Origin of the sequence: Parabacteroides sp. AT13 (assembly GCF_002272965.1) — a bacterium.
Classification (GTDB): domain Bacteria; phylum Bacteroidota; class Bacteroidia; order Bacteroidales; family Tannerellaceae; genus Parabacteroides; species Parabacteroides distasonis.
Genome location: NZ_NQMH01000002.1, coordinates 1,326,445 through 1,557,130, shown reverse-complemented (window position 1 = coordinate 1,557,130; position 230,686 = coordinate 1,326,445). Strand labels below are relative to the sequence as shown.

Genomic DNA, 230,686 nt, shown 5'->3' with positions numbered 1-230,686 from the left:
ACAACCACAAATGATCCTTGTGCGGGCTATTTTTTCGATGGTATCCCACAATATATCGATCCTCGTGCGCCTCAGTTGTATAGCATTCCGGGGTATGATGACGGAGTGGTTTATCCTTCTTATATAGGTGCCGCTTCCGAGGTAAAGGATGAGATAACATTGATTGCGGGAGATTATACGGATGTGCTGACCGGACAAAAAGTTTCCGCGCCGGAAGTAAAACTTCCCATGAAATATTCTTGGACGACCGTTGTTGCCGGAAACTGGAACGATAAGGCCGGTTTAGTTGGTGACTATACAAGTTATAACTACAACTTCCCTTCTTTGGCTGATAAGTTCCGTCATAGCACGAACAAACGTGTATGGTTTGGCCCGTGGGAAAGTTATTTCTTGTTAGCGGAAGCTGCGGTTTATGGTTGGAATGTTCCGGGTAGCGCAAAGGATAATTATGAGAAAGGTATCGCCGCTAGTTTTGAATATAACGGTGTTTCCGATAAACTCTTAGAATATTTGCAATCTAAGGCTTATAACCGTGTAGGAACATCTGTAGCTTTCGATCATACGGTAGAGGCTAAGGCTTATACGATCAACTATTACGATGCATATACGAAACAGAATAAGACAACGACTTATGAGTATCCTAAAAATACGATCTATAAGAATGGTCAGTATAATAATGATGCATTGACTAAGATCATTACGCAGAAGTTCATCGCTCAGAATCCTTGGTTGCCTTTGGAAGTGTGGTCTGATCACCGTCGTTTAGGTTTGCCGTTCTTCGAGAATCAAGCTGTAGAGGCTGCTTACAATCCAACTAACCAAGTGTTGTTAACTCCTGCTACTTGCAAGGAATGTAAAGTAGAGTTCTACCCGAAGCGTCTTCGTTACCCGGCAGTTCTTCAAACCAATAACTTGGAAGGGTATAACCAAGCTTTAGAAAGACTTGGTGGTCCGAACATGACGACAACTTCTTTGTGGTGGAATATGAAATAATATGAATAGTATTTTTACTGCAAAATAATAGGAATCCTCACGTTGGGATGTATCATCATTCAACGTGAGGATTTATGTTTTTAATGTTAAACTTTTAAATTTTACAGTTATGAGAAAGTTATTAATGGTATTGTTTTTATTTGGAACAATTAGTGTTTTTTGCAATGCCCAAATAGATGGTTATTATGTAAAAGACAGTGGTAATCTAGCGCTTTTTGCGGATGGAGAACCTAGGACTAGTAATTCAATTGGTATTGAAGCTGGGAAATCAGTGGAAATTCGTTTTACTCAACCTTCTACTGGAGATTTCTTGTGGCAAAAAATGAGTGGTAGTGACTATATTCAATTTAATCCCGGTGGGTCTGGACGTTTTGCGTTAATTTGGACACAGAGTGCAAGTAAAGGGGACTCGGCTGTTTTTTGTGTCACAGACAAGAATGGTGATGTGCTGACGATTACTATTCATGCTTATTAGACTTTATAGGAAATAAAGATATCTACTTCTTGTCTTTTCTTGTCTTTTGACAACTTTGTATTGTAACTGATTCGGAAATTATAGAGAATAATATTCTTACGAGAAAAGGGCGTATCGATGTAAATGTCGGTACGCCTTCTTTTTTTTGTGGTGATGATTTGTATGGGTAAACTGGAACTTTTATTGGCTTCTGAAGTGAATAACTAACGGCTTCCTGCCTCTTTTACGGTTTGGTTATCCTTTGGTTAAAATTTCTGTAAATCAATTTTTTATGGATGTTAGTAAGGATAACTCTTATTCGTTTTGTCTGTAAGGAGAGAGTAGTTGCGGTATCCTCACCAGTTACCTCTTGTATATGTTAAACTCAAAACATATCTGCCCTTTTTATGTTTATACAGGATAAATGACATTTGTTGACGCAAAAACTAAAACATTGTCTAGAAAAATAAACAAAAAACAGTAGTTATGTTGAAAAGATTCAGACCAGTCAGCTTAATCCTGTTGGTAGGGGCGCTTGGGTTCTCGGGAAACTTATACGCCACGCCTATGTCCGGGATTCCGAGGGTTGACATTTCACAGCAAAACGCAAAGGTGTCGGGAATAGTTGAGGATGCCTTAGGACCCGTTACCGGGGCGTCCGTAATCGTGAAAGGAACTACCAATGGTACTATGACCGACTTGGACGGACATTTTACCTTGGATAACGTGAAGAAAGGGGATATCATACAGATATCGTTTATCGGTTATACCTCGCAAGACATCCCGTATACTGGCCAGTCCGAGATTACGGTTAAACTCGTGGAAGATACCCAGAAACTCGATGAGGTGGTGGTGACCGCCTTGGGTATGAAACGGGATAAGAAAGCCTTGGGTTATGCCATGCAGGAGTTGAAAGGGGATGACCTCTTGGCCTCCCGTGAGCCGAACTTGGCGAACTCCCTTTCCGGTAAGGTTTCCGGTTTGCAGATCGTCCGTTCAAGCAATGGCGTAGGAGGGTCTTCTAAGATCGTACTTCGTGGTAACAACTCCTTGACGGGTAGCAACCAGCCCTTGATCGTCGTAGACGGTACCCCGATGGATAACTTCACCGGTGGCGTGGATGATGTATGGGGTAACTCCGGAGCGGACATGGGTAACGGCCTTTCGGATATCAACCCGGAAGATATCGAGTCCATGACGGTATTGAAGGGTGCTTCCGCCGCCGCCCTTTATGGCTCACGTGCCGGTAACGGCGTGATCTTGATCACTACCAAGTCCGGACGTAAGAACGAGGGACTCGGTATTACGATCAACGCCGGTATCACCGCCGAGACGATTTTCCTGAAACCTGATTTACAGAACGACTTCGGACAAGGCTCCGTGGGCGTTTACGATAACCAATCCCGCCTTAGCTGGGGACCGAAAGCCATGGGACAAATGGTAACCGATTGGAGAGGCAACCAAATCCCTCTGCATACTTATGATAATATCGACGCTTTTTTCCGCACCGGAACCTCCTTTAACGAGGGTGTCAGCTTCCAGCAGAACATAAAGGGTACGGCGGTATTCGCCTCCGTAAACCGTTCCGACGATGCTAGTATCACCCCACGCTCAAAACTAAACAAGACGAATATTACCTTGCGTGCCACCACTTTCTTGGATGAGGCGGAAAAGTGGAAAGTAGATGCCAAGGTGAATTATATCAATCAAAACGCGCATAACCGCCCGATTCAGGGCGTGAATCCCTCGAACGCTTTCAATACGATCTATAACCTGCCTCGTTCCTTGAATATCCGTGAGTTTGAGGATGACGTGGATGAGCAAGGCAATATGATTTGGTATGATGCCTCCAAGAATCCGCAGGAGAACCCTTATTGGGTGACCCGTTATCGCCAGAACGAGGATACCCGTAACCGTTTGTTAGGAAATATCTCCTTGAAATATGCCCCGACCGATTGGTTCGATATTGAGTTGAGAGGTGGTACGGATTATTATACCACGACGAAGAGCGAGAAAGTATATGCCGGTGGTAATACCAGTCCGAGAGGTCTGTATACCGAGGGATCGGAGACCTTCTATGAGAATAACTTCAGTTTCTTGGCTACGGCCCGGAAGGATAACTTGATCGATCGGCTGGGAGGCTTCGTTACTTTCGGTGGTAACTTGATGCTCCAGCAACGTAATAAGATGAACGCTTCTGCCGGAGAGTTGTTGGTGCCGAACTTGTTCTCGCTGAATAATGGCGTGAATAAGCCGACGGTCACTTCCGAGTTGATCCGCCGTCGTATGAATTCCTTGTACGGGTCGTTGCAGTTGAACTGGGATGGTTATCTGTTCTTGGATGTTACGGCACGTAACGATTGGTCGTCTACGATGTCGAAAGCCAACCGCTCTTATTTCTATCCGTCTGTCAGCTTGTCTGCGGTGATCTCCGATATGTTGCCGAAGATTGGCGGAAGCATGCCGGATTGGTTCTCTTTCGCTAAGGTACGTGCCTCCTTCGCTGAGGTAGGTAACGACTTGGACCCGTATCAATTATATAACTTCTACTCTGTAGGCAAGGACCCCAACGGGAATACGACGGCGAAACCGGGTAAGGTACTTTACGACTCGGATGTACGTAGTGAGTTGATTAAATCATGGGAGGCCGGTTTCGATATCCGTTTCTTCAATAACCGGTTAGGCTTGGATGCCGCTTGGTATAAGTCCAACGCTACCCGCCAGTTACTGGATTTACCGATGGACCCGTTCTCCGGCTATGCTTCCCGTAAGATTAACGCGGGTAACATTCAGAACGAGGGTTTGGAGATCTCCTTGAACGGTACGATTCTAGACAATCCCGCCGGATTGAGCTGGAGCTCTACGGCGCAGTTCTCCTTGAACCGGAATAAGATCAAGGAATTATACGAGGGCGTGAATCTATATGATATAAAGACGTTCGACGCTATCCAGATCGTAGCTCCGGTAGGTGGTTATTATGGTGAGATCTACGGGCAGACCTTTATGCGTGTGACCGATGAGAATAGTCCTCACTATGGAAAGATCGTCGTAGGTGATGATGGTTTGCCTTTGATCTCTACCGAGAAGTCGAAAGTAGGAAACCAGAGTCCGGATTGGATGATGGGTTGGACCAATAATTTCTCTTATAAAGGTTTTAACCTGAGCTTCTTGATAGACTTCCGTATCGGTGGTAGCATCTATTCGGCGACAGCCTCCAACCTGTATACCCGGGGTAACGCCGCCGGAACAGTGGTGAATGGTGATCGTGCCGAATTCGTGGTACCGAATACCGTGGTTCAACAGGGTAGTGGTTATGCGGAGAATACGGTCGCCGTCACTCCCCAGAACTATTGGGAGCGTATTGGGTCTACCGGAAATTATGGTTTACCAGAGGTTTATACCTATAGCGCCACCAATGTCCGTTTGCGTAATATCACCTTTGGCTACGAGTTCAATCGACAGATGTTGAAGAAAACGCCTTTCCAGCGTGTACGTCTATCCGCTACTTGTAACAATGTTTGGATGATCCATTATAACTTGCCGGGTATCGACCCCGAGTCCGTTGCCGCCACGAATACCAACGCTACCGGATTCGAGAATGGAGCCGCGCCGACCAGCCGTTCCTATACGTTTAACGTAACCGTGGGATTCTAATGGAATACATGATAATTTGAATTACGATAAAAATGATGAAGATGAAAACAAGAAATATACTTTTTACCGGATTGGTATCGGTGGCTGCTCTTCTTTCTTCCTGTAATGACTTTCAGGAGATCAATGAGGACCCGAATCTTGTGGGAGAGGATAAGGTGAAGCCCCAATGGTTCCTGAATGCCTCTATCATGGGAGACCAGATGAACCCAGAGATAGCCGAGCGTATCTTTATCTTGTACTGGGACCGTGCTTCCCGTTTCAATAGGGGAAGTGGTTTTACGATCGGTACGGATAACAATGATTATAGTACGATCTACTTGAGTAATGATTACGCCGTAGGTTGGCTGAATCAAGTGACCAAAGCGATCCAGTTAGGAGAGCAGATGGTTGCCAATGGCGAGGCGGATACCTATCCTTATTATAAGAACGTGATCCAGATGTCCCGTATCTGGCGTGCTTACTTGAACTCGGAAGTAGCTGACGGTTTCGGGCCGATCCCTGCGTTGGCCGCTTTCTCCGGTGTACCGGCTGAGTACGATAGTGTAGAAGCTATCTATCAATTTATATTGAAAGAGTTACGGGAAGCTGAGTCTGCGTTAGACCCCTCCTTGGATATGTCCGCTATGGCTAACGAGGATGCTTTCTATGCGGGAAATGTTACGAAATGGAAAAAGTACGCCAACTCTTTGCGTATGCGTTTGGCGATGCGTATCTCGGCTGTCGATCCTGCCTTGGCGAGAGCGGAATTTGAGGATGCCGCCTCTAAGACATTTATTTCCGAGCCAACCGATATCGCTTCCGTGCAGGAGAAAGAGGGTTGGGATGAGCTGACGAGCGTGATGTCTCGTCCTTGGAATGGGCAGGCGATGTCCGTGACGTTTAAGAACTTGGTAGTTGGTTTGGGTGGACAGGAATTTCCGTTGCCGGACTCCTTAAAAAGCCATTTGAAGAATCCATACGATTATCAAGGTTTATATTTGAACCAGCACTTCCCGCTGACGACGAATGATCCGTGCGCCGGTTTCTATTTCGACGGTATACCTCAATATGTAGATCCCCGTGCCCCGAAGTTGTTTAGTGTAGTGGGCTGGGATGATGGTGTGGTTTATTCCGATTATATCGGTGCGGCCAGCGAGGTGAAGCCGGTTCACTTGAAGAATCCGGCGGATAATACCCAGAATATGTTGATGATCGATCCGAAATATACGTGGGGCACTTGGGTCGCCGGAGAATGGGACGTGAAAGCCGGTCTGGTAAGTGAGCTGACAGGTAAGAATTATAATTATCCCTCTATATCGAAACAATATCGAATGAGCACCAATAAGCGTGTCTTCTTCGGCCCGTGGGAAAGTTACTTCTTATTGGCGGAGGCTGCGGTGAAAGGCTGGAAAGTTCCGGGAACGGCTAAATCCAATTATGAGTCTGGTGTTACGGCTAGTTTTGAGTATCATGGCTTATTGAGCCAAGTCGGTGATTACCTATCGTCTCAGAAATACAACCGTGTAGGTACTTCCGTCGCTTTCGACCATACGACAGAGGCGAAATCATATACGATCCGTTATACGGACCCCTATACGAAGGAGGTAAAAAGCCGTACGTATGAATATCCCCATAACTCGATCTATCGGAATGGCGCTTATAATAATGACGCCCTTACGAAGATTATCACCCAGAAATATATAGCGCAAGTTCCTTGGTTGCCGGAAGAGGCTTGGAGCGATCATCGTCGTTTAGGTCTTCCTTTCTTCGAGAACCAAGCGGTAGAGAAGGATTACAACCCATTGAATCAAGTTCCTTTGACGGTCGCTACCTCTAAGGAATGCCGTTGGGATTTCTACCCGAAACGTTATCGTTATCCGGCGAATATCCAAACGAATAATCAAGCGGGTTATGCGCAAGCTCTCCAGCTTTTGGGCGGCCCGGACTTGACGACTACTCCACTTTGGTGGAACGCTAAATAGCGAACCTGCTTGGTCTGTTTTATATATACTTTTTCGGTGTCACGCATTTATTTGTGTGGCACCGTTTTTTTGAGATTTACTCAATCGTGCTTAGCCATTTCTCCAGTTCGTCAGTCCATTGACGTTTGTATACGAAGTTGTCCCGGAACCCAAAACTATGGCCGCCCTTTGGATAAATATGCAAGGAGGCGGACACCTTGTTTTTTAGCAAAGCGAGATAATAAAGCACGCTATTCTCCGGGCTAACCGCCTCGTCATCCGAAGCCAACGCTATAAAGGCGGGAGGTGTCAGTGAGTTTACGTGCAATTCCAAAGAGAAAGCTTCCTCTTCCTCATGCGTGGGATTCGCTCCTAATAGCCGTTCCCTCGATTTAAGGTGCGTTAAATGAGGTAGCATACTGATAACCGGATAAAGGAGTATTTGGAAATCCGGACGTGAGTCGTCTACCCCGAATATTGCGGCATGCCCGGCGATATAACCGCCAATGGAGGCACCCATGACACCGACCTTCGTAATCTTCCACTCTTCCGAGTAATTATGGAGGATGCGGAGACCTTGGCGAACATCGTCCAGAGGAACTTCCCTATGTCCGTTCGGCATCCGGTATTTCAATACGGCATAAGTAATACCTTGTGCGTTAAACCATGCGGCCATATCACGCCCCTCATGTCCGATCGAAATCTTGGAAAGTCCGCCACCCGGACACATCAAGATCGCCTTGCCATTCGGCTTCGTCGCCGGATAAACCAATAGGGAAGGGTTCGATATATTGGATATGGCATTCGGGGCATCTTCCAATTCTACGCCGGCCAATCCATTACTAGTGGGCGCTCCATCCGGCCAAAGTAGGATAATCCTATTTTTCTGTTGTATTGTTTCCATTTTCTATATTCTGAATTGTGTTTATAGTATAAAACAACGTTGGCCTTTGATTAGTTTAGCATTCAAGATCTTTTCGAATCATCATCGTATATAAAAAAGTCCGGAAAAGACGAGGAAAATCACCCTCCATCCTTTTCGGACTTTTATCCTATTACATTGAAAGGTAAATTATTGCATACCTTCCGTAGTCATTTCCTTATTGATCTTTTTAACCAATCCCTGAAGAACGGCACCCGGGCCTAACTCGATGAAATGAGTGGCACCGTCGGCGATCATGTTCTGTACGCTTTGGGTCCAACGTACCGGGGCGGTTAACTGTGCGATCAAGTTAGTCTTAATTGTTTCCGGGCAAGTCTCGGCTTTCGTGCTTACGTTCTGGTAAACCGGGCAAGAAGGTTTATTGATCGTCGTAGCCTCGATAACGGCAGCCAACTCAGTACGAGCTGGTTCCATCAATGGAGAATGGAACGCTCCACCTACTTTCAATTTCAAGGCACGCTTAGCGCCTGCGGCCAATAACTTCTCGCAAGCCTGATCGATACCGGGGATAGAGCCGGAGATTACCAATTGGCCCGGGCAATTATAGTTAGCGCAAACCACTACCTCGTCCTTGATGCTCGCGCAAATTTCCTCAACCGTTGCGTCCGGCAAGGCTAATACGGCGGCCATTGTAGAGGGAGTTGCCTCGCAAGCCTTTTGCATAGCCATGGCACGTTTGGAAACTAATACCAAGCCGTCCTCGAAAGACAATGCTCCGGCAGCTACCAAGGCAGAGAATTCTCCTAATGAGTGACCTGCGGTCATATCCGGTTGGAATTGATCACCTAATGTTTTCGCGAGAATGACAGAGTGTAAGAAGATCGCTGGTTGAGTAACTTTGGTTTGTCTCAGATCCTCGTCTGTTCCGGCAAACATTAAATCCGTGATACGGAAACCAAGGATCTCGTTAGCCTTCTCAAACATCTCTTTAGCAAGAGTATTATTATCGTAGAGGTCTTTGCCCATACCTACGAACTGTGCCCCCTGACCGGGAAATACGTACGCTTTCATCTTTCTAATTTTTTTCTAATTTCAGTTTTTTAAGACGGTGCAAAGGTAATAAATTTGGAATAATGAGGCTACTATTCATTACAAATTGTATCTTTGCCCCCATAGAAACGAGAATATTAATGACTAATATTATAATATCATGAATGAATTACTATTTTTAGGAAACTTAGGTACAGGCGAGATCGTGATCATCGCCATTGTTGTGTTATTGCTTTTCGGTGGTAAGAAAATTCCTGAGCTGATGAAAGGTATCGGTAAGGGCGTGAAGAATTTCAAGGACGGTGTAAAAGGATTGGAAGACGATATCAAATTAGACGATACGGAAAAGAAGTAAAGGAAGATGCAACAAGAAGAAATGTCATTCTGGGATCACCTAGAAGAACTTCGTTGGACTTTATTTCGTTCTATTTTAGCGCTCTTTGTTTTTGCTATAGCCGGGTTCTCGGTAATGCCGTGGCTGTTTGATAATGTCGTGATGGCCCCGTGTAGCTCCGATTTCATCGTCTATCGGGAAATGTGTAAGATTAGTTCTCATTTTTCTTTTCTCCCGGACTTTTGTAATGATACTTTCCATGTGAACATTGTCAATATCAAGCTGGCTTCCCAGTTCTTCACGCATATGACAAGTTCTTTCTGGTTGGCGTTATTATTGACTTTCCCCTATTTGATGTGGGAGATCTGGAAGTTCGTAAGTCCGGCTCTTTACGAGAATGAGAAGAAAAATGTACGTTGGGTATTCTTGTTCGGAACGATAATGTTCTTTATCGGATGCTCAGTGGGTTATTTCTTGGTGTTCCCGATGACACTACGTTTCTTGGCGACTTACGAGTTGAGTGCCGCCATTACGGAACAGGTATCCCTTGATTCTTACATGGATAACTTCTTGATGTTGATATTCGTGATGGGAATCGTATTTGAGATGCCATTGGTATCTTGGCTATTATCTCAGATAGGGCTGCTAAACCGCTCGTTCTTTCATAAATACAGACGGCATGCTGTTGTCGGCTTGTTAGTTGGTGCGGCGTTCATCACTCCAAGTAGTGATCCGTTTACGTTAAGTATCGTATTCTTACCGCTCTACGGTTTGTATGAGTTGAGTGCGTTCTTCGTGAAAAAAGCCCCAAAGGAAGAAGACGAGGAGAATGAGGAAGATAATAATGAGGAATAAATCCCGAAAGTTATAATAATGTAATATAAAAAAGACGTAACTCTGTTTAAGGGCTACGTCTTTTTTTATTATTTCAATAAAGGTAACCGGTCCAGCATATTCCTTAGCTTGATGGCTATACGAGGCATCGGCTCGGCTACCGTAAGACCTACCAGATCATACTTGGATGCTATATTGTTGATAACACGTACGACCTCGTCTATTTTCATCCCGTTAGGCTCTACGCCGACTCCCGCTATCATATCCGCCGGATCGATTACGTCCATATCGAAGTGAACGACAACTTTGGATGCGCCCGTCCCTTTTAACCACTTGAGGATGGAGGAACTATCCTTCGCCACCTCCTCTGGTGATAAACCTTTTATACCTAAGTTCTTCTGCCGTTCTTTTATGCCCTCATCCCACGAGCGTAAACCTACGATTAAGGTATTCGAGACCTTGAACTTTCCCGGTAATAATTGAAGAATCTCTTCATCACCCATCCCTAGACAGGCTGTAAGGGCCATCGCATGATATCCTTTATACTCGTCATACGGCAAGTTTATATCCGGATGTGCGTCTATCCAGACAATGGCTATATTATCCGGATATTTAGCAGCCAGATAGGTGAAGGGTACGACACTTACCGAACATTCGCCCCCTAAGGTGACAATCTTTTCTGGAGCGTTTTCGTGCAGTAATTCGAGGGCTGCTTTTGTTTGTTTCAGAATAACCTTGCGGGCGCTGACCCCTAGATCCGTTTCTCTATCGTTTATATCTAGTGAGATGGGTACTTCCACGGTTTTCTGGGGACTTGGGGGAGCGAGGATATTGAGTAATTGAGCTCCTAGGTAATACCCTCTGGAAGCGTCGTCCGCAGGAAGGTCGGGCATCCAATGATTCACGATCCCACCTTGCCATTGGGGATAGATCAAACGAAGTGTCGATGTTTTATCTTCCATGTTATCGTAGTTTTTGTACAAAGTTAAAGGATTCCACCGAATTCTCGTCTTGATGAAAAAAGATTTTCTCCTTGATGAAAAAAGATTCTCATCATAATGAAAAAAGATTTTCACCCCGATGAAAATAGAAAGTTTTCCCCGTAAACTGTTTCTCTTTCGAAATAATTTATGTATGTTTGCTCAAACTCAAAACGAATTGCATAACATGAAGCACATGTCTATATTGGCGGTCTCTTTGCTGGCACTCGTGGCCTGCACGCCTGAAAAGAAACAGGAGGCGGATTACTCGCAGTATGTGAACCCCATGATCGGTACGGATTTTACCGGCAATACCTACCCGGGAGCCCAAGTTCCTTTTGGTATGGTACAATTGAGCCCGGATAACGGTTTGCCGGGTTGGGATCGCATCTCGGGGTATTTCTATCCGGATACGACGATCGCCGGCTTTAGCCATACGCACCTTTCCGGTACGGGGGCAGGCGATTTATACGATATCTCTTTTATGCCCGTGACCCGTCCTTATAAAGAGGCCCCGGCGCCGTTAGGAATCTATTCCACGTTCTCGCATAATGACGAGGCGGCTTCCGCAGGATATTACCGGGTATTGCTGAAGGATTATAACATTAACGTGGAGCTTACGGCTACTGAGCGTTGCGGTATCCAGCGGTATACCTTCCCGGAGGCCGAGGCTTCGGTATTCTTGAACTTGAAGAAGGCGATGAATTGGGACTTTACCTTGGATTCCAAGATCGAGGTGGTAGACTCTACGACGATCCGTGGATACCGCCTATCCCAAGGCTGGTCTCCCTTGCAGCATGTTTATTTCGAGACCCGTTTCTCTAAGCCTTTCGTGGCTTGTCATATGGATACGACTTCTATCGTGACCAAGGAAAAAGGTTGGATCGGTACGGCCTATGTGGCCCGTTTCGATTTCAATACGAAGAAGGATGAGGAAATCCTTGTCACGACCGGAATCTCTGGCGTCAGCATGGAGGGAGCGGGAAAGAATTTGCGTGCGGAAGCCCCGAAGGATGATTTCGATTACTATCAAGCGCAGGCTAGCGCGAATTGGAACCGACAGCTTTCCAAGATTGAGGTGAAGAGCCGGAATACGGACGATATGGTGAAATTCTATACGGCCTTGTATCATTCCATGATCGCCCCGACGATCTATAGCGACGTGGATGGTTCTTATTACGGCCCGGATCAGCAAATCCATAAAGCGGACGGATGGACGAATTACTCTACTTTCTCTTTATGGGATACCTACCGTGCCTCCCATCCGTTGTTTACGTATACGGAGCCGGAACGGGCGAATGATATGATCAAGGGTTTCTTGAAGTTCTATGAGCAGAACGGGGCTTTGCCTTTATGGAACCTTTATGGCTGGGAAACGAATATGATGATCGGTTATCATGCGGTGCCCGTTATCGTAGACGCTTATCTGAAAGGTATCGGTGATTTCAATGCCGAGAAAGCGCTGGAGGCTTGTATAGCGACAGCCAACCGGGATGACTATCGGGGTATCGGCGATTATAAGAAGTTGGGCTACGTACCGGCTTATAGCGATCCGAAAAAATGGGAGAACTGGTCTTTATCGAAGACCTTGGAGTATGCCTACGATGATTATTGCATCGCTAAGATGGCTGAGAAGATGGGTAAGAAAGAGATCGCCGACGAATTCTTTAAACGTTCACAGAATTATCATAATGTGTACAATCCGGCAACTTCCTTTATGCAGCCTCGTGATGAGAAAGGAAACTTTGCCGCTAATTTCAGCCCCGATGATTATACGGAAGATATTTGCGAGAGCAATGGTTGGCAATATTTCTGGTCCGTGCCGCAAGATCTGGACGGTTTGATCGGATTGGTAGGAAGTAAGGAACGTTTCGCCGAGAAATTGGATAGTATGTTTACCTATGTCCCCAAATCGGATGAGGAATTGCCTATCTTTAGTACAGGCATGATTGGTCAATATGCGCATGGAAATGAGCCGAGCCATCATGTGATCTACTTATATAATAAGGTCGGCCAGCCTTGGAAGACCCAGAAATACGTGGCTCAGGTATTACATGATTTGTATCTGAATGCCCCGGACGGTATTTGCGGTAATGAGGACTGTGGGCAGATGTCCGCTTGGTTTGTGTTTAGCGCCATGGGATTCTACCCGGTTGATCCGATCAGTGGCCAATATGAGATCGGCTCCCCGTTGTTCCCGGAAGTGAAGATGCATGTAGGTAATGGCAAGACCTTTACGGTTTTGGCTCCCGAGGTCTCTGCGGAGAATATTTATATCCAATCCGTGAAGCTGAACGGACAACCTTATGATAAGAGTTATATCACCCACGAGCAAATCATGAGCGGGGCGACATTGGAGTTCGTCATGGACAGCCAGCCGGGACCGGTATGGTATACGAACGAATGAAATAGCTCTCTATGATATAATGAAGAGAAGTGCCGTGGTCATATCGCCACGGCACTTTTTTTAATCCGGCTCATGCGAATCTTTCCCATAAGCCTTGACAATATCCTTTACGATGTACCAGAGTACGAACACGACCATTATGCTTCCGATCAATATCTTTCCCACTCTTATGATAGAATCGATGTATTCTTCCATAATGTTATTATTTAAGAGATTACCGTTCGAGGTAAATGTACGGATAAAAATCGGGAAATAAGTCTATGTCTCTAAGATAATTCAGATATTTGTTCTATTTTTGAGCATTGTATAAATGATTAAATATAATAGCATGTTAAAACAAATGATAGCCTTGACGGCTTTGATGGTGTCATCCATTGCTTTTGCGCAAGACCGGGAGTATGTAATCGTGGTACATGGTGGTGCGGGGGCGATGGCCGGATTGGAGGAAGATCCGGTTAAGTCGGCTCAATATTACGCCGCATTGGACTCCGCTTTAATGATTGGAGATAAGGTCCTTTCTGCGGGAGGCGAGGGGCCGGAAGCGGTGATGGCCGTAATCAATTACTTCGAGGGAAATCCGTTGTTTAACGCCGGAATTGGTGCTACCTGTACGGTGGAGGGAACTTTTGAGTTGGACGCTTCCATCATGGAAGGCAAGGATTTAAGCGCAGGCGCTGTAGCTGGCTTAAAACACGTGAAGCATCCGATCAATGCCGCCTATGCCGTAAAGACAAAATCTCCGCATGTCATGCTGAGCGGAGCCGGTGCTGAGGAGTTCGCCAAGGAACAAGGCTTGGAAATGGTAGAAGACAATATGTATTTCGCTACGCCCAAGACGATGGAGTGGATCGAGAAGTTAAAGCAAGAAAGTAAGAAGAACGGTACGGTAGGCTGTGTCGTTCTGGATAAGCAAGGAAACTTAACGGCCGGGACCAGTACCGGCGGTATGTTCAAGAAACGTTGGGGGCGTATCGGTGATTCGCCCGTGATCGGGGCGGGAACGTATGCGGATAATAACAGTTGCGCCGTCTCCTGTACGGGGCATGGCGAGTATTTTATCCGTCATGCGGTAGCGTTCGATGTGTGTGCCCGCTATAAATACCTTAAGGAAAGCGTAGAGAAAGCGGCAGATTATATCATCCATACGGAATTGAATACGAACGCCGGCAACGGCGGCTTGATCGCCGTGGATAAACTAGGAAATATCGCCATGCCTTATAACAGTGGCGGTATGTTCCGCGGATTCTTGTATAAGGAGAAAGGTAGCCCGGAAATTAAGAAGGGCTGCGGTATCGGAAAGAAGATCGTTGTAGTAGGGGAAAAGTAGTTTTTTGTATCTTTACGCCAAATTCAAGATAGAATGGCGAAAACAAAAACCGTATATGTCTGCTCTAACTGTGGCGCTGATTCCCCGAAATGGCTGGGTAAATGCCCGAATTGTGGGGAGTGGAACACCTATGTAGAGGAGATCGTAACAAAGGAGCCTGCCGTGAAGCGGCCGGTTCCCGGTATTATGGAGGGCAATAAGATCCGTCCGGTGTTATTGCGTGATATAACGACGGAAGAGGAGGCCCGTATCGATTTAAAAGATGATGAATTAAATAGGGTCCTCGGCGGAGGCTTGGTGAAGGGCTCTTTGGTCTTGATCGGTGGAGAGCCGGGAATCGGAAAATCTACCTTGGTCTTGCAAACCGTGTTGGGCTTGACAGGCTTGAAAACCCTATATGTCTCGGGCGAGGAGAGCAGTCGCCAGTTGAAACTCCGGGCGGACCGATTATCGCATGATAATCCGAACTGTTTCATCCTATGCGAGACGCATCTGGAACAGATTTTTACGCAAGCGGCCAATATCCAGCCGGACTTGATGATCATAGATTCCATACAAACCATCTTTACGGAAGTCGTGGAATCTTCCCCCGGCAGTGTTTCCCAAGTACGTGAGTGTAGTGCCGCTATCTTGAAATACGCCAAGGAAAGCGGTGTCCCGGTCTTATTGATCGGCCATATCAATAAGGAAGGCAGTATCGCCGGTCCGAAGGTATTGGAGCATATCGTGGATACGGTGTTGCAGTTTGAGGGCGATCAGCATTATATGTATCGTATCCTGCGGAGCATCAAGAACCGTTTTGGCAGTACGGCGGAACTAGGGATTTACGAGATGCGCCAGAACGGGCTTCGTGAGGTCAGCAATCCATCCGAGTTATTATTAACCCAGAATCATGAGGGACTGAGCGGTGTCGCCATCGCCGCCGCTATCGAGGGGGTACGTCCTTTCTTGATCGAGACGCAAGCCTTGGTCAGCTCGGCGGTTTACGGTACGCCGCAACGTAGCGCCACCGGATTCGATTTACGCCGAATGAATATGTTATTGGCAGTATTGGAGAAAAGGGCGGGTTTTAAGTTGATCCAGAAAGATGTTTTCCTGAATATCGCCGGAGGTTTGAAAGTGAATGATCCGGCTATCGATTTGGCGGTAATCAGTTCCATCCTTTCTTCTAGCTTGGATATCAGCATCGAGCCGGGTGTTTGTATGGCTGGCGAGGTGGGCTTGTCCGGAGAGATCCGTCCGGTCAACCGTATTGAGCAACGTATCTTGGAGGCGGAGAAGCTGGGTTTCTCCCGGATTATCATTCCGCATAATAATCTAAAAGGTTTCGATACGGCGAAGAGCAAGATTCAAATCGTACAGGTAAAGAAAGTGGAGGAAGCCTTTCGGCAACTATTCGGTTAATATATAATAAACAATGATAAAAGAATTACAACTCAGGATATTGCCGGAAGAGGCTGTTAATGAGCAATCGCTAAGGCAAGTAGTAGCCCGTGAGACGGGTGAGGCTCCGAAAAATATCCGGGCCGTACGTGTATTGAAACGTTCGATAGACGCACGCCAGCGAACGATATTTGTCAACGTGAAACTGCGTGTTTTCATGAACGAGATGCCTAGCGAGCCGGAATATCAATTGATAGAGTATAAAGATGTCTCGGCAGGGAAACCTGTGATCGTCGTAGGAGCCGGTCCGGGAGGTCTGTTCGCCGCCTTGCGCTTGATAGAGTTAGGTTTGCGCCCCATCATCGTCGAGCGAGGTAAGGACGTGCGGGAACGCAAGAAAGATATCGCCTTGATCAGTCGTGAGCATAAGGTGAACGGAGAATCAAATTATAGTTTTGGTGAGGGCGGTGCCGGCGCTTATTCTGATGGAAAGCTGTATACCCGTAGCAAGAAAAGAGGCTCGGTAGATAAGATACTGAATATCTTTTGCCAGTTTGGGGCAAGTCCCTCTATCTTGGCGGATGCCCATCCGCATATCGGAACCGATAAGCTCCCCCGTGTGATCGAGAATATCCGGGAGCAAATCAAGCGATGCGGAGGTGAGGTACATTTCGAGACCCGTATGGATGCTTTTATCATGAAAGAGAACGAGGTGATCGGCATCGAGACGAATACGGGAAAGAGCTTTTACGGGCCTGTTATCTTAGCTACCGGCCATTCCGCCCGTGATGTCTATAACTATTTATACGAACGCCAGATCCAGATCGAGGCGAAAGGGATCGCAGTCGGTGTTCGTCTGGAACATCCTCAGGAATTGATCGACCAAATCCAGTATCATCGGAAAGAAGGTCGTGGGAAATATCTTCCTGCGGCAGAGTATAGTTTTGTGACGCAAGCGAATAACCGGGGCGTCTATTCCTTCTGTATGTGTCCGGGAGGTTTCGTAGTTCCTGCGGCGAGCGGACCTAAGCAGGTCGTGGTAAATGGAATGTCGCCTTCTAACCGGGGTTCCCGCTGGTCTAACTCAGGGATGGTGGTAGAGATCCGTCCGGAAGATTATTCCGAACTGGTAGGGCAGGAGGAGCTTTATCTTCGGAATGGCGAGAAGGTGGATGCGGACTCCCCATTAGCGTTGATGGCCTTTCAGGAACGTCTGGAAGAGGTCTGTTGGTTGAATGGAGGCATGAAGCAAACGGCTCCCGCCCAGCGCATGAATGATTTCATGCGGAAGAAGAACTCTTTCGATTTACCGGTTTCCTCGTATACGCCGGGTCTGCTGGCCTCTCCGTTGCATTTTTGGATGCCGGAATTCGTGACCAGTCGCCTGCGGGAAGGTTTCCGTTATTTCGGTAAGGTCTCTAGAGGCTTCTTGACCAACGAGGCAACCATGATCGGCGTAGAGACCCGTACATCCGCTCCGGTTCGTATCGTCCGTGATCGGGATACCTATCAACACGTCACGGTAAAAGGTCTTTTCCCTTGCGGTGAGGGAGCGGGGTATGCGGGAGGAATCGTATCCGCTGCCATCGACGGGGAACGTTGTGCGGAAGGAGTGTATAATTTAGAATCCAATAAATAAGAAAAATGAAAAGTGGTATGAAAATAGGAATATCCCTTTGTCTGGGAGTTCTTATGTGTTTGAATGCGGGTTGTACGGGAAAGAAGTCTGCTGCGGAAGAGCCGGAATTAACGTACAGTAATCCTTTGTCGGTCCAGTTTGGCGATCCATACGTATTGTTGGCCTCGGACGGACGTTATTATATGTATGGTACCGGTGCCGGGGCTGTAGACGGTTTTTGCGCCTATTCTTCCGATGATTTGATCCATTGGAAGTCGGAAGGGCAGGTTTATCGGGGCAATACGCCCGATTCTTGGGCAATCGCTAATTTCTGGGCGCCGGAAGTGTACGAGCGTGACGGGAAGTTCTATATGTTCTTCAGTGCGGATTGGCGGAAGAATCCGACCAACGAGGAGGAAAATTTCCGTATCGGCGTAGCTGTGTCGGATAAGCCGACCGGACCATTTAAGGAATTGGCCGATGCTCCTTTGTTTGATCCGGGATATCCTGTAATCGACGGAAACTTGATCGAGGATGAGGATGGCCGTACCTATCTCTATTATTCCCGTTGTTGCTATAAGCATCCGGTAGAAAGCGAGATCGCCGATGAGGCAAAGAAGAAAGGCATGTTCGACTCCGTTGAGGAAAGCTGGATTTACGGGGTGGAGGTCGCTCCGGATCTTACGCACGTAATTGGGGAACCCGTACTTCTGCTGCGTCCACCCGTAAAATTGGATGATGCGCAAAGTGAGTGGGAAAGTCGCTCGGTTACCAAAGGGGAGGTCGGACGTCGTTGGACGGAAGGCTCTTTCATGCTACGTCACAACGGCTTGTATTATATGATGTATTCCGCTAATTATTTTGGCGGGGCAAATTATGCGGTGGGATATGCCGTGTCCGAACATCCGTTAGGACCGTTTGAGAAGGCATCTAATAATCCGGTGCTGGAGAAGAACGTGGAAAAAGGCGGTATCGTCACGGGTACCGGACATAATAGCGTTACTTGGTCGAAGGACGGAAAACAAATGTATTGCGTTTACCACGGGCGTACCCAGAAGACAGGGGATGAGCGGGTCGTATTCATCGATAAAATGCGAATCAATGAGAATGGCCTTCTAGTCGTGGAAGGCCCTACCACCGATCCGCAATCTATTCAATAGTTATTTATCTCTTCCAGCAACGCCACTCGTTCCAACGAGAACGTAGTGTCGTTGCGTTGGATATATTCCAATAGCTCTTTCGCTCTTGCCCGGAGTTTTTTACCTTGCGCCTCCGGCAAAAGGAAACTTTCTTCCAGCAAGGTCTTGCTCGCCAGCTCCATGCGTTGGAGGCCGCACGAATCATCACCGTCCAGATAAGTGCGGATACCGTCGATAGGCGTGTTCAGCAAGAAATCGTTATCCAGTTTTAAGAATGTGTAGACGGATTGGATTAACTCGGGGTTCTTGCGTGCCCCATCGTTGGAATTACGATTGAAGATGATCTGGGCGATCACTTTGCCCAGTTCCTCGATCTGTACCATGATGAAATCTCTCTTTAACATAGGAGTGGTGAATTATTCGATCGTTATACTTTGGATGCGGATGTCTTTCTTCGGACGGTCATTCTGGTCTTTCGGCTGGGTGGCGATCTGATCCAAAACGTCGAATCCCTCCGTCAGCTCCCCGAAGATCGTATAGGTGCCGTCCAGATGATGGCAACCGCCTACGGTGGTATAAGCCTTCCGTTGCTCGTCCGTAAATAGCAAATGCCCGGGAGTTGCTTGAATAACGGAGTCTATCTGGGCGTTGATCGCTCTCAATCGCTTCTGGTACTCCCGTTTGTTACTCATCTTTATCATATTCAGCTCCGCACGTACCGGCGCATAAAACTCCTTCAGGGCCTTTTGCCGGGCCGGATAGTTGGCGGTACGCTCTAACGTATCCAGTTCGGTTTCCCTATAGACCTTCCCCTGCACGATAAAGAATTGCGACATATCCGATTTCTTTTGCGGGTTGATATCGTCCGGTTGGCGGGGAGCGGCCAAGGCTCCTTTCTTATGGAAATATTTCTCGTTGATCTCGGGCGGTATCTCGGCGGAAGGATCGCCAAAGCCGCATTTAGCACCGGCGGGAGCGTTCTTGGAATCCGGGGCTCCTCCTTGGATCATAAACTCCGGCAGGACACGGGTGAATAAGGTCCCGTTGAAATCCCCCCGTTTTGCCCGTTCGATGAAAGTACGGGTGTGATTAGGCACATCATCGTACAGGATGGCCTTCATAGTACCTACATTGGTTTTAATAACTACCGTTTTTCCAGCTTCTTGCGCCGAGGTGGCTACCACGCAAAGGAACAATGCTGATAAAATGTAATATATCTTTTTCATGAGATTTTAATTTAAAAGGTAAATATAGGTGTTATGTTGTAAAACACAAAGTAAATGCCTAACTTCGCGTCTTTATTAATAGGTAATAAGATTTTTAAAGATTTTAGCATGGATTGGATAAACGACTTATTATGGGGAGAAGGTATCGGGCATTCTATCCTTTTACTATCTTTCGTGATTGCCGCCGGCATTCAGTTGGGAAAGATAAAGGTGTTTGGGATTTCGCTTGGGATTACCTTGGTGTTGTTTGTAGGTATTATTTTAGGGCATTTTGGGTTTACGGTTAACCACAATGTGATTCATTTCTTTAAGGAATTTGGATTGATCTTATTTGTTTATTCGGTAGGTATGCAAGTCGGGCCGGGTTTCTTCTCGTCTTTTAGGCAGGGGGGAATCACGTTGAATATGCTAGCCTGTGGAATTGTCTTCCTTGGCGTGGCTACGGCTTTGGTATTGCATTTCGTGACAGGTATTCCGATGCCTACGATGGTGGGTATTTTATCGGGGGCGGTGACGAATACCCCCGGATTAGGTGCGGCTCAGCAGGCTTATTCCGATATGTACGGGGTTTCAGATAATACGATCGCCTTGGGTTACGCCGTGGCTTATCCGCTGGGCGTGATCGGTATTATTCTTTCGATCATTTTCGTACGTTACGTATTCCGTGTGAATTTCGATAAGGAGAATGACGATTTGAATAAGGAGGATGCCTCGCATACGAATGAGGCGAAACCGATCTCGCTGGTCGTAAAGAACCCGGCGGTTTTCGGTAAGACGGTAGGGGAGTTATCCGGTTTGATGGATCATCTGGATTTCGTGATTTCCCGTGTATGGCGTAATGATAACAAGCAGATCGAGATCGCTTCCGCCGGTACGATCTTGAATGAGGATGATAAGATTTTCGTGATCACGACCGATCAAGATGCCGAGTCCGTAAAGACATTCATTGGCGAGGAGATCGATATGGAGCGCAAGCAATGGATTCGTATGGAGAGCCAGTTTATCAACCGCCGTATCTTGATCACGAAACCGGAGTTGAACGGCAAGAAGCTGGGACAGTTGAAACTGCGTAAATTATATGGTATCAATATCACCCGTATCAACCGTGCGGGCGTGGACTTGGTAGCTACGCCGGGTCTGACGTTGCAGGTGGGCGACCGTGTGAATGTGGTGGGTACCGAGACGGCTGTCTCGAATGTAGAAAAGGTATTGGGTAACTCCTTGAAACGCTTGAACGAGCCGAACTTGATCACGATCTTTATCGGCATTGCCCTCGGTATTGTCTTGGGGAGTATTCCTATCACGTTCCCGGGCATTCCGCAACCGGTTAAGTTAGGTTTGGCGGGAGGTCCGTTGATCGTGGCGATCTTGATTAGCCGTTTTGGTTACCGTTATAAGCTGGTTACCTATACGACCCAGAGCGCTAACTTGATGTTGCGTGAGATCGGTATCACCCTCTTCCTCGCTTGTGTGGGTATCAGTGCCGGCGATGGTTTTGTGGATACGATCGTGAACAATGGTGGATTCGCTTGGATCGGTTACGGTTTCATTATCACAACGATTCCTTTGCTGATCATCGGTTGTGTAGGCCGTTATTTCTATAAGATCAATTATTTCACCTTAATGGGCTTGATCGCCGGTAGTACGACGGATCCGCCCGCTTTGGCTTACTCGAACGCTACGGCTGGAAACGACGCTCCTTCCGTAGGTTACGCTACGGTATACCCCTTGACCATGTTCTTGAGGGTACTTACGGCGCAATTATTGATCTTGTTCTTCGCTTGATGCGGTAGTTATAATGGTGCCGTCTTACACGTATATCGGCATTGCCTCACACGTATATCGACGTTGGCCTATGCGAGCGTAGGCGTGAGGCGATGTCGGTATACGTGCTGGATGGAGTTGACGCCGGGGAAAATAAAAAGCATAGATGTATTAAATTTATCAGTTTAAAAGGTGATGTTATTCGTAACATTGCCTTTTTTGTTAGCTTTGTGGGAGTATAATCTAATTAATATCGTGGAAAGAATGAGTGTAGAGAAGAAAAACGCTTATATCGGAGTGGATTTAGGGGGGACGAATATGCGTGCCGGCCGTATCGTAGGGGATCGATTAGTGGCTCAGGGGAGCGCCCCGACTCCCAAGGACGCCGCGGATTGCGAGGAGACATTGGAGGCTTTGATAGAGGTGATCCGTTCCGTGTGGGACGAGAGTGTGGTAGCTATCGGTATCGGTGTGCCGAGCGTGGTGGATCGTGAGAAGGGGATCGTATATAACGTGGTGAATATCCCGCATTGGGAGGAGGTACATTTGAAGGAGATCTTGGAGGCTTGCTTCTCCGTGCCGGTTTATGTGGATAACGACGCGAATTGCTTCGCTCTGGGTGAGCGTATCTTTGGCGAAGGAAAGACGGTTGATAACTTCGTGGGCCTCACCTTGGGTACGGGCTTGGGGGGTGGAATTATCCAGAATGGCAAGCTGTTGGCCGACGCTAATTGTGGCTCGGGAGAATTTGGCATGATTCCCTACCAAGGACAGATCTTGGAATATTTCTGTAGCGGTTCCTATTTCATGAACGTATGGGGCGTGGATGGGAAGGAGATGTACACCCGTGCGATGCGGAAGGACGAGCAGGCGCTGGAGGCTTACCGGCAGTTGGGCGTACATGTGGCCGCCGCTATCAAGATCGTGGTATTGACGGTAGATCCGGAGATGATCGTCTTCGGAGGCTCGGTGACCGCCGCCCATGAGTTGTTTGAGGAGAGCATGTATGAGGACTTGAAGGATTTCGCTTATCCGAACTCTATCAAGAACTTGAAGATACGTTTCTCTAAGCTGGAGAATCCGGGGCTATTCGGTGCCGCTTCCCTTTGTTATGATAAATAAAGACGGATAATTTATAGTTTACTTAAATCTTATTCATATCATGAGACATGTATTTTGTAGGAAGATCGTTTTCCTTTTGGCCGCTTTATTGGTTGTATGTGGCATGTCGGCCCGTAAGCCGATCAAGACGTTATTAATAACAGGGCAGAATAACCATAATTGGCAGGTGAGCCATGTGGTGCTTAAACAGATATTGGAGAACTCGGGACGCTTCTCCGTGGATTTTGCGGTCTCTCCGGAGGCGGGGAAGGATATGTCCGGCTTTGTCTTGGATTTCAGTCCTTACGAGCTGGTGGTGCTGGATTATAATGGGGATGCTTGGCCGGAGGAGACGAACCGTCGTTTCTTGGAGTATGTGCAAGGGGGTGGAGGTGTCGTGATCTATCATGCCGCTGATAACGCCTTCGTGAACTGGCCGGAATACAATAAGATTTGTGCCTTGGGCGGTTGGGAGAACCGGGATGAGAAAGCGGGACCCTATGTATATTGGAGCGATGGTAAGTTGATAAAGGATAGCTCGGCGGGCGTGGGTGGCTCTCATGGCAAGCAGCATGAGTATGTGCTGAATGCCCGGAACCATGAGCATCCGATCATGAAGGGGCTGCCGAATAAATGGAAACATGCGCAGGATGAGTTATATGATCGTATGCGTGGCCCGGGAAATATAAAGGATTGCTTGTATACGGCTTATTCGGATAAGGAGACCGGAGGTTCCGGCCGTGAGGAGCCGTTGATCTTTACGGTTGATTATGGGAATGCCCGTATATTTCATACGATGTTAGGGCACGCGGGGGAAACGGTAGAGAATTGTCCGGCTATGCAATGCGCCGGCTTCCAGATTACCTTGTTAAGAGGTGCGGAATGGGCCGCTACCGGCAAGGTAACCCAAAAGGTTCCCGCTGATTTCCCGACGGAAAAACAAGTATCTAATCGGAGTAATTATAAGCGGTGATACATGGTTTATTAGAATGCCCATTGTAAGCTCCTTATGATGGGCATTCTAGCAAGCTAACAATGGGCATTCTAAGGAGCTTACGATGGGCATCGTGCTATTTTGCTGAATCCTCGTGCGATAGACAGCCGTCGCTTAATGTGAATTGGGGATCTTGATCCGCCAGAAAGCGGATGGCCGTGAGGATTTTCTCTTGAGGGAAAGGTAATTTCTCAATAAGTTCTTTCACGGGGATAGGGGATTCCCCGGCCAATATCTTTATGAGACTTTCCCGGATAGCGTTGAATTCCCAATTCATAAGCTGTGATTCATGCTTCGATAGGCATACGTCGCAACAGCCACAAGGGGCGGAATCTTCCTCGCCGAAATAGGATAGGAGCATGCGGCTACGGCATACCCGCTCCTCGTTGATATATTCCAGCACCTTCTCGATCCGTTTCCCGAAACGCTCCTTGCGTTCCTCATACGCCGAGCGGGGTATGGAAAGGTACCGCTGTTCCTCCCGGGTCTGGGTATAGATAATCAACGGGGTTTTCTTATGCGGGATGTAGTTTACGATCCGGTATCTGGATAAACCTACCAAGCTCTCATACACCTCGTGAGGTGTCACTCTCGCACGGGTGGCGATTACGCTCTCATCTATATAAACATAATCTGCGAATAACCCGGTGTAAGAACGCAAGATTGTCTGAATCACCTCATCCGTTCGCTTGTTCTCACTTAAATACCTGTAAAGCTCGTCACGGGTAGCTGTGAACATCAGGCGGGAAGCGTTGTCTACCTCCTCCGTATATTCGATATAGCCCGATAGCCCAAGGATCTTCAAGGCATGATGCGCTTGCAATAAAGAGAACTTATAAGCGGAACAGAAATCCGTCAATGAGAAATCGTGTACCGTATCTAGCCCGTACCCTACGGCGATCTGGTAATAATTACCCAACGCCTCATAGACCCGATAGATAAACTCCTTGTCCGGAAACTCATCCGCCAGCCGTTTCTTTAGCTTGGCGCTATCCGTGGAGGAACAAAGAGCCACGGCGAAGGCTTTCTTCTCATCACGCCCCCCGCGTCCGGCCTCTTGATAATATTCCTCCAACGATCCCGGCATATCCATATGCACGACCAATCGCACGTCCGGCTTATCGATACCCATACCAAAAGCGTTGGTCGATACGATTACCCGGCACTCGTTGTTTTTCCAACGGGCCTGACGCAGTTCTTTCTCGTCACGGTTTAACCCGGCATGGAAGAAATCGGCGGAGATACCCGCCTGTTGCAGCATGAGGGCGATCTCCTTGGTGCGTTTCCGGTTGCGGACATATACGATGGCCGTACCCGGAACTTTTCCCAATATATAAACGAGTGTATTTAACTTATCCTCCGTCTTCCGGACAATATAAGCCAGATTTTTGCGGGCGAAGCTCTTTTGAAATACGTTCTTCTCCTTGAACCGCAGACGCTCTTGTATGTCATTCACCACTTCCGGGGTAGCCGTGGCGGTCAAGGCTAATACCGGAACACCCGGCAATAAGTCCCGGATCTCAGCGATATTGAGGTAAGAAGGACGGAAATCATATCCCCATTGCGAGATACAGTGACTCTCGTCGATTACCAGCAGACAAACCTGCATGGCCTCCATCTTGACCCGGAAAATATCCGTACTAAGCCGCTCCGGGGAGACATATAAGAACTTATACCCCCCGAAGATGCAATTCTCCAGTTGCGTGATGATCTCTTGCCGGCTCATGCCCGAATAAACGGCCGTAGCCTTGATGCCGACCCGGCGTAAGTTCTCCACTTGGTCTTTCATCAAGGCGATCAAGGGAGTGACGACGATGCAAATCCCCTCCATCGCCAATGCCGGCACCTGAAAGGTGATGGATTTACCACCACCCGTAGGCATCAGCCCAAGCGTATCTTTTCCGGCACAGACGGAATGGATAATATCCTCCTGCAAGGGGCGAAAAGCAGGGTATCCCCAATACTTCTCTAATATCTTATGGTAGACGTCCACCTGTCCTCCTCATATATCGTCGGGTTTGATGTCTTTGATCATCAGCTGGATAGAGGTGTTGCCGTTGTAGGTGTTCTCCTCCACCGTGTAACAGATGTTGAAAGGCTTCATACCCTTGATATGGTCGTTGTACCTGTGCATGCCGAAAGCGATGGCGTGCATGGGGGTGCTTGAGTTTCCGTCGATCAATTCCAGCTTGAGATGCTCCAGTTCCTTACCCACGAGCTTACTGGTGCCGTAGTCCTTTACGCCAAGCGAACAGAATACGGGCTTTTGGTTGTCCGGCCCGAACGGACTCATCTTCTTTAGGTCGTTCACGAACTTCTGGTTGATCTCTTTCAAATCCAAGATAGCGTCGATATCGATCTGCGGGATCATCTGCTCCGGTATGATCTCCTCGGATGCGATCTTCAAGAAACGCTCGGTGAATGCCTCTAGGTTCTCCTCCCGAAGGGAAAGCCCGGCGGCGTAGGTATGTCCCCCGAAATTCTCCAATAAATCCCGGCAACTCTCTATCGCCTTGTAAATATCGAAGCCTGTTACGGAACGTGCCGATCCGGTGATCAACTCGGACGATTTGGTAAGAACGACCGCCGGACGGTAATACTTCTCGGTCAAACGGGACGCTACGATACCGATCACGCCTTTGTGCCATCCCGGGTTATACACCACGATCGCCTTCCGGTCATCCATGTTCTCTACTTCGTCGATGACAGCGTTAGCCTCGTCGGTGATCTTCTTGTCCAATTCTCGGCGTTCCTCATTATATTGGTTGATGCTCTCGCTCTTCTCCCGGGCACTGGCGCTATCCTTGGACAGTAGCAGTTCCACCGCCTCCTTCCCGTTCATCATACGGCCGGAAGCGTTGATACGGGGACCGATCTTGAAGACGATATCACTGATCGTGATCTCCTTTCCGGTCAATCCGCAGATATCGATAATCCCTTTCAGCCCGAGGCTGGGGTTGCTGTTCAATTGCTTCAGCCCGTAATAGGCGAGGATGCGGTTCTCTCCCGTAATCGGGACGATATCCGAGGCGATACTGACCGCTGTCAGCTCCAACAACTTCTCCAGATCCGAGAACGGGAAATTATTGCTCTTGGCGAACGCCTGCATGAACTTGAATCCCACTCCGCAACCCGATAAATGCTCATACGGATAGATAGAATCCGAGCGCTTGGCATCCAATACGGCGACAGCGTCCGGCAAAGTGGCGTCCGGCATATGGTGGTCGCAAATAATAAAGTCGATGCCTTTCTCCTTGGCGTACTCGATCTTCTCGATCGCTTTGATACCGCAATCCAGCGAGATAACCAGCGACACGCCGTTCTCGGCGGCATAATCGATACCCTTGTAAGAGATACCGTACCCCTCGTCGTACCGGTCCGGGATATAGAAATCCAAGGTAGACGAGTAAGGTCTTAAATACTTGAAGACGAGCGATACCGCTGTCGTTCCATCCACGTCGTAATCGCCGTAGATCAAAATCTTTTCTTTATTCCCCAAGGCTTTGTTCAAGCGCCTCACCGCCTTATCCATATCCGGCATAAGGAACGGGTCGTGCAAATCGTTCAAGCTGGGTTTAAAGAATTTCTTCGCCTCTTCGATCGAAGTGATACCTCGTTGAACGAGCAAGAGACAGATCACCGGGCTGAATCCTAATTCAGCCACCAATTGGTCTCTCTTATGTAACTCTTCTTCTGATGGGGTTTGAAAGTTCCATTTGTTAATCATTATATATTGTTTTTTTCTTTTTTGCTTGCCTGATACTACGGATACCTTGTCATCCTTAATCTACCGTATGACAAAGGCGAGATTTCCGCAATATATTTCAACCCGTAAAGTTAGAAATTAAATATGGTATATCCGGTATGGCTTAAAGAAAATAGTTTTTTTGTTATTATTTTTTTGAAGTAGGAGAATGATTCGTACATTTGCCTAAATATTATAAAATACAATGACGGAAGATATTAAAAAAGCTTGCGAAGTAATGGCCGCAGGCGGCATAATACTTTATCCTACAGACACTATCTGGGGAATTGGTTGCGACGCTACCAATGAAAAAGCCGTACAAAGAGTGTACGAGCTAAAGCGAAGGACAGACAATAAGGCTATGTTGGTCTTGATGGACAGCGAGGCTAAATTGGATAGGTACGTGTCGGATGTTCCCGATATCGCTTGGGATTTGATTAGCGTGTCTGATAAGCCGTTGACCATCATTTACTCAAGTGCCAAGAACTTGGCGACAAATCTATTGGGAGCCGATGGTAGCGTGGGTATCCGTATCACGAACGAGGAGTTCTCCAAGAAATTGTGCGAGCGCTTCCGTAAACCTTTGGTCTCTACTTCCGCCAACGTAAGCGGCGAGCCTTCTCCCGCTAATTTCAGCGAGGTATCGGAGGTGATCAAGGAGGGTGTGGATTATATCGTGAGTTATCGTCAGGACGATATGAGCAAGGCCGCTCCGTCCGGCATTATCAAGTTAGGAGCCGGTGGGCTTGTGCAGGTAATTAGATAAGGATGAAGAAAAGCGTACAAGCCGGAAAATATATTGTCTCGGATTTTATAGCGTCGTCGGTAGTCTGGTTATTATTTAACCTGATACGCTATGAGGAGGTGGCGGTGTATGAAGGGTTTGATACCGTCGGGGCCTTTTTGCTGCATATCCCCTCATTGAAGGGGCAGCTATTGATCCCGTTTTTCTGGTTCGTATTATATTGGTTTTCCGGTTATTATAATAAACCGTTCGGTAAGTCGAGGCTTACTGAGTTGTTCTCTACCCTTGGGAGCGTGTCGATCGGTGTCGTGATCTTGTTTTTTGCCTTAGTGCTGAATGACTTGCCCCGTTCTTATCACGTGTATTATGATATGTTTTTCTCTTTATGGGGATTGCAGTTTGTCTTGACGTATATTCCCCGGTTATTGATTACGCAGGCCGGGTTACGGAAGATAAAGTGCAGGGAATGGGCGTTGAATGTATTGATGATTGGGGCGGGGAAGAAGGCGGCGTGTATTGCCGACGACCTGTATGGTTTGGGTTATAATATCGTCGGTTTTGTCTCCGATGGTACGGAGAAAAAGGGCGGGGTCGCCGGAGATCGTGTGATCGGTAGGCTAGAATCTTTGCCGGTGATCGTAGAGGAGAAAAAGGTGGATGAGCTGGTTGTCGCCTTGGAGACGGTGGATAATAACCGTTTGATGGATATCCTGTATTCGTTATATTGCTATAAACGGCCGATCAAGATATTGGCGGATAAATCCAGTTCATTATCGCAAGTAAAGATCAAAGCGATAAAGGGCGTTCCGCTGGTGGACGTGACGGATAACAACTTCTTGCCCATCGAGCAGAATGTAAAGCTCTTTATGGATAAGACGTTATCTCTGATTTTCTTGGTGCTCTTATCTCCCTTGTTCCTGTATATCGCTTGGCGGGTGAAGCGGGATTCCCCCGGCCCGGTGTTTTTCAGTCAGGAACGGATCGGATACATGGGCGAGCCTTTCATGATCTATAAGTTCCGTACGATGTACACGAACGCCGAGGAGGAAGGCCCGTTGCTCTCTTCCGAGGACGATTCCCGTATCACTCCCTTCGGACGGGTGATGCGGAAATACCGCTTGGACGAGTTACCGCAGTTCTGGAACGTGCTGAAAGGGGATATGTCGCTAGTTGGCCCCCGTCCGGAACGTAAATATTTCATCGAGCGGATCGTGAGGAAAGCCCCCTTCTACTATCTGCTGCATAACGTACGTCCGGGAATCACCTCGTTGGGTATGGTGAAATATGGATATGCCGGCAGCGTGGATGAGATGATCGAGCGCTTGGAATATGATATATTATACTATGAGAATATGTCCTTGATTCTGGACATAACGATTCTCATTTATACAGTTAAAACAGTGTTTACAGGTAAAGGTATTTAAAATGGCAAACGAAGGTTTATTCTATAAATTCTTGTTGTGGAGGGAAAAGCGCATCAAGGAGAAGCATTTCATCCTTATTATCAGTTTTATCGTGGGACTTTGTACGGCAGCCGCCGCCATAATACTGAAACAGCTGATCCATTTCATACAGCATTTATTGACGGGCAATTTCAATGCTGATGGCGTAAATTACCTCTATTTGCTTTATCCGGTGATCGGTATCTTGTTGGCCGGATTATTCGTGAAATACATCGTGCGGGATGATATCAGCCACGGTGTGACGAAGATCTTGTATGCCATCTCGCAACGAAAGAGCCGTATCAAGCCGCATAATACATGGACCTCTATCGTAGCCAGTTCCGTGACGATCGGCTTTGGTGGATCGGTCGGGGCGGAGGCTCCTATCGTATTGACGGGGGCGGCTATCGGTTCTAATCTGGGGCGGGTGTTCAAGATGGAGCAAAAGACGTTGATGTTGCTCGTGGGATGTGGTGCCGCCGGAGCGATCGCCGGTATCTTCAAGGCGCCTATCGCCGGGTTGGTGTTCGTTATCGAGGTATTGATGCTGGACCTTACGATGACTTCCGTGCTTCCTTTGCTGATCTCGTCGGTGACGGCGGCTACGATGTCTTATATCTTTACCGGCACCGAGGCCATGTTTAAGTTCTCTCAGACCGAGGCATTCGAGATCGAGCGTATTCCTTACGTGCTCTTGCTGGGTGTTTTTTGCGGATTGGTATCCCTTTATTTTACCCGTGTGATGAACAAGGTGGAAGGGATGTACCGGAAGTTGGGTACGTATTGGAAGAAGTTCATGTTGGGGGGGGTGATGCTGAGTATTTTGATATTCCTGTTCCCGCCGCTATATGGTGAGGGCTATGATACGATCGGCTCGTTGCTGAACGGGCAGTTCTCGCATATCATGGACAAGAGTTTGTTTTACGATCTGAACGATACCTATTTCGGGGTCTTGATCTTCTTGACCTTGATCTTGCTTACGAAGGTATTCGCTTCCAGCGCCACGAATGCCGGAGGGGGGTGCGGTGGTATTTTCGCTCCTAGTTTGTATCTGGGCTGTATCGCCGGTTTTATCTTTGCGCATACGTCTAATTATTTCCCGTTCACGATGTATATCTCGGAGAAGAATTTCGCTTTGCTGGGTATGGCGGGTATCATGTCTGGGGTGATGCACGCTCCTTTGACCGGGGTTTTCTTGATCGCCGAGCTGACGGGTGGGTATGATTTGTTCCTCCCCTTGATGATCGTCTCGATCAGTTCCTATATCACGATCCTTATGTTTGAGCCTCATAGTATCTACTCCATGCGTTTGGCGCAGAAAGGCGAGTTGCTGACGCACCATAAGGATCGGGCGGTGCTTACCTTGCTACGGGCGGATAGCGTGATCGAGAAAGATTTCCAGATGGTGTCTCCGGAGATGACGTTGGGCGATATGGTAAAGGTTATTTCCCGAAGCGGGCGTAACACCTTCCCTGTTGTGGACGAGCGGGGCGTGTTGCTGGGTATCGTCTTGCTGGATAATATCCGGAATATCATGTTCCGTCCGGAGTTGTATAATCGTTTCCATGTATCGAAGTTCATGGTTTCCGCCCCGGCCAAGATCGTAATCAACACGCCGATGGATCAGATCATGCAGACGTTTGACGATACGAAAGCGTGGAATCTTCCGGTGGTCGATGAGAATGGCCATTATATCGGCTTTATGTCGAAATCGAAGATATTTAATTCCTATCGGGAGGTATTGGTCGATAACTTTTCCGGGGACTAACTTGTTAAAAACAGATCCAATTTATTGTACATGAAGAAAGAGGATTTACGAATCGTATATATGGGCACTCCCGATTTCGCCGTGGAGAGCCTGCGTGCCTTGGTAGAAGGTGGATATAATGTGGTAGGTGTCATTACGATGCCGGATAAGCCGATGGGCCGTCATGGTAGCGTGCTTCAGCCGAGTGCCGTGAAGCAATATGCCGTATCGGTGGGTCTTCCGGTCTTACAGCCAGAGAAGTTGAAGGATGAGGCGTTTTTGGAGGAACTGCGTGCCTTGCGGGCGGATTTGCAGATCGTGGTGGCGTTTCGTATGCTGCCGGAGGTGGTCTGGAATATGCCCCGTCTGGGAACTTTTAATCTGCATGCCTCCTTGCTTCCGCAATACCGGGGTGCCGCTCCGATCAACTGGGCGGTTATCAATGGTGATACGGAGACCGGCGTGACTACTTTCTTTCTTACGCATGAGATCGATACGGGTAAGATCATCCGTCAGAGACATCTGCCGATCGCTGATACCGACGATGTAGAAACCGTTCACGATGCCTTGATGGCGATGGGGGCGAGGTTGGTTACCGAGACCGTGGACTTACTGTTGGATGGAAAAACAGACGCTATCCCCCAAGAGGAATTCTATAAGGATGCCGCCGAGTTGCGTCCGGCCCCGAAGATATTCAAGGATACCTGTCATATCGACTGGAACCAGCCGGTGAAGAAGATCTATGATTTCGTCCGTGGGCTTTCTCCTTATCCTGCCGCTTGGACGGAATTGATCTCTGAGGATGGCAAACGTCTGGCTTTAAAGATTTACCAGGCAGAGAAACGTCCGGCGGAGCATAACTTCCCGGTCGGCTCTATCCATACGGATCATAAATCGTATATCGACGTGGCCGTGAAGGACGGTTTTCTTCGCTTGCGTTCCTTGCAACTTGCCGGAAAGAAACGGATGAATATAACGGACTTCCTGAATGGTTTCAAGCAAATCGCGGAATATACGGTTGGCTGATGAACGGGACGAGACGTATCATATACATTACGTTAGGAACGTTTTTTCTCATATTGGGAGCGATCGGTATCTTTGTCCCTTTGCTCCCGACCACTCCTTTTTGGTTACTGACTTGTTGGTTTTATGTCCGTAGCTCGGAGAGGCTTTATAACCGGGTGATGAGCAACCGTTATTTCGGGCCGCATATCAAGGGTTTCGTGGAAGATAAGGCTATTTCTTTGCGCTCCAAGATTATCACGATCGCCATCATGTGGTCATCTATGATCATCACTTCTCTTTTGCTAGTCGGCTATTGGTGGGTGAAAGCTTTGTTAGGGCTTATCAGTATCGGGGTCTCATGGCATATCCTCTCTTATCCTACGAAAAAAGAATGAGATAACCTGTTCATCCATAGGATTACTGGGGTTATCCCTCTTTTATCGCTTTCTATCGTAGCCTTACTACTTTATCGGTCTTCTTTCAAGGCCTCTTCCAAGCTGATTCCTAGAGCTTCAGCTACTCCCTTACCGTAAGCAGGGTCTGCCTTGTAGCAATTGCGTACGTGGCGTTGCTTGATGAACAGTTGGGCGTTACCCATCGCACGGGCGGTATTTCCGAATAACAACTGTTGCTCTTCCGGCGGCATCAAACGGAATAAGGCACCCGGTTGGCTGTAGTAATCATCATCGTACTCACGCTCGTTGTAATTATAAACATCCCCGTGTACTTTCAAAGGCGGTTCCTTCTTCTCGGGAGAGTCTTTCCATTCGCCGAAGCTGTTAGGTTCGTAACCCTTTGCGGCTCCATAGTTTCCGTCTACACGCATCGCTCCGTCACGGTGATAGGCATGGAACGGACAACGGGGCTTGTTCACCGGGATCTGCTCTAGGTTCACGCCAAGGCGGTAACGCTGGGCGTCGCCATAAGAGAATAGACGACCTTGTAACATCTTGTCTGGGGAGAAGCCGATGCCTTCGACAGTATTCATCGGGTTGAATGCGGCTTGCTCCACGTCTTGGAAATAATTCTCCGGATTACGGTTCAACTCGAGGATACCGACATCCATTAACGGGAAGTCCTTATGCGGCCATACTTTCGTGAGGTCGAACGGGTTGATCGGATAGGTCTCGGCCTGCTCCTCAGTCATCAATTGGATCTGGAATTTCCATTTCGGGAAGTCCCCACGCTCGATACTCTCGAACAAATCACGCTGATGGGATTCACGATCCTTGGCGATGATCGCAGCCGCTTCCTCGTCACTCAAGTTCTTGATACCTTGCAGGGTTCTGAGATGGAACTTCACCCAGATACGTTCGTTCTTATTGTTGATAAAACTGTACGTATGGCTACCGAAACCATGCATATGTCGATAAGAGTAAGGAATGCCGCGAGAACTCATCGTAATCGTTACTTGATGCAGGGCCTCGGGAAGCAAAGTCCAGAAATCCCAGTTGTTATCCTCGCTTCGTAGATTCGTTTTCGGGTCACGTTTGACCGCATGATTCAAGTCCGGGAACTTTAGGGGATCACGCAAGAAGAATACGGGGGTGTTGTTACCTACCAAGTCCCAGTTACCCTCCTCTGTGTAGAATTTCATGGCGAATCCACGGATATCACGCTCTGCGTCGGCTGCTCCACGCTCTCCGGCTACGGTGGAGAAACGGACAAAGCAGTCAGTTTTCTTGCCTACCTCGCTGAAAATAGCCGCTTTCGTATACTTTGTGATATCATGTGTAACGGTAAAGGTACCGAATGCGCCGGAACCTTTGGCGTGCATGCGTCTTTCTGGGATCACTTCACGGTCGAAGTGCGCTAGCTTCTCAATGAACCAAGGGTCTTGTAATACCATCGGGCCACGTGGCCCCACTGTTTGTACGTTCTGATTGTCCGCAACAGGGCGCCCGTTGGCGGCAGTTAGTTTTTTGTCTTCCATAACTTTAGTTTTTATGTCGCAATAAAGAATTTTAGATAAAGTAATCTTTAAATAAAACTGTTTAGAAACAACAATTGTTTTTAACTTCTTGACAAAAATAAGATGTTGTTAGACAGTTGTCAAATAGTTAATATCTATAAATATATAGACGGGTAGTAGAAACTCAGTGGGGATAGGCGCATGAGTTATAAAAGTATCTTAGTTTCATCGCCCCATACACCTAAGATACTTCGCCAATGAACTTAGGATACTTTCTCGATGAAACTAAGATACCTTGTTTAAAAGGTATGGATACAAAAAAGCGATTGTCTGGCAAGATGCCAAGCAACCGCGGTATGGTTTGAAAAAATCAAATGTTCACCTTCCCGGTAAAATGGGGTGTTACTTATTTATTGTAACCCCATTTTGTTAACTCCGACTGACCGATAGCAGCGAGTGATCTCAAGCAACTATCCAAAAAATGTCTAATAAAACTTTTCATAGCTCATTTTCTTTTTAATTAATAAATCTATGCCTTTCGACACGTTCTAAATCTCACATAACTTTTGAAGTCCGAGTAACGAATGAATTGAAAACCTAAACCTTTAACCTTTTAACCTATTACTAACCTAATCCCGGACTTCTGATAACCTTAACCTAAACCATCCTCTTTTTCATCGTGAGGTTTACCACACGCGGTAAACCCAAATTGTCCAAGGTTGAAACCCTAGCAAATCGATGTAACGTTTAAACAATCTTTTTACCATATTTGCTTTACAATTATGTTTTACGACACAAATATACGGCGTTATTCCATACGTGGTATGTTTTATAGCATGTTTTTTGCGGATTCCTATGTTTTCTTGATCTATGATAAAAAAAGCGGGAATCAGATTCATATAATGATAGTATTTGAACGTTTGGCATGTCTATTGTGTTACTATGCCATTGCATTTCTATTTCTATTTGCTACATTTGCGGAGCTAAATGTAAGATAATGTAATATATATGAGTAGAAAAGAGGAGTACAAAGAGAAGAATCTATTGTATTTGGACGAGATCGCTTCGGAAGAGGGAACCCAGACATTACCGTGCGGTATATTATATAAGGTAATACAAGCGGGTACAGGCCAGGTATCGCCTAATAGGGAAAACGTCGTTTCCGTACATTATAAGGGAACGTTGATTAACGGAAGGGAATTTGATAACTCATGGAAACGGGGTTGCCCGGAAGCCTTTCGCTTGAATCAAGTGATTGAAGGCTGGCAATTGGCTCTTCAAGAAATGCGGGTAGGGGATAGATGGATAATCTATATCCCTTACAGTTTGGGTTATGGTAATCGTGCCTCGGGTCCAATCCCTGCTTTCTCCACATTAATATTTGAGGTAGAGTTGTTGGGAATCGCTTAATTCCAATCATAGAATATATAATAATGTATCCGAAGGGAGTAAAAAAGAATAGCCATGGCTAAACCCATGGCTATTCTCTTTTTGCCTCATTAGAGGATTGGAAACTTTCTATTGTTTAGGCGTATCATCCGTCTTCTTTCCTTTATCCAGCCATTTCTCTTGGATGGTCTGCATCAGTTCATAGAAGTTAGGGATGAACATCGTGGCGAATATTGTATTGATAGCCATACCGAATACTACCGCCGCACCTAAGGATATACGGCTGGCCGCTCCCGCTCCGGTAGCGAAAAGCAAAGGCATGACACCCAATACAAAGGCGAACGAGGTCATCAGGATCGGACGTAAACGAACGTGTCCGGCTTCCAAGGCGGAATCCCGTATCGGATTGCCTTCCTTCCGGAAATCCCGGGCGAACTCTACGATCAAGATACCATTCTTGGCGGACAAGGCGATCAATAAGATAATACCGATCTGGGTATATACGCTTACCGGAACCCCCATCACCCAGCAGCCGATAATAGCTCCCAACAAGGCGATCGGCAAACCCATGATAGCCGCCAACGGACTTGTCCAGCTCTCATATTGAGCCGAGAGAACCAAGAAAGCGACTAGCAACGCCATGGCGAAAATAATCACCGTCGTAGATTCCGCTTTCGTCTCTTGATAAGCGACCGAGGTCCATTCATATCCAAAATTATCACCTAATTGCTCCTGTATCAGCTCCTCCATCGCTAAGATCGCTTCTCCGGAGCTATATTCCGGATTGGCGATACAAGTAATAGCCGCCGATGAATACATATTATATAGGTTGATCTGGTCTAATCCCAATTGCTCGTCTAATTCGATAAAAGAGGAGAAGGGTACCATCTCTCCTTTACTATTCGCCAGACTCAAACGGAGTACATCATCGATCACTTTCTGCGCCTCTCCGTTCGCCTCGATCTTAACTTGGTAAATACGTCCGAACTCCACGAAATCGTTCACGTACGCCGCTCCCATATAATAGCTGAGCGTGGAGAATACTTGATTCAACTGAAGACCGAGCATCTGCACCTTATCCCGGTCTATCTTCAGTAGATACTGCGGGGTATTGGCCTGATACATACAAGAAAGGTTCAGCAATTGCGGTTTCGAGCGGTAGCTGGCCAGCAATGTCTCCACGGCATGCTGCATCTCCGTCGGACCTAGGTTCTTACGATCCTCCAATTGCAGTTGCAAGCCGCCCGAAGCGCCCAACCCCGGGATAGCGGGCGGTACCATACCGAATACCTGCGCTTCTTGGATAGCCGATGCCTTCCGGTTGAAACGGTTGGTCACGGCCTCTGCCGTATGCTCCTTACCTTTACGTTCGTTCCAGTTCTTTAGGATCACGAAGAAGGTGGCCGTATTGGATTGCTCCCCTCCACCCATTACGGAGAATCCGCTAACGCTGATGAATGATTTCACCTCGGGGTACGTCTTTAGGATCTCGTCGATCTGCTTGGTGACCGCCTCCGTCCGGTTCAAGCTCGCCGCCGGGGGTAATTGGGATACGACTAGGAAATAGCCGTCATCCTCTTCGGGTATAAAGGTTGTCGGCCAACGCATAAACAAGATAACCGCTACCGCCGTGATGATACCGTAAACGATCATCGCCGCTCCCGGTCGTTTCAGCATCCGCTCCACGATCGAGTCGTACATCTCCTGAGTCTTTCCGTATACCTTATTGAATCCTTTGAAGAGGAAGAATTTCGGTTCTTCCGTATTCTTCTCCAAGAAAAGGGCGCAAAGCGAGGGCGTAAGCGTAAGCGAGTTAAATCCGCTTAATACGGTAGCGGCGGCGATTGTCAAGGCGAATTGCTTATAGAGCTGCCCGGAGATACCGCTGATAAACGTTGTCGGGATAAATACCGCCAATAATACCAATACCACGCCCACGATAGGCCCTACGATCTCATCCATGGCCTTCGATACCGCCTCATGGGCCGTATATTTCCCAGTATCAAGGAGCCGGGTGGAGTTCTCTACCACCACGATGGCGTCGTCTACCACCACCGCTATCGCCAGAATCAAGCCGAATAAGGTCAACGTATTAATGGAGAAGCCTAAAGCCGCCATGACCGCCAGCGTACCGATCAATGAGACCGGAATCGTAATGAACGGGATGACTACCGCCCGGAAATTCTGTAAGAATAAGAAGATGACCAAGACCACCAGCAAGGTTGTCTCCAAGAACGTGATAAGCACCTCATGGATGGAGGCGTCGATCACCTCGGTCGTATCCAAGGTCACTTTGTATTCCACGCCTTCGGGTAAGGAACTGCCTAATTCTTTCATCTTGGCCTTTACCACCTTCGATACATCCAAGGAGTTGGAGCCCGGCAACTGGTAGATCGCTATCGCAGCAGTCGGCTGTCCGCTTAATTTAGAGACCACGTTGTAAGAGGAGCTACCCAACTCTATGCGGGCGATATCCTTCAATCGCAGGATCTTGCCACCTTGCCCGGTCTTAAGGACAATATTGCCGAACTCATCCGGTGTCGTCAACCGTCCTTTCACGGTCAAGGTATATTGATAGGGGTTATCCGCCCGTAGAATCGGTTGGCCTACGTAACCGGCGGATACTTGGGCGTTTTGCGTGGATATGGCTTGATAGACCATGTCCGGCGTCAAGTTACGGATACGCATCGCCTCCGGGTCTAGCCAGATACGCATGCTATAGTTTCCGGCTCCCATCACCTGTACCGAGCCTACACCCGGCAGGCGGGTTAGCTGGTCTATCATATTTAAGGTGGCGTAATTACTTAAATACAACCCGTCGTAAATGGAATCCTTGGAACTTAGGGTAAGCATCATCACGATATTGGAGGATTGCTTGCGGGTGGTGATACCTTGTACGATCACGGGTTCCGGCAAGCTACTTTGGGCGATACTCACCCGGTTTTGCACCATGACGGTCGCCATGTCGATATCCGTTCCCACGGCGAAGGTGATCGTCAGGGAGTAAGCCCCCGAACTGGAGGAGTTTGAACTCATGTAAAGCATACCGTCCACGCCGTTTACCTGTTGCTCGATCGGTAAACCTACGGTCTGCGCTACGGTCTGTGCGTCCGCCCCGGGATAAACGGCGGATACCTGTACGGTAGGCGGCGTGATCTCCGGATACTGGGCGATCGGTAATATATTGAGGGTGACCAAACCCGCTACGACGATGATCAGAGCAAGTACCGTGGCGAATATCGGTCTGTTAATAAAGAACTTTACCATAGCTTGCTTATTTTATAGGTTTGATAGTCATGCCATCCCGTACCTTAAGCAGGGCAGAAGTGACATAGGGATCTTTGGGGCCGATACCGGCGGTCACTTGGCGAAGCGTATCGTCTACCAATTGGCCCACCTCGATAGGACGGTATCGTACGACATTGGAGTCGTTCACGATATAAAGGTACTTCCCTAATTGGTCGGTACCGATCGAGGCGTCGCGAACCAAGACCGCATTCGGCTGCTCGGCATACGGCAGGGTGATGGTGACATATAAGCCACTCTTCAATACATGCTTCGGGTTATCCAGATTGGCACGTACGTTCAGGGTACCGGTCGATAGGTCGATATTGGGGGATAGATAATCCAGCCGGCCCGTATACGCATTGCCGCCATCCTTGCCTATGCTGACGAGGATCTCGGTCGGAAGCTTCACGGTGCTATCGTTGCGGGCGGCTTCCAGCATCATCTTCATGAACTGGTTATCCTCGATATTGAAATTGGCGAACATCAAGTCGTCCTTGTATAAGGTGGCCAAGGTAACCGGCTGGACGGCTCCGTTGATGTAATTACCTATATCGTAGCTGGCCCGGGTAACCGCACCGTCGAAAGGCGCACGGATATAGCAATAGCTCAAGTTGGTCCGTGCGGTATTCAACTCCGCCTCGGCATTCTTCACGGCAGCCTCAGACTCCGATACGGTAGCCTCCGCTTGGATCACTTGTATCTGGCTTACGGCGCCGCTCTTAGCCGCCTCCTTCATACGCTCGTAGTTACTGCGTGCATATTCCAGCTGGGCTTTGGAGGTCTTTACGGAAGCCTCGGCTTGGGTGACGTTATCTTGATAGGTGTCCGGTTCGATCACGAAGATAAGATCGCCCTTCTTCACCCGGCTTCCGGCCTTGAGGTAAGAGGTACGCAAGTATCCGTTGACACGTGCGACCAAGTCTACTTTCAGTTGTGAACTAAGGTATCCGGGGTATTCTTTAGTCAAGGTAATGTCCCTCACGATCGGCGTGGATACGCTTATGGAGGGCACGGGCGTTTCCATCGGCTTGCTTTTCCCCTTGCAAGACGCCAGTAATAAGGCGGAGGCTCCGATAATCCCTATGTAAACAAATGTCTTCATATCTTTTGTCTTTAATGATTATTTATATTAATTGTTTGAGTGGGCTTTTGTTCGATCGGATCGAACGGCCTACATAGGATTCCATCCTCCGCCCAATGACTGATAAAGCTGTATCAAGTTCAGTAGTGAGCTACCTTGAGCCTGTGTCAATTGGTTCTGGTAGGTGAGGAGGGAGCGTTGCGCGTCCAGTACGTTTTGGAAAGGCGTAAGGCCCTGCTTATAGAGGTCAAGGGAAAGATCCAAGGTCTGTTTTCCTTGGTTTACCACTTCCCGGAGGGCTACGATCTGCTTGATCGAGTTCTTGTACGAGCTCATGGCGTTATCCACTTCCTGTACGGAGGTAAGCACGGTCTGGTTGAATTGCCGGATCGACTCGTCCAACTGGGCTTTCGCCAACCGGGTAGCCTGTATCTTCTGGGTGCCTTGGAAGAAGTTCCACGTAAGGGTAGGGGCGATCTCATAGGTCAAGCTATTATGATTCGCCAGCTTGTCGAAGTCGTGGGAGGCGAAACCGACCGAGCCTTTCACGAATACTTTCGGCCACCAATCGGACTTAGAGGCCCCGAGCGAGGCGGCAAGCGCATTGACCTGCCGTTCTGCCGCACGTACATCCGGACGGCGTAGCAACAGGTTGGCCGGTAGCCCTACACCGACCGGCTCGATATATTCCGGCAAGGAGGCCTCTGTCTCCATGATCTTTTGCAGATCGGAAGGGTACAGGCCTAGCAAGATCGCCAAGGAGTTTGTGTATTGGATGATACCGGCCTCCAGCATCGGTAGGGAGGCTTTCGTGCTGTAGTATACGGATTGCGCCTGCGCTACATCCAGTTTGGAGACTAGCCCGGTCTCATACCGTTTCTGGGTGATCTGTACGACGGTCTGTTGGGAGCGGCAGTTCTGTTGCGCTACCTTTACCTCTTGTTGCAGTTCCCTCATATTGATATAGGAGGAGGCTACTTGAGCGCAAAGGGAGACCATGGCGGCGTTGTATTCCTCTTTCGAGGCGGCGAAATTCTCTTTCTCCGCTTTCACCCGGTTCCGGATACTCCCGAATACGTCCACCTCCCAGTTCATATCTACGGTAGCGCTGGAATATTGGGTGATCGCCTTGGGTACCTGGTTGATATTGCCGCTACTTTGTTGCCGTGTCCATCCGGCGGAAAGCCCTAGGGTGGGCGAGTAGCTTCCTTGTGCCGACCGCAGGTTGGCTTTCGCCATGGCGATCCTGTCCATCGCCATTCGCACGGAATAGTTTTGTTTCACGGCTACTTCTATCAGCGAGTCCAGCAACGGGTCCTTAAAATTTCTCCACCAATTATCTTCTACGGGAAGTGTCTGCTGGAAATCACTTCCTTCCTCAGACCATGATCCGGGTAGGGCACGGTCTAAATACGTATGCTCTGTCTGCGCCATTATCCCGATCGGTACCAGCAAGCACAACAAAGCATAACATGTCAGGCGTAAATGTTTGTGCATAAATATATATGTTTAGATTTAGCTTTTAGCAAAACAGTTAAGGGTGGGAAATGTTTGTATCTTTGTCTATTTATATATCCCAAAAACTGAAATATATGGATATCTTATTGGTTATACTAGGCGTTATCTGTTTGTTGGTGGGATTGGCGGGGTGTTTTTTGCCGATCTTGCCGGGGCCGCCGGTGGCGTATTTGGCTTTGTGGCTGTTGCATTTTACGGGCTATGCGGAATTTACGGTTACGGAGTTGGTCGTGTGGGGATTGCTGGTCGTGTTGGCACAGGCGATGGACTATGTTACGCCCATGCTGGGGACTAAGTATAGCGGAGGGTCCAAGTGGGGAAATTGGGGATGTGCCGTGGGAACCGTGGCCGGCATATTCGTGTTTCCGCCTTGGGGAATCTTGCTGGGTCCTTTCGTGGGGGCTTTCGTTGGGGAACTTTTGGGAGGCAAGGCGTCCGGAGATGCGTTGAAGGCTAGTTTCGGGGCGTTCGCGGGTTTTTTATTGAGTGTCGTGCTGAAGGTTACCCTTTGCGGCTATTTTATTTATAGCTTTGTGAGAGGGATAATTAATTGAAGATGGTAATTAATAATGTGAGATATGTTTGAGAAAATAGTAGTGGTAGATTCTACCGGGTTGAATACATGGGGAGTGGAGCGTTTGAAGGAGCTTGGAAAAGAGGTTGTTTTTTATACCGGCATTCCGGAAACGGATGAGGAGATTGTGAACCGGATCGGGGACGCAGATTGCGTACTCGTCTCTTATAATACACAGATCCGGAGGAACGTGATCGAGGCTTGCCCGAATATCAAATACATCGGGATGTGCTGTACCCTCTATAGCGAGTCTAGCGCGAATGTGGATATAGCCGCCGCACGTGAGCGGGGGATAACGGTCTTGGGCATCCGCGACTATGGCGATGAGGGAGTCGTGGAGTATGTCATTAGCGAGCTGGTCCGTTTGTTGCATGGTTTCGGCGGGAAACAGTGGAGACATAAGGCGTATGAGCTGGGCGGGCAAAAAGTAGGCATCGTGGGATTGGGCCGCACCGGGAGAATGATCGCTGACGCTCTTCGTTTCTTGGGGGCTGAGGTCTATTATTTCAGCCGTACCCGTAAGCCGGATGCCGAGGCCGCCGGTATCGCTTACCTGCCTTTGCGGGAGTTGCTGCCGGAGGTGGATATTTTATGTACTTGCTTGCCTCGTAATACGATTCTTCTGGGGGCGGATGAGTTTCGTTTGTTCGGTAATCTGAAGATATTGATCAATACGTCGGTAGGGCCTACTTTCCGTGTCCCGGATTTACAACGTTGGCTTAGCGCACATAAGCGGAATTTCTTCTTATGCGATGAGGTCGGTATTGGGAATTATGCGGATACCTTGACGCAATTCGATAATGTCATATATACCCCGAAAGTCTCCGGCCACTCGGAGCAATGTATGGAGCGATTGTCGCAAAAGGTAATAGCGAATATCGAAAGCTATCTAAATTGACATGACCCTGTGTCAAAACTCTTGGTGGTCTATCTTTTAGACGCAGATGACGCGGATGACACGGATTTATTTTATTCTTATCCGTGTTATCCGCGTCATCCGCATCAAAACTTATCTGTTCTCTTTCTCGATCTGCTCTTGAACGATAGCGTCTACGACAGCTACGGTCGTCAGGTTCACGATATCACGGGTAGAGCTTTCTACGTCGGTGAAGTGGATCGGTTTGTTCAATCCCATCTGGATTGGGCCGATCGTCTCGGTGATACCCAGCGTATCCAATAGCTTGTATGCGCTGTTGGCGGAGCTTAGGTTCGGGAAGATCAAGGTATTCACGTCTTGCCCTTTCAACTTGTTGAACGGATACATATCGTCGCGCAACTTCTTGTCGAGGGCGAAGTTTACTTGCATCTCTCCGTCTACTACCATGTCCGGGTATGTCTTATGCAAGAAATCGATCGCTTCGTGTACTTTCAGCGGACTGCCCTGCTTGTCGGCCCCGAAATTGGAGTAAGACAACATCGCCATCACCGGCTCGTGAGCGAAGAACTTCACGGCGTCGTGCGTCAGGCGGGCGATATCGATCAATACCTCGGCCGACGGGTGACGGTTGATCAGCGTATCGGCCATAAAGAACGTACCCTTCTTACAAGTCAAGATGTTCAAGGCGCCGAAATGCTTGTAGCTCGGGCGGATGCCGATGATCTGTTCCGCCATCTTGGTAACCTCCGAGTAGCGGCTGTATACGCCCGTCACGAAAGCGTCAGCGTCGCCGGTAGCCACCATCATCATACCGAACGCATTGCGGTCTACCATCTTCTCGCAAGCCTCCGAGTAAGTCACGCCCTCACGTGCCTTCTTATCAGAAAGAATACGGGCGTAGCGGTGGCGGCGTTCCGTCTCGCGGTCGTGGCGGAGGTTGACGATCTCGATACCTTCCAGACTGATATTCTCCTCGGCGGCGATCTTGGCCAGACGCTCCTCGTTACCCAGCAAGATCGGGAAACAGATACCTTCCGCTTTCGCCTCGGCGGCGGCTTTCAGCATATTCACGTGGTTCGCCTCGGCGAATACCACCCGTTTTGGGTTCGCTTTCGCCATATCGGTGAACGAGCGCAATAGTTTGTTGTCGTATCCCATCATCTCACGTAAGTGGTTGGCGTAGCCCTCCCAGTCGGTGATCGTCTTGCGAGACACGCCCGAGTCGATAGCGGCTTTCGCCACGGCGCAAGATACACGGGTCAGCAAGCGGGGATCGAGCGCTTTCGGAAGGATATAGTCGCGTCCGAAAGTGGTTCGTTTCAGCTTATAGGCGGCGTTCACCACGTCGGGGACAGGCTCCTTGGCAAGGTCGGCGATGGCGTAGACGGCGGCCCGCTTCATCTCCTCGTTGATCGCCTTGGCGTGCGTATCCAAGGCGCCGCGGAAGATATAAGGGAATCCCAGCACGTTGTTGATCTGGTTCGGATAGTCGGAACGTCCGGTAGCGAAGATGATATCGTCCCGCGAGGCCATAGCGTCGGCGTAGGAGATCTCCGGGTTCGGGTTCGCCAAGGCGAATACGATCGGGTCGGCATTCATGCTACGTACCATCTCCTTGGTCAATACGTTCGCCACGGAGAGGCCCAAGAATACGTCGGCTCCCACCACGGCCTCCTGCAAGGTCTTGATCGGACGGTCGGTAGCGAACTCCCGCTTGGCGGCGTTCAAGTCCGGGCGACTGGTAGAGATGACGCCCTTGCTGTCGCACATGACGATATTCTCCTTGCGCGCTCCCAGCATCACGTACAGTTTCGTACATGAGATGGAGGCGGCTCCGGCGCCGTTCACCACGATCTTCACGTCCTCGATCTTCTTGCCGGCGATCTCCAAGGCGTTGATCAGCCCGGCGCCGGAGATGATTGCCGTACCATGCTGGTCGTCGTGCATGACGGGGATATCCAGCTCGTTCTTCAGGCGAGTCTCGATCTCGAAACACTCCGGTGCCTTGATATCCTCCAAGTTGATTCCTCCGAACGTGGGCGAGATCGCCTTCACGGTCTGGATAAACTTCTCCGGATCTTTCTCGTTCACCTCGATATCGAATACGTCGATGCCTGCGAATATCTTGAATAGCAATCCCTTGCCTTCCATCACCGGCTTACCGGCCAAGGGACCGATATCGCCCAGCCCGAGTACGGCGGTACCGTTGGAGATTACGGCTACCAAATTACCTTTCGCCGTATATTCGTACGCGTCCAGCGGATTCTTCTCGATCTCCAGACACGGCTCGGCTACGCCCGGCGAATAAGCCAGGGATAAATCCGTTTGCGTGCTATGAGGCTTTGTCGGGATAACCTCGATCTTACCCGGTTTGCCCTCGGCATGGTACCGAAGGGCCTCCTCTTTTGTAATCTTTGCCATAGATGTTTTTATTAGTTGTTTTTTGACTGTCCTATTTGAAACCACCGCGAAAGTAACAAATTATTATGAGTTCGCTTGGTTTTGCTTACAAATAGTTGCTTATGTTTTCCTTAATAAGTGAAAAAGAATAAGCAAAAAAAGGCTTGGGTGCATACCGGAGGTTTGCGTACAACTTAGTTCCACCATATTCAAATAGTATACTCGAAACTTATAGGGTGAAGGTATCAGGTATTTTCAATTTAGAACAGAGTAGTCATGGTACTTAAGTGAAAAATCAATAAAACACGAAATACACCAACCACAGAACTTTAGATTTCAACGCCAAACAATAGACGCTGTTTCGCCAAGAGATAGTTAATTTTATTACCATAAAAAATCATTAGTTATGTTGAAAAACTTTAAGCCGGTCAATCTAATCCTCGTAGTGGGAGCTATGGCGTTGCCTGTAAGCGCATATGCCGACTTGGTACCGGAGAAACTAGACGTAAGTATTTCCTTGCAGAGCGGAAAAGTAACGGGAGTTGTAGAGGATAATTTCGGGCCTGTAGCCGGAGCGTCTGTAGTAGTAAAAGGCACAACCAATGGAACGATTACCGACATGAACGGTAACTTCTCGTTGGAAGGAGTAAATAACGGAGACTTGATCCAGATCTCCTTTATCGGATACATGACCCAAGAGCTTATCTACAAGGGGCAGGCCATCAGCGTAAAGCTTGCCGAGGATACGCAAAAACTGGACGAGGTAGTTGTTACCGCCTTGGGTATGAAACGCTCGGAAAAATCCCTAGGCTACGCCATGAAAGAGATAAAAGGCGACGAATTGAACGCTAACTTGATTAACCCGGTAGCCGCCTTGCAAGGTAAAGTGGCCGGTTTGGAAATCTCAGGTTCGGATGGTGGTATGTTCGGTTCCTCTAAAGTTCAGATCCGCAGTGCTTCCACATTAGGAAAGAACAACCAGCCGATCTATGTGATCGATGGCGTGATCTTGGACAACTCCATCAAGGAAGGTAATCCGGACTGGGACTCCAACCCCAATGACTACGGTAACGAGTTGAAAAACTTGAACCCGGATGACTTCGAGTCTGTATCCGTATTGAAGGGAGCGGCGGCCACAGCCCTCTATGGTTCCCGCGGTTTGAACGGCGCGATCGTGATCACGACCAAAAGCGGCAAGAGCGGACAAGGACTGGGTATCAATATCTCACAATCATTCGGTATGGATGTGATAACCCAAACACCTAGTTTCCAAAACGAATTCGGTAACGGTATCATTGCAGGTAACGTAGATTACGGCGATAAAAACGCTAATGGAGACTATTACATCTATGACAACTTCGGACAATATCCTACCAACGCAAATGGTCAATTCTCATTGATGAACGATCAAGGTATGTCGTGGGGACCCGCATTCGATGGACGTGAGATACAATACTATGACGGTTCCACAAGAGCCTACTCTCCCGTAAAGAATAACTTCCACAAGGCATATCAAAAAGGATTCAGTTCGAATACAAACGTGGCGATCAGCGGAGGCAATGAGAAAACGACATTTTATACCTCATTGTCTTACAGGCATGTAGATGGTACGACTCCGAATAATAGCTTCGACCGTATCTCCTTCCTAGGCAAGGCCTCGCACATGTTCCACCCCAAAATCAAACTGGAAGCCAGTATGTCGTTCGCCAACTCTATGCCAAAGAACTCTCCGATCAACATTGGAGAGAACTTCGCAAGCGGCGTGTGGGGACGTTCATATGATCCATCAACTGCAAAGGACAAATATAAAGGCGTACACGGAGGTTTGGCCAGCTCAAGCTATGGCGATGAGTATGGTAATATGCCGGGAATCGGTACTTGGTGGAGCGTCTATGAGAACGATTACCGACAAAAAGAGATCTCAGTCCGTCCTGTCGTGAAATTAAATATCGACCTATTGGATTGGTTGAAGTTTAACGTGAAAGGTAGCTACAACTACTACTATACCCGCTTTGAGAACAAGCAACCCGGCTCCGGTTACGCCAATGAAGGAGGTTACTATGGTATCGGACAGACCACTAAGGAACAAACTAACTTGAATGCCAACTTTATGTTTAACAAGACTTTTGGCGACTTTACGGTGAATGGTTTCTTACATGGTGAATTCTACGAGAACTTCCAGCAGGCACAGTCGATGAACACGAATGGTGGCCTGATCGCTCCCAACCAATATTTTATCGAAAACTCAAAGCAAACACCCACTTATGGCGCAAAGGTAGAAGACCGCAAGAAGATGTTGTCCGTAGCTTTCCAAGTCGGCGTTAACTGGAAAGACCAAATCTTCTTGGACGTAACCGGACGTAACGACTGGTCTTCTACCTTGGTTTACGCCGATGGACACGGATCATATTCCTATTTCTACCCATCCGTAAACGGATCGTGGTTGATCTCAAGCACGTATCGCGATCAGTTACCGGAATGGATTTCTTTCGCTAAGATTCGCGGTTCATGGGCGCAAGTTGGTAACGATACAAGTCCTTACATCATCAACACGGCATACCAAATCAACACATCCACGTTAAACGGGACAAACTATTATGGCATGTCATTGCCGGGAACCATGTACGACCAAGATTTGAAGCCAGAGCGTAAGAACGCTTGGGAAATTGGCTTGGATTGGCGCTTCCTAAACAACCGGATCGGTTTGGACGCTACCTATTATAAAGAGAACACGAAAGACCAGATCATGGAAATCTCGGTTCCGGCCGTATCTGGTATCACCAAGCAATTGATCAACGCCGGTAACATCCAAAATAAAGGCGTGGAGTTGGCCTTGAACACGATCCCGTTCCAGAATCAAGACTGGGAGTGGACATTGGACTTTACTTGGACAAAGAACATGAACAAAATCGTGGAATTGCACGAGAATGTGGCGGATTATATTACACTGGCCGGTGATGTCGCCTATGGGAACTACCGTATCGGTTCCGTGGCTAAGGTAGGGGCCTCATATGGAACCCTGATGACAGATAGCTATTATAAATTCGATAAGTCATCCGGTTTGCCCATGTTGGTTTGGACAGACGGGACACGCCGTTCTCATTACCTGCGAAACGAAGCGAAGATCGTTGAGATCGGTTCCATGATTCCTGATTTCCTTGGATCAATATCTACCGGATTGAAATATAAGAACTGGAGTTTGAATATCTCATTGGATATGCGTTTTGGAGGAAAAGTAGCTTCCTATAACTCCCGCTACGGTACGGCCTATGGCTTCATGGAAGAATCCTTGAAAGGGACACCGGGACATGGCGGTGTCACTTGGACATCCAAATTCGATGGAAAGACTTATAACGACGGTATCATCCCACAAGGTATCATCCCGCAAGGCACGCAAATCACGCAACCCGATGGTTCGATCTATACTGTTGGAGCGGGTGGAGTGTCTTCTGCCGGACAGTCTTATCAAGAATTGTTCGATAAGGGCGTGATCGAACCGACACACGCTTCGGCATGGACATATCGCAACAACGCTTGGACTATGGCCGGTCGCGATTATGGTGTGGTAAATAACTCATGGGTGGAAGACTTGAACTATATCGCATTGTGCGACATTTCTTTAAGTTACCGCCTGCCTAGTACCGCTTGCGAGAAAATCAAGGCTAAACATTGCGTATTGACGTTGAATGGGCACAACTTGGGTTACTTATTGAACTCATTGCCAAACAACATCAATCCGGAGTCCGTTTCCGGTACAGCTGCCGCCGAGTTCCGTATCCGTTCTCTGACGGGTGTTACCTCCAGTTTCACGTTCACGGTAAATGTAGGTTTCTAAATTCATTGATTAACGCATAAAATTAAAGAATAAGAATATGAAAAAATATCACTATATAACATCTTTGTTATTAGCTGGATCATCTTTGTTGATGAGTGGTTGTCAAGATGATTTCTCCGAATTGAAACAAGATCCCTCGACGGTGACAAAAGGCGATATCGGCTATTTGTTTGCCCAAGGGGTTTTGGATTTTGAACCATCCGATTATACCTATTGGTTTTATAATGCAGACCAGATGTATCAATGGACACAGTTGTTGGTCAGCACAGGGGGCGTGACCTCTACCGTATTTGACGGTGGTATGAATCCCGGATTCAAATCAATCGATGTATTGAAATATGCCAATGAGATCAAGTACGTTCGCTCTCAAATGTCGGAAGAGGAAAGCGCCCAATATGAAGCCTACGAAGCTGCCATTAATGTCTTGTGCGCTTATATGGGAATCTTCGACTCCGATTTCATCGGAAATATTTCTCACACGGAGGCTGCACAAGCGTTGCATGGTGGAACTTTGACACCGAAATATGACAGCGTGGAACGCTTGTATGAGCTGTGGCTGAACAATATGGACGAAGCGATCACGACTTTCACGACAGCCCAAAATCAAGTGTTCGAGGGAGCGCAAGACGCTATTTACAACGGTCAGAAAGAGAAATGGGCGAAACTGGCGAATTCCTTGAAATTGAAGATTGCGGCTCGTTTGATCTCTCAAAACCGTCAGAAAGCGATCCAAATCGCCGAACAAGTAGCTAATGCCTCCTGTGGCGTGTTGAATGGCACGGATGATGATTTCTTGTTCAACAAGGCTACTTACAATTCATCCAACCAAGATAAGACCTACCACTGGAACAATGGCATTTTGCAAAGTGTGGGAGGCTCGAAGACGCTGATCGACTTCATGGTTAACAACCGTGACCTGCGTGTCCGTTTCGTTTTTCAAAAAAATGAATGGAATTCCAATGTCGTACAGTTATTCTTCGATGCTGGCAAGCAGGCACAAATTCCTCACTATATCATGGAGAGCATCGATTATTCAGTAAGAGCTGACGGTAAATATAAATTCAACGCTTGGAAAGGAGCCGGAGAACCATGGGTACGTTACCAAGGATTCCCATTGGATTACAATGCCGGACAACAAGCTGGTAAATTTGGGGATTGGTTCAATTATAATATTAATTGTAAATACAATGATGATTATATCTATGAACCATTCTCTCGCTTCCAACAAGAGCAAGTTTACGGTCGAATAGACTTTACTTATCCGGTTGCGGCAGGAGATCCTGTGATCCAAGACATCGAAGACAATCCTTGGTATGGTATGTATATGACAACAGCCGAGGTGAACCTGTATCTGGCTGAGTTCAAGTTATTGGGAGCGAACCTGCCCGGATCGGCCCAAGATTATTTCAATAAAGCGCTTCGCGCTTCTGTTGAGGAATACGACCGTTTGGCTCGCTCGAATAAGATCCCGTATTACGGTACGACTTACAACTATGATCCAAACGAGAAACCTATTGATTTGGTAGCAGGCGAGATCGATGAGATGATGTCTTATAAAGACTATCAGTTGACAGGAAACAAGGCTTCTGATTTGGAAAAGGTATATATCCAACAAATCTTACATTTCTTGATGTCTCCGATAGACGCTTACTCGACCGCCCGTCGTTCCGGCGTGCCTAAGATAGGATCTTCAATTTTCCCACGTATGGATTATAGCGCTAATGGTTATCCCGTGACCAATATCCCGCGTCGTGTAGCATTGAACGCACCGAATCCAACAGACTTGATGTATGATAACTTGATCGAGGCTTATAAAGAACAGGGCTTAAGCGTTGGCTCCGGCGACATATTGAATAGCGAGCGTATTTGGCAGGACACCAATGCGCCGCAATGGGGAGCTGGTCCGATCCTTTAATGCACTCAAGACAATGTTAAATATAAAGAGAGGATAGCGGCATCCTCTCTTTATATTTAACTGTCTAAAACTCCTTATCGTTAGTCACAGGCCCACATACTCGAGAAAGAAGCTTTCGTGATAATATCGACTCCCTTATCCCAATTGATCCGATCCGCATGATCGTCCGGTAAGTTGTAGTAGGGACGAGGATCGGTATGATGCCAGGTGATAGGAATACCCACCTTGGCGAACGATTCGCTATCGTCTCACGCTGAATTATCCCATGGACGATAATCCATTGTCAGATTCAAGTCGTATCTCTTGATATCGTTCTTCTGCCAACCACCGAAAGCAGGGTACACTTTCATGAAGAGATAAACCATATGGGTAGGCTTCCTCATTATTGTTACAACCGATCATATCGAAATTCAAATATCCTTTCATATTCCTTATCTCCGGTAACACGACTTTATTTAAACTTTGATTAATGTGTACAATACTTTGGTAATTTTTCACCGAAATATTAATTAAGTCATTCGCTTACTTTTGCGTTTTATGCGTTAACAATCGGTGTAGCCTGTATACGGCGACACTTCTTCATCGTTATTTTTCATACAGTAAAGACACTTGGCTGTAACTTGCCATTTGCGGAATACTGGAACCTTTGCCGGGCAAAAAGCCGGACCTGGATCGGAGGAAAAGAATAGGGGGGAGGCAACCCACAGAAAGGGCGATCCGATACAATCAATAAATTAACCAGCTACACCCTTGCTCGAGCGAAATAATCCATCATAGCCACTACAAATCTAAGTAACGGTACCAGTACACCTATTACATATATTATAGCGTATCCCCCAAGGACAAAAGGTAATATTTTACGATAAAGACATGCTATAGCAAGTAATATAAACGAGAAGGAAAAGCCATAAACCCCTATTTGAAAACCGGGCATCAATTCATAAACAGGTACGGGTTCCGGATGAAGCATGGCACCGACCACGATAGAATAAAGGCTTGTCAATAATATAAGCAGCGTATATAAGCAACTCTTAAGAATCCTGGGATCATTCCTTTTACAATAGAGAATCGTTCGGATATCACTCCTAAGAAACTCAATACCCAGTAAGAGAGCCACCATAACGCTTGTATCAAAAGCAGAAAATATATTCATTCCGATTACCTTTAACGTGAAGATATGTATTTATTCTGAAAAGCTACGTCTTTGCGTATTTTACGATATCGTATCCGATAGTCAGAAAAGCATTTTTGGGGCTCTTTTTTGGGGATGACTGCCAAAAAAGAACCCCGAAGCTGAAATTCAGGCAGACGGGATTCCTCCCGTCCATCTTTACCTTTTTTGCAATCTTCCCTCGTCCGCATAGCTATAATATATATTACCGGCAACAATCACATGATCTAACAGACGGATGTCTAATGTTTCAGCGGCTTTTTTAACCGCTTCCGTCAAGCGGTCATCCGCACTGCTAGGCTTGCGTGCTCCTGACGGGTGGTTATGCACCATGATAAAAGATACGGCGTTATAATACAATGCCTGCTTCATGATAACCCGTATATCCACAGGGGCGGTATTTATCCCACCGCATGAGATACGGACTTTACGGATGAGTTTGGACGAGCTGTTCAACAACAGCACCCACATCTCTTCAGTAGTGATATCGCACAAAACGGGATGCATCATTTTACAAACATTACCGCTGGACAAAACCGCGGGATTTTCGACTTGTCCTTCTTTCAGCCGTTTATACAGCTCAATCGCCGCATAAGCGACTTTTTTACGGCTGGGTGTCAATGTTTCCAGTACATCAGACAAAAACAACCCGTCCATTTCCATCTGTTCATACTTATATTCCTCATGTTTCAGTTTCTCACTGTTCGTCAAGACATAGATCAACTCGCTGTTTTCCATCACCCGATAAACGTCATTCACCTCAAATACGGTTCTCTTCGTTTTCATACTGCCAAAAATTAAAAGATTAATACTCGCAAACATCGCTTGTCGCCCCAACCATAAATTTTTCCTCAACTGATTGGGAACAGTGCTTTGAAGAGAAAGCGGAAAGACGGATATTAGGACGGGATTGAACTGGTAAATACTACCTTCCCAAAGGGAAGGCTGGAGATTTGGCTTTTCAATATCGGACGTTCCGCCCCCGCCTACCTTCGCAATGTTCCTATCAGTTCAGGAAAAAATCATCATACCTCTCTTCCGGCATAGCCGGAGCATAAAGCGTTAGGGATAGCAGGGAAAAGCCCGGAGGGTAACGAGGACTTGCAACGGATAGCCCGCCCGAAAGGGAACGCCCTAGAAATAAGTTTAGCGTAAAAGAGCAAGACACCCTTTCAGGCATATTAAAAACCGTAAAATTCAACATCTACTTCCGGAAAATATTTTTCCGAAAGTAAGTATGGAGCGTGTGAAGGGAAAATTCATTTTCCCGGTCATTTCTTTGTATGTAGTTTTTCGGGGAATATAAAGGGTTAGGGTTTTAGGTATACTTATGTAATATGGTGGATCATTTTACACAGCTATCAGGCTTTTTTAGAAGATTCCGTTTCTTTATTCGACTATATAACAATCATGTACTGACTTACCCCCCTATCACTCCTTTCTTGAAAAGAGTGGATACTTTCACACAGCTATCACTATATTACGGACGGTTGTACACAATTGGAGCAGGAAAGAGGGACGGTCGCATACAGCTGGAAGTAAAGAACGGGACATCTGTACACAACTAAAACAGCAAAAAAAACGTGAAAAGTGAACGATTTTACACAGTTGGGGACTTTCTATCAGCACCACTCTTTGAAGAAATGAATTTTTCCGGATCAGGAACTTCCTGCTGCCTCTCTGGTGTCCACCCTTCGGGAAACCTGCCGAAAACAGCCACAAAATCATTTATATATAATTGCTTTTTCTTCTCGATATTTTCAGAGAAATTGGCCCACTGAAGGAACTCGCCATACAGTTCCTTATCATTCTCCTGTTCTTTCACTTCCTTTCCTCTGGATTCCAACTCTATCTCAGGATAAACCAGCTCCACATATAACTTAAGCAGGCTCTTATAAAATCGCTTCGTCACGACCGCATACTGTCCTTCATCGAAATAACGCAACGTATCTTGGGGAAACGAGAACAAAACGGTATAAGCCCATCTATCATGCTCACCTTTGATGAAGGAAAAGTTGAAATTGGTATATTTCAGGTAGCCGTTCATCTTCGTAAGTATCGAGGCGATTTTCTTTTTCCGATATTTGGGTTCAGCTATTTCTATCCCCAACCTCTTAGCCAGCTGATCGACTGTCAGCACATAGAAAGGAGTTTCGTTATTCTTGACTTTATACTTGATCAGGTAAATCATCTTGGATAGCTCCAAGTAAAAATAACGATAACGGCTGGGTAAGTTTCGATAATCCTGAAGTTCCAAGAGGTTATAGAGCGAAAACATGAAGTCTTTAATCTCCGGGCTTATCACCGCCGAATACAGCCTTTTCGTCGATTTCTTTGTCTCGAAGTCGGAAACAATATCAAATCGTTTCAAGATCTGCACGAAGTTATAAGATGTACGGCCATCTTCACCGGCTACCGGATAATACAAGTTCTCCAATCCCAATTTATAGATCGCCGCCTCAAATACCGTCTCTATCGGGTGAGTGACCGATTTCCCTGCCGTACCGGCAACTACATATTTCGGGGGTGTCCTGCTTCCGAACATAGCTGTCAACTGCTCTTCGGTCAGTTTCCGCTGTAAGTTGGTACGGTTATAACCCATCTTGTGGCAAAAATCCTCCACAGAGAACCAAGAGGTACCGAACAGGTCTTTCAGGTGATGGCTGCTCAGGTATATGATAAGATCCAGCATGACATTGCCACCTGCCTCATACAACCGTTCTATCAGGTCGGAATTATAATTTTCCCCAAGAATCCTGGGAACACGATCAGTTCTTTTGCCATGACAATACTTAAAAATCAATCCTCTCTCTGCTTTCATTGCCACAATGATAGACATACCGGGGCACATACACATCATCATTATCACTTTACTTTAAAGATACGAACAATATGAAAAACAAAGATATAATTTACCGATAAGCCTTACCACTTTTTATTGCAAAGAAAGCATCTTACACCTGTAGCTCATAGACAACCTGTATTGCTTTTTCAGTTCTTCTGATAGGAAAGACCGATCTATCAATGCCTGCACCAACGGTTTCTCATGAATAAACCCATCAATTTCACGCTTTATCAATTTATCGCCCAACCCTATGCGCCGCCCAAATTCCTCGAAATCCTTCCGACCTACCCGATGGGTATCCCCCAAATTCATCCCCTCTTTGAACAATCCTTTATCAAGAGCGAATCTCCTGGGTTCAGTCAAATGCAATGAGGTGTTTATCAGGTTATATGCGGGAGAAAGCCGATATTCATCTCCACTATTAATCAGCGAGAAATTTTTCAGATGCGCATCGTCATTCAAAGAGATGAAATTAAATACAATCAACCTGAAGAAACGAAGTATATCAATCCGGGCAGCTTTTACATATTTCTGTATTATCTCCGCACACTCTTCATAACTGCCATTGCAATATTTATAATCACTTCCGCCATTCGCTTTCGTATATCCCATCAGTGCCGCAAAATCCTCTTGCTGAGATTTTTTCCCGTCATGAACATCAAACCGCCGTGTCAAATAAGCGGCTTCATCATTATTGAAAAAGCAAAGCCCGTTGGCCGCCGTTTCTATTCCATATACCTGTGCCGCTATTTGCATGGTCAAATGCTCATTGGCAGCGCAATAATCCCGGTTCAGTATATGGTAACTGCTGGGACACGGCTTCAATATATATGTTCCCTGCTCGCCTTCCTGTGTATAACGAAGATACGATTCCTGTTCATCAACAATTACCGAATACTTGGGCTGTACGCCCGACAGTGAGATTCGCTTCGCGTTTCGTATAGCTTCATTGGCTTCTTTACTGTTGGTCGAAGGGCTTGGCACTCTCAAATAATGAGATACCATTTTATCGTCAAACATTTTTTTACGTGCGGCAGGAGAATGAGTATCGAACCCTTCCGCCAGTGTTGAAGGACAAACCGTCAAGGTGATCATGGCAATACAGGTTTAATGGTTACGGCACCTATGGTATCATAGTGGGCGGTGGCCAGCAGTATACCAAAGTCATCTTCGGCATCGACGTGCAATAACTGAGATTGCAATTTCCGGTTTTCACCTTCCGACAACATATTAAAGAAGAACGGGAACAAGACCGTTGACCGATACGGTTCTTCACGCAATGGAAGAGTCAAGCTGACCGATGGACAATCCCCTTTCTCCAAATAAGAAGAATCATAGATAAATGTATATTCTCCATTATCCTCTTCTGTCAACATTCCGGCTTTAATGCCGTGCAAATAAACCTCACATTGTCTCATTTCAATTAACCGTTAAATTCAACTTTTCAATTCGATAGTCATTTGAAGCCCAAGCGTGTCAAGTATGGAAAGCAATGTTTTCAATTTAGGGTTACCTTCTCCACGCTCGATGGCCACCAGCGTATTGATACCCACGCCTGCCAGTTCGGATAACTCCAGCTGATTAACCCTCAAACTCTTCCTGCGTTCCCTGATAATCTTTCCTATCTCTTTCATATTCACAGTATATTGTGATTTTTCGACAAAAATACCAATTTAAAACATGAAAAACAAATAAAATCACAATGTGTTGTGATTTTATTAAATCCATCTATGTTCAAAAAAGAATAACAGATAAATCTAGACAACCATAATCATTTTATTTATATAGATTAACTCTAATATTCAAGATTAATCCATCTATTTATATAGATTATTTGTATATTTACAAAAAAGGAACAACCATGTGGAATGAAATGAGCAACCCGGCTGTATTGGTGAAAATCGGCCAACGCATCAAAGAGACACGTATCAGGCAGCACATCACGCAGGAAGAACTGGCAACGGCTTCCGGTGTAAGCCCCTTGACCGTTGCGAACATCGAGAAAGGCAAATCGGTATCGCTGCTGTTGTTCATCAGTGTACTTCGTTCACTCGGCCTTTTGGAGAACCTGGAACAACTGGTACCGGAAATCCGGATCAGCCCGATAGAACTCAAAAAACTGCAAGGGAAAAAACGTTACCGTGTACGCCATTTAAAACAAGATAGCCATGAATGATTTAATAGTAGACGTGAAGCTGTGGGGAGAAAGCGTAGGTTCTCTCTATTGGGAAAAGGAAAGCAATTCTGCCTTGTTCGACTATGAACGGAAGTTCATCCGCTCTGGTCTTGACATTTCTCCTATCATTATGCCCATTGCCCAGTACAGAAACACGCCCTACCAGTTCCTTGAAAACCGTACGGACTGTTTCAAAGGGTTGCCCGGATTGTTCGCCGATTCACTGCCGGATACTTTCGGAAACCAGATCATCAACGAGTGGTTCGCCAGCCGGGGATTGTCCGGAGAAGAGATCACCCCTTTAGACAGGCTTTGCTATGTAGGTAAACGTGGTATGGGCGCACTGGAGTTTGAGCCGTACTCACCGATCAACGGCATGAACGAGTCATCGGTCCTCCATATCGAGGAACTGACGGAGCTTGCCAAATCCATATTCACGGACAGGAAAGCATTTCAGGCCCAACTGCGTCAGGAAGGAAGAAACATACTGGACATACTGAAAGTGGGGACATCCGCCGGAGGTGCCAAGCCCAAAGCAATCATCGCCTATAACGATATCACCGGAGAAGTACGCTCCGGACAGGTAAAAGCCCCCGAAGGCTTCGGGTACTGGCTATTGAAATTTGATGGTGGCAAATACAGCGAACACACGCAGATAACGGACAATCCACGAGGAATAGGTAACATCGAATATGCCTATCACCGGATGGCAAAAGCCTGCGGTATCGATATGATGGAATGCCGGTTACTTCAGGAAAAAGAGTCATGCCACTTCATGACACGTCGTTTCGACCGTGTGGAAAACGGAGAGAAGATCCATGTACAAACATTAGCCGGGATTGCCCACTATGACCGTGACTAACGCCGTTCATACGAAGAGATCTTCCGTTTCATGCGGCAGATGAACCTGCCCTATCCGCAACAAGAAGAACTATACCGGCGTATGGTGTTCAACGTCATGAGCCGGAACCATGACGACCATAGCAAGAACTTCTCTTTCCTGATGGATAAACAAGGGAAGTGGAAACTGTCTCCTGCATACGACCTCTGCTACTCATACACACCGGGCGGCAAATGGACGAACCGTCACCAACTGTCACTCAATGGCAAACAAGACAATTTCACGATGGAAGATCTGCAAAAAGTGGGAGAGAACATGGGTATCCGGGAACACAAACAGATTATCGAAAAGGTACAGGAAACCGTATCGCACTAGCTTGAAACAGCCAAGGATTGCGGGGTCAAACCGGAACACGCTGATTTTATCGGAAAAAATCTGCTCTTGTTCGGTAAGCAACCGCATACGATCCAAATGCCGAATATTGTCAACGAACAAGAACAGACCTTCATAAAGGCTATGCGAGATGATGACTTCAACACCATCCTGGAGTTGAAGATGAAAGGATATCAGCCATCGGATAACGTACTGAAAAGCCTCCAGCCGGATATATCATCCACCACCTTTATCGCTGCCGCCAAAATATTCCAAATGGAAAGAATGCTAAAAAGTATTCAGGACATAAAGCCTGCTCAAAGCCCAATTATAGACGGGAATAAGCGAAGCATGGAATTGGGAGGTTAGTACACAAAGACATCTCGCACAATTCAATATAATAGTAAATATATTAGTTGTAACCTATCATATTTTGATTTAGCAGTTAATATATTTACCCTTGCAGCGAGACAACGAATCACGTCACCCAAGCCATGGCTAACCCAGAAGTCATAGCGGATTTAGTCAAACGATTTAAGGAATATAGACTAGCCTATGGGCCCACCCGGCAAGAGGCTGCCGAGAAAGCCGGTGTCAGCCTTATCACCTTGCGCCTGTTTGAGAATGGAAAGGTCTACAATATCGATATGGGGAACTTTCTTTTCCTATTACGGGTAGTGAACTGCTTGGAACAGATGGACGGCCTACTGCCGGTACCTGTTTCAGCATATACAATGGAATAAATGATGAATAAAAAAACCGAAAAGGATAAGACATGGGAAATAATGTTGTGAGTGTTAGAGGGGGGATTGACATCTTTTCACCTTAGTATCTCCGACCATAGGAGAAGCCATGAAACACTGCTTGCCCACCGTCATCGAGCCATACGAAACAAAGACAGTTTTCAGGTATCAGAAATCAACGTTATCGAGGACACCCGGCATGACTTTCGTATCGAGGCCATCATCAACGGAAAGCCACAAAAACACGTTGTCGGGCGTAAAAGCGATTTAGCCGCTGAAATCATAGCCAAAGGCAGAAACAAAGTACCCGTTGAAAACAAGAAAGGCTTATGGAACGGTTGTTTCTGCCTTTGGTTAGAAGAAAACAGCTAGCATTTGGCTTGACGGGAAAATTAAGCCCGTAAACTGCCTTCTCGTGAATAACCGGCCTCGTACCCTAAAAAACAATGGCAGGAAGAAGCTAGATAAGAGAGAATATACAGGTGTTCAGGAACAGATAAGTGTTTATTCTATAGAGGTTTGATTTTTGTTACGAAAATTTAGGGGTGACATTCCGGTTCCTTTCTTAAAAAACTTTCCGAAAGACGATTGATCCGCAAACCCCAAACTTTCCGCAATACCTTTTATTGCCAAATCTGTAAACGTCAACAAACGTTTAGCTTCAGAGAGAAGGGCCTCCATTATATAGATATTTACTGTCTTTCCAGAAACCTGACGTATAATCCTTGAAAGATAAGGACGGGACACATGAAGCCTGTCCGCATAAAAAGCAATGGTATGTTCATGTCGGTAATGTTCGGCCAATAATTTTCTGAACAAGCGGAACAGTTCGTCAGGACGGCTGATCTTTCCAGAGGAACGCGCACTTTGATTGTCAACAATTTTTGTTATTTGTAATAATAGGAAATTGACCAAATGACTCATCATTTCAACAGGATAATTAAAAGTGAGGCTATGAACCAGTAGCTCTAATGTTTTATGCACATATGCAAAATCATCATTATCCAACTGTAAAGCCAACGTCATAGAACCAGCGTTATAGAGGCTTTTATACGCATAACTTCCTACTGCTAATGAGTCAAAAAAGGAAGGTTCTATACATATACCATAGGAGTTAAATTCCATGCTCTTGGATTTCAATGAAACAGACATCCTGGGAGTAACGAGAAGCATATCACCTTTTTTTAAGGTAAGGGAATGGCAATTTATCATGAATTTGGCCGTTCCACTCTCTACCAGCATATAATAGAAAAAACCGGCATGGAACATCCTACGTTTATAGTTATCAAGAATTTCTTCTATATTAAGGATATAGACTCCTTGATTATATATGGTTGTCGATAACGTTCCCCGTATCAACTCCAATAGTGTATCTTTGGTATGATCCATGTTGTCAAAAAATCACATAATTAAATGATAAAATTTCTTAGAATGGTCAGTCTCTCAAATTAGAATGTCCGATAAACAAAATCAGCGTCCATCTAAAAATGCGAACGCAAAATACAAAAAAAAATCAAATATGCAAATGGGATAATCATCTTCACATCTCCGGCAAGGTGTATCGTGATGGACTAAATACCGCTCTATTAGGAACACATCGTAACGGAGAAAATTCACGAACTTTGTCGTAGTAAATAGATTCTGAAAAACAGAGGATATCATCATGTCAATAATTATTTAACGACTATAAAACATTATACAATGAGCAGTATTAAGCCTATTAGAGATCCTAAGACGGATCATTTGTTGACACCTGAAAATTCAGCGTTGTTAGTAATTGATTATCAACCAATACAGGTTCATTCCATTACTTCTATGGACAGACAGAAATTGGTGGAAAATATATCTAATGTATGCCGGATTGCTAAAGGTTTCAACGTCCCGATTGTCTTAACTACGGTAAATGTCGCCACTGGTCTTAATACGCCTACCATTCCCCAGATCAAAAAGGTCCTTCCGGACCAGCCTGAGATCGATAGGACCTCAATCAATTCATGGGAGGACAAAGATTTTCAAGAAGCGGTCAAGGCACTAGGGAGAAAAAAATTAGTGATTTGTGCGCTATGGACAGAGGCGTGTCTTTCTTTTCCCGCTTTGGACTTGTTGAAAGAGGGATATGAGGTATATACCATTGTTGATGCTGTTGGTGGCACATCCGAAGTAGCCCATGAGATTGCCCTTAGGCGGATGGAGCAGGCCGGAGTCCGTCTGACCTCCGTTACGCAATATATTTGTGAACTGCAAAGGGACTGGGAGCGTAAGGAGACTGTTCCTGTGTTTGTCCAGGGATTGTTGGATAATGGTTCTTTCTTCGTTGAGACCCTTAAGGAATGATATGGTCGGAAGGACTATAAAAACGAAGGCGGGTTTATTCTCCTGAAACCAGATGGAATAATATACGCCTTTCAAAAATGTTATTTGATTTATGATAGCACTAATTTTCATCTTGTTATTATTTATTTATGATAACTACCAACCTCAGTGCACTGGCTGCCATATGGAAGGATGATCCCGATCATACTCGTATCGGTTTTGAGGTGAAACATGCGGGGCTCTCCTTTGTCAGCGGATATTTCTCGGATTTTGACATCTCTGTAAGGCAGGCAAATGACGATTATAAGAATACGCATATCCTGGCGGAAGTGCAGACCACGAGTATAAGTACGGGCGTGGTGGCACGGGACAACCATCTGCGTTCTCCAGATTTTTTTAATGTGGAGGTCTTTCCCCTAATGACATTTAAAAGTACAAAGATAAAGATGGAGAAGACCAGGAAAGGAAAAATATATGGAGACCTTACACTTCACGGGGTTACCCAAAGGATAGAGCTGGAAGTACTACTGATAGGGAAGAGGAAGAGTCCCGTATCTAAAAAGACACAGTAGGCGTTCGTCTTAGCGGCAAAATCAAACGCTCAGAGTTTGATCTCGGTCTTAAGTTTGTTCCGGCCATGATTGCAGACGATATACGGATTATTGTGGACTGTGAATTCACACATGAATAGAGAAAGGATAATTAATATTGAAATGACAGCAATATGAGACAAAGAAAAGTGACCCGAATTGTAAGGGGACGGAACGCAGTTGACGGGGCGGGTGTGCGTCTGCGCCGTATATTGGGGGATCGGACGATACAGGATTTCGATCCGTTCTTGATGCTTGACGGTTTTGACTCCACCAATCCTCAGGATTATATAAAGGGATTTCCCTGGCATCCTCATCGTGGAATAGAGACCGTAACCTATTTAGTCAGCGGAACAATGGCGCATGAGGACAGCCTGGGAAACAAGGGGGTGATCCGCTCTATGGGCTGTCAGTGGATGACCGCCGGATCCGGGATACTCCACAAGGAGATGCCGCAGCCTTCGGAAAGGCTGCTCGGGTGCCAGTTGTGGGTAAACCTGCCCGCTACGAAAAAGATGGTGCCACCTACATATAGAGATATCTCGTTAACCGATATCCCGGTGGTGGCCGATAAAGCGACCGTCCGTATCCTATCCGGTTGCTATCAGGGGATACGGGGGGCTCTGAACGGTTCGCACGCCCGGGTTACATATCTGGACATAACCTTGCCTGCCGGCATTTTATGGAGCTACGAGGAGGCCCACAATAATGAGACACTATTTATCTATTTACTGGAAGGCTCGCTTATCCCCGATCCGGAACAACGGTCGATCGAGGATAAGGGGTGCGCCATATTATATTCCGTTTCCGCTCCTGGAGAAAGGACACATGAGCCCGTGGTTGTGAAGGCCGGAGCGGAAGGCGCACGTTTTCTCCTGCTCGCCGCCAGTCCTTTGAGGGAACCGGTCGCCTGGGGAGGTCCCATCGTCATGAATACCCACGAGGAGCTGCGAGAATCTTTCGAAGAATTGAGGAACGGAACGTTTATCAAATGAATCTGAGAAGAGTCAGATACTTTCCGCCATGTTTAGTATGAATCAAGAGATTTGGTTTATAGACTATGTCTTACGTGTCAATATTAAAATATATGTTTTCTGTAGCGAGATAATGTCGAAAACATTACAGGGTTAGTGGAAAGAACGGGGGCTGCCGGTTTTCTTGCATTTTTAAAAGCTCGGTCCCACATTTTCAAGGGTTCTCTTGGGTTAAATTTGGTATATTCATTTGCTTTTCTTAACTTTGCAAAAGTTCGCAGGCGAAAACCAACTACTTTTTAAGTACATTTAGTTCTATTTTACGCATTGGATAACTTTTCATCCTCTCTTAGAAATTACGCAGGGCCTGCTTTAAGAAAATCATTTTATAAACCATTGCAAGGTATTGGATAAATGCCTTGCCAAAACGTGACTTTATGCGATATAAAGAAAGTTTGCTATTGCCATTCCTTTTGGCGATAAATATCATTTTGCCTGTGACAGCGCAGGAAAAACCGAGGTTAAAAATAGGAGGCGCACTCCGGTTCAACTACAATTACTCAGACTGGAAACCGGAAAGCCGGAATCGTGGCGGAGAATTCGACTTCGACGTGCTCCGTCTGAACGTGAACGCTTCCTATAAAAAAATCGATTTAGCGGTGGATTACCGCTTCTATCCCTCTTCCTCGGGAGGCGGCATGCTCAGGGAAGGTTGGATAGGCTATCGTTTCAATGATTCACACCGGTTACAGATAGGCCTGACAACGGTCCCTTTCGGTGTCCTGCCTTATACGGGTAACAATTATTTCTTCAACCTGAACTATTATGCCGGTCTTGAGGACGATGCGGACATGGGGATAAAATACCTCTTCCATAAGGACCGCTGGGAGTTGTCGCTCGCCTATTTCCAGAACGCCGACCTTTCCGGGACCGGAGGAGACTCGGAACTGTCCGCCAGCCGCTATGCCTATGACATCGCCGGATGCGATAAGGAGGCGCATCAGGGCAATATCCGGGTGGTATATCATTTCGGAAACTTGTGGAGACATCAACTCGGAGGTTCGGTTCTTATGGGAGGTTTGTATAATATGGACACACGAAAGACAGGACTCCGTACCGCTTTTGCCCTGCACTACGTAGCCGACTATCGGCGGTGGAACCTTGAAATGCAGTATACCAACTATAATCTCAGACCCGTGCGGGCTCCAGGGGAAGACAGAAGTGTGGTGACGATGGCGGCTTACGGGTCGTCTTACCGGATCGCCTCCAGGGCGGATATATATACGGTGTCATTGTCCTACCGGATCCCCGTGAACAAGTGGTTTCTGGACGATATCTGCCTGTACAATGATTTCAGCCTACTCAACAAACGCGTCGCCGGGTTTAATGACAGCCTGGAGAACGTGACGGGGTGTTCTTTGGCGATAGGAAAGGTCTTCACCTACATCGACTATGCCGTGGGGAGGAATCACGCATGGCTTGGCGACGTATGGGACGAAGCCTTTGCCGGTGGAACGGAAGACAACTGGAATGTCAGGTTTAATATAAACATAGGATATTATTTTTAAAGGATTATGGATAAAAATAAAATTGAGATCAAGGATTTGTATTTGATTTTCGGCTCTGAAAGGAACAAGGCTTTCAAGATGCTGAAAAAAGGGAAAAGTAAAAGTGAGCTCCTGAAGGAGACCGGATGTACGGTTGCCGTGAACAACGCGAGCCTCTCTGTCCGGGAAGGTGAGATATTCGTGATCATGGGACTTTCGGGAAGCGGCAAGTCAAGCCTGCTCAGGTGTATCAACCGCTTGAACAGGCCCACTTCCGGTGAGATACTGATTAACGGGGAGGATATCGCCGGAGTTCCGGATGAACGGTTGCGTTCCCTGCGCCGGAAGGAGCTGGCGATGGTTTTCCAGCATTTCGGGCTGATGCCCCACTATACCGTATTGCAGAACATCGCTTTCGGACTCGAGCTTCAAGGCCAGGAAAAGAGGGAACGCGAGCAAAAGGCGGCGGAAAGCATGCGTCTGGTCGGGCTGGACGGATACGCCGACCTGATGGTCAACGAGCTGTCCGGAGGCATGCAGCAACGGGTGGGACTGGCACGTGCCTTAGCGAATGATCCGGAAGTCCTGCTGATGGACGAGGCCTTCTCCGCCTTGGACCCGCTGATACGGGTACAGATGCAGGACGAGCTGCTGGCCTTGCAAGTCGAAGGTGAAAAAGACCATCGTATTTATCACGCATGACCTGGAGGAGGCTGTCAAGCTCGGTGACCGTATCGCCATCATGCGTGACGGGGAGATACAGCAAATCGGTACCTCCGAGGAGATCCTGACCGATCCCGCCAATAAGTACGTGAGGTGTTTCGTGGAGAACGTGGACCGCAGCAGGATTATCACCGCCGCATCCATCATGGTGGACAAGCCTATGGTGGCAAGGCAGGGAAAAGAGGGACCGGAGGTCCTGATCCGGAAGATGAGAGAACGTAAAATAACCGTGTTGCCCGTAGTGGATCCGGATGGCATACTGGTAGGCGAGGTCCATCTGAAGGAACTTCTCCAATTAAGGAAGGAGCGTATCCTGAACATCGACTCTATCGTAAGGAAAGAGGTACACTCCATATTGGGCGATACCGTGGTGGAGGACATACTCCCCCTGATGACGAAGACCAACTCGCCCATCTGGGTGGTCAACGAGAAACGGGAGTTCGAGGGAATGGTACCGCTCTCGTCGCTCATTATCGAGGTGACGGGAAAAGACAAGGAAGAAATCAATGAAATCATTCAAAACGCAATAGAATTATGATAAATATAGGAGAATATATAGAAATGGCCGTGGAATGGCTGACTGAGCACGGCGCATCGTTTTTTGACCTGCTGAGTCTGGGAGTGGAAGGTGTTATCGACGGGATACTGTGCGTCCTGCTCGGGATACCTTTTTACATAACCATCGCGATACTCACTTTCCTGGCGTTATACAAGAGTGGCAGGGGGACAGGGATCTTCACCCTCCTGGGGCTGTCGCTCATTTACGGGATGGGATTCTGGGAGGAGACCATGCAGACCCTGGCCCTGGTACTCTCCTCCACCGGCATGGCGCTGCTGCTGGGAATCCCCTTGGGGATCTGGATGGCAGGCAGCGGACGCTGCAACAAGATCTTGCAGCCGGTGCTTGACTGCATGCAGACCATGCCGGCCTTTGTCTATCTGATACCAGCGGTGCTATTTTTCGGACTGGGAACGGTACCGGGAGCCTTCGCCACGATCATTTTCGCCCTGCCTCCGGTAGCGAGGCTCACCGCATTGGGCCTCCGGCAGGTGCCGAAGAACGTGGTGGAAGCCGCCCGCTCTTTCGGGGCCACTCCCAGCCAGCTCCTGTTCAAGGTGGAGCTGCCATTGGCATTACCCACCATTCTCGCCGGTATCAACCAGACCATCATGATGTCGCTCTCCATGGTGGTGGTAGCCGCCATGATCTCAGCCGGAGGCCTGGGGGAAGTGGTCTTGATAGGTATCACCCAGATGAAGATAGGCATGGGATTTGAGGGGGGTATTGCCGTCGTGATACTGGCGATCGTACTTGACCGGATCACGCAGGGAATGGCTCGAAAAAAACAAAAGGAATGACACATATAATAAAAGACAGAATGATTATGAGAAACAGAACGATACTTTTCACGACCCTGCTGGCCGTCACGATATTCTTCTCGTGCGGTAACATATCCGACAAGAAAATCCGCATCGCCTATGCGAATTGGGCGGAAGGGATAGCGGTCACCTATCTGGCCAAGGAGATCCTCTCGGAACAGGGATACAGGACCGAACTTTTGAATGCGGACATCGCCCCCATATTCACCTCTCTGGCAAGAGGCAAGACTGACGTGTTCATGGACAGTTGGATGCCGGTGACCCATGCCGATTATTTTCAGAAATACGATGGTAAGCTGGAAATCCTCGGGCAGATATACGACAGCGCCCGTATCGGGCTTGTGGTACCTGAATATGTCCCAATCCACACGATTGAGGAACTGGGTGCCCATACCCAGCGGTTTTCCGGGGAGATCGTGGGGATTGACGCCGGTACCGGCATCATGAAATGCACGGAGAAAGCCATCCCTGAATACGGCCTGGATTACAGGCTCATGATCTCCAGCGGTCCCGCCATGACGGCATTGCTGAAGAAGGCCATCGACAAGAAGGAATGGATCGTCGTGACCGGCTGGACCCCGCACTGGATGTTTGACCGCTTTCGCCTGAGGGTGCTGGAAGACTCGAGAAACGTTTATGGGGAGGCCGAGCAAATCCATTCCATCGCTAGGAAAGGATTCAGTAAGGAGCATCCGTTCGCTGCCGCCCTTTTGGGAAATATCCACCTGTCCGATACCGAGATCAGCTCCCTGATGCGGGCCATAGAGGAAACCAGCGGGACCGAGACTAGAGCCGTACGCCAGTGGATGGACGGGCACAGGGATTTGATAGACAGTTGGATTCCGGAAAAGGACGAATACAGCCGATGAACATCACGATGGAATGGATGGCCAGGCTGTCCACGGCCCCTCTTTTAGGTAGATCTCCGGCCCCGAAAGGGGAGATCGTTCTAAAGATACCGGTTTCCGCACTCGTTCTCTCGTTGCATCGGGAAGTGCCTCGCTCTCTTGATGTCGGTACTATCATATTTCAGAAGGACCTTGTTCGTTCTAATGCTGTCACCATTGCGTGCATGGAATAAAAAAATACGACACGGCTACAGATACGATGAGAGGATTTGTGGTATGATGAAACTTGTACTATTACTGCGAACGGAATGGCAGAAACCATCAAGAATTATGTCTTATTGTTGATATTACGGACATAACTCGTTCAAAATGACTTTTATCGATAACTAATTGTCTGTTTTATGTAACAAGTGTAGCATTATGCTTTTATAACTTTGCATCATCAAGAATTAACGTTATGAACCAAACGGTTCGGTCGCTAAAAATAATATCAGTGTCAAAATGAAAAAAAGTATTTTTTTCTTCTTCCTGTTATTCAGTTTGCCAGTTTTTTCACAAAGGGTTGCGATAAAGAACAATCTCGTATACGATGCGCTGTTGACTCCCAACCTCTCGCTGGAGTTCTCTCTGGGGGAAAAATGGACCCTGGATACCCAGGTGGGCATGAATTTTTTCTTCTATGAGAACGATCCCACCGCAGATGGATACAAGACAAGGAAATGGAGCCATTGGCTTGTGCAACCCGAGATACGATATTGGGCTTGCGAGAGATTCAACGGTTGGTTTCTCGGGCTGCACGCGCATGGAGGCCAGATGAATGTCGGTGGGATAAACATCCCTTTTATTCTTCAGAACAAGCATAAAGAGATGAAGGCGCACCGTTATGAAGGCTATTTCTACGGTGGCGGCATCAGTGCCGGTTATCATTGGATTTTATCCGACAGACTCAATTTTGAAGCCGCTTTGGGGATAGGATACGCGCACGTGAGATATGACAAGTTCAAATGTACGGCTTGCGGACAAAGGACGGGGAAGGGAGGCGCCGATTACCTCGGCCCGACAAGAGTCTCTCTCTCAATTATTTATATACTTAAATAAAACAGGCCTTGGGCAAAATTAGTATAAGATATAAAAATATGAAGTGAATGAGATCGATGCATTATTACATAAAGCTGTCAGCAGTCTGTGCCTGCCTTGGTTTGACGGCTATATTCGGGCAGGCCCAGGAGGTCGTTGAGCGGAACCTATCACCATTACATTGGAGATATGACGTGAGGGTCAAGCGGAGCGCAAACGGAAAAAGCCTGCGTTTTTCCCTGCATGTGGACGCCATGACCCGGTTGGAGTCACAGGACGTTCTTGTCATCTATCCATCACTGGTTTCCGCCAGTGGGGATGACAGGATCGATTTCGCGCCTGTCGGTATTGCGGGCAGGATACGATATAAGGCCATTACGCGGTCGAAGGCTCTCGGTGAGAATTCCAGGACATCTCGGTTCGACAATGAGCTCCATCCTTTTTCGGACATAGAGGAGCAGGGGGGTTCCTTTCAGGAATCCGTCCCGTTCGAACGCTGGATGGCGGATGGCCATGTTACGGTGAGAGAGGAACTGCTCGGTTGCGTGGGTTGTGGCATACGTGAGAATCAAGGTACCGTGGCTGTCATTGACCTGCCTGTTTTCAAGGAGGAGGATTATGCGTATGATTTCCTCGAGCCGGAAAAGGTGGCGGTCAAGTATTATAAAGACTCCTTTGACAGCAAGGTCACTTTTCCCGTAGCGAGCTACGAACTGAGAAAGGCCTTCGCGAATAACGGGCAGGAGCTCGCCCGGCTGGAAGGATTCATATCAAGAAGTCTGGAAATAAAAGGGGCCGAGTTAAAAGAGGTCCTCATAGAGGGCTTCGCCTCTCCCGAGGGTAAAGCGGAATATAACCAGTCACTGGCGGAAGGGCGTACCCTAGCGCTCTCGAATTATATCTCCGGAAAATACCCCGGGCTTAAAAAGGCCGCGACTTACCGGACGGTCGGTGCCGGAGAGGATTGGGAGGGCCTTAAAAAGCTCGTAGGTATTTCTCCCCTGTCCAATAAAGAGGAATTGCTGTCTATCATAGACCGATATCCAACGGATACGGAGCGAGAGTCCGCCATACGTAACTTGGACAACGGCAGGACCTACGGCATCCTCCTAAAAGAGTTTTATCCGCAACTCCGCCGTACGACCTTTCGTTTCAGTTTCGACGTAAGGGCTTATACCCAGGAGGAGTTACCTGAAATATTTGCCACGAGGCCGGAATGTCTGAGCTCACACGAGATGTACCAACTCTCGGAAATATATCTCATGCGGGGGGAGAATCCTCTCCCTGTCTTCCAAAAGGCGTACGAACAGTTTCCTGAGGATGTGGTAGTGACACTAAACTATGCCAACGCCTTGCTAAAATACGGGAAAAAGGCGGACGGTGCCTTACGGGTGTTGAGCGACGTGAGGAACGACAGCCGGGCCCTTTTCCCGATGGCGGTCGCCTATCATATCAAAGGGGACTGGAGAAAGGCGGAAGAATTGCTGAAGGAGGCTTATAAGCAGGGGGATGACCGTGCCAGGGCTTTCTATGGCGAAGACGCTTATGAATAAAGTTAAGACTTTATATAACAACAGTTAATTTATTTATTCACTAATTTTTAAGTTATGAAAGGAAAAAAATTTCTTTTAGCAGGCGTTGCTATCCTAGGTTTAGGCATGACGTCCTGTAATAATGACGATGTTCCTTCGGTAGGGAATCCTACCGAAGGAAGTACATTCGTAGGAATGTACATCTCTACCATGAAAGATGTCATGACCAGGGCGGTAAATGACAGCCAGGGAGATTACGCGGGTAGAGCAGATGAGAGCACGCTTGAGTCTTTACGGCTTATCTCTCTTGGTACGCCTCGGGACTGGACGCTAGGAAGCGCTGACGAGGAGAATAAATTCTGGGAAACGACACCGGCCGGAACTTACACGGTCGCCCCATGGAAAGCCACCTCGGGCTCCCAAGCAATGGCGTTGTTGTTTAACAGGGGCTCTCTTAATCCCGGTATCGCAACGGCCACGAACGAGGAGTATGGAAGTGCGGCTACCGCGGTGGCCGACATCGCGGCTCTCGCCACGGATAAAAAGTTCGTGATGACCTCGAAGGCCGAGCAGAAAACCATCAAGGACAATATCTCCGAGGAAACAGTCAAGACAGGCACGGGAGAGGCTCAGAATGTATTCTCCTTTGACATGGAACGTGTCGTGTCGCAAGGCATGGTCACAAAAGGGGGAGACCTAAATGCGGAAACAGCTGACGGAAAAGGAAGTGTTGATCTTGATAACCTCACGTATGCGGCTATCAACGGCGCCGCAAAGACATATCTTTTCCGCAACCATGCAGGAGATCGTACAATCACAGCGGGAGACGGGCTTTACAAAGATTTCACATCCGCTATTGATGACTATGCTGATTTTCAAAATGCCCAAGATCCGAACGGTACAGCCAAGGATTATTTGATCCGCTTGGGAAACCTCTTGCCGGAAGAGACTTCAACAGCGGATGATCTTGGCATGTACGCGGCCAAGGCGGTTGCGGCAGATGCTACCGAGGCTAAAAAGGTGGCAGGTATTTATTTCTTGGAGAATTCCGTAAAAAAGGAGGCACTCACACCTGACAATAAGAATTTCGGTTACTATCGCCTACCGTATGCCAAGGTCTATACGACTTATACTCCAAAAGAGGTATTGCATTGGGATCAAGATCAAAAGAAGTTAATCAGTAAACCCGGGGTAAAGGGCGAGACGTTCTATCGAGGAGAAGGCGATGGGCTGATCTATGCCAGCAAGGAAGCCGCAAAGAAAAGCCAGTTGAGCCCGGATCAAGGAGCCTATACCTATACGAACGGAAGATGCGCGTACCGTGCGTTGTGGAACCGTCAAACAAACGCTGATGGAAAAACGATTGTGAACGCTAATACTCGTCGTAACAACACCTATCTGTTGACAATTACGGCTTTCCAGGGCCTAGGTATGCCGTGGGATCCTTCCGATCCTAAAGATCCGTATCTGCCGAAGCCTGATCCAGACCCTACAGAACCAACTAATCCTGAAAATCCGGATATCGAGAAAGAAGAGACCTACATGCGTGTCGAGGCCAAGGTACTCCAGTGGAACCTCGTCTCACGTGATATCGTTCTTGAATGATATTTAGATAAGAGGTAAACTCAGCCAACAATTTCTTACATAACCTTCTGAGAGGGAAGGGGGAGTCTTTCCCCCTTCTTTCTCCAACAGACAAATAAATTAACCTCAAACGGTTAATAATCCAAATATAAGCTATATCAAATGAGAATCAGAAGCGTACATCCTGTCACATTTATCATGTTGCTGGCCTGTTATCTTATTGGTTGCGATTCAGCCGTATTCGACAATTTGAGTGATTGTCCGCAAGGGGTCAATTTCCATTTTTACAGCCAGACCCCTTGCGAACAATTTCCTAATTATCCGTCAGATATCAGGCAGGTCCGGGTATTTGCCTTTGACGAGAAAGATGTGCTGGTGAGCGAATTCTCCGATAAGAAGGCGGTTCTTTCGGCGGATTATTCCTTGCCCGTCACTTTGCGGCATACGGGGAAACTTACGTTTGTCGCATGGGGGGGCCGTGACCTGGAGGCTTATGATTTTTCGGGTTTCAAGGAAGGCGTCACGACCAGGCAGGAAATGTGGGTCGCGCTACGGTTGAAAGACAGAAGGGTCTCTTCAGCCCCAGGGCCTCTGTACGTCGGGCTAGCTTCCATATCGCTGGAGAATCGGGAGGATATGGGAAGCGTATATGAACGGGTGGCCTTCAATATGCGGGAACTGACATACCGGGTACATTTTACCATCCGGCCCATCCCCGATCCATTCCCTATGGACGAGGAATTCGTCATAAGGGTAGAAGATGATAACGGTGTTTATGACTTTAACGGGCAGATCGCCCTTTGCGAACGTTTTGAGTACGTGGCCGAAGCCACACGTGATACGGACGGGGTGTTAAAAGCTGACTTTACGCTGATGAAGCTGGAGGAAGGCAGGAACACGCTCGTATCCCTAGTCAACAAGACAACCGGGGAGATCCTTTATACCGCCAATCTGGTGGATGACATCATCATGTTCCGGGGTGATTCGGGAGAACCACCGTATAGCCTGGAGTGTGACCATGATTTTCCCATAACTCTGAAACTCAAGTACGAGAAGGAAACATGGACACTGGTACAGGCGACCGTCTTGGATTGGAATGTCGTCTCCCGTCCCGTAGAGCTAGGTGCTGATATCATCTCAGGACAGATTTAAGATCCGTGTGGTATCAGAAAGGAGTTGAGATTATTATAAAAAACGATATATAATGAAATACGGAACTGTGATAAGGTTGTTGACAGCGGCCTGCGTGGTAATTGTACAATTGACTGGATGCTCGCCAGATACGGAAGATATGAAAAGATCTGTTACGGGTATTCCTATCCGGATCGTGGCGGAAATGAACAAGGGCACCGGTGCTTCCCGGATGACGAAAACCCCTGTGCGTTCAGGGGGGGAATGGAAGGAGAACTATATCGGTGCGGAGGAATACGAGAAAACCGTCAAGCATGTCCTACTCTTCGCTTATAAGAACATCGGGACATCGCCGGAGAAAGTCATTTTCTATTATCCCCAAGGCACTGCCAATCCACTGGTAGGTATAACCGGCATTGACCATTTCGAGATGAGAGAGATGGGAGGAATAAACGTAGGGGACTCCGATATAGCCCTGGACCTGGAGCTGATGGGTGGTAATTATAATTTTGTCTTATTGGTCAATTGCGAATCCGGATTGAAAAAGATCCGGGAAGAGCATATGATTCCGGATCCGAGACTGCTGACGGAGAAAACCGAGATTTTCACGTCCGACGATCTGCAAGGAGAAAACCGGAAGTATCTTCCCATGGTGGGCCAATGTAATTTTCACGTTCCGGACAATATGGGCGGCAATGACAGGGTAACCCTTTCACCTAGCATACTCTTGGAACGCACGCATGCCCGTATCGAGTTTATCCTTACGACGGTTGATGACGCGGGAAACTACCTGTCTCCCTTGTTACCGCTTTCCAGAGTGACGAAACTCTCCTTGAATAATGAGACCAGCGGTTATTCCGTCCTGCCTTCCGCCGGGGAATATACCGCCACCGGTGGCGGTAACCCGGATATCAGGGGGGTGGACTACACGGGAGATCCCCTGTTGTTACCGGAAAGGCCCAGTTTTCACGAAGGTGCCAACGAGGGCTCCGGAGAATCCGCCTTTGTGGCCAAATGTAAAGGAAGGCTGCTCCCATATACGGGAAAGACACCTCGCTATATCTACGTGGCCCCGGGAGTCTACGGGAAAGAGGAAGCGCTGGCCTTGGTACTATCCATCGATTACCGGACGGGAGACCCCGATGAGACGTACAAGATCGAGCTCCATAACCCGGATCTTGGGCAAGATGACAAGGCATATTACAATATCCGTCGTAATACCATCTACCGTGTCTTCTCCACGCTGAAAGGGACCAAGAACATGGAGTACGACGTTGTCGTGGATGAATGGGAGGATACGGAGGTGGCCATCCCCTGGTAACAAAGACGCCACTCATGTCATCAAAAAGAGAAACAGTTTAAAGAACAGATACATATGAGAATCAAACATTACACTTTGCTATTCGCTTTCTTGGCGATATTTATGGGAATACCTCTCATACAAGGGTGCAGCGACCCCTTGGATGAGCATGGAGACAGAAGAACGGAAATAGCAACCAAGGATGGCTGGAGATCTGTCACCATGTCCGTCGAAGGGCTTGGGCTTCGGAATCCCTTGACCCGCTCCCTTACGCCGGAGGGAGAGAACGAGACGGCGGCGGAGAGGATCAGGGTACTTGTGTTTGACAAAGACAATAAGTTCTCATACGAGGCCAAAGTGACATCTTTCATTCCTTCCGGCGATCCGGATGATAAGAAAAGCAAGGGTACCATGACCCTGCTGGCGAAAAATACCTCTTCGGGCAATACCAGTACTTTCGTGGTGCTGGCCAACATTGCCGCGTCAGACGAGACTGGGGCGGAAGAGTTGACCGGAAAAACACGGGAAGAGGTCATGGAACTTTTCACATTCTCCATGCCCGACAAAGGGGAATGGAAGGACGGGGAGCTCCCGATGTGGGGAATCTCGGATCCGGTCAAGGTGGATCACAGTTCCGGCGCCGTTCCAAAACTCGGGACCATCTACCTGATCCGTGCCGTGGCACGTGTGGATGTAGGGCTTAAACTGAGTGACACGTCGGAAGGGGCTTCCACGTTTGACGAGAAAGCCGAGGGCATTGAGGGGATAACACTGACTAAGGTATTTTTTTATAATACCAATACAAAAGGACGGATCTCTCCGTTCGAGAGCGAGACTTATTGGGATCAGGCCAATAGAAAGGCGAAACAGCCTTCCATTCCTGATCCCGCTCCGGCCGTAACAGGAAAGACCGACAGGACATCCGCCATAGCGGATGAGAAAATATTATTACGTGAAGTCTATGTTCCGGAGGCGGCCAATACCCCGACGGGTGCCACGCAAGGAGCCAATGGAGAGACACTTCCGGAAGAGGATACGGAAAATTACTTGAGACGCCCCTATATCGTTGTCGGACTGACCGGCGCGGACAAGAGTCGTCCCGACAAGGAGACATTCTTCCGGATAGACTATTTGAAACGTACGGGAACCGAGGCCGACGCTACATACGAGTACCTGCCCTTACTGCGAAACCACCGTTACTTGGTGAACATCACGGCGGTGGGTGGCCCGGGATTCGACACGGAAGAGGACGCAAAGAAAGGGCCGGCCGCCAATATCATGTACAATGTCGTGGTATGGAACGAGTCCACAATGTCCAATGTACAGTATGACGGGCAATATATGCTGGGGGTCAGCGATGATCATTTCACTTTTTATAGGGAGGGAGGTAGCCTGACGGCGAAAGTGCAGACTTCCTGGCCCGAGGGGTTCACGGTAGAGGGGCTGCCCGCATGGATCAGCTATTCCATAAAACCCTCGGAACCAGGAAAGTCAGCACCGACCGACGAGAAAATCGTGACCTTTACGGTCACGGAGCAAGTGGACACGGACCGCACGTGGCCGGAAAAAACAGAAGATGCCCAGAACGCGCTGAAAGCCGCTTATGTGAAAGCGGGCCGTATGAAATGGTTCCTTGGCTTTGAGCAGTCCAAGGATATCAATGTCACCCTACGGATCTTCGCGGACGAGGCGTGCAGCCAGCCGCTGGAGTTTATCGAGGTCAACCAGTACGGCGAGAGCTATGGGCAGCCTGGTAAGGTGATAATGAAAGACGGACGAACGCTTACGGCGGAAGAGGCCGGTGCCAAGGTCACTTTCTATGTGAAGACAGAGCCCCATGACCTGGAACCCGTTTTCCATGCCGAAGCCGCCAACCCGTTCAAAATAGAAAAAGCGGATCAACTTGCGGGAGGGATATGGAGATACACGGTGACAGCTCCCGATATCACGGAGAATCTGGAGTATTTCGATAATTTCAATACTACTTATGTCTTCACCATAACACATGCGGGAACCGATAGAAGCGCATCGGGAAAACTCAGCCTCTTGCAGAAAGAATATAATGCCATCCCCTTCTTCGACAAATGGCTGCATCAGTCATTGCTGGTGTCCAGCAACAGTATCTACCTGATGGACGGCAAACAGAAGCAATATTATGTCAAGGCCAACAGCGAATACAAGATCGAACTGGTTTCCGCTTTGTCCGATAACGGAGCGGGTGATGTGATAGAGACGTTCACTCCTTTCTATGAGAAGGATCCTTCTCTTTCCGGAAAACCAGTTTCTTTCACGGCTGTTGACGATATCACAACCTCACGTCTTTACTCCGGAAAGGCGAGATTCAAAATTTATTCCCCTGACGGTCTTTTCCCTGAGAGAGAGTTCGAGGTGGAACTGGTTTCCGGAATAGTGCAGCCTGAAGCGAATACTTATATGCTCAAAGCAGGTGCAAAGCAAGGGATATTTATCCCCGTTTCCCGCGTGAATACCGCCTATAGGTATTATAACAAGCTTTTGGAACATGACGCTGTTTTGAGTGGTAAGCAAGGGCTTCCCGGAAGCAGATCAGACTTCATGCTGAATAAACTGGATGAAGATGATGACTGGAAAGTCAATATCGTGTGGACGGACATTCAAAAGCCCGACGGGCAGAATGACATAGAGCGAGCAGGACTCAGTGAATTATCCGAGCAGGGAGGTTCCGGACCGGGTTCATATATCTATGTCAAGCCCGGACAGAAACCGGGGAATGTGCTGATAGAGATTAAGTCAGGAAAGATCAAGGGGAATCCGACACTTTGGTCCTGGCACATCTGGATAGTGGACAAGTATCCGACGGTATTGGAGGTCGGTAAATATGGAGGAGACGGACCGGAGACGGTTCAATTGATGTCGCATCTGTTGGGGGCTTACGAGAAGGTTCATTCACAGTATAGCGCTGACGAGTTTAAGGAATTTGGTATGCAATACCAATGGGGCAGGAAAGACCCGTTCCCAGCACATGATGTTCGTGTCAATACGAACTTCTATGACGGCAACGGCAAGTCTTTTGATTTCCTTTGGGAACAAAGGGGAAATGATGTGGATTATGGAAAAACAGATGCTCAGCAAGCGAGAGGGGCCGCTCTTACGATGAAGCAGAGCATTGAACATCCAAGCGCCATCGTCTCTCATCAAAGTTTCTGGCTGTATGAATGTTTCCCGCATGGGATGGTTAATAATTTCAAAGATCGCTGGGTGTTCCTGTATCCATGGAACCAGCCTTCCCTGACAGGGAATCCGGAGGATGTAGGCGGAAAAACCGTATTTGACCCTTCTCCTTACGGATTCCGGATCATGTCACAAAAAGAGGCCGTGACTTTGAGATACGCATATTATTACGAGAGCAAATCCGGAATACAGACACCTCTGCCCGGAAGTATTTATGACGGCTCCTTCTTAAGCGGCTATACAGGGGGTAACGAAGTCATTTTCGCCGTGGCACAGGCCAGGAGCGAAACTCATGCGGGCCGTTATCTGCTCAATTCCACTGGAGGTCCTGCCGGCTGGGCGGCCGCCTCCAATACAAGCACTGTTTACAGGCGTTGTATGACCTTCTCCGTACGTCCGGTCATTGACCCGGATATAACAGATGATTATAAAAAATATTTACCTGAATAGAAAATACCCGTGCAGGTAGCGCCTGTACGGGTATATAAACAGTTTGAAAGAAGAAAGTGAAACTATTATATTTGAGAGAACATTTATGTTGTTCGAATTATCAGATGAATTCAGATACCGGATTCTCCTGCCACCAACTGGACAAGGATGATGTATACCAGATTGACAACAGCAAGTCGTCCTGTGCGCTCTTTATGATTCAAGGTCAGGTAAATCTCGATTTAGGGGAATTTTATGAGGGGGAGATGGAACAGGGACAGATGTTGTACATACCACAGAGTATAAAAGCCCAGATAGAATCCATAACAGGTTCGAGATGTATTCTCTTGTTTTGGGATAAACACATAAGCACATGTGATAAACTCTTCTTAAGCTCGTTATCAATTAAAGAAAATGATACTGATACGAATGATGTTATACTTCCGATCAAAAAGCCCTTGATGAATGTATTGGAGTCCGTCAATCTATATCTGAACGCAAGGCTGCTTTGTAGGCATATGCATTTACTAAAGCAGCAGGAACTGCTCCTGGTCTTGAGAGGTTTTTATACAAAGAAAGAACTGGCGGCTTTTTTTTCCGCATCAACCAATATCAGGGAATCATTTGAAAGATTTGTCTTGGATAACTATAGAAAAGCAGATTCGGTCAAGGAACTTGCCGACTTGTACCATATATCAGAGCGATCTTTTAACCGAAAGTTTCATTCTTGTTTTGGGGAAAGCCCCTATCAATGGATACAGAAGAAAAAAGCGAGACATATACAGGAAATGATTAATAACCCAGAGCTCTCTTTTAAAGAGATAGCCGGATATTTTGATTTCAGTACGTCTTCACATTTCACGGCATACTGTCAAAGGATGTTCGGAATGTCCCCCAGCGAGTTGAGAAAGAAAAATAGAGATAAATGGATTAAGAAATGAAGAAATCGGAAAACATTCAAATAACAGAATTTGATAAGAAGGCAAATGTACATAATATGGAGTTATTGCCAGTGGTATGCTTACCGGTTTACAAGGAGATTGTAAAGGAGATGGCAGAATTGATTGAGGACAAACAAGCACGGGAAGTCTTTTGTTCCTTATCTTCAGGTAGGGATCTCCAAAGTGTTTCACAGATAACAGGCATTTCGTCCAAGAACCTGGTATCCATGTATAAAAGGGGGCTTCGACAGATCCATTTGAAGTGGAGACCTTATTCAGAATTAAAACGAGAGTTAGACCATATGTATATCAAATACCGGAATAATGAATTTCTTTTGACACATTCTGAGGAGGTTCCAAAAAAGAATTTCAGATATGTAAAGATTGTTTGGAAAGAGCAGGATATTCCAGCGGAATATGTGGATATATTAATTACCCCTTTAAGTAAACTGGATATAAACTTCAGGGTTTTACGTGCACTCAGGAAATATAATATCTACCAATTAGAAGATCTTTTAAGGTTCATTAAATATAACGGATTTGATGCTTTATACCAAATGCCTAGCGTAGGCACTAAATCTATTGAACAATTATATGAAAAGCTAAAGGATAAGAAAATTTTAGAGGATCAAGACACTTGTTTTTTATTTCCTTATCTTTTTGTATAAATATGTCACACGGATATACAATACATACAAGTTTGTCTGGATTTTATAGGTAGACAATGCGCTGTCTTTCGTAGTATCGGGTAAGCCGGCGTCAGAAACAAAAAACTTGTGAAGCGGTTGCTGTTATCTCTAACGAGAAGAAAAATATAATATTTTTTTAACACTATATTCAGAAAGCCCGGTAACAGCTATTTGTCGAAACGCTCTCCTACGGATCTCATGCAAAATATCTTTCACCGACAAGTCCAAATTATCCTAAATAAACACAATGTATAATCTTTAAACAGTAAAGACAATAAGAAGTATTACGACATTCGAATTGCAATATGCACATCGGTTCTATGGCTTCCAGGGTGAAGCGCAGTATCTCCATGGGCACACAGGCGTGTTGACCATTGAAGTGGAGGACACAATCAACGAGGGCGTGAACATGGTTTACCCTTGCAACGAGATCCAAAAAGTGGCATGGGAAGTATTATAAAAAGAACATGTTTGGTTGTTTCTATGTCTATAATGATGGGATTACTCGTATAAGTGATGATAAACTTTATTTTAACAGTTCCCAACTCCGTACTCCACAACCAACTGCACAAAGCGACTTACGCAGTTTTTCCTCTACTTATGATCCTTGCTACGTCTCTGAAAGCACCGACTGTCAAACCACCTTCCGTAGTATGAAAACATTCAGCAATGTCAAGTTCAAGGTTCTCTTTCCGCCGGAAGAGGCAACCAAGATGGAAACCAGCAGCATGACTGTGTAGTTCACTCCACTTTCGGCTGATTTCATTTCAAATCATCCTGTTACCGGTAATCAACATGGGTGTTTTTACCCAGAAATCAGTATTTAAGGGACATATCACAGTGGTGCGGAAAAATAGGACGGTTGTTTTTCTCTGCTTAGTTGAAAGTAAAAGACGGGGAGGTGAAACGTGGGACAGTTGCCACTATTTCCAAGAAAGACAACCGTGTGAGATATAAACAGGAGTCGGCAGAGTTGTGTGACGATACAGCGATCATTTTGTCCTCCCATAAGAAGTCGGTCAATTATAAAGGACGTATGATTTATTATGCCGATGAAAAAGCGATGTATTGGATTCTGGATGAGTTCGATAAAGAGCAGGATATCATTCCCTCGGAAATGGAGATGAAAGGAAAGTGTTATTGGTCAATAATTATGGCAACAATATAAAAAAATATCGGTAATGACAGCAGCTGTTGTTTCTAATGGTTGCAGTTGTTGTTTTCTGTCGCTCGTTTCCCTATAAAGTATAGAGTTGTATATAGGGTATGCCTATAAGTATTCAATTTATTTGAATCCTTGTAATGGACGTGGTTGTGAAATTCTCAGGCAACTGACTATTGCGGCAACAACAGCAAAACCAGTTGCTGAATACAGACATGTTTGCGAACTGTTGGTTGGAACTAAATAGAATATCATGGCAACTTGTGTCGCTCCCAGTGTTTGCCCCAGTAGACGGGCTGTGCCCAACATACCGCTCGCTCCTCCACTACGGTTGGATGGAGCGGAGGAGATGATAGTACTGTTGTTGGGTGTCTGGAATAATCCGAAACCGGATCCACAAATGAACAGCCGCCATATAATATCCACATTAGTAGGGTTGGAAGGGAGTACTGCGAGCAGGAAAAGTCCTGTAGCAAATATTACCATGCCGATACCTCCCAGTATTCCGGCGTGGATACGTTCTACCAATCGTCCGGCAAGCGGAGCCATAATCATTGTCGCTATCGGCCAGGGAGTAAGGAGTAATCCGGTTGTCACATCGCTATGTCCCAGAGTTCCTTGGAGGAAAAAGGGGAGGGAGATCATGGCTAGCATTTGTCCGGTGAAGGAACAGATGGATGTGCCGATAGACATGGAGAAAATGGGGATACGCATCAGGTCAACTGGTAATAAAGGAAATTGTTGGCGTAACTGGCGGCGTACAAAGAAATAACCGATTGTCAACAACGCAAATACCCCGACTATGATCAACGTGGTGTTTTCTTTATGGGTAATACCCTCTAATGAGAATATAAGTAAACCAAAGGTGACTGCATTCATCAGACAACTGAACTTGTCGAAACGGCGTCCGGTTAATTTTACCGGATTGTCAGGCAGGTATATCAGTCCGATTACGAGTGCGGCAATTCCTATTGGGATGTTGATGGCAAAAAAACAATGCCATGAACCCAAAGAGAGAATAATCGAAGCGATTGTCGGTCCGGCAGCAGTCGATATGGCAATGACAAGGGCATTGATGCCCATTCCGCGACCAAGAAAACGTTTGGGATAGATGATCTGGAGTAGCGCCGTATTCACGCTAGTGATTGCGGCCGCTCCGAATCCTTGTAAAATACGGGCGGCTGTCAGCATCCAAAACGAGTCGGCACAAGTACAGATCCCTGAGGTGATGCTGAATAGCAAAACGCCTGATAAGTAAATCCTCCGGTAACCGTAAATGTCTCCCAATGAAGAGAAAGAGAGGAGAGAAATGGTAATCGCTATTTGATAAGCATTTACTATCCAGATCGTTGCGGACGGCGAAGTTCCCAGGTCGCAGGCGATGGTCGGTAAAGCCACATTGGCGATTGTAACGTCTATCACAGATATTCCAACTCCTAGGGCAGTGGCTAAGATAGCCCAATAACACTTGGATAACGGTAAACCGTCGTTCTCATTTACAGGTATGGTGTGATTTTGCAGTATCATATAGTCATAATTCATTACTATCAACTAAAAATGGATAGAGTTAAAACTTAAATAAGTTCGGCCCACTCGAATCATTTAGCTCTTTGACATTTTAAAAAAAAGGATATCATTATAAGCGGCTGATTCCAAAAGGTATAACTTTCAATATACCTGTAGCCGTCATACTTATCTACAATGTGTCTGTACTTGTGCGCTGCCAAGAAACTTGACTGATCAGGTAAAAACATATTTGTCTTTATACATAACTGCCTGAGTATGATCACAAAGATAATTTCAAATCAGCGTGCCATCAAAACGTTTGCGACAAATTGAAATTCAATAAATTCAGAGAACTACTATGTTTTTCGAAAAGACGCTTATAATTAAATTGTTATTTTAGATTTTCAATAGTCTAATACAAGCCTCTGAGAAATAAATATTTTGGGGAATATTTGCGTAACAGCGATAGCGAATTAGCAACCGTGCAACTTTCGGCAGTCTGCAATGCTGTGCCGTCAAATAACTCTTTTGGCCACAACTATAAGTTTTCTACTAAAATATTAACGTCCGATCAAAATATCACCGAATCTTATCGCAAATGCACCGGGCCAGACCATAAATATATCGGCGGAATCCGGGACGATAGTAGAGTAATCGACTGAACCATTCAAGATGCTTGTCGAATAATTTCACCATAATTCCTACAATAATCATGGATATAAGAGTACCTGCACCAACTACCTGCCATTGCCATGTACCAAAGTAGAAATACCCCCAAGCTACTGCTATAACAACCAGAGAGATATCAACCATGATTTTAGCTTTGGCAAATGGAATATCGGTAGCTTTGCCAACTGCTACTACAATACCCTCACCTGGCATAGTGACTGAGCCGCATCGTATCTCTAAAGAGATGCCTACGGCAAGCAGCACGCACCCCATTAATTGTACCGCCACTTTCCATAATATGGTATTACATACTATGATTGATGTAAGCCACATATTAACATCTAATAGGAAACCGAATACAAAGCCAATAATGAATTGAAAAAATTGCATCCGTGGGAAACCTCGGCGGAGGATGAGAACCTGAAGCCCGATGAAAAGAATGTTCATTATGTATGTATATTCTCCAATCGTAAATTGAGGAGCCATGCCAGCTTCTCCCGCGAGTGTCATAACAAACGGGATGGTAGCAATCACACTACTGCCAAAGTTTGACCGTACACAGAGTGCTACTCCACATGCCATTATGAACAAAGACACGATGAGCAATAAATGTTGCCATGAAAACGAGATGATTCTTTCTTTCATGAAAAAAATAAAATTTGACTGCATAATGTCGTTGATTATAAGGAATTTATAAAATTCCTCGATTTAGATATAACAAAATATTGACAACTATAAAACCTTCTGACATCCATTATCTATTACTATATGACATCCTGCTCTATTTTATAATCTCACCATGTCTTTATTTTATATTCATGAATATAGCAAGAAAAACAAGCAACACAGTCCAACATCATTGGACTGTGTTACCGGATATGATTTATTTCCTGTATCCGCATTTAGGACATACACCTTCCTCATTATTCAGCGCCACACCACATAACGGACAACACTCTATGTTATGCTTGGTCGAAAATTCGGCAGATCCAGCATTCACACCACTGGTGAACGTGATTTTCGCAATGTTCAACTTGTCTTTTAACAAGTCATACACGATTTTAATCATGCCCTCCACGGTCATGGTCTCTTTGGTTACCACCAAGCGGGCTTCGGGATAAGCCGTAGCCAGTTCTGTCTTGAAGGCTTCGCCTTTCATCTTGTTTTGCGGATGACCGTTTTTAATACCTTGTTTCTCATATACGTCAAGTATGACAGGTAATAACGGGTCATCCTTGCGGAGTACCAAGGCATGGTCGAAATTTTTTAATACTTCCCATGCCACTTTTTGGATCTCGTTGCAGGGGTAAACCATGTTCACGCCCTCGTTGATTGTGTCCTCCACTTCAATGGTCAACACGCCTGTGTGCCCATGGAGATACTGCGCTTCACCCTGGAAGCCATAGAACCGATGTGCATATTGCAATTCGAATGTCGTAATACTTCTCATATTAATATTGGTTATTATTTTCACTGCGACAAAAGCAATGAATATTGTTATAATAAACTTCTATGTCAGACTATTCCAAACCAAAAGAACCAGGTCCTATCTGCATTTGATCTATCAGCTTTTAGAAACCAAGAATCTTAATATCTCCATGGAATAATCTTTGTTATCTATTTAATAGTTATATGCAAAGTTCGGAAATCGTGACTATTACTCCATATTCCAAATGGGACTATATTTGGTTTATTACGACATAAATTATACATTTTAGTTTCTTATTTAAAATTTAACAGATTATAGCCAATCTATTCAAATCTATGATTATCTATTGTTTCATTCAGGAATAAGTAAAAAGGAGTGTTTTCTTGATGGGAAGAAAACGAAAAACATTGTTTGAATCTCAAATTTATCACCAAGTGTGGTCTGCATATGATTATAGTAATAATAAAATAAACAGAACTCAATCCGCTTGCTTTTTTATAGCAGTACTGTTTTGAGGACGGGAGTTTCTGGTAGCCAGATATACACCCGAGAGAACCAAGACGATTCCGCCTATCGCGACTGGGGTCACCTCCTCATGTAGGAATATAGTCGCCCCAACCGTTGTGGCAAGAGGATTCAGATAAAGATAGTTGGATGCCTGTATCGTCCCCAGTTGTTTTACGACAATATTCCACAACAGATAACAGGCAGACGAAGCTATGACACCTAAAAAAAGGAGATTGCTCCACACTTCACTGTCCAGCAATACAGCAGGCTTTGTCAATGAAGGCAGAAAAAGGAAAGTGGGCAGAATTGTTATTATGCCATAGAAAAATATTTTTCTGGTGATGAAAGCCGGAGAATATTTCCGGGTGAGACTCCGAATGACAAGGCTGTAAAACGCCCATGACAGGGAAGCCAGAAGAGTCAGTAAATCACCCAAAGGTGATATCCGGAGAATGAAACTTCCGTTGAATATCAGCAAGCCCACACCCAACAGAGCGACAATAGATCCGTATATGAAACCTCTTGAGACCTTTTCCGTCCGAACGGACAATACGGTCAGAACAGCTGTCAATAGCGGGGCCGTACATATGATGAAAGAAACATTTGACGCCTGTGTCAGCCCCAGTGCCATGTTCTGTAAAAAGAAGAACAGGGAACCACCCAATACTCCGCCACCCGCCAGGCATAGCTCATCTTTCAGATTACGGGCAAAAAAACTATGGGAGGAGATAGGACACACAGCAACATAAGCCAGCAAAAAACGGAAGAGGAAAATCTCCTGGGGAGACAGACCATGAACTATTAGAACCTTGGTGGAAATAAAAGTCATTCCCCATACCACGACGACCATAACAGCGGTCAGATGATAAAATATATGTTTCATTGCAATTAAAATATCATTAGGGTCCACTAAAAAAACGCAATAGTTATTTGAAATACTTGAAATATAATTTGTTATAGAGGTCTTCCGAGAGAACGGATTTGAAACTGTAGATTTGCATCATACTAAATATGATAGCAGATGCATCAAGATCAATACGTTTTCTCACAGTTGGTATCATTCCTTGACCGAAGTAAATTTAATCGCATCGTTGCTAAGTATGGTGGAGACAAATACGTGAAGCACTTCACATGCTGAAATCAACTACTAGCTTTGATGTTCGGGCAACTCTCAAACAGAGGAAGTCTACGCAACCTTATTATTGCATTGGAAGCCCATCAAGGGAAAACATACCATTTAGATCTTGGGAAAAATGTAACCAGGAGCAATTTATCCAAAGCGAATCAAAATAGAGACTACCGTATTTTTGAATCTCTTGCTTATTACATGGTTGTAACAGGCACAAAAAAAACTCTAAACTAGTATCTTTAATCTCAGTGGTAATGTTTATGCTTTCGATTCTACAATCATTGACTTGTGTTTGGTTGTATTTTGGTGGGCAAAATTCCGTAAGAAAAAAGGAGGTATTAAAATACATACACTATATGATATAGAAACTCAAATACCTGCATTTTTCCATATAACTACAGTTTCGGTTCATGATAGCAAAGCTATAAATTGGAAACGCCGTTTACCCAGAAATATACTCTCTGATGCAATTGGCGAACTCAGTATTTATAAAAGTACCAAGGACTATCCTACTCACAGACGAAAGGTTTGTTTTTGGGATGAAGAACAAAAACATAAGTTTACATTCCTTACCAATGCTATAGATTTATCTCCGCTACAAATTGCAGAACATTATAAAAAACAAGTGGCGGATTGAACTTTTCTTTAAATGGCTTAAGTAACATATGAAAATAAAGAGATTCTGGGGTAACACAGAGAATACCGTAAGAACACAAATATACTATGCAGTCATTGCCTATTGCCTTGTAGCAATTATTCAGCATGATATGGAAATTGTAAACCACTTATGAGATTCTTCAGACCCTGAGCATATCACTAACAGATAAAACCAAACTTAGAGACCTCTTTGACAAAACTCATTTCAATAATGACAAAGAACGATGCGGTTTTAGTAAACCAAGTTTATTTAATTTTTAACTGTCCGCTTTTTAGTGGACAATAATGTTCAAGCATATTTAATTCTGATGTACATACTTTTTTGCTTACAGACAAATTGATACATTCCGGACGAATATCCCGGCTCCTTGGAACAGACTTCCATCCATACCAGTCTGTATGACAACAGGCTTTTTCAATCCACACCAGTTCAAGGCATAAGGCCCAAAAGTATATAATATATACTGCCATATAGTTTGCCGAATGTAAAGAAAAGCAATCCGACTTTAACATATTCACGTTAAAGCGGTGCAAAAATAAGAAAATAATGAAAGGTAAACACAGATGGGGTCAGGTATTTTCATACATTGTCTCAACTATAGTAGATATTGTCTGTTTTAATAGACTTGAGATATACATAACCTATTCCGGAGTGTTGAGAAGCTCGAACTACCCTGTCACAGGATTGTAGAAGAGGGCAAGCTGGTACAGCTTTCCATAGGCTCCACTGTTGCTGGCCCTGTATATGGATGCAAAATTCAGCCATCCTTTTACCTAAAGTTTCTAATAGATGCCCATCTGGTCCTAGGAGTCCATGATGTTGAAAGTCTGGTAATTGGGTTTCAACCGGGTTGTGAATTCACCGGTGTAGGAAAAACTGCTGTTTCCCTGCTTGCCTTTCTTGGTCGTGATCACAAATACTCTGACCATGGCTTTAGCTCTATAAATGGATGTGGCGGATCCGTCTTTCAGAATCTGGAAGCTTTCTATGTCGTCGGGATTCAGTCCTGCTATGCACACGTTTTTTGGGTGCTGCACCAAAGGCGCCCGAAATATTCTGGATGGACACACCAGCGGAACGTCCCTCCAGCCCCCTGCTTATGTCGGCCATACCATCGATTTTGACATCCGAAGCGGAGAGTTTATCTGCCGCACCAGTAAATAACCGTTTGTTTGTAGCAACCATACCGGTAACCACCACTTCCTCTAGCATCCCAGAACTGGCTTCTTTTTCAGGAGAAGACAATAGATCCTTTTACAGACTGTAACTTATCATCTTTCCAATGATCCCGACAGGATGAATAAACTTTCCTAGTTTAATTCCATTGATGTATATAAGTTTGTAGCCTTCTTGCTGAAAGCAGGTAAGGTTAGGAGATAACATTTAATATTTTAAGACTTATGGCAACAGTTAAAACAGTATTAGTAAAAGGAAGAAGTACTCGAAACGGCAGATTCCCCTTGGTCGTACAGGTGCTTCACAAAAGAAAGAAAAAAGTTGTTTATACAGGGCTTCAGCGTTGCGGAAAGCCTGTTCGACCCGACCATCGGGCGCATCATTAACGATGGGAAAAGCGACCCGGAACTCATCAGAAGAATTAATAGTAAATGTGAGGGGATCTCAAGAACATTGTTAAAGTCTGTTTCTATGACAGAAAAGAAATTATGTGTTTACGAGATAGAGGATGTATTCAAGACTTATGACTTACTGACACATGGCACAGGCTTTTATTCCTATATTTCCGATAAAATAAGGGAGCTTCGCCAAAGTGGGCATGAGGGAACGGCACGCGCATACAATTCCAGCCTAAGTTCGATGAAAAAATTTTTAGGCAGCAGGGATTTTCCATTCAACAAACTCTCACCCCAGGTGATAACCATGTATCACAAACAACTGCTCGCTTCGGGAGTATGTGAGAATACTATCTGTTTTTATCTGCATAACATCAAAGCTCTCTATCGGAAAGGTTGTCAGGAGATGGGGTTGGAACAGCCTTCCCCGTTTCGTGAGGTACACTTTAAAACAGAGAAAACCGTCAAACGGTGTCTGGAAACGGATGTAATCAAAAAAGTATCCAGACTGGAACTGGAGGAGGGAAGTACGGTATCTCTTGCACGGGATATCTTCATGTTCAGTTTTTATACTCGTGGAATGTCATTCGTTGATATTGCACTGCTGAAGAAAGCAGATCTTTTCCCGGATGAAATTTGTTACCGACGCCATAAGACCGGGCAGTTGATGCGAGTTGGGATGAACCGGCAAATCATTCGGATTCTGACCAAATACGAGAATACCGTGGGAGAATATGTCTTTCCTTTATTTACAGAAGAGCAAGAACCGTATGCAGGATATAAAAATGCCTATCACAAGATTCGTTATGCCTTAAAGAAAATCTCCTGCTCTCTTGGATTGTCAACTCCATTACGACTTCATGCTGCACGGCACTCATGGGCCACTATAGCCAAAGAGCACGGTATTCCGGTCCATATTATAGGAGAATGCCTAGGGCATATGTCGGAGGAGACGACCCGTATCTATCTGAAGGATCTGGATCGTTCCGTACTCGATGACGTCAATAATCAAATAGCCGAGATTGTTGGATGACAAGTTTATATTTTTTATTTATGACACATTATTTATGAAAAATTTCTATATTTGCCTTCATATTTTCCACTTTCTATGTGAGAGAGTGGAAACGGTGAGAATGTATGATTAAAGTGACGAAGTTATGGGTCATGAAAAAAAACAATTGCGGATAGGAGGATTTTCGCATTCATTTTTATGTCGGGTAATGTTGACTAATACTAATAAAAAAATGGTATTATGAGGTATTTATCCCATTTTAATATATTCCGTTGATTTCATACTGTCATTATTATAAATAACATTATATAACTCTGATTATCAAACTAAAATTCCACCTGTTACTAACAGAGGGTAACAAAATAGTAACAAAAAACGAAGAAATCGCTTTGTGGTGGGCTTTATGTGTAAAGGTAACAAAAGCCCTCTAACCATAAAAGCAAAACTGGCGAAAAGAAGAATACTGTCTTTTTTCTCTTTTCGCCAGCATATTTATCATGCAGTCAATGCAAACAGATTTAGTTTGTTTTGGATATATAGATAAAAGTATAAACCAAACTCTATTTGGCAAAGACTAGTAAGATATCAATTTTCTTTTTCTTTTTGATTAAAGATAAAAGAAGAAAAAACATCCCCCGCAGTAGGAGTAACAGACAGACACCTACTTAGATTGCCGTCATTGGGAGAAATAACAACTATCATTGCATTTTTGCGTATTTCAATAGAACTCCACATGCCTTTTGCAGCACTTCCAACAGTACTGTCCGTTTCAATTTGCACACCGTCCTCAAACACAGATGATAACCAAAAAGTAGCATAATTATTACAGAACAACGTATAAGTTCCTCCACTTTCCGGAACTGCTATGTGATCCTTTTTAAGATATGCTGAAGTATCTACCTCCCATTCCATTGGCTCCCAATCCCCGTCTTTACTTGTACAGGACAAAAAGGCAATAGTATATATAATCAAACATAAACATTTTTTCATCATGATATTACAGAGTATTCAAGATTATATTTATAATTGTTAGAATTCTCACTACAAGTAATTTCCGGGTCTTTTATTTCAGCTCCACTATTGGTATCAAGGATTTTGCTTAAATAATAACCATTGTAGCTGATCAATAACTGATTTTAGCCCCTACGAAATAACTTCTCGGAAGCGACGGTCCGTAGATGTACCCTGAATCGCGGTTCCAGCCTTTGTCGAAGTCATCTTGATAAGCGTTCGTGAGGTTTTGCACCCCAGCATTCACCTGCAGGGTGATGGACTTATAGACAGGAATATCATACGCTACTTTCAAGTTTAACGTGAAGAATTCGGGAGTATTGAGAGCCACCGGTTCACGTATACCCAGACCATTTTCTATACCGGCACGCCCCACAAGCATACTGCCTGTATAAGTTCCGGAAAAAGAAGCAGACAAACGTTTCAGCGGATGGATGGTTGCCGTGAAAAGCCATACAAATCGGGCGTACGCAACATCTTTTTCTCTTTCGGAGCGTCCTCATCCCATTCCACCGATTGGTCGTAGCGACTTTTCTGTAAAGTCACTCCGGCTTGCAGCTCCAACCAGGAGGCATAGGCCGCCTTGCCTTCGATGTTTAGCCCGTATACTTTGGCACCGTATGCGTTGTAACGTTCCTGCACCTCATTTCCTTGAGCATCCGGCTGCGCTAGTTTGCGGGTAGAGAAGACATCGTTTAAATCCGTATAGAAGCCTTCTATCAAAAGATTTGTCTGCACATTCCCGAAGGTATGATACAGGTCAGCGGAAACGCTGAAACTGTTCGAACGCTCTTCCTTCAGATTGTCTGCCAGGCGTGTCACTAACCGTTCGCCGCCCACCAGGCTGACGTGTAAGTCTTCGTCGAAAGCTTGCGGGGCACGGAAGCCTCCGGCATAGCTGGCACGCAGGTTGATGCTACGGTTAGGATTGAAACGCAAGTTGGCTCGGGGCGAAAAGATGACATGGTCTACCAAGTTATGCTTGTCCAGGCGCCCTCCAACGAGGAGGCTCCACCGTTCGTTCTTCCATTCGTTTTGCAGATAGGTGCCAGCTATGCGCACTTTCTGTTTCATATATCTTTCGTAACCTATCACTTCATCTTCCAGGCCATCGTAGTTGTATTCGGCACCGAGGGTGAGGTCAGACGGCATGAAGAGTAGCTTGCCGAAAGAGTGCGCCACCTACCAGAGTAAGGTCACTGGTGGTGCCGTAGGCTTTTTCCGCATTCTCCTTATCCTCCTCGGTAATGCCTTCTCCGGTGCCGCCATAGTAACTTTTCCTTGCCGTGTTTTGAAAGGAGAAGTAGACATTGAGGTGGTTTTTCTCGTCGGGAGAGAAATAATCGTAGCTCAGGCCACCGCCGTTGATGTTATGTTCGATTTGTTCGGCGATATTAGCCTCGTGAGCGGGAAGTTTTAGGAGATTTCCTCCACGTCGGAACTCATTGATACCATGATACTGCAAGGTCAGCTTGGAATAAGGATTAAGGCGGAGAAAGGAGCGAACGCCGATGGTCTGATTGCGCAGGTTGGGGAGTTCGGTATATCCGTCGCCATCGTTATCGTAGCCCGAGCGATAGCGGTTCTGTCCGTAGACGTAGAATCCCGCTTTGTTGTCTTCCGTTACCAAGGAGGCATTCAACGTCGTGTTGTTCTCGAAAGAACAGCTTCCACCAATAGACATCAGCGAATGGGCAAGCTCGGCGGAGTTACGGGTGGGCTCCTTGGTAATGATATTGATGGTTCCCCCGATGGCGGATGCGCCGAACAGGGCCGATCCACCTCTGCGTACCACCTCTACACGTTCTATCATGTTAGCCGGGATTTGTTCCAAGCCGTACATACCTGTCAGTGCTGAGAAGATGGGACGCGAGTCCATCAATATCTGCGAATAATGCCCATCCAATCCATTGATACGCACCTGGGTGAAGCCACAGTTCTGGCAGTTGTCCTCCACGCGGACACCCGGCTGGAAGCTCAGCCCTTGTGCTAGGCAGGTGGCGTGGGTGGATTCGAACAGTTTCGTATCCATCACGTTAACAAGACTGGGGGCTACCCACCGCATGGTCGCAGTGCGGTTGGCAGAGACTACCACTTCGTCGAGGGCGATGTTGTCCGCCTCCAGCTCGAAGTTCACTTCCTGCGTGGAGTTCTTCTGCACGGTTATTTCTTTGTGCAGCGTGAGATAGCCGATGTATTTCACTTCGATGGTAAGTGTACCCACGGGGAGGTTCTTCAGGAAATAATGCCCAGTTGCGTCGGTGGTGGTGCCAATGGTGGTGCCTTTCACCCAAAGGTTGATGTAAGGGAGATGTTCACCCAGTAGCTTTGTCTTTTACGTGTCCATAGACGTTGGCATCCGTGTCTCTCGGAGACTGGTTATCAGCTGACGCAAGGCTGGCAAAGGCCAGTTGCAGTGTAAGGACCCTCATGAGGGTCCATACTTTATAAAGCGATAAATGTTTCATCATTCTTCATTATTTAATTAATTGTTATCTGAAATCTTTATGTTGACAGCTTTCAATTGCTGCCAGCCCGAGCGGTCAGTCACTCTTATCATGAAGTGGTAGTCACCCGGGTCGATGTCCGCAGGAATGGGGATATTCACATGGGCATCGTATAGCGGGGAATTTCCGGGTATGGGAAAATCCTGATTGTACACCCAGGGATGCACGGGGAGTTTCTTTTCGTCCAACGGACAGTCTCCTGCTTCGGTGCTGTGGCTGTGGTGGTCGAAATTATTGTGTATCTCGATGTTGTAGCTACCCAATGCATCGTTATCCGTAAAAGTATACCGGAAAGGAATTTCTTCTCCTGTCCGATATACCTGGCAGTTGAGCGGCGATGCGCTGTCGCCGGATTCGATGAGCGGCTTGTCCAGGTCTTTCCCGTCCCCGTCCTCCTCGCTGCAAGCGGCAAGGAGGAGGCAGAACAGGCCGCACGCCAACCAATAGTTGTTTCTTGACATGATACTTATGTATTTTCGGATTCTACTTTTCTGCAAGGGTGAATTCTTCCTTGAAAATCTTGTTCGCCCCTTGGGCATATTCCACACGGAGTTCAAGAATATATTCGCCTGCCGTTGCATACCGGCCTTTATCGTCTTTGGTTTCCAGTTTCTTGTTGAATGTATATTCTTTCAATCCTCCTTTGGAGAATTCATCGGCGAGCGTACTGTTAAAGAAATATTCACTCGGAGCAGATTCCTTATAAATACGCAGGCGGATAGAATACAAATCATCCTGCGCCTTGACAGTGAATTTAGTCAGGATGTCAGAAGCGGTAGCCGAGCGGCCGGTTCCTATTTCAACCCCCTGCAATTCCACATTGCTTTTCTTGAATTGGACACCCTCCAGTGGGTTTTCCGATACTTCTCCATTCTTGTCGTATACATTGAAGTGCATGTGGTAATCTCCTGCAGGGGCATCATCCGGAATTACAATGTGTTTATGCTGGCCTTCCGTACCCCATTCCTTTTCACCGTTGAAGGTGTAGGTGGTATCCAGTTCAAAGGCCCGAGTGCCTTCTTCATTGTGGATAAAGACAGCGATTTTTTCAATTCCGTTTTCTGCTTTGATATGGGCGGATACCATCGGCTTGGTGCCTACATAACTAATCTTGTTCTCCGAGAAATCATGCGACGCTCCGAACTTTAAGTCTTCTACCGTGATATGTGCAGCGGCAGCTTTCACAGCCAGTTCCGATTGCGCCATCTCCGTTTGCCCCAGCTGGTCGGTTACGGTGAAATGCAGATGATAGGCTCCGGCAGGCGCTTCGGCAGGGATGTCGATGTGCTCGTGGAAAGTGGTGTTCTTCACTCCGATGTACTTTCCTTCGGTAAACGACTTTTCGATGCGGAACTCGCCGCCCTCTTCCTGATGGATTTCGATGTCGATACGCTTTATCCTGTTCTCGGCTGTAATCTCGCCCTCCAGGTGAAGGTCGCTTCCGGCAATGGCGGTCTTACTGTTCTCTTCGCCCACTTCGTTCAAGGCGACAACCGGTTTTCCTACGTTTTTATCTTCTTCATTGTCATCGCAGGCGGAGAAGGTAAACATGCACAAACTCAGCAGCAACACAGCTGCCATGAATAAACTCTTTTTCATAATCTTCTTTGTTTTTAGAGGGAAGGCACTTGGATGTACTCGCATGCCTTTCCATTATTTGTTAATGAATTATTATTTAAAAATCAAATCCTATCAGCAGAGAGAAATTACGTCCCGGCTCCGGCACGTCTATCAGCCGGTAATAACTGGTATGGTCGTAATATTTCTTGCCCAGCAGGTTCAGTGCCTGCAAGTTCAGCCGCAGGCGGCACTCTTTCCATGCAAAGACTTTTCCTGCCGACAGGTTCAGTATGCTATATCCGGCAGTAGACTTTTCGGGTGGGACAATCTCATGCTGGTTGCCCACTGTGCGGTAGGCGGCGGAGATAAACCCCGTCTCACCGTCCTCCCCGGAGCCGAAGGTGTACTTCAACTCCACATCCGCACTCCAGGGTGGCGAGAAGGGCAGGGTGTATCCTTTCTTGTTGCCGGAGAGTTGCTCCGCATAGAGGTATTCCCCTTTCACCACGGCTTCCAGACGGCGAAGGAAGCGGTAACGGATGTCCGCCTCGACCCCGTAGCGGATCACCCGGCTTTGCGTGTAATAATACGTCTGCAAGCCCTCGGTGTAGGCCGAAGTGGGGTTCAGGTAGATGTAGTTGGGGAAATAGTTCACGTAGGAGTCCAGCCGGATATCGAGCGCTTCGTTGTGCCAGTAGATTCCTGCATCGAACTGGTAGGATTCTTCGGGCGACAAACCGGCTTCTCCCTTTTCATAACGGAAGATGTGGTAATTTACCCCGTCGGCGCCCAGCTCTTTCGGGATGGGCACGCGGAAGCTTTTCCCGATGTTCGCTTTCCATATCCATGCTCCAGCGGAGTAGTTGACGCCCAGAGACCAGGTGAAGCTGTTGAAAGACCTCCGAAGCCGTGCCGACCGCTCCCGATAGCCGGAATCGCTTCCGGCAACCGGCGTCTTGTACCAGTCGTGATAACTGTGGATGCGAGTTACGACCCTGTTGATACGGATGCCAGCGTTCAGAATTAGGTCGTCGGACAGAAAGTAACGGTCGAAGGCATATCCTCCCCACGAGGTGGTTTCAAAGTCCGGAATAATGAATCCCCATCCGCTACGCCGGTTATGCTGATGCTCTACATTCAGCCCTGCGTTCAAACTGTGCCGTTCAGCTATCAGCGCCTTCATGCCCAGGCTTGCCGTATAGGTGTTCTTGGCGAACATGAGCCATGAGATACGTACGCCGCTGAACTCTATCGTAGGCTTCTCGAACCTGCTGGCCTCGGAGAAGGACTTAGACGAGGCCGACAAGCAGCTGTTTGCCAAGACGATCAATCAGAGCTGCGATCTGTTGTTGGTGCTCATCAATGATATTCTGGAGGTTTCGAGACTTCAATCGGGACAAATGAAATTCGAGAAAGAGAGCTGCTCCGTCAAGGAGTTGGTCGACGATCTTTACCTCGCCCATCAGTTATTGGTCCCCACCCACCTACGATTCTCGAAAGAGGCGGAGGGGGATTTGTTTATCTATACGGATAAAAAGAGACTTTCGCAAGTTATAACCAATTTCTTGACAAACGCTTGTAAATTCACGAATAGCGGATATATAAAGTTGGGATTTAAGCATCTGAGGGGGACGGATGAGGCGGCGATTTTTGTCGAGGATTCCGGGATCGGTCTATCGGAGGAGGAACAAGAGAAGGTATTCAGCCGTTTTTTCAAGCAAGATGAATTCAGCCAAGGGGCCGGTCTAGGGTTGTCTATCTGCCAAGGAATCGTACAAAACTTGGGGGGACGGATAGCGCTGAGTTCTAAGCAGGGAGAAGGAAGCCGCTTCTCGGTCGTGCTGCCGGTATACAAGGGGGGGTAGTGGAGCGGGAAGCGGATGTCTTGCCGACCCTAGACGGGATTCTCATTTTATTCCTCTTTTTGCTCGATTTTTGTGGATTTACCTCTTTGGGTTATAATGACGATAATTCCATTGCTAGCTTTAGGCCCCCATATGGCTGCGTCTGATCCTTTTAGTAAAAATATTTCTTCTATGTCGTTAACAGGGTAATCTAGGATGTCGAAATCGATAAAAGGCGTGTCATCAATCACGACTAGGGGTTTCCCTTCATTTTTTGATCTAAAGGAAGTTATCGCGTCACGGAGTACCGGATAATATTTTTGCTTAACGTTATCGAAGATAAATTTAACCCCGCTAAAGCGAGATAATAACGATTTCATCTCATTTATATGCCACCGTTCTATATCTTGGGAGCTATAAATACGGCTGGAAGCTTGGACGGGCGAATAGAGTCCTTGATTCTGTTTGTCTTTCTTGAATGCCTTGATTTCTACATTCTCCAACTCGATGGTCTTCCATATATCATCCTTTGGCCTTTTATCAGGTTCCGATTGTTCCTGGTCGATTGTTAAAGTCTTGGCCAAAGTATCCAATACGAGATTCTTCCGTATGGAGTCGGTTCCCGGATCGTTCATGATAGGAAGTAGCCTTATCTTGAAGTCCGGAGGCAAAGATTGGAGTGATGAGATATTTTCTAGCTTGAAAAACGGTCGCCCGGAAAGTAGATCGCCATTACTATCGACTAAAAGAAAACTAGACAGGCCGGTCTTGATGTTTTTTTTCTCGAATACGATCCATCTCCTTGAGAAATCCCAAATGTCTTTATAAACGATGGAGTCTTCGGATTGTAACAGTATATATAAAGTGTCTTTAAATTGCAAATGCTCTGGTTTTAAGGCGGAGACTAATATTTGGTCTTCCTTGAAATGTACTTTTATCCCTATTGACAGGGTTGCGGCAGGTAATATAAAGCTTTTTTCTATACCTTCTGTGCTTTTACAGTTCAGATAATAGGTCCTTCCTTCATCTGGGTAAATATTGAAATATCCTAATCCGTTATATAAGGATTTTACGTTTTGTACAATATTACCTCTGTCATCCACGATCTCTCCTGAGATATCTAATGTTCTACCATCTCTGCTTTCTGCCTTGAATGCGACTACGCAGGCGGTATTTAATATCAATCGGCCCCCTTCCGGATAGAATGAGACTGTGTAAGCCTCATTTCCCTCCTTGATATCCGGATTTGATGCGGTCGATTTATCCCCGTGAAGCAATGGGAGAAAGAAAACTAGAACGTTTAGTATCAGATGGTACATGATTTTTATTTAGTTTTTTTATTGATAAACTATGTCATTGCCTTTAGGAAATCTATGATATTCCGTTGCTATGGGAAAAACGGTTGATGATCATTCTTCGCTCTAAATGTAACAAAAGAATTTATAAACTTAGGACTAAAATACATATATTATGATGTATATTGCTGAAATAGACCTGAAAAAGAAGAAACGACAACTTATTCCCTTGACGCGGATATGTCTCTTTGGCTATGTTGACGGCAAAAGAAAGAACCTAGAAAAAAATTGTACCTTTGCTTTTATAAATATGACAATATATGGCATTGAAACTTATCCATACCGCCGACTGGCATCTGGGCCAGACCTTTTTCGGCTACGACCGGGAGGCGGAGCACGAGGCTTTCCTCGGTTTTCTGACAAATCTATTGGTGGAGCGGCAGACGGATGTCCTGTTGATCGCTGGCGATGTGTTCGACGTGACGAACCCTTCCGCGGGGGCGCAACGCCGTTTCTATCGTTTCCTGCGGGAGGCGAACCGCCTGAACCCGGGCTTGCAGATCGTGATCATCGCCGGCAACCACGACTCCGCGATCCGTCTGGAAGCCCCGAATCCCTTGCTGGAGGAATTGAATACCTCGATCGTAGGTATCGTGGGGAGGACGGATTCCGGGGAGATCGACCTCGCCTCGCTCGTCATCCCTTTGAGGAACCGGGCGGGAGAACGGGAGGCGCTTTGCCTGGCGGTGCCTTTCCTCCGCCAAGGAGATTACCCGGCGGCGCCCGAGGGAGAGCTTGATTCGTATGTGGCGGGCATCGGCCGGATGTACCGGCGGCTCTATGCCTATGCGGATGCCCGGAGGAACCCCGGCGAGGCGATCGTAGCCTTGGGACACCTCCACGCTACCGGAGCCGAGTTGTCGGACGACGACCGGAGCGAGCGCGCCATCATGGGAGGTCTGGAGTCCGTATCCGCAGATACCTTCGACGCCGGGATCGCTTATACGGCGCTGGGGCATATCCATAAGGCGCAACGGATCGGCGGGCGCGAGGCGGTACGTTACGCCGGAAGCCCGCTTCCCATGTCGTTCTCGGAGAAGAACTACCGGCATCAAGTGATAGCTGTAGAGATCGAGGAGGGGAAGGTCATGGAGATCGAGGCGATCGGGATCCCTAGAGTCGTGGACTTGATGCGTATACCGGACAGCCCGTTACCACCGGAGGAGGTCTTGCGATGCCTCGCCGGGCTTCCGGAGCCGGAGGAGGGCAGGGAGGACGAGAGCCGCTGGCCTTATTTGGAGATACGGGTCCTGCTGACGGAGCCGGACCCTACGTTCCGCCATCGGGTAGAGGAGGCGTTGGTCGGGAAGGCGGTCCGCCTCACCTCCATCGTTCCTTCGTATCCCCGACGGGAAGGGGAGGCGGAGGAGAGGGCCTTATCGTATAATGATTTGCAAAAGATAGCCCCGCTGGATATGCTGAGGCATACGTTTGCCGCGAGATACGGAGGCGAGTTGCCCGAGGAGATAGAGACATTGTTTAATGAGGTGATGAGGGAGGTTTCTTTATGAGAGTGCTGGCGATCAGAGGACGCAATCTGGCGTCGCTGGAAGGAGAGTTTTCCATTGATTTTACGGAAGAGCCTTTGGCTTCGGCGGGTATCTTCGCTATATCCGGGCCTACGGGGGCGGGAAAATCCACGTTGCTGGATGCCATGTGCCTCGCCCTTTTCTCCCGTACGCCGCGAACGGAGCTGGCGAAGGAGAATAACGTGCGGCTGAGGGACGTGCAAGAGGAGGTGTTGCCGCAAAGCGACCCCCGCTTCCTCTTGCGCCGCGGGACGGCCTCGGGCTATGCCGAGGTGGATTTCGTGGCGCTGAACGGGTGTCGGTATCGCAGCCGTTGGTCGGTATCCCGGGCCCGGGAGAAGGAAAGCGGGCGTTTGCAGTCCGCTCGCCTTACATTATATAATATAGATGCCGGGAAAGAGGAGCCGGGAACCAACAAGGACCTGCAAGCCCGTATCATCGAGCTGATCGGCCTGACTTTCGATCAGTTCACCCGCTCGGTACTCTTGGCCCAGAACGATTTCTCTACCTTCCTGAAAGCGGAGCAGGGCGAGAAGGCCTCCTTGCTGGAAAAACTGACCGGTACGGAGCAATACTCGGAGATCTCCCGCCGGATCTTCGCCAAGAACACCGAGGCGAAGGAGGCCTACGAGCGGCTATACGCCCGCGTACAAGGCATAGAGCTTCTATCGGAGGAGGAGATGGAAGCCTCCCAAACCCGCCTTTCGGTCTTGGAGGGGGAGCTGGCCCGCCTGGAGAAGGCGAGGGTCGAGCGGCAAAGCTTGCGGGAGGCCGTGAAAGCGGCCGAGGTCCAGATCGCCTCGAAGGAAAAACAGCGGGAGGAGAACGCCCGTTTCTTGGAACGGGCGTTGGCATCGCTGGAAACCTCAAGGAAGGAGTATGAGCAAGGAGAGGTGCGATTGGCGAGGACGGATGAGGAATCTAAGGGCTTGCGACTGGAATTGCAACAGGCCCGGAAACTGGACGTGCAACTGGAATCGGCCTTGAAAGCCCGCTCCGAGGCTGATGAACGGATGAAAGACTTCTCCCGGCGGAAGCAGGAGGCGGAAGAGAAACTCCGGAAGGTGGAGGAGCGGCAGAAGAAAGCCTCGGAGGAATGGGACAAGCTGACGGCGTGGCGTGAACGCTACCGGAGCAAGGAGGGGATCGCCGAGCAACTGTCGGCCTTATTGATCCATCTGGATACCTGCCTCACGGCTCGCCGGGCGGTCGAGCGGTCGGACAAGGCCTTGCTAGCCATTCGGCAGAAAATCCAGCGGTTGGAGGTTCGGAGGCAATCCTTGCGGCGGGAAGCGGAGACGCACGCCAAGGAACAGGTAAAGATCGAGGAAGAGCGGAAGTCCGTAGCGCTTGCCCTCAAGGAATTGGAACCGGAGGCTTTGGATCGATCGATCGAGACCTGCCGTACGGAACGGGAGCGTTTATTGTTGGAGCAAGCCCAGTTCGTGACGACTGGCGATATCAAAAGCCTGCGGGACAAGCTGACCGCCGGAACGCCTTGCCCGGTCTGCGGAAGCCTTGAGCATCCTTTCGCCTCTCACGAGGCGCATGAGCGTCTGTTGGCCTTGGCGGATCGCATCTCGGAAGCTACCCTGCGCCTCAAGCGGCTTCTCGACCGGAAAGAACGGCAGGAGGCCTGCGGGAAACAACTCGCCGCCCTGCAACAGAAAGAACTGGAGCTGCATAAACAACTCGCCGCGGACGAGAACGCACGGACGGAATTAAGGAACCAGCTACAATCCCTGTCCGAGCAAATCGACCGGGAAGAACTGGATAAGCGGGAGCAGCAGGAGAAGCTGTCCCAATCCCTATCCGCCGCCAACGCCCTGTTCGGGAACGACGCATGGCAGACGGGCTGGAACAAGGACCCGGAAAGCTTCCGGGAGACCTTGACGGATTTCGCCCGCCAGTGGCAAGCCAACGGGGAACGCTTGCGGGAATTGGAACGGGAGCGGAGCGCCTATAAAGCGGAACGGGAGTCGTACGAGGCTTTCCTCCCTCCCTTGCGTAAGCAGTACGAGGACGCCGCGAAAGCCTACGACGAGAAGAATCAATCCTATACCCGCTTGCGTTCGGAGCGGAGTCTCCTGCTGGGAGGCCAGCCCGCCGACCAGGTGGAACGTACCTTCCACGAACGGGTGGAAGCCTTGAAGAGCCATTTGAAGCAGTTGCAAGAGAGTACGACGAGGCACGCCGGCGAGGTGGAGCAATACCGGGGGGTTACGGAACAGATCAAGAAGGATCTGGCGGAGACTTCCGGTCTCCTTTCCGCACGCCGGCAGGAGCTGGATAACTGGATGGTCGCCTATCAAGAGAACTCCGAGGGGAAGACGCTGGAGGAATCTCTGTCGGAAATGACGGCCCAAAAGTCTGAATGTAGTTTCCGTCTGCGTACGCACGAGGAGAATAAGCGGAAGATAGCCGGCTTCCAGCAAGAGCTCTCGGAGCGGAGGGCGATGAGCGAGCGTTGGGCGAAGCTGAATGAGTTGGCAGGCTCGGCGGATGGCGCCAAGTTCCGTAGGATCGCCCAAGGCTACACCTTGGATGTCTTGTTGAGTTACGCGAATGTGCAATTGCGGCAACTATCCCGGCGTTACCGGTTGGAGCGTGTGCCGGATACCTTGGCTTTGCAGGTGATCGACCAAGATATGTGCGACGAGATCCGTACCGTGCATAGCCTTTCCGGAGGGGAATCTTTCTTGGTCTCGCTGGCCTTGGCGTTAGGCTTGTCCTCGCTCTCCTCGAACCGGATGAAGGTTGAGAGCTTGTTTATCGATGAGGGCTTCGGCTCTTTGGACGCGGAGACGTTGCGGGTCGCTATGGATGCCTTGGAGAGTCTGCGTACGCAAGGGCGCAAGATCGGTGTTATCTCGCACGTACAGGAAATGACGGAACGTATTCCCGTGCAGATTCGGGTGAACCGGGCGGGAAACGGACGGAGTTATCTGGAAGTCATATAGCTTTACCAGCCATTGTGATGGATCTGTTGGACGTTGTATTTGTTTTTGGGAGTCTCTTTCTGCATGGGGTATCCCACAGGTATGACGTTCAACGGCATGATATGATCCGGTAGCAGAAGCTCTTTCCGGACGATCTCGATCCGGTCCGGATAGGGGTAAACAGCCGTCCATACGGCTCCCAATCCCATGGATTCGGCGGCAAGTAACAGGTTTTGCGAGGCGGCGGAACAATCCAGAAACCAAGCGTTGGAGGATTTGATCGTATCGCCGCAAACGACGATCACTTGCCTTGTCTCTTTCAGCATCCGGGCGAAGGGGAGGCCTTCGGCCATCGTATTCAAGGCTTTCCGGTCGGTTACGATAATGAATTCCCAAGGTCGCCTGTCACGGGAGGAGGGGGCGGCCATTCCGGCTCGTATCAGTTTGTCTATCTTTTCCTTTTCTACCGGGCGATCTTTGTACTTACGTACGCTTTTGCGATTGAGTATCGTTTCCAAGGTCTGGTTTTCCGGTTCCTGCCGCTGGTTCCCCGTAGAGGAGCAGGCCATGAGGAAAACGGTGATCAAGAAGAAAAGACAGATTCTCATAAAGACGGGTTTATATGGTTTATAACGGATTATTTACTTAATATCAACGTAGAAGGCATCTTCTGCAAGGCTTCTTTCCGGTGCTCGGAGACATCGTTCCATGTCTTATAACTGATCAGCATGAAGTTGAAGCCGTTGAAAGACTGGGGCGTAAGGTCTTTCTCTCGTAGAAGCGTGGTCTGCTTCACGTCTTCCGTGAATCGCAGGATTCCTTCCTTGATCACCTCGTTCCCCGGGGTCGTACTGCTGGATTTATCAAGTACGCTGGCCGAGCCGTGTGTAGACTTCAATAAGGTCTGGGCGTATCCCAACAGGAATAAATCCTCCTCGGAGTCGATGACCACGATCACGTTCGATGCCTTGACGAAATTCCGGTTCACGAATACACCTACCGGGCAATTGCTTTGCTCGATAAACATCTTCGTCTTGTCTTTCAATAAGGCACCCGGATAAAACCAGGATTCCGGAGCCTTGAAGCGTTTGAAATAACGGTTGTAGAAAGAGGCCCGGTAATGGCTTGCCGCTATATCATCCGGTGTGTTGCTCATCGATATCCCGGAACCGACCAGAAGGAAATCATACCCCTCATTGTTTACGATGCTACAAATATCCACTCCGGCGTTGTTCGATACCTCGTAGCGAGTCTGTATCTGAATGCCCAGCTTCTTGGCCCCGTAAAGGATCGGGCCGAAGCTGACTTCCTCGAAATTATCCGTGTGTAGCGGGTTTACATCCGAGCCAACCGTCAAATGCAGTGCCGTCAGCTCCAGTTTGTTTTTGCCTTGGGCGAACATCTGGTAGGCCACGTCCAGCATGATCTGTCCGTTTCCGGCTCGTCCGAAGGATAGCAGTACCTTGAATATTCCCTCCAATGGCATTCTTTCTTTTTGCTCCATCAGCTTATCATGCGCCCGGTAACAGAATTTGATGAATGAGACCAATGGGGTTGTCATAAAGGTGGTGACCAGTGTCATTAGCACTAAGATCACGAATACGGAAGGCGTCAATATCCCCATCTCGTACCCGATCGTCAATACGACCAGCTCCATCAACCCACGGGTGTTCATGAGAGCCCCTATATAGAGACTATCCTTCCAGCTCTCACCCACGAATCGGGCGGAGAACATCGCTCCCCCAAACTTTCCTGCGATGGCCACGACTATGAAGATAAGGCATAGCCACCATAATTCAGGCTTGTTTAGAAGACCTATTTCCGTACGTAATCCGGTGGATACGAAGAATAAGGGAAGAAATAGCGCAAGGGATACATCCTCTACTTTCTCGGTCATGATCTTGCGGAATTTGACATTTCCCGGCATCACCACTCCTGCGATAAAAGCGCCGAATAAGGCATGCAATCCCAATATCTCTGTCAGATAAGCCGAGGTGATCAATAGCAAGAAGATGAAAGCGACCAGCCCCTTGTCGATTACCTCCTTGTTGTGGTAGATATGTCCGATCATCCGCAGGAATGGCCGCACCGCCAAAAACATAAACACTATGTAAAGAACTGAGAATAAGATGTTGTAAACGGCACTTAGCATCGAACCCGCTTGTGCGATCGCTATGACAACCGCTAGCAAGCACCATGCGGTGATATCCCCATTCGCCGCGCTTGCCAACGAGATGGTACCCAAATGTGTCTTGGTAAGTCCTTTCTCTTGGATAATACGTGCCAATACGGGAAAGGCGGTAATACTCATGGCGATACCTATAAACAAGGCGAAAGAGAGGAAAGGCGTACTCTTATCCGCATATTTGTCGTACACGAAATAGGCGGTCAGCATACCGAAAAAGAAGGGGACGATCGTACTGGTATGACTGATTAAGATCGTCTCTTTCAGCTTTTTCCTTACCTCGGAGATATTAAGTTCCATCCCGATAGCGAACATAAAGAGTATAAGTCCGAATTGACTCAGCATATTTATATTCACCAACGATTCCACAGGAAAAAGGAAGGCGGAAGCCTCCGGGAATAAATTGCCTAATACGGACGGCCCTAGCACGATTCCGGCAACGATCTCGCCGATGACGGTGGGTTGCCCGATCTTCTGGAATAACCAACCGAACAAACGGCACGTAAGCAATATCGTGATGATTTGTAAAAGCAGAATTCCTATGGAAGACTCGATATTATGTACTAATAATTGAGTAAATATGGTAAATCCCTCTTCTAAATTACTAGGTGCGTTTTGAATGGACGCAATCGAATTTTCCAGTTGCTGACTTTCCCCTTCTTTGGCGATAAAGTACATCAGCGAACCGAAAATGAGGATCATCATTAGGTAAAAGGCTATACTTTTTGTTCCTTTGCTCATCTTTGTACGGTTTACCGCGAATATAAGAAATATCCTAATATTATCAATGGGTATGTTTTTTTCTTTTATCTTTGCCGAGAACCAAATTATAATAAATCATGGAGTCTCTAAATCTGATAAAAAATGACCCGTGGCTGGCCCCTTATGAGGCGGCTATAGAAGGCCGGTATCAATACGTGATTGATAAAGAAAAGAGCCTGACGAATAATGGTAAACTAACCTTATCCGAGATGGCTTCCGGATATCTTTATTTTGGGTTACACAAAACCACGAAAGGCTGGGTGTTCCGTGAATGGGCGCCGAATGCTACCGCTATTTATTTGATTGGAACATTCAACGGATGGCAGAAAGATAATAAATACAAGCTTAAACGTAAGGCGAATGGCATATGGGAGATCGCTTTGACCGATGCGCAGATGTGTCATGAGGACTTGTTTAAGTTGCTGGTCGAGTGGGACGGCGGTAGCGGAGAACGTATTCCCGCATGGACTCGCCGGGTGGTGCAAGATGAGCAATCTAAGATATTTAGCGCTCAAGTATGGAACCCGGAGAAACCTTATAAATTCAAGAATAAACGATTCAAACCTAAGAAGTCTCCCCTTTTGATCTACGAGTGCCATATCGGTATGAGCACTAACGAGGAGAAGGTGGGGACGTATAATGAATTCCGTCAAAATATATTGCCTCGTGTAGCGAAGGATGGTTATAACGCCATTCAGATCATGGCTATACAAGAACATCCTTATTATGGATCGTTCGGCTATCACGTAAGTAGCTTCTTCGCCGCCTCTTCCCGTTTCGGTACGCCGGACGAGTTGAAACAACTGATCGACGAGGCGCACGGGATGGGTATCGCCGTGATCATGGACATCGTACATAGCCACGCCGTAAAGAACGAGGTGGAGGGATTAGGCCGCTTTGACGGTTCGTATGACCAATATTTCCTGAGTGGCGAACGCCGTGAGCATCCGGCATGGGATTCCCTGTGCTTCAATTATGGAAAGAACGAGGTGCTTCATTTCTTATTGTCGAATTGTAAGTTCTGGCTGGAGGAGTATAAGTTCGATGGTTTCCGTTTCGACGGCGTGACCTCCATGCTTTACTACAGCCATGGCTTGGGCGAGGCTTTCTGTAATTACGGCGATTATTTTAATGGCCACCAAGATGGCGACGCTATCGCTTATCTAACCTTGGCCAATAAATTGATCCATGAGGTGAATCCGGGCGCTATAACGATCGCCGAGGAGGTGAGTGGCATGCCGGGTTTGGCAGCCAAGGTCGAAGATGGTGGTTATGGCTTTGATTATCGCATGGCCATGAACATCCCGGATTATTGGATCAAGACGATCAAGGAAAAGAAGGATGAGGATTGGCATCCGTCTTCGATCTGGTGGGAGACGACGAACCGTCGTGCCGATGAGAAGACGATCAGTTATGCCGAGAGCCACGATCAAGCCTTGGTGGGTGATAAGACGATCATCTTCCGCTTGATCGACGCCGATATGTATTGGCATATGCAAAAAGATGACCATAATTTCATGGTAGATAGAGGTATCGCCTTGCATAAGATGATCCGTTTGGTTACGGCTTCTACCATTAATGGCGGTTATCTGAACTTCATGGGAAATGAGTTTGGGCATCCGGAGTGGATCGACTTCCCAAGGGAGGGCAATGGATGGTCTTATAAATACGCTCGCCGCCAATGGAATTTGGTGGACAACTTGGATTTGAAGTACCATTTCTTGGGCGATTTCGACCGTGAGATGTTGGAATTGATCGGGGATGTGAAGAATTTCCAAGATACCCCTATCCAGAAGGTTTGGGATAATGATGGCGATCAGATATTGGCTTATATGCGTAAAGACTTGGTTTTTGTGTTCAACTTTAGCCCGACGAAATCGTTCACGGATTACGGTTTCTTGGTTCCGAAGGGAGAATATGAGGTCGTATTGAACACTGACGCTACCCGTTTCGGGGGGTTTGGCTTGGCTGATGATACCATAAGGCATTTCACGCAATTTGATCCGTTATATAAGAAAGAAAAGAAAGAATGGCTGAAACTTTATATCCCGGCACGTAGCGCCGTCGTATTAAGGAAAGTGAAGGTCAAAAAGTAAAACTCTATACACAAAACACGTTATGTTATATCCATTTACATTTAAGCCGATCCTCAAGAAGGTGATTTGGGGCGGTTCAGATATCTGCCCGTTTAAGGGTATTACTCCGGTTGAGAATGGTGTAGGCGAGAGCTGGGAGCTTTCTCATGTTGAGGGAAATTATTCTATTGTCGATAATGGCGAGTTGGAAGGCAAGTCTTTGGATGAGTTGATCCGCTCTTATGGCAAGGAGTTGCTGGGAGAGAAGGTGATGGAGAGATTCGGGACGACTTTCCCGTTGCTAATCAAGTTTATCGATGCCCGTGATAATTTATCTATTCAAGTTCACCCGGACGATGAGCTGGCGAAAAAGCGCCACAACTCTTTCGGTAAGACGGAGATGTGGTATGTGATCAAGGCGGAGAAAGGCGCTGGCCTATATTCCGGTTTCTCTGAGCAAATCGACGCAGAGGAATACGTGAAACGGGTGGAGAACAATACGATCATGGATGTGCTTCAACGTTACGACGTAAATGAAGGTGATGTATTTTTCTTGCCGGCGGGACGTGTGCATGCGATCGGAGCGGGTTGTTTTATCGCAGAGATCCAGCAGACTAGTAATATCACGTATCGTATTTACGATTACAACCGTAAAGACGCGAACGGTAATGGCCGTGAGCTGCATACGGAATTGGCGAAAGACGCGATCGATTATACGTTGTATCCGGATTACCGTACTCACTACAAAGGTCATACGAATGCCACGGTAGAGTTGGCGGACTGTAAGTATTTCACGACAAACCTTTTGGATCTGGATACGATTATGGTTCGTAATTTCTCGGAACTGGATTCTTTTGTCGTTTATATCTGTATGGCAGGCAAGGCTTCCATCCGTGATAATAAAGGAAACGAGATCTTTGTACACCAAGGTCAAACTGTCTTGATCCCTGCGGACACGGAGGTAATAACCATCTCTCCGGCTCCGGGCGCTAAGTTCATGGAGACTTATATCGGTCAATAAGATCGATGCGCTAAATAATAATGAGGGGGTGTGTCAAATCTAATAAACCGGACTTTTGACACATCCCCTTTTTATTATCCTTTCCTGCAAACGCAGTCTATCAGATGATCATTGATAAATCCCGAAGCCTGTAGGTGGGCGTAACAAATTGTAGGTCCGAAGAATTTGAAGCCCCTCTTCTTCATGTCCTTGCTCATGGCTTCGGATTCAGGCGACGTGACAGGGATCTCGCTCAATGACCGGAATGTGTTGATAATCGGTTTTCTGTCGGGAAAGAATGACAGGGTGTAATTGTAAAAGCTGCCGAACTCCTTTTGTATGGCGAGGAACAGCCTTGCGTTTGTGATTGTGGATTTGATTTTCTGGCGGTTTTTCACGATACCCTCAAACCGCATCAACCGTTCAACATCCTCATCGGTCATTTGCGCTACCCGTTCGGTGTCGAAGTCACAAAAAGCCTTACGATATCCCTCACGCTTCCGAAGGATTGTTATCCAACTCAATCCGGCTTGAGAGCTTTCCAATACAAGAAACTCGAACAGTGTTTTATCGTCAGTCACCAACTTTCCCCACTCTTGATCGTGGTACGCCATATACAACTCGTCAGTTCCGCACCAACCGCAACGCCCGTTTATTAGATCTTCCATAATGTATGATATTACTGATTTTTCGGATAGGGATAAAAAGACAATCCGTTATACATAAATCGATAAGTAGGGACATCAACGCCGAGCTTCTCCGCTTGACGAATAACATATCCGGTCAATGTTTCCAACTCTGTTTTTTTCCCGGCGAGAAAATCACTATGCATGGAAGTCGTGGAGCCGGCCGGCATCATCTTTTGCGTCTCGATGGAAGTATAGACGATGTCATCGGGTAAACTGACTCCCATAGCCTCCGCTACGCTTTTTAATTCCGTACCCAAAGCGATGAATAGATCAATATGTTGGGCTAGTACTTCATCAATGGGCTGGTTGAAGAAACTCGTAGCCGTAGCCGCCGTAGAGATCATGAAGAATTTCTTCCAGATGTGTAGGTCTATATCCGCTGGATTAAAAGCGTTTAACCGGGCATACATAAGTAATTTAAGCAACTCGGTTTGCTTATCTTTGTTTGCATCTTTGTTGCCGAAGAAAATACGTTCCTTCAAGGAGAATTTCTCGACAACACCCGGCTCTGTCAAGCGGGAACCGATATAAACACATCCTTTCCAGACCTCTTGTCCGGGTAGTATATTATGGATTCGTTCTTCGATATCCAATCCGTTTAGCAAGGGGATGATAACGGTCTTAGGTCCGATAACAGGCTTTAGCTGCTGGATGTTTTCTTCTAGATCGTAACTTTTTGTACAACAGAAAAGGTAGTCTACCGGCCCTATCTCGGCGGGATTATCGGTGGCTAGTGCCGGAGCCGTATGGATTGTCCGGATGCCTAGTTGCATTTGTAAACCTTTTTCACGGATAGCCTTTAGATTTTCTCCACGGGCGATAAAAAAGATATCTGCTTTTATTGTTCCTTGATAGCGGGCGGCGACCATACCTCCGTAATAACCACCCACCGCACCGATACCAGAAAACGCTATTCTTAATTTAGCCATACTATTATATTCCTTTTATTTGCAAATATGAGAAAAAAAAGGCTCTCATTTATATCAGTTTCAGTTCTTTTAGTAAATCCGGAATGGATTGTTCGAAGTTCACGCCAAAGCGATAATCCGTTTGCGCCTTGAATGTTCGAAGAATACTTTCTGCCGTGAAGCGAACGGCTATTTCCGCAGATCTCTCCAAGTTGAAATTATTTAACAAACCGGACAGTAAAGCACTTGCGAAAACATCTCCCGTACCATGATAATAACCGGGTATTTTCTCTGTTAAAACATACTCTGTCGCATTTCGTTCCATATCGAAAGTGGCGGCTCCCAGTTCTTTCTCGTCGAAATAGACACCGGTCAAGACAACTTGCTTAGGGCCTAGCTGACTTAGCTTATGTAAAATACCATCGATATAAGCTTTGGTATAGGGACCTGCTTGGTAGGGTTCGCCCAACAATAATGCGGCCTCCGTCAGGTTCGGCACGATAATATCCGCTCTTTCACAAAGGGATCTCATTCCTTTCGCAAATTTAGGGGTGAAGATCTTGTACAGTTCTCCGTTATCGCCCATGACAGGATCGACTAGAATCAGGTTATCTTCCCGCTTGAAAAGGGAGAAGAACTCTTTTACGATATCTAATTGCTCGAAAGATCCAAGAAAGCCGCTGTAGACGGCGTCGAAACGGATATCTAATTCTTTCCAATGCTTCATGAACGGACGCATATCTTCCGTCAAGTCTCTATATGTATAGCCGAGAATACCTCCTGTGTGTGTAGAAAGTATGGCCGTAGGTAAGGCGCTTGTCTCTATTCCTGCCGCCGAGAGGATCGGGAGGGCAACTGTCAATGAACATTTGCCGAATCCCGATAGGTCATGAATGGCGGCTACTCTTTTTTGTTGTTCCTTATTCATCTTGAATCGATTAAAATGTGATAGGAAAACAAGAGCGGATCGGTAAAGGTTTATTTTACTTTCCTAGAAATAGTTCCATGTCTTCGTCTACACTACCTATTCCGGCGATCCCGAAATTATCGACCAATACTTTGGCTACATTCGGCGACAAGAACGCTGGCAATGTCGGTCCTAAGTGAATGTTTTTTACGCCTAGGTAGAGTAGGGCGAGTAATACGATTACCGCTTTTTGCTCGTACCATGCGATATTGTATGCGATAGGTAATTCATTGACATCATCCAGCCCGAAGATCTCTTTTAACTTGAGGGCGATCATCACCAATGAGTAACTGTCATTACATTGTCCGGCATCTAATACCCGTGGAATACCTCTGATCTCCCCCAAAGGCAGTTTGTTGTAACGATATTTGGCACAACCGGCGGTTAATATGACGGTATCTTTCGGTAATTTCTCGGCGAATTCGGTATAGTAGCTACGGCTCTTCATTCTTCCGTCGCAACCTGCCATGACAAAGAATTTACGTATCGCTCCTGATTTTACGGCATCGATAACCTTGTCGGCTAATTGGAATACCTGCTCATGAGCGAATCCACCGATGATTTCCCCATGTTCGATTTCCGTTGGAGGGGCGCATTTCTTTGCGTGTTCGATTAACGCAGAGAAATCCTTAGAGCCTCCGGGCTTACGATCGGCGATATGTGGGAATCCTTCGAACCCGGTAGAGCCGGTCGTATAGACCCGATCGGCATAAGTGGCGGAAGAACGGGGAGGGACAAGGCAGTTGGTCGTAAACAGGATAACTCCATTGAATGTCTCGAAATCGGATGTTTGTTTCCACCAGGCGCTACCGTAGTTTCCTACAAAATGCTTATACTTCTTGAAAGCCGGGTAATAATGTGCGGGAAGCATCTCGCTATGTGTATAGACATCTATGCCTGTACCTTCGGTTTGTTCCAGCAAGTCTTGAATGTCTCTCAAGTCGTGCCCACTGATAAGTATACCCGGGTTCTTTCCTACGCCGATATTCACTTTCGTAATTTCCGGGTTGCCATAGGTGGAAGTATTCGCTTTATCTAATAAGGCCATGGCTTTTACTCCGTATTCGCCGCAGGTAAGTACCCATTGGGTTAAATCGGCGACAGTCAGGTCTGATCGAGTCGTCGCTACCAAGGCATCTTGCATAAAGGCATAGAGGCTGGTATCCTCGAAACCTAGGTTGTAAGCGTGCTCCACGTAGGCGGCCATACCTTTAACCCCATAAGTGAGTAATTCGCATAGAGAACGGATATCCTCGTTTTCTGTGGCAAGAATACCTACTTCTTTCGCTTTGACCTCCATTTCCTCTACTTTATCCGATTTCCAAGTCAGACAGTCGCAGGTTAAGGAAAGATGGATTCCCAGTCGATGCAATTCGTTGAGAAGGTTCTCCCGTAGCTGATAGGCTTCCTTGATCTTTGAGACGAACCTGGATGAATCGAAATTGGCGTTTGTGATGGTCATGAAAAGTCCGTCTACGATAAACTTATTGGCCGTGGATGATTCCACGCCTTGTTTGCGTAAAGTCGTTGTTAATTTGGAGATTCCCTTCATTAAGTACATCAGTAAATCTTGTAATCCGGCCACTTCGGCGGTCTTACCACATACACCTTTTAATGTGCAGCCCTTTCCTTGGGCGGTTTCTTGACATTGATAACAGAACATAGCTTTTATTTTTAAAGTTTATCGCGAATGTAGGGGGGAGAAGGTCGTTTAATCTGTAACAGTTGTTACACTCTTTGATTATTTTCTTTATCTTTATCCGCAAAAGGAAGTTTTATGAATCTGAGTTTGTGTCCTATTTGCGGAAAATTGTCTGAGGAAGAGCAAACCGCTCTTTTCAGTTCGTTGGATTATTCGACAAGGTCGTTTAAGAAAGGTGACTGGGTGGCTCGTCAGGGAGATGCCTTATCTTCGCTTTATCTATTGAGTAAAGGACGGGTAAAGACTGAGATGATCACCGAAAGCGGGACAATTCTGGAAGTGGAGACTTTATCGGCGCCTACTCCTTTGGCCTCCGCATTTTTGTTTGCGGAAAATAATCGCTTCCCGGTAGATGTTATCGCCTTGGAGGAATGCGAGATTATTTTAATACCTAAGAGTGCGGTGATGCGTTTGCTGGCGACAAACGAGCATTTTCTTCAAAGCTATATGGCTTTTAACGCCAACCGAACACAATTTCTTTCTGAACGTCTTCAATTATTATCGATTAAGACCATTAAAGGTAAACTGGCTTACTATATACTTAAACGTATTCAAGGGGATCATTATAAGCAGGATCGTAATCAAACAGAGCTTTCGGAATATTTTGGAGTGGCTCGTCCTTCATTGGCCCGTAGTTTCTCGGAAATGATAGAGGAAGGGGCTATTTCCCGGGAAGGGAAAATAGTTGATATGAATAAGCTGAAAAGCTACGTGCTTTGAAAATCCATCTACGAATGTACTTGTTCTCGAAACAACTCCCTCTCTATATATGTTACTAGAGTAGATGATTTTTCATTCGACATGGTTATGATGATAAATGAATTAAATACAGGCTTGATTGAAGCTTTAAAAGAAAAACTTCCCCCTAAGACAAATTTGGCGAATCTGTTGATGGATACCCTTTATATTGGCAGAGAAGCCATTTATAGGCGCTTACGTGGCGAGGTTCCTTTCACCTTGGAAGAGGCTGCTCTTATCTCAAGGAAATTGGGTGTGTCATTGGATAAAATAGTAGGGGTTAGTTTTGGTGCCAATGCCGTGTTCGACTTGAATGTGGTAGATCACGATGATCCTTTTAATGCTTATTTTACGATCTTGTCTAGATATGTGAAGATCTTTAGGGCCTTTCAGGATGATCCTACTACGGCTTTGGGTACCTCTTCCAATACTATTCCTCAGACCCTTTATTTGAAGCATGACCTTTTGTCAAAGTTTCGTTTATTTAAGTGGATGTATCAGAATAAGCATATCCAATGCAATCATTTTGAGAATCTGAAGATACCGGAAAAACTGGTTGATACCCAAAGAGAATTTGTATCGTTGACACAGTATATCCATTCTACGGATTATATTTGGGATAATATGATCTTCCATCATTTGGTCAATGACATTAAATATTTCTCCGATATCCATCTTATTTCCTGTGAGGATATACAACGTATCAAAGAGGAGTTATTAGTGTTGGTGGATGAATTGGAAGAACTTGCCATGAGAGGAAAGACCGAGGCTGGCAATAGTGTACGAATTTATGTATCGCATATTAACTTTGAGGCTACGTATAGTTATCTGGAAACAAGTTCTTTGCAGTTAAGTATGATACGGGTTTACTCGATAAATTCTATTACGACACAGGATACTGAGATGTTTAATAGCTTGAAAGACTGGATTCAATCTTTAAAAAAGTTCTCTACCATGATCTCCGAGAGTGGAGAGATGCAACGTATCCAGTTTTTCAATAGACAAAGGGAGATTATAAATACGCTTTAGGGTTTGAACCTGTTTCGATAAATGAAACAACCTAGATATTCCGATTGCGCGATTCGAAATTTATAGGTGCTTTTTTAGTTTAATTTCGTTTTCTATCTTTTTCTGTCTGTGTTTGCTTTAATTAGAAAAGGAACAATTCTCATAGGCTTGCTTTATCGTACAAAACTATCGTTTACATGTTTTACATTTGCCAAATGTATCAAGGAATATTAATAGTTGGAAATAAGGTATAAGGCAATGAAAGATAGTATTGTAAATGAATTGATAACCGCAATGAAAGATAGGCTTCCTCCCGGACAAAATCTTGCTAATTTCTTGACGGATACTTTATGTATCGGGAGAGAGGCGGTGTACCGCAGGCTTCGTGGGGAGGTCGCTTTTACGATTGATGAGGTTGCGCAAATTTCCTGTAAGTTGGGATCAGATCATAGGAAATCACTTGTATAATAGAGTGACTTTCGATATGAACTTGCTCCGATCCGCTAATGCGATAGAAAGTTATTATGAGATTATTGATCGTTATTTACGGATTTAACGTATTGACTTTATGAAAAGTCAGAGGTTGGTTATCGATGCGTTATAAAAATGAAGAGGCTTTACACGATAAAGGTTAAAGAACTAGTTAATTTCGCCCGGATTCTACTTAAGGATTGAGCCGTGACACCTAGATAAGAAGCTATATATTTTAGGGGGACGGATTGGATGATTTCGGGCTGCTTGTCCAATAGAATGGCGTAACGTTCAATGGCGGTTCGTTTGTAAGAACTTAACCATGAAGTCTCGATCTCAAGCATAAAATTCTCTAGAATCCTTCTTCCGATATTTGCTAATTGCACGGAGGATTGAAATAGGATTTCTAGTTTCTGTTTGGATAGGCAATACGCCTCGCTTTCCGTAACGGCTTCTATGGTATAAAGAGAAGGAGAGCCGGAAGTATATCCCCATACCGGGAGTGCGATCTCGCTCTCCACGGCGAACCAAAAGGTATCTTCCGTCCCATCTTTAAATGTATAAGCCCGCCAGATTCCCTTGGATAAGATATACATATTCGTGTTTATCTCACCTTCATGTACGATTATATCTTTGGGGACAAACGACATCATCTCTGCGCTTTCCAGCAATAACTGCATGGCCTGCTCAGAGATTGAAAACCGTTCCATCACTTTCTGGCGAACTTCCTCTTTCATGCTCTTCTACGTTTCAATAGATAGTATACCACTATGATTACAAAAGTAATTAATTCCGACAAAGGTACGGCCAGCCAAATACCTTTAATTCCGCAGACAACAGGTAGGTACATGAAACTTAGGGTGATAATCACGATTCCTCGTAGAATAGTGAATAGCGTAGCGGGTTTGAAACGTTCTATGCTCTGGTAGTACCCGATACAAACGATATTGAGAGCGAAAAAGACATATCCCAAAGAAAAATAGGGAATGCCGGAGACCGCTATCTCGTAAGCGTTGCCATGATTACCGAGAAATAAGGAGGAGACTTCCGGGCAGAATAAAATAGTACCCACGCAGGCGAGTCCTCCGCACACGACAGCGCATAGCAGGGCTAACTTAAACGCCTGCCGTACTCTTTTCCACTGCTGTATGCCATAGTTGTAGCTTATGATCGGCTGGGTAGACTGGGCGATCGCATTGTTCACCATGAATACGATAGGAAAGCAATAACAGGCTACACTATAGGCGGCAACCCCGTCTTCCCCAAGGTATCTCATGAATATATAATTACCCACCAGCATCATACAAGCGATAGCTGCCTCAGTTAAGAACGCGGAAGAACCAAGCTTTACCATGTATCCGATATTGCGGATTGTCAATAAGATACTTTTAAGCGAGAATTTAGGGCGGTAAAGATGTAATACTTTAGAAAAACCTACGATATAAACCACGATCATAATACTTCCTACGATTACGGAAATAGCGGAAGCTAAAGCGGCTCCCATTAATCCCCAATGCAATGGGAAAACGAAAATATAGTCTAATGTTAGGTTTATCAGGGCCGGGATAGCGCTGCATAACATGGCGTATGTAGGTGATCCGTCTAACCGGATAATGAATAACCCGATATTCAATAACATGTAAAAGGCAAGGAACGGGACGATCCAGTTCATATATTCCAATACGGAGGGCAATAATTGTTCGGAACTACCCAATAAAAGAGCGACCTCAGTACGGAATGTCATCACTAACAAGGAAAGCGATAACATAATACATAATGAGACCGAAAGCGCTTGCGTGATATTAATATTCGCTACCTTGACTTTCTGGTGTGAAAGGTGGATCGAGGCGACGATAGATGCGCCTACTCCGAACATAAGCCCGATTCCGGTTGCTAACATGAAAAAAGGAGCCACGATATTTACCGCAGCCAAGGCGTCATTTCCTACGCCTCTTCCTACGAATATTCCATCGGCGATATTAATAGTGGCGGAAAGGATCATACCTAATAAGGTAGGGATAAACATCATACGGAACAACTTCGGAATGTTCATTGTTCCAAAATCAATACTGTCTTGCATCATCAGTTTCTTTTCTTTTTATTTTTGCGGCACAAAAGTAGGCTTCTCTATTTAGAAAAAAGTTACCATTAGGGTAAAAAACGGAGTATTTATCAAGTTTGAATTCGATAGCTTATATTTCCTTTGTACATTTGTCCATAATTAAATAGAATAGTGACATAGTGAAAGACGCATTTATAAAACTGCATATATCTATTATTTTGGCAGGTGCGACGGGCATATTTGGAAAATTGATTAGCTTGAATGAAGCCCTATTGGTCTGGTATCGTATGATGCTTGCGTCTTTGTTGTTTTTACTCGTTTTATCCGTCAGCAAAAGATTGAATCGAATTTCTTTCGGGGATGCCTTGAGAATAGGGGGAGTAGGGTTATTGCTGGGATTGCATTGGGTTTTCTTTTATGGAAGTATAAAGGCTTCGAATGTGTCTATTGGAGTGGTTTGTTTTTCTCTGGTAGGTTTCTTTACGGCTTTTCTAGAGCCATTGATTAATTGTCATAGAGTGTCTTTCAAGGAGGTTGTTTTTAGTTTGTTGACTTTATTCGGGGTGGTACTGATTTTCCATTTCGATACTCGCTATCGTTTAGGAATAGGTTTGGGTATTATATCATCCGCTTTAGCGGCTTTGTTCACGATCACGAATAAGAAGATCGGAAATAATTATTCAACAAGTACCATGCTCTTGTATGAAATGGTAGGTGGCTTTATCGGGCTTTCCTGTATTTTACCGTTCTATTTGCGATATTTTCCTGTATCGACGATTGTTCCCGGGCTATTAGATTTTACTTATTTATTGCTTTTAGCTTCTGTTTGTACGATTGGTTTGTATTTACTTCAGATACAAGTCCTGAAAAAGATCTCTGCGTTCACGATAAACTTGAGTTATAATCTGGAACCTATTTATAGCATTATCTTGGCTATGCTTCTTTTTAGTGAGGCTAAAGAGTTGAACGCCGCTTTTTATATAGGGCTAGGGGTAATAATATTGTCTGTCATCTTACAAACACTAAGTGTTATTCGATCAAACAAGAAGATTTAGTGTAGGTAACAAAAAATCTAAAAAGTCCCACAAATCGTTGGATTTGTGGGACTTGACTGTTCATTATCTGGTTAGTTCTGCGGAGAGAGCGGGATTCGAACCCGCGAAACCCTTTAGGGGTTTACACGCTTTCCAGGCGTGCCTCTTCAACCACTCGAGCATCTCTCCAAGGTCTTGTTGAAACCGGGTGCAAAGGTATTGATTTTTTTTGATTATGCAAGAGTTTCGCTTGCGAATTTACATAGAGATGCAATGTCTGGATGCGATTACTTGGCTCACCCGATATTTATTGGGAACAGAGTTAATTCAAAGGGATAAAACAAGAATCGCGGATGTCAGCTTAACGCGATGAATGGTATCTTTTTGATTGAAATGCCTTCTTTTTCACGACACGGCTCTCTGGCTATAAAAGCCAACGAGCGTAAACGGGGAGCGCGAACAAGCTGCCACAACCGCTTTTTAACACGATAAACGTCGCTTTTTAACGAATATATACGTATCAACCTACACATATAGCTGTATCAACTCACACATATAGCAGTGTCAACCCACACATATAGTCGCGTCAAGCTACACATATAGTGGCGTAAGCCTACACATATATAGGCATCGGCCCTCAGATGCGGTAGCGTTGGGCATTATTACCGCCTAACGACCGTAAAACATGAACTAGGGTGAATTATTTCGACTGGAACGAAAGGCCGTTTTTCAGCAAACAGCTATCAAATAGAGAATTGCTGTTTTTTTCTCTCGAATTGGGAAGCGAGACTCACTTAGGTACGGAATAATCGATTCTCCGGGACTTCAGATTACAAGTTGTCAAAAAGACAAATGGGCCACTTGTATCTATAGTTCCTCTGCCATTTCCCGATAACCATCGGGGAAGAGACGGTTAATGTATAATTTATGCCTTGTCAGGTGAATAACTTACGGCTGGGGGTAGCCGTAAGCTTACGAGTCTGGAAGTGGTTAGTTATTCACTTGGGAAGCCTTTCTCAAGTGAGTTGGCCTGTTGATTAACAGGATATAAGACAGCGATTTATATGGTAATGGTTATCCCATGATCTCATCTGTTGGCCGACTTCTATATTTCTGTAGGTCGACTTGTCTTAGGTTGCCGGCTGAAATATAGATGAGCCTGAAGATACCCCCACTGATTATCAGGTGAGCCGAATTTTCTTCTGATAAGGCATTGGACACAAGACTTATAGGCAATAAAAAACCTACAAATCAGCGATTTGTAGGTTTTTGTCCACTTACTCTCTTGTTTTGTTCAGTAGGTTCTGCGGAAAGACAGGGATTCGAACCCCGGGAACCTCTCGGTTCAACGGTTTTCAAGACCGCCGCAATCGACCACTCTGCCATCTTTCCAATATGTTTTGCGATCAAACGTTTCGTTTAATTGCTTTGCAAAGGTAGTCATTCTTTTGGAATATACAAGAGTCTTATGCGCTTTTTTTCTTTTTGTTTATTCTTTTCTTTTAAGAATAGAATGTGTGGGAATCCCCTTTTTATTGCTATTTTTGTAGCAAATAATTTATCAATCAAGTAAAAGGTTTCTATATGAGAAAGTTGAAAAGTTTATGGCTGGTTTCGGTTGTGCTGCTATTAGTAAGCTGCTCGATGTCCGCTAAATCAGATAAATCAAGTGAGGCTGGTACCGCCTCCAAGGGAGAGGTCGTTACTTTGAACAAGGCAGAGTTCTTGCAAAAGGTATTCAATTACGAGAAGAACGCAACGAAATGGGTATATGAAGGTGATAAGCCTTGTATCATCGATTTTTATGCGGACTGGTGTGGTCCCTGCAAGCAAGTGGCTCCTATTTTAAGGGATTTGGCTATCCTGTATAAGAATGATATCGTAGTTTATAAGGTAAATGTGGATAAGGAAAAGGAGTTGGCTGCCGCTTTCGGTATACAAAGTATTCCTACGTTCTTGTTTATCCCTAAGGAAGGACAGCCTCAGATATCGATGGGAGCTCTTCCCCGTGAGGAGTTTGTGAAACAGATCGATACTTTCTTGTTGAAGAAGAAGTAACACGACTTAGTTAATCATCATTTATAGATCGGAAAGCCGTAGAATTTTAGATTTTACGGCTTTTTTAATTGGGAGGGATACTTTATGAAAGTAGGAATTATCAGATGTATGCAAACAGAGGATTTTTGCCCCGGTACTACTGATTTTAGGATGATCCGTGAGAAAAAGGGAGCCTTTGAGGGTGTAGAGGAAGATATTGAGATCATCGGGTTTATCAATTGCGGAGGTTGTCCCGGAAAAAAGGCCGTATTAAGGGCGAGGGAGTTGGTGAATAGAGGGGCGGATAGTATCGCTTTTGCTTCCTGTATCCAAAAAGGGACGCCGATAGGTTATGCCTGTCCTTTCGCCAAAAGGATGAAGGATGTTATCCAGAACGATTTAGGCAATGGCATCCGGCTGATCGATTATACGCATTAGGAAGATCCGGTAGCTGGTGGAAAAGGCATAAAAAAAGAGGGCATTGAAAAATGTCCTCTTTTTTATTTTGGCATCGCACGAATTATTCAGCGCTTTCAGTTGCCGGAGCTTCTTCAGCGGGAGCCGCTGCGGCTGCTTCCTCAGCTTGCTTAGCAGCTTCAGCTGCTGCCAATTCTGCTTTCTTTTTAGCTACGATTTCTGCTTTTGCCTTATTCGCTTCCTTCTCAGCCTCAAGACGTGCTTTAGCTTCTGCTCTAGCTGCTTCGCTGTCTTTTTCTTTGATAGCTTGTACGGAAGCTTGTTTGTTCTTCAACCAAGCTTGGAATTTCTCCTCAGCTGCGGCTTCGTCGAACGCACCCTTCTTAACACCTTCCAATAAATGCTTTTTCAAGCAAACGCCTTCGCGAGAAAGAATGTTACGAGTTGTGTCTGTAGGTTGAGCACCTACTTGTAACCAATACAAAGCTCTTTCGAAGTTCAAATCTACTGTAGCAGGATTAGTGTTCGGATTATAAGAACCTATCCTTTCAATAAATCTTCCATCACGTGGAGCCCTGCTGTCTGCGATCACGATTTGGTAGAAGGCGTAACCTTTACGACCGTGTCTTTGCAATCTAATTTTTGTTGCCATGTTTGAATAATTAATTTAAGCTGTTTGTATTAGCGGGTGCAAAGATAGGAGTTTCTGTTTATAAAACAAGCGTTTTGTTGGAAAATATGTGGATGTTTCTGCTTTTTTTAAAGGTAGTTTAAGGGATTAGTCCCTTATGCAATTGGTTGCCGACGGCGTCGGCAATAATGCTGACGCTGTCGGAAAGATTGCTGACGGTGTCGGAAATACTGCCGACACCGTCGGCAACCAATTTCTTCCTAGTCTTGTCCCGGAAAGATCGTATGAAATCTCTTGTACATCCCTAATGAAAGGGATTTTTCTTATCTTCGCGGCTTCATTTATATTAATGTATTAAAATAAACATATGATTTCAGTTGACGGACTAACAGTAGAGTTTGGTGGAAGCGCCCTTTTCTCGGATGTTTCTTTCGTGATTAACGAGAAAGATCGTATCGCCTTGATGGGTAAGAATGGTGCCGGTAAATCTACCTTGTTGAAGATATTGGCCGGCGTGCGGGAGCCAAGCCGTGGAAAAGTGTCCGCCCCTAAAGATACCGTGATCGCTTATTTGCCGCAGCATTTGATGACGGAGGATGGCCGTACCGTTTTCGAGGAGACGGCGCAGGCTTTCGCCCATCTGCACGAGATGGAGGCGGAGATCGCCGAATTGAATAAGCAACTGGAGACTCGTACGGACTATGAGTCGGATAGTTATATGGAGCTGATCGAGCGGGTCTCTACCTTGAGCGAGAAATTCTATTCCATAGAGGAGATCAATTACGACGCCGATATAGAGAAAACCTTGTTGGGGCTTGGTTTCAAACGGGAGGATTTCGACCGGCAAACCAGTGAATTCAGCGGTGGCTGGCGTATGCGTATCGAGCTGGCGAAACTACTGTTGAAGAAACCGGATGTCCTTTTGCTGGACGAGCCGACGAATCACTTGGATATCGAGTCTATCCAGTGGTTGGAGGATTTCTTGATCGATAACGGTCAGGCCGTGGTGGTAATCAGTCACGACCGTGCGTTCGTGGATCATATCACGACTCGTACGATCGAGGTGACGATGGGCCGGATTTACGATTATAAGGTAAATTATAGCCAATACTTGCAACTGCGGAAGGAACGTCGTGAGCAACAACAGAAGGCTTATGACGAGCAACAGAAGATGATCGCCGAGACGAGAGAGTTCATCGAGCGTTTCAAGGGCACGTACTCCAAGACCTTGCAGGTGCAGAGCCGTGTGAAGATGCTGGAGAAACTGGAGATCTTGGAGGTGGATGAGGAAGATACCTCGGCTTTGCGCTTGAAGTTCCCGCCTTCGCCCCGTTCGGGCTCTTATCCGGTGACGATCGAGAATGTCTCGAAAGCGTATGGCGATCATACGGTTTTCCGAAACGCTAATCTGATGATCGAGCGAGGGGATAAGATCGCTTTCGTCGGGAAGAATGGCGAGGGTAAGTCTACCTTGGTGAAGTGTATCATGAAAGAGATCGAGCATGAGGGGACGTTGACGCTGGGGCATAACGTGATGATCGGTTATTTCGCCCAGAACCAAGCCTCCCTGCTGGATGAGAACCTTACGGTTTTCCAGACGATAGACGATGTGGCGCAAGGCGATATCCGTAATAAGATCAAGGATCTGCTGGGTGCGTTCATGTTTGGCGGCGAGAACTCGGCGAAGAAGGTGAAGGTGCTTTCCGGTGGCGAGCGCACACGTCTGGCTATGATTAAGCTATTGTTGGAGCCTGTGAACTTGCTGATTCTGGATGAGCCGACAAACCATCTGGATATGAAGACGAAGGATATCTTGAAGCAGGCGTTGCTTGACTTTGACGGGACGTTGATCGTCGTATCCCACGACCGTGATTTCTTGGATGGGCTGGTCTCTAAGGTCTATGAGTTCGGAAACCAAAAAGTGACGGAGCATTTGGAAGGCATCTATGAGTTTATGCAGCGCAAGAAGATGGAGAATCTGCGTGAGCTTGAGCGGAAGAATTAAATCCTCCACCCAAGCGTCAGCATAATATCATACGTGGAGCTATCTATATCTTTATGATACTTATAATGGGTACGGCGGGAGAAATAACGATTTCGCAACGCAATATTCCATTTATGCTTGGACATATAGGCTAAGGTGGTGGAAAATACCGTTAAACGTGCGTTGCCGGCATCGCCTTGTACGTTTAACTTTGTAGGGTCCACCGCATTCCAGTCTATATCCGGCTCGTATCCTTTCCATGTGAAGATATGGTAGTTCTCCAAATCGATCAAGAACGCCCAGCGTTTATCGTAGGCCAATCCGGTAAACGCTTTCACGCTATAACCGCTTCCCAGATTATAATCTCTCTCTTCCAGCCGGAGGTAATCGGAGATGCTTGCGCCCAAGGCGACTCCTGTTCCGTATAATTCGGCGTAAACATCTACCTTATTGTCCGGCGTGCCTCTTTTGTAATAGATCAATCCACCACCGACCGCCGCCGCTTCCGATATGCGGTAGGGAGCTACCGTTTGGGAACTATTGGATTTTAACTCGGAATCATAGTAGTCGAAATGCTGAAAGATTCCAGCGGCCAGACTACGAGGGCCTTTACTCCAGACCTGTTTCCCCCAGATAGCCCCAACGGCATTGACTTGGCTGATGAGCGGCTGGCTCGAAAAGAAATCGAACCCGGCCTTCAACTGAAACCATTCATAGGGCGAATAGAAGTCATCATTGAAAGGATCTCCATAATCCAACCTGAAGGATACGTGCATGCTCGTAGTGCCATGCTTGGAGCCTTCCTGCTCGGCAAGGAAGCGAGGACCAACACCCACGATGAAGTTTACGGGAACCGAGGTGTAGACACGCCCCTTGGAGCTGCTGTGTCTCCAAGCTTCTCCCGTGATGATACGATTGATCGCCCGCATCGGAGATATCAAACCGGATAAGATCTCCCGTCCCACACGTTCCGCCCCGTGGGAGCGGTTGTCGATGAATAAGTCGGAGAGCCGGTAGGTAATCTCACCTAATTCTATACCGCCGAAAGAGGTGGCAAGCATGTCATTGATGGAGGGCGGTTCCGTTTCCATAAAGAATTCCCACATTAGGCTGCCTCCCGCCGCGAATGGAATGGATTGCCAGAAATTCAGTCCATTGCTACGGGCCGCGTTGAAATATAACGATCCGTGATAGGGATGGGCCACCAGATTGGTAGAGAACTTATCCGTGTCCCAAACAGGCCCCGTCTTGAAGTTTTGCTTAATCGTATGTCCGTTTATCTTCGCGAAATCCTCGTTCATTAAGAAACGGTCGAAAGTCCAGACGGCCATGTTCATTCCGAATACCTCGCTTGCTGCCAACCAAGGGCGGCGTGGAATGAAAAGGGCCGTGTCGCTCACGTAATTGCGGGCATCCATCTGAGGGAAGTGTTGCCCCCACATCCATTGGCTGGATAGCAGACAGATCAACCCTATCAACATGCATTTTTTCATCCTCATCTAACTCAATTCTCTTTTGTGAATAAAAATCAATAGGTTACGGTTATAACCACTCCGCAAACTTATATATAATAAACATTAAGGGATTCGTTTGGTTTAAATTATTGTTAGGTATTCTTTCTATAAATGCTGTTATTTGCGAACTATTCCGTATTTTTGCGAAAAAAACAAAATGATAGATTTTATCACCTTTTGTGACTATACAGGGACCTTTGCGTTTGCCATAAGTGGCATAAGATTGGCTTCTGCGAAACAATTTGATTGGTTTGGCGCCTATGTGGTGGGTGTCGTGACCGCTGTAGGAGGAGGTACGATTCGTGATATTTTATTGAATGCGGTGCCTTTTTGGATGGAACAAGCCTCTTATTTGATTGTCTCGGCCTTGGCTTTGTTGTTCGTTATCGCTTTCCGAAAATACGTGATCCGTTTGAACAATACATTTTTTATATTCGATGCTATCGGATTGGGGTTGTTTGTGGTGGTAGGTATCGCCAAGACCTTGGATTTCGGGTTTCCCATGTGGGTGGCGATCGTGATGGGAACTATAACCGGCTCGTTTGGCGGTATGATGAGGGATATATTGATTAATGAGGAGCCTTTGATATTCCGGAAAGATATTTATGCGTTGGCTTGTGTCTTTGGCGGTTTGATATATTATATATGTATGCAAACTTCTATGTCGGCGGCGATGATACAGTTCGTATCGGCGTTGAGCGTGTTCCTCGCACGTATAATCGCCGTAAAATATCATATAAGTGTTCCGGTGTTGAAAGGAGAAGAATAATTTATTAACTTTGCATAATTATATGGACATGCATACTCAACAAGAAAAGGCTTCCATCCTGTTGATATATACGGGTGGGACGATAGGTATGATCGAGAATCCGGAGACTGGAGTGTTAGAGTCGTTTAATTTCCAGCATTTGAAGGACAATATGCCGGAGTTGAAGAAACTGGGGTATTCGGTGGCCACGATACAGTTCGATCCTCCGATGGACTCCTCGGAGATGGGGCCGGACTCGTGGATGAAGATCGTGAAAATCATCGCCGATAATTATCAGAAATACGACGGCTTTGTGGTACTGCATGGCACGGATACAATGTCGTATACGGCATCGGCATTGAGTTTTATGCTCGAGAACCTGAGTAAGCCGGTGATCCTTACGGGATCGCAATTACCGATCGGGATGTTGCGTACCGATGGGAAGGAGAACTTGATTACGGCGATCGAGATAGCGGCCGCCAAGGAGAACGGCTTACCGTTGGTCCCGGAGGTCTGTATCTTTTTTGAGAATGATTTATTGAGGGGGAATCGTACGAGTAAGATAAACGCAGATAATTTTAACGCGTTCCGTTCGTACAATTACCCGGCTTTGGCTCATGCGGGTATCTATATTAAGTATGATCTGCCGCAGGTATATCATCCGGTATCGCGTAAGCCGCTGAAGCCGCATTATTTGTTGGACCGAAATATCGCTATACTAAAACTATTCCCCGGAATTTCTCCGCAAGTAGTGGAAAGTATCCTGAATATCCCGGGTCTGAAAGGCGTGGTGATGGAAACATTCGGAAGCGGAAACGCTCCGTGCGAGGAATGGTTCTTGAATATGTTGAAGGAGGCTGTAGACCGTGGTATCGTCATCGTGAATGTTACTCAGTGTAGGGCCGGAAGTGTGGAGATGCACCGTTATGAGACGGGGCACAAATTGTTGGAGGCAGGCGTGACGAGCGGCTTCGATAGTACGACGGAGAGCGCCGTGACGAAGCTAATGTTCCTCTTCGGCCATGGGCTGACACCCGACGAGGTGAAGGAGCATATGAACTGCTCGTTGATCGGGGAGGTATCGATCCCTGAGACGTTCCGCCCCTAGTGTATACTATGTAAAACAGAAAAAAAGCAGTGTTGCGGAATAGGAGAGTATGAAACTATCATTTCTGAGTTTAGCGAGTGGGAGCAGTGGGAACTGCTATTATTTGGGGACTTCGGAATTCGGTATGCTGATTGACGCAGGTATCGGAATCCGGACCATAAAGAAAGTATTGAAGGACCGGTCGATCGATTTTACCAAGATCGTGGCCGTGTTGATTACCCACGATCATGCGGATCATATCAAGACGGTCGGGTATTTGGGCGAGAAGCTTTGCATTCCTGTCTATGCGACAGCCGACGTGCACCGGGGGATTGATAAGAGCCGGTATGTGGAGGAGACCTTATGTGTCTCCCGCAAGGTTATAGAAAAAGAAGTTCCATTCCTTATCCGTGATTTCCGTATCACGGCTTTCGAGGTGCCTCACGATAGTACTGATAATGTGGGGTACCATATCGAGTATGGTAATCATAAATTCACTTTCGCTACCGACGTAGGCCATATCACGGACACGGTGGGGAAATATATCTGCATGGCGAACCATTTAATATTGGAAGCGAACTATGACGAGGAGATGCTTCGTTTCGGTACATATCCCGCTTTCTTGAAAGAGCGGGTGGCGAGCCCCACCGGGCATTTGAGTAACAGGGAGGCCGCAGAGTTCTTGGCGACCCATTATAATACCGGTTTGAAGAATATCTGGCTTTGCCATCTCAGCCGGGACAATAACCATCCCGAACTGGCCTATAAGACAGTGGATATACGTCTTTTCCAAGAGGGCATAAGGGTAGGGAAAGATGTCTCATTGGTTGCGTTGAAGCGGACTACACCCTCGGATATTTACGAGTTTGATTAAAATTTTATGAAAAAAAGTAGTCGAAAAGTTTGCGGGGAAAAATAAAACCTCTATCTTTGCACCCGCAATCGAGAAACAAACGGTGGTTTGAAAAAGTAACGATAGCAAAATGGAATGACTTGGTAGCTCAGTTGGTAGAGCAAATGACTCTTAATCATTGGGTCGAGGGTTCGAGCCCCTCCCAGGTCACTCAAACAAATAACATGTTGACTTGGTAGCTCAGCTGGTAGAGCAAATGACTCTTAATCATTGGGTCGAGGGTTCGAGCCCCTCCCAGGTCACACGATTTACTTATTGGAAAGATGGCAGAGTGGTCGATTGCGGCGGTCTTGAAAACCGTTGAACTGAGAGGTTCCCGGGGTTCGAATCCCTGTCTTTCCGCAGAGAGTCCTGTAAGGCGAAAGCTTTACGGGATTTTTTGTTTTTGAGGCGTTTGTCCGGGCACGAACGGAAAGAGGTAGTGGGCATCGCTAGAATGAGAAAGTGTATAATAATATGGAAACAGGATCATTGCGGATAAGTGATATACGGCCGGATTTTATCTATATGATGGAACAAGCCGTGAAAGCCCCATCGGGGCATAATACCCAACCTTGGTTGTTTCGTGTGCAAAAGGATAGGATACAGATTCTTCCGGATATGAGTAAGTCCCTTCCGTCCGTAGATCCGGATAACCGTGAGTTATTTATTAGCTTAGGATGTGCCACCGAGAATCTTTGCATTGCGGCTGAGGCAAAAGGATATGCTCCGCTACCGGTTTTTTCAGGATCGGGGGAGATCACCGTACTCTTGTCGGAGGCATCGATGATTAAGGAGACGAGTGGGCTTATCGAGGAAATTTCGGTCAGACAGACGAATCGAGGCATATATTCCGGGGAAATGATTCCATCGGATCAATTGAGCTATTTGAGGAATACGCCTTTGGAGGAAAATATCAGTCTGCATTTGTGGTCGAAAGGAGAGTGGGAGTTCGATACGCTTTCTTCTTATATATTTGCGGGGAATAACCGGCAAATGAACGATCATCTGTTTAAACGAGAGCTGAAATCATGGATGCGTTTTAATAAGAATCATGTACGAGCTACATCGGACGGCCTGAGTTATGCGGTGTTCGGGGCGCCGAATCTTCCCCGTCTTATCTCAGAGACAATCATGGGAAGTGTCTTGAAAGCCGGCATACAAAATAGGGGAGACAAGAAGAAGCTGGACTCTTCTTCTCATTTAGCCTTGTTTGCCTTACGGACAAATACGCTACCGGAATGGTTTGCGCTAGGCCGGAGTTTGCAACGTTTTCTTTTGAGAGCTACGGAAAAGAATATCGCTTTCGCCTTTTTGAACCAGCCTTGTGAGGTGCGTGATCTTTCCGGTTTGCTGGCGAAAGACTTGTCTTTCACCAACGAGATTCCTGCCTTGATCCTCCGTCTGGGATACGCTAAGCGGAAAATGCCGTACTCACCTCGAAAGTCTTGGCGTGAGAGGCTGGTTCCGTAATGGTTAAGTCAGATAGCGAGTGCCCTCGTTCATGCCAGCTTGCACGGGATATGCCAAGACGAAACTGTTTGCCTGAAAGTATTTGTTGAGGTACTTGGGGATACGGGCCATGGCGGGAGCGTAGGAAAGTCCTTCCTTGCGGCTAAGGATAATCCACATCGTGTCGTCCGGTTTTATATCCCGGAAAACGATCAGGAAGTCATCCCAGTCGTTGAATTCGATATAACTGGCTTCTCCGCTTTTCTTGGCTAATAATTTCTTTAAGGCATTCAAGGTCGCTTCCGAACCGTAAAAGACTGTCGCTGCACCTGTGTTCTGGGTCACGTTTCGTAGCCGGAAGATGATTTGGTTGAAACCGATTTCTTTTTCGGCCAATTCCGGGATGATGATCAGATGCCGTCTAACAGTAGAGATGGGTTGTGCGGGCTTGTATATGAATGTACTTACACTACTTTCCGCCAATACGCTTTCCACGATATGGCCAAGGAAGGCCGCCGGTATATCTTTTTCCTTGTGCAATCCCACTACCAGATCTGTGATCTCCCGCTCTTTTACCACGCTGGCGATAGCATTCGATACGCTTAAGTCATATCTTAATAAATCCTTCATCCGGGTATCCGTGGCGGCAGCCGTATTGACTGCGGTCTGTAGAACCCTGCGGGATTGTTTTAACGCTTTCTCGTCTGAATGATGGTTATCTATCACTTTTAGGGCAAACAAGCCGTTCTTGTTTTGGGGAGATTTGATTGCCAAGCTGAGGTTGACCAGCTCTTCCACGGTCTCTTCATTGCTGACTGGTATCAAGATATGCTCTGACTCTTTTTTGTTTTCCTCCTTATCGGATATATCTTGGGCCGCTATGTTATGAGCGCCTTTTTGGGCGGCGAAAGAGGCGATGGTGCAAGTGACAAGTATCATCAGGATCGTACCGTTCAACACGCTCTCATTTAATAACCGGATTGGTTCCCCATTAGCGTCTGTTCCGGTGATTACGTTATATCCGACCATCACGGCGGCCAATGTAGCGGCGGCTTGCGCGTTACTTAGGCCGAAAATAACGCTTCGCTGATCCGTGGACAGATGGAAAGTCTTTTGGGTCATCCAAGCGGCTATGTATTTGGCGGCCGTAGCTACGATAATCATGATAAGCCCTACTTTAATGGTCTCGAAACTGGTAAAGAACGTACGATAATCTATTAACATACCTACGCCCAACAAGAAGAATGGGATGAATATGGCATTTCCTACGAACTCGACACGATTCATCAAGGGTGAGCTTTGCGGGATAAGGCGATTTAAGGCTAGTCCGGATAAGAACGCCCCGATGATCGCCTCCATACCCGCTACCTGAGCTAGGAAAGATCCCAGAAATACCATCACCAGCACGAATATATACTGTGATATATTATCGTGTACATGCTTAAAGAACCAACGCCCAATGAAAGGGAAACCGAATAATACGATTAATGCGAATATCAAGATGGAAACCCCCAGACGAATCCAAAACATATCGTTGACCTGTCCGGTGGCCATGCCGACAATGATCGTTAGGACGAGCAATGCCAAGGTATCAGTGATCATCGTTCCTCCTACGGTGATACTGACAGCTTTGTTTTTGCTGATACCCAGTTTACTGATAATCGGATAGGCGATCAATGTATGGGAGGCGAACATACTGGCGAGTAAAACGGAGGTCAATACGTTGAATCGCAGGACCCATATCCCGACAACCGTTCCTAGGATCATCGGAATGAGGAATGTGTACATGCCGAAAGCTAGGCTTTTCGTACTATTTCTCTTAAAATCCGCCATATCGATTTCCAATCCGGCGAGAAACATGATATAAAGCAATCCCGCCGTCCCGGACAAGATAATGCTGCTATCCCGTAATACGAGATTAAAGCCATGCGGTCCGATAATTGCGCCGGCAATGATCAGTCCAAGCAGGTGAGGGATTCTCAGCTTGTTTAATAAAAGGGGAGCGGCTAGGATAATTAAAAGAATCAAGAGAAATTTTAATACCGGGTCCGCTAAGGGCAATGTGAAATCTATTGTCGAGGCTAATACCATATGCGTAATTTTTTCGTTATAATTTGAAACAAAAATAATAAGAATTTGCGGAGATTGCAGCGTTTACGCCAACTTTGCATCTTCTTTTATAGATAACAATAAATGTGTGAGTTTTATAAGTTAAAGTATATGTAAATCTTGGGACATTAGCGTGAACCGATTATATTTGTACATACATTGCATTGAGTTTATTGTTATAAAACTAAAAAGCGTTTAAACCCTTTGCATAAAAGGGTGTCAAACATGAAAAGAGAAAAATATTTATTTAATGTAGAGGAGAAACAAATATGAAACCCATGAAATTAACATCTTTAGTGATGATGCTTCTGATCGCGTTTAGTGCCGCGGCTCAGGAGGAGTTCTTTGATGATGTGTATTTCTCTTCCAAAAACAAGAAAAAGAAAGAACAGGTTGAAGAGAAAAAGGTTGTTCAGCCGAAACAGGAGTCTAGGACCCTGGTCGCTACAGCCAAGAGCCAAGCTTCTTCAGACAGCCGGGATGTAGATGAATATAACCGTCGTTATACATCAGTCGAGGTGGAGGAGCCTTATCGTGAGGATGATTCCGTTATCTATGAGGATAGCGATGAGAATGAGTCTTCTTCCGAGCGTCGTTCGGATACTGAATATACGGAACGTATCATTCGTTATCATTCGCCGAGTAAGATTACGATCGCCGGAGCGGATCAAGTCGATTTGTATCTGAGTGACGGATATTATGGTTACGGCTATGATACGGATTATTCGAACGGTAGCGCGAACGTGAATTTTAATATCAATGTCGGCAACGGTTGGGGTTCGCCTTGGTATACCGGTTGGTACGATCCTTGGTTCTATAGTTATAGCCCTTGGTGGACTTATTCATCTCGCTTCTACGGCCCGTCTTGGGGATTCGGTTGGGGCTGGGGAGGCTTTTATGCCGGCTATTATAGTCCGTGGTACGATCCATGGTATGGCCCGTCTTGGGGCTGGGGTGGAGGCTATTGGGGTGGCCATTGGGGGCATCACCATCATTACTATCCCGGTTACTACTCGACTCCAAGTAGACATTATTCAAACGGACGTTCCTCTTATCGAGATAATCGCTCTTATGCGAGTGGCAGAGGTTCCGGTTATACAGGTGGGCGGAGCAGTGGCTCTTCTTCCTTGAGAAATTCCGGATCGACTACAAGACCTTCGTCTTCAAGTTCCTTGAGCAATGGACGTGCGGGATCTACCCGTAGGGAATCTGCTATTTCCTCTGGTGCGGGACGTCGTTCCTCTTCTTCTGTTAGAAATTCGGCAACGACAAGAAGTAGCTCGGGCATAAGTAATAGCTCGGCGAGAACAAGGATTTCCAGAAGTAGTTCTGGAGCCGCATCTTCTTCCGGACGTCAATATTCAGCTCCGGTAACACGTTCTTCTTCCAGAAGCAGTAGCGATTTCTCAAATAGTCGCTCTTCTTCCAGTCAATTTAGAAGTTCCTCTCCTTCTCGTAGTAGTTCGGTAGGTTCTTCTTCCGGTAGCTTCGGTGGAGGTCGTTCTAGTGGAGGCTCTGTTGGTGGCGGAGGTGGCCGTGCCGGTGGTGGTCGCAGGTAAAAGTGTTAGGTTGATAAAATTAGAGATACGATGAAAAGGATAGGAATTATAATGTCGGTGCTTGGCCTGTGTGGCGGCACCGCTTTTTCGCAGTCACAGTTGGATGCCTTTAAGTATTCCCAGACGGAGTTGAATGGTACGGCTCGTTATTTAGGAATGGGTGGTGCTTTTGGTGCGTTAGGTGGTGATATTTCCGCTATGAATACGAACCCGGCAGGCTTGGCGATTTATAAAAGCTCGGAGGTGGTTACGACATTGAGTTTGTCTTCGGCCTCCGCGAAGACCGATTGGCTTGGTTCGAAGGTGGACAACAGCCGTACGAAGGTGAGTTTCGATAATATCGCTTACGTAGGATATTTCCCGACAGCGAATGATGAGGGTATCGTGAGCTGGAACGTTGGTTTCTCTTATAATCGCTTGAAGAATTATAACCGGAACTATACGATGGCTACAGGAGGTGATTTGAATACTTCTCTTTCTGATTATGTGGCCATGCGTGCGGCAGGAATGCCTAGCGGACTGTTGGGGGAGGGTAAAGACTATAACCCTTATAATAACCAAGACTTAGGTGATTGGCTATCTATTCTAGGATACAATGCCGGTTATATGGATTCATATAACGATAATGATAAAGAGTATTATAGTGCGTTCGGGGATAAAGATGCGGATGGGCAATGGAGTCCGTATTTATTGCAAGGAGGTCAATTAAAAGTTTCAGAGCGAGGTTCCGTGGATCAATATGACTTGGCTTTCGGTATAAATATATCGGAACTTGTGATGCTTGGCGCTACGGTTGCGATTACGGATCTGAACTATAGATATCAGTCATCGTATGATGAGGAATTTACGAACGGCAATAATTTATACTTAGATAATTACTTGGATACGGATGGTACCGGGTATTCATTTAATGTGGGTGCCATTGTTCGTCCCGCCGATTTTCTTCGCTTGGGTGTGGCTTATAATTCTCCTACATGGTATAAGATGACAGATCGCTATTATGGTGAGGCCGGTTCTTATCTGACCTTTATGGATAAAGGGGAGATGAAGGAGCGTAAACTGGATGCGACTACTCCTAATAATGCTTATTATGACTATGAATTCCGTTCTCCGGATAAATGGATCTTTAGTGCCGCCGCAATCTTGGGTACGACCGCTTTGATAAGCATTGATTACGAGTTGATGAATTATAAGAATATGCGTATGTATCAAACGGATGGTAGCAGTAACGTGTATACTAACCAAGATATAACGGATAATTTCAAATCAATGAATACGATCCGTGTAGGTGCGGAGGTAAAGGTTACTCCTCAATTTGCCGTAAGAGCAGGTGTCGCCTACAGCGATAGTCCGATCAAGGATAAACTGAAGAATGGAGAGAAAGAGGTCTTTACGGTTGATACGATTCCTAATTATACGATCGATAAAGGGGTCATGAATTATACGGTAGGTATCGGTTATCGCTTCACCCCGAACTTCTATACGGACTTGGCTTGTGTATTCCGTACGCATAAGGAAGATGTTTATACGTTCTCTAATATGTTTGCGGGAGATGATCCGAAGCCATTCCTCGAAGCCCAACCCGCCACGATGAAAACAAACACGACTCGTGTAGCTTTGACATTGGGATACAAGTTCTAATATACATATATTTTAGATCAGTAAAGTCCCCTGTTCGTACGTTAAAGGTGCGGGCAGGGGACATTCTTTTTATAATTTGAAATAAAATGTTTGTTGGTTTAAAATATTTTTCGTTCTTTTGCTTCCATAAATAACATTGTATAACAGTTAAACCCCATCGCCTATAGCATAAACATTACTCGAATAAACTAAAAATGTGAAAGTAATGAAGACTTTAAAAATGATGACCGACGAGGAATTGGTTGTCCTTTATGCAGAAGGTAATAATGCCGCTTTCGATATTTTATTAAATCGATACAAAAGTAGCATTCATTCTTACATTTATTTCATAGTACGTAACAAAGAGCTTACGGAGGATATCTTTCAAGAGACCTTCGTGAAGGTTATCATGACTATAAAACAAGGTCGCTATACCGAGAACGGCAAGTTTAAGGCATGGATTACTCGTATTGCCCATAACTTGATTATCGATAATTTCCGTCAAGAACGTTGCGAAAACACGATCTCGAATGATGAGGTAGAAATCGACTTATTTAATAATATCAAGCTTTGCGATGGTACGATAGAGGATAATATCGTGCGCCATCAAGTATTGTCTGACGTGAAGAAATTGGTAAAGCATTTGCCGGATAACCAGCGTGAAGTGTTGGAGATGCGTTACTATCAAGACCTTAGTTTTAAGGAAATCGCCGATATCACGGGGGTTAGCATCAATACGGCCTTAGGGCGTATGCGTTACGCTATCTTGAATATGCGCCGTATGGCCGATGAGAACCGTATCGAGCTATCTATGGTGTAAAATAATTTTCTTTCCATGCAATAAGTCTTAGGTCCCTACGTTTTATTAGCAAACAAGATAAAAATAGAGGTGCCTATGAGGAAGCTTTCTACGCAATGCATGGATGATTTGGAGAAAAAAGTGAAAAGTGCCCCGGAGGCGAAAAGTTCGCCTCGGAAGCAAACGATGGATTTCTTGAAACAGTTTGCGAGGGCTTATCAAGCGGAACCGGCTGTACGTCCGGAGCTCTGCGGGTATGTGTTGAACTAAGAATTACGGAAAGAGAATCTATATTATTAGGTTCTCTTTCTTTTTTTGTGTACTTTTGTAAAAACAAAAGACAAGATTATGAAGCATTTGATAGCACCTTCCCTGCTTTCCGCTAATTTTCTGGATTTGCGGAAGGAGATGGAGATGATAAATAAAAGTGACGCCGATTGGTTGCATCTGGATATTATGGATGGGGTATTCGTGCCGAATATCTCGTTTGGTTTCCCGGTACTTAACGCATTAAAGCCTATATGCCAGAAGCCGATGGATGTGCACTTGATGATCGTGGAGCCCCAGAAGTTTATCCCCGAAGTGGCGGCTACGGGAGCCTATATGATGAACGTGCATTATGAGGCATGTTCCCATTTGCATCGGACGGTAGCGGCTATTAAGGAAACGGGCATGAAAGCGGGTGTCACCTTGAATCCGCATACGCCCATATGCTTATTGGAAGATATTATCCAAGATGTGGACATGGTTTTATTGATGTCCGTGAATCCGGGATTTGGTGGTCAACGTTTCATTGAGCATTCCGTAGATAAGGTGGCTCGTTTACGAGAAATGATAGACCGGAAGGGATTGAGTACTATGATCGAGGTAGATGGCGGGGTGAATTTAGAGACGGGGAAGCGCTTGGTTGACGCCGGTGCCAATGTGTTAGTCGCCGGTAACTTCGTATTCAAATCTCCAGATCCGATACAAACAATTAAAGACTTGAAAGCTTTGTAGAACACATTAATATATCACAAAACCTAACTATCATGATTGAGGAAATACAAAAGCGGCCTTTTGTACGGCCGCTTTTTTTATGGATAACCGGAATTTTATGCTATGCGTTTTTACCTGCCTCTTCGCTCCTATATGTTTTAGGGGTTTTATCTGCTTTGGTTTTTCTTTTTTTGGGGTTCTCGTGGGGGCAAGGGCATGCTGAGTTGCAATACGATTCCCGTTGGATATGGGGAGCTATAGTCTCCGTTTTGATTGTATGTTTGGCGGTTGAGGTCTGTTGGTATAGTGACCGGCGTATAGCGCTTGTAAATGAGCCTGCTTCTTCTTTAGATTTATTGGCTACCAAGGCTCAATATTCTTTGGTAAATACATTTGATCGTTTGCGTTTATCTGATGAGGAGAAATCTATTTTGGCTACATTGACATTGGGATATAAGAAAGCGATGAGTCGGGAAACGAAAAGGCGCTTCTCTTTGGCGGGCGTGTCTCATATATTAGCGGTGAGCGGTTTTCATGTTGCCGTGATTTGTGGATTCTTATCTTTCTTTTGCTCGTTTATGCCAAGATGGGGGATAGGACGTTGGGTTCGTTATATCATTCTGGTGGGAAGTCTTTGGGGGTTTGTCTTTATCACAGGATTAGCGCCCTCGGCGGTACGGGCAGCCTTGATGCTATCTTTATATTTAACAGGAAGGGCGCTTAGGCGTGTTACGGATGGATATAATACATTGGCCGCCGCCGCTTTCTGTATGCTGGCCTATAATCCGTATTATCTGTTTGATGTCGGTTTTCAGTTAAGCTATTTGGCTGTGTTTTTTATTTTATTCCTAGTGCCTCGTTTCAAGGAATGGATAGTGGTGAGAAATCCTTTGTTGGCCATGCCTTGGGAATGGATTACGGTGTCTATTGCTGCACAGATAGGTACTGCTTTGCTCTGTTTTTATTATTTTGGACAATTTTCGACAGTTTTCTTGTTTACGAATCTACCGGTCACTCTCTTGGCTATGTTTTTGATTCCTTTTGCCTTTTTGTGGTTAGGCTATCCGGTGGATTTCTATGGATATGACTGGATACAGAAGATCGTAGAAGGGCTGGTTCATGGCATGGTAAGGGTAGTGGACGTGTTTAGCGTTATGCCTTATGCGACGATTACGGGTCGTTTTAGCTTCTTTGAGATGCTAGGAGGTTATGGGTTTCTTGTTTTATGCTTGATATATATGAAGATACGGGAACCAAAAGTTTTGTTAGCCGCCTTAACCCTTTTGTTAATAATATCAGTAAAGATCCTTATTGAACTTTTTTTGATAGCCGGAAACTAAAAAAGTCGTACCTTTGGGGGTGAAAACAAAAAGATTATATGATCACTAAAATCATTCAAGAAGAGAAGATTCAGAAAGCCAAAAAATACGTAGAGAAAGGCGAGAGTTTTGTTATCGTGACGCATGTCTCACCAGACGGCGACGCATTAGGTTCATCCCTTGGTTTATATCATTTCCTATCCGCTTACGGTAAGGATAATGTAGCGGTAGTGGTACCGAATGCATTTCCCTCTTTTTATAGATGGATGCCGGGCGCTAAGGATGTCGTGATACATGAGAAATATCCGGATTTCGCCGAGAAATTGATCAAGGAAGCGGATGTTATTTTCTGCCTCGATTTCAATGAACCCAAACGTATCGAGAAACTGGCTCCGGCGGTGATCGCCTCAGAAGGCCGCAAGGTGATGATCGATCATCATCTGAACCCCGCAGATTTTTGTCGTGTGACGATGTCGTATCCGGAGATGTCTTCTACCAGTGAGATGATCTTCCGTTTTATTTGTCGTATGGGGATGTTCGATTTATTGAATCGGGATGCCGCCGCTTGTATCTATACGGGTATGATGACGGATACGGGATCGTTCACCTATAATTCGAATAAACCGGAGATTTATACGATCGTCAGCGAATTGATCAAGAAGGGGATTGATAAGGATTTGATCTATCGTAAGGTGAATCAGGTCTATTCCGAGTGCCGTTTACGTATGATGGGATATGTGTTGTATGAGAAGATGAGGGTTTATCCGGAACAACAGGCGGCTCTTATCACGTTATCGAAAGAGGAACTGGATCGTTTTCAGTACCAGGCAGGAGATACGGAAGGCTTCGTGAACTTGCCGCTAAGCATAGAGAACGTAAGCTTTAGTGTCTTTATTCGTGAGGACAGCGATTATATAAAGGTATCGCTTCGCTCTGTGGGCGATTTCCCTTGCAACCAGTTTGCCTCTACTTATTTCAACGGGGGTGGACATAAAAATGCGTCCGGAGGTGAGTTCTATGGCTCTTTATCTGAGGCCGTAGCCGTGTTTGAGAAAGGTTTACAGGAATTTAATCCTAATAAATCAGAAGATTTAGGCAAACATGCGTAAGGTTTGACGAAGATTATTTACATTTGCGATTCATTCAATTAAAGACTAACAAATGAAGAAAGGTTTTAATATCCTGTTGATTCTGTGTGCCGCATTAGTTGCTATCTCTTGTAGCAAGACAAAGTCGTACACGGATATGTTGAAAGATGAGAAAAAGGCAATCGAGCGTTTTATCGATGATAAGGGCCTTGAGATCTTAGATGATTTTCCTGCTGATAGCGTATTTAAGGAAAATCAGTTTGTGCTCTTGGATAATGGTGTCTATTTGAATATTATTGATAAGGGAAGCGATCAGAGAGCGGTGCAATATAAGACGAAAATGTTGTACCGTTGTAAGATGAGTTACTTCATGGATTCTACCATTGTCGCTATTGAGAACTATGGCCCGCATAGTAATGGAACTTCTCCTATCGCTTTTACATATGGGGATTATTCGAAGAATTCACCTTATGATCCCTCTTATTATTATGTAAGTGAGGGAATGCAAGAGCCTTTGAAGTATGTTGGAGATCGGGCTAAAGTGAAAATGATAGTGCCTTTCAAAAGAGGAGCCTATAATGATCAATCAAACGGTCAACCTGTATATTACGAAATTCTAGAATATATATTTGAAGAAAACTTATGACACTAATTAAATCTATTTCCGGTATTCGCGGTACAATAGGCGGTAGCCCGGAAGACGGATTGAATCCGTTAGCTATTGTTAAGTTTGTAGCCGCTTATGCTACATTCATCCGAAAAAACACAAAAGTGGAGACCAATAAGATCGTTGTAGGGCGTGACGCACGTATCTCCGGTCCGATGGTTAAACAAGTCGTCCTAGGAACGCTTACCGGTATGGGATTTGATGTGGTGGATATCGATCTGGCCACGACTCCTACTACCGAATTGGCCGTAGCTATGGAAGGGGCTTGCGGAGGTATTATCCTTACCGCCAGTCATAATCCGAAGCAATGGAATGCCTTGAAGCTTTTGAATGAGAAAGGTGAGTTCTTGAATGCCGCTGAAGGGGCTGAGGTATTACGCATAGCTGCCGCCGAGGACTTCGAGTTCGCCGACGTGGATCATTTGGGCAAGGTAATCCCGAATGCGACTTATAAGCAAAAACATATTGAGAGTGTCTTGAATCTGGATCTCGTGGACGTGGAGGCTATTAAGGCCGCTAATTTCCGTGTAACTATCGATTGCGTGAACTCCGTAGGCGGTATCGTGATCCCTGATTTATTATATGCGTTGGGCGTGAAGGAAATCTTCAAGCTGCATTGCGCTCCTCATGGAAACTTCTCTCATAATCCGGAACCCATTCCGGAAAACTTGACAGAGATCTCCGATTTGATGGGACATGCGAAAGCGGATGTCGGTTTCGTAGTAGATCCGGACGTAGACCGTTTGGCGATTATCTGCGAGAATGGCGAGATGTTCAACGAGGAATACACCTTGGTCGCTGTCAGTGATTACGTATTAAGCCATACTCCGGGTAATACGGTAAGTAACCTGAGCTCCAGCCGTGCGCTTCGTGACGTTACCCGTGCTCATGGCTGCGAATATAATGCCGCCGCTGTAGGCGAGGTAAATGTGGTTACCAAGATGAAGGCTACGAATGCCGTGATCGGTGGTGAGGGCAACGGTGGAGTGATCTATCCGGCCAGCCATTACGGACGCGACGCTTTGGTAGGTATCGCCTTGTTCCTGACTCATCTGGCAAAGAAGAAGATGAAGACGAGCGAGTTGAAGGCTTCTTATCCTCCGTATTTTATCTCCAAGCAAAAAGTCCAGTTAACGCCGGAGATCGACGTGGACGCTATCTTAGCGAAAGTAAAAGAGAAGTTCTCTCAATATGATATTACGGATATCGACGGAGTGAAGATCGATTTCCCGGATAAATGGGTTCATTTGCGTAAAAGCAATACGGAACCGATCATCCGTATCTACTCTGAGGCCCATACGATGGAGGAAGCCGAGGAATTAGGCGGTCAATTAATACAGATCATCAACGAGATGTGTAAATAACACCCTTTCGGGGCGTTTTAAAATATTGGGTTCAGTCTTCAGCCGAGGTAAGCTATTTATACTCTGTTGATTTGACTGAACCCTTTTCTTTTGGATAATTCTCAGTTCGTGTAATGAATAAACTAATAAAGGTAATCTTATTTCTAATTGTCGGGATGGTTCAGGTCTTCGCATGGGGAGGGCTGAGAGGGGACACGTTGGCCAAGGAGTTGGATGAAGCTGTTTTGAATAGATCTTTTTATCTGCAGCAACGGGAGCAACGGATCACGCAGCTAAAGGACATGTTTCTCTTGAGCAAGATATCGTTGTGGCAGGAATATGAGATCAACCACCAATTATACGAGGAATTCAAGAAAATACAACAAGACTCGGCCATCTATTACATAAAGCGGAATATGGAGATAGCGTCATTTATGAAGGATACGGTGCGCATTTATACTTCCCGCTTACGACTGGCTACGCTCTATGCTTTCTCCGGGATGTACCGTGAGTCGGAAGGTCTGTTGCGAAGCATAGACCGTGAGTTGCTGTCTAAAGAGCAGAAACAGGATTTCTATGAGGCTTATTATTCGTTTTTCTCTTATTACAGTACGAATCTGGATTCTTTTGAATATAGGAAACAACTTGATTTATACAAGGATTCGTTATTGTCTGTCTTAGATACGGCCTCTTATCGGTATAAGATAAATCTGGCGCAGAAATATCTGGCTCACGGACAGGCGAGGTCTGCGGAGAAGGTGCCGTTACTTGCAATATACAGTTCCGCATGAATGAGATCTCTAAATTCTATCCTATCATTAATGCTTCCTATCAGACACGGGAAGCTCAGGGCAAAAGGCAATTGATGACTTATTTCTTGTTGATCAGCCTATTGACGCTCTTTCTGATCCTTTCTCTTGCCTATGTGTATAGGCAGATGCGGAAGATCTCAGCGATACGAGAAGAGTTGGTTAATACCAATGCCTGTTTGGTAAAGTTGAATGGAGAGATAAGCGAGACGAATAATTTATTGCAAGAGCGAAATATACAGCTATCGGAGTCAAACCATATCAAAGAGGAATACATCGTTCATTTCCTCGATCTCTGCTCCACCTATATTAATAAACTGGAGGATTACCAGAAATCGCTACAGAAAAAGGCGATGAATAAACAGTTGGACGAGTTATTCAAGATGCTCCGTTCGACCCGTATGGTGGAGAATGAGGTGGAAGCGCTTTATGTTAACTTCGATCGAATCTTTCTTGGATTATATCCTACGTTTGTCAGGGACTTCAACGCTTTGTTGCAGCCCGAGGAACGTATCGTCTTGAAATCGGAGGATCTGTTGAATAAGGAACTTCGTATATTCGCCTTGATGCGGTTGGGAGTTACGGACAGCGTAAGGATAGCCGCTTTTCTTCGTTGTTCGTTGAGTACGATCTATAACTACCGGACCAAGGTACGTAATAAGGCGTTAGTGCCTCGTGATGAGTTTGAAGGTTGGGTGATGAGGATCGGGGTTAACCGGAATCCGTTATAATCAATCTACATTTTTTAGGATAGTGATCTTTATTAACTGATTTGTATTTAATGGGATAGAGGATCGTACTGTCTACATTTTTATATCAATCTTCTTTTTGCTTCTTATTCCCGGATACATTTGCGGCATAATTTTTAAAAAGAGATGCCATGAAGATTAAATTAATGATTGCCGTCGTGATCGCCTGTTTGGTGTTCACGGGATTTACGAAAGAGAACGTATCCGATACGGTCGATCACAACGCATGGAAGACATCCGGCGTCGTGGTCATACAAAATGATGTTCTTACGTTGGCCGGTTCCAACGCCCGTGCTTTGTTGAACGATGGCAAAGGCTATACGAACTTCGAGTTAGATATGGATGTACGTACCACGACCGGTGGCAAAGGTTATATTGGTATCCATACGGACGCTACGGATCGTAAAGGATACCGTATCGCCTTGAACAACGATCGGGAAGATCCGGTTTGGTGGCGGATGACGGGTAGCTTGGTGTCAGTCCGGAACCTGACGAAGAGTTTCGTGAAAGAGAACGAATGGTTCAAGATGAATATCCGGGTAGAAGGACGGCTTATCCGGGTGCGGATTAATGGTGAGACTGTCGTAGAATATATAGAGCCTTCCAAACCTTTCCGTTTGAAGGAGAACGCTAAAGCATTGTTATCCCAAGGTACTATCTCGCTGGTGGGTACGGGACGTGGAAATCTTCAGTTTAAGAATATCTCGTTAGAGGCGTTTAGCGCGAAAGGAATAGACATTCCCGCTCAATGGGCGAATGCCGTGGATGAGCAGACGGACGAGATTATTCGTTTGCATCAAGAGGACTTCCCCGTGCTTGATTATCATGTTCATTTAAAAGGTGGATTGACGAAGGAAGTAGCCGCACGGCAGTCACGCCAGACGGGTGTTAATTATGGCTTGGCTATCAATTGTGGCATCGGCTTCTCGATCACGAACGATACGGAGTTGTATAATTATCTGGATACCATGCGTACCCAACCCTTTATCTTGGCTATGCAAGCGGAAGGACGTGAGTGGGTAACAACCTTTTCGGAGGCGGCCCGCAACAGCTTTGACTATGTGTTTACCGATGCCATGACGTTTCTGGATCATAAGGGGCGGCGTACGCACCTATGGGTAAACAAGGAAGTGATTATCGACGATGAGCAGGCATATATGGATATGATGTTGGACCGTATCTGTTCTGTCTTGGAAGAGCCGGTCGATATGTACGTGAATTCCTGTTTCCTTCCCGATGCGATGAGTGACCGATATGATATGTTTTGGACAGAAGAGCGTATCGACCGTTTCGTGAATGCCTTGGCAAAAAGTGGAAAGGCTTTGGAGATAAACGAGCTTTATCATATTCCGAATAAAGCGATCATTCAGAAAGCGAAAGCCGCGGGTGTAAAGTTCACGTTCGGTTCCAACAATATCACGCCGGAGGTAGGAACGCTCGATTATTGTATCCGTATGAAAAAGGAATGCGGTTTGACAGCGCAAGATATGTATAAACCACACATTAATATATAAGATTAGTTTTAAGGTCTGAACAAACATTAGATTTAAGGTAGAGGTATTAGTGCTTTAGGCAAAGATTGTTAGGTTTCGAGGTAAGATACATATGGGGTTACAGCTATAATATAATAGGTCGATTACTATAGGACAAAACATTTTATTTACTATATATAAAGATAATCATATATAGTTACATTCTACAAAGCACGGCGTGAACCGTACAGACCACAGCATGATTTGTATAATTCACGTCGTGGTCTGTACGGTTCACGCCGTAGTTTGTAGAATGTAACTGTATCTTACGAAGAATGAACAGGCTCTTGAATAACTATTTTAGCTGAAGTGTAGCGTTTTATCTTATAGGAAAATAGCGGTGAATTCCTTTTCGAAATTCGGGGTGAATGCGCCTTTCCCCAGATTCTCTTTGATCTCCTCGATCGGCCAGAAACGTCCTCCGTCCAGTTCCTCGGGATCGGGGGTGATGGGGCCATCGTAAGTGGTCCGGAAGCTGTTTACCAATTCCTTCTCTATGGAAGACTCGAATATATAACGTTTGATGAAGACAGGCGTAAAATCAGTAATGCCCAATTCCTCACGAACCTCACGGCGCAGGGCCTCTTCCACGCTTTCTCCATAATCAATATGCCCACCTACGGCCGTGTCCCACTTTCCCGGTTGTATATCCTTGTTCATGGAACGTTTTTGGAGATATAGATCTCCATCCTTATTAAAGATATGTAAATGGATTACGGGATGTAGCAACTTACTTCCGCTATGACATTCCTTGCGAGTAGCCTTTCCGATCGTCTCACCCTCCTCGTTTACCAGAGGAAACCATTCTGTTCTCATATTTTAAATAGACTTTAATTTACTGATAACCGTACCTAACTCCTCATCCGTTAAATTATTTCCATACGTAGCGTAATCCAAGCGGAACGTACATCCATTCTTGTATTCAGAGCAGCCATAAGCGGTTTTGCCCCGGAGGATAGAGCCTTTGTGACAGATGGGGCAAACGGGCTTATCCGTTGATGGAAGCTCCAATTCGGGAGTAGCCTCTGCTTTCTCTTTCTTGGCACGAGGCTTACGAGGTTTCTTTTCCTTTTTCTCCTTGGGTTCGTCTTTGGGAGTTTCTTTAGCTGCTTTAGACGTATCCTCAATCGTAATCGTTCGCCGGGTTTGGTCGGAAAGGACGTTTATGACGACCTCGTTTACCATCTGCTTCAACTCATCCAGAAAAGTACGGGCCTCATAAGTCCCTCGTTCAATCTGGCGTAGTTTCTTTTCCCAAAGCCCCGTCAACTCTGCGCTTTTCAGCAGTTCCTCATGGATCGTGCCGATCAATTCCGCGCCGGTAGCGGTGGGATAAAGATTCTTACGTTCCTTTCGTATATAATTACGCTTAAATAAAGTCTCGATGATCGCCGCACGGGTAGAAGGACGGCCGATGCCGTTTTCCTTTAAGGCATCCCGCAGCTCGTCATTATCCACTAATTTACCGGCGGTTTCCATCGCCCGCAATAAAGTAGCTTCTGTATAAGGTTTCGGAGGCTGGGTCCAAGTCTCTTTCAAGATCGGTTTATGCGGGCCGCTTTCTCCTTTCACGAAATCGGGTAATACGCCTTCTTCCTCGGTAGGTTCAGCCTCCGGATCTTTCTGCTCGGCTCCGAATACGACACGCCAACCCGGTTTGAGGATTTGCTTTCCGGTTACCTTGAATTCCACCTTATCCACTTGACCCAAGACCGTAGTGGTCGATATCTCGCAATCCGGATAAAAGGCGGCGATAAAACGACGGGCTACCAAATCGTACACCTTCCGTTCCGTATCCGTAAGATTGCGGGCGGGGACTCCGGTAGGGATGATCGCATGGTGATCGGTAACCTTCGAGTTATCAAACACTTTCTTGCTCTTCGGCAATTTCTGATTCATCAAAGGAGCGGTAAGCTCCGTATAATCCACCAGCCCTTTCAAGGTATTGGGAACTTTCGGATAAATATCATCACTAAGGAAAGTCGTGTCGACACGCGGGTAGGTTGTCACCTTCTTCTCGTAGAGCGATTGGATCAGCTTTAGGGTATCGTCCGCCGTAAACGCGAATTTCTTATTACATTCCACCTGCAACGAGGTCAAGTCGAATAGGCGAGGGGCGAATTCCTTCCCTTTCTTCTCGGTGATACTGGTAACGGTAAAATCCTGTTCCTTTACCTTCTCCAGAAAAGCCTCACCTTCCTCTTTCTTCGTGAACTTACCTTTCGTGGCGGAGAAAGTCGTATTCCTGTAAATGGTCTTTAATTCCCAATAGGGTTCCGGTTTGAAATTGTCGATCTCGGCTTGCCGGTTTACGATCAAGGCGAGCGTCGGGGTTTGCACACGGCCGATCGATAATACCTGCCGGTTCTGCCCGTAGCGCAAGGTATAAAGGCGGGTGGCGTTCATCCCCAGCAACCAGTCACCGATGGCACGGGATAGCCCGGCCTCATATAACTTATTGAATTCCGTCTGTTCTTTTAGTTTTTGGAAACCTTCCCGAATCGCCTCCTCCGTAAGCGAGGAGATCCAAAGGCGGTAGACCGGGCATTTACAACCTGCCTTTTGCATGACCCAGCGTTGGATCAGCTCTCCCTCTTGGCCGGCATCACCGCAGTTAATGACCATCTCGGCATTTTGCATCAGGCTCTCGATTACCTTGAATTGTTGCTCATACGTAGGATTCTCGATTAGTTTGATACCGAACCGGGGAGGGATCATAGGTAGTGACCCCAGACTCCAGCGTTTCCAGTTCTCCGCGTATTCATGCGGTTCTTTCAGGGTACACAAATGCCCGAATGTCCAAGTTACCTGATATCCGTTTCCTTCGATATACCCATTCATTCGTTGGGTTGCCCCTAATACTTCCGCGATTTCCCGGGCCACACTCGGCTTTTCGGCGATACAAACTTTCATCAATACATCATCCTTTCTTAAATGAACAGACAAAAATACATGATTATTTCCGAATGAGCAAAGATGTTTGTTATCGTGAGTTTATAAAGCTGTATGATGGAGTTGCTGATTTTGGTTCAATTTGTTTTTACCTTTGGGAATTTTGCATACATTTGAACCTATGTAATCGAAGTGGGAGAATAAGTCGAATGGCAGACATTGATTCAGAGAAAGAAAGAAGGCTTGTGGCGGACTTGCTAGAAGGGGACGAGTCGGCCTTTTGTGAATTATATGCCCTGTATAAGGACCGCTTGATGTGGTTTTCCTTGAAATTCCTTAAATCCCGGGATATGGCGGAAGATGTTTTTCAGGATGCTTTCGCCTCTATTTGGCAGAATCGCCGTTTCTTGAACCCGAATGTACCTTTTGGCCCGTATGTGTATACGATCGTGAAAAATCGGATCTTAAACCTGTTGGCGGGACTGGATCGTGAGTTGGAGCTGAGGGATAAGATACGGTCCGCCTCATTGGATAGCACGAACGAGACGGAGGACTCGGTATTGGATACGGATTTAAACGCATTGTTGGATAAGGCGCTTGAAACGTTGACCCCACAACAAAAAAGGGTTTTTGATATGAGCCGTAAAGATATGAAATCCCATAAGGAGATAGCCGACAGTTTGGGTATCTCGGTATATACGGTACAACAACATATCTCTACGGCCTTGAAAGTGATCCGGGCGTTTCTGGCTAAATATGCGGAGACTTATATGAAGCTACTGCTCTAAAAACACACCTCCCTTTATTCATATTCCCGATAGGCACCGAACCGGGCTAAGCGATCCTCGCCGAGTTGTTCCGGTACAGGTTGCGGGGAGAGGCCCAAGCCTTCGTTGATCTGTTCCCAAAGTCCCGTACGGGTGTAAGTTTGATGCACTTTCTGGAAATGGGTGGATAGTAATAAATCCTTGGCTTCTTGATATTGCTTCTTATCAATCAGTAGCTGTACCTTTCGCTCGACCACCCATTCATCAGAGGACGCGTTTATCTTATCCAACCATTTTTCCCGTTCCGGTAAAGCCTCTGTTCCAAACTTCTTTAATACTTTATCCCGCTCGATAACCAACTGGGGATGTAGGTTCAACCACGAGGTCTCGGGGATAGCGGCGTAAGTATCTCTCGCCTTTTCCCACGCCTGCCGACGAACATATAGCCTTGCCAATAAAGCTTTCGCCAGATCGATATCCGGAATGGATAGTTGTTCGATCGCCTCCTCTACACGTTCTCTTCCAGCCAACCAAGTCCCATAGTGGAATTGCCAATAATCCCGTTCCGGCCGGGGAGATATTTGGATCGCCCAACGAAAAGCATCGTCCAGATCTTCCATGCCGGATGGAGCCCACTGCCCGTCTTCCGGATAGGGGGCGGCGGGAAGCGTGGACTTATTCTTATAGGCATCGGCTAAGGCGATCCAGATGGAAGATTCATTCTTCCGGGCCCAGTCGAATAGCGGGATGCGATCGATCGGGCGAAGCCTTAATGCCGGAACCTTTAAGGAATAGATATCCAAAGGATGATCTGTCGGTATCCAATATTCTACGTGATTCTTTTTCTCGCCGGGATGCAATTCGAGCTTGATAGATTGGTCGCTGATCGGGCCACCTTGGATTTCTACGTAAGGCTGCCGGTCGGGGGTACTGAGCATAGACCATTCCTTGTCGCCGGCTACGCCATAACTCCATAGCTTGATACCGGGCGTACTGGATTCGTCGGCGATGTGGTAGAGGCCGCTACCCAAGGAGGGGGTGTAAGCCCCGAAAGCGTTCACGTCTTTCGTCTTCCAGAAGTAGCCGGTCATCTCTTTGATATCCCGTTCATGATGGGTTCCTTCCGTTTTCCAGTCGATCGTATCCAACGTGGAGGCATGGGATAATACGGTTCCGTTCGGGAAATCGTATTGGGTATCCGGTGCGCAAGGAAGGGCGGCGTTGGACCATGACATCCATGGATAGGCTTGCTTTCCCGGGTTGTAGTAAACAACCCTTTGGGTAAGGCACTCGTCCTTATCTCCTAAGGAATATTCTACAGACCATTGCATACCGTAATGAGATTCCCGTTCTCCGCATGTTACATATGTGCGGTCTCCCGTATGATCGATCTGATAAAGCACCGGCTCATTTTGCGTGGGAGAGTGGGAGATCGGGAAACTGACCTCGATCCCCCCGGCCACGAAATAGAAGCGGGGTAATATCCGTGTGTATTTGATTACGTCCGGCCTGTACAAGACCTCCTTGCCGCTCTCCTTGTGAGTGAGGGATATTACTTTCCCGCAAAGATCGGGGCAGATGATAGCCTTGACTTTCTCGTTCTCTAGCGAGATCATCCGGTACCTTTTAGGCACCGGACGATTTGAGGTCTCGCTATAACTCATATAAGGATATACGCCATTCGGGTCTAGGGCGGTCGGCAACGGACCGGTGGGCGTCAATACATGCGTCAGCTGTATCTGGTCGAACTCCTCGCAAACAACACCTGTTGTCTGCGAGAAAGCTGTTCCTACGGCTACGCTTGCCATGAGTGATAGGATTAAACGATATGCTTTCATGTCTTTCCTGCTATATAAGCCCATTATTTCGCCAATAGATCGGACAGTTGACGGATGATGAGGTTACCCTTACGTACATCCGCCGAGATCTTGTTCTCGTCGAACTCTTTCTCTTTCGGGAAGATAGACAAATGTTGGTCTAGCTGCTTCAATAAGCCTTGAGCTTGGGCGTTACCCGATTGGGCGGTCAGTTCCCGTAAGATACGGACCTTCTCGAAATCCACGATACCTTCTCTCATCTTCTCGAAGCGGATGCAACTTTTGCCTCCCGGATATACCATATAGCAGTCGCCTGCTGCCCAAGAGCCATGACGTGCGTCGCGATCGGCATCTTCCGGCCAAGCGTCGTAAGCCCAACGCAGGAAGCCGTCGTACCCGTACGCCATTACGTACCAACTGATCCAACGCCCCTCGATGGGAGGAGAGAACACGAAATTGTTCGGGATCGGCGGGTTACAGCATACGTATACGGTGGACGTGCGTCCGGTGGCGGCCCGTGCCTTTTGCTCGGCGATGGTAGGTTCCTCCCCGTAGAGGAAAGAATAATCGTCCAGCAGTCCGTCCAATTCCTTATGCCAATTGCCGGCGTAAGTGATCTTCCAGCATTTATCATGGTTACGCACGACATGGATAGCCGCTAAGGTCTCTTCCATCGGATTCTCGTTGATTCCGATATAGGTGATGTCCAACCAGCTTTTAGCTTCCAGATGGAACTTGAAATCCGTGAGGAAGATATTCCACATCTTCTTGAATTCCTCCGAGCTTGGCGCCCAGTTGATATAAGAATAATCGCCTGTAGCCTCGTCCTTATAGCGGTGACGGAATCCCCAAGGAATCGGGGTGTAGAGGGTGATTGCCTCGTCGATGCCACATTCCATCGCTAATTCTACGTACTCGTCGAAGATCTTGTAGTCGAAGGCCCATGTGCCGTCTGCTTTCTTGATCCACTCGATCATACCCCCCTCGATCATATAGGAGTTATCGGACCAAGGAGAATGTACTCCATAAGTCGTGATGTAGGTACCACCTGCGTCGGCATAATGCTTCAAATGCTGCTTGAGAAGCATCTTATGTTCTGGTGACCAAGGTTCCACGTGATTGTACCATGCCACGGCCCATGGGTTCTGCCATAGGTCCAGACGGTATTTCCAGTCTTTCGGATAGGGGAGCAACTGGTTTTGCACCACGATCTCCAGATTCAATAGTTGAGGAGCCTTGCCTTTCGCCCGTACCTCCACTTTGCCTTTATACGTACCGGGAGCGGTTCCTCTCGGCACATCCACCATCATCCATACCGGACGGGTGGTTTGGGAAGGGAGATCGAAGCGGTCCAGCGTCTCGAAACGGTCTGGCATCAAGAAGCCGGATTTGTAGGGAGATTCCCCGCAGATGGCTTTTTTCTCGGCATACGGATAATTGGACAATACGTAACGCACCAACTCGAAGGTAATCCGGTCTTTCGGGATGATGTTTCCCTCGGCGCTCCTCAAGTCTTGCGTAGAGACACGTACTTGTTCCAACGCTTCTGACGACCATACCAATATCTGGGCATTCGCTCTTTCCCCCCTCCAAACGGTCGTAGAGTAGGAAGATGATAAATCGTTGTCATGGTTTACGGGTACTTCTTTCCGGAAATAAAGCCGGTCGGTCGATCCGAAGGCGGAATGGATACCCGCCTGATTGCTCCAAGCGGGTTCATTCACGCAAAAATCAAATGTTAACTCCGGGTCATAGTGGTGACTCCGTACAGGGACAAACGTGGAATCCATCTGCCCCGGATACACTTGGCCTAGACTGATATGAGAATAAATAAAAAAACTAGCTACCGCTAAAAAGTATTTCTTCATGCTATAAAAATTTAAGATAATTCATATTTAAATGGGATTCCCCTCCCAGATAGGTAGGCCCTCCCTTCTCGTATAGGTTGGGCCTACCCTCATATATATAGTCGCTTATTCTTGGAAAAACCCTTACCAACCCGGGTTCTGTTCCAAGGTTCCTTTCGACAATTGTACCTGTTGCAAAGGGATCGGGGATAGCCAATGCTTCGGTGTCTGGAACTTGCGGGCGGACGCAGGTTGGGCGATGATAAAGCCTTCGCTATCCACCTGTATATCCTGTCCGATCACCAACTCCGGGAATTTCTGTTGATACTCCGTACCCACGAATTTCACGCCACGGATCGCAAGGGGAAGAACTGTTTCTGCCGTGCCCCAACGACGTAGGTCATCCCGACGGTATCCTTCGAATGCCAGTTCCACGGTTCTCTCACGCCGGATCTCTTCCTGCATATTCAGTCCGTTCGTCGCTACAAACGCATTGGTCAAGCGAGGCATATTCGCCCGGTTTCGCAGGTCATTAATGGTCAGGTCTAATTGCTCGTCCGTGATCTGTCCGTTCTTCTCGTATAAAGCCTCGGCCAATATTAATAGGACCTCTCCGTAACGGAATTCCTTGAAATCGTATTCCCCGATGAATTGTACGGCATCCAGCGTTTCATCCATAAACTTGCGGATCATGTATCCGGTCCGGGTGGAATTGTTACCGATGAATCCCGGCTCTACGGTTGCCCATCCGCCCCCTTCCGAGAATATCTCGCTACCGGGTACGACAAACGTTTGCGCCATCCGGGAATCCCGGTTCTCAAATTCGCTTGTCTGGGTTTGGAATCCTTTGAACAACTTGGATTTATCAATAGGTAAACCATCGGTACAAAGGTATACGTCCGCAAGGTTCTTTGTCGGTACCATGGCACCTAATAATAGTTCCCGGGTCCAGTTATGAGTCGCTCTCAATTTGTAATACCGTCTAGCCAACAAGACTTCCTTGCTGTCGTCGCCTTCTAGGATATGAAGATATTTGTAACTGAGTTCTCCTTTCTCGCGATATAGTTCATACTCCTTGGAATCGACAATGGCTTGGGCCGCTTGGATAGCTAGGTCGAGGTATTTGCCTGCGTCCGCCATCCCGTGGTATTTTTGCCAAGTACCTTCGAACAAGGCCGCACGGGCCTTGAGAGCTAATGCCGCCCCTTGCGTGGTACGTCCTAATTCCTCAGCGGTCAGTCCGCTTTGCTTCGGAAGGAGAGGAATGGCCTTATCCAAGTCCTCGATAATAAAATCGATGATCTCCTGTTGGCTGGAACGAGGTGTGTAAAGTTCCTCCGAGGAGGTATTTAACGGGATGTCTATCTTGGGTACTCCTCCATAAGTTTTCACCAATTTCCAATAGTTGTAGGCACGGAAGAAATGCGCTTCTGCTTTCCAACGTCCGATCTCTTCGTCCGACAAACCGGATTCCTCCGCTTTCTTAAGCAAATAAGAGGTAGATTGGACAAATTTCCATGGGTTGTCCCAATCATCCGAGTTGACCGGGGCCAGATAGGAACCGTCGCTGACATCGTTCGTGCCGGAACCAAAGGCGATATCCGAGTTCATGTTTATATATTGGGAGACCTCTTGGAGCCCAAAATAGAAATCGTTGGCGGCCAATTCAAAGTCGGCCGGCTTTTGCCAGAATACAGCGTCCGACACTTGATCCATTGGCATTTTATCCAGCTCACAACTGAATAGTCCTAAGGTGGCGGATAACGTGATAATTATATTGAATCGTTTCATAATATTCGTTTTATTAAATAGAAAACCTTAGAAAGTCAAGTCGATACCAAATGAGTAGTAACGTTGGAACGGATAGTTGAAACCTCCGGTGTCAGACTCTGGGTCCCAACCGCCTTTTACCCCGTGTATCTCGAATAAGTCTTGTCCGCTTACATAAAAACGGGTCCGCTCGATACCGATCTTCTGCAATAAGCTTTTCGGCAGGGTATATCCGATCTGGATGTTCTTTAGGCGTACGTAAGCGGCGTTGATCTTTTGCATCGTAGACGCTTGGTAGTTCCAATGCCTGATATCGCCGTGGGTCAGACGAGGATAATATGCGTCTTGACGATCCTCATTCCAGGTTTGCCCGTAATAGAACTGAGGCGGATATCTCCACCAGTCGCTCCAAGGCATGGAGAACTCACCTTCACGGAACAAGGTGCGTTTAGCGACTCCTTGGAAGAATACGCTGATATCAAAGTTGTTCCACTTGGCACCCAAGTTTAATCCGAATGTATATCGGGGAGTGGTTGAGCCGACATACTTAGCGTCGCCGTCGTCCCCTTCCTTATCACCGTAAGTGGAGATTTTCCCATCGCCGTTCAGATCCTTGAATTTGGCATCGCCGATACCGATATTAGAGGGTACGCCTTCCAGCTTCTTGTAAGCGTCCAGATCCGCTTGGTCCTTGACTACGCCATCATATACATAGGCGAAATAGGAGTTGATGGGATATCCTTCTCTCGTCTTGTTCAAGCCTAGCTCATAAGTGTCCGAGCCTCCGTATTCCACGAGTTTGTTCTTAGCGTCGCTCAATTGGAATTGTGCGGAATATTCGACATTACCGATTTTGTCCGTCCAGTTTAAGGTAAGCTCGAAGCCATTCGTACGCAATTTGCCCGAGTTCGTATCCGGGGGAGTTGCCCCTAGCATACTGGGATAAGTTACGGGGATCAACATATTATTGTTCATCTTCACGAAGTAGTCGAAAGAGAATCCTAAGCGGGAGTCTAAGAAAGCGGCATCAACACCTGCGTTGATATTCTCCAAGATCTCCCATGTGCGATTTACGCCGGCTAAGACATCCAGCCCCATCGCTTGTGTTTGTGAACCGCTGCCGAAAGGATAGGTCAATTTAGTTCCCCAACCGTCGTCCCTGAATTTTAGCAACTGGATATAATCGTATAGACGAATACCTTCTTGATTACCTGTTTGTCCGTAAGAAGCTCTTAGTTTCAATTCGTTGAATACCTTAGAGCTCTTTAGGAATTCCTCTTGAGAGATACGCCAGCTAGCGGATACGCCGGGGAACATTCTCCAACGGTTACCCGGGGCGAAGCGGGAGGAACCATCGTAGCGGAAGTTTGTCTCCAAGATATACTTATTCTTGAAGCTGTATCCGATACGGGCGAAAGCAGAGCTTGTCGCCCAATGTTCAGCTTTGGCGTCGTTCTTCATATTTCCGGTGCCACCAAGGTTGAGTTCCCATAATTCGTCTGTGATGAAATTATCTCGGCGTGCCATGAACATACGGACCTCTTCTGCCTCATAAGCCATACCTAACATGGCATCTAAATGATGATCCAGTCCGAAGTTCTTATTATAATTCAAGTAAGCCGTATAATTTTGATAGATGGTTTCCTCGGTCGTACGATCTACAGCGGATTGTTCGGGACTACCTGCTCCCGTATAATAATTGATGTCACCGTCCCATGTATAGAGCGGGATGGCTTTCGCTATATCCTCGTTATTCTTGTTTTTGTAGTTTAAGCCCACTTGAGCGTTAAACACGAGTCCGTCCGTGATATCGGCGATCAATCTAAAGTTACCGTTCATCTCCCGGGTATTGAACGTGGCGGTCTCGCTTTCCTTGGCCAGCGCTATCGCATTGCTCCAGCCTCCTTGCGTGAAGAACTCTCCGTTGGCGTTATAGATCGGGAAGTTCGGCATATCAAACATCGCCTCGCCGATCACCCAAGCGCCATTACTTCCTATGTCCGTACGTTTCTGGTTATCCAAAGATACCTTTGTCTCTAATTTTAGCCACTTTGCCAATCGATAATCATAATTCATACGCAGATTGTATTTGGTATTATTATCGTCTGCATATTTTACCACGCCAAATTGTTTGCTGTAGCCGGCGGATAGGTAATAGTTAGACTTCTCGCCTCCACCGGAGATTGTTAGGTTATGGCGATGTTGTACGCCATTGGTCAGTAACTCGTCCATCCAGTCCGTGTTCGTGAAAAAGAGCTTCCAGCCGGGTTGGGTGGGATGGTCGATAGGGTTCGGATCGTTCGCTAAGATGCGATCCAGAAGCTCTTGGGTATAGAGTGGGGCGGCACCGTTGTGTATGTTCGCCTCGTTATCCATAATCGCCATCTCATAATTTGTCGGGGCTTTCATGATTCCGGTCATTTTCGTGATCGCCAAGTTCCCGTTGTAAGTAAGTTTCGGTGCTCCGCTCTTCCCTTTCTTAGTCGTGATTAATACAACACCTCCGGCGGCACGGGAACCATATATGGAGGCTGAGGCATCTTTCAATACCGATATAGCCTCGATATCCTGCGGGTTGATCATATTCATATCCCCGGGGATTCCGTCGACCAAGACTAGCGGGGTATTCCCTCCGTTCGTGGAGGAGGCGCCACGCACGTTCAAGTCGAATTCCTCGTTACCCGGTTGTCCGGATGTTCGCTGAACGACCATACCGGGAATTTCTCCTTGCAAGGCGGACAGGACATTTGTAACCGGCTTAGAGTCGATTACCTCGGAGGATATTTTCGAGATCGCTCCGGAAAGATTGCTTCGTTTCTGTGTTCCGTAACCGATCACGACTACCTCATCAAGCTTCTGGGTGTCTTCCTTTAGCTGGATATTGAGGGTTTTGTTGTTGCCTACGGCCACTTCTTCCGATAAATAGCCGATGTAGGATATGAGTAGGATCGATTTACCGTTCGCCTCGATGCTGTACTGACCGTTCAGGTCGGTAACTGTACCATTTGACGTACCTTTTACCACGACATTCGCTCCGATGATCGGTTCGCCCCGTTCATCTGTAATGATACCGGTCACTTTTCGGTCTTGCGTCACCGGAACGGAGGCGTTGCCCGCGTTTCCGAGACTGACGGCTATCGTGTTATTCTCCCGCTTAAAATAAAGATTGGCTTGCCGGGTGATCTCGTTCAATACGCTGTTGACGGGAGCGTTTTTGAACTTTAGGTTAACCTGTACGTTCCGGTTCGCGATGGCTTCTCCATAGAAAAATTTTAATCCTGTCTGCTTCGACAAATCATCAAAGACTTTCTGTATGGGTTGGTTTTTGACTTGAATTGTTATTCTTTCTTTCTGATTTTCTTGCGCTTGCAGAGGTTCAGGGGAGCCTAACGCTAAAAAAACTAAAATAATAGAACAACACATCCAATTATTCCTAGTAATAGTTGGAAAGTTCATAATTTTGTATGTTTAAAGGTTGTTTTTATACACTTTTAAAAACAGTCCGATTTATGTAATCTCCAAGGGGGTCCAATCCAAGGGTGTACATATCGGGAAAGATAAAGGGAGATCGAAGGTCAGAGGTCGGTTTCCCTTTTTTATGTGGCTAAGCTTATGTCGTATCTTTCATGGGCAAATCGATTTTAAGGTTAATGACTCGTTTTATATAACACGATCCGACTTTCTTCTTTCCGGTATCGGATGCCGGTTGAATATTGAATTGCGTTCAGTACGGCTTCCAGACTTTTATTGTCGTGCTCGCCATAGATGTAATCGTCGAATACGACATTCGGATCGAGTACGATCTCTTGATTATACATCCGCTCCAAATCGTGTATAACGCTACTGATAGGTGTCCGGTTGAAATAAAGGCCGCCTTGCAGCCAAGCCGTTACTTTTTGGGCGTCCTCGTTCTTTTTAAGAATCTCTCCATTTGTGTTATTCACGATTATCTGCTCGTTCGGTAATAGGCGCATTACGCTTTCGGGCATATCCACCTCAACTTTTCCGGTCCGAACGCTGACGGCCATCAACTCATCCTCTTGATAGGCTTTTACGTTGAAAGAGGTTCCGAGTACTTTTACGTCGGCTTGCCGGGTACGGACGATGAAGGGCTTGCCCTCGTCTCTCATGACATTGAAAAAAGCTTCTCCTTCCATTTCTACCAAACGGATGTCAGAGGTAAATTCCGTTGGGTATCGCATGACGGTACCGGCGTTTAGATGAACGACCGTGCCATCGGGAAGGGTGACTTGCTTATGTTCGCCATGATTGACGCTTATTTCCGTTAGGAGATGGTCGCTGGCAGATGTATGCTGCTTCGCTGAATGATTTAGGTATAGTTTCGCTCCGAATCCGATGGAAACGATAATCGCTATGCTCGCCGCATACTTGATGAAAGTGGATAGGGAGATTCTTCTTTCTCTTTTACGTGTCTTATCCAACAGGTCTTGCGCCTCCTTCTTATAAAGCAGATGATTATGGGAATCGGATTGAGGTAAGTCTTGCGCCTCGTTCCAGACCCGGTCCATTTCGCTTTCTAATTCTGCTCGCTCGGTTATGGATGAGGCTAACTTCCGCAAGGTCTCTATATCGTTCCGTGTATAGAGTCCATTTACATATCGGATTAATAAATCGCTTATATATTTGTTTTGTTCTTCCATTATTTCTCGTGCTATATTAATAGTACAAAGAAGTCCGGGAGAACTGGGATATCATTAACTTTTATTAGTATATGATTTTATTATCTTCGCGAAACGATATGTGATGCTAAATGGAAGAGAGACAAATTATAAAGTCGTTGAAAGAAGGAGATAGGGAGGCTTTTTCGATGTTGTATAAACAATATTGGGAAAAGGTTTATCATTTCTGTGGGCTTTATTTGAATAATCGGGATGTAGCCGAGGATGTGGTACAAGAGGTGTTTATCAAGGTCTGGGAGTCGAGGGAATTCATCCGGGAGGATGATAACTTCAAGGGGCTTCTGTTTATCATCACCCGCAACTTGATCTTTAATCATCACCGGAAGAACGTGAACGAGGACTTTTATAAAATGACGGTCTTGTCCGCTATGGATACCTCCTACGATTTAGAGGAAGAGATCACCGCCTATAACTTGGGGGAGTATATCGATCATTTGATAGAGGAATTGCCGGAAAGACGCCGGGTTATCTTTAATCTAAGCCGGAAGGAGCATAAAAGCTATAAAGAGATAGCCTTCCAACTCAATATTTCCGAGAAGACCGTTGAGAACCAAATCAGCGAAGCCTTGAAGTTCTTGAAGAAAAATATCATGTTACTTATCTGGTTTATCTAGCGCTTTCCTAGGTCACGTATTTGTAGAGTCCGGAAGTGCCACTGCGTCTTAAGTTTTAGTTTTGCCCGTCTTCTTTTTCAGGCAGCACATAAATCCGGTGTGTTCGATATCCTACGCTGGCTATTACGTTATCCTTGATAAATTGCTTGATATCCTCGCTCGCACGGTAGCGGGTACAATTGTTCAAGCCGGCGTAATCGGTGAGATTTATATATGAGTTTCTTTCTAGATAAGATAACATCTTAGTCTTCCTTCCCTCGATTCCCGTTTTGGGCAGATTTTCCCGTTTAACCAAGATGGGGGCGTTCTTTTTTACCATCTCCTTCAGTCGGGGAGAGCAGCGGAAGTTAACGCCGTGTATGCTAGCGCTTGATTTAGTATTTCCTTTCTGGTCCGTTACTTCTTTGCTTTTTACCGATGGCGAGAAATGTCCCAATCCTTCCAGTTCCACGCTGTACCCATAGGATAATTCCCTGCCGATATAGGAAGTAAGCGCCTCCAATACACCTTTTATGTCGGCGGAGGTGACGGATGAGCATTCGGAAATATACTCACATATATCGTTCATGCGTTTGGTATCTCTGGTGATGACTCGTGCGCAGGATGTTGGCCTGCGTTGTTCATTGCCCGGTGTATTATAAATACTGACTTGGATGCCCCTTCTTGGTTTTCCCATGATTTTCTCGTTATTTAAATGGATAATGTATAGGATGCCTCGGAGATTTAACGTTTATCTCTTTGGCGTTTCTATTTGATGAAATCGGTTGCCGACGCCCTCGGCAATGCTGCTGACGCTGTCGGAAATATTGCTGACGGCGTCGGAAATACTGCCGACACCGTCGGCAACCAATTTCATTGAATACAAAGGACGGAAATATAAGGATGGAAAGCAAGGAAGATACTGATAAAATACAATTTCGTAAAGATAATTTTAAAGAGTACCTATAAGTAATGGACATTTAATTGTACTTGAGGCTTTAGGCATGATTATTTTTCAATCGTATTTGGGTATCTTATCTGAATTTGATTAACCTAAGCGAATTTTTTTATCTTCCAATAGGGGGGAGGGAGTCGTGGCGTGTATTTATAAATAGAACAAGAATAATAAACATGAGCGAAGATACGAGAACGATATTGAAGAAGTTGATGCGAGATGCTCTGGATGAGAAAGATCGGCAACGTTTGCTGTGTGACCCCAAAGTGGAAGAGCGTATGCGTTCCCAATGGGACGAGGCTGCGGATCGCGTGAATCCCGTGGTGGGGAATCGCATGTGGGAACGAATCATAGCCCGGACAATGGCGACAAACGGTGTCCGTAAACTCTGGGTCTATAAGATTACGGCGATAGCCGCCTCCATATTGCTACTTTTAGGTGTAGGAAGCGTAGTTTATTGGTCTCATACGAAAGAAGATCAATATATATATGTAATGGCCTCCGGTGTCCGTTGCATAGAGTCGGTTTCCTTATCGGACGGCACGACCGTGAGAATGGGGCCGAATAGCCAATTGATCTACCCAAAGAGTTTCGATGGCAAGACCCGTGATGTGGAATTAAAAGGGCAAGCCTTCTTCGACGTGGCGAAAGATCGGGAAAGACCATTTACCGTGCATACCAAGAACATGGATGTAACGGCCTTGGGCACGGCCTTCGAGGTTTTCAATTATGATTCCGAGAGCAAGTTGGAGACGATCCTGTTAAACGGTAAGGTGAAGATTGGCTTGGGAGGTCCCAATGTGAAGAACAGGCGTGAGGTGATATTGAACCCGAACGAGATGTTGGTTTTCGACAAACAAGCGAATACCGTTAGAGTTAAGACGGTTAATGCCGAGGAGTATTCGGGTTGGCGTAACGGTGTCCTCAGTTTTGAGAACGAACGCTTGAGCATGATCCTTACCCGTCTGGAGCCTTGGTTCGGGCGGAAGATAAAGTGCCCGAAGGAGATAGCGGAGAAATATCGGTTTACGTTTAAGGTACGGGATGAGTCCTTGGAGCGAATCCTGTTTATGCTGAGCAATACGTCGCCCATTAAATACAGAGAGAAAGACAATGAATATGAACTATATATAAAGGGAGATAAATGAGTGTCTAACGTTAAATTCTAAGAGATATGCTTGTTAACAGTTCTTGAGTCTAATAAAAAAACAGGAGGAAAAACTAGGTTTCTCCTCCTGATCAAATGTTCTTGACGGCAGGCGTTAGGAGTTGAGAGGCCGACACACCTGCTAATTTATTCATCAGAAACATTACAAAGTTATGAAAAAAATCAGAAAAGTAAACCGAGTCATGAAGATAAGTGCGTTGTTATCCTTGGCTTTCGCATGCACTGTATCCGCTTCTACCTATGGACAGAATTATAAGCTTTCCATGAATAAACAGGATTGCAGTATATCGGAAGTGCTAAAAGAAATAGAGAAAAATAGTGAGTACACGTTCTTCTTGAATGATAATCAAGTAAATGTAAATAGGAAAACGAGTGTAAAAGCAAATAATGCTTCGTTAGAGGAGGTCTTAGAGCAAGCCTTGAAAAATACGGGATACCAATATGAGATTGTAGACCGGCAGATTATAATTAAGTCAAAGAGTGTTTCAAGTGTCTCACATCCGAATGCCTTATTCCAGTCTTCGCCACGAAAGATTACCGGGCAAGTAAAAGATGCGTTGGGAGAACCCATTATCGGGGCGAATGTTGTCGTTAAAGGCACTACGAACGGAACGATTACGGATATCGATGGAAACTTCAGTCTGGAAGTACCGGACAATGCGATTTTGGTAGTTTCTTATATTGGTTATACGGATCGTACGGTCGAGGTCGGTAATTCTTCGAAAGTAATGGTTAGCCTGTCCGAGGATACCCAGAAGTTGGATGAGGTTGTGGTCGTAGGTTACGGAACGCAGAAGAAAGTGAATTTAACGGGAGCGATCTCCTCTTTGGATGCGGAGACGTTGGAGAATCGTCCGATCACCAACTCGACCCAAGCGTTGCAAGGTACGCAAGGTGTTTACGTAAATCAAGCGGGTGCTCAGCCGGGAGCGGACGGGGCGACGATTCGTATTCGTGGTCAGGGAACCTTGAACGATAATAACCCGTTGATTTTGGTGGATGGTATCGAGTTCCCGTTGGAAGCGGTAAATCCGAATGATATTGAGAGTATTTCCGTATTGAAAGATGCGGCTTCTTCCGCTATCTACGGTTCTCGTGCGGCGAATGGCGTTGTCTTGGTAAAGACAAAGGGGGGAAAGAAAGGTAAGTTTACCGTCGATTATAATAATTATTTTGGCGTGCAGCAGGCTACCTATCTGCCGGATTTCGTATATGACCCGGTCGTATTTATGGAAATGAGAAACCAAGCGCAACGGAACGAAGGTAAACTAACGGTGGATTATTCTGATGCGTTAATCGAGGAGTACAAACAAGGTATGTTGACAGACCCGATTATGTATCCGCAGAATAATTGGTTGGATATCATGTATAATAATGCCTTTATCATGGAGCATAACATGCGTTTCTCCGGAGGTGATGATAAATATACGTATTCCGTATCTTTAGGTTATGGCGATCAAAATGGAGTATTGCGTGGTACGGACTCCAATAAATATACTTTAGCCGTGAATACGACTGCTCAGGTAAATAGCCGTTTGAAGATCGGCGCTAATATCAATGCGCATTATCAGATCTATAATGAGCCGGTAGCGGGTGTGGCAAACTTAGTGGAGATGACTTATAAAGCGCAGGCTTTCCACCCGACTTATACGGCCGATGGTCGCTATGCGGATACTTTTATCCGTACTCCTGGGCATAATATCTATCGCCATCCGTTGGCGTTGGCCGATGAGGGCGAGAACAAGCATAAGTCCTTGCGTATGTTGGCGAATTTGTCTGCGGAATATAAGCTTCCGTTTGATATCGTTTATAACTTGAATGTCGGTTTAAACAAATATGATTATCTGCAATCTCGTTTTGCGCCTGATGTATACGAATATCAGTTGAAGACCAATGAGGAGAAACGAGTGGTTTATGACGGTCAGAATACACGCCATGCTTATAAAGGTGATAAGAATAACTTGGCAGTTACGGTATTCAATACCTTATCTTGGGGCAAGAAGTTCAATGATGCCCATGACGTAAAAGTCTTGGCTGGCTATAGTTTTGAGAGTGATGATAAGACTGAATTTTCCGCTAAGGTAGAAGGTTTCTTAGGGAACGAGTTGCACGAATTAAATGCGGGTTCTAGTAATCCGAGTGTAGCGGGCACTTCCTCGAGATCAGTCTTGATGTCTTATTTTGGTAGGGTGAATTATGGTTATAAAGACCGTTATTTATTTGAGGGTAACTTTCGTTATGATGGTTCGTCCCGTTTTGCCAAAGGAAATCGTTGGGGTATTTTCCCTTCATTCTCTGCCGGATGGCGTTTGAGCGAGGAAGAATTTATGAAAGATATTCCTTGGATCTACAATCTGAAATTGAGAGCTTCTTGGGGACAATTGGGTAACGAGCGTATCGATTTGTTCCGCTACGTGGACCTAATGAACTTGAAGGTGATAAAAAATGATGGTTCAATCACGGATTATAACTACCCGTTGAATGGAGCGATGCAATCCGGAGCGGCTATTACCGCTTATAACGATCCGAACATTACATGGGAGACAACGACCATGACGAATGTCGGTATTGACGCTAGCTTATTAAACGGAAACTTGGATTTCTCTTTCGAGTTCTTTGATAAACGTACTTCCGACATCTTGCGTAAGGTTACTTTGCCGGATCAAGTAGGTGGTCTGGATGGGCCGATCCGTAATATCGGCGAGGTGAGCAATAAAGGTTTCGAGTTGAATATGGGGTATCGGAACAATATCGGGAACTTCCGTTACGAGGTAAATGGAAATATGACCTTTATCAAAAATAAGATCGTTAGCTTGAAGGGGCAAACAATCATTGATGGAATGTTTATCTTGGAAGAAGGAAAGCCTATCGATTCTTATTATATGCTTCATGCTATCGGTATTTTCCAATCTGAGGAGGAAATCAAGAATAGTCCGTATCAAACCGCGGCTACTAAACCGGGATATCTGAAGTTTGAGGATACGAATGGAGATGGGAAAATTACCGAAGATGACCGCCAGATACGTGGTGGTGTGATTCCTAAGATAACTTATGGATTCAATATCAACTTAGGATATAAGGATTGGGATCTGAGCGCTTTCTTCCAAGGTGTAACTGATGTCTATACATATGGAGACCGCATTGGTGCTACTCCTTTATGGTTTGGTTGTGGTTTGCCGGAACAATGGTTGACGGATGCTTGGACTCCCGAGCGGGGAACCAGCGCTACATTGCCTATCTTGACTACATATGAAGGATGCTTGAATGAGAATTTCCGTACAAATGATTTCTGGTTGAGAAACGCCTCTTATTTACGTTTGAAGAACTTGCAACTTTCTTATAACGTACCGGTCTCTTTCTTGAAAAGCGGTGTTGTTAAGAGATTGAAGGTCTTTGTCAATGCGCAAAACTTATTCACGTTCTCTCCGATGAAGGATTTTGATCCGGAGAAGAACTTGAAGGGAAGCAACTGGTATGCCTATCCGTCTGTACGGACTTATACGGCAGGTGTTAATGTCACATTTTAAATAATAAGGAATAATAATATGAGACGTAAAATATATAAGATGATATGTGTCGCTGTCGCTTGTATGAGTTTAACCGCTTGCGATAGCTGGTTGGATGTAGATCCTTCCGATCAATATTCCACGGAAACATTCTGGAAGACAAAAGAGCATGCGAGTGCCGGTATAATGGGATGTTACAACGCATTGAAACCTTGGCGTTCATTGCATACGATGGAATTCGATATGTTGACAGCGAATGCGATGCCTTATAACGAGGCGAATGGTACGCAAGCAATTGGAAAAGGTGAACATTTGTCTACTACGGCTTTAATCGGAAGCTTATGGAAGAACTGTTACGTTGGCATTGGCCGTACGAATACTTTCATCGCTAATGTAGGAGGTGTCGATATGGACGAGTCGGAGAAGGCGAAGATGGTGGGTGAAGCCAAGTTCTTACGAGCTTTCTATTATTTAAGTCTGGTCGATAAATTCGGAGGTGTGCCACTGATTATAGATGCTCCCAATGCGGATGAGCAAGCCGAATTACCTCGCAATTCCAAGGAAGAGGTAGTGAATCAGATTGTCAAGGATTTGGAGGAGGCCGCTGCCGTGCTACCGGACACCTATGCTAGCTCAGACTTGGGACGTGCGACAAAAGGTGCTGCGTTAGCGTTAAAAGCCCGTACTTTATTATATAATTCTCGTTGGGCGGAGGCGGCCCAAGCTGCTAAGCAGGTAATGGAGTCTGGCGTTTATCAATTATTCAATGATTATCGTCATTTCTTTAGCGAAGATAATAAATATAATTGTGAGGTAATCTTTGATATAGAAGCGAAATTGCCAGAGTATCCAACGGATTATGATCAGAATATCTGGCGCTTGAATCGTCCGGCTCCCTTGAAGGAACTGGTTGATACATATCTCTGTGTTGACGGGAAGACGATAGAAGAGTCACCACTTTATGATCCGACTCGTCCGTATGAGAACAGAGATCCCCGTTTATTGAAATCGATCGTTTGCATCGGTTATCCGTATTTAGGAAAGACGATCACAAAAGAAGATGTGGCGACTACGGGTTTCGGTGTGAAGAAATACACTTCTTATGAGGATGATGTAACGATTCCTTTAGTAGAACGTTCGGCTTTCAATTTCATTTTGATTCGTTATGCGGAAGTTCTGTTGACGTATGCCGAGGCGCAGAATGAGGCGAGTGGTCCTGATCAGTCAGTTTATGATGCCATCAACCAATTGCGTAGGCGTCCGGATATCAATATGCCGGAAGTACCAAAAGGTTTGACGAAAGATCAGATGCGTGAGGTAATCCGCCGTGAACGCCGTATCGAGTTGACCTTTGAAGGACTCTACTATTCGGATATCTTGCGCTGGAAAACCGCTGAGAAAGAAAATAATGGTATGATGCATAATTATGAGGGAATAGAAGTCGTGAAACGTTCTTTTAATCCGAAACGAGATTATTTATGGCCGATCCCTTATAACCAAACAGTCTTGAACCCTAATTTGGAGCAAAATCCGAACTGGGATTAATTCTTGGGTAAATTAAAAACTGTTATCTTTGAAGTGCCAAACACAGGATGGCACTTCAAAGCCAATATTTCAATAAATAATATCATGAAGAATAAACTAATGTTACTGACGGCCGCCTCAGCTTTTTCAATGGCAGGCATAGCCGCTGATTACACGAATATCGTCCTAATCAATTTGGATGATGTGGGTTACGGAGATTTTTCTTTTAATGGAGCTTACGGATATACCACTCCGAATATCGATAAGATGGCGGCGGAAGGCGTTCGTTTTACGCACTTTTTGGTAGGACAGCCGATCAGTGGAGCCTCTCGTGCCGGCTTGTTGACCGGCTGCTATCCGAATCGTATCGGTTTTTCCGGCGCTCCGGGGCCAGATTCGAACTACGGTGTCCATCCAGAGGAGATGACGATCGCAGAGGTATTGAAACAGAAAGGATATAGTACCGCTATCTTCGGTAAATGGCATTTAGGTAGCCAAAAGGAGTTCCTCCCCTTGCAAAATGGCTTCGATGAGTATTATGGGTTGCCGTATTCTAACGATATGTGGCCATTCCACCCGCAACAAGGTGAGGTCTTTAATTTCCCGGATTTGCCGACTTATGACGGAAATGAGATTATCGGTTATAATACGGACCAAACACGGTTGACTACGGATTATACCACCCGTTCTGTTAATTTCATCAAGAAGAATAAGAATAAGCCTTTCTTCTTGTATCTGGCCCATAATATGCCCCATGTACCGTTGGCCGTTTCCGATAAATTCAAGGGAAAGAGCGAGCAGGGTTTATATGGCGACGTGATGATGGAGATCGACTGGAGTGTAGGTGAGATATTCAAGGCATTGCGTGAGCTGGGCTTGGAAGATAATACGTTGGTGATCTTGACTTCCGATAATGGCCCTTGGACCAATTACGGGAATCATGCCGGTTCAGCCGGTGGGTTACGTGAGGCAAAGGCTACGACCTTTGATGGTGGTAACCGGGTTCCTTGTATCATGTACTGGAAAGGTAAGACGTTACCGGGCACGACTTGTAATAAGTTAGCTTCTAATATCGACCTTCTTCCTACGTTCGCCGAGATCACGCAGGCTCCGCTTCCTCCTCGCAAGATTGACGGAGTAAGTATCTTGCCGTTGATCGAGGGTAAAAAAGACGCCAACCCACGTGAGTCTTTCGTCTATTACTATCGAAAGAATGACTTGGAGGCTGTTACGGATGGAATGTTCAAATTGGTATTCCCCCATAAATACGTTACTTATGGGGCTTATGAGCCGGGAAACGACGGCCAGCCGGGTAAGTTGACGAATCTGGAGATCATGAAGCCGGAGATGTACGACCTGCGCCGTGATCCGGGAGAGCGTTATAACGTGATTACCCAATATCCGGAGGAAGCCGCTAAATTGATGAAGATCGCGGACCAGAAACGCCATGAGTTAGGGGATGACTTGACTCGTATGAAGGGTACGGAACGTAGGGAACCGGGTTTAGTACAAGGGAAAAAACGTCATGACTTATGAAACAATCGATCATTAGTATCGGAATGACTGCCTGTTGCCTTTCGGGAAACGGGCAGTCTCTCTTTGCCGCCAATAAACCGGCGCAAGAGGAACGTCCCAATATCTTGTTTATCCTATCGGATGATCATACTTCCCAATCGTGGGGTATTTACGGGGGCGTGTTGGGGGAATATGCCCGCAACGAGAATATCCGTCGCTTGGCTGCGGAGGGTTGCGTATTGGATAATTGTTTTTGTACGAACTCGATCTCTTCTCCGAGTCGCGCGGCGATCTTGACCGGAGCCTATAGTCACGTGAACGGTGTCTACACGTTAAGTGATTCTTTTGATCCGGAGCAGGATAATATCGCCAAGCAAATGCGGGCGGGAGGCTATCAGACCGCTTTGGTCGGTAAATGGCATCTGAAAACGCAACCGCAAGGTTTCGACTTCTATTCCGTGTTCCATGACCAAGGCGAGTACCGAGACCCTACTTTTATAAATTGTACGGAACCTTGGCCGGGTGAGCGTAATTTCGGGGAGCGGGTACGAGGTTTCTCCACGGATATCGTGACAGATAAGGCGATCCGTTGGATGAAAGAGGCCGATAAGGACCGGCCTTTCATGATGTGTTGTCATTTCAAGGCTACACACGAACCTTGGGATTTTCCAGAACGGATGAGGCATTTGTATGACGGCGTTGTTTTCCCGGAACCGGAGAACTTATTTGATTGGGGGCCGGAGACGAATGGACGTACTTTCTCCGGACAGCCTTTGGAGGAGTTGGCCCGTCGTTGGGACGTGGCGTCGCAAGACCCTGATAAATGGTGGTGCCGGTATCCGGAGTTGCCTTTTACGACGAAGGGGATGCATCGATCTGCCGCCCGTAGCGCCGCTTACCAGAAATTGGTGCGCGACTATCTGCGTTGCGGGGCTACGATCGACGATAATATCGGGAAGTTATTGAAAGCGCTGGACGATATGGGAATCGCCGATAATACGATCGTGGTGTACGTATCCGACCAAGGTTATTTCTTAGGAGAGCATGGTTTCTTCGATAAGCGTATGATGTATGAGGAGTCTCTACGTATGCCTTTCGTGATCCGTTACCCGAAAGAGATCCCGGCGGGGACCCGCAATAAGGATATGATCTTGAACGTGGATTTTGCCTCTTTGCTGGCGGATTACGCAGGCGTGAAGACCCCGAATGAATCGCAGGGCCATAGTTTTCGCGATAATCTGAAAGGAAATACCCCAAAGGATTGGCGTAAGGAGATGTATTATCGTTATTGGACCCAACATTCGAACCGTCCGGCCCATATGGGTATCCGTAATGAGCGGTATAAACTGATGTTTTTCTATGGCGACCGTCTGAATATGACTGGTTCGGAGGATAAGACCACGACACCAGCATGGGAGTTTTACGACCTTCAATCCGATCCTCGTGAGAATCACAACGCTTATAACGATCCCCAATACGCCAAGATCATCCGGCAAATGAAGGAGGAGATGCTGAAGCTGCGGAAAGATGTTAAGGATGAGGACACGAATACCCCTAAAATGAAGGAGATTATGGATACCTATTATTGGTAAAAAGAAAACGGAGGGAGACGTAGCGTGCTGCGTCGCCTATCCTTTGTAATAGAAGTCCACGCTAGCAACCGAGAGGGAGTGCGGTATGTTATAAAGCATGTATTTCTAGAAAGAAGAAGGAATTTGTTCTTTTGTGAAAAAGAAGTCTTATGTTTGTGCACGATATGAAAAACAGGGTTTATATGGCCCCGTTATCAGTAAAAAACCAGCCTTGACATGAATACAAACAGAGATAAGGCTGTCTCTTTTGGGCGGGACGGCGGAGATGTCCGCCGTCCCGTTTTTTTGTCAATGAGCCAGAGCCGTATGTTACATCCGTTCCAGCTCCGGGGGAGCCAGAGCGGAATATCGCCCGCTGGCTGTGTGAATAACGACAAGCTGCGTCTTTCCGGATACCTATTTCGTTAAATCATAAGCCTCTATCACGCATTCCAAAGCGCAAGCGTTTGCTGCCGAGTTTTCCTTGTGGAAAGGGCCGTACCAATAACAACCGAAGCTTTTGGATGTGGGATCATAATCTTTTGTGATGATGGATTCCGCATTTTTCAAGATGAAATCTTTATAAGCCGGATTCTTTGTCACTTCATACAGGAAGGCTAAATGACGGATGAAGATACCCTTAAATTGGACACCGTCGTTGCTATCATCGATCTCGGGCTTCATTTCACGGAGAATACCCTCGTCAGTTATCAATTGTGTGGTGATGGTAGCGTCGGCGATCTTTTCCGCTAGTTCCAAATAAGATTTATCGTTGGTTTGGAGATACATCTCGGCTAAGACAGCGATGGCTACGCCTTGGTTATAGGTGTAGTGGGCATTTCGGTTGGGGGTACAATCGTCTTTGGTACCGTCTTCGATTTGGTAGATGTTCGTATTGATCATGCCGGTTCGCATATACCAATCTACGTTCTTCTTGAACCAGTCGAGGTATGCCGGATTCTGGGTCGCTTTATATAAACGGATCGCCGTAAGGGAGAATAAGTTGTTGGCAATCGAGTTCTTGTAATGCAGTGGATTCTTCTTCCAGAAAATGCCGCCTCCGCAAGCGTCGCTCCAGCCGGTTGTCATATCATCGAATATGATCTCGGCCATATCTAGGTACTTTTTCTCTCCGGTCAGTTTGGAGGCCTCGATCCATGCCAATGCCCACCAACCCTCGTCATCGTAATAATCGTTGATGAAGTTGTCGCAATAACGGGGAGTACCGGTTGAGTCTACGCCTACTTGGTAATGACGGGCTTTCTCGAATACATCCTCTATGACAGAAGGGATGGCCGGATCTTTGGTTACGGCACCGTAGCGAATGGTGGCGGTTAATACGTTCGCCGAGTTCCACCAGCCTGCTGTTTCCCAGATACCGGTCGTGTCGTTTCTCCAGCTTAGGGAGGTTTGTACGCATTCTCGCATCTTTCCTTCAAAAGGGGAAAGTTTGCTACAGGATAGCATGAAAAATACAAGCAATACGCTTGTCAGGAAATGTTTGTACATACGTATTTATTAAAATAAGATTAGATTAAGCTACAAAGATAAATGATCTTTTTGAACTTTATTTAAACTTTGTACCTTTGTCTGACGGAATCTAAGATACTTCAATATTAATCATAAAAGAAAAACACGGTAAGATGAAAAAGCAAATCTTATTTATTTGTTGTGCGGTAATCGCATACTGCCTGAGCGCCTGTAATACGGCACCTCAGCAAGTGCCTTTGAAAGAGAAGAATCTGCCAAAGCATGTAATCTTGATTGGTTTCGACGGCTTGAGCGCCCATTGCTTGAATAATGGGGCGGATATGCCTACTTTCCGTAAGATGATGGCGGAAGGTGCTTCCACGTTAGAGAATCGTTCGATCCTGCCTTCGTCGAGTGCTTGTAATTGGGCTTCCATGTTTATGGGAGCAGGACCGGAGTTGCACGGATATACGGAGTGGGGATCTCGTACGCCGGAGCTTCCTTCCCGTGTCGTGAATAGCGACAACCGTTTCCCGAATATCTTCGGCATGTACCGGGATAAGGCTCCCGAGGCTGAGATTGGCTATATCTATGAGTGGGAAGGCATGAATTATCTGGTGGATACCTTGGCCATGAGCTTCCGTAAGCATGCCCCGATGTCGGCTGAGAACCCGAACGGATGTACCCCGGTAGCCGTTCAGTATATCAAGGAGAAGAAGCCGAACCTTTGCGCGATTATATACGATCAGCCGGATGGTACCGGACATGGCAAGGGATGGAGTTCCCCGGAGTATTTCGCCATGGTGAATCATTTGGACAGTTGCTTGACGCAAGTGATGGACGCCGTTCGTGAGGCGGGTATCATGGATGATACGGTGGTTATACTGACGGCCGACCACGGCGGTATCGAGACCGGTCACGGTGGCAAGACGATGAACGAGATGCAAACCCCGATCGTTTTCTATGGAAAGAACGTAAAGAAAGGCTTCAAGATCCCGGAGAGCACGATGGTATATGATATCGCCGGTACGATGGCTTACCTATTGGACGTACCGCAGCCGCAGGTGTGGATCGCCCGTCCGATATTATCAGCTTTCGAGGATAATTAAAAACATAGATCATGAAGAAAGTTATTTATTCTTTTATTTTTCTTTTTTGCGCCGTATTAACCTTACAGGCGGAGACAATGGTGGTTGCCACCTATAATTTGCGTAACGCCAACGGCGGCGATTCCACGAACGGTAACGGTTGGGGACAACGCTATCCCTACATCGCCCAGATCGTACAATTTCACGGGTTCGATATCTTTGGTACCCAAGAGGGCAAATATCCGCAATTGCAGGACTTGAGGCAAGCCATGCCCGGATATGATTATATCGGTGTGGGACGTGACGATGGTAAGCGGGCGGGAGAGCATTCGGCTATCTTTTACCGCACGGACAAGTTCGAGGTTTTGGAGCATGGCGATTTCTGGCTATCCGAGATCACCGACCGTCCGAATAAGGGCTGGGATGCCGTCCTTCCCCGTATCTGTACGTGGGGTGAGTTCCGGGATAAGCAAACCGGTTTCACTTTCTTGTTCTTCAACCTTCACATGGACCATGTAGGCGTACAGGCACGTGCCGAGAGCGCCAAGCTGATCTTGGAGAAGATCAAGGAGTTCCCCAAGAAACTTCCCGCTATCCTTACCGGCGATTTCAACGTGGACCAAACAAGTGAGTCCTATCAGTTGTTAGATGGTTCCGGTATCATGCGTGACTCTTATGAGATCGCTGATTTCCGCTATGCCCCGAATGGTACCTTCAACGGTTTCCATCCGGACCGCAAGACCGATAGCCGTATCGACCACCTTTTTCTTACGAAAGAATTTGAGGTGAAGAAGTATGGAATCTTAACGGATACTTATCGCTCCGAGGCGAAAGAAAGCGCCCGGAAGGAGCAAAACGGTAATTTCCCGAAAGAGGTGTCATTGAGTAAATATGAGGCCCGTACCCCTTCCGACCACTTTCCCGTAATGATCGTTGTGGAAGTAAAAGACTGAGGTTTTAGAAAAATTGGTTATTATTAACCCCGTAATCTTTATCAAATTTGTTTAGATCTTGTTATATAATCAGAATATTGACTAAAACGATCTAAACAAATTTGGTATGATACGTAAATTATTGATTCGTGATTTGACTCTTCGCGATGGTCAGCAATCGGCATTCGCTACAAGAATGTCTCAAGCGCAAATAGACCGTGTACTTCCTTACTACAAAGACGCAGGCTTTTATGCCATGGAAGTATGGGGTGGGGCGGTTCCCGATTCCGTGATGCGTTATTTAGGTGAGAATCCGTGGGATCGTTTAGAGATCATCAAAGAGAAAATAGGAAATTCCTCCAAGCTATCCGCTCTTTCCCGTGGGCGTAATTTATTCGGTTATAATCCTTATCCCGACGAGATTATAGAAGGCTTTTGCCGGAACTCGATTCGTTCTGGTATCGATATCATGCGTATTTTCGATGCTTTGAACGACGTGGATAACGTGAAATCCACGATCCGTTATGTGAAGAAATTCGGGGGAAAGGCTGACTGTGCCATCTGTTATACGATAGATCCTCACCATTCCCCGGTAGAACGTATAAAAGCCGCCTTGCATGGACGGCCCTTGCATAAGCCTGTTTTTACGAATGAGTATTTCTTAAACAAGGCCCTTCAACTGGAGTCGCTGGGCGCTGATATGATCACCCTGAAGGATATGAGTGGTTTGATACCTCCGGCTCGTACGGCGGAATTGGTGCGATTGTTCAAGAAGAGCCTGAAGGTACCGGTGGATTTCCATACGCATTGTACGCCCGGTTACGGATTGGCGTCGGTCGTATCCGCCATTATCAATGGGGTGGACATCGTTGATACGAATATCTGGAACTTCGCCGGAGGACCGGCCGCTCCCGCCGTGGAGCTGGTCTATATCTTCTGCAAGAAATTGGGTATCGAGCTGGATCTTGATATGGACACGATCGCTAAGATCAACAAGGAGTTATTGACGATCCGCAAGGAACTTTCCTCGTTCGATACCGCGAAGAAATTCCCGAGGCCCTTTAATCCCGTAGAGGATAGTTTCCCCGCCGAGATCGACCGCTTCTTCAACGATGCCATCGAGGCCGCTCGGAAAGATAAGGAGGACGATTTGCTGCTTTATTGCCGTGCGATCGAGGAGTATTTTGATTTCCCCGAGCCGAACGAGTTGGTGAAAAAAGCGCAGATCCCGGGAGGTATGTACACGAATATGGTTGCCCAGTTGAAGCAATTGGGGCAGATCGACTTGTTGGAGAAGGCGATGTCGCTCATTCCGCAAGTACGGATGGATGCCGGCTTACCTCCGTTGGTGACGCCTACGAGCCAGATTATCGGGGCGCAAGCGGTTTCCTGTGCGCTGGATGAGCTGAAAGGTCGCCCGATGTATAGTAATCCTTCCAACCAGTTTATCGCCTTGGTAAAAGGAGAGTATGGCAAGACGCCGATTCCGGTAGATCCGGCGTTTCGGTTGAAAATCGCCGGCGTACAAAATGAGGTGCCTTACGACGGTTCCCATTACGTGATGCAAGAGAATCCTGTATTGGAGGATTTGGATGTGCTATTGGCTGAGAATGAGAAAGAAATACTGTTGCTGGAGTTGTTCCCGACGGTAGCCCGTACATTTTTAACTAAATGGAAAGAACAAAAAGCGAGATCGACTGTTTAATAGTAGAAAGTCCTCAAATTTGGCATCCGTCATCTATTATATGTACGTTGCCGTTTAAACGGTGATACGAAAAGGCTCTCCGAATGGTAAGCGAACCATGGGAGAGCCTTCTTTATTTTATAAAGTGACTTTTTCGCGGACTCTACAAAGGGATCTTGTCTATACGACGTTGGTGGCGACCACCCTCAAAAGGTGTATCCAAGAATATCTCAACGATTTTCTTAGCCTCTTCCTTGCTGATAAAACGACCGGGCATTGATAACACGTTCGCGTCGTTATGCTCACGTGCCAGTTTCGCGATATCCTCTCGCCAGCATAAGGCGGCACGGACACCCCGATGTTTGTTCAAGGTCATACTAATGCCATTCCCTGTACCGCAGACAGCTATTCCCGGATAAACTTCGCCAGCTTCTACGGCCTTGCCCATCAGATGGGCGAAATCCGGATAATCGCAACTGTCAGAAGAATAAGTTCCAAAATCTTTATAAGACAATCCCCTTTTATCGAGGATTGTCTTTATATATTCTTTTAACTCAAAACCAGCGTGATCGCTACACAAACCTACTATACCCATCTTTATGCTAATAATTCTTTTACTTGGTTATAAACGTTCTTAGCCGTGAAACCTAATTTCTCGTCCAATACTTTGTAAGGGGCGGAGAAACCGAAGGATTCAAGTCCCCATACCTTGCCGTTAGGACCTACCAAACCTTCCAGATTAACCGGAAGACCAGCGGTTAAGCCGAAAATCCTGCTTCCTGCGGGAAGAATGGATTCTTGGTACTCTTTGCTTTGTGAACGGAATAGACCTTCGGAAGGAACGGAAACGATACGAACCTTTATGCCTTCAGCACGAAGTAAGGCGGCGCCCTCGACCAAAGTCGATACCTCGGAACCGGAAGCCAAAAGAATTACATCCGCATTAGCGTCTTCATTGACGATATAGGCACCCTTTTCCGCCTGCAAAGCCTCTTGATAGCGGTTTTCCTTAGCGGGAAGATCTGTGATATTCTGACGGGAAAGAATCAATGCGGTAGGAGTGTAAACGTTCTCCATCGCTAGTTTCCATGCGACTGTTGTCTCCACAACGTCTGCCGGACGAAGTACCAACATGGAGTTGTGTCCCTTATGATTCTTCAATTTCTCTAATAAACGAACTTGAGCTTCTTGCTCTACCGGCTCGTGCGTAGGTCCGTCTTCTCCAACACGGAAAGCGTCGTGTGTCCAGATGAACTTAACGGGCTGCTCCATCAACGCGGCCATACGTAACGCAGGCTTCATGTAATCGGAGAATACGAAGAATGTACCGCAAGCGGCGATCACGCCACCATGTAAAGACATACCGATACAGATACAAGCCATAGAAAGCTCGGCTACACCCGCTTGGAAGAAAGCTCCGCTAAAGTCGCCTTTCACGAAAGCATGGGTCTTTTTCAAGAAGCCGTCTGTCTTATCGGAATTGGAAAGGTCGGCGGAAGCGACGATCATGTTTTCTACATGGGTAGCAAGCACTCCTAATACGGTAGCGGAAGCGGCACGGGTCGCTTGGTTCGCTTTCTGCTCGATTGCGGCCCAGTCGATTTGAGGAGCCTTTCCGGAGAACCATTGCTCCATCTTAGCCGCTAAGTCCGGGTGAGCTTTCGCCCATACGTCTTTAACGGCGTAACGCTCGGCGACGATTACTTCCAATTCTTTCGCACGCTTGGCATATAATTCTGCTACTTCAGGGAAGATCGTGAACGGATGTTCCGGATCACCTCCTAGGTTCTTAATCGTATCCGCTATGGAAGCTCCTGCCGCGGATAAAGGTTGTCCGTGAGTAGATACCTTATTCTCGTAACAACTGTTATCAGCGCCGACAGCACCTTTCCCCATAACGGTGTTACCGATGATCAAAGTCGGTTTGGAGATCTCTGCCTTAGCCTCTTTTAAAGCCTTGCGGATCTCGTTTACGTCGTTACCGTTTATTTGAATGACTTTCCAGCCCCAAGCCTCGTATTTCATGGCTACGTTCTCTGCGTCAACGTCTTCTACCTTGGTAGATAGCTGTACGTTGTTAGCGTCGTAGAACATGATCAAGTTGTCCAGTCCTAAAGTTCCGGCGATACGTCCGGCACCTTGGGAGATTTCCTCTTGGATACCTCCATCGGAAATATATGCGTAAATAGTCTGGTTCATTACTTCCTCACCCAGACGTGCTTTCAAGAATTTAGCCGCGATAGCCGCACCTACCGCATAAGTATGTCCTTGTCCCAACGGGCCGGACGTATTTTCGATACCACGCATAACGTCTACCTCAGGATGTCCCGGAGTAACGCTTCCCCATTGGCGGAACTGTTGAAGTTCATCCAATGTGAATTTGCCGCTTAAAGCCAGTACGGAATAAAGCATCGGAGACATATGCCCCGGGTCAAGGAAGAAACGATCGCGTCCTTCCCATTTGGGATTCTTGGGATCGTATATTAAGAACTCTGAGAACAGTACGTTAACAAAGTCTGCACCACCCATAGCGCCACCCGGGTGCCCGGAGTTCGCTTTCTCCACCATTGACGCAGCCAGTATACGGATGTTATCAGCTGCTTTGTTCATTACTTGAATATCGTTCATTTTATCAGATGAATTATTTATTTGACTGCAAAGATAATCAAACTCTTTGTAAGAGCCGTTATATCAATCAAACAATTCCTTTTCGGTAAAGGTTCCTATCTTCTTATATTTTTGATAAATTGAGAGATATTTAAGATAGCCCGCTGAGCGCCTTATTCTTGCGGATATACATCATTCGGATTAGAGCGAGAAGTCGAAACCCTGTTCAACCCATTTGTTGTATTTTTTCTCGTTGAATTTGTAGAGGAAAGCTCCTCGTTTGGAACTTTTCTTGTCTTTGATATCCAGTTTCTCCAGAATATCCATGGCGTTTAGCTTTTTGCGAAAGTTCCGTTTGTCTAAAGGGGTTTGGTAAATGGCCTCATACAATGTCTGTAGTTGGGGCAAGGTAAATTGCTCGGGAAGCAAATTGAAACCGATAGGGCGGCTTGCCGCCTTCTTTTTAAGGACGGACAACGTATCGTTTATCATTTGGTTATGGTCGAAAATCAAGTCGGGAAGCTCGGATATCTTGGTCCAAGTAGCGTTATGGCTTTCCAAGATCTCGGGGCTGAAATCATTCATATTCACCAAGGAATAGTAAGCTACGGAGATAACCCGTTCCCCTAAGTCACGCGATACATCTCCGTAAGCCCCTATTTGTTCCATAAAAAGATGCTCGATACCCGTGCAATCCGTTAATACCCGTGATGCTGCTTCATTCACGCTTTCCCCGGATTTCACGAAGCCTCCCATAAGGGACCATTGTCCTTTCATCGGCTCGAACGAACGTTTGTATAATAAAACATTCAACTCCTTATTGTTAAACCCTAGAATGATACAATCTACGGCAACATAGAATTTTACTTCGTCTTGATAAAAAGCTGCTGACATCGTTTTATGGATTTTAAAGATTAACAGAGCTTGCGTGCTCCGTCGCTGATTACTACATTATATAATTTAGGTTCACGGCCAAACTTCTCTTTATAAGCAGAGAAGGCTTTCTTCACGAAATCGTCGTACAACTCATCCTTAACCAAGTTTATCGTACAACCACCGAATCCTCCACCCATGACACGAGAACCGGTTACACCACATTCCTTGGCGATATCGTTCAAGAAATCCAGTTCCTCGCAGCTAACTTCATAAAGCTTGCTCATACCCTGATGCGTGCCGTACATCTTTTCGCCGACAGTCTCATAGTCGCCTTTCTCCAGAGCGGCACATACGTCGAGTACGCGTTGGATTTCCTCGATAACATATTCGGCACGCATGTAATCCTCTGCGCTGACATCCGCTTTTACCTCGTTCAGCATCTCCATCGTAGCGTCACGTAAGAACTCTACTTCCGGATGGTTGCGGCGAATGGCGGCTACCACGTTCTCACAGGATTTACGGCGTTTGTTGTAGGCTGAGGACGCCAACTCGTGCTTAACGACCGAATCCAATAACACGAGTTTGTAACCAACCGGATTAAACGGATAATATTTATATTCCAAAGAACGGCAATCCAAGCGGATCAAACTTCCGGCCTTGCCGAATACGGAAGCGAATTGGTCCATGATACCGCAATTCACGCCACAATAATTATGTTCTGTAGCCTGACCGATCTTAGCCAACTCGAATTTATCGATGTTCAATGAGAATAAGTCATTCAATGCGAAAGCATAAGTACTTTCCAATGCGGCGGAAGAAGACATTCCAGCGCCCAGAGGTACGTCTCCAGCGAATACGGTATCGAAACCTTGGATATTGCCACCTCGTTTAATAATCTCCCGGCATACGCCAAAGATATATCTTGCCCAGCTTGCGGAAGGAGCGTCCTCCTCGGTCAAGCCGAATTCAGCGTAATCATTTAAGTCGATGGAGAACGCCCGGACTTTGCCCGTCCCATTTGGTTTGATCTCGGCGATCATTCCTTTATCTACGGCACCCGGAAAAACGAAACCTCCATTATAATCAGTATGTTCACCGATCAAGTTAATACGTCCCGGAGATGTGTATAAGCTACCTTCGGTATTAAATAACTCTTTAAATTTAGTTCTGATTTTTTGTTGCATGATACTTAATTTGATTAAGGTAAATAATTGAATAAACAAGAAGAAATTATCCATTCAGAAAACTCTGCCGGATAATTTCTTCTTTATTATATTATGTCCTGTCCTTATTATTCAACAGGAATATCTTTGTTTACGTTCTTGCTACCAATCAAAGCGTAATATAGCAAATATGCCAATCCTAGGAATACCACCCAGAAGCTGGTAATGAAACCGCCAGCGTCGGCTACGGCTCCTTGGATCAACGGAAGAATACCTCCACCGCAAACCATTACCATGAAGATACCGGAAGCAGCTGCCGTATATTTACCTAAACCTTCTACTGCCAAGTTGAAGATACCACCCCACATGATGGAAGTACATAAACCACAAAGAGCCATGAACATGATTCCGACAGGAACCTCAACCATACCGAAAGAGATATCTGACAAGAATACAGGCATACTAACTTTAGTCGTAGCAGGGGCAAAGATAGCGATCAAGATAAAGATCATACCTACCGTGGCGGCTGATGACAACATCGCCTTACTAGAGATCTTAGCTCCGAAAGAGGCACCGAACAGACGTCCGATCATCATCAAGAACCAATATGTACCCACGATAGAACCGGCTACTGTAGGATCGATACCGATCTCAGAAGAAGTAGCGAACAAGTTCATGAAGTTAGGAATACCTACTTCGACACCCACATACAAGAAGATTGCGATGGCACCTAAAATGAAGTGACGGAAAGAAAGCGCGCTGTGCTTGTCCGGAGTCTTGGCTTCATTTTCCTTAACCATATGCGGTTCTGGAATTTGCATGCAGAACAATACGATAAATACGATGGCAAAGATACCCATAGCCAAGAACAATGCCGGGTTAGCGTCACTGATCTGAGCCTTAGCAGCGTCACCGATCAAATAACCAACCAATACCGGAACGATCGTAGCACCGATAGAGTTCACGGAACCGGCAACCTGAATTAATTGGTTACCTTTGTTTCCACCACCACCTAGCGTGTTCAACATCGGGTTTACTACGGTATTCAACATACACATAGAGAAACCGGACACGAAAGCACCTGTCAAATAAACAGCGTAGCTACCAGCCACACCGGAAAGATAAGAAATGCCTACACCACAGAAACCTACGATGATCGCTAACAAAGCGGTTTTCTTGTAACCGATCTTCTGCAATAGCATACCGGCCGGAATACCCATGAAGGCATAGGCGATAAAGTTAGCTGCGTTACCCAGCTGCGACATGAAGTTGCTGGCAGCGAACTGGTTCTTAACGATGATACCGAATGGGTTCTGTAGACCCGTCACGAAAGATATCATGAAGAAGAGAGCCACCATCATGATAATAGGCAATGTGTAATTCTTTTTTGCTGTTGATTCCATTTCTTTTTTGTTGTTTTAGATTATTAGATTACTTAAATTATTCTCTTATTCTACACTGAATTTATAAATAGTAGTACTTTGGAAAACCTCGCCCGGGCGGAGTTCCGTTGTCGGATATTCCGGTTTGTTGGGGCTATCGGGGAAATGTTGGGTTTCCAGACATAAAGCGGCCCGTTCCGGGTAGCGTTGTCCGTTCTTACCTTCGAAATTCCCAGTCATCCAGTTACCTGTGTATAATTGCACGCCCGGTTGAGTCGTATAAGTTTCCATTACGATACCGGTCTTGGGGGAGGAGCAGCGAGCGCAGTAAGAAAGTTCGTTGTCTTCTTTATTTAATATGTATGTGTGGTCATATCCCTTACCGAATATAAGCTGTTCGAAATTGTCATTGATTCGTTCGCCTACCTCATGAGGAGTCCGGAAGTCCATCGGTGTACCTTCTACTTTCTCTTTAGGTCCGTACGGGATTGCCGTATTGTCTGTAGGCAGGTAATAGTCGGCGTTGATCGTGAGGATATGGTCTCCTATATAAGGATCTCCCGCACCGGATAGGTTAAAATAAGAATGATTGGTTAGGTTCAAGACCGTAGGTTTGTCCGTAGAGGCTTGATAGGAGATAACGACCTCATTCTCATTTGTCAGATGATAAGTTACGGTTGTCTTTAGTTCTCCGGGGAAACCTTCTTCGCCATCGGTGGAGGTATATTTCAATTCAATGGTTTGCTCGTCTATTTGCTTGGCGTCCCATACGACCGCATTGAATCCCTTGATTCCGCCATGCAAACTATTGGGGCCATTATTTATGGCTAATTTGTCATAAGTAACACCGTCGATCGTGAATTTTCCAGCGGCGATACGATTTCCATAACGACCGCAAATGGCACCGAAATAAGGTTCTTCTGATGTTAAGTACTCTTCAATCGAATTATGGCCAGTAACGACATCGGTCATTTTTCCGTTCTTATCCGGAACCATCAGCGAGACGATTTTCGCTCCATAATTCGTGATCGCTAGCTCTGCTCCAACCTTGTTACACAGGGTATAAAGCGCCGTTTCTTTCCCGTCAATTTGCTTGCTGAAGTTAGCAACAGACAAGCCCGACAGTGTATTTATGTTCTTCATGCGTATCAATATTATTGAAATTGCGTGTAAAAGTAACTTTCTTCTTTGTATTTATAACCTTTCTGAATAATGTTTTATAGCATGATTTTAGATTTGTCTGCCAAAAATATATAATTATTGCTTGTTTATACGTCAAGTCCTTGATTCTTCTCTTAGGCTAAAAAAACAAAACAACTCTTGTCTTACCCCTGTTATTAGTAAAACAGAGATAGAAAGAAATTGTCCATGCGGTCATCCTATAAATATATCATACTCATACTCTTTGTGCTTATGCCCGGCTTGCTTTATTCCCAATCTCAAGATTGGGTACGTAAGTCCATTTATCCGCAAGCGGATAGTGGTAAAAGCAAGATCTATAATTGGATGTGGGGGAGGCATTATCGTCTCCTTTATACGATCCCGATCAGGGTTCCTTCGGCTACGATAGAAACGTTGGGGGGTGGGATGGACATCGTCGGGCAAGCGGAAGGGTTTCACGGATTATTGTTGGAGAATAAGCGTAAGCAATTGTATTTGCTAAAGCCCTTGGGTGGCTCTACGAGTTTCTTGGAGTCGAAGTTTTTCCGGGAAATATATAATAAGACTGATTTTAAGAATACATATTTGGATGAGTTCTTAGGAGATGCTTATACGATTATCAATCCCTATACCTTTTTGGTCGCAGATTATTTAGCGAAGTCCGCGGGATTGAGTTTTTCTCCCTCCCGTATTTACTATATTCCTTCCCACATGCGGAAAGACACGGTTGCGGACGGCAGCGACATACAAGATAGGCTGGTCAATCTAATCAATGTTCCGGATATTAATTTAAGGTCTAATTTGTATACCACGGAAGACTTTCTAGACAGCCTTCAAGTGAGTAAAAACTATATGGCGGATCAAAATCTATACATTCGAGAACGTATTTTCGATATGTGGATCGGAGATTGGAATAAGACGAACGAAAACTGGGAGTGGCAATCACATACCGTCAATGATAGCGTAATTTATACCCCGATCGTGATCGATAGGAATCATGCTTTCACGAAGGTGGACGGAGTATTGTTCAAGCAAATGTTGAAGATGTTATCGTTGGATTTTATCTGTAATTATGATAGCTTGATTTTAAAGGATACAAAGAAAATCAATAAGCTAGCTTTTGCGCTGGATATGGCGGTAGCAGGCCGCAGTGATGAGTCGGTTTGGATACGCCAAGCCCAAGAAATTCGGAAACAGATGACCGACTCTTTGATCGATAGCGCTTTTACTTATTTGCCGGAAGGTGTAAAACATGATGAGATAGAACTGATTAAACGAAAGTTGAAACGGAGGAGGCTAGAACTGGAAGCGGTTGCCTGCCAATATTATCGCTTATTGCAACGTACGCCAGTGGTTGCCGGAACCAATCAATCCGATTATTTCTTGATCGAGCGGCAAGCGCCGGACCGAACTATTTTACGGATTTATGATCCCGAGACCGGAGACTGTAGGTTGGAACAACAATTCTCCGGCAAGGAAACCAAGGAACTGTGGTTATATGGGCTTGCGGGAAACGATACGTTTGAAGTGAAGGGAAATACACGGAAAGATTTTCCGATATACTTGATCTCCGGAGAGGGGGAGAACCAATACCAATTGAATCATAGCCGGAAAATACATGTCTATGATAAGGATTATAAATATGATTACCAGAAGATAAAATACCATAAGATATCTTTTACCCCGTGGGGAATATATGACTCGGATAAAGGTATAAGTTTGGGTACGTTCTTTACATATACGATGTATGGCTTTAAACGAGCCCCATTTACCTATCAGCATCGGATCGGGTATAATTATTTGAAAGGGTTCATGTATGCAGGTGTCTTCCCTAATTATGACGGCCGGAGACGTTTATACCTGAATGCCTCCATCTCTTCACCCCGTAACTTCGAGAACTTCTTCGGATTTGGAAATAATACGGCGGGCTATAAAGAGGAAAAAAAGAATTATAACCGGGTGAAGCTCCGGACGTATATGCTTAATCCATCCTTCGAGATGGATTTGAGGAAGGAAGAGGTGGTGACATTCTTTGGCTCTTTGGATATGTATAAGGCTAAACGTACGGATGATCGATATATTTATACGGTTTATGGAGAAGATCATCCTATTTTCCGTACGAATTATTTCGTGGGTCTTGGGGCTACTTACCGGATAACGAAACAGCCTTATTCGTGGCTTCCCCTATTGGAAACCGAATGGACGGCCGGATGGAAAATGAATTTGAAAAAGCCGGAGCGTAATTTCCCCTATGCGCAGGGAAGCCTTTCATGGAACGTACGGTTCTCGGATCGTTTTACTTGGGCTTCCTTGATGAAGGGGACGGTATTATTCGATAATGACTATGAGTTCTATCAAGCCGCCACGATTGATTTAAGGGGATTTCGTGATAACCGTTTTATCGGAAAGCAATCCTTTTACCAATACTCGGATTTACGCTTGGACATGGGAAAACTAAAGAATCCGTTCACTCCCTTAAAATATGGTCTATTTGCGGGCTTTGATTATGGTAGGGTCTGGTTTCCCGGTGAGCGTTCCCATTGTTGGCATACTTCCTATGGTGGCGGGATTTGGCTTACTTTCTTGAATAAGTTCACCACTAAATATTCTTGGTTCGGCTCGACGGATAGTTTCCGGTTCGCCTTTGAGTTGGGGCTTGGGTTTTGATATAGTCTCAAACTTACACGGTACTGATGAGGGAAATTCTCATCATGATAAGGAGGGTTATTGTCTATTTCTATATTTGTTCTTGTCTTCTGTCGTATGATCCGGTAAAAACGTGTACGTGTTTTCCGAAAAACATGTACGACTTTTGTGGAAAACATGTACGTGTTTTTTCAGAAATATAATCATGTTTTTAAGGATGATGATAATCAATGATTTACATATTCGTGTTATTTGCATGCTTATTGTTTGGATTTATTGAGTGAAAATCCATACATTTGCCTTTGATCAATTTTGTTCTTGTTATGAAATGGTTAAGGGCAATGTTTTTGTGCATGGTCGTTTTTGCCGCATTGACTGTGGTCGCCAACGATTCTTTCTCCCAAAAGGAGGTACGGGTGTGTGCTTCTACATCTTTATTTTCAATAGCGAATAAAGAGCCGGCTGCTTTCATCTCTTTTCAAGAAATCATAACTCCTTTGACGTCTTTCCCCGCTTTTGGGGAGAAGCTTTTGTATCTTATTGCCTCATTGACTTTTTTCCTCGCTTTGTTTACCCTGTCGGTAGCTTTGTTGTTTTACGAACGGAGGGTAAGTTATGTTCGATTAAAATCCGTCTTTTGGCAAGAACGATACTCTTGCTATGTGCTTTGTCGTATGCTGGATTAGACATGATTATGCCCTGTCTTTAAGGGTATAGGGGAGAATTGTGTCAATTTATTATATACGAAAAACAAGCGTATCATGAACTCTATATATCGAAATTTTATTATCACGTTGAAGGCAAATAAAATGGCGGCAACACTAAATATATGCGGCCTCGTAATCGCCTTTACTTTATTTAATAGCGTAGCTATCCGTACGGAATCCGAACGAACTTTTGATAAAATACACTCGAAAGCCGAGGTTATTTATCGATTGGATTGTGTAACGAGTAAAAGTCAATGGCCTACGCAAATCCTGCCTTTCGCCCAAGCATTTGCCTCGTCTTCTCCACATATATTGGTAAGTACGATCATAAATCCTTACGTAGGGGAAGTTTATTTTACGATCGGGAGGGACGAGATTCTCAAAGGTTATAAGGAACCGGTGATAACCTGTACTCCGGGGATCGTTTCTATATTTGACTTCCAATTGGTGGAAGGTTCACTAGATTGCTTAGATGATCCGGAGAAATGCCTTTTGCCGGAAAGTATGGTCCGGAAGATATTTGGCGAGTCATCGGCTATTGGTAAGGAGTTGCTTGCGGAAGAAGAGATTTGGAGCAAGGAACGAAAATCACTAGTCGTAGGAGGAGTTTATAAAGATTTCCCGGAAAACACACAATTGAATAATGCCATTTATACTTCTTTATCGTCGACTTATTGTATGGATGATTGGGATAACTGGATTTTCCTTTGTTATGTCCTTTTAGATGATCCGTCACAAAAAGATCTCATTTGCTCCCAGTTTAACCAAGCATTTCCCTTCAAGCAATACGAGAGGCTCCAAGAGGTACAGACCCGTTTGGTGAATTTATGCGATATTTATTATATGAATGATATGAATAGTGTTACTTACATAAAATCAGGGAATAAAAGACAAACGGATTTGTTGTTTAGCGCTTCGTTTCTAGTGGTATTGATAGCAGTGATTAATTTTATAAACTTTACAATGGCATTGGTTCCGGCAAGAATAAAAAGTATTAACATCCGCAAAATTCTAGGGGACTCGGTATGGCGGTTGCGTGGATTTCTTTGGTTAGAGTCTTTTCTTTTTGCGCTATTGTCTTATGCTATATCCTTGTTGCTGTTATTGGTTTATGAAGGTTGCATTGGAGGAGGCTTTCATATGAAGGGAATAGTTTTTTGGGGTGGATTATTTATGGCTTTGTGTGCGGGACTATTGGCCGGTGCATATCCGGCTATTTATGCGACTTCTATTCCTCAGCGAATCGTGCTGAATGGTTCTTTCGGTTTGTCTCCAAAGGGAAAAAGAATGCGGGAATGTCTGGTTGGTTTTCAGTATACGGTTTCAATTATATTGATCGTCCTGTCACTGTTTATTTATAAGCAGATAGAGACAATGCGGAGTCATTCCTTTGGTTTCGGGAATGATAATGTAGTTGTCGTAGAATTGAATAAGGAGATAACCGAGAAATATAAAGAGAATTTTACCAACCGTTTGCGTGGTTATGCGGGAATTGAGGATGTGGCTTTCGCCGCTAGTAAGATAGGAGCGACCAATGAGAATCGTGGCGGGGCCGCAGAGTTTAATGGAGAGACTATTTATTTTTATTATTTGAATGTATCACCTAATTTTTTATCCCTTATGGATATTACCGCGAACGAAGGGCGTGTCTCAAGGATGGAAGATGGGAGGAATAAAGAGTTGCTTTTGGTTTTTGACCAAAAAGCGAAAAGGCAATTAAACCTTCATGTGGGTGACCGTATGAAAACCTTTTGGGGGAATGATGCCCGGGTATTAGGATTTACGGATGAGGTGGTGATCGCTTCCACACATAAAGCATCGGAGCTGCTAGCTACTTATCCTGTCGCTTTTGTGACGAATGAGGAATTTTATATGCCTTATGCTTATATTAAGTTGATGCCGGGGGCTGATAAAGGAAATGTTTTACTTTATATTAGGGACATGCTCAGCGAACTTTCTCCTTCATGTTTATCCGATTTTGAGTTTTGCGATACATTTTCCCGGCATCTGTATGAAAAAGAAATCCAGTTTGGCGACCGGGTTATTTTATCCAGTGTTTTATCTATCTGGATGGCATTGGCAGGTATTTTAAGTCTGGTATTGTTTGATGTCCACTATCAGCGGCGAGAAATTGGTATAAGGCGGGTGTATGGATCTTTCGTGAGTGAGATACTATATCGTTTGAATAAAGTCTATTTAAAGGTCTTGCTCATTAGTTTTGTTATCTCGATTCCAGTTTCCTATTATTTTATGGAGAGATGGGCCAGTAATTTTATGGAGAAAGCCCCTGTCGGTTATTTGATTTATTTTGTCGCATTGCTAGGGATCAGTATCCTGACGGTAGGAGTGGTCACGTTCCAAAGTTGGAGGGCGGCGAATGAGAATCCGGTGGATATGTTATAGGCAACTTACATCGGCAACGAAGTTAACTTCATCGGCAAAGTATCTTAGGTTACTTTGCCGACGAACTTAAGATACTTTGCTGATGAAGCTAAGATACTTAGAACTTATTTCTTCAAGGCCTCCAAAACTTGAGGCATCATAGTACAGATATAATGTTCTTCTTTCGCTGTAAAGAAATTGCCATCGACTACGGAATCCTCATCTGTTGTTTGTCCTTTGCTAATGGCAGGCTTAGCCAACGGATGTACCGCTAGCGTCTTTCCTTCCGTGATTCCGGTGAAGTCGAAGAGCATAGCGGCAGCGCAATGTCCAATCATAATTTTACCCTTTTCCCCGAAATTCTTAATCACATCCATTAGATCGATATTGTATTGTTTGCTAGCGTTCTGCTGGAAAACAGGAACCGCATCGCCACAAGCGAATACCATTGCGTCGTATTCATCTTCATGCCCTTTTAAATTAGCGATCACATCGTCTACTGTCAAAGCTATGCCAGAGTTCGTTTTGATCTCTTTTGAATCGGCAACCGCATATACTTTATAAGTAATGCCATTCTCGAAAAATGATTCCAAATATTGGAACAAACCAAATCCATTTACTGGATTTACCGCTAAAACTGCTACTTTCTTTGCCATAATCGTAAATTATTAAGTGATACAATAGTTATTTTTCGTAAGTTTATTACTTTTGTGGTGTAAAAGTAAGTCCCTTTTTTAGAGAAAACAAGAAGGCACTTATAAATAAGGAACTTACATGGATGTAACCATTGTTGAGATTCAAGTAAATAGAAAAGGTTAAAAAATGAAAAACTTTCATCCGACAGGGAATTGCCCCGTAAGAGACGTATTGAGCCGGCTAGGAGATAAATGGTCTATGCTAGTGCTTATCACTTTAAGTGCTAACGGTACCATGCGTTTTAGTGATATCCATAAAACCATTGCGGATGTATCGCAACGTATGCTGACCGTAACCTTGCGCACGTTGGAATCGGATGGTCTGATCGAACGAAAGGTCTATGCGGAAGTTCCTCCCCGAGTAGAATACTGCTTAACGGAAAGAGGATTAAGTCTTATTCCCCATATCCAAGGCTTGGTGGATTGGGCGTTGCAGCAGATGAGTGGTATTATGGAAAGCCGGGTTTTACATACGTCATGACTTGCTCTGGCATTAATCTATCAGTGAGCTTTTTCTGCAAAAATATCTGCCAGCGACCGTTGGGTTAATTTACTCTCAATCCAAGCAAGGACATCAAATGTCTTTAAAAGTTGGCGTTCATATTTATCTTGTTCGATTTTTTGAATGTCTTTTTGGTATTGTAGCCAGCGTTTATTTCTAGCTTTCTCGTATGATGGAAGCGGATAGCCCTGTATAAACTTGAATATTAACTTTTCTGTGATATAAGTCTGTTTCTCGAAGCGGATGTTTCTTTTGATGGAAATAATTTCGTTCTTAAAGAAATCATAATTGCCTAATTCTGCTTGGAGTAAAAGATTTACCAATCTTGCTATCTTGTAAGAAGGAAATGCGCAAAATAACTTTCCCAAACTAAATATCTTTTTCATGTATTTGCGAGCTTGTACATAATCTTTCGTATACATGCCTAATACAGCGAAGCTTAGATATAACCGTAATTGAGACTCAAGTCCTAATGATGTTACTTTTTTTAGTAATTCATTTTCTTGCTTATCCCTTAGCTCTAAGGCCTGTTCAAAGTTTCCGGCTTGTAACAAGCTATTGGATTTGTAGATATATATCAAGGTTTTCAGATGTAAGATGAATTCAGTGGAGTACTCATTTTGTGTTAATTCTTCTAGTTTAGAAAGGAAAAAGGGAGTTTCATGATATAATCCGGCAATACATAAACTGTCTAAAATACCTTGTATGGCACTTAAATAGTAGATAGGAGGATTTAATATTAAATGTTGGTTGTCGTTAAATAAGTTGATAAGCTCTTGGTAATATCGGATAGCCGATTTATAATTGCCGGAGTTAAGATAATAAGTGGCTTGGAATAGCAAATGTAACTTTTGCGCTTCGAATCCTTGGTAGGAATTGTTTGCGATTAAATGGAGTTCGCTCAATACGAGATCGTTTAAATCCTCTTTTTGTTTGTCGGAACGGATATAGCCTTTGTTAATTAAACGGTGTTTAAGAATATCGTATAGCTGTGTATGTTGATTAAGGGTTCTTGCGTATTTTAATACTTCATTGATTTTCATTTGCTTGTTTACCAGCTGCTTTTCTGAGATTGTTTTAAAATCAAGAGCGCTTAAGTATTTCAGTTCCGTTCTCCGAATCAATAAAAGCAAGGAATCATTTTCATAAGTGATCGCTAATTTTTTTGCTTTATCTAATTCAATGAAAGCTTCATCAAATATTTCTCGTTCGAATAATACGCCAGCCTTTGATATATAATTGAAAATTCTTGTTTGGACATCCTGTTTTTCTCTTAGTCTAACTAAACATTCTAGAAGTACCCGATATAAATGTTTGACTGCGGTCTCGAAACTCTTCCCGTCTTGAATCTGACAAAAGCGTGTATACAGCTGTTCGGGAGACGTATTAGCGTCTATTAGATTAAAAAGGGTGAGGTATACCTTATCACCGTTTTGAAGGTTTGCGCAAAGATGGAAATATCTTTTCTCAGCTTTTGTCAAGGTGTTGACAAGCATTAATAATATGTATGTGTTATTCATGGACTTTTGATGTTATCAAGTGTTTGATATATAGTGAATATGAGAAATTGTATGATGCAAATATATCGATTTGGGTTTATCTACGATGAAGATTAATTGATGATTTTTATATTTTGGATCTTTTTATATTTGCGACATCGGTGAATGAATTTAAATTAACATGAAATCTGGTGTACCAAGCGGAATATATGATATTTTTGTTAAACGAATGATTAATAAGAGAAAAGCATGAAAGACTTACGGAATCATAATATATTGGTTGTTGGAAGTAGCAATACCGATATGGTCGTAAAGACGAATCATCTCCCTCGTCCGGGAGAGACGGTATTAGGCGGAACATTTTTTATGAACCCGGGTGGGAAAGGAGCGAATCAAGCGGTTGCTGTTGCGCGGTTAGGGGGACAGGTCTCGTTTATTTGTAAAACAGGCAGTGATATATTCGGACATCAATCCCAGCAGCTATTTGAGGAAGAGGGGATTGATACTTCCTATATTTTCTCAGATCCGAAGAATCCATCTGGCGTAGCGTTGATTACGGTGGATGCTCATGCTGAAAACTGTATTGTGGTGGCCTCCGGAGCTAATGCTAATCTATTACCTTCTGATTTAGCGAAATCGGAAGAGGCGATAGAAAAAGCCGATTTGATTTTAATGCAATTGGAGATTCCTATGGATACTGTCGAGTTTGTCGCTAAGATGGCATCGAAGAAGAACAAACGGGTAATATTGAATCCGGCTCCAGCTCAAACTTTGTCGGCTACGTTACTCCGGCATCTGTATATGATTACCCCGAATGAGACAGAGGCAGAGATGATCTCTGGCGTGAAGATCACGGATGAGGTTTCCGCAAAGAAGGCGGCGCAAGTTATAATGGAGATGGGAGTACAGAACGTAATCGTTACTTTAGGCTCAAAAGGAGCTTTGATCTATTGTGATTCCATGGTAGATATGGTTCCTGCGATAAAAGTGGAAGCCGTTGATACTACTGCCGCCGGGGATATTTTCAACGGCGCTTTAACGGTGGCTTTGGCTGAGGGGCGGGATTTAAGGGAAGCCGTGAGATTCGCTTGCAAAGCTTCCGCCATTTCCGTGACTCGTGTGGGAGCGCAATCTTCTGTTCCTTACCGGAATGAGGTGGATATTTTTGATTAATCTATAAAAACAATCTAATATTATGAAACAAACAGTATTTGCGGTGATAACGGTAGCCTCTTTATTTCTAGGGGCGACCTCATGTTCCCAACAACCCTCGGCAAAGGATCAAACGACGGTGCCCGCTGAGTTTACGATTAGTAAAGAAAAGTTGATGGATAAGATTAAGGGAGGTTGGGCCGGACAAACCATAGGCTGTACGTATGGCGGTCCGACGGAGTTCAAATATAACGGAACGATGATTCAAGAATACGTACCGATCGTATGGCCGGACGGATATATCAAGTGGTGGTACGAGAATGTACCCGGATTGTACGATGATGTTTATATGGACCTTACATTCGTGGATGTCTTTGACCGGTTGGGATTGGACGCTCCTGTGGACTCATTCGCCATGGCGTTCGCTACGGCGGGATATACGTTATGGCATGCTAACCAGTCGGCACGTTATAATATTTTGCAAGGGATCATGCCTCCGGCGTCCGGCCATTGGCTGAATAACCCTCATGCGGATGATCTGGATTATCAGATCGAGGCGGACTATGCCGGACTGATGTCGCCGGGTATGCCGAATACGGCTTCCGAGATTTCTGATAAGATCGGGCATATCATGAATTACGGAGACGGTTGGTACGGCGGTGTGTATGTCGGGGCGATGTATTCGTTATCGTTTATCTCGGATGATATCGAGTTTATCGTGACCGAGGCGTTAAAGACGATACCGGAGCAAAGTACCTATTATAAATGTATGAGCGATGTGATCCGCTGGCATAAGGAATATCCGGACGATTGGAAACGCACTTGGTTTGAGTGTGAGAAGAAATGGAGCTCGGATATTGGTTGTCCGGATGGCGTTTTCGTTCCGTTCAATATCGATGCCGTGATCAATAGCGCATACATTCTTATCGGCTTGCTTTATGGTGAGGGAGATTTCTATAAGACATTGGATATCTCTACCCGTTGTGGACAAGATTCGGATTGCAACCCAGCCTCTGCGGGTGGTATCTTAGGAACAATCCTTGGTTATAGCCGTATACCGGATTATTGGATGAAGAACTTGAGAGAGGTGGAGAATATGGATTTTGCCTATACGACCATCTCATTGAATAAGACTTACCAAATGGGCTTCGATCAAGCGTTGCAAGTGATAGAGCGCAACGGCGGTTCCGTTTCAGGTGACGAGGTGACGATCAAATGCCAGCAACCTGTAGCCGTTCGTTACGAGAAGGCTTTCGAGGGTATGTATCCGATAGAGAAAGTGGCGGTTAATAAGAATTTGTCCGATGTAGGAGAACTTCCATTTGAGGGAACAGGCGCCGTATTCAAAGGCTTTGTGAACGCTAAAGATGATAAATACGTAGCGAAAGTAGAGATGTACCTAGATGGGGAGCTGGTTGAGACGGCGAACCTTCCGGCATCCTATACGACTCGTAGGAACGACCTGTTTTGGAAGTATCAGCTGCCCAAGGGAAAACATACGGCTACGTTTAAATGGCTAAATCCACGTAATGATGTCTCCGTACATTTCGGTGAGATACTGATTTACTCGGATGCTCCGAAAGAGATTGTTCACCAATAAAATTATAAAGATTATGAAGAAATCATTGTTTCTGATGGGCTTATTCGCCTTGTTTATCTCCTGTAAGGGGAATGTTTCTCAAACCGATAAGCCTCAACCGGTAAATCTTATTCTAGATACCGATTTAGGTCCGGACTATGATGATGTGGGCGCTATGGCCTTGATGCATGCCTTGGCGGATAGCGGTCAGGTAAATATTCTTGCGACTCTTTCCTCCAACCATGATGAGCGGGTGGTGCCTTGCATTGAGGTGCTGAATACTTATTTCAACCGTCCGGACATACCGGTAGGGGCACCAAAGAGCGAACCGGGGGCCTCCTTGACTACTTGGCATAAAACGAAGTGGACTGACGAGTTACCCGCTAACTATCCGCATCATACGGCGAAGACTTCCGACGCTCCGGATGCCCTGAAGGTGTACCGTAAGATTCTGAGCGAACAACCGGATACCAGCGTTGTTATTTGTACGATTGGTTTCTTCTCTAATTTAAGGGACTTGCTTCAATCGGGAGCTGATGAATATAGCGATCTCTCCGGAAAGGAATTAGTCGCCAAGAAAGTGAAACGTTTGGTTTCTATGGCGGGCCTGTTTCCGGAAGGAAAAGAATTTAATGTGTATTGCGATGTCCCTGCCTCTAAAGTCGTAGCGGATGAATGGCCTACAGAGATTGTCTTTAGCGGTTTTGAGATCGGGAACGTAATCTTGACCGGAAAGAAACTGGTGCAAATGAACGTGGAGAACAGTCCTGTAAAAGATGCGTATGCCCTTTGTTTCACGGAGGGAGACCCGGAAGGGCGCATGAGCTGGGATCATACGGCGGTATTGGTCGCTATAAAAGGTTATGAGCCTTATTTCGATGTAGAGCGAGGTACCTTTCATGTCGTAGATGATGAGGGGACTAACAATTGGGTGGCAAATCCCAATGGCCGTGATCTTCGTTTGATCGAGAAGATGCCGCCTACGGAGGTCGCTTCCTTGATAGAGAATTATATGATGCATCAACCATCTATTAAATAGTATTTTATGTATATCGTACAAGATTATTCTTTAGCTGTCATATTCTGTGTCGTTACGATGCTTTGTTGGGGATCGTGGGGGAATACGCAGAAATTAGCCTCCAAGACTTGGAGATATGAGTTCTTCTATTGGGACTACGTGATTGGTGTCTTGCTCCTTTCTCTGATTTCCGGCTTTACCTTGGGCAGCATCGGGACGGAAGGACGCAGTTTCCTGCCGGATTTGGCGCAAGCGAATCTCGCTAGTTTAGGGAGTGCCTTTTTGGGCGGTATTATTTTTAATGCTGCCAATATCTTGTTGTCTGCGGCGATCGCCATTTGCGGATTGTCGGTCGCTTTTCCGGTAGGGATCGGATTGGCCTTGGTGCTAGGCGTATTGGTTAACTATTTCGGGGCGGCGAAGGGGGAACCGACTTATATCTTTATCGGTGTAGCCTTAATCACGGTCGCCATCATCTTGAATGGCCTGGCTTATAAGAAAGCCTTGGTCGGTACCAAGAAAGTATCGGGGAAGGGGATCCTTATATCGGTTGTGGCCGGCGTGATCATGGCCTTTTTCTATCGTTTTGTCGCCGCTTCCATGGACATGGAGAATTTCGCTTCTCCGGCACCCGGGAAGTTGACGCCTTATACCGCCGTATTTGTTTTTGCCATAGGAGTATTTGTTAGTAATTTCTTATTTAACACATTGGCAATGAAACATCCGGTGGAAGGTAAGCCTGTCTCCATATCCGGTTATTTTAAGGGAGATATGAGTACGCATCTCGTGGGTGTATTGGGGGGTGTTATCTGGTGTATCGGTCAATCTTTCAGTATGATAGCGTCAGAGAAGGCGGGAGCGGCTATATCTTACGGATTGGGGCAAGGAGCCACGCTAGTCTCCGCTTTATGGGGCATCCTTATCTGGAAAGAGTTCAAGGGAGCGCCAGCCATTTCCAATCGTCTGAATGTCGGGATGTTTATTTTATTCGTGATCGGACTTGGGTTCTTAATTTATGCGGGAGCTTAAATAACGTTATTTTTATTTATTCCGGAAAAAACATTACCTTTGTTCTTGTTTCTTGTTTATGGGAGTTTAATAACGAAAAAAGACGATCTATGAAAGAAGAAGGTGATGTATTCAAAAAGTTCCGTGATTCCTTCAGCAGGATGGAGGGACATTTCCATATACTAGAACAGCGTGTGCCGGTTGAACTTCAGATGGAGTATTTCAAATACTCGGAAAACGTACGGAAGGAAAACCGGCCTCCCCGTCCCTTATCGGAGGATGAGTGCGAGACCCTGTACAACACTTTGTTGACGGAGGAAACCACGGACAAGACCGAGAAGAGATATTTGTTATCTCAATTGGCTACCTCGAAATCCGTCCGTGCGTACCGCTTGTTGGAGGAATACACCCAGCATCCGGACCCGGAAGTGACAGATTGGGCCTACATGGCTTTGATGGAGTCTCGTATCTCCTTAGAGTCCGATTTCTCCGACGAGAAACAAATTTATATCTCGACCGGCTTGGGAGGAAAAGGGGAGAAGCTGCGTTTCTATGTCTTGATGACGTCTAAAGGCAAGAAACCTTTCCAAGAATATCAGCGGCAGACAATCGAGCGGGAGTTCGCTTATTATCTGCCGAAAACGGACTGCGAGATCGAGCGTTTGACGATCGGTGAGCAGTATGTGGAGCTGGTGTTCTTGATCCCGGTGCGTACGGATATAAAAGCCACGTTGGATCGGGTGATCAATGAATGTAACCAATACGGCGATTTCCTCTCGAATGTTTTCACGATCACGAATGTCAAGGAATTGACAGCGGAGGAGGTTTCCGAGATTATAAATAAGAATGGAGACGATTAAGCAAGCTATTAAGTATGGTGTAGTCGGGTTGAGCAATACCTTGATAACGATGATCGTTATCTGGGTGATGATGAAACTCTTCGGATGCCGGGAAGGTTTATCTAACTTAACGGGATATGTGGCAGGCATATTAAACAGTTTCATCTGGAACAAGCAATGGACTTTCAAGGGAAGTTCCACCGGATGGACGAAAGGGGCGGTTCGGTTCACGATCGCTTTTATTATTTGTTATGCTTTACAGTACGGATTGGTACTGATCTTGAATTCCCGACTTACGATCGATCATTACTACAACCACTTGATTGGAATGGCTTTCTATACGGTGATTAATTTTTTAGTAAATAAGTTTTATACCTTTAAAGCTTAAAAGGCATGAAGAAGTTAGCGGTTATAGTCCCGTGTTACAACGAGGAAGCCGTGATCGAGGAATCGTATCGGCGTACGAAAGAGGTCTTGGTAAAGTTGCCGAACCCTACGGAGATTATCTATATAAATGATGGTAGTCAGGATAAGACACGTTCTTTGTTGGATCATATAGCCGCTACCGATCCTCATGTGAAGGTGATTCACTTCTCCCGGAATTTCGGTCATCAACCGGCGGTAACGGCGGGTATCAATAACTGTGACGCTGATTTGGCGATTATCATCGACGCCGATATGCAGGATCCGCCGGAATTGATTCCGGATCTGCTGGAAGTGCAGGAGAGAGAGAATGCTAACGTGGTTTATTGCGTCCGTAAGTCACGGGAAGGGGAGAGTCTTTTCAAGCTGTTCACCTCCAAGGCTTTTTACCGGGTGATGAATTATATGAGCGAGGTCCATTTCCCGCTGGATACGGGAGATTTCCGTTTAGTGGACCGGAAGGTGATGAATGAGTTCGACCGTTTTAAGGAACGGGGAAAATATATCCGTGGCTTGATAAGTTGGGTAGGCTTCCACCAAGTGCCGTTTTATTATGAGCGTGAGGCGCGTATCGCCGGCGAGACGAAATATCCGATTAGTAAGATGCTGAAATTCGCGTCGACGGCAATGCTTTATTTCTCGAAGAAGCCGTTGCGTTTGGCGACGAGTCTCGGGTTTATATCCGTATTGGTCGGTATAATCTTGGCGGTTTGGTTCACGTTGGGCAAGATCTATGGTTTTAGTAACGCCGAGGTTGGCTGGACTTCTATCATGACTTCCATTATCTTCTTTGGAGGTGTACAGTTATTGACGGTCGGCGTGTTAGGGCAATATGTCGGTATCCTCTTTGACGAGATCAAGGCCCGTCCCGAATACATTATTGACGAGAAGAAAAACTATTAAAAAACATCGGAGGCGAAATAAGCCGTTTCTCTATGATCTGAATTCTGTTCCATGATAAATGTCTTTTCATGATATACTCGTGAATGTAACATAAACAATTCGATATCCAGATAGTTTATACATAGAAGAGATTAATAAAACTTATGTGTCATGAAGTATAGAATAGAGAAAGATACCTTAGGTGAGGTGGAAGTGCCGGCGGACGTTTATTATGGGCCGCAAACACAACGGAGCGTGAATAATTTCAAGATCGCCACCGATATTAGCCGGATGCCCGAAGAGGTGATAGAGGCGTTCGCTTACTTGAAAAAAGGAGCGGCTTTGGCTAATAAAGACGCCGGTGTCTTGTCTCCGGAGAAATGCGAGTTGATCGGTAAGGTATGCGACGAGATCTTGGCGGGTAAATTAAATGACTCCTTCCCCTTGATTGTATGGCAAACGGGGAGCGGGACCCAGACGAATATGAATGTCAATGAGGTGATCGCCAACCGGGCGCATGTGTTGACCGGAGGAAAGCTAACGGATAAGGAGAAAGTGCTGCTTCCGAACGATGACGTGAATAAATCGCAATCCTCCAATGATACGTTTCCTTCCGCTATGCATATTGCCGCCTATAAGGTGATAGCGGAGGTGACGATCCCGGGATTGGAGAGTCTGTATCGTGCGTTGGCGCTAAAAAGTGAGGAGTTCATGAAGATCGTGAAGATCGGGAGGACTCATTTTATGGATGCCACTCCATTGACATTGGGGCAAGAGTTCAGTGGCTATGCGGCTCAATTAGAATATGGTATACGGAAAGTAAAGGATTCCCTGTCGCATATCTCCGAATTGGCTTTAGGAGGTACGGCGGTTGGGACCGGTATTAACGCCCCGGTCAATTATGACGAATGTGTCGCTAAGAAGATATCAGAGTTGACTGGGCTTCCTTTTGTAACCGCTCCGAATAAATTCGAGGCCCTAGCTACCCATGATGCCTTGGTTGAGGCGCATGGAGCCTTGAAATCCGTAGCGGTCAGCTTAATGAAGATCGCAAACGATATACGAATGTTGGGCTCAGGTCCTCGTGCCGGTATCGGTGAGATCCATTTGCCGGAGAACGAGCCGGGTTCCTCCATCATGCCGGGAAAGGTGAATCCTACGCAATGCGAGTCATTGACGATGCTCGCCGCTCAAGTAATGGGTAACGACGTGACAATCTCGATAGCCGGCTCCAACGGGCAGTTCGAGTTGAACGTATTTAAGCCGGTGATTATCTCGAACTTCTTGCAAAGCGCCCGCTTGATTGGTGACGGTTGCCTGAATTTCAGTGAACGTTGCGTAAAAGGCATTACCCCGGTGAACGAAAACATCAAACGCCATCTGGATAGCTCCTTAATGCTGGTTACCGCCTTGAATCCGAAAATAGGATATTACAAGGCCGCCGCTATCGCCCAGAAAGCCTATCAAGAAAATAAGACTTTGCGGGAGGCGGCTATCGAGTCCGGTTATGTGACCGCCGAGGAGTTTGATCGTTGGGTAGACCCGTCCAAGATGGTAGGAGAGATTGAGTAGTGTCAAAACTGCTACATCTTCTCCCAAAAATGAAACAAAGAGTTAAGATGATAATGGATATTTTTGTACCGTTATCATTTTAATTCTTTGTATTATGAAGAGCACACGATGTATTTTGTCTATAATCTTAGGGTTGCTGGCCGGATGGCTACCTCTGGGTGCGGTTACCGTATTGAAGAACCTACAGGTTGAGTATCAAACCAATCCACTGGGAATTGATGTCAGTCAGCCACGTTTTAACTGGCAGATGGAGTCCGATCGCTATGGGGCCTGTGGGCAGGCTTATCGGTTATGGGTGGCCGATAGTCCGGAGCAATTGGCTGCCGGGCGTTATATCTATGATTCGGGAAAGGTTCTTTCCGGGGAATCGGTTGGCGTAGTTTATCAAGGAAAAGCATTACAACCTTCCACTCGCTATTATTGGAAAGTTTCCGTATGGGATGAATCGGGAACGGAAATTACCTCCACCGAGCCTGCGTGGTTCGAGACCGGTCTTCTGGGTTCCGGATGGAGTGGCGCCCGTTGGATCGGCTCGTCGGAGACACAACTCTCCAAATATCGCTCGCATTATGTGATCGACTATGATGTGCGGGTGGCCGAGGGTAATGATAAAGCCGCATTTGTCTTTGGGGCGAGGGACGCTGATAATTATGTGTCTGCTGAACTGGACTTGAATGGTTCGGGGGACGCCCGTTTCATTCTACGCCATACCACGGATGGAAAAACGACGCAAGACGCCTCGGAGAGTCTGGCCTCCATCATCCCAGCCTCGGATAAGCATAAGGCGCATCATATCCGGTTGAAGGTGACGACGGCCCAATATGCCTTGAAATATTTCGTGGATATAGAGATCGATGGAAAGACCTTGGTGAATTCCTCTTTGACTCCCGAGGAGAAAGAACGGAAGAGCCGTGGTGATTTCTGGGGAGGCAAGGAAGGGGCTTTCACCGTGTATCCTTATCCGGATGGAGAGTTGGTTTATCATTGCCGTTTGTACGCGATCGGTTTCCTGCAACCTAAAGGGCAGACCGCTACATTCTCCAACTTGTGTATCAGCGAGGATACGTGGAATACGCTTCTGTACAATCCTGCCGAGACTTATGTGGAGAAAGGGGAGGGAAAGCTCAATGTCTGGTATCCGGGCGAGAACGTATCCGCTCCCATGCTCCGGAAAGCGATAAAGATAGAGAAACCGGTCAAGAGCGCCCGTTTATACGCTACCGCTAGGGGTGTCTACGAGTTCTCGGTGAACGGGCAGAAGGTTGGAAAGGATTATCTGAATCCGGGTTGGACGGATTACCGTTACCGTATCATGTATAATACGTATGATATAACGGATTTGCTACGACCGGGCGATAATGGTATCGGGGCGATGTTGGGCGCCGGATGGTGGAGCGAGCATAGCGGTTTCCTTACCGGTTGGCAGGATCAATACGGAACCCGCCAGTCCTTATTGGGAAAGATCGTGATCGAGTATGCCGACGGTACTCGTGAGACGATCGTTACGAATGATAGCTGGAAATGTTATGACCGGGGACCGATCACTTTTAACGGCCTTCAGAATGGAGAGGAATATGATGCCCGGAAAGAGGTGAACGGCTGGGATGCTCCGGGTTTTGATGACTCGTCATGGAAACCGGCGACCTTATTCGCCGCTCCTCCGGTAAATGTGGAGATCCAAGGATATGTAGGCAGCCCGATACAAAATAATGTGACCCTGACCGCTCAGTCCATGGTAGAGCCTATTCCCGGCGTCTATGTCTATGATATGGGGCAGAATATGGTCGGTGTTCCCCGTCTGACTTTCAAGGGAAAGGCCGGACAGGAAATCACGATCCGTTTCGGGGAGATGAATTATCCGGAAACGATCCCTACCGAGCCGGTCGCCCCGTACACGATCGCGATGTATAAGGAGAAGAAAGGGCAAGTCTATACGGATAATTACCGGAGCGCCCTTTCCACGGATCGCTATATCCTGAGAGGGGATGCGGCGGGTGAGACGTATGAGCCTCGCTTTACGTTCCATGGTTTCCGTTACGTGGAGATTCACGGGTTGGAGAGGCCGTTACCCTTGGAGGCGGTGAAAGGGATCGTGCTGGAATCTATCGGTGTGCGGACGAGCGGTTATGAGACGTCGGACGAGCGTGTCAACCGTTTGTTCAGCAATATCATTTGGGGCCAACGGGGTAATTTCCTGTCGGTTCCGACCGATTGCCCGCAACGGGATGAGCGTATGGGCTGGACAGGGGATGCGCAGGTATTCGCTCGTACGGCTACTTATAATATGAATGTCGATCCGTTTTACACCCGTTGGCTCTACTCGGTTCGGGATAATCAAGGAGATGACGGTAGTTACGCGAACTATATACCCGTGGTCGGTTTCCCGCCTCACGGCGCGGAGGATGGCGGAGGTGCCATGGGATGGATGGAAGCCGGCGTGATCGTACCGTGGCAAATGTATCAACAATACGGAGACGTGCGTATTCTGGAGCAACATTACGCTTCCATGGTCGCTTATATGGATTATTTGGAGCGTCGTGCCGTACGCTATGTACAGCCCTTCGGTGGTTTCGGCGATTGGCTGGCTATCGAGCCGACGAATTCCATGTTGACGAACACCGCTTACTCCGCCTACGACGCTTTGATTATGGAGCAGGTAGCGAAACGTTTAGGGAAGGATGCGGACCAAAGGCGTTTCCGTACTTTCTACGAGAACGTGAAGAGGTCTTTTAACGACCTCTTCGTGAACGAGGAGGGACGCACGTTCGCCCCGACGGTGGAATCTATCTTTGGCAAGGATTCGCAAGTAGGTATGTGGCCCGGAACGGCGGCTACCGAGGCGAAGATCGTGGATACGCAGACCTCATACGTGGTTCCTCTCCAGTTCGATCTGTTCAATGAGAAAAACAAACCCTTGGCGATCCGGCATCTGGTAGAGAATATCAAGAAACATAATTATACGCTTACCACTGGCTTTATCGGTACGCCTTACCTGAATTTGGTATTATCCGACAATGGTTATGACGATGTCGCCTATAAATTATTTGAGCAAACCGCCTATCCTTCATGGCTATACCCTGTCCTGCAAGGCGCAACCACGATTTGGGAACGTTGGAATTCCTACACGTTGGTAAATGGCTTCGGCCCTGTGGATATGAACTCTTTCAACCATTATTCGTATGGCGCTATCGAGGAGTGGATGATAGCTTATACCTTGGGTATCCAGCGGGATGAGGAACAACCCGCCTATAAGCACATCATCCTTCAACCCCGTATCGGCGGAACCTTCTCGTTCATCCGGGGTCATTACGATTCCGCCTATGGCCGTATCGAGAGTGGATGGCAAATCCAAAAGAAGGGCTATATATACGAGGCAACCATTCCCGCTAATACGACGGCTACCTTATATCTGCCCGCCAAATCGGAGAAGTCCGTTCGTATGGAGAAAGGGCAGGAGGGGATCACGCCCGTGGGATTGAAGGATGGGAAGGCTGTGTACCGATTGGGATCGGGGAGCTACCGGATATACGTGGATTGAATATTTCCCAAATATCCCGCCCGCGTCGGGTGCGCGGTCGAATCTTGGAGAAATGCGGGACCTCGCGCCGGGTGCGCGGTCGAATCTTGGAAAAATACGGGGCTCGCGTCGGGTGTGCGGTCGAATCTTGGAGAAATATTGGACCTCGCACCGGGTGCGTGGTCGAATCTTGGAGAAATACGGGGCTTACATCGGGTGCGCGGTCGAATCTTGGAGAAATGCGACGCTTCTCATCCGGTGTAAGGTCAGATTTTGTAAAAACGATAGTGCCCGGCCTTATTAAAATCTGTACATTCGCGCAAAAATAAATAAGAACATTGTTCATGATTGTTTAATTCTAATTAGATCAAGCGAGAATGTCAATACGAAAATCGGATCGCATTATCAGCGTGGAGCACGTATCGAAGTATTTCGGCGAGAAGGCCGTGCTGAATGATGTAAATTTACAGGTCCGCAAGGGCGAGTTTGTAACCATTTTGGGGCCTTCCGGTTGCGGAAAGACTACCCTGTTGCGTTTGATAGCCGGCTTCCAGACGGCCTCCGAGGGCGTTATCACGATGTCCGGGAAGGAGATTACGCAGACGCCGCCGCATAAACGTCCCGTAAATACGGTATTCCAGAAATATGCTTTATTTCCACATCTGAATGTGTACAATAATATCGCCTTTGGCCTGAAGCTGAAGAAACTTCCTTCCGCCACGATCGAGAAGAAAGTGAAACAGGCGTTGAAAATGGTAGGGTTGACAGACTATGAGGATCGGGATGTCGATTCCCTTTCCGGTGGCCAGCAGCAACGTGTGGCGATCGCTCGCGCTATCGTGAATGAGCCAGAGGTGTTATTGCTGGATGAGCCGTTGGCGGCCTTGGACTTGAAGATGCGCAAGGATATGCAAATGGAATTGAAAGAGATGCATAAGTCCTTAGGTATTACGTTCGTGTACGTGACCCACGACCAAGAGGAAGCGCTGACGCTGAGCGACACGATCGTTGTCATGAGCGAGGGAAAGATCCAGCAAATCGGTACCCCGATCGATATTTATAACGAGCCGGTCAATTCGTTCGTCGCTGATTTCATCGGTGAGAGTAACATCTTGAACGGGACGATGATCAAGGATAGGCAAGTCTCTTTCGCCGGTCATGAGTTCGAGTGCGTGGATGAGGGATTCGGGGAGCAAATGCCGGTAGATGTCGTGTTGCGCCCCGAGGATATTTACATCTTCGAGCCGTCGGAGGCGGCGATGTTGACGGGTACGGTAACCTCCTCCATCTTTAAGGGCGTGCATTATGAGATGATGGTGCAAACCCCGAACGGATACGAGTTCATGGTACAGGATTATCACTGTTTCGAGGCAGGTAGCGAGGTCGGGCTTCTTATCAAGCCTTTCGATATCCATGTAATGAAGAAAGAGCGTATTTGCAATACCTTCGAGGGAAAGCTTATCGACGCTACGCATGTGGAATTCCTAGGCTGTACGTTCGAATGCAAGGAGGTAACCGATATAGAGCCAAATACGCCTGTGAAAGTCGAGATCGATTTTAAAGATGTGATCTTGGAGGATAACGAGGAAGACGGTCGCCTGACCGGAGAGGTGAAATTTATCCTCTACAAAGGCAACCATTATCATCTGACCGTGTTTACAGATTGGGACGAGGACATCTTTGTCGATACCAACGATGTATGGGATGATGGAGATCATGTCGGCATAACGATCGCCCCGGATAAAATTCGAATTATTCATGCTTAAAAAGGGAAGGAAGTGATCAATACGTTTTCTGCATTTTTTATGAGACGAAGGAACTGGACCATTCCTTATGTCCTGTTCTTGGCCATCTTTGTCGTGATACCGCTCCTCTTGATCGTGTATTACGCCTTTACGAATGACGAGGGGATGTTTACCTTCGCCAATTTCCGTAAGTTTATGATCCATCCCGAGGCGATAAACACCTTCGTGTATTCAGTCGGGATCGCTTTGATAACGACCATTCTTTGTCTGCTGCTGGGATATCCGGCCGCTTGGATATTGAGCCAAGCCCGGTTTAATACTTCCCGTACGATGGTCGTTTTGTTTATCCTTCCGATGTGGGTCAATATCTTGATCCGTACGTTGGCTACCGTGGCTTTGTTCGATTTCTTGAATTTCCCACTGGGAGAGGGGGCCTTGATCTTTGGCATGGTGTACAACTTCCTGCCCTTTATGATCTACCCGATTTATAATACGCTCCAGAAAATGGATCACAGCTTGATAGAGGCGGCGCAAGACTTGGGGGCGAATCCGTCGCAGGTATTTATCAAGGCCGTATTCCCACTATCGATGCCGGGAGTGATGAGCGGTATCATGATGGTGTTTATGCCGACCATCTCTACGTTTGCCATCGCCGAATTGTTGACGATGAACAATATCAAGCTCTTCGGTACGACCATACAGGAGAATATCAATAACGGTATGTGGAACTACGGGGCGGCGCTTTCTCTTATCATGTTGTTATTAATCGGAATCACGGGATTGTTCAGCAATGAGAGCAGTGATTCGGCGAATGAGGGAGGGCTTATCTGATGGTGAAATATTTAGCTAAGGGATATCTGTGGGCTTTGCTTTTGTTGCTCTACTCGCCGATCCTGATTATCATGATCTTCTCGTTCACGGAGGCGAAAGTGCTGGGTAACTGGACCGGGTTCTCCACGAAATTATATAGCTCTCTTTTTGCCGGCAACGTACAACATTCGTTGGTCAGCGCACTTTGGAATACGTTCGCTATCGCCATGATAGCCGCTACGGTATCTACCTTGTTGGGGAGCGTAGCCGCTATCGGAATCTTTAATTTGAAGGCAAGGGCCCGCAATGCCGTGAGTTTTGTCAATAACATCCCGATGTTGAATCCGGATATCATTACCGGTATTTCCTTGTTCCTGTTGTTTGTCAGCTTAGGGATCTCTCAAGGTTTGACGACGGTCGTGCTGGCGCATATTACGTTCTGTACGCCATATGTGGTATTAAGCGTCATGCCTCGCTTGAAACAAATGAACCAGAATATCTACGAGGCGGCGTTGGATTTGGGGGCGACTCCGTTTCAGGCCTTGCGGAAGGTGATCTTCCCGGAAATCCGTCCGGGTATGATCAGTGGCTTTATCCTTGCCTTCACGCTGTCTATCGACGATTTCGCCGTGACCATATTTACGATTGGTAATGAGGGCTTGGAAACCCTTTCCACCTTTATCTATGCGGATGCCCGGAAAGGAGGATTGACCCCGGAGTTGCGTCCCCTCTCAACGATTATATTCGTAACCGTGTTAGTATTGTTGATTGTTATAAATAAACGTGCTGAGAAAGCGAAGCGAGCGTAAATGAAAATGAAGAAATTTATATCGATTTTGTCTGTTTTGGCCCTGCTTATGGGGCTGTTCACTTCTTGCGGGCGCTCGGACGAGGAGAGAAGTAAGATCTTGAAGATTTATAACTGGGGAGATTATATCGACGAGGACGTCCTGACGGATTTCCCGAAATGGTATAAGGAACAGACGGGTGAGGAGGTCCGGATTATCTATCAGGTCTTTGATATCAACGAGATCATGTTGACCAAGATCGAACGGGGGCATGAGGATTTCGACTTGATTTGCCCTTCGGAGTATATCCTTGAGCGCATGCTGCGGAAAAATCTCTTGCTACCGATCGACCGTAATTTCGGGAAGACACCGGATTATATCAACAATGTCTCTCCCTATATCCAAGAGGAACTGAATAAGTTAAGTCAGTCGGGCCGTAAGACTACCGACTACGTGGTTCCTTATATGTGGGGAACCGCCGGCCTGTTGTATAATAAAGCCGATGTCTCGAGGGACGAGGTCATGTCGTGGAAATGCCTTTGGGACCCTCGTTTCAGGAATAAGATATTGATGAAGGATAGCTATCGCGACGCCTATGGTACCGCCATCATCTACGCCCATGCGAGGGAATTGTCGGACGGTACCATCACGGTGGAGCAATTGATGAACGATAGCTCGCCGGAAATGATCGCTATCGCCGAGGAATACTTGAAGAAGATGAAACCGAATATCGCCGGTTGGGAGGCCGATTTCGGTAAGGAGATGATGACGAAAGGAAAGGCGTGGCTGAATTTCACTTGGAGCGGCGACGCAGTCTGGGCCATGGAAGAGGCGAGTGCTGTAGGCGTAGATCTGGGGTATGAGGTTCCTTTGGAGGGTAGTAATATCTGGTACGATGGTTGGGCGATCCCTAAATACGCTCGCAACGTGAAGGCGGCCAGTTATTTTATGGACTATCTATGCCGTCCGGACATCGTCAGCCGTAATATGGAAGTGACCGGATATGTCAGCACCGTGGCCACCCCGGAAATATTGGCGGAAAAGATCGATACGACGCGGACCGAGTTCTCGGACGTAAGTTATTTCTTCGGACCGGGAGCGGAGCGTGTCCAGATAGACCCGGCTCAATATCCGGACCGGAAGGTCGTGGAACGTTGTGCCATGATCCGTGATTTCGGGAACGAGACGGAGGTGGTTCTGGAAATGTGGAGCCGGGTAAAAGGTGACAATCTTAACTCTTGGATTGTTATATTGATATTCGCTGTTTTCGGCTTGTTGTTTGTCTGGGTCGTTTACAAGCGGATCAATCGTTATCAACAGAAAAGACGACATCGCAGACGTCGTAGCTGGTATAAAAAGAAATGATATGGAAGGCATAAAGAACTTGATTATAGACTTGGGCGGTGTGCTTATTAACCTGACTCGCAACCGTTGTATCGAGGCTTTCGAGAATCTGGGCGTGGAGAATATCCGGGAGCAGATCACGAATAACTATCAACATAAGGACTTGTTTGAGCGATTAGAGTTGGGAACGATTTCGGTGGAACAGTTTCGCGATGATATTCGTGCCTTATCGGGGAAGCCCCTGACGGACGAACAAATCGACACGGCATGGATCGCCATGTTGGGAGACGTCCCGGAAAATAAGTTGCGTCTGCTATTGGAGCTTCGTGAACGCTATAATACGATGCTTCTGAGCAATACGAACGAGCTTCATTGGAAATGGTCCGAAGATACCTATTTCTCTTATCAAGGTCTTTGTGCCCAAGATTTCTTCCATAAGATTTACCTCTCTTACGAATTGCATATGCTGAAGCCGAACGCGGATATTTTTGAGTACGTACTGAAGGACTCGAATCTTTTAGCCGAGGAGACTATGCTGATTGATGACGCTTCCGTGAATTGCCGGGCGGCTGAATTATTGGGAATGAAGTCCTATATGCCGCAGCAAAGGGAGGATTGGTCGCATCTATTCAAATGAAGGCCGGTCATTGTTTGGTCCCGGCCTAAATGTCTTTAACCTTTAGGATATTATACGAGGTACCAAGATCATACACATCATTCCCGTCTACTTTCTTGATGTACTTTACGACACGGATGGTGACGGGAAGGATGATAACCTCGTACAAGGATTTAAGTACCGCCTGCGTCCCGATCATGATAAGCAATTCTCCGGCCGGGATCAATCCGGCGAAGGCGATCGGGAAAAAGATCAGGGAATCGGCGCTCTCACCGATAAGGGTAGATACGATCGCTCGTAACGAGAAATTCTTTCCGTTGGAGGCGATTTTCATTTTGCTCATCACATAGGCGTTCAGGAAAGAACCGGCCAAAAACGCTATCAAGCTGGCGACCGCTATACGTGGGGCCATCCCGAAGACGAAATTGAAACCTTCCTCCCCCTCCCAGAAAGGGGCGGCCGGTAATAATACCGCCAATTGCGCAAAAGCGATCACTAGGAAATTAGAGGCGAAGCCACTCCAGATAATTAGCCGTGCCTTCTTGAATCCCCACACTTCCGCTATACAATCATTGATGATATACGAGATCGGGAATACGATCAAACCTGCGGTAGCCGTTATACCGCCTACTTGCACTACTTTTGTCTCTAAAAGATTGGACGCTACAAGGCATATATTAAAAAGTATACCTAGCAGCATGAAAGGTACTGTAACTGTTTTTTGCATGTCTTCTTGTTTTTAACGAGGTTTATCAAGCACTCGGGACGCGAAGGTACGAAAATTCTTATTAAAAACGATGGGTATAGCAGATACCGATCGCATGGCGGTAATTCACGGGATCGTCTACATTAAATATATGGTAGCGATAATAGAGTTGGAGGTTATTGTTCGGGTTTAGTTGGTAATTACTTCCTGTGGAGAAACGGATCTTATCGGACCGCATCTTATTTCGCGTATCATTGAAGACCTCGGTGTAGGCAAAAGGACAGAAACCACTCTTGCGGATCTTATAGGAGAGGGTCAGCATCGAACGCAGATAATTCTTGGGATGTTCGGCGTGAACCTTATAGGTACTTTGAAAACGTTCCCGGACAGAGAGGGTAAAACGTCCGGCCGAATAAGTCCCCGTAGCGTAGAGATAATATCGGTTTCGTAACTCGTCGGATGCCTTGTATCGTGCTAGAGACATATATCCGCTTCCTGCCAGAAGATATTTATTAAACTTGTAGTTTACCTCAACGGTGGTGAGGAACCATTCCGCTTCCTTAAAGTCATCTCTCGGACGGATGTCCTCTTCTACAAGAAAGGAAAAATGCTTATAGATTTTTCCGCATAGGCTCGCCTTGAAATACACACCTGCGCCTTCCATTCCGTATAGGGATGAAGTGCATCCTATTATAAAGAATAGGATCAGATAAATAGATCGTTTTGTATATGATGTGTTTTTCATGTAGAGTGACTTCCGATGCAAAAGTAGTGTTTTTGGATGTAATACCAACGCCTCAGGATATTATATCCGATTTTTCTTATATTTGTCTCCTATTAACTATCAAATTCGAATACATGGAAAACATATCAAGAAGAACGGCTATCAAGACATTTTTAGCTGGAGGCGTGGCTTTGGCGACTACAGGTATCGAGGCGGCAGCCGCCGCGAAAAAGAAAACAGACGTGAAGGAACCCTTGAAAGGAAATGTCCGCCACTCCGTAAGTAAATGGTGTTTCGGCGATTATAAGCTGGATGAGTTCTGTGAGATCTGCAAGCATATAGGGATTGAATCCGTTGAGTTGCTGGACCCGGTAGATTGGCCGATCGTACAAAAACATGGCCTGACGGTGGCGATGGCGCAAGGGGCCGGGCTTGGAATAGATCGAGGTTTCAATGATCCGGCCTTGCATGACGAGTTGGTCGCCAGTTATGAGAAGGTGATCCCGATGGTGGCGGACGCTGGATTGACAAACTTGATTTGCTTCTCCGGCAGACGTAATGGCGTAACGGACTTGCAAGGCTGGGAGAACTGCGAGAAGGGGTTGAAGCGCCTTATCCCGTTAGCGGAGAAACACAAGGTCGTCTTGACCATGGAGCTTTTGAACAGTGTCGGTCATAAGGATTATCTGTGCGATCATACGGTTTGGGGTGCGGAGCTTTGTCGCCGTATCGGTTCCCCTAATTTTAAGTTACTATATGATATTTATCATATGCAGATCATGGAGGGGAATATCATCGAGAATATCCGGAAATACCATCCTTATTTCTCGCACGTACATACCGGTGGAAGTCCGGGCCGTGCCGAGATCGACGAGACGCAGGAACTTTATTATCCGGCTATCATCAAGGCTCTTATGGAGACAGGCTATAAAGGCTTCGTTGGGCAGGAGTTCGTCCCCGCCCAAGAAGACAAGATCGCTTCCTTGGAGAAGTGTATCCGTATCTGTGATGTATAGGGCTATTTAGTAATAACTTACAGTGCCAAGCCAGTGCCGTTATAGTGGCACGGCTGTGCCACTAGCGTGGCATCGTTGTGCCATCGCTATGGCATCATCGTGCCATCGCCGTGGCATTATCGTGCCATAAGGGTGGCACGACTATAATACTAGAATGACAAAGACCTTGAATTTATTTTTTCCAGCCATGTTACGTTTTCTTTTCTCGATTGTCATTAAGATAGAATGGAACAAGAACAGTTTAAAAAAGAGATATTGCCTTTGCGGGAGAAACTATTCCTTTATGCGAGAAGGCTGCTGGATAACCCGGAGGATGCCGAGGATGTCATGCAGGAAGTCTTTTTGAAGCTGTGGTATATGCGTGGCGAGTTGGACTATTATAATAATGTAATGGCCTTGTCCGTACAAATCACCAAGCACCTTTGCCTAAACCGGATGAAAGTCCGTGAACGCACGGAAGGTGAGGCGGGCGAACAATTCTTTATCTGCGATGCTTCCACGCCTTATACCCAGCTGGAACAAAAAGACAGTTTGGAGCATGTAATGCGGCTTATCAATAAACTACCGGGACTTCAACAGACCATTCTTCGCATGAAACACGTGGATGGTTTCGAGGTGGAGGAAATCGCCGGGTTGACCGGAAGTACCCCCGAGGCGGTACGTATGAATCTTTCCCGTGCCCGTAAACGGGTGAGAGAGCAATTCTTTAAAATGCAGACGTTATGAAAACAGAGGAATACAAGTCTATAGAGGATTTATTAGACCGCTTCTTCGAGGGTCAGACCTCGAACGAGGAGGAGCGAGTGTTGTATGAGTTTTTCGCCCGTCCGGATATTCCCGCCCATCTGGAACGTTATCGGGAGGTATTCGGATATTTCGAGAGTGGCATTGCCTTGGATTTTAGCGAGACTCCGGAATTGAGGCTACCCGCTAAGGAAATTTCTTATAAACGAAAAATAGGATGGGCAATCGCAGTTTGCGTGGCGGCTTCTCTTTTGTTGTTTTTGGTGAATACGGTCTTTATGAATCAAAATGCTTCTTTTAACCCTTATGAGGGAAGCTACATCGTGCGCAATGGTGTCGTAATGACAGATATAAAGAAGATACAACCCGAATTGGAGGTCATATCCCGAGCGGCGGAAGCGATGGAGAAGAATGCGGATCAGCTCTTAAGAAATGCGGATGAAATAGCTTATTTGCCGGAAAGGATGAATAAGCGGTTCGAGAAGAAACGGGAGACTCTACTGAGGAATATTCCGGATACTCAGGTACGTAAGGAGGTTTATAAGATCTTGGAATTGGATAAATAGTAAATTAACTAATAAACAAAAGAAGTTATGAAAGCAAGTAAATGTTTTTGGGTGGCATTATGCCTTTTGGTGGGAAATTTCAGTACAGAGTTATGGGCACAGAAGAATTTGGAGGCTGTCGTGCAGAAATGTAAAGCGGATAAGACGATCGATAAAAGCGTAGTAACGAATAAAGATCCGAAAACTAAAAAGGTATATAAGATAGTCTCTTCTTTCGTCGTGGAGGGCCACGCCGCATTACAACAAGAAATTAAATCCGCTTTTGAGCGGGACAAGGAAGAGGCTTATCAAGTGATCGAGAATGAGAACGATGGGGTGGTTAGTTGGTTTATCCGTTTCTCGAAGGGTAAAAATACAGTTTCTTATTCTATAAATGTTGATGAAGAGGAGCTTCTCTTGACAGTCATTGAGAACTTCGACATGCCGGAGGAAAAAGATATAGAGATAAGATCAAGTAGTGACATGTAGGTTTTACTATGTAGATAAGTCAACAATAGCACCTCTCATCTGTGAAGCTGGGAGGTGTTTCTTTATGTCGAGATATTGGATAGTAGTGTCTAAATTTTGTACACCACTGTCAAATAATTGGACAGTCTGTTTTGGAAAGTAAAATACTACTTGTTTGAGAATTAAATATTTAGTTAGTTTGGCACACTATTTGAATTAGATATGGTAAATTAAATAGTTAGATAACAATTAAAACAAATACAGTCATGATTAAGATCGAAGGTTTAAGTAAGTTTTTCCGTACGGAAGAGGTTGAGACAATTGCGTTGAATAAGGTTTCTTTGGAGGTAAAAGATGGCGAGTTCGTCGCTGTCATGGGACCTTCCGGTTGCGGTAAGTCTACGTTGTTGAATATTCTGGGTTTGCTGGATAATCCTTCCGAGGGAAATTATTACTTGGGCGACCAAGAGGTAGGACACTTGAAAGAGAAAGAGCGTACGCAGGTCCGTAAGGGAAACATCGGTTTCGTGTTCCAGAGCTTCAACTTGATAGACGAGTTGAACGTTTTTGAGAACGTGGAGCTGCCGTTGACTTATCTAAAGATCAAGGCGTCGGAGCGTAAGCAGATGGTAACGGATATCTTGAAGCGGATGAATATCAGCCACCGTGCGGCTCACTTCCCTCAGCAACTCTCCGGAGGTCAGCAGCAGCGTGTGGCGATCGCTCGTGCGGTAGTTTCCAACCCGAAGATAATCTTGGCCGATGAGCCAACGGGTAACTTGGATTCCAAGAACGGTGCCGAGGTTATGCAGCTGCTCACCGAGCTGAATAAGGAGGGAACGACAATCGTAATGGTGACGCACTCCAAGCACGACGCGGGTTTCGCCCACCGTGTGATCAATTTATTCGACGGTAGCGTTGTTTCTTCCGTTAGTGAATTTATTTAGTCAACATGACATAAACACATACACACAAGAGTTTTTTATAAGCTAATTGGCCTGTGAAGGTCGGTTAGCTTTCAATTTAACTTAAATACAAATCGATGAGACAGCTATATTATACAATCCGTTATTTACTTCGAGGCCGAGGGGGAAATGTGATCAAGGTTCTGTCCTTGACACTAGGACTTGGAGTGGGATTGATCCTGTTCGCTAGGGTCGCTTTTGAATTGAGCTTCGATACATTCTTTGACCAAGTGGAAGATTTGTATAGCGTGCATGTGCGATACAATGATGATAAAACGGGAGAGGAAGATGGGTCTCGTATCCTATTTGCCCCGATCCCGGAGGCTTTGCGGCAAGAGTTCCCCGAGATACAGTATGCGACGGTTTGCCGGAGAAGATACGGAGCCGTATTGTATCATGGTGAGGATCGGTTCAAGCCCCGTTTGATGATGGCGGATTCCCTCTTTTTCCGTACGATGGGAATCAAGGTGCTAAGAGGGGATGATCGTTTGTTGGGAATCGAAGATCAAGTTTTCTTATCGGAAAAAATGGCTGAACGTATATTTGGCAAGGAAGATCCGATCGGGAAACAACTGCTGTACGGAAAAAACTATCCTTATACGGTGGCCGGGATATTCCGTGACATACCGGAAAATAGTCATTTACGTTTTGACGCTGTCGCTTCTTTCATTAATATGAAAACCCAGTTCGGTGCCTATGCCGGTTGGGGTGCCGACGATAGTTATCTGGGCTATATCCGCCTGAAACCGGGTGTGTTCCCGGAACAAATCAATCAGAAAATACCGGCTTTATTGCCTAAATATATAGATGTAGAAAGAGAGAGGAAACAAGGTTTTGATATGGAGCTTTATATCAAGCCGGTCTCGGAGATATATACGCAAAGTACCGAGGTGAAGCGGATGGTGGTGATCATGAGCGTACTGGCTTTCGCTTTGTTATTCGTGGCGGCGATGAATTATATCTTGAACTCGGTATCTTCTCTGCCGATCCGGGCGAGATCCGTAGGAGTACACAAATGTAATGGAGCTTCCAGCAAGGACATTTTCAATATGTTCTTGTTTGAGACGGCGGCTTTATTTGTAGTGGCTCTTGTATGTATGGCATTGCTTTTATTCGCTTTCCGGGAATATGTAGCGGATATGGCGGCTGTTCCTACTTTGGGCACTTTATTGAATGCGCAGACTATATGGCTTCCTGCGATCATGATCTTGGCTATATTCATTTTGTCCGCCTTGCTACCGGCCCGTTTGTTCAGCGTTATCCCGGTTACCCAAGTATTCCGGGTATCTACTTCGGGTAAGCAGGGATGGAAGCGGAGTTTGCTCTTTATCCAGTTTGGGGGAATTGCGTTTGTCATTACATTATTGGTGATCGTGTTATTGCAATATGATCGGCTAATGAATAATGATTTAGGATATGATCCGGAAAATATAGTGTATGCCCCCTTGAATAATATGGATGATCCGGAAACGGCCAAACTTACCGCCGAGTTCAAGAAGTTACCTTATGTCACGGCTACGGGGCTTTCGTCAATGGACATTCTAAGTGGTTATGGTGGTTTCCCTATTCTGGATAATGAGAAAAACTGGCTGTTCACGGCCCGACAGGTAAACTATGATGCCGATTATCTCTCTCTGATGAAAATCCCCTTGCTTGAGGGGCAACCACTAAAAGGTGACGGGGATATTTTAGTGAATGAGTCATTCGTGAGTAAACGTGGGTGGACGGATGCTGCGATCGGTAAATATATTTATGATGATGAGGGTAATTTAAAAGGAAAAATAGTGGGTGTAACCCGTGATTTCATGGTGAATTCCTTCTTCACTCCCCAGTTACCGGTCATCATGTTTGGTAGTGACCGGATGAGTTATTGTAACTTTACGGTTCGTGTCTCCGAGCTAACTCCGGAATATTTGCGGGAAATGAATGATCGGATTGCGGAACTATTCCCGGATGAGGATGTCGGTTTTACGGTGCTGAAAACGATTATAGAGTCTCAGTATGAGGGAACCCGTCATTTCCGTGACGGTGTCTTTGTTGCCTCGATCGCTATCTTGCTGATCACCTTAATGGGATTATTAGGATATATTACGGACGAGATGCACCGTAGGAGCAAGGAGATAGCGATTCGCAAGGTGAATGGAGCGACGGCCCCGAATATTTTACGTCTTTTATCTAAGGACGTTTTGGTCACGGCTTTCCCGGCTATCCTTTTAGGAGTGATAGCCTCACGAGTCGTGGGAGAGAGCTGGTTGAGGCAATTCGCGGATAAGATACCGCTGACTGTTTTTATTTTCATATCTACGGCTCTACTGGTTCTAGCGATCATTTGGGGATGCGTGATCCTGAAATCTTGGAATATCGCCAATGAGAATCCGGTCCGTAGCATTAAGAACGAATAATATAACAGGTAATATAAAATTACGTATGAAAACTATTTTGAGGAATCTCTTGAGTGTATTGCGCCGTTTCAAGATGGCGACACTTTTAAATGTATTAGGACTATCTGTGGCTTTTTCTGCTTTCATCTTGATTATGATGCAAGTCGAGTATGATCAGAATTTTGACCGAGGATATACGGATACGGAATCTATATTTCGGGTAGAAGCTATGTTTGAGGATGGTGGGCAAGCAGTTATTTGCCGTCCGCTGGCCGATGCTTTTATCCAATCCTCGCCTCATATCGTAGCTGGGACCTTGGCGAATCCTTGGGGAGGGGACTTGTTTTTCTCTGTAGAAGAGAATGGTGTACGGAATACTTTTAAGGAACAATGTATAAATGTTTATCCTGAATTCACGAAGGTATTTGACTTTAAATTTCAGGAAGGAAATCCGGAGGCGTTACAGGAGCCAAACGTTGTTTTGTTGCCGCAGAGCATGGCTCAGAAGTTTTTTGGGAATCAATCGGCTGTAGGCAAGCAATTGAAGTTTGAGAATGGAGATCATCTAACGGTAGGTGGAGTGTATAAGGATTATCCACGGAATTCATCTGTACGGAATTGTATTTATCAAAAGATGGACCCGAAGGAAAACGCCCAAAGCTGGGGAAACTGGAATTATATTTTCTATATCCGTTTGGACAATCCGAAGAATGTCGAGGGGTTATTTGAAAATTTCAAGGCACATTTTGATCCTGCTCTAATAAAGGATAATAGTTTCTCATGGGGGGGATCTGGAATGACTTTCCGTATTAATCCGTTGCCTGATGTTCATTATACGACTGATGTAAAATATGACCAGACCCCGAAAGCCAGCAGGCAAACTTTGATGATATTATTTGCCATAGCTATCGTGATCGTGGTAATCGCCGGAATTAATTTCACGAATTTCAGTACGGCACTTACCCCGATGCGTATTAAGAGTATTAATACACAAAAAGTATTAGGGGGAAAAGAATCTGTGATCCGTTTTGCTTTGATTTTAGAAGCGGTGTTAATAAGTATAATCTCTTATTTGTTAGGACTGCTATTAGTTTATATTGCGGGGAAGACGGAAATAGCCTCATTGATAAATGCCGATATTTCGTTATCAATGCATATCGGATTGGTTTTGGCTACAGCTTTTATCTCAATAGCTACCGGGTTTCTTGCCGGTATATATCCAGCATATTATATGACTTCTTTCCCACCGGCTTTAGTGTTGAAAGGTAGTTTTGGCTTGTCTCCGAAGGGACGTCAATTACGAAATGCATTGATAGGAGTGCAGTATGTAGCTTCTTTCGGATTAATTATTGGTGCTACATTCATGTATTTGCAGAATTATTATATGCAAAACACCCCTCTCGGTTATGATAAGGATGAGATAATTATTACGAATATGAATAACAATATCCGGAAAAGTCGGGATGCCTTCGCCAGCCAAGTGAAATCTTTCTCCGGTATCGAAGAGGTTACATATGCGGAGATGCTCCTTTCTAGTCAGGACCAATACATGGGATGGGGACGTAAATACCGGGATAAGGATATACAATTCCAATGTCTACCGGTTGAACCTTCTTTTTTGAAGGTGATGAATGTGAAAATATCGGAAGGTCGTGATTTCCGGGAGGAAGATAAGGCGAAACGTTATGGCACGTTTGTCTTTAACGAACGTGCCCGGACAGAATATGGGCTGGAGATAGGATCTTTAATAGATAGTATGGAGATTGTCGGTTTTATGCCGGATGTTAAATTCGCCTCTTTCCGTACGGAGGTAACGCCTATGGCCTTTTTTGTATGGGGTACTAATAATTGGGGAAACCAACCTAATTACGCTTATATAAAGGTAAAAGCCGGCTCTGACTTACGGGGGGCTATGCAACATGTCAAGACTACGCTTCAATCATTTGATCCGGAATACCCGTTTAATGTCCGTTTCTTCGATGAGGTATTGAACGGACTTTATGAGAAAGAGAGAAGCCTCAGTTCATTGATTACCTTATTTAGTTTAATCGCGATCTTTATCTCGGTGGTAGGGGTATTCGGTTTGGTCGTATTCGATAGTGAGTACCGGAAGAAAGAGATCGGTATCCGTAAGGTATTAGGCTCTACTACCGAGGAGATTATCGTGATGTTTAACAAGACATACATAAGAATCTTATGTGTTTGTTTTGTTTTGGGGGCGCCTATCGCCGGTTATGTGGTACATCGATGGCTTGAGAATTTCGCTTATAAGACTCCTATGTATTGGTGGGTGTATTTGATCGCTTTTGCTATCATAGCGGTTATCACGATATTGACTGTCACTTTCCAGAACTGGCGTGCGGCGAATGAGAATCCAGTACATAGTATTAAGAATGAATAGAAGATTTTTGTAGAATCATATTGCTGTTTTCATAGAAAAGTATGTGTCCAATAATTGTACAATGGTGTCCAATTATTGGACACTTCTGTTTTATGAATTGAGAATTAATTTATTGAATATTAGTTTGATATGTAGTTTGGCACGTTATTTGAATATTATTAGATGGATTTGAGTATAATAAATTAAAACAAATACAGCCATGATTAAGATCGAAGGTTTAAGTAAGTTTTTCCGTACGGAAGAGGTTGAGACAATTGCGTTGAACAAGGTTTCTTTGAATATCTTGAAACGAATGAATATCAGCCATCTTATTTAAGGAATACTCTTTTTGGGTCGATTTTAGTATCAATAAAATAGAGTAAGTTATGAAAACAATCATACGCAATTTCATCAATGTATTAATACGTTTCAAGGTAGCTACCTTTTTGAATGTAGCGGGATTAGCGGTCGCTTTCGCCGCGTTTTTAATTATCATGATGCAAGTAAGCTTTGAGCATAACTTCGATCGTTGTCATCCGAACTCGACCCGGATTTATCGGATGGGGCTTTCTTTCCCGGATGGAGCGAGCATGATCCATTGCCGCCCGTTGATAGAGTCGTTTATCCACTCTTCCCCGCATATTGAGGCCGGTACGTTAATTAATCCGTATATAGGAGAGATGTATGTGACTGTTACAAGAAAAGAGGGAAAGCAAGGTTTCAAGGAGACGATCATAACTTGCCATCCGGAGATTACCCGGATGTTCCAGTTTACGATGCGTGAAGGAGAATCTTCTTGCTTGTCGGAACCGGAAAAAGCCTTGATACCGGAAAGTATGGCTCACCGGTTATTTGGAAAGGAATCGGCAATTGGAAAGCAGATCGTTTCCGATGGTGGGATCTGGACAAAACCGGGTGTGAAATATTTGGTCGTAGGAGGTGTTTATAAGGATTTCCCGGAAAACACACAGTTGAAAAACGTGATTTATACAGAGATGTCTCCGGATTACGCACTGACGAATTGGATAAGTAGTAACTATTTCTGTTACGTGATGCTAGATCCTTCTGCTTCCCCGAAAGAAGTGGCTGGGAACTTTGATGCCCATTTTGACTATTCGAAGCAATATGGGGATATGGCGAAAGATATACATGCCGAGCTGGTCCCCCTAACCGATATTTATTATATGAACGAGGATTCCAGCGGAAGTTTAGTGAAAAGCGGTAGTGCGGAGAAAACCCGGCTACTGATGCTGATCGCTTTTCTGGTGATTATCGTGGCGGGTATCAACTTCACGAATTTTAGTACCTCTTTGGCGCCTTTGCGCATCAAGAGTATCAACACGCAAAAAGTGCTGGGGAGTTCTGCCGGCATATTACGTGCTTCCCTGTTATTTGAGGCCGTGGGCATTAGCTTGCTTGCTTTCCTTTGTTCTTTGTTTATCGTTTGGGGATTAGGACATATGGGATGGTTGTATTTCGTGCAAGCGGATACGGCACTGTCCGCTTATCCCGGTTTGGTGGGAGGCTTGGCAGCATTGTCTGTTATAATAGGTCTTATCGCGGGGATCTATCCATCTTTGTATATGACATCTTTTCCTCCGGCAGTGGTTTTGAAAGGCTCCTTCGGGCTTTCTTCCTCGGGGAAGAAGTTGCGTACGGCATTGATCGGTTTTCAGTTTGTGGTCTCTATCGTGTTGATTATATCAGCCATGTTCGTTCGTCAGCAAAATAGGTTCATGCAAAAGTACTCTTTAGGCTTCGACAAGGATCAGGTAGTGGTTGTCGAGTTGAATGGGAATATTATGCGTAACCATAAGGATAGTTACGTGGGCGGATTGAAAGAATATCCGGGGATAGAGGATGTGGCGTTTTGTCGCCAGAAGTTCGGGTCGGAGGATAGTTACCGTACGTGGTCTGGCATCTATAAGGAACAGAGTGTCGGTTTTACGTCTCTCGCTGTCTCTTGGAATTTCTTCAAGGTAATGGGTATTCCCTTGATCGGGGGGCGGATGCCTACCGAGTCTGATGAGAAAGGCAACAGCTATAGCTATGTATTCAATAAACAAATGCGGGATAAATGGAGCATGGAGCCGAATGATATCATGCGGATTCCATGGCTTGAGGAGGAATCGGCCGATGGTTCCTTGATCGGGTTTGTGGATGATGTCAAATTCACCTCCTTGCGACAGGGCGTCTCCGAGTTAGGTTTTGTTATCAATGAACCCAGCTTGATGCTGTATTCGTTTATCCGGGTGAAGGCGGGAAGCGATATCGTGGGTGTGGTGGATCATATCCGCCAGACGGTGGCTCGCTTGGACCCTACCTATCCTTGTGAGGTGGAATTTTATGATGAGATTTTCGATCATTTATATCATCAGGAACGGAATTTAAGTACGATGATTTTATTGTTTAGCCTGTTGGCTGTGATTATCTCTATTGTCGGTATATTCGGCCTCGTTATATTCGAGACCCAGTATCGCCGGAAAGAGATCGGCATTCGTAAGGTATTCGGGGCCACGGTTCATGAGATCTTGGTTATGTTCAATAAGATTTATTTCCGTATTGTCTGCGTTTGCTTTATCATAGCGGCTCCCTTGGCTTATTATGGCGTACGGAAATGGTTAGAGGGTTTCGCTTATAAAACTCCTATTTATTGGTGGATATTTGCGTTCGCTCTATTAATAGTCTCCTTAATAACGATGTTTACGGTAACTTTCCAGAACTGGCGTGCGGCGAACGCGAACCCGGTGGATAGCATTAAGACGGAATAATAAATGAAACTATAATAATAAGATGAAAACGATTATTCGAAACTTTCTAAGTGTGTTGAGGCGGTTTAAAATGGCGACCGCATTGAACGTAGCCGGTCTTGCGGTTGCTTTCGCCGCTTTTATCGTGATTTTGATACAGATTAATTTTGAGCGGACTTTTGACCGTTGCCATCCTACGTCCGGGCGGATTTTTAGGGTGGACTTGACCATTCCGGGTACTTTCGGGACAATATTACCCCGTGCCTTTGTGGAGGCTGTCATCCAATCTTCCCCGCATATAGAGGCGGGTACATTGTTGACTCCTTCTTTTGGCCAGAATGGTGTTTATCTCTCGGTGGATAGAAACGGGCAACCGTTTGGGTTTAAGGAAATCGTGACAACCTGCCACGCTAGTTTACCGAAGATATTCGCGTTCCCGATCGTGGAAGGCGATATCGATTGCTTGAAAGATCCCGAGAAAGTAATGGTACCCCGAAGCTTGGCTGACAAGTTGTTTGGGGAAGATATCTCTGCGGTTGGTAAGACGTTGCGAGCGGAAGAAAATATCTGGACTAAATCGGCTAAACTCTTTACGATTGGCGCGGTTTATAAGGATTTCCCGGAGAACACGCAGCTTCGGAACGTGGTCTATACGGCGATCGATCCGGATTATAATATCAATAATTTTAGCTCAAGTAACTGGGTTTGTTATTTATTGCTTGATAATCCTGCCATGGCAGATGAGGTTGCCGATAATTTCAACCGTCATTTTGATTTCAAGAAGATTTACCATGAGGGAGAACAGATCCGGCTCGTCCCGCTGACTGATATTTATTATATGAATGAGACGCAAGACGGTGGTACATTCCGGAGCGGAAACAAGGAAGTCACGGCCTTATTGTTCGGTATAGCCCTTCTGATCGTCATTGTCGCGGCTATTAACTTCACGAACTTTAGCACTTCTCTGACTCCGTTGCGAATCAAAAGCATCAATACGCAGAAGGTATTGGGTAGCTCGGATACTTTGTTGCGCAGATCTTTATTGATAGAGGCAGCCCTTATTAGTTTTATAGCATGGCTGGTAAGTCTCGTTATCGTTTGGGGATTGGATTGGGCGGAAGCGCTACCTTTTATCGAGGCCGATTTGAGTTTGGTCTCAAATCTTCCGATCGTTTTCTTGTGTGGCATCGTAGCGTTGGTTATCGGTTGGCTGGCGGGCATTTATCCTGCTTATTATATAACTTCTTTTCCTCCGGCCTTGGTGCTGAAGGGCAGCTTCGGGTTATCTCCTTCCGGGCGTAAGTTACGTACGACATTGATTTGTGTCCAGTTCGTTGTTTCGATCGTGTTGATTATCGGGGCTTGCTTTGTGCAAATCCAGAATAGTTATATGAGGAATTTCTCTTTAGGATTCGATAAGGATCAGGTAGCTATCGTGGAGCTGAATGAGACAATGTACAATAAGCATCACGATACATATGTGAATCGCTTGAAAGAGAACCCGGGGATCGAGGATGTGGCTTTCGCTATGGAGAAAGTGGGCTCTAAGGACGGGTATAACACGAATGGCGGTAGTTATAAGGGTAAGGACTTTCAGTATTTCATAATTATAGCATCTTCCAATTTCTTGCGGGTGATGGGGATTCCGGTTATAGAAGGGAGAGATTTCTCAAAGGCGGACGAACTTTCGGATCATACGTCTTATATATTCAATCGTACGGCGATGGAGGGGTTGGATATGCAAGTGGGTGACGCGTTCGATAGCTATTCTCCCGGTCATCTTATCGGTTTCTCCGACGATGTGAAATTCACCTCGCTTCGTGGTGGAGAGGATAATATCGCTTTCTTGGTCGGAAACTTTGGTTATTCTTTGCCAATCTCTTATATCCGCTTGAAAGCCGGATCGGACATTCATGCCGTAGTAGGTCACATTCAGGAGACGATGAGAGAATTAGACCCTTTCTATCCGTTCAATATCGAGTTCTATGATGAGATCTTTAATCATCTCTACCGGAAGGAAGAGAACTTACGCAGCTTGGTTACGGTCTTCAGTCTGCTGGCGATTATTATCTCTTTGGTCGGGGTATTTGGCTTAGTGGTGTTCGAGACTCAATACCGCCGTAAGGAAATAGGTATCCGCAAGGTACATGGAGCTACGGTAGGGGAGATCCTGCTGATGTTTAATAAGGCCTATCTGAGGATTGTAGGTATTTGCTTCGTGATAGCGGCGCCGATCGCTTGGCAGGGCGTGAGGATGTGGCTCGAGGGTTTCGCCTACAAGACTCCGATCCATGGGTGGGTATTCTTAATCGCTTTATTGATCGTAACCGTAATCACGTTATTGACCGTGAGTTTCCAGAACTGGAAAGCGGCGAACGAGAATCCGGTAAATAGTATCAAGAGCGAGTAATCCACCATCCCATCTTCCACGCCAGTAGCAAAATCAGTAGGGAAAGGACCAAGCAGACTAATAGCAACCAAACTCCCAATCCGTTTACGAAAAGGATGGGGACGAAAGTGATCAATAAGATCTCTATGGGAGCGATAGGCAGGTAAGCCATCGCGTAATCATCCATCGCTTTGCTGGAAAGTTTCGGATCGACGATCCGCAGCAAGGCGATGCCCATGGCCATCGTGCCGGTCCACCATCCCCAAGCGAAAATCATGCGCTCGAACCAAAAGGTCTTGGCTAATCTTCTTCCTAAGAAGAATGTTATGCACCAGACGATCGCCACGCCCGCTATGATGAGTACGATAAGCGGCAAGGCATATTTTACGATCACCCCTAGCTTGATAGACGCTACACCGCAAGCTACCAACATATCCGTGAAGGAACTGCTCAGCCTCTGGGTCGTCTGCGGGCAGATATATCTGGATATGGTTGTCGCGTCGAAGAATTTCTTTAATACTAATCCAATGATAAAGGCACAACTGAAAACAGGTAACTCCAATACCGGATAATACACCTTTACGGTTTGGCTAACCATATATCCCAAAAAAGCCACGACAAATACCAAGGCCACATGGAAAGTCAGCGTATCGATGGATATGGAGGAAGTCGTAGCCTCTCCGATGGAATCCCGCTTATCCTCTGGCAGCAACCCACTTCTCAGTTCGTCCGGGAGATCGTCGAAATCCGAGATAAAAGCGGTTTGTTTATGCTTGGCCGCCCATTTGACCATCAGTAAACCTCCGATGATCGAGCAAATAACCCCCACGGTAGCGGTTGTCATGCCTAAACTGCGTGCCTCGTCCCAGCCCAATCCCTCGAACGCAGACCCGATAGCGGCGGCCGTGCCGTGTCCGCCATAAAAGCCTGTCGGCAGCATAATGCCGAAAGCGTCATTCAGGTCCGGCCAGATCAGCTTAATCACGTACAATCCGAACAAGCCTACTAATGCCCATTGCAATAACATACCCACCTGAGCGTATGCCCACATCGGCCCGACTCGTTTCGCTACTTCTTTCATGGAGACGTTCGGGGAAGATAAAGGCAATGCGCCGAACACCAAGGCGATAAGGATAGCCGCATAAGTACCTAAGTCATTGGAAAGCGGAATCCACCCCAGTCCATTAGGTCCGAACGCCAGTCCTAGCAAGCCCGCGATCAAGCTGGGTGGGATGAATAATTGTTGTATCAGTTTTACCTTGACTCGTATGAATTTGCCAACCAATAGAAGTATCGAAATGAATCCAAGATCCGTAAAGAGAGTCCAAGGGGTGAACTGTGTTAGGTCTATCATAGTAACTACTTACTTTATGTTCGTTTAAATATCTATTGTACAAATATATTTTATTCTTATGAGAAATACTAGAAATCCAAACGAATTCTATATCTCCATCTCCTTTTTACGATAAACGGAAGGAGAGCAACCCATAACTTTCGTAAACGTACGCGAGAAGTAGGCGGCATCCTCGAATCCCAGATGCGTGGCGATCTCATTCAACTTCATATTCGTTAGCTCGATATATTCACAAGCCTTCTGTATTTTCAAGCGTATGAAGTAATTCATGGGCGAGACCCCGGTCTCGCCAAAGAAGAGAGCCGAGAAGTGAGAAGGGGAATATTTGAAATAAGACGCTAATTCCTTCAAGGTAAGATTCTGCTGGATGTTCTCACGCATATAATGAATAACCCGTGCCGTGAACGGATATTCTTTTTGCGAGGGAATCATGATATGGCGGAATTGCTCCAGATAGATGAAAGAGGCCAGAAAATTGTAAAGGCACATGGAGGAATAAATCATATATTCTTTAATATATCCCATGGAGAAACTGCTATATATCTCCTCAAACAGCCGTAACCGATCTTGTAAACGGGAATATTCATTCGGCGAAATAGTGACCGGAACCGGATGCGACGGCAGGAATTGATCGCGAAGCTTCCCTTGGAAGTGTAACCAGTAAATAGTCCATGGATCTCCCTCGTCTGCCCCGAATGAGTAGGGGATACCGGGAGGGATGATGATATATTGGTATTTCTCCACGGTATATTGTTTACCGAGGATACGATACCATCCTTTTCCCTCCGTACAATAAATAAGCATGGCGTAGTCACAGCCATGTTCTTTTTGGAGAAAATGATATTTAACACGTGGGAAGAAACCGATCTTGCGTACATATAAATTATTGATGAGCGGTTCCCTCCGGTAGCTTGCCAATAGTTCCTCGGGTAAAGAAACGAGCCGTTCTCCCTTAAATCCTTCTTTTATCTTGACCATGATCTATAAATCATAAGATTGTACAAGTAAATCGGAACAAATGTAGTATTCCTTTCTGGATTATTGAAATAATTTTGCCGACATAAATCATAACATAATGCCATGAATAAAATTCTAGTTGTAGTTTCTTTTGTATTTGTATCTTTTTTGTCTTGTACGGGATTAACCGATAGACAGCGATTGGCCAATCAGATATTGTCTGATACGAATTTGTTGAAGGTCGATAGTATGGCTCGTGCTACCATCCGCAATGGTTTTAATGCGGGCAGCGGTTATTCCCAGATATGGGCTCGTGATATGAATACGTTTATAGAGATCGCTTGCGAGGAGAGTGATCCACACGAACTGCGGGAAGCTATCTTATTGTTTTTCGCTCTTCAACAGCCGAATGATGAGATGATCGATGGTTATGTGCTGAAAGGAGATTTTACATGGTATGATGATACGCCTTATTATTCGAATGCCGCCCCGAAACATGTCGCTTTTAAGAATACGGTAGAGACGGACCAAGAGTCTTCCTTGATTCAGATCGTAGGTAAATACATTCGTAAGACGGGTGATCGGGAGATATTGAATGAGAAAGTTGCCGGGAAGACCGTTCTCGAGCGAATGAACGCGATGGTAGATTATCTGATGCGGGAACGATATAATGAGAAATATGGATTGCTTTATGGAGCAATGACCGCTGATTGGGGCGATGTACAGCCGAATGACGATTTCGGATGTGATATGAATGATTTGTCGGATCCAGCTATCGATGTATATGATAACGCTATGTTCATAATCGCCTTGGATTATTTGTTGGAAATGGCTCCTGATTCTCCGCAAGCCTCCCGTTGGAAAAGTCTGCGTGAGGGAATCGAGAGAAATGTGCGGGCTCATTTATGGGACGAGAAGCGCCAGAAGTTCATTCCTCATATTTATCCGGAGAAATCTCCGATTCCGGAAGGTTTTGATGAACTTGCCATTCATTATCATGGTGGGACGGCTATCGCTATAGAGGCCGGCTTATTATCGAAAGACGAGATACGTACCGTAAATGCCCAGATGCTTGAGAATGTTCGCCTGTCGGGTATGCCGAGTATTGGTCTTACCTTATATCCCGTGTATCCGGATGGTTTTTTCCATGGAGGAATGTCAAAGGCTTATCTGTATCAGAATGGCGGGGATTGGACTTGGTTTGGCGGTCGGATGATCCAGCAGCTTGTCGTTAATGGAATGGTTGAGGAGGCTTATGCGGAGATTCATCCGATGATCGAGCGTGTGATCCAAAATGACGGATTCTACGAATGGTATGGCAAAGGCGGTGTCCCCAGCGGCTCTGGTAATTTCAAGGGATCGGCCGGAGTGCTATCTAAGGCGATTGAATTATTAAGGGATTGGGCAGAGAAAAATAAGAGTTAAATACAAGCGTGCAATATTAAATATCAAAAGAGATGAGAAAAAGTAATTATGATAAAATGCCGGCCACCGTTGTAGACGGTACCTTGTGGAAAGGCTGGGAATCGATACGGAAGCGATTGGCGGAGGTCCATGCGGAAACGAATGGATCACAAGTTTGGGTGGTGGAATGCTACCAAGGGGTTCATCACGAGGAGTTGATGCGTGAACTGCAAGCGCTCGCGCCCGATCGTTTTATCAATACGCGAGATTTATTTAAATCGGCAGAAGATATAGAGGCGATGACCTATCCTTATCTGACGGATGACCGGTTGTTTGGCCGCCGGGCTCATTTCTCTTATACGTATTTCTTGGATGAGGAGAAGGTGAACGCCTGCCGGGAGTCCTTGCGTGATGGAAAAGGCTGGACAATCGTTTATGGCCACGCCGCCGCCGAGATCGTTCCCGCTCCGGACAAATTGATCTATGCGGATATGGCTCGTTGGGAGATCCAGATGCGTTCCCGTAGAAAAGAGGTGAACGGGCTAGGTGTGGAAAACCGGGAGGAAGCCCCGTCGTACCATTATAAGCGAGGATATTTTATTGATTGGATTGTTTGCGATAATCTGAAGAAGAAAGTCCTTCCCAAGGTCGATTATTGGTTGGATACCCATATCGTCGGAACACCTAAGATGATTTCCGGGGAGATCTTGAAAGAAGGGTTGGAGAAAACGGCGCATACTCCGTTCCGGGTAGTACCTTTCTTCGATCCGGCTCCTTGGGGCGGCCAATGGATGAAAGAGGTCTGTGATCTGGATAAAAAGCAAGATAACTTCGGCTGGTGTTTTGATTGCGTGCCCGAGGAAAATAGTTTATACCTGAAAGTTGCCGGAGAGCTGTTTGAGATCCCTTCCAATGACTTGGTATTCTATAAGACGAGAGACTTGCTGGGCGGGCCGGTCGAGGCTCGTTTCGGACAAGATTTCCCGATCCGTTTCGACTTCTTGGATACGATGGGAGGAGGAAACCTAAGTTTGCAAGTGCATCCGGTCACCCAATATATCCGGGATACGTTCGGGATTTATTATACGCAGGACGAGAGCTACTACCTGCTGGATGCCGAGGAGGACGCTACCGTTTATCTGGGATTGAAAACCGGTGTCAACCCGGACGAGATGATCGCTGCCCTAAACGAGTCCCAACAGACCGGAAAGCCTTTCGATACGGAGAAATATGTCAACAAATGGCCTGCCAAACGCCATGATCATTATCTGATCCCCGCCGGAACGGTCCATTGTTCGGGAGCCGGTGCCATGGTGCTGGAGATTAGCGCTACCCCAAGTATCTTTACCTTTAAGCTTTGGGACTGGGGCCGCTTGGGATTGGACGGACTGCCTCGACCGATTAATATCGGCCACGGCTCGAAAGTGATCCAATGGGAGCGGCAAACGGAGTTTGTCCGTCATAACTTGATCAACCAAGTGGAGATGATCGCCGAGGGAGACGGTTGGCGGGAGGAGCGGACCGGCTTGCATGAGAACGAGTTCATCGAGACCCGCCGTCATTGGTTCACGGATATCGTGCCTCACAATACGAATGGAGGGGTGCAAGTACTGAATGTAATCAAGGGAGATGAGTTGATCGTGGAGAGTCCGACAGACGCTTTTGAACCATTCATCGTTCATTACGCGGAGACTTTTATCATTCCGGCTTGCGTGGGTGAATATACGATCCGCCCGTATGGATCGTCCGTAGGTAAATACTGTGGTACTATAAAAGCTTACGTACGATTTAGGCAATAATCACCGTGCCATAGGCATCGCACAACTGTGCCACCCTTGATGGCACGGTAGTGCCACTGCGATGGCACGCCAATGCCAACCCTATGGCACGGCTGTGCCACCACGGTGGCACTGGCGGAACATGGGTAAATAAAGAAAAGGAATTATGATGTATACAAATGACAATAGAATAGTAATGACATTGGATGCGGGAGGAACGAATTTTGTTTTCTCTGCCATCCAAGGAGGAAAAGAGATAGCCGATCCGGTAGTTCTTCCGGCATGCGCGGATTGTTTAGATAAGTGTTTAGGCAATTTGGTAGAGGGTTTTAAGGCAATTCAGGCAGGCTTGCCGGAAACTCCGGTCGCTATCAGTTTCGCTTTTCCCGGTCCGGCAGACTATCAAGCCGGTATTATAGGCGATTTACCCAACTTCCCCTCTTTCCGGGGTGGAGTAGCGTTAGGCCCGTTTCTGGAAGATATATTCGGGATACCGGTATTTATCAATAACGATGGGAATTTATTCGCATATGGAGAAGCGTTAACCGGAGCCCTTCCGGATATAAACCTCCGTTTGCGGGAGGCAGGAAGCATGAAGCAATATAAGAACCTGCTGGGAGTCACCTTGGGTACCGGTTTTGGTGCCGGGGTTGTCATTAATCAAGAGCTTCTATTGGGAGATAATGCGGCAGGAGGAGATATCTGGTGTTTTCGGAATAAGAAATATCCGGAGTATATCGTAGAGGAGAGTGTCAGCATACGTGCGGTCATGCGAGTATATGCGGAACGATCCGGTGATACGGGAGCGCATACTCCGAAAGAGATCTTTGAGATCGCCGAGGGTATTTGCCCGGGTAACCGGGAGGCTGCTATTACGGCTTTCTCCGAATTAGGGGAGCTAGCGGGGGATGCGTTGGCGTCTGCCATTACTTTAATCGATGGCATCATCGTGATCGGTGGTGGACTATCGGGGGCTTCTAAATATATTCTCCCTGCTTTGTTGAAAGAATTGAACTCATCTACCGGTATGATGGATGGAAGTCGTTTCGGCCGATTGCAAATGAAAGCTTATCTTTTGGAGGATGCGGAGAGTTTCGCTGATTTTGCTAAAGGAGGAGCTGTCGAGGTACCCATTCCGGGTACCAATCGCAAGGTAGGGTATGATCCTTGTAAACGGATAGGGGTGACCGTAAGTAAACAAGGTGCTAATCGCTCGATCGCTATGGGAGCTTATGTTTTTGCGTTAAACCATCTATCTAAAGGAATATGAGACAAAAATATAGTATAGGACCTGTATGGTTCCTGATGTTTGCGTGTGCTTTCTTCACATCCTGCGTGACACAAGGCAAGAAAGTTCAGCAAGAAGAGCTTAGCCAATATGTAGAACCTCGGATCGGTACGGCGCATTGCCGTTGGTTTCATTTTACCCCGGGAGCGATGCCTTTCGGTATGGCCAAGCCGGCTCCTTCTACGAACGGGCATATCGGGAATAAATCCGGTTGGGAGGCGACCGGTTACGATTATCGGGATCAATCGATCGAGGGTTTCCCCTGCTTGCATGAGTTTCAGATCGGTGGAATCGTACTGATGCCTACGACGGGTCCATTGAAAACAATTCCCGGGGCGGTAGACGACTCGACAGGTATAGGATACCGTTCCCGTTTTGACCGTACGGACGAGATCGCTACCGCCGGTTATTATTCCGTTCTCCTAAAAGATTACTCGATTTGTGCGGAGCTTACCGCTACCCCTCGTGTCGCTATTCAGCGTTATACATTTCCGGCCGGGGAGGATAGCCATATCTTGTTCGATATAGGAAACCGTCAAGGAGAGAGCGGAGCTGTACGGGATGCTGAAATTACTTTTACGGAAGACGGGCGTATCGAGGGCTGGGTGATTACCGAGCCTGAATATGTGAGGAAATATCAACCCGGGGCATCGGTTCCTTTGTATTTCTCGGCGGTGCTGGACAAGGTTCCCGTTGGATTTGGCGCTTTCAACGGAGCGGATATCCGTCCGGATGAACGGAAAGCGACGGGCGTGGGGGCCGGACTTTATCTGACATTCCGTACCCAAGATCAAGAGTCGGTAACCGCTAAAGTAGGTCTTTCCTATACATCCGTGGAGAATGCCCGGTTAAATAGGGAGACTGAGGCCGCTACCCTTTCGTTTGACGAGGCAAGGGAAATATCTCGCCAAACATGGGAAGAATATTTGGGACGTATTCGGGTAGAGACTCCAGCGCGAGAGGATAAGGTGAAATTCTATACCGGTTTGTATCACGCTTTATTGGGGCGTGGATTGGCTAGCGATGTGAATGGCGCTTATCCGAGAAATGATGGCTCGGTAGGACAAATCCCTTTGAAAGACGGGAAACCGGTACATAACTTATACAATACCGATGCCGCTTGGGGAGCGCAATGGAATCTGACACAGGTTTGGGCTTTGGCCTATCCGGAATATTATTCGGATTATATAAGTAGCCATTTGTTGGTGTACAAGGACGCCGGCTGGCTGGCGGATGGAATCGCTAATAGCCGTTATGTCTCCGGGGTTGGTACGAATTTATTAAGTACGATTATCGCTGGCGCTTATCAATGTGGCATCCGGGATTTCGATGTGAATACGGCTTATGAGGCTTGCTTAAAGAATGAGTTGGATGGGGAGAATCGTCCGTTGGGTGCGGGAAAGATCGATACCCGTTATTTCGTGGAATATGGTTATGTACCTCATTTGGATAAAGGGGACGGGCCGGACGAGGCTTTCATGTTTTCCGCTTCCCATACCTTGGAATATGCTTATAGTGCGTGGGCCGTGGCCCAATGGGCGAAGCAACTGGGTAAGACGGACGATTATAACCGTTTGATGGACTTATCGAAAGGCTGGGAGCGTATCTATGACCCTTCCTGTAATTTTGTCCGTCCTAAAAAGAAGGATGGTACGTTTATCGAGGACTTCAATCCGATGCAAGTATGGCGCGGATTCCAAGAAGGTAACGCTTGGCAATATACATTCTATGTACCGCACGACGCGAAAGGCTTGGTCGCAAAAGTAGGTGCGGACGTGTTTAACCATCGGTTGGATAGCATCTTCACGGTGTCTCGTAAATTAATCTTTAGCGGAGGCACGGAAGTAGGGGCTTTCGCCGGTTTGCAAACCTTGTATAACCAAGGAAACCAACCTTGTTTGCACATCTCTTGGATGTTCAACGAGGCCGGTCGTCCCTCGCTTACGCAAAAATGGGTGCGGGCGATCTTGAATGAGTTCTATGGTACGGATGGCATCCACGGTTATGGCTACGGACAGGATGAGGATCAAGGCCAGCTCGGGGCTTGGTACGTGATCTCTTCCTTAGGCTTATTCGATATGAAAGGCTTGACGGATCAAGCGCCTTCTTTCGCTTTGGGTAGTCCTTTGTTCGATAAGATTACGATCCGGCTGAATGACCGCTATTATAAAGGGAAGGAATTCGTGATCGAGACTCGTAATAATAGTAAGCAAAATGATTACGTGCAATCCATGGACTTAAACGGGAAACCATTGACGGATACTCGTATTCCTTTCTCGGAGATTGTTCAAGGTGGACATTTGGTTTTAGAAATGGGTAACCAACCAAAAGATCGATATGAGAACTAAAAGTACGAACTCCGCTATATTCCCGATCCTTTTCGGCTTTTTCGTGATGGGATTCGTGGATGTCGTGGGAATTGCCACGAATTATGTGAAGATGGACTTTGGTTTGTCCGATACGTTGGCGAACCTATTGCCCATGATGGTCTTTCTTTGGTTCGCCCTGTTCTCTGTCCCTACCGGTATCTGGATGGGACGGCACGGGCGTAGGAATACGGTGGTCGTAGCCTTGGCTATCACAACCTTGGCGATGCTGATACCTCTATTCTTCTATGACTTTGCTTGTATCTTGTTTGCGTTCGCTTTGCTGGGAATTGGAAATACGATCTTGCAAGTGTCCTTGAATCCGATGGTAGCGCGGGTGGTAAATCCGGATAAAGTAACGAGCGTGCTTACTTTAGGGCAGTTTATTAAGGCGGTATCTTCCTTCTTAGGGCCGATTATTGCAGGTATAGCTTCTTCTTTCTGGGGAGATTGGAAGTTGATATTC

General features: G+C 46.1%; 175 protein-coding genes, 5 tRNA genes and 10 pseudogenes (2 of these 190 running past the window's edge). 122 read left to right on the top strand and 68 right to left on the bottom strand.

Going from position 1 to position 230,686, the window contains the following annotated elements:
- The 4 genes from CI959_RS20790 to CI959_RS20775 form a co-directional block, all read left to right on the top strand.
- Positions 1-993: the 3' portion of a SusD/RagB family nutrient-binding outer membrane lipoprotein gene (locus tag CI959_RS20790; protein WP_008779507.1), read on the top strand. It extends 963 nt beyond the left edge of the window; 993 of the gene's 1,956 nt are visible here — the last part of the coding sequence; its start codon lies off the left edge, out of view; its stop codon occupies positions 991-993.
- Positions 994-1,102: 109 nt separating this feature from the next.
- Positions 1,103-1,468 (top strand): hypothetical protein, encoded by a 366-nt coding sequence (locus tag CI959_RS20785; RefSeq protein WP_005858269.1) that lies wholly within the window; start codon positions 1,103-1,105, stop codon positions 1,466-1,468.
- 465 nt (positions 1,469-1,933) lie between these two features.
- On the top strand, positions 1,934-5,101 hold the full coding sequence (locus tag CI959_RS20780) for a SusC/RagA family TonB-linked outer membrane protein (RefSeq protein ID WP_008779508.1): 3,168 nt from the start codon (positions 1,934-1,936) through the stop codon (positions 5,099-5,101).
- Positions 5,102-5,142: 41 nt separating this feature from the next.
- Complete coding sequence (locus CI959_RS20775) at positions 5,143-7,062, top strand: SusD/RagB family nutrient-binding outer membrane lipoprotein (RefSeq protein WP_034527023.1); 1,920 nt, start codon at positions 5,143-5,145, stop codon at positions 7,060-7,062.
- A 76-nt stretch (positions 7,063-7,138) separates the two neighbouring features.
- Here CI959_RS20775 and CI959_RS20770 read toward each other — a convergent pair whose 3' ends face one another.
- Positions 7,139-7,945 (bottom strand): alpha/beta hydrolase, encoded by an 807-nt coding sequence (locus tag CI959_RS20770; RefSeq protein WP_057316985.1) that lies wholly within the window; start codon positions 7,943-7,945, stop codon positions 7,139-7,141.
- 168 nt (positions 7,946-8,113) lie between these two features.
- Positions 8,114-8,995, bottom strand: a complete 882-nt coding sequence (gene fabD, locus CI959_RS20765; RefSeq protein WP_095231527.1) for an ACP S-malonyltransferase — start codon at positions 8,993-8,995, stop codon at positions 8,114-8,116.
- A 139-nt stretch (positions 8,996-9,134) separates the two neighbouring features.
- On the opposite strand from fabD, the gene CI959_RS20760 reads away from it, so the two are divergent.
- The gene (locus CI959_RS20760) at positions 9,135-9,329 is read left to right on the top strand and encodes a twin-arginine translocase TatA/TatE family subunit (protein WP_005858259.1); all 195 of its coding nucleotides are present in this window, start codon (positions 9,135-9,137) and stop codon (positions 9,327-9,329) included.
- 6 nt (positions 9,330-9,335) lie between these two features.
- Complete coding sequence (gene tatC / locus CI959_RS20755; protein ID WP_005858256.1) at positions 9,336-10,163, top strand: twin-arginine translocase subunit TatC; 828 nt, start codon at positions 9,336-9,338, stop codon at positions 10,161-10,163.
- A gap of 68 nt (positions 10,164-10,231) precedes the next feature.
- Here the strand turns inward: tatC and CI959_RS20750 are convergent, their stop codons facing one another.
- Complete coding sequence (locus tag CI959_RS20750) at positions 10,232-11,104, bottom strand: arginase family protein (protein WP_095231526.1); 873 nt, start codon at positions 11,102-11,104, stop codon at positions 10,232-10,234.
- Between the two features lie 172 nt (positions 11,105-11,276).
- On the opposite strand from CI959_RS20750, the gene CI959_RS20745 reads away from it, so the two are divergent.
- Complete coding sequence (locus tag CI959_RS20745) at positions 11,277-13,529, top strand: GH92 family glycosyl hydrolase (RefSeq protein ID WP_172680044.1); 2,253 nt, start codon at positions 11,277-11,279, stop codon at positions 13,527-13,529.
- A gap of 60 nt (positions 13,530-13,589) precedes the next feature.
- Here CI959_RS20745 and CI959_RS21995 read toward each other — a convergent pair whose 3' ends face one another.
- Positions 13,590-13,724, bottom strand: a complete 135-nt coding sequence (locus CI959_RS21995) for a hypothetical protein (protein ID WP_005858250.1) — start codon at positions 13,722-13,724, stop codon at positions 13,590-13,592.
- Positions 13,725-13,857: 133 nt separating this feature from the next.
- Here CI959_RS21995 and CI959_RS20740 point away from each other — a divergent pair, with 133 nt between their 5' ends.
- From CI959_RS20740 to CI959_RS20725, 4 genes are read left to right on the top strand one after another with little or no spacing between them, the layout of a single operon-like run.
- Positions 13,858-14,856: an isoaspartyl peptidase/L-asparaginase family protein gene (locus CI959_RS20740; protein ID WP_005858249.1), complete on the top strand. Its 999-nt coding sequence runs from the start codon at positions 13,858-13,860 to the stop codon at positions 14,854-14,856.
- 33 nt (positions 14,857-14,889) lie between these two features.
- Complete coding sequence (radA, locus tag CI959_RS20735; protein WP_005858247.1) at positions 14,890-16,260, top strand: DNA repair protein RadA; 1,371 nt, start codon at positions 14,890-14,892, stop codon at positions 16,258-16,260.
- Positions 16,261-16,273: 13 nt separating this feature from the next.
- Entirely contained in the window at positions 16,274-17,878 is a 1,605-nt protein-coding gene (locus CI959_RS20730; protein ID WP_057316988.1) for an NAD(P)/FAD-dependent oxidoreductase, read from the top strand.
- Positions 17,879-17,895: 17 nt separating this feature from the next.
- Positions 17,896-19,017: a glycoside hydrolase family 43 protein gene (locus tag CI959_RS20725; RefSeq protein WP_005858243.1), complete on the top strand. Its 1,122-nt coding sequence runs from the start codon at positions 17,896-17,898 to the stop codon at positions 19,015-19,017.
- Here the strand turns inward: CI959_RS20725 and CI959_RS20720 are convergent.
- Both CI959_RS20720 and CI959_RS20715 read right to left on the bottom strand, forming a co-directional pair.
- Entirely contained in the window at positions 19,011-19,400 is a 390-nt protein-coding gene (locus CI959_RS20720; RefSeq protein WP_005858241.1) for a hypothetical protein, read from the bottom strand. The genes CI959_RS20725 and CI959_RS20720 overlap by 7 nt on opposite strands.
- 12 nt (positions 19,401-19,412) lie before the next feature.
- Positions 19,413-20,222: a peptidylprolyl isomerase gene (locus tag CI959_RS20715; protein ID WP_005858239.1), complete on the bottom strand. Its 810-nt coding sequence runs from the start codon at positions 20,220-20,222 to the stop codon at positions 19,413-19,415.
- 108 nt (positions 20,223-20,330) lie between these two features.
- Between CI959_RS20715 and CI959_RS20710 the strand changes: the two genes are divergently transcribed.
- The 3 genes from CI959_RS20710 to CI959_RS20700 all read left to right on the top strand — a co-directional run bounded on the left by CI959_RS20710 (position 20,331) and on the right by CI959_RS20700 (position 24,060).
- Positions 20,331-22,007: a putative transporter gene (locus CI959_RS20710; RefSeq protein WP_036629009.1), complete on the top strand. Its 1,677-nt coding sequence runs from the start codon at positions 20,331-20,333 to the stop codon at positions 22,005-22,007.
- A gap of 243 nt (positions 22,008-22,250) precedes the next feature.
- Positions 22,251-23,108: an ROK family protein gene (locus CI959_RS20705; protein WP_036629002.1), complete on the top strand. Its 858-nt coding sequence runs from the start codon at positions 22,251-22,253 to the stop codon at positions 23,106-23,108.
- 40 nt (positions 23,109-23,148) lie between these two features.
- Positions 23,149-24,060 carry a ThuA domain-containing protein gene (locus CI959_RS20700; protein ID WP_044544851.1) on the top strand — a complete coding sequence of 304 codons (912 nt, stop codon included), beginning with the start codon at positions 23,149-23,151 and terminating at the stop codon, positions 24,058-24,060.
- Between the two features lie 97 nt (positions 24,061-24,157).
- Here CI959_RS20700 and CI959_RS20695 read toward each other — a convergent pair whose 3' ends face one another.
- Positions 24,158-26,074 carry an ATP-dependent DNA helicase RecQ gene (locus CI959_RS20695; RefSeq protein ID WP_057318667.1) on the bottom strand — a complete coding sequence of 639 codons (1,917 nt, stop codon included), beginning with the start codon at positions 26,072-26,074 and terminating at the stop codon, positions 24,158-24,160.
- Between the two features lie 9 nt (positions 26,075-26,083).
- A complete protein-coding gene (recJ, locus tag CI959_RS20690; RefSeq protein ID WP_005858229.1) occupies positions 26,084-27,808 on the bottom strand; it encodes a single-stranded-DNA-specific exonuclease RecJ in 1,725 nt (574 codons plus the stop codon).
- Positions 27,809-28,031: 223 nt separating this feature from the next.
- On the opposite strand from recJ, the gene CI959_RS20685 reads away from it, so the two are divergent.
- From CI959_RS20685 to CI959_RS20665, 5 genes are read left to right on the top strand one after another with little or no spacing between them, the layout of a single operon-like run.
- Positions 28,032-28,592, top strand: a complete 561-nt coding sequence (locus CI959_RS20685; protein WP_008779520.1) for an L-threonylcarbamoyladenylate synthase — start codon at positions 28,032-28,034, stop codon at positions 28,590-28,592.
- Positions 28,593-28,594: 2 nt separating this feature from the next.
- Positions 28,595-29,995 carry a sugar transferase gene (locus tag CI959_RS20680; RefSeq protein ID WP_005858225.1) on the top strand — a complete coding sequence of 467 codons (1,401 nt, stop codon included), beginning with the start codon at positions 28,595-28,597 and terminating at the stop codon, positions 29,993-29,995.
- Between the two features lies 1 nt (position 29,996).
- A complete protein-coding gene (locus CI959_RS20675; RefSeq protein ID WP_008779521.1) occupies positions 29,997-31,781 on the top strand; it encodes a chloride channel protein in 1,785 nt (594 codons plus the stop codon).
- Between the two features lie 30 nt (positions 31,782-31,811).
- On the top strand, positions 31,812-32,786 hold the full coding sequence (fmt, locus tag CI959_RS20670; protein WP_057316990.1) for a methionyl-tRNA formyltransferase: 975 nt from the start codon (positions 31,812-31,814) through the stop codon (positions 32,784-32,786).
- Positions 32,786-33,160, top strand: coding sequence for a YbaN family protein (locus CI959_RS20665; RefSeq protein ID WP_008779523.1), 375 nt, complete (start codon positions 32,786-32,788; stop codon positions 33,158-33,160). Before fmt ends, CI959_RS20665 begins: the two co-directional genes overlap by 1 nt.
- Before the next feature lie 71 nt (positions 33,161-33,231).
- Here the strand turns inward: CI959_RS20665 and CI959_RS20660 are convergent, their stop codons facing one another.
- A complete protein-coding gene (locus tag CI959_RS20660) occupies positions 33,232-34,698 on the bottom strand; it encodes a catalase (protein WP_005858216.1) in 1,467 nt (488 codons plus the stop codon).
- 987 nt (positions 34,699-35,685) lie between these two features.
- Between CI959_RS20660 and CI959_RS20650 the strand changes: the two genes are divergently transcribed.
- The gene (locus CI959_RS20650; protein WP_008779525.1) at positions 35,686-36,087 is read left to right on the top strand and encodes an FKBP-type peptidyl-prolyl cis-trans isomerase; all 402 of its coding nucleotides are present in this window, start codon (positions 35,686-35,688) and stop codon (positions 36,085-36,087) included.
- A gap of 108 nt (positions 36,088-36,195) precedes the next feature.
- Here CI959_RS20650 and CI959_RS20645 read toward each other — a convergent pair whose 3' ends face one another.
- The 3 genes from CI959_RS20645 to CI959_RS20635 all read right to left on the bottom strand — a co-directional run bounded on the left by CI959_RS20645 (position 36,196) and on the right by CI959_RS20635 (position 41,932).
- Positions 36,196-39,333, bottom strand: a complete 3,138-nt coding sequence (locus CI959_RS20645) for an efflux RND transporter permease subunit (RefSeq protein ID WP_057316991.1) — start codon at positions 39,331-39,333, stop codon at positions 36,196-36,198.
- A 7-nt stretch (positions 39,334-39,340) separates the two neighbouring features.
- A complete protein-coding gene (locus tag CI959_RS20640; RefSeq protein ID WP_022192240.1) occupies positions 39,341-40,456 on the bottom strand; it encodes an efflux RND transporter periplasmic adaptor subunit in 1,116 nt (371 codons plus the stop codon).
- Between the two features lie 69 nt (positions 40,457-40,525).
- A complete protein-coding gene (locus tag CI959_RS20635) occupies positions 40,526-41,932 on the bottom strand; it encodes an efflux transporter outer membrane subunit (RefSeq protein ID WP_057316992.1) in 1,407 nt (468 codons plus the stop codon).
- Between the two features lie 95 nt (positions 41,933-42,027).
- Here CI959_RS20635 and CI959_RS20630 point away from each other — a divergent pair, with 95 nt between their 5' ends.
- Both CI959_RS20630 and CI959_RS20625 read left to right on the top strand, forming a co-directional pair.
- Positions 42,028-42,507, top strand: coding sequence for a DUF456 domain-containing protein (locus tag CI959_RS20630; RefSeq protein ID WP_057317036.1), 480 nt, complete (start codon positions 42,028-42,030; stop codon positions 42,505-42,507).
- Positions 42,508-42,531: 24 nt separating this feature from the next.
- Entirely contained in the window at positions 42,532-43,425 is an 894-nt protein-coding gene (locus tag CI959_RS20625) for a D-isomer specific 2-hydroxyacid dehydrogenase family protein (protein WP_005858200.1), read from the top strand.
- Positions 43,426-43,536: 111 nt separating this feature from the next.
- Here the strand turns inward: CI959_RS20625 and CI959_RS20620 are convergent, their stop codons facing one another.
- Complete coding sequence (locus CI959_RS20620; RefSeq protein WP_057316993.1) at positions 43,537-45,825, bottom strand: NADP-dependent malic enzyme; 2,289 nt, start codon at positions 45,823-45,825, stop codon at positions 43,537-43,539.
- A gap of 385 nt (positions 45,826-46,210) precedes the next feature.
- Between CI959_RS20620 and CI959_RS20615 the strand changes: the two genes are divergently transcribed.
- Together CI959_RS20615 and CI959_RS20610 are read left to right on the top strand one after the other, a co-directional pair.
- Complete coding sequence (locus CI959_RS20615) at positions 46,211-49,639, top strand: SusC/RagA family TonB-linked outer membrane protein (protein ID WP_057316994.1); 3,429 nt, start codon at positions 46,211-46,213, stop codon at positions 49,637-49,639.
- A gap of 37 nt (positions 49,640-49,676) precedes the next feature.
- The gene (locus CI959_RS20610; protein ID WP_036632504.1) at positions 49,677-51,554 is read left to right on the top strand and encodes a SusD/RagB family nutrient-binding outer membrane lipoprotein; all 1,878 of its coding nucleotides are present in this window, start codon (positions 49,677-49,679) and stop codon (positions 51,552-51,554) included.
- Positions 51,555-51,618: 64 nt separating this feature from the next.
- On the opposite strand, the pseudogene CI959_RS21990 reads toward CI959_RS20610, so the two are convergent.
- From CI959_RS21990 to CI959_RS20575, 7 genes and pseudogenes are all read right to left on the bottom strand, one after another.
- A pseudogene (locus tag CI959_RS21990) lies at positions 51,619-51,995 on the bottom strand (M28 family peptidase); the annotation flags it as partial.
- A gap of 301 nt (positions 51,996-52,296) precedes the next feature.
- Positions 52,297-52,707, bottom strand: coding sequence for a hypothetical protein (locus tag CI959_RS20600; RefSeq protein ID WP_008779532.1), 411 nt, complete (start codon positions 52,705-52,707; stop codon positions 52,297-52,299).
- Positions 52,708-52,884: 177 nt separating this feature from the next.
- The gene (locus CI959_RS20595) at positions 52,885-53,511 is read right to left on the bottom strand and encodes a RadC family protein (RefSeq protein ID WP_226766859.1); all 627 of its coding nucleotides are present in this window, start codon (positions 53,509-53,511) and stop codon (positions 52,885-52,887) included.
- Between the two features lie 814 nt (positions 53,512-54,325).
- Positions 54,326-55,546 carry a hypothetical protein gene (locus CI959_RS20590; RefSeq protein WP_050774793.1) on the bottom strand — a complete coding sequence of 407 codons (1,221 nt, stop codon included), beginning with the start codon at positions 55,544-55,546 and terminating at the stop codon, positions 54,326-54,328.
- Positions 55,547-55,660: 114 nt separating this feature from the next.
- The gene (locus CI959_RS20585) at positions 55,661-56,665 is read right to left on the bottom strand and encodes a HipA domain-containing protein (protein ID WP_008779536.1); all 1,005 of its coding nucleotides are present in this window, start codon (positions 56,663-56,665) and stop codon (positions 55,661-55,663) included.
- Positions 56,662-56,988 (bottom strand): HipA N-terminal domain-containing protein, encoded by a 327-nt coding sequence (locus CI959_RS20580; RefSeq protein ID WP_008779537.1) that lies wholly within the window; start codon positions 56,986-56,988, stop codon positions 56,662-56,664. The genes CI959_RS20585 and CI959_RS20580 overlap by 4 nt, the downstream gene beginning before the upstream one ends.
- Positions 56,989-57,006: 18 nt before the next feature.
- Complete coding sequence (locus CI959_RS20575; RefSeq protein WP_010185038.1) at positions 57,007-57,204, bottom strand: helix-turn-helix domain-containing protein; 198 nt, start codon at positions 57,202-57,204, stop codon at positions 57,007-57,009.
- 191 nt (positions 57,205-57,395) lie between these two features.
- Between CI959_RS20575 and CI959_RS20570 the strand changes: the two genes are divergently transcribed.
- The 4 genes and pseudogenes from CI959_RS20570 (at position 57,396) to CI959_RS20560 (ending at position 59,702) form a co-directional block, all read left to right on the top strand.
- Positions 57,396-57,746 carry a helix-turn-helix transcriptional regulator gene (locus CI959_RS20570; RefSeq protein WP_029257240.1) on the top strand — a complete coding sequence of 117 codons (351 nt, stop codon included), beginning with the start codon at positions 57,396-57,398 and terminating at the stop codon, positions 57,744-57,746.
- Positions 57,739-58,962: pseudogene (locus CI959_RS20565) on the top strand (type II toxin-antitoxin system HipA family toxin). The gene CI959_RS20570 and the pseudogene CI959_RS20565 overlap by 8 nt, the downstream one beginning before the upstream one ends.
- 66 nt (positions 58,963-59,028) lie before the next feature.
- On the top strand, positions 59,029-59,328 hold the full coding sequence (locus CI959_RS21985) for a hypothetical protein (protein WP_009274831.1): 300 nt from the start codon (positions 59,029-59,031) through the stop codon (positions 59,326-59,328).
- A gap of 125 nt (positions 59,329-59,453) precedes the next feature.
- Complete coding sequence (locus CI959_RS20560; protein WP_008779539.1) at positions 59,454-59,702, top strand: helix-turn-helix transcriptional regulator; 249 nt, start codon at positions 59,454-59,456, stop codon at positions 59,700-59,702.
- A 504-nt stretch (positions 59,703-60,206) separates the two neighbouring features.
- On the opposite strand, the gene CI959_RS20550 is transcribed toward CI959_RS20560, so the two are convergent.
- The gene (locus tag CI959_RS20550) at positions 60,207-61,091 is read right to left on the bottom strand and encodes an AraC family transcriptional regulator (protein WP_057316995.1); all 885 of its coding nucleotides are present in this window, start codon (positions 61,089-61,091) and stop codon (positions 60,207-60,209) included.
- Between the two features lie 312 nt (positions 61,092-61,403).
- Here CI959_RS20550 and CI959_RS20545 point away from each other — a divergent pair, with 312 nt between their 5' ends.
- From CI959_RS20545 to CI959_RS20465, 16 genes and pseudogenes are all read left to right on the top strand, one after another.
- Complete coding sequence (locus tag CI959_RS20545) at positions 61,404-62,036, top strand: hydrolase (RefSeq protein ID WP_008779541.1); 633 nt, start codon at positions 61,404-61,406, stop codon at positions 62,034-62,036.
- 128 nt (positions 62,037-62,164) lie between these two features.
- The gene (locus CI959_RS20540; protein ID WP_009274835.1) at positions 62,165-62,587 is read left to right on the top strand and encodes a YceI family protein; all 423 of its coding nucleotides are present in this window, start codon (positions 62,165-62,167) and stop codon (positions 62,585-62,587) included.
- Between the two features lie 152 nt (positions 62,588-62,739).
- On the top strand, positions 62,740-63,600 hold the full coding sequence (locus tag CI959_RS20535) for a pirin family protein (protein WP_008779542.1): 861 nt from the start codon (positions 62,740-62,742) through the stop codon (positions 63,598-63,600).
- A gap of 416 nt (positions 63,601-64,016) precedes the next feature.
- Positions 64,017-65,147 (top strand): porin, encoded by a 1,131-nt coding sequence (locus CI959_RS20530; RefSeq protein WP_057316996.1) that lies wholly within the window; start codon positions 64,017-64,019, stop codon positions 65,145-65,147.
- 6 nt (positions 65,148-65,153) lie between these two features.
- Positions 65,154-66,387: pseudogene (locus CI959_RS20525) on the top strand (glycine betaine/L-proline ABC transporter ATP-binding protein).
- Positions 66,384-67,208 (top strand): proline/glycine betaine ABC transporter permease, encoded by an 825-nt coding sequence (locus tag CI959_RS20520; RefSeq protein WP_008779546.1) that lies wholly within the window; start codon positions 66,384-66,386, stop codon positions 67,206-67,208. The pseudogene CI959_RS20525 and the gene CI959_RS20520 overlap by 4 nt, the downstream one beginning before the upstream one ends.
- A gap of 26 nt (positions 67,209-67,234) precedes the next feature.
- A complete protein-coding gene (locus tag CI959_RS20515) occupies positions 67,235-68,098 on the top strand; it encodes a glycine betaine ABC transporter substrate-binding protein (RefSeq protein WP_034527028.1) in 864 nt (287 codons plus the stop codon).
- Between the two features lie 480 nt (positions 68,099-68,578).
- Positions 68,579-69,175 carry a DUF3575 domain-containing protein gene (locus CI959_RS20505; protein ID WP_057316997.1) on the top strand — a complete coding sequence of 199 codons (597 nt, stop codon included), beginning with the start codon at positions 68,579-68,581 and terminating at the stop codon, positions 69,173-69,175.
- A gap of 47 nt (positions 69,176-69,222) precedes the next feature.
- Positions 69,223-70,707: a DUF3868 domain-containing protein gene (locus tag CI959_RS20500; protein WP_036632496.1), complete on the top strand. Its 1,485-nt coding sequence runs from the start codon at positions 69,223-69,225 to the stop codon at positions 70,705-70,707.
- 54 nt (positions 70,708-70,761) lie between these two features.
- Complete coding sequence (locus tag CI959_RS20495; RefSeq protein ID WP_008779550.1) at positions 70,762-72,291, top strand: Mfa1 family fimbria major subunit; 1,530 nt, start codon at positions 70,762-70,764, stop codon at positions 72,289-72,291.
- Positions 72,292-72,432: 141 nt separating this feature from the next.
- Complete coding sequence (locus tag CI959_RS20490; protein ID WP_034526856.1) at positions 72,433-73,422, top strand: FimB/Mfa2 family fimbrial subunit; 990 nt, start codon at positions 72,433-72,435, stop codon at positions 73,420-73,422.
- A 52-nt stretch (positions 73,423-73,474) separates the two neighbouring features.
- Positions 73,475-74,722: a hypothetical protein gene (locus CI959_RS20485; protein ID WP_008779552.1), complete on the top strand. Its 1,248-nt coding sequence runs from the start codon at positions 73,475-73,477 to the stop codon at positions 74,720-74,722.
- Positions 74,723-74,776: 54 nt separating this feature from the next.
- Positions 74,777-78,361, top strand: a complete 3,585-nt coding sequence (locus CI959_RS20480; protein WP_057316998.1) for a fimbrial protein — start codon at positions 74,777-74,779, stop codon at positions 78,359-78,361.
- 104 nt (positions 78,362-78,465) lie between these two features.
- Entirely contained in the window at positions 78,466-79,281 is an 816-nt protein-coding gene (locus tag CI959_RS20475) for an AraC family transcriptional regulator (RefSeq protein ID WP_009274846.1), read from the top strand.
- On the top strand, positions 79,278-79,949 hold the full coding sequence (locus tag CI959_RS20470) for a hypothetical protein (RefSeq protein WP_008779555.1): 672 nt from the start codon (positions 79,278-79,280) through the stop codon (positions 79,947-79,949). The genes CI959_RS20475 and CI959_RS20470 overlap by 4 nt, the downstream gene beginning before the upstream one ends.
- Positions 79,950-80,244: 295 nt before the next feature.
- A pseudogene (locus tag CI959_RS20465) lies at positions 80,245-80,427 on the top strand (6-carboxytetrahydropterin synthase); the annotation flags it as partial.
- Positions 80,428-80,604: 177 nt separating this feature from the next.
- Here CI959_RS20465 and CI959_RS21980 read toward each other — a convergent pair.
- Entirely contained in the window at positions 80,605-80,736 is a 132-nt protein-coding gene (locus CI959_RS21980; RefSeq protein WP_010185023.1) for a hypothetical protein, read from the bottom strand.
- Positions 80,737-80,871: 135 nt separating this feature from the next.
- On the opposite strand from CI959_RS21980, the gene CI959_RS20460 reads away from it, so the two are divergent.
- Positions 80,872-81,138, top strand: a complete 267-nt coding sequence (locus CI959_RS20460; protein WP_009274849.1) for a hypothetical protein — start codon at positions 80,872-80,874, stop codon at positions 81,136-81,138.
- A 117-nt stretch (positions 81,139-81,255) separates the two neighbouring features.
- Here the strand turns inward: CI959_RS20460 and CI959_RS20455 are convergent, their stop codons facing one another.
- The 4 genes from CI959_RS20455 to CI959_RS20440 form a co-directional block, all read right to left on the bottom strand.
- Positions 81,256-82,659, bottom strand: coding sequence for an MFS transporter (locus CI959_RS20455; RefSeq protein ID WP_034526859.1), 1,404 nt, complete (start codon positions 82,657-82,659; stop codon positions 81,256-81,258).
- A 558-nt stretch (positions 82,660-83,217) separates the two neighbouring features.
- Entirely contained in the window at positions 83,218-83,952 is a 735-nt protein-coding gene (locus tag CI959_RS20450; protein WP_226766746.1) for a YitT family protein, read from the bottom strand.
- Positions 83,953-84,190: 238 nt separating this feature from the next.
- Complete coding sequence (locus CI959_RS20445) at positions 84,191-84,757, bottom strand: 6-carboxytetrahydropterin synthase (RefSeq protein WP_008779560.1); 567 nt, start codon at positions 84,755-84,757, stop codon at positions 84,191-84,193.
- A gap of 457 nt (positions 84,758-85,214) precedes the next feature.
- Positions 85,215-86,132 (bottom strand): DMT family transporter, encoded by a 918-nt coding sequence (locus tag CI959_RS20440; RefSeq protein ID WP_029257237.1) that lies wholly within the window; start codon positions 86,130-86,132, stop codon positions 85,215-85,217.
- A gap of 132 nt (positions 86,133-86,264) precedes the next feature.
- Between CI959_RS20440 and CI959_RS21975 the strand changes: the two are divergent.
- Together CI959_RS21975 and CI959_RS21970 are read left to right on the top strand one after the other, a co-directional pair.
- Positions 86,265-86,606: pseudogene (locus tag CI959_RS21975) on the top strand (DUF4372 domain-containing protein).
- A 58-nt stretch (positions 86,607-86,664) separates the two neighbouring features.
- The gene (locus tag CI959_RS21970; RefSeq protein WP_232282408.1) at positions 86,665-87,009 is read left to right on the top strand and encodes a transposase; all 345 of its coding nucleotides are present in this window, start codon (positions 86,665-86,667) and stop codon (positions 87,007-87,009) included.
- Between the two features lie 692 nt (positions 87,010-87,701).
- On the opposite strand, the pseudogene CI959_RS21655 reads toward CI959_RS21970, so the two are convergent.
- Positions 87,702-88,275: pseudogene (locus tag CI959_RS21655) on the bottom strand (SusC/RagA family protein); the annotation flags it as partial.
- A gap of 402 nt (positions 88,276-88,677) precedes the next feature.
- Between CI959_RS21655 and CI959_RS20425 the strand changes: the two are divergent.
- The gene (locus tag CI959_RS20425; RefSeq protein WP_009274855.1) at positions 88,678-89,634 is read left to right on the top strand and encodes a site-specific integrase; all 957 of its coding nucleotides are present in this window, start codon (positions 88,678-88,680) and stop codon (positions 89,632-89,634) included.
- Between the two features lie 564 nt (positions 89,635-90,198).
- Here CI959_RS20425 and CI959_RS20420 read toward each other — a convergent pair.
- The 5 genes and pseudogenes from CI959_RS20420 to CI959_RS20400 all read right to left on the bottom strand — a co-directional run.
- Complete coding sequence (locus CI959_RS20420; RefSeq protein ID WP_010185011.1) at positions 90,199-90,606, bottom strand: hypothetical protein; 408 nt, start codon at positions 90,604-90,606, stop codon at positions 90,199-90,201.
- A gap of 130 nt (positions 90,607-90,736) precedes the next feature.
- Positions 90,737-93,056 (bottom strand): annotated as a pseudogene (locus CI959_RS20415) (TonB-dependent receptor).
- 53 nt (positions 93,057-93,109) lie between these two features.
- Positions 93,110-93,592 (bottom strand): DUF4625 domain-containing protein, encoded by a 483-nt coding sequence (locus tag CI959_RS20410; RefSeq protein WP_008779565.1) that lies wholly within the window; start codon positions 93,590-93,592, stop codon positions 93,110-93,112.
- 22 nt (positions 93,593-93,614) lie between these two features.
- Complete coding sequence (locus CI959_RS20405; RefSeq protein ID WP_008779566.1) at positions 93,615-94,730, bottom strand: DUF4625 domain-containing protein; 1,116 nt, start codon at positions 94,728-94,730, stop codon at positions 93,615-93,617.
- A gap of 76 nt (positions 94,731-94,806) precedes the next feature.
- Positions 94,807-95,907, bottom strand: a pseudogene (locus CI959_RS20400) (TonB-dependent receptor); the annotation flags it as partial.
- A gap of 1 nt (position 95,908) precedes the next feature.
- Here CI959_RS20400 and CI959_RS20395 point away from each other — a divergent pair.
- A complete protein-coding gene (locus tag CI959_RS20395; RefSeq protein WP_226766744.1) occupies positions 95,909-96,556 on the top strand; it encodes a sensor histidine kinase KdpD in 648 nt (215 codons plus the stop codon).
- A 47-nt stretch (positions 96,557-96,603) separates the two neighbouring features.
- Here the strand turns inward: CI959_RS20395 and CI959_RS20390 are convergent, their stop codons facing one another.
- Complete coding sequence (locus CI959_RS20390; protein WP_057316999.1) at positions 96,604-97,854, bottom strand: TonB-dependent receptor; 1,251 nt, start codon at positions 97,852-97,854, stop codon at positions 96,604-96,606.
- 296 nt (positions 97,855-98,150) lie between these two features.
- On the opposite strand from CI959_RS20390, the gene CI959_RS20385 reads away from it, so the two are divergent.
- Together CI959_RS20385 and CI959_RS20380 are read left to right on the top strand one after the other, a co-directional pair.
- Positions 98,151-99,401 carry an exonuclease SbcCD subunit D C-terminal domain-containing protein gene (locus tag CI959_RS20385; protein WP_057317000.1) on the top strand — a complete coding sequence of 417 codons (1,251 nt, stop codon included), beginning with the start codon at positions 98,151-98,153 and terminating at the stop codon, positions 99,399-99,401.
- Complete coding sequence (locus tag CI959_RS20380) at positions 99,398-102,379, top strand: AAA family ATPase (RefSeq protein ID WP_095231525.1); 2,982 nt, start codon at positions 99,398-99,400, stop codon at positions 102,377-102,379. The genes CI959_RS20385 and CI959_RS20380 overlap by 4 nt, the downstream gene beginning before the upstream one ends.
- Positions 102,380-102,381: 2 nt before the next feature.
- On the opposite strand, the gene CI959_RS20375 is transcribed toward CI959_RS20380, so the two are convergent.
- Entirely contained in the window at positions 102,382-102,966 is a 585-nt protein-coding gene (locus CI959_RS20375; protein ID WP_057317001.1) for a nitroreductase family protein, read from the bottom strand.
- Between the two features lie 29 nt (positions 102,967-102,995).
- Positions 102,996-105,284 carry a cation:proton antiporter gene (locus CI959_RS20370; protein ID WP_008779573.1) on the bottom strand — a complete coding sequence of 763 codons (2,289 nt, stop codon included), beginning with the start codon at positions 105,282-105,284 and terminating at the stop codon, positions 102,996-102,998.
- 98 nt (positions 105,285-105,382) lie between these two features.
- Between CI959_RS20370 and CI959_RS20365 the strand changes: the two genes are divergently transcribed.
- Positions 105,383-107,401, top strand: coding sequence for an alpha amylase C-terminal domain-containing protein (locus CI959_RS20365; RefSeq protein WP_009017118.1), 2,019 nt, complete (start codon positions 105,383-105,385; stop codon positions 107,399-107,401).
- A 22-nt stretch (positions 107,402-107,423) separates the two neighbouring features.
- Positions 107,424-108,401 (top strand): type I phosphomannose isomerase catalytic subunit, encoded by a 978-nt coding sequence (locus CI959_RS20360; protein WP_005858180.1) that lies wholly within the window; start codon positions 107,424-107,426, stop codon positions 108,399-108,401.
- Positions 108,402-108,475: 74 nt separating this feature from the next.
- Here CI959_RS20360 and CI959_RS20355 read toward each other — a convergent pair whose 3' ends face one another.
- Genes CI959_RS20355 through hcp form a run of 4 tightly spaced genes read right to left on the bottom strand, consistent with a single transcriptional unit; the run spans position 108,476 to position 112,607 of the window.
- Entirely contained in the window at positions 108,476-109,048 is a 573-nt protein-coding gene (locus CI959_RS20355; protein ID WP_005858179.1) for a DNA-3-methyladenine glycosylase I, read from the bottom strand.
- A gap of 11 nt (positions 109,049-109,059) precedes the next feature.
- Entirely contained in the window at positions 109,060-109,998 is a 939-nt protein-coding gene (locus CI959_RS20350; protein ID WP_057317002.1) for a ketopantoate reductase family protein, read from the bottom strand.
- 49 nt (positions 109,999-110,047) lie between these two features.
- Positions 110,048-110,905 carry a pyridoxamine kinase gene (locus CI959_RS20345; protein ID WP_005858177.1) on the bottom strand — a complete coding sequence of 286 codons (858 nt, stop codon included), beginning with the start codon at positions 110,903-110,905 and terminating at the stop codon, positions 110,048-110,050.
- Between the two features lie 55 nt (positions 110,906-110,960).
- Complete coding sequence (gene hcp, locus CI959_RS20340) at positions 110,961-112,607, bottom strand: hydroxylamine reductase (RefSeq protein ID WP_005858176.1); 1,647 nt, start codon at positions 112,605-112,607, stop codon at positions 110,961-110,963.
- Between the two features lie 114 nt (positions 112,608-112,721).
- On the opposite strand from hcp, the gene CI959_RS20335 reads away from it, so the two are divergent.
- The 3 genes and pseudogenes from CI959_RS20335 to CI959_RS20325 all read left to right on the top strand — a co-directional run.
- Positions 112,722-113,366: a Crp/Fnr family transcriptional regulator gene (locus tag CI959_RS20335; RefSeq protein ID WP_005858175.1), complete on the top strand. Its 645-nt coding sequence runs from the start codon at positions 112,722-112,724 to the stop codon at positions 113,364-113,366.
- Positions 113,367-113,453: 87 nt separating this feature from the next.
- Complete coding sequence (locus CI959_RS20330) at positions 113,454-114,413, top strand: hypothetical protein (RefSeq protein WP_022192725.1); 960 nt, start codon at positions 113,454-113,456, stop codon at positions 114,411-114,413.
- A gap of 237 nt (positions 114,414-114,650) precedes the next feature.
- Positions 114,651-114,945 (top strand): annotated as a pseudogene (locus tag CI959_RS20325) (hypothetical protein); the annotation flags it as partial.
- A gap of 64 nt (positions 114,946-115,009) precedes the next feature.
- Here CI959_RS20325 and CI959_RS20320 read toward each other — a convergent pair.
- The gene (locus CI959_RS20320; RefSeq protein WP_057317003.1) at positions 115,010-115,600 is read right to left on the bottom strand and encodes a Crp/Fnr family transcriptional regulator; all 591 of its coding nucleotides are present in this window, start codon (positions 115,598-115,600) and stop codon (positions 115,010-115,012) included.
- Positions 115,597-116,946 carry an MATE family efflux transporter gene (locus tag CI959_RS20315; protein WP_057317004.1) on the bottom strand — a complete coding sequence of 450 codons (1,350 nt, stop codon included), beginning with the start codon at positions 116,944-116,946 and terminating at the stop codon, positions 115,597-115,599. Before CI959_RS20315 ends, CI959_RS20320 begins: the two co-directional genes overlap by 4 nt.
- A 158-nt stretch (positions 116,947-117,104) precedes the next feature.
- Here CI959_RS20315 and CI959_RS20310 point away from each other — a divergent pair, with 158 nt between their 5' ends.
- Complete coding sequence (locus CI959_RS20310; RefSeq protein WP_022192722.1) at positions 117,105-117,980, top strand: DMT family transporter; 876 nt, start codon at positions 117,105-117,107, stop codon at positions 117,978-117,980.
- Between the two features lie 80 nt (positions 117,981-118,060).
- On the opposite strand, the gene CI959_RS20305 is transcribed toward CI959_RS20310, so the two are convergent.
- Positions 118,061-118,148, bottom strand: a tRNA-Ser gene (locus CI959_RS20305).
- Positions 118,149-119,266: 1,118 nt separating this feature from the next.
- A tRNA-Ser gene (locus CI959_RS20300) sits at positions 119,267-119,351 on the bottom strand.
- Between the two features lie 192 nt (positions 119,352-119,543).
- Here CI959_RS20300 and trxA point away from each other — a divergent pair.
- Both trxA and CI959_RS20290 read left to right on the top strand, forming a co-directional pair.
- Positions 119,544-120,017, top strand: coding sequence for a thioredoxin (gene trxA, locus CI959_RS20295; protein ID WP_005858169.1), 474 nt, complete (start codon positions 119,544-119,546; stop codon positions 120,015-120,017).
- Positions 120,018-120,101: 84 nt separating this feature from the next.
- Positions 120,102-120,434: a CGGC domain-containing protein gene (locus CI959_RS20290; RefSeq protein WP_057317005.1), complete on the top strand. Its 333-nt coding sequence runs from the start codon at positions 120,102-120,104 to the stop codon at positions 120,432-120,434.
- 82 nt (positions 120,435-120,516) lie between these two features.
- Here the strand turns inward: CI959_RS20290 and CI959_RS20285 are convergent, their stop codons facing one another.
- Positions 120,517-121,065 (bottom strand): 30S ribosomal protein S16, encoded by a 549-nt coding sequence (locus tag CI959_RS20285; RefSeq protein ID WP_005858168.1) that lies wholly within the window; start codon positions 121,063-121,065, stop codon positions 120,517-120,519.
- A gap of 346 nt (positions 121,066-121,411) precedes the next feature.
- On the opposite strand from CI959_RS20285, the gene CI959_RS20275 reads away from it, so the two are divergent.
- Positions 121,412-123,049: an ABC-F family ATP-binding cassette domain-containing protein gene (locus CI959_RS20275; protein WP_009274918.1), complete on the top strand. Its 1,638-nt coding sequence runs from the start codon at positions 121,412-121,414 to the stop codon at positions 123,047-123,049.
- On the opposite strand, the gene CI959_RS20270 is transcribed toward CI959_RS20275, so the two are convergent.
- Positions 123,046-124,527: a DUF3943 domain-containing protein gene (locus CI959_RS20270; protein WP_005858165.1), complete on the bottom strand. Its 1,482-nt coding sequence runs from the start codon at positions 124,525-124,527 to the stop codon at positions 123,046-123,048. The two genes, CI959_RS20275 and CI959_RS20270, sit on opposite strands and share 4 nt — an antisense overlap.
- Positions 124,528-124,699: 172 nt before the next feature.
- Here CI959_RS20270 and CI959_RS20265 point away from each other — a divergent pair, with 172 nt between their 5' ends.
- From CI959_RS20265 to CI959_RS20235, 7 genes are all read left to right on the top strand, one after another.
- Entirely contained in the window at positions 124,700-125,311 is a 612-nt protein-coding gene (locus CI959_RS20265; RefSeq protein ID WP_005858164.1) for a trimeric intracellular cation channel family protein, read from the top strand.
- A 22-nt stretch (positions 125,312-125,333) separates the two neighbouring features.
- Positions 125,334-126,398 (top strand): asparaginase, encoded by a 1,065-nt coding sequence (locus CI959_RS20260; RefSeq protein ID WP_005858163.1) that lies wholly within the window; start codon positions 125,334-125,336, stop codon positions 126,396-126,398.
- A gap of 49 nt (positions 126,399-126,447) precedes the next feature.
- Entirely contained in the window at positions 126,448-127,251 is an 804-nt protein-coding gene (locus CI959_RS20255) for an MBL fold metallo-hydrolase (protein WP_005858162.1), read from the top strand.
- A gap of 116 nt (positions 127,252-127,367) precedes the next feature.
- Positions 127,368-127,440 (top strand) — tRNA-Lys (locus CI959_RS20250).
- A 19-nt stretch (positions 127,441-127,459) separates the two neighbouring features.
- A tRNA-Lys gene (locus CI959_RS20245) sits at positions 127,460-127,532 on the top strand.
- A 15-nt stretch (positions 127,533-127,547) separates the two neighbouring features.
- Positions 127,548-127,632 (top strand) — tRNA-Ser (locus tag CI959_RS20240).
- 114 nt (positions 127,633-127,746) lie between these two features.
- Positions 127,747-128,742, top strand: coding sequence for a nitroreductase (locus CI959_RS20235; RefSeq protein ID WP_036610515.1), 996 nt, complete (start codon positions 127,747-127,749; stop codon positions 128,740-128,742).
- Between the two features lie 3 nt (positions 128,743-128,745).
- On the opposite strand, the gene CI959_RS20230 is transcribed toward CI959_RS20235, so the two are convergent.
- Complete coding sequence (locus CI959_RS20230; RefSeq protein WP_005858160.1) at positions 128,746-130,812, bottom strand: cation:proton antiporter; 2,067 nt, start codon at positions 130,810-130,812, stop codon at positions 128,746-128,748.
- 287 nt (positions 130,813-131,099) lie between these two features.
- Between CI959_RS20230 and CI959_RS20225 the strand changes: the two genes are divergently transcribed.
- The 12 genes from CI959_RS20225 to CI959_RS20180 all read left to right on the top strand — a co-directional run bounded on the left by CI959_RS20225 (position 131,100) and on the right by CI959_RS20180 (position 143,275).
- A complete protein-coding gene (locus tag CI959_RS20225) occupies positions 131,100-132,389 on the top strand; it encodes a hypothetical protein (RefSeq protein WP_005866279.1) in 1,290 nt (429 codons plus the stop codon).
- A 30-nt stretch (positions 132,390-132,419) separates the two neighbouring features.
- Entirely contained in the window at positions 132,420-134,030 is a 1,611-nt protein-coding gene (locus CI959_RS20220; protein WP_095231524.1) for an OmpP1/FadL family transporter, read from the top strand.
- A 205-nt stretch (positions 134,031-134,235) separates the two neighbouring features.
- Positions 134,236-134,829, top strand: coding sequence for an RNA polymerase sigma factor (locus CI959_RS20215; RefSeq protein ID WP_005858157.1), 594 nt, complete (start codon positions 134,236-134,238; stop codon positions 134,827-134,829).
- 75 nt (positions 134,830-134,904) lie between these two features.
- Positions 134,905-135,078: a hypothetical protein gene (locus tag CI959_RS21650; protein WP_005858156.1), complete on the top strand. Its 174-nt coding sequence runs from the start codon at positions 134,905-134,907 to the stop codon at positions 135,076-135,078.
- 78 nt (positions 135,079-135,156) lie between these two features.
- A complete protein-coding gene (gene rpe / locus CI959_RS20210; protein ID WP_008779587.1) occupies positions 135,157-135,807 on the top strand; it encodes a ribulose-phosphate 3-epimerase in 651 nt (216 codons plus the stop codon).
- A 32-nt stretch (positions 135,808-135,839) separates the two neighbouring features.
- Entirely contained in the window at positions 135,840-137,126 is a 1,287-nt protein-coding gene (locus CI959_RS20205) for a ComEC/Rec2 family competence protein (protein WP_005858154.1), read from the top strand.
- Between the two features lie 38 nt (positions 137,127-137,164).
- Positions 137,165-138,214 carry a bifunctional oligoribonuclease/PAP phosphatase NrnA gene (locus CI959_RS20200; protein WP_005858152.1) on the top strand — a complete coding sequence of 350 codons (1,050 nt, stop codon included), beginning with the start codon at positions 137,165-137,167 and terminating at the stop codon, positions 138,212-138,214.
- 52 nt (positions 138,215-138,266) lie between these two features.
- Positions 138,267-138,839, top strand: a complete 573-nt coding sequence (locus tag CI959_RS20195) for a DUF4827 family protein (RefSeq protein WP_005858151.1) — start codon at positions 138,267-138,269, stop codon at positions 138,837-138,839.
- The gene (gene glmM / locus CI959_RS20190) at positions 138,836-140,224 is read left to right on the top strand and encodes a phosphoglucosamine mutase (RefSeq protein WP_095231523.1); all 1,389 of its coding nucleotides are present in this window, start codon (positions 138,836-138,838) and stop codon (positions 140,222-140,224) included. Before CI959_RS20195 ends, glmM begins: the two co-directional genes overlap by 4 nt.
- Before the next feature lie 113 nt (positions 140,225-140,337).
- The gene (locus tag CI959_RS21965; protein WP_230327279.1) at positions 140,338-140,994 is read left to right on the top strand and encodes a hypothetical protein; all 657 of its coding nucleotides are present in this window, start codon (positions 140,338-140,340) and stop codon (positions 140,992-140,994) included.
- Positions 140,991-141,743, top strand: coding sequence for a DUF6377 domain-containing protein (locus CI959_RS21960; protein ID WP_255223128.1), 753 nt, complete (start codon positions 140,991-140,993; stop codon positions 141,741-141,743). The genes CI959_RS21965 and CI959_RS21960 overlap by 4 nt, the downstream gene beginning before the upstream one ends.
- Positions 141,744-141,892: 149 nt before the next feature.
- Positions 141,893-143,275: a DUF1080 domain-containing protein gene (locus CI959_RS20180; RefSeq protein ID WP_057317008.1), complete on the top strand. Its 1,383-nt coding sequence runs from the start codon at positions 141,893-141,895 to the stop codon at positions 143,273-143,275.
- 342 nt (positions 143,276-143,617) lie between these two features.
- On the opposite strand, the gene CI959_RS20175 is transcribed toward CI959_RS20180, so the two are convergent.
- Positions 143,618-144,109, bottom strand: coding sequence for an NUDIX domain-containing protein (locus CI959_RS20175; RefSeq protein ID WP_005866300.1), 492 nt, complete (start codon positions 144,107-144,109; stop codon positions 143,618-143,620).
- Positions 144,110-144,112: 3 nt separating this feature from the next.
- Positions 144,113-146,206 (bottom strand): DNA topoisomerase 3, encoded by a 2,094-nt coding sequence (locus CI959_RS20170; protein ID WP_005858139.1) that lies wholly within the window; start codon positions 146,204-146,206, stop codon positions 144,113-144,115.
- A gap of 188 nt (positions 146,207-146,394) precedes the next feature.
- Between CI959_RS20170 and CI959_RS20165 the strand changes: the two genes are divergently transcribed.
- Positions 146,395-146,973, top strand: coding sequence for an RNA polymerase sigma-70 factor (locus CI959_RS20165; RefSeq protein ID WP_005858137.1), 579 nt, complete (start codon positions 146,395-146,397; stop codon positions 146,971-146,973).
- A 14-nt stretch (positions 146,974-146,987) separates the two neighbouring features.
- Here CI959_RS20165 and CI959_RS20160 read toward each other — a convergent pair whose 3' ends face one another.
- The 5 genes from CI959_RS20160 to CI959_RS20140 all read right to left on the bottom strand — a co-directional run bounded on the left by CI959_RS20160 (position 146,988) and on the right by CI959_RS20140 (position 157,047).
- Positions 146,988-148,790 (bottom strand): DUF5107 domain-containing protein, encoded by a 1,803-nt coding sequence (locus CI959_RS20160; protein ID WP_057317010.1) that lies wholly within the window; start codon positions 148,788-148,790, stop codon positions 146,988-146,990.
- A 23-nt stretch (positions 148,791-148,813) separates the two neighbouring features.
- The gene (locus tag CI959_RS20155; RefSeq protein ID WP_057317011.1) at positions 148,814-150,637 is read right to left on the bottom strand and encodes a DUF4091 domain-containing protein; all 1,824 of its coding nucleotides are present in this window, start codon (positions 150,635-150,637) and stop codon (positions 148,814-148,816) included.
- A 123-nt stretch (positions 150,638-150,760) separates the two neighbouring features.
- Complete coding sequence (locus CI959_RS20150; RefSeq protein WP_057317012.1) at positions 150,761-152,407, bottom strand: RagB/SusD family nutrient uptake outer membrane protein; 1,647 nt, start codon at positions 152,405-152,407, stop codon at positions 150,761-150,763.
- A gap of 27 nt (positions 152,408-152,434) precedes the next feature.
- Entirely contained in the window at positions 152,435-155,842 is a 3,408-nt protein-coding gene (locus tag CI959_RS20145) for a TonB-dependent receptor (RefSeq protein ID WP_057317013.1), read from the bottom strand.
- A 191-nt stretch (positions 155,843-156,033) separates the two neighbouring features.
- Positions 156,034-157,047: a FecR family protein gene (locus tag CI959_RS20140; protein ID WP_005858127.1), complete on the bottom strand. Its 1,014-nt coding sequence runs from the start codon at positions 157,045-157,047 to the stop codon at positions 156,034-156,036.
- A gap of 110 nt (positions 157,048-157,157) precedes the next feature.
- Between CI959_RS20140 and CI959_RS20135 the strand changes: the two genes are divergently transcribed.
- Positions 157,158-157,700 (top strand): RNA polymerase sigma-70 factor, encoded by a 543-nt coding sequence (locus tag CI959_RS20135; protein WP_005858125.1) that lies wholly within the window; start codon positions 157,158-157,160, stop codon positions 157,698-157,700.
- A 55-nt stretch (positions 157,701-157,755) separates the two neighbouring features.
- Here CI959_RS20135 and CI959_RS20130 read toward each other — a convergent pair whose 3' ends face one another.
- The gene (locus CI959_RS20130) at positions 157,756-158,376 is read right to left on the bottom strand and encodes an HU family DNA-binding protein (RefSeq protein ID WP_057317014.1); all 621 of its coding nucleotides are present in this window, start codon (positions 158,374-158,376) and stop codon (positions 157,756-157,758) included.
- Positions 158,377-158,810: 434 nt separating this feature from the next.
- Between CI959_RS20130 and CI959_RS20125 the strand changes: the two genes are divergently transcribed.
- The 6 genes from CI959_RS20125 to CI959_RS20100 all read left to right on the top strand — a co-directional run bounded on the left by CI959_RS20125 (position 158,811) and on the right by CI959_RS20100 (position 168,347).
- Positions 158,811-159,782 carry a FecR family protein gene (locus tag CI959_RS20125; RefSeq protein WP_005858119.1) on the top strand — a complete coding sequence of 324 codons (972 nt, stop codon included), beginning with the start codon at positions 158,811-158,813 and terminating at the stop codon, positions 159,780-159,782.
- Between the two features lie 172 nt (positions 159,783-159,954).
- Complete coding sequence (locus CI959_RS20120; protein ID WP_230323811.1) at positions 159,955-163,329, top strand: TonB-dependent receptor; 3,375 nt, start codon at positions 159,955-159,957, stop codon at positions 163,327-163,329.
- Positions 163,330-163,347: 18 nt separating this feature from the next.
- The gene (locus CI959_RS20115) at positions 163,348-164,853 is read left to right on the top strand and encodes a RagB/SusD family nutrient uptake outer membrane protein (protein ID WP_005858115.1); all 1,506 of its coding nucleotides are present in this window, start codon (positions 163,348-163,350) and stop codon (positions 164,851-164,853) included.
- An 84-nt stretch (positions 164,854-164,937) separates the two neighbouring features.
- A complete protein-coding gene (locus CI959_RS20110) occupies positions 164,938-166,368 on the top strand; it encodes a sulfatase (RefSeq protein ID WP_009274937.1) in 1,431 nt (476 codons plus the stop codon).
- The gene (locus tag CI959_RS20105; RefSeq protein ID WP_009017144.1) at positions 166,365-167,939 is read left to right on the top strand and encodes a sulfatase; all 1,575 of its coding nucleotides are present in this window, start codon (positions 166,365-166,367) and stop codon (positions 167,937-167,939) included. Before CI959_RS20110 ends, CI959_RS20105 begins: the two co-directional genes overlap by 4 nt.
- A 216-nt stretch (positions 167,940-168,155) precedes the next feature.
- Positions 168,156-168,347 (top strand): hypothetical protein, encoded by a 192-nt coding sequence (locus CI959_RS20100; protein WP_005858110.1) that lies wholly within the window; start codon positions 168,156-168,158, stop codon positions 168,345-168,347.
- Here CI959_RS20100 and CI959_RS20095 read toward each other — a convergent pair.
- Entirely contained in the window at positions 168,336-169,427 is a 1,092-nt protein-coding gene (locus CI959_RS20095; protein ID WP_008779603.1) for a glycoside hydrolase family 76 protein, read from the bottom strand. The genes CI959_RS20100 and CI959_RS20095 overlap by 12 nt on opposite strands.
- Positions 169,428-169,561: 134 nt before the next feature.
- Here CI959_RS20095 and CI959_RS20090 point away from each other — a divergent pair, with 134 nt between their 5' ends.
- The 3 genes from CI959_RS20090 (at position 169,562) to CI959_RS20080 (ending at position 173,113) form a co-directional block, all read left to right on the top strand.
- A complete protein-coding gene (locus tag CI959_RS20090; RefSeq protein ID WP_005858107.1) occupies positions 169,562-170,497 on the top strand; it encodes an alkaline phosphatase in 936 nt (311 codons plus the stop codon).
- 11 nt (positions 170,498-170,508) lie between these two features.
- A complete protein-coding gene (locus tag CI959_RS20085; protein ID WP_005858105.1) occupies positions 170,509-171,429 on the top strand; it encodes an endonuclease/exonuclease/phosphatase family protein in 921 nt (306 codons plus the stop codon).
- A 106-nt stretch (positions 171,430-171,535) separates the two neighbouring features.
- Entirely contained in the window at positions 171,536-173,113 is a 1,578-nt protein-coding gene (locus CI959_RS20080; RefSeq protein WP_057317016.1) for a carboxylase, read from the top strand.
- 142 nt (positions 173,114-173,255) lie between these two features.
- On the opposite strand, the gene rpiB is transcribed toward CI959_RS20080, so the two are convergent.
- From rpiB to CI959_RS20050, 6 genes are all read right to left on the bottom strand, one after another.
- On the bottom strand, positions 173,256-173,687 hold the full coding sequence (rpiB, locus tag CI959_RS20075; protein WP_005858101.1) for a ribose 5-phosphate isomerase B: 432 nt from the start codon (positions 173,685-173,687) through the stop codon (positions 173,256-173,258).
- 2 nt (positions 173,688-173,689) lie between these two features.
- Positions 173,690-175,720, bottom strand: coding sequence for a transketolase (locus CI959_RS20070; RefSeq protein WP_009017147.1), 2,031 nt, complete (start codon positions 175,718-175,720; stop codon positions 173,690-173,692).
- 180 nt (positions 175,721-175,900) lie between these two features.
- Complete coding sequence (locus tag CI959_RS20065) at positions 175,901-176,593, bottom strand: NUDIX domain-containing protein (protein WP_005858097.1); 693 nt, start codon at positions 176,591-176,593, stop codon at positions 175,901-175,903.
- A gap of 20 nt (positions 176,594-176,613) precedes the next feature.
- On the bottom strand, positions 176,614-177,759 hold the full coding sequence (galK, locus tag CI959_RS20060; RefSeq protein ID WP_005858095.1) for a galactokinase: 1,146 nt from the start codon (positions 177,757-177,759) through the stop codon (positions 176,614-176,616).
- A gap of 107 nt (positions 177,760-177,866) precedes the next feature.
- Positions 177,867-179,141: an MFS transporter gene (locus CI959_RS20055; RefSeq protein WP_005858093.1), complete on the bottom strand. Its 1,275-nt coding sequence runs from the start codon at positions 179,139-179,141 to the stop codon at positions 177,867-177,869.
- A 45-nt stretch (positions 179,142-179,186) separates the two neighbouring features.
- On the bottom strand, positions 179,187-180,263 hold the full coding sequence (locus CI959_RS20050; RefSeq protein WP_057317018.1) for an aldose epimerase family protein: 1,077 nt from the start codon (positions 180,261-180,263) through the stop codon (positions 179,187-179,189).
- Positions 180,264-180,488: 225 nt separating this feature from the next.
- Between CI959_RS20050 and CI959_RS20045 the strand changes: the two genes are divergently transcribed.
- Positions 180,489-182,948, top strand: a complete 2,460-nt coding sequence (locus tag CI959_RS20045) for a hypothetical protein (RefSeq protein WP_057317019.1) — start codon at positions 180,489-180,491, stop codon at positions 182,946-182,948.
- Between the two features lie 214 nt (positions 182,949-183,162).
- On the opposite strand, the gene CI959_RS21645 is transcribed toward CI959_RS20045, so the two are convergent.
- A complete protein-coding gene (locus CI959_RS21645) occupies positions 183,163-183,399 on the bottom strand; it encodes a hypothetical protein (protein ID WP_022191889.1) in 237 nt (78 codons plus the stop codon).
- A gap of 289 nt (positions 183,400-183,688) precedes the next feature.
- Here CI959_RS21645 and CI959_RS20030 point away from each other — a divergent pair, with 289 nt between their 5' ends.
- Entirely contained in the window at positions 183,689-186,037 is a 2,349-nt protein-coding gene (locus tag CI959_RS20030; protein ID WP_011966552.1) for an ABC transporter permease, read from the top strand.
- A 104-nt stretch (positions 186,038-186,141) separates the two neighbouring features.
- Here the strand turns inward: CI959_RS20030 and CI959_RS20025 are convergent, their stop codons facing one another.
- On the bottom strand, positions 186,142-186,672 hold the full coding sequence (locus tag CI959_RS20025; protein WP_011966551.1) for a DJ-1/PfpI family protein: 531 nt from the start codon (positions 186,670-186,672) through the stop codon (positions 186,142-186,144).
- A 166-nt stretch (positions 186,673-186,838) separates the two neighbouring features.
- On the opposite strand from CI959_RS20025, the gene CI959_RS20020 reads away from it, so the two are divergent.
- The gene (locus CI959_RS20020; protein WP_005858079.1) at positions 186,839-187,192 is read left to right on the top strand and encodes a helix-turn-helix domain-containing protein; all 354 of its coding nucleotides are present in this window, start codon (positions 186,839-186,841) and stop codon (positions 187,190-187,192) included.
- Between the two features lie 20 nt (positions 187,193-187,212).
- Here CI959_RS20020 and CI959_RS20015 read toward each other — a convergent pair whose 3' ends face one another.
- Complete coding sequence (locus tag CI959_RS20015; RefSeq protein ID WP_011966550.1) at positions 187,213-188,733, bottom strand: hypothetical protein; 1,521 nt, start codon at positions 188,731-188,733, stop codon at positions 187,213-187,215.
- 228 nt (positions 188,734-188,961) lie between these two features.
- Between CI959_RS20015 and rbsK the strand changes: the two genes are divergently transcribed.
- The 14 genes from rbsK (at position 188,962) to CI959_RS19945 (ending at position 206,026) form a co-directional block, all read left to right on the top strand.
- Positions 188,962-189,885, top strand: coding sequence for a ribokinase (gene rbsK / locus CI959_RS20010; protein ID WP_005858075.1), 924 nt, complete (start codon positions 188,962-188,964; stop codon positions 189,883-189,885).
- Between the two features lie 22 nt (positions 189,886-189,907).
- On the top strand, positions 189,908-191,464 hold the full coding sequence (locus CI959_RS20005; RefSeq protein WP_005858072.1) for an ADP-ribosylglycohydrolase family protein: 1,557 nt from the start codon (positions 189,908-189,910) through the stop codon (positions 191,462-191,464).
- Positions 191,465-191,477: 13 nt separating this feature from the next.
- Positions 191,478-192,482, top strand: coding sequence for a nucleoside hydrolase (locus CI959_RS20000; protein WP_057317021.1), 1,005 nt, complete (start codon positions 191,478-191,480; stop codon positions 192,480-192,482).
- 6 nt (positions 192,483-192,488) lie between these two features.
- Positions 192,489-193,490 (top strand): GRP family sugar transporter, encoded by a 1,002-nt coding sequence (locus tag CI959_RS19995; RefSeq protein WP_008774266.1) that lies wholly within the window; start codon positions 192,489-192,491, stop codon positions 193,488-193,490.
- Between the two features lie 89 nt (positions 193,491-193,579).
- Positions 193,580-194,329 carry a hypothetical protein gene (locus tag CI959_RS19990; protein ID WP_009017156.1) on the top strand — a complete coding sequence of 250 codons (750 nt, stop codon included), beginning with the start codon at positions 193,580-193,582 and terminating at the stop codon, positions 194,327-194,329.
- Positions 194,316-194,696, top strand: a complete 381-nt coding sequence (locus CI959_RS19985) for a GtrA family protein (RefSeq protein ID WP_005858065.1) — start codon at positions 194,316-194,318, stop codon at positions 194,694-194,696. The genes CI959_RS19990 and CI959_RS19985 overlap by 14 nt, the downstream gene beginning before the upstream one ends.
- Positions 194,697-194,701: 5 nt before the next feature.
- The gene (locus tag CI959_RS19980; RefSeq protein WP_005858063.1) at positions 194,702-195,634 is read left to right on the top strand and encodes a glycosyltransferase family 2 protein; all 933 of its coding nucleotides are present in this window, start codon (positions 194,702-194,704) and stop codon (positions 195,632-195,634) included.
- 150 nt (positions 195,635-195,784) lie between these two features.
- Entirely contained in the window at positions 195,785-197,185 is a 1,401-nt protein-coding gene (gene fumC / locus CI959_RS19975; protein WP_057317022.1) for a class II fumarate hydratase, read from the top strand.
- Positions 197,186-197,279: 94 nt separating this feature from the next.
- Positions 197,280-200,723: an alpha-L-rhamnosidase gene (locus tag CI959_RS19970; protein WP_057317023.1), complete on the top strand. Its 3,444-nt coding sequence runs from the start codon at positions 197,280-197,282 to the stop codon at positions 200,721-200,723.
- Between the two features lie 356 nt (positions 200,724-201,079).
- Positions 201,080-202,468, top strand: coding sequence for a polyamine ABC transporter ATP-binding protein (gene potA / locus CI959_RS19965; protein ID WP_005858057.1), 1,389 nt, complete (start codon positions 201,080-201,082; stop codon positions 202,466-202,468).
- 39 nt (positions 202,469-202,507) lie between these two features.
- Complete coding sequence (locus tag CI959_RS19960) at positions 202,508-203,278, top strand: ABC transporter permease (RefSeq protein ID WP_036644173.1); 771 nt, start codon at positions 202,508-202,510, stop codon at positions 203,276-203,278.
- Positions 203,275-204,066, top strand: a complete 792-nt coding sequence (locus CI959_RS19955) for an ABC transporter permease (RefSeq protein WP_029257232.1) — start codon at positions 203,275-203,277, stop codon at positions 204,064-204,066. The genes CI959_RS19960 and CI959_RS19955 overlap by 4 nt, the downstream gene beginning before the upstream one ends.
- Positions 204,067-204,072: 6 nt before the next feature.
- A complete protein-coding gene (locus CI959_RS19950; protein ID WP_057317037.1) occupies positions 204,073-205,410 on the top strand; it encodes an ABC transporter substrate-binding protein in 1,338 nt (445 codons plus the stop codon).
- A 1-nt stretch (position 205,411) separates the two neighbouring features.
- Positions 205,412-206,026 carry an HAD family phosphatase gene (locus CI959_RS19945; RefSeq protein WP_005858049.1) on the top strand — a complete coding sequence of 205 codons (615 nt, stop codon included), beginning with the start codon at positions 205,412-205,414 and terminating at the stop codon, positions 206,024-206,026.
- Positions 206,027-206,051: 25 nt separating this feature from the next.
- On the opposite strand, the gene CI959_RS19940 is transcribed toward CI959_RS19945, so the two are convergent.
- Both CI959_RS19940 and CI959_RS19935 read right to left on the bottom strand, forming a co-directional pair.
- Positions 206,052-206,732, bottom strand: coding sequence for a queuosine precursor transporter (locus tag CI959_RS19940; RefSeq protein WP_005858047.1), 681 nt, complete (start codon positions 206,730-206,732; stop codon positions 206,052-206,054).
- A gap of 61 nt (positions 206,733-206,793) precedes the next feature.
- Complete coding sequence (locus CI959_RS19935; protein WP_011966546.1) at positions 206,794-207,456, bottom strand: DUF2490 domain-containing protein; 663 nt, start codon at positions 207,454-207,456, stop codon at positions 206,794-206,796.
- A 113-nt stretch (positions 207,457-207,569) separates the two neighbouring features.
- Here CI959_RS19935 and CI959_RS19930 point away from each other — a divergent pair, with 113 nt between their 5' ends.
- The 10 genes and pseudogenes from CI959_RS19930 to CI959_RS19885 all read left to right on the top strand — a co-directional run bounded on the left by CI959_RS19930 (position 207,570) and on the right by CI959_RS19885 (position 221,094).
- Positions 207,570-208,451: a hydroxypyruvate isomerase family protein gene (locus tag CI959_RS19930; protein WP_009017162.1), complete on the top strand. Its 882-nt coding sequence runs from the start codon at positions 207,570-207,572 to the stop codon at positions 208,449-208,451.
- A 225-nt stretch (positions 208,452-208,676) separates the two neighbouring features.
- The gene (locus CI959_RS19925; RefSeq protein WP_008779623.1) at positions 208,677-209,177 is read left to right on the top strand and encodes an RNA polymerase sigma factor; all 501 of its coding nucleotides are present in this window, start codon (positions 208,677-208,679) and stop codon (positions 209,175-209,177) included.
- The gene (locus tag CI959_RS19920; protein ID WP_005858039.1) at positions 209,174-209,761 is read left to right on the top strand and encodes a hypothetical protein; all 588 of its coding nucleotides are present in this window, start codon (positions 209,174-209,176) and stop codon (positions 209,759-209,761) included. The genes CI959_RS19925 and CI959_RS19920 overlap by 4 nt, the downstream gene beginning before the upstream one ends.
- Before the next feature lie 27 nt (positions 209,762-209,788).
- Positions 209,789-210,229 carry a DUF5024 domain-containing protein gene (locus CI959_RS19915; protein ID WP_008779625.1) on the top strand — a complete coding sequence of 147 codons (441 nt, stop codon included), beginning with the start codon at positions 209,789-209,791 and terminating at the stop codon, positions 210,227-210,229.
- A gap of 245 nt (positions 210,230-210,474) precedes the next feature.
- The gene (locus CI959_RS19905; RefSeq protein ID WP_005858035.1) at positions 210,475-211,155 is read left to right on the top strand and encodes an ABC transporter ATP-binding protein; all 681 of its coding nucleotides are present in this window, start codon (positions 210,475-210,477) and stop codon (positions 211,153-211,155) included.
- A 95-nt stretch (positions 211,156-211,250) separates the two neighbouring features.
- The gene (locus CI959_RS19900) at positions 211,251-213,575 is read left to right on the top strand and encodes an FtsX-like permease family protein (protein WP_011966542.1); all 2,325 of its coding nucleotides are present in this window, start codon (positions 211,251-211,253) and stop codon (positions 213,573-213,575) included.
- 25 nt (positions 213,576-213,600) lie between these two features.
- A complete protein-coding gene (locus CI959_RS19895; RefSeq protein ID WP_011966541.1) occupies positions 213,601-215,955 on the top strand; it encodes an ABC transporter permease in 2,355 nt (784 codons plus the stop codon).
- A gap of 199 nt (positions 215,956-216,154) precedes the next feature.
- Positions 216,155-216,238 (top strand): annotated as a pseudogene (locus tag CI959_RS21705) (ABC transporter ATP-binding protein); the annotation flags it as partial.
- Between the two features lie 82 nt (positions 216,239-216,320).
- Entirely contained in the window at positions 216,321-218,705 is a 2,385-nt protein-coding gene (locus CI959_RS19890) for an ABC transporter permease (protein WP_011966540.1), read from the top strand.
- A 22-nt stretch (positions 218,706-218,727) separates the two neighbouring features.
- Positions 218,728-221,094 (top strand): ABC transporter permease, encoded by a 2,367-nt coding sequence (locus CI959_RS19885; protein ID WP_057317024.1) that lies wholly within the window; start codon positions 218,728-218,730, stop codon positions 221,092-221,094.
- Here CI959_RS19885 and CI959_RS19880 read toward each other — a convergent pair.
- Positions 221,081-222,427, bottom strand: coding sequence for a sodium/glutamate symporter (locus CI959_RS19880; protein WP_057317025.1), 1,347 nt, complete (start codon positions 222,425-222,427; stop codon positions 221,081-221,083). The two genes, CI959_RS19885 and CI959_RS19880, sit on opposite strands and share 14 nt — an antisense overlap.
- Positions 222,428-222,514: 87 nt before the next feature.
- Positions 222,515-223,405, bottom strand: coding sequence for an AraC family transcriptional regulator (locus CI959_RS19875; RefSeq protein ID WP_005866402.1), 891 nt, complete (start codon positions 223,403-223,405; stop codon positions 222,515-222,517).
- Positions 223,406-223,507: 102 nt separating this feature from the next.
- Between CI959_RS19875 and CI959_RS19870 the strand changes: the two genes are divergently transcribed.
- The 5 genes from CI959_RS19870 to CI959_RS19850 all read left to right on the top strand — a co-directional run.
- The gene (locus CI959_RS19870; protein ID WP_057317026.1) at positions 223,508-224,809 is read left to right on the top strand and encodes a hypothetical protein; all 1,302 of its coding nucleotides are present in this window, start codon (positions 223,508-223,510) and stop codon (positions 224,807-224,809) included.
- Positions 224,810-224,841: 32 nt separating this feature from the next.
- Complete coding sequence (locus CI959_RS19865) at positions 224,842-226,587, top strand: class I mannose-6-phosphate isomerase (protein WP_057317027.1); 1,746 nt, start codon at positions 224,842-224,844, stop codon at positions 226,585-226,587.
- Positions 226,588-226,732: 145 nt separating this feature from the next.
- Positions 226,733-227,836 carry an ROK family protein gene (locus CI959_RS19860; RefSeq protein WP_057317028.1) on the top strand — a complete coding sequence of 368 codons (1,104 nt, stop codon included), beginning with the start codon at positions 226,733-226,735 and terminating at the stop codon, positions 227,834-227,836.
- Positions 227,833-230,202 (top strand): GH92 family glycosyl hydrolase, encoded by a 2,370-nt coding sequence (locus CI959_RS19855; RefSeq protein ID WP_081033143.1) that lies wholly within the window; start codon positions 227,833-227,835, stop codon positions 230,200-230,202. The genes CI959_RS19860 and CI959_RS19855 overlap by 4 nt, the downstream gene beginning before the upstream one ends.
- Positions 230,192-230,686: the beginning of a sugar MFS transporter gene (locus CI959_RS19850; protein WP_005866412.1), read on the top strand. The gene runs 648 nt beyond the window's last position; the window shows 495 of its 1,143 coding nt (coding positions 1-495); it begins with the start codon at positions 230,192-230,194; its stop codon lies off the right edge, out of view. Before CI959_RS19855 ends, CI959_RS19850 begins: the two co-directional genes overlap by 11 nt.

Bases quoted from the DNA above. Each gene is read 5' to 3' on its own strand.
- CI959_RS20490 (WP_034526856.1), top strand. From the start codon at position 72,433: ATGAGAATCAGAAGCGTACATCCTGTCACATTTATCATGTTGCTGGCC.
- CI959_RS20155 (WP_057317011.1), bottom strand. From the start codon at position 150,637: ATGAAGAAATACTTTTTAGCGGTAGCTAGTTTTTTTATTTATTCTCAT.
- CI959_RS19860 (WP_057317028.1), top strand. From the start codon at position 226,733: ATGATGTATACAAATGACAATAGAATAGTAATGACATTGGATGCGGGA.
- CI959_RS20710 (WP_036629009.1), top strand. From the start codon at position 20,331: ATGGATTGGATAAACGACTTATTATGGGGAGAAGGTATCGGGCATTCT.
- rpe (WP_008779587.1), top strand. From the start codon at position 135,157: ATGAAGCATTTGATAGCACCTTCCCTGCTTTCCGCTAATTTTCTGGAT.
- radA (WP_005858247.1), top strand. From the start codon at position 14,890: ATGGCGAAAACAAAAACCGTATATGTCTGCTCTAACTGTGGCGCTGAT.
- CI959_RS20630 (WP_057317036.1), top strand. From the start codon at position 42,028: ATGGATATCTTATTGGTTATACTAGGCGTTATCTGTTTGTTGGTGGGA.
- CI959_RS20585 (WP_008779536.1), bottom strand. From the start codon at position 56,665: ATGATCACCTTGACGGTTTGTCCTTCAACACTGGCGGAAGGGTTCGAT.
- CI959_RS20285 (WP_005858168.1), bottom strand. From the start codon at position 121,065: ATGGCAACAAAAATTAGATTGCAAAGACACGGTCGTAAAGGTTACGCC.
- CI959_RS20545 (WP_008779541.1), top strand. From the start codon at position 61,404: ATGAGCAGTATTAAGCCTATTAGAGATCCTAAGACGGATCATTTGTTG.
- CI959_RS20660 (WP_005858216.1), bottom strand. From the start codon at position 34,698: ATGGAAGACAAAAAACTAACTGCCGCCAACGGGCGCCCTGTTGCGGAC.
- CI959_RS20105 (WP_009017144.1), top strand. From the start codon at position 166,365: ATGAAACAATCGATCATTAGTATCGGAATGACTGCCTGTTGCCTTTCG.
- CI959_RS20290 (WP_057317005.1), top strand. From the start codon at position 120,102: ATGAAAGTAGGAATTATCAGATGTATGCAAACAGAGGATTTTTGCCCC.
- CI959_RS20025 (WP_011966551.1), bottom strand. From the start codon at position 186,672: ATGGCAAAGAAAGTAGCAGTTTTAGCGGTAAATCCAGTAAATGGATTT.
- CI959_RS20130 (WP_057317014.1), bottom strand. From the start codon at position 158,376: ATGGGAAAACCAAGAAGGGGCATCCAAGTCAGTATTTATAATACACCG.
- CI959_RS20000 (WP_057317021.1), top strand. From the start codon at position 191,478: ATGAAGAAATCATTGTTTCTGATGGGCTTATTCGCCTTGTTTATCTCC.
- CI959_RS20180 (WP_057317008.1), top strand. From the start codon at position 141,893: ATGAAGATTAAATTAATGATTGCCGTCGTGATCGCCTGTTTGGTGTTC.
- CI959_RS19870 (WP_057317026.1), top strand. From the start codon at position 223,508: ATGAATAAAATTCTAGTTGTAGTTTCTTTTGTATTTGTATCTTTTTTG.
- potA (WP_005858057.1), top strand. From the start codon at position 201,080: ATGTCAATACGAAAATCGGATCGCATTATCAGCGTGGAGCACGTATCG.
- CI959_RS20700 (WP_044544851.1), top strand. From the start codon at position 23,149: ATGAGACATGTATTTTGTAGGAAGATCGTTTTCCTTTTGGCCGCTTTA.
- glmM (WP_095231523.1), top strand. From the start codon at position 138,836: ATGACACTAATTAAATCTATTTCCGGTATTCGCGGTACAATAGGCGGT.
- CI959_RS19885 (WP_057317024.1), top strand. From the start codon at position 218,728: ATGAAAACGATTATTCGAAACTTTCTAAGTGTGTTGAGGCGGTTTAAA.
- CI959_RS20675 (WP_008779521.1), top strand. From the start codon at position 29,997: ATGGCAAACGAAGGTTTATTCTATAAATTCTTGTTGTGGAGGGAAAAG.
- CI959_RS20615 (WP_057316994.1), top strand. From the start codon at position 46,211: ATGTTGAAAAACTTTAAGCCGGTCAATCTAATCCTCGTAGTGGGAGCT.
- CI959_RS21965 (WP_230327279.1), top strand. From the start codon at position 140,338: ATGAATAAACTAATAAAGGTAATCTTATTTCTAATTGTCGGGATGGTT.
- CI959_RS20220 (WP_095231524.1), top strand. From the start codon at position 132,420: ATGAAAAGGATAGGAATTATAATGTCGGTGCTTGGCCTGTGTGGCGGC.
- rbsK (WP_005858075.1), top strand. From the start codon at position 188,962: ATGAAAGACTTACGGAATCATAATATATTGGTTGTTGGAAGTAGCAAT.
- CI959_RS19855 (WP_081033143.1), top strand. From the start codon at position 227,833: ATGAGACAAAAATATAGTATAGGACCTGTATGGTTCCTGATGTTTGCG.
- CI959_RS20095 (WP_008779603.1), bottom strand. From the start codon at position 169,427: ATGTACAAACATTTCCTGACAAGCGTATTGCTTGTATTTTTCATGCTA.
- CI959_RS20760 (WP_005858259.1), top strand. From the start codon at position 9,135: ATGAATGAATTACTATTTTTAGGAAACTTAGGTACAGGCGAGATCGTG.
- CI959_RS20335 (WP_005858175.1), top strand. From the start codon at position 112,722: ATGAATCTGAGTTTGTGTCCTATTTGCGGAAAATTGTCTGAGGAAGAG.
- CI959_RS21960 (WP_255223128.1), top strand. From the start codon at position 140,991: ATGAATGAGATCTCTAAATTCTATCCTATCATTAATGCTTCCTATCAG.
- CI959_RS20345 (WP_005858177.1), bottom strand. From the start codon at position 110,905: ATGAATAAGGAACAACAAAAAAGAGTAGCCGCCATTCATGACCTATCG.
- CI959_RS19890 (WP_011966540.1), top strand. From the start codon at position 216,321: ATGAAAACAATCATACGCAATTTCATCAATGTATTAATACGTTTCAAG.
- CI959_RS20475 (WP_009274846.1), top strand. From the start codon at position 78,466: ATGAATTCAGATACCGGATTCTCCTGCCACCAACTGGACAAGGATGAT.
- CI959_RS20375 (WP_057317001.1), bottom strand. From the start codon at position 102,966: ATGAGAATCTGTCTTTTCTTCTTGATCACCGTTTTCCTCATGGCCTGC.
- CI959_RS20160 (WP_057317010.1), bottom strand. From the start codon at position 148,790: ATGAAAGCATATCGTTTAATCCTATCACTCATGGCAAGCGTAGCCGTA.
- CI959_RS20200 (WP_005858152.1), top strand. From the start codon at position 137,165: ATGATCACTAAAATCATTCAAGAAGAGAAGATTCAGAAAGCCAAAAAA.
- CI959_RS20350 (WP_057317002.1), bottom strand. From the start codon at position 109,998: ATGGCTAAATTAAGAATAGCGTTTTCTGGTATCGGTGCGGTGGGTGGT.
- CI959_RS20715 (WP_005858239.1), bottom strand. From the start codon at position 20,222: ATGAAAAAGATATATTACATTTTATCAGCATTGTTCCTTTGCGTGGTA.
- CI959_RS20365 (WP_009017118.1), top strand. From the start codon at position 105,383: ATGGAGTCTCTAAATCTGATAAAAAATGACCCGTGGCTGGCCCCTTAT.
- CI959_RS19940 (WP_005858047.1), bottom strand. From the start codon at position 206,732: ATGCAAAAAACAGTTACAGTACCTTTCATGCTGCTAGGTATACTTTTT.
- CI959_RS20145 (WP_057317013.1), bottom strand. From the start codon at position 155,842: ATGAACTTTCCAACTATTACTAGGAATAATTGGATGTGTTGTTCTATT.
- CI959_RS20260 (WP_005858163.1), top strand. From the start codon at position 125,334: ATGGACATGCATACTCAACAAGAAAAGGCTTCCATCCTGTTGATATAT.
- recJ (WP_005858229.1), bottom strand. From the start codon at position 27,808: ATGATTAACAAATGGAACTTTCAAACCCCATCAGAAGAAGAGTTACAT.
- CI959_RS20625 (WP_005858200.1), top strand. From the start codon at position 42,532: ATGTTTGAGAAAATAGTAGTGGTAGATTCTACCGGGTTGAATACATGG.
- CI959_RS20385 (WP_057317000.1), top strand. From the start codon at position 98,151: ATGGCATTGAAACTTATCCATACCGCCGACTGGCATCTGGGCCAGACC.
- CI959_RS20195 (WP_005858151.1), top strand. From the start codon at position 138,267: ATGAAGAAAGGTTTTAATATCCTGTTGATTCTGTGTGCCGCATTAGTT.
- CI959_RS20395 (WP_226766744.1), top strand. From the start codon at position 95,909: ATGAGCCATGAGATACGTACGCCGCTGAACTCTATCGTAGGCTTCTCG.
- CI959_RS20775 (WP_034527023.1), top strand. From the start codon at position 5,143: ATGAAAACAAGAAATATACTTTTTACCGGATTGGTATCGGTGGCTGCT.
- CI959_RS20725 (WP_005858243.1), top strand. From the start codon at position 17,896: ATGAAAATAGGAATATCCCTTTGTCTGGGAGTTCTTATGTGTTTGAAT.
- CI959_RS20685 (WP_008779520.1), top strand. From the start codon at position 28,032: ATGACGGAAGATATTAAAAAAGCTTGCGAAGTAATGGCCGCAGGCGGC.
- CI959_RS20045 (WP_057317019.1), top strand. From the start codon at position 180,489: ATGCGGTCATCCTATAAATATATCATACTCATACTCTTTGTGCTTATG.
- CI959_RS20380 (WP_095231525.1), top strand. From the start codon at position 99,398: ATGAGAGTGCTGGCGATCAGAGGACGCAATCTGGCGTCGCTGGAAGGA.
- CI959_RS19950 (WP_057317037.1), top strand. From the start codon at position 204,073: ATGAAGAAATTTATATCGATTTTGTCTGTTTTGGCCCTGCTTATGGGG.
- CI959_RS19865 (WP_057317027.1), top strand. From the start codon at position 224,842: ATGAGAAAAAGTAATTATGATAAAATGCCGGCCACCGTTGTAGACGGT.
- CI959_RS20495 (WP_008779550.1), top strand. From the start codon at position 70,762: ATGAAAGGAAAAAAATTTCTTTTAGCAGGCGTTGCTATCCTAGGTTTA.
- CI959_RS20205 (WP_005858154.1), top strand. From the start codon at position 135,840: ATGATTGAGGAAATACAAAAGCGGCCTTTTGTACGGCCGCTTTTTTTA.
- CI959_RS19915 (WP_008779625.1), top strand. From the start codon at position 209,789: ATGAAAGCAAGTAAATGTTTTTGGGTGGCATTATGCCTTTTGGTGGGA.
- CI959_RS19880 (WP_057317025.1), bottom strand. From the start codon at position 222,427: ATGATAGACCTAACACAGTTCACCCCTTGGACTCTCTTTACGGATCTT.
- hcp (WP_005858176.1), bottom strand. From the start codon at position 112,607: ATGTTCTGTTATCAATGTCAAGAAACCGCCCAAGGAAAGGGCTGCACA.
- CI959_RS20780 (WP_008779508.1), top strand. From the start codon at position 1,934: ATGTTGAAAAGATTCAGACCAGTCAGCTTAATCCTGTTGGTAGGGGCG.
- galK (WP_005858095.1), bottom strand. From the start codon at position 177,759: ATGCAACAAAAAATCAGAACTAAATTTAAAGAGTTATTTAATACCGAA.
- CI959_RS20090 (WP_005858107.1), top strand. From the start codon at position 169,562: ATGAAAAAGCAAATCTTATTTATTTGTTGTGCGGTAATCGCATACTGC.
- CI959_RS21650 (WP_005858156.1), top strand. From the start codon at position 134,905: ATGAGGAAGCTTTCTACGCAATGCATGGATGATTTGGAGAAAAAAGTG.
- CI959_RS21995 (WP_005858250.1), bottom strand. From the start codon at position 13,724: ATGGAAGAATACATCGATTCTATCATAAGAGTGGGAAAGATATTGATC.
- CI959_RS19960 (WP_036644173.1), top strand. From the start codon at position 202,508: ATGAGACGAAGGAACTGGACCATTCCTTATGTCCTGTTCTTGGCCATC.
- CI959_RS20170 (WP_005858139.1), bottom strand. From the start codon at position 146,206: ATGAAAGTTTGTATCGCCGAAAAGCCGAGTGTGGCCCGGGAAATCGCG.
- CI959_RS20480 (WP_057316998.1), top strand. From the start codon at position 74,777: ATGAGAATCAAACATTACACTTTGCTATTCGCTTTCTTGGCGATATTT.
- CI959_RS20085 (WP_005858105.1), top strand. From the start codon at position 170,509: ATGAAGAAAGTTATTTATTCTTTTATTTTTCTTTTTTGCGCCGTATTA.
- CI959_RS20485 (WP_008779552.1), top strand. From the start codon at position 73,475: ATGAAATACGGAACTGTGATAAGGTTGTTGACAGCGGCCTGCGTGGTA.
- CI959_RS19895 (WP_011966541.1), top strand. From the start codon at position 213,601: ATGAAAACTATTTTGAGGAATCTCTTGAGTGTATTGCGCCGTTTCAAG.
- fabD (WP_095231527.1), bottom strand. From the start codon at position 8,995: ATGAAAGCGTACGTATTTCCCGGTCAGGGGGCACAGTTCGTAGGTATG.
- CI959_RS20770 (WP_057316985.1), bottom strand. From the start codon at position 7,945: ATGGAAACAATACAACAGAAAAATAGGATTATCCTACTTTGGCCGGAT.
- CI959_RS20175 (WP_005866300.1), bottom strand. From the start codon at position 144,109: ATGAGAACAGAATGGTTTCCTCTGGTAAACGAGGAGGGTGAGACGATC.
- CI959_RS20705 (WP_036629002.1), top strand. From the start codon at position 22,251: ATGAGTGTAGAGAAGAAAAACGCTTATATCGGAGTGGATTTAGGGGGG.
- CI959_RS20445 (WP_008779560.1), bottom strand. From the start codon at position 84,757: ATGAGAAGTATTACGACATTCGAATTGCAATATGCACATCGGTTCTAT.
- CI959_RS20125 (WP_005858119.1), top strand. From the start codon at position 158,811: ATGAGCGAAGATACGAGAACGATATTGAAGAAGTTGATGCGAGATGCT.
- CI959_RS20580 (WP_008779537.1), bottom strand. From the start codon at position 56,988: ATGAGACAATGTGAGGTTTATTTGCACGGCATTAAAGCCGGAATGTTG.
- CI959_RS19920 (WP_005858039.1), top strand. From the start codon at position 209,174: ATGAAAACAGAGGAATACAAGTCTATAGAGGATTTATTAGACCGCTTC.
- CI959_RS20080 (WP_057317016.1), top strand. From the start codon at position 171,536: ATGATACGTAAATTATTGATTCGTGATTTGACTCTTCGCGATGGTCAG.
- CI959_RS20740 (WP_005858249.1), top strand. From the start codon at position 13,858: ATGTTAAAACAAATGATAGCCTTGACGGCTTTGATGGTGTCATCCATT.
- CI959_RS19925 (WP_008779623.1), top strand. From the start codon at position 208,677: ATGGAACAAGAACAGTTTAAAAAAGAGATATTGCCTTTGCGGGAGAAA.
- CI959_RS20560 (WP_008779539.1), top strand. From the start codon at position 59,454: ATGGCTAACCCAGAAGTCATAGCGGATTTAGTCAAACGATTTAAGGAA.
- CI959_RS20405 (WP_008779566.1), bottom strand. From the start codon at position 94,730: ATGAAAAAGAGTTTATTCATGGCAGCTGTGTTGCTGCTGAGTTTGTGC.
- CI959_RS20550 (WP_057316995.1), bottom strand. From the start codon at position 61,091: ATGGATCATACCAAAGATACACTATTGGAGTTGATACGGGGAACGTTA.
- CI959_RS21645 (WP_022191889.1), bottom strand. From the start codon at position 183,399: ATGAAAGCAGCCGGCTCTTTATTCGCTATTGAAAATAAAGATGTAGAA.
- CI959_RS20270 (WP_005858165.1), bottom strand. From the start codon at position 124,527: ATGAGGATGAAAAAATGCATGTTGATAGGGTTGATCTGTCTGCTATCC.
- CI959_RS20020 (WP_005858079.1), top strand. From the start codon at position 186,839: ATGAAAAACTTTCATCCGACAGGGAATTGCCCCGTAAGAGACGTATTG.
- CI959_RS20680 (WP_005858225.1), top strand. From the start codon at position 28,595: ATGAAGAAAAGCGTACAAGCCGGAAAATATATTGTCTCGGATTTTATA.
- CI959_RS20540 (WP_009274835.1), top strand. From the start codon at position 62,165: ATGATAACTACCAACCTCAGTGCACTGGCTGCCATATGGAAGGATGAT.
- CI959_RS19875 (WP_005866402.1), bottom strand. From the start codon at position 223,405: ATGGTCAAGATAAAAGAAGGATTTAAGGGAGAACGGCTCGTTTCTTTA.
- CI959_RS20100 (WP_005858110.1), top strand. From the start codon at position 168,156: ATGAATACAAACAGAGATAAGGCTGTCTCTTTTGGGCGGGACGGCGGA.
- CI959_RS20030 (WP_011966552.1), top strand. From the start codon at position 183,689: ATGAACTCTATATATCGAAATTTTATTATCACGTTGAAGGCAAATAAA.
- CI959_RS20420 (WP_010185011.1), bottom strand. From the start codon at position 90,606: ATGATGAAAAAATGTTTATGTTTGATTATATATACTATTGCCTTTTTG.
- CI959_RS20255 (WP_005858162.1), top strand. From the start codon at position 126,448: ATGAAACTATCATTTCTGAGTTTAGCGAGTGGGAGCAGTGGGAACTGC.
- CI959_RS20120 (WP_230323811.1), top strand. From the start codon at position 159,955: ATGAAAAAAATCAGAAAAGTAAACCGAGTCATGAAGATAAGTGCGTTG.
- CI959_RS20355 (WP_005858179.1), bottom strand. From the start codon at position 109,048: ATGGAAGATCTAATAAACGGGCGTTGCGGTTGGTGCGGAACTGACGAG.
- CI959_RS20115 (WP_005858115.1), top strand. From the start codon at position 163,348: ATGAGACGTAAAATATATAAGATGATATGTGTCGCTGTCGCTTGTATG.
- CI959_RS19980 (WP_005858063.1), top strand. From the start codon at position 194,702: ATGAAGAAGTTAGCGGTTATAGTCCCGTGTTACAACGAGGAAGCCGTG.
- rpiB (WP_005858101.1), bottom strand. From the start codon at position 173,687: ATGGGTATAGTAGGTTTGTGTAGCGATCACGCTGGTTTTGAGTTAAAA.
- CI959_RS20235 (WP_036610515.1), top strand. From the start codon at position 127,747: ATGGAAACAGGATCATTGCGGATAAGTGATATACGGCCGGATTTTATC.
- CI959_RS20015 (WP_011966550.1), bottom strand. From the start codon at position 188,733: ATGAATAACACATACATATTATTAATGCTTGTCAACACCTTGACAAAA.
- CI959_RS20425 (WP_009274855.1), top strand. From the start codon at position 88,678: ATGACAGAAAAGAAATTATGTGTTTACGAGATAGAGGATGTATTCAAG.
- CI959_RS20530 (WP_057316996.1), top strand. From the start codon at position 64,017: ATGCGATATAAAGAAAGTTTGCTATTGCCATTCCTTTTGGCGATAAAT.
- CI959_RS20330 (WP_022192725.1), top strand. From the start codon at position 113,454: ATGATGATAAATGAATTAAATACAGGCTTGATTGAAGCTTTAAAAGAA.
- CI959_RS20140 (WP_005858127.1), bottom strand. From the start codon at position 157,047: ATGGAAGAACAAAACAAATATATAAGCGATTTATTAATCCGATATGTA.
- CI959_RS20275 (WP_009274918.1), top strand. From the start codon at position 121,412: ATGATTTCAGTTGACGGACTAACAGTAGAGTTTGGTGGAAGCGCCCTT.
- CI959_RS20535 (WP_008779542.1), top strand. From the start codon at position 62,740: ATGAGACAAAGAAAAGTGACCCGAATTGTAAGGGGACGGAACGCAGTT.
- CI959_RS20520 (WP_008779546.1), top strand. From the start codon at position 66,384: ATGATAAATATAGGAGAATATATAGAAATGGCCGTGGAATGGCTGACT.
- CI959_RS19970 (WP_057317023.1), top strand. From the start codon at position 197,280: ATGAAGAGCACACGATGTATTTTGTCTATAATCTTAGGGTTGCTGGCC.
- CI959_RS20055 (WP_005858093.1), bottom strand. From the start codon at position 179,141: ATGGAATCAACAGCAAAAAAGAATTACACATTGCCTATTATCATGATG.
- CI959_RS20500 (WP_036632496.1), top strand. From the start codon at position 69,223: ATGAGATCGATGCATTATTACATAAAGCTGTCAGCAGTCTGTGCCTGC.
- CI959_RS20590 (WP_050774793.1), bottom strand. From the start codon at position 55,546: ATGAAAGCAGAGAGAGGATTGATTTTTAAGTATTGTCATGGCAAAAGA.
- CI959_RS20635 (WP_057316992.1), bottom strand. From the start codon at position 41,932: ATGCACAAACATTTACGCCTGACATGTTATGCTTTGTTGTGCTTGCTG.
- CI959_RS20135 (WP_005858125.1), top strand. From the start codon at position 157,158: ATGGAAGAGAGACAAATTATAAAGTCGTTGAAAGAAGGAGATAGGGAG.
- CI959_RS20505 (WP_057316997.1), top strand. From the start codon at position 68,579: ATGAAAAAAAGTATTTTTTTCTTCTTCCTGTTATTCAGTTTGCCAGTT.
- CI959_RS20470 (WP_008779555.1), top strand. From the start codon at position 79,278: ATGAAGAAATCGGAAAACATTCAAATAACAGAATTTGATAAGAAGGCA.
- CI959_RS20150 (WP_057317012.1), bottom strand. From the start codon at position 152,407: ATGAAACGATTCAATATAATTATCACGTTATCCGCCACCTTAGGACTA.
- CI959_RS20450 (WP_226766746.1), bottom strand. From the start codon at position 83,952: ATGAAAGAAAGAATCATCTCGTTTTCATGGCAACATTTATTGCTCATC.
- CI959_RS20370 (WP_008779573.1), bottom strand. From the start codon at position 105,284: ATGAGCAAAGGAACAAAAAGTATAGCCTTTTACCTAATGATGATCCTC.
- CI959_RS20265 (WP_005858164.1), top strand. From the start codon at position 124,700: ATGATAGATTTTATCACCTTTTGTGACTATACAGGGACCTTTGCGTTT.
- CI959_RS20455 (WP_034526859.1), bottom strand. From the start codon at position 82,659: ATGATACTGCAAAATCACACCATACCTGTAAATGAGAACGACGGTTTA.
- CI959_RS20230 (WP_005858160.1), bottom strand. From the start codon at position 130,812: ATGGTATTAGCCTCGACAATAGATTTCACATTGCCCTTAGCGGACCCG.
- CI959_RS19905 (WP_005858035.1), top strand. From the start codon at position 210,475: ATGATTAAGATCGAAGGTTTAAGTAAGTTTTTCCGTACGGAAGAGGTT.
- CI959_RS20595 (WP_226766859.1), bottom strand. From the start codon at position 53,511: ATGAAAACGAAGAGAACCGTATTTGAGGTGAATGACGTTTATCGGGTG.
- CI959_RS20315 (WP_057317004.1), bottom strand. From the start codon at position 116,946: ATGATGCAAGACAGTATTGATTTTGGAACAATGAACATTCCGAAGTTG.
- CI959_RS19990 (WP_009017156.1), top strand. From the start codon at position 193,580: ATGAAAGAAGAAGGTGATGTATTCAAAAAGTTCCGTGATTCCTTCAGC.
- CI959_RS19930 (WP_009017162.1), top strand. From the start codon at position 207,570: ATGGAAAACATATCAAGAAGAACGGCTATCAAGACATTTTTAGCTGGA.
- CI959_RS20610 (WP_036632504.1), top strand. From the start codon at position 49,677: ATGAAAAAATATCACTATATAACATCTTTGTTATTAGCTGGATCATCT.
- CI959_RS20070 (WP_009017147.1), bottom strand. From the start codon at position 175,720: ATGAACGATATTCAAGTAATGAACAAAGCAGCTGATAACATCCGTATA.
- CI959_RS20215 (WP_005858157.1), top strand. From the start codon at position 134,236: ATGAAGACTTTAAAAATGATGACCGACGAGGAATTGGTTGTCCTTTAT.
- CI959_RS20750 (WP_095231526.1), bottom strand. From the start codon at position 11,104: ATGGAAGATAAAACATCGACACTTCGTTTGATCTATCCCCAATGGCAA.
- CI959_RS19935 (WP_011966546.1), bottom strand. From the start codon at position 207,456: ATGAAAAACACATCATATACAAAACGATCTATTTATCTGATCCTATTC.
- CI959_RS20720 (WP_005858241.1), bottom strand. From the start codon at position 19,400: ATGTTAAAGAGAGATTTCATCATGGTACAGATCGAGGAACTGGGCAAA.
- fmt (WP_057316990.1), top strand. From the start codon at position 31,812: ATGAAGAAAGAGGATTTACGAATCGTATATATGGGCACTCCCGATTTC.
- CI959_RS20730 (WP_057316988.1), top strand. From the start codon at position 16,274: ATGATAAAAGAATTACAACTCAGGATATTGCCGGAAGAGGCTGTTAAT.
- CI959_RS20050 (WP_057317018.1), bottom strand. From the start codon at position 180,263: ATGAAGAACATAAATACACTGTCGGGCTTGTCTGTTGCTAACTTCAGC.
- CI959_RS20640 (WP_022192240.1), bottom strand. From the start codon at position 40,456: ATGAAGACATTTGTTTACATAGGGATTATCGGAGCCTCCGCCTTATTA.
- tatC (WP_005858256.1), top strand. From the start codon at position 9,336: ATGCAACAAGAAGAAATGTCATTCTGGGATCACCTAGAAGAACTTCGT.
- CI959_RS20645 (WP_057316991.1), bottom strand. From the start codon at position 39,333: ATGGTAAAGTTCTTTATTAACAGACCGATATTCGCCACGGTACTTGCT.
- CI959_RS20360 (WP_005858180.1), top strand. From the start codon at position 107,424: ATGTTATATCCATTTACATTTAAGCCGATCCTCAAGAAGGTGATTTGG.
- CI959_RS20410 (WP_008779565.1), bottom strand. From the start codon at position 93,592: ATGTCAAGAAACAACTATTGGTTGGCGTGCGGCCTGTTCTGCCTCCTC.
- CI959_RS19900 (WP_011966542.1), top strand. From the start codon at position 211,251: ATGAGACAGCTATATTATACAATCCGTTATTTACTTCGAGGCCGAGGG.
- CI959_RS20650 (WP_008779525.1), top strand. From the start codon at position 35,686: ATGAGTAGAAAAGAGGAGTACAAAGAGAAGAATCTATTGTATTTGGAC.
- CI959_RS20745 (WP_172680044.1), top strand. From the start codon at position 11,277: ATGTTTGCTCAAACTCAAAACGAATTGCATAACATGAAGCACATGTCT.
- CI959_RS20005 (WP_005858072.1), top strand. From the start codon at position 189,908: ATGAAACAAACAGTATTTGCGGTGATAACGGTAGCCTCTTTATTTCTA.
- CI959_RS20575 (WP_010185038.1), bottom strand. From the start codon at position 57,204: ATGAAAGAGATAGGAAAGATTATCAGGGAACGCAGGAAGAGTTTGAGG.
- CI959_RS20320 (WP_057317003.1), bottom strand. From the start codon at position 115,600: ATGAAAGAGGAAGTTCGCCAGAAAGTGATGGAACGGTTTTCAATCTCT.
- CI959_RS20165 (WP_005858137.1), top strand. From the start codon at position 146,395: ATGGCAGACATTGATTCAGAGAAAGAAAGAAGGCTTGTGGCGGACTTG.
- CI959_RS20390 (WP_057316999.1), bottom strand. From the start codon at position 97,854: ATGTACCATCTGATACTAAACGTTCTAGTTTTCTTTCTCCCATTGCTT.
- CI959_RS21980 (WP_010185023.1), bottom strand. From the start codon at position 80,736: ATGAAATCAGCCGAAAGTGGAGTGAACTACACAGTCATGCTGCTGGTT.
- CI959_RS19985 (WP_005858065.1), top strand. From the start codon at position 194,316: ATGGAGACGATTAAGCAAGCTATTAAGTATGGTGTAGTCGGGTTGAGC.
- trxA (WP_005858169.1), top strand. From the start codon at position 119,544: ATGAGAAAGTTGAAAAGTTTATGGCTGGTTTCGGTTGTGCTGCTATTA.
- CI959_RS20225 (WP_005866279.1), top strand. From the start codon at position 131,100: ATGAAACCCATGAAATTAACATCTTTAGTGATGATGCTTCTGATCGCG.
- CI959_RS20785 (WP_005858269.1), top strand. From the start codon at position 1,103: ATGAGAAAGTTATTAATGGTATTGTTTTTATTTGGAACAATTAGTGTT.
- CI959_RS20065 (WP_005858097.1), bottom strand. From the start codon at position 176,593: ATGTCAGCAGCTTTTTATCAAGACGAAGTAAAATTCTATGTTGCCGTA.
- CI959_RS19995 (WP_008774266.1), top strand. From the start codon at position 192,489: ATGTATATCGTACAAGATTATTCTTTAGCTGTCATATTCTGTGTCGTT.
- CI959_RS20600 (WP_008779532.1), bottom strand. From the start codon at position 52,707: ATGAATATATTTTCTGCTTTTGATACAAGCGTTATGGTGGCTCTCTTA.
- fumC (WP_057317022.1), top strand. From the start codon at position 195,785: ATGAAGTATAGAATAGAGAAAGATACCTTAGGTGAGGTGGAAGTGCCG.
- CI959_RS20515 (WP_034527028.1), top strand. From the start codon at position 67,235: ATGAGAAACAGAACGATACTTTTCACGACCCTGCTGGCCGTCACGATA.
- CI959_RS20110 (WP_009274937.1), top strand. From the start codon at position 164,938: ATGAAGAATAAACTAATGTTACTGACGGCCGCCTCAGCTTTTTCAATG.
- CI959_RS20620 (WP_057316993.1), bottom strand. From the start codon at position 45,825: ATGGCAAAGATTACAAAAGAGGAGGCCCTTCGGTACCATGCCGAGGGC.
- CI959_RS19945 (WP_005858049.1), top strand. From the start codon at position 205,412: ATGGAAGGCATAAAGAACTTGATTATAGACTTGGGCGGTGTGCTTATT.
- CI959_RS20665 (WP_008779523.1), top strand. From the start codon at position 32,786: ATGAACGGGACGAGACGTATCATATACATTACGTTAGGAACGTTTTTT.